Genomic DNA, 227447 nt, shown 5'->3' on the forward strand with positions numbered 1-227447 from the left:
CCAATCTGATTGCCGGATTATTAGCATATAGTTTCTTACCGAAAAAGCCTTCGATTAGGGTAGATATAATAGAAGATAGCCAATTGACTATCTTCTAAAATCATTTTCTTATATCGAACTCACGTTAGGTTAAGAAAGTTGAAGCTAAAAAGTAACACTTGTGTACAACTTTTCATCATTTCCCGAATCGCATCCTTATATTCTACGAAAGCCTTATCCATAAAACAATATAGATAAAATTGCTCTAAAAACATCGCTGTATTTGATGTGTCCGTAGATTACCTTATCGGAGAGGGTGCAAACGCATCATATGATAAAGAGATGGTAAAAGCCTAATTCTACATTAATATGTTGCTTTAACAGACATATTGTATAAAATACTCACGTTTATTAAGGTTCTACATTATAGGCCATGCGAAACTTTCATTATTCTTGCATCTTTTTGATTGATTTCAATATATGCAGTCCCTCCAACGACTATTTTTCCTGGATTAGATTCTAAAGTTCCTTCTACAATCCATACACCTTTTTCAAGTTTCACTCGATAGGGCTTCTGCATATATATATCTTTCCCAAAAATTGGCAACCAAACAGCTTCAGCAATTTTCTCAGCCGTACTCTCATTAGGGACAAATCCATTTGGAGGATAATGACTAGAATTATAACTCTTACAAGATGTAAATAGTACTATTAATAAAATTATTTTTATAATATTTTTCATAAAACTTTTTTAACTTTATTTATCTTCTATCTTATCATATTTATCAACTCCCCAAGGATCATTATATTTCGGATTTGTGTTTTTAGCATCATGCTTACCTTTTCGCTCTTTCACTGGAGATTTAGGATCACTAGGTAGATCCTCTGTATTCTCAATTTCCTCTGGAACTTTTCTGTTTACATCCCATTTTTTTAATTTTCCTGTTGGGGTTACTAAATAATTATCAACCTCTAAGGCTTTTGAAGCATCTTTATCTGTCCGTGAGAAATTTTCGGTATCATAGAATGCATCAAATTCACCATGAGAATGCACGATCCCTTCTAAACTAGTACTTTCTGGAATATCATTAGAAGGAACTTCAGCCTTAGTTCGCCAACCAATATTAGCAACATTGTACGAATATATTTTCTCTCCATTTTCTGATTTCGTACTATAAATAACAGATGCAAATTCTCTATTCCTAACAATCGACGTTCCATTATAGTATTTAGCAAAGTCTTTAGCTGCTGCTTCTGGTGTCTTAAATGGATCTCCAGGATCTCTTCCATCTTTATCTATCCACCTAAGAGGGTTATTTAGACAGTACACATACGGGCTAATTGAGTAATACTTTTCCGCCAGTGGATCTATCGTCGTAAACCTGCCAATAGCAGCATCGTAGTGACGTGCCGAATAATCGTACATATTCAGGCCGTGCATCTTGTCAAGCTCCTTGCCATTGTATTTGTAGGGTTGTTCTCCTTGATTCTCACTCCCTGCAAATGCTGAGCCGAAAGGATAATAATGCGTTTTTTGTATAGCTATCCCACTCTGATCGGCTACAACCCTATTATTACCCAAATGATCCGTCAGATAGAAATAATATTTCTTAACCATTGCATCGTAGTAACCACCATCTACCAAAATACGTTTCAAAAAACCGTCTTCGTAGATCTTATTGCCTACATAGTCTGTCGTTTTAGGATCATTGTTGACCGCATTATAAGCTACTACCGAATTTACAGGGGAATTGCGTGTTTCTACAACTGTTTTATGTATTGTTTGTAATTTCTGACCTGATGCTGAATACAAGTACTCAATGCTACCCTTGCCATCTATCGCTATAGACTGAGGTAAATTTAAGGAATTATATTTAATACTACTAATTCCTTTGTTTAAATCTTTGGTCATTGCTCCGTTGCTGTTGTAGGTGTATTCGACTTTTGTCTTGGTTGCATCTTTGGAATAATCTTGGAAGTGTTCATTTTCAGCAATGACAGAACCCTTGCCTTGGTTATGAATATTCTTAAGTTGGTTCCCGTTATAACTGAGAAGTAGATTGTCAACATCAGTATAATTGTTGGTACTTGTTAATCCTCTTTGTACAAATGATGTAATATTACCATGTTTATCATAGTTATATGATGTATTGAATGAGCCTCCTGATATTACCCCATTGTATGCAGAGTGTGTCAAACGCGAGAGAGCATCGTATTTAAAACGGTTACTTCTTTTGCTTTCGCCTTGAACTTGCCATTCCATACCCGATATATTACCATTATATTGTGGCACATAATCCGAATAGCTATGAGTAGCTACCTTATCATTATAATACAACGTCTGATTGAACAAAGGGCTACTGATCGACTTAGTCCACGATCGTACATTATACGAATAATTTGTCTTCAAATTAGCATGAGTATGTTTTTGGTTCGATTTCAAGCGTCCCAATTCATCATATTCGTTTTTTGCTAATATGGTTACAGTTCCACTATTTAACTGATGGGTTGTAGTCAACAATCTGCCTGCATGGTCGTAAGTGTATTTGTATATTTCGGTCTGGGTAGTCTTACCTGTTGCCGAATGTACTGTTTTCATTTGCGTTGGATTACCAACGAAGTCGTAAGCGATGTACTCCTTGTCAACTCCCCCTAAGTGATTGGTCGATTTGGTCTGAATCACACGTCCACGATTGTCGTAATACATAGCAGTAGCTATCTCACCTTTTCTTGTATTCTCGCTTTTACCATTCGAATCAATATTCTTTACTCTCGTGGCTACAAGTAAGCCCTTAGAATTTGTATGCTGAACCCCATAACCCGACTCGGTATTATATGCTAATAACTCTTTATAATTGGTATGTGTTCCTAAATTTAAAAGATTATTTACATCATCATAATAATTTACAAGTAATACATCTGAGTTTGCATTTTCTAAATCTGTTGTTTTAAGTGTATTCCATGAGTAGCCATACGAACCAGCACCTGCCTCTTCCTTAAATACAACATCTTTATATTTTGCTTGCAGATTTGCATGGCTAATATCTGTTTTGTATATACCTGAAATAATCAATCGTCCAAAAGCATCGTATTTATTAAATGTCCATTCCGACTTAGTTCCCGTTTTTCGAGTTCTTTGCTCCCCATCTTGGCTGAATATAAGTTGATCTGCCTTGTCATATACATAATAAATAGGATCTGCTCCTGGTAGTTTTTTATAGATACAGCGATTACGATTATCGTATTTATACAAATATGCATAATTAATCCTTGCATTACTATTCATGTTCAGCTGAGACTTATCATTATATATCAGATCGCTGGCCATAGGAGGAAAAACGGCAGCAAGATTACCGAAATCATCATATACATAATAAGTATCCAACAATTGCGATCCGTTAATCTGCCTAGTAAGAACGACCTGTCCCAGTTTATCTTTAAATTCATACGAAGTATTATCGTTTTCATCTTTCATTCTGGTTACATACAGCTCTCCTGCTGCATAGTTCTTCGTATAGCTAAAGGTTAATGTTCCCGAGTGCTGAATTAGAGCACAAACTAAGGAGTCCGCTACGGCTAATGATAGTGTCGATTTTGCTTTATTGGTTAAATATCCAGTTTTGACAGATTTCCCATTATTGTGCCAGTTCTGTCCCGGACCGTATTGTTCCAGTACACGATTTAATGGCGACGCCTCATATACAGGTTTAGAGAATGGTGACTGATCTCCTGCATTTTGTGTTTTAGCATTTGTTTTTACTGAGACTGGATCTGTATATACTCCATTACCTACCCCATACCCCGGAAGCCAGACATTGGATTCTCTGCCAAACTCATCGTATTCCTGCATGATTGCAAGATCTTTTTTACCGGGTGTAATTCCAACCTGAACTGTTTGATTCGGTCGTCCTAAGCCATCGAAGTATTGGACCTGATCCATGCGTTTCGTTGTATCTGTACTCATATAGGTACGAGTACGAATATAGTTCTGATCTTTCGACTGACCATAGCTACAGATAGCGATAAACAATAGAAGCGATATTATTATATATAGTTTTCTCATAGTGATAATCTTTACTTATTCCTATAGTTATATTCATAAGATTCAACAATTTTCTGATCTGTATCCTTTGTTTCTTTTAGACGATTGAATTCATCATAATCGTAATACATGGTTTTTCCTGACGGGTCGGTCATAGAGGTTATACCAACTAAAGGTTTATAGGTATAGCCGGTTACCATTGCATTCTTGAGAGAGGTATGTTCACGTAGTAGTTTAAATTTTGAGAGTAGTTCTGTATCTGTATAATCCTTTTGTGATAAGGCTTCTATACTGATACCAAATACACCACTGACTGCTGTCGATACCTGATCATAGGTCGCATTCTTTATCTCTACGATAGGATATTGACTTCCGTAGGACCATAGATATATAGTTGATAACTGATTTTTATCTGTGTATTTCAATATATTGCCTCTTTCGTCATATTTATCAAAAAATATATCAGTTATGTAATTATTATCACCAGAATAAGAACTCTTTACACTCTTTAATGAGATTTTGTTATTATCATTAACATATTCATATTTCAATAGTTTATTACTATTATTATTGGTTATAGAATGTATTATTATTGAAGATATCATGTTTTTATCTAACATATCTTTATATATTTTGTCCTCAAAATTATAAGGGTACTTATATGCCTTTATAAGTTTGCTATTTTGGGTATGACTTATTGACTCTTGGATTAAATTATAATAAGGACCATTGTCATAATTGAAACTAGTAATTGATTGAGTACTGTCATTCTTCGAAATAAGATCAGTTGTGATAATTTCAGATTTCTTTACCAATTTAATGTAGTTTTCATACCTATATACAGTTATATTATCCGCTTTTTTAGGAAATTTACTCGTACTTGGATCATCTAAAAGTCTTGAATCTGTATCAGATATAAGATGGCTCAAAAGAGAGTCTTCTCTTAAAATTGCATATCTATATTCTTTTTTTTGTATAGGAGTATAAGTGGAATTATCTGCCAAATATTTATAAACAACTTCTTCGTTTTTTAATCCATAATATGCCTCGGCTGAATTTGAATAAGGTTGTATATTATTATTTATATATCCACATATTATACGCCCTGGACTATCCTCGATTTTAAAATATTTTCGAGTAATTGCTCCATTATTTATTCCATTAGTTTCCAGTATTTCTGTGATGCTTGTATAATATGGCTCTTGCCTTTGACTACCAATATACATATTGTTTAGAGGTGATGAACTAATCGTATATACCGGCAATATATCCCCCTCATACTGAGGGAAACTAGTTATCCCCAACGTTACATGAAAATATCGAGATGCACTAAAATAAACAGGTTCTCTGAGAGCGATCAATGATGTTTTCTGTAAAGACCTATTTTCGATAGTATTATATATGAATTTTCGTTTGTTAGATATCTTACTTTCTGTGTAATCTGTGATATCTTTAACTCTCACTCCTCCTGCAAATTCAAGTTTTTCTTCTGATTCAATATGAGGATTATACTTTATTGATACTCTCGCTGAAGCATCTTTTCTTTCTGATTGAGTATACATAATAATAGAATACTTATTCCCTTGTTCTAATTCGAATATTTTCTCTGGATAAGTTATATTCTTCCGACTAATTGGATAGAGAGCATCATATATAACTTTTCTGTTGGTTAAGTTTTGAACTCGAATATTTAAATCACTAATCCCTGCAGGCTGTTCTATTTCAGAGGATGGTGTATCAAAACTAGCATATGTTAACACATTTAAGATAAGACTATCAGAATCATTAGCTACAAACTCAAAAGTAGTTGTCTCTCCATATAAAGCTTCGGGATCTTTTCTTATTTCAAAATTTCTGTAATTAAAGACTCTTTTATTGTTTTTCACACTAGTGGAATTGCCTTCGTATGTTACTTCTGTATAACCACCTGTTGGATAGAATATTTTTTTTAGCATCCCTGTATATGTTTTAGATGAAGATACTTCCCTATCCGCTTTAAATAAATCTTTGGTATTTAGAAAATATGTGTCTGAATTTAGTCCATTAGCATTCTTAAACAGATTATATAGTGTTGAATTTTCTAACAAATCTTTACTAAATGGAGTATTGTTGCTGGATGCAGAATTCATATAACCAAACTTATCTTGATTATAAGAAAGTCTATAAGGTAAATTTTTAATATCATAATACTCAAATTCATATTTATCTATGGAAGAGCCAATCGAATTTCTTTTTTCTATACTTTTCAAAAAATATCGATATCTCAAATTTTGTATATTGTATTTTTCTCCTTCCATTAACTGGAAAGCATATTTTAATGTTGGAGTATCCCTACTTTCTACAATTTCTTGTTCTAAAGCGAAGCTACAATAAAGGCTTTTTTTATCTCCTTTTTCGTTTGTATTATAAATACTTATATTTTTCAATAATACACCACCATCATCTAGCCGATCGCTACTATAATCAAAATGTACATTCCCTTTATTAAACCATATATCAGCTAATACCCTAGACTTTATAGTGTTGTAGATATACCCATAAGATAAAGTTTCACCCCATTTTAGTAAGAGATCAAATGCGTTTTCACCTGACAATGATGGACGTTTTTCATAGATTTTTTTTTGGGGATAACTTATATTATGAAATGTTGAGATAGGATAAGAGAATGTATTCGGCTGATATTCGAATCTCACTTTGTTATTATTAGGTGAAACAATTTCTTTAAGATACCAAGCCGAATTATAATATTCATTATACACATTATCCATCATTTTATTTTCTGATATGGATGCTCCTTTAGAATGATATGATATTGATTTATCTATATTAAATGTTTTAGTTTGCTCGATATATTCTGAACTTCCTCCAAAAAAATATTTATATCCTTTTGTATCAATTATAATAAACTCATTAAATGCACCATCCTTTGATATGCTCTCTATTCGAACTGCTTCATCGCAGCTTACATAAATTTTCAAATTTTCATCAAAATAAAATTTGCCAACAAGTCCATTTATGTTGAAATTAAAAATATCGTGTTCAGTATCTATCTCAATCGTTCTGGGGCAAAATTCATGTCTTCCTTTATTTGCAGCTTCAATAAGCAAAGGATCATTTACCTCTCCTTTTTTCATATACCATCTTGTTTTCAAATCATCAGGAGCACTTTTAACGGTTCGTGTTATTACACCACCTGTTGCAAGATTCCAATCTATACCTACATTGGGTGTAAGAGCATCAATTCTAACGCCATTAGAATTATAATTTAGTGATATAGGAATAATTATATCATTAGATTTTACCGTATAGATCGGTAATGAATAGTTGAAAGAGCCGTTTGCATTATCAAGTGGGATATTTCCATATAACGAAAATTTAAAAGCTTCAGGGGATGGCGGTAAAACCTTAGGTGCACTATCTACTGGTCTAAAATTATTATCATTTTCATCAGATATAGCTAGACTATCTATTGAATTAAATATACAAAGTAATATTATTACTACTATGAGTTTGAATTTATTCATAATTTATTAGAAGTTTATCTTTTTATTATTGCCTGATTTTCGAATGTATTATTTATAGTAATACGAAGTGCATAACTGCCTTGCATTAAGCCTGAACAGTTGATCGTTTCGGAATGATCGCCTATCTGTTGATTTGTTTTTACAATTTTTTTAACCAGATTTCCATTTATATAATATAGCTCAAAATTGACTGTAGCGTCTTCTTTCATTGTATAGGCAATGTTTAGTTCAGTATCCACAGGATTTGGATAGATTTTGTAGGTAATGTAATCTTCCAGTTTAGGAAGCTCGTTTTCTTTTGTATCTGCTTGTGTTATTTGTTCATCTTTCACATCCCATAGTTCATTCAATAACTTTTGATTTTCGGGATCAGTCTCCAGATAATAGTGATCTTGAGGAGGAAAGAAGAAACATGTTCCAAATAACATTGTACTATCTGCCAAGTTTATATTGCGTACAGTTTCGAAGATTGGATAACGATAGCCTTTGGTATACCAGCGGTAAGTCTCCAGTATTTTCTGGTCGGTTACAGTTTCCATATTTTCATTTTTGATCTGATCTATAATGGTCTGGCTTGTTTTAACACGTAATACAGGACTGATGGTATCACCATCTGGTAGTATCATCGTACCAAAAGCATCGGCTATAGTTTCTACCTCTCCATTCGTAGCAATAGGTTCTGTCCCAGAATATTTACCTTGCGTAGAATAGGATGAGTAGACTGTCTTCCCGAAGTTTATAGGATATACAGACATCACATAAGGTTCTTTGTATTGAAGTTTGACTACCGGATTTTCATGTCCTAGCAACAGCAAAGAATCATTGCGTTGCATGTAATAATACATCGTGTTATGCTCCGTGGCTACAAGCAGATTCTCCGCTTTGATACTATTGTCTTTTTTTGAAAACTCATGATAACCTAAGACATAAACGCTATCTCCGACAAACGGAGCTTCTGAATAAACAACTATGTATTCTTCGTTGATAGTTTTTAAGTTACTAAAGTCCCAGATAATTTTAGTTCCACTTTCTCCTGGATCTTTGTAATCGACTTGATACTTGATCAGTTCATCACCTTTCCGGATGGCATTGTGCTCCGTGGTAAGCTGGCCATAGATATGCGTACAATACCCAATGCTAATCGCTAGCAGAAATAGCAGTTTTTTCATAGATAAGTTAGATTAAGGTTATTGTGTATTTTTTATATGATTGATTCCTTTAGGTCAAGTAGTATTCCGACTTGTTAAATTAACAATAATTTTAATACAATCACATTTATTAATTATGCTAAATAACATACAGAAAGTTCCTTCAAAAGATATATGCAAATAATGCTTTGCTAAAGTATGATGTAGCTAACATAAGATTTATAATTCTCAATTACTTTGTTTATCTTTGTTTTAGGAAATATGATGCGAAGCGTCGCATATTAAGATATAACATTAGCGTTCACATAAACCTCGAAACGGTAAAACTGGAAATTTAACTAAGAAACGAGGAGACCTGTGCAATGCTCGTGCTCATTATAGGGGCATGGGCTTGCCTTGTTTCGTTTCTTGGGTATTCCAGTACCTCCGTTTCGGACTTGGCGAGTTCCATGCCTTCTTATTTGTGGTTCAGTGAAGCTATTGTGAAATAGGAATATACTAACCATTAATACAAAGAATATGAAAGAAAATCCCAAAGCAACACTTAGCAGGATTGCTGCAGTGAAAACAAAAAAACTCTGTCTTTTCCTATCTGTTATCAGTCTGATAATATTCACATCGTGCAATAAAACCATCAACGGCAAAGTCTATGATAACTTCGGTAAGCCGATTGAAGGAGTCGAAGTTGCCATTCAAGGAAGTGACTACAAAACTACAACCAACAAACAAGGACAGTTTTCAATCGATTACACACCCGGTAATTTTGTTCTTAATTTTCACAAAGAAGGTTATCGGGATGCTATTCAGGAACTATCTATCTCTGAGAAACAGGATTATCCATTGGAGCAAAAAGAGCTGCTGAAACTACCGACCGAGAAAGGAAGTTATCTATTCTCTAAAGAACTGGATGATTATATTCCTCTTGTACGACAAGCTACTCCCAAACTGGGAGATAAAGTTCGAGGAACAACAAAGTTCTATCAGGCCAATCAGGATTCAACTACAGTTATTCGTTTATCATCTCTTGCCGATGTGGCAATACTCCATTACAACAAACGACCTCACTATCTGGGTAAAGTCGGTGCAGATGGCCTGATGGGATTTTTCAGCGAAACGATGCTGATGTTACCCGGTTCTGTCGGTGTGAATGAAAGAGTAAAGACAAAGGCTGAAAAAGTATCAACGTTGATAACTATTCATTGTTTTACTGCGGAATACGATGTCGATTATGTATATTTATTTGATACCGGTAAGCATTATCTGGCATCTAAGAATGAGCCTTATTATGTATTCCGTTTTGAAAAGAAATAACCCTTAAAACACAATATGATGGTAAAAGATATACACACAAGACTGGAAGAGCTGCTGGCATCCGTCACTCAGGAATTGGTTCATGAAATTATAGTAATCGGAGCAACTGTTCCCGAAGCGAATTTCTTATCGGGGGATCTTGCAGATCTAAACCTCTTTGAACAGATCTGCTTTGACTTGCAACGTGACGGATTGACACCGCCTGTGTCCGACTTTGTAAATTCAATGATAGCTGATAAAGCACTTAAGCTGGATGAAGAGCAGGAAGCCGTCTTTAATGATGAATCGCTTGGCTTGAAACATCAGGAGCTGAATGTAATTAAGACTTACTTCTATGATTACTGCTGGAATTACAGCAATTGGAAATTAGAATACTACCTGGATAAGTTTGCTTATCTGGAGAGTGATACCTCTTGTTGTTAGGTTATTAAGTTACAGGATTGTTAGATTAATAGTTTAATAAGCTAATAGCTTCATAACTTAACAAGATAATGGAATAACCAACTAACAAATTAATATACCATGATTCTGTTTGTTAGTTGGTTATCTATTTACAGCCTTATCCTTTTTGATCTTTTTCTCCCTTTCGGCTGTTCTTTCTTCATTTCGGTAGTCTGATTAATAGCCTGTTTATGAAGTCCTATTACTTCATGTTGCTCTTGCTTCTGTTGTTTATGCTCCTGAATAGGCTCTGAATCCGAAAATTCACTTTTCAGGTAATTTTCAAGTTCTTCGATGGTATTGTTTTTGACTGTATTCAGATAGGCAAACTTCTCTGTCAGCTGACGGCTGTATGAAAAGAATTGATCGAAAACTTCTTCTACCTTCTGATAAAATTGAGTTCTGTCAAAACCCGATTTTACGGCTCCTGAGTTTTGCCCCTTACGGTGATTGGTGCGAGGCGATATTTTTATTCGGTTGTCTTTCGTTTTACGGCTGACTACAATATGAGCGTGCATCTGTCGGTCTGTACCCGATTTTCGGGAATGATGAATCTTCGCAAAATAAAGAATATCATCAGCTGTCAGATCTTTTCCGAAACCTTTGGCATAGACAGAAATGATTTGTTCCCTGATAAATCGTTTAAAAGCTTCGGAGCGTTCAAACTGGCTAGTTCCCATATGTTCTATCTCCTGCTGTGAGGGAGATACTGTCAGTACATAGAACTTAGCATCTTTTCTGCAAAGCTTTGCTTTGTTATTGTCCATCTCAGGGACAAAGTATTTCTTTCTCAGATCATCCTTGTCTTGCGAGAAAAAGGGTTCAATATGCTCCCCATCCAACATATGCAAATAGTCTTCGTGTTCCAGATAGCAAACAACATTGTAGCATGAGCCTGTATTGGAATATACCTCGTCTCCTCCCTGTATCTTGACATTCATTCGAGCAGTCTCTTTATACGATCGCCTAATCCTGTCTTATCCTTATGCTCGATAGCCTGTGCAAGCATCAGAATTGCTTGCTTTTCCTGTTCCTTAGCCTGGTCTATACTTTTGATTAATGCAGCTGTATATGCTTTGTAGTTGCTGATTATTAGTTTCGTTTCGTCTTTGATAGATTTATTGTCTATCAGATTATCCAATCTGCTGATTTGCTGTGATAGCTGCATGCCGTTGTTCTGGATAATCATACAGGCAGGCTTAAGTATATCTGTTTCCTGCTTACGGATAAAAGCAATTACCTGATCCAGTTTTTTTATCAGCTTCTTGATCTCATCGCTTGGCGATTCAAATTCAGCAGGATTGATTCCGAAGCGTTGGAAGTATTCCATGCCTTTTTCGAGGTATTCTTTCTTGCTGACATCAGCCTGCAAGCATAGCTGTGTAAGTATTTGATCGTGCTTGCAGGATATGGCTACTGTTGTATTCTTTTTCATGTTTTATAACGCTTATTATAACAATATCGTATTTAAGTATCTGTAAAACAGATTGATAATTTCAGTGTTATAATTCCCTTATAAAAGGGGTAAATTATAACTCGCTGTATTACAGCGATAAGCACCGTAGGTCAAGAGGTAAAACAGGGCTTTGCCCCGTTTCCTCTTGCTTATTGCCTTTTCGATGAAGTCAATACTAAAAGCTACAGCTTTTGGAAAAGAATCACGAACTTCATGAAAAGGTAATGCGGGAATATTAAGTTGCAATCAGGTAGTCGTTATAGTCTTTAAAGCTTTTGTAGAGATCACGACAATCTGTAACATGAGCTGAGCAACTTAGTATCCTGCTTGTTGAAGTGTCACCTGCCATATCATTATCCAGATACAGCCTTACCTGAGAGTATGTCTGGATAATCTCTTTTAGCCTGTCAAGCATGCTCAGGCTATTAAGGATGACTGCATCATAATATTGGCAAGTAGGCTTTAGTGTAATCAGTGACAGGTAGTCCATGAAACCTTCAAAGACAATAAGTGTGTCGGCGGATTTTCGGAGCGATGTGATGTCTTTAGCTGTACATCCTTTGAAGTATTTACTTCGCAGCTCAAAACCTCCGGAATCGTTTTTGAAACCGACTGCAAAGTATAGTTTACCGTTTACAGTATAATATACTTCTTTGCAGTATTGCGTGGCTATTGAGCGATTTATTCTCCGACTGTCCAGATATTGCAGCAATGCCTTGTTTTCCAGCTTCTTGATTTTTCGAATTAGAATTATTGATTCTTTACAGAGGGCATTTCGGTGAAAAGAAAAAGAAGCGATCTGGTGCTCTTGGGTTTTTAATCGTTCAACGGCTTCACTGAACGAACAGTTCTCCACTTTCATTACCAGATCGATAATTGATCCACCGTTCTGGCTTCCAAAATCAGTCCAGAGGTTTTTATTAAAGTCTACTTTTAAACTGGGTTGTACATCCTCTCGATAGGGTGAAAGATACATACCATAATAGCCTCTGTCGTTTTTGATTTCACAGCCTATGGATTGCAGATAGGATGCAATACTTAGCTTTTTTATTTTATCTAATGTCATTGTTTTTTCTTTTCATTGAATAATATTATTTCCTCGGAATTCAATTTTAGCCTACCTGCTTACCTATTCGCTTATTATCTGTGTTTTATCTTATTTTTACTGGATTACCTAAACTTACCTCTACCTGCTTTTTTAGTACTTTAGGTAAGCTTAGGTAAATAGAAATAGATAGTTACCTACCTGTAATAAAATACTATTACTCAATAATATATTTATTGTTTGGTAACTTGGTAAGCTATTTTCAAATCCAAAGGAGAATCTTTGAATAATGGTTTTGCTAAATATCCATACACTTGTCGTTTTCCATGTTTAATCCTCGAAAAACCATATCGGGATAAAGCACTGCCTATTCGTTGATTATTTAACCGATGTCCTAATACTCGCAACTCTTCAACTATTTCTGTCGGTGTCCTAAAGTCTGCAATATCAAGACTTGGCTCATAATATGTTGGTATAAGTTCCCTTTCTACTGTTTGTACAGTATAAGCTTCATTTCTTTTTTCATTGACTTTTACGTCATCATCAGTCAGATCAGGCTTAAAAGTTTTATCTTCAAATGCTAAATAATAGGCTTGTGCCCATAAGTTGTTAATATTAAACTCTTGGCTATATCTAAAATTTAGTTTACCTATCACATTGAATATAATCCATCTGACAGAGCCTGTGTCATCATTCAAAAATTCTACTCTATTGGTACTTCCTACAAAGCTGCAAATTCTAGGGATATTTGTTGACTTGTCTGCATAAGGAAGTCGTTCATTCACCCAAGTTTGCGATAAAAAAGCTTTGATTGAATTGACATCTTTACCCATAATTTCGAGTTCTTCTAAATTGATAATAAAGGTTTTGCAGAGTTTTATTCGGCTATCTTTATCTATCCCTATATTTTCCGAAGAATAGGATTTTAATTCGTCAGGGATTAAATAGTTTAGATAGGTTGATTTACCTGCATGTTGTGCTCCATTAGCTAAAACAATACAATGTTTATTGATTTTATCTGTATAAAAAACAGATAAAACAGCTCTGACACACCATTTCTTTAGATGGTAGGCGAACAGTATATTGTCATCTGTATTCACGTAACTTGCATATTGTGAAATATAATCTATTCCGTCCCATTTTGGTAAATTCTCAAAATATGTTTTAATCGGATTGTGAGATATTATATAATCGCTTTTCATATATGTTTTTAATGTTTGATTGGACACTGATATCCCATTATTTACCATAGATATAAGTAGAGTTGATTCATTAAGGATTTCAAATTCGAAGTCTTTCTTTTGTGCAATTTCATAAGTCAGCGAAATTTCGTTAAATCGAATGGTGAAGTGGTCTTGGATATAATTATTTATCACCTGATATACAGTCTTTTTACTGTCACCTTCTAATTTATTGGTTTCGTATAATTTTAACTTGTCATTCATGTTGTTACATAGATATTTCTATGTATATTTGCGCGTAGCATATACATAATCAGTTTGTAGTAAATTGATTTGAAATAATAAAAGCATATGGTTAGCCGACCTTATGCTTTTTGTCTTTTATAAGTCTTATAGCTTGTCTTATCTCGCATAAGAGCTAGAGCTAAATCTCTATCAATAAGAAATGAATTTCCGTTCTGAATGCATGCTTCATCAATGACACCACTAGTACGAATTCCCATTGCCTTAGATTTAGAGCACTGGAATATTTCCATTATTCCTTTAATCCCCTTAAAAGAATAACTAGAAGATTCCTTGGATAAATTTTGTGTTACAGATAATTCAGAGGCTAATACTTTGGCTAATTCACCAGCTGTTAGGTCAATTGCCCGTTTTTGCTGTAATTGTTGTAGTTCCATAATTCAAATTATTTAATAATGATATTAATTTCAGGAACTACAAAACAATATAAAAAAAACTCTAATACATTGTTATAATGTAATATTAAATGCGAAAAAAACCTAGTTCGCCTTTAATATGGGCTTTCGCCAGTCACAATAACGACTTTCCAGATTCTTATGGATAAATGGCTCTTCTCCTTTCATAAAGTTATTATGAATTAAAAGCAATAATTGTTCTCTTCGGCTTCCTAATGTTGTTAAAATTCCTCCTTCAATATATTCATTCAATAAATCAAATAGCCATCTATAAGTAATAACATTATTTCTCGAGGCTCTGCTAGTTATTTTTATCTTAGAGAATGGAGTTATACCTTGAAAAAAATAACGAAGTTTACATATATCTTCTTGCGCAATTTTACTTTCTTTAAGTAAAATTACACATACTTGATCTATATCAATATCATTTCTGAATTTGATCAAGATAAATTTTCTAAAATCAACTTCACTCAACGAGTTTCTATCATTTGAATTACATTTTATGAATATTGTATTAGGTGTAATTTTGTTTATTATTTTCAATATTGCATCATCAAAAAAATACCCTAACTTTATTCCTAATGCGCCTAACTTGAAACGATTAGTCCTAGAATAGACAAATAAAGCTACACTACCAAGAAAGAAGAAGTAATACAATACTAGCAGAAAATAATCTAGATTAGATATTTCTCCATTTTCATGAGATACCCAACACATTTTAGCCGAAACCAACATAGATATAAAACTTAAAGAAGAAAATACAAATCTAGGCTCTCGTTTCAGACCTTGTGTAATTAGCCTATCTAAAATGTTCCAATCAATATTTCTAAAATCTCCATTTTTTGAAATGCGCAATATGTACTTCATTAAATTGTTTCCCATAATAATAATTGTTTTATATTGTTAATCAAAAATACTTACTGCTTCAATTTTAGCCTTGTCTGTTACATCTATGTATGGTTGCATTGATTTATAATCTGTATGCCCTGTAATACGCATTACCGTTTCGGGTGTCACTCCATTTGCGAGGGCAATGCAGATGAATGTTCTTCTAGCTGTATGAGTGCAGATTAAATCATATTTTTTAAATGTTTTGGTAATTCTTTCTTTACCTTTGAAATAAGTCTTAGTTATATCTTGATTGATTTCAGCTAAATAACAAATCTCTTTGATATAATCATTCATTTTCTGATTACTGATAACCGGTAGAGCTTTTACTCTATCAAAATCTTTATATCTTTCAAGAATTAATAAAGCTTTTTGGCTTAAGGGAATTTGTAACACTTGATCGGTCTTCTCTGTTACTACATTCACATAATTTTCTGATACATCTTTTTTTACTAATTGCGATACATCTGAATAACGCAAAGAAGTCAGACATTGAAAACAAAATATATCTCTCGTTCTTTCTAAATACCTTTTGTCTTCCGGAAATTCCAATTCATAAATTCGGTTAAATTCATTCATGTCAAGAAATACAACATTCTTCCCTGACACAACTTTTAATTCAATTCTGTGTGTTTTCCAGTCTGTATCTATCAATCTTCTATCTTCACAATATTTTAAGAATGTACGAATAATTGACATGTGTTTTTTTACTGTTGTATTCTGTTGGCCCCTATTGGTCACTAAATACATTATATAATCATCAAGCTTAGATTTTGTCATTTCATCTAATCGTAAATCTGAATCAAATTCACTCAATATATTTCGTATAGACTTTAGTTTGGCATATGTCGACAAGGAAAGTGTTTTCATATTAGATAAATCGAGAATGTATGCACTGAAAGCTTCTTGTACTGTAATTAGCTCTCGTGGCTTCCCAACATTCTTACCTAGTAGATGGTTTATTGTATCTCGAAGTTCTTTTTGAGAAGGAACTCTTCTTTTAAATTCAAACTTTTTAAAGGCTGTATCAATAACTTCTTCCTTACGTTGGATTTCTTTATTTATCTCAAAATAGGATATGTACTTTTTATTCTTTGCACTTTTCTTTACTCTTGATAATTCACTATCCCATTTCTCTGACGATATAGTATGACCAACATTAATTGCCACACATTGATTTTTCTTTTCATTGGGCAATTTCCAACGAATAGATATTCTGATTGTGTATTCATCGTTATTAGAGTACTGCTTCTGAATGAAAGTAGATACAATTCGGTTAATTTCCATCTTGCTACATTTTTTGTTTCCAATGCTACATATCTACAAATATATGTAACACATTTCACAATATCAAACAAACTGAACTAAACCAAAAAAGACCTATAAACCAACTATTCCATTGATTTATAAGCCTTTTGTGTTTTGACCATATTATATGAAATCTAAAAAGTGGAGCATATCGGACTCGAACCGATCACCTCAACACTGCCAGCGTTGCGCTCTACCAGATGAGCTAATACCCCATATAATTTTGTATAAGACTACACAAAATTATTCCAATTTAAATGTTATTAATCAATACCTAAAACAGACTTTTTACGTTCAGGATCCAAATACTCTTTTGGTACTACATCTTGAATTTCTGTCGTGATGATATTCAATATTCTTTCTCTCAGATAATCTCTACGAGTTACAAGGCTTATTTCACGGACCGGAGTTACATTCTTAAATGGTCTGATATTCTTCTTTTGAGCCTCACTTAAATGCTCAATAGCCATCTCCGGAATAATAGTCAAACCGCTATTGCTATCAACTATATTTATCAATGTGTCAATACTTCCAGCCTCATACGAGAACAAAGAATGTGTATTCTTACGTCTGCGCGTATTGCATATTTTTAGTATCTGACTACGGAAACAGTGAGCTTCTTCTAATAGCCAAAGTCTGTTGATATTTAAATCGTCTTCTTCTAATTCTTTCTTTGCATAAAGGGATGTTTCTTTAGGCGAAACATATGCATAGAATTTTTCGTAATAAACCGGAAACTCTCTTATTTTATCATTTTTCAACGGTGTAGCAACTATAGCGCCATCAAGAGTCCCAGCCAACAAACGTTCTATTATTTGCCCTGTTGTCATTTCCTCTATGATCAACGATATATCATAGCTATTCTCATCATGCTTTACCATTAATTTAGGAAGCAGATACGGAGCTACAGTAGGTATAATGCCTAATTTAAAAACCCCTTGAACAATCCCCTTCTCTTCTTGTATGATTTCTTTGATCTGCTTAACTTGAGAGACGATGACACGTGCTTGATTAATGATATGGACCCCTATTGGAGTCGGTTGTACCGGAAGTTGACTTCTGTCGAAAATCTTGACATTCAGTTCATCCTCCAATTTTTGTATCATCATACTTAGTGTAGGTTGTGTTACAAATGAAGCTTCTGCAGCTTTAGCAAAATGTCGATGATTATCAACAGCTATAATGTACTCAAGTTGCTGTATATTCATATTCTAAAATTGTATTGTGTTTGTCTGTTATATATTTTAATATTCAATTGGTCTTTCAATCTAATATGCACGTTCTCCAAAAATTGATGTACCTAAACGAATCATAGTAGATCCTTTTTCTACAGCAATCTTATAATCGTGAGACATTCCCATTGATAATTCACAAAAGTCAGGGTTATCTGAAAAATATTCTGCCTTAATTTCATCAAATAACACTTTCAATTTGCCAAACTCACTAGCTACCAACTCTGCGTCATCGGTATCAGTAGCCATACCCATTAGGCCTACGATTTTGACAAATATACATTTTTTCCATTCAAGTTGAGCAAAAAACTCCTTGCATTTTTCAATTGTAAAGCCATATTTGCTATCTTCTTTAGCTACATGAACCTCAATCAGACAATTAATATGACGTTCAATCATAGATGCCCTACTCTCAATCTGATTGAGTAGTTTAAGGCTGTCTACACTATGTATAGTGTGTACGCAGGGCACAATATCTTTAACCTTATTTGTTTGTAGATGTCCAATAAAGTGCCATTCGATATCTTTTGGTAGCGATTTGTATTTAGGTACAAGCTCTTGCATACGACTTTCGCCAAACACTCTTTGTCCGGCATTATAAGCTTCCATGATATCTTCTTCCGGATGGTACTTAGAAACAGCTACTAACTTAACATTAGCTGGTAACTGCTTTTTTATAATATCCAGATTCTCCGCAATACTCATTATTTTAATTCTAATTTATAAAACTACTTGTCTTTTTTCTCCTTCAGCATACGGAAATACATCCATAATGGTTGTTTCAGCAAGCGAAGCTATTACATAATCAGCCATAGTTCCGGCCATACCTTTTTCTACAATAGCCATAGCTTCTTTTATATCGCTAGCTTGAGCTAACATTTGTGCCGCTGTTTTCTTCTCCGTACCGCTTTTTTCATCTAATGTAATAAATAAAACCTTAGCTTTATAATAACGATCTCCATTTTCGTTGAAAAATAGCTCATTGAACTTGGCTCTTTTAATATCAGCAATGGTAAATTCGCCAGATATATATGGTTTTAATTCTTCGATAATTCTAGCTTCAGCTTCGGTAAACGATAGCGCATCAACCAAATATGGTTCAGTCACTTTCTTTTGCATACCATTTTCAAGAGTTTTTTCGTATGTAACTTTACATTCAAACCAATTATTCATATACTTCCGTAAGTTTTAATTCTGTATTTATTGTTTATTGATAAAATTTGATTCAAAGATAGACAAAAACTCGATTAATTATTCTTTCGTGTTTCTAGAATGGATAACCCACAGCAATATGCCATGCAGTATTACTTCCTATTTTTTGTGGTGCTTTGATTTTCCATCTGTCCGACATTTTAGCTTCTGATGGATCATATGCTTTCCATCCACAATCTAAGCGAATCATCACAAAATCGAAATCGAAACGTAAACCAAGTCCCCATGCCAAAGCAATCTCTTTATAAAAACGATCGAATTGGAAATTACCCTTTTCCTGATTTTCATATTCGCTGAAAGTCCATATATTTCCCGCATCGACAAATGCTGCTAATTCTAGAACCCAGAATATCTTACTACGATACTCAATACTTGCATCTAGCCTAATATCTCCAGAGTGGTAATAGAAATTATTATAATCTTTATTAATCGGTTTAAAAGAACCTGGGCCAAGCTCACGCACACCCCACCCTCTGACAGAGTTTGCTCCACCTGCAAAAAAACGTTTTTGAATAGGAATTTCTTTGAAGTTGCCATAAGGATAAGCTACACCAGCTCCAACACGCCATGCAAATGAGTTTTTCTCGTCAATATGCAATGTTTGGCTATAGTCAACAGTTCCTCTTACGTATTGAGCATATCTCGTCCCAAATATCTTTCTCGAACCATCTTCACGTTTAATATCAGCTAATTTAGCTATTAAATTAAGGGCATTTCCTGCAGTTTCAATTGATGTTCTTATAGAACTGATCGGAGTACCATATTTTTTCGTTGTATTTGTAATATTAGCCTTCGAGTAAGTATATCCTGATGACATAATAAACTGATCGGTAAAGCTATATAATCTAGCATTAATAGTCAATGTACTGTCAAAAGCAGCCCCTAATCTTCCAGGTAGATGGATATAGTTTACATCAATCAGTTCAACTGTATGCCTAGCTGAGTTTGCTCGCTGACCTTGCCAGATGTATTTCATCCCGACAGATGATACAGTTCTTGTGAAATAGTCAGGACGTCGTTGATAAGTATATGATGCCGAAAACTCTGTCGAAGCATGAATATTTCGCTTGAAATTACGACTGAGAAATGGAAAAATAAATCGCGGTACGGTTAATGAAGTTTCTCCACCTATTTCGAAGTAGTTATTGTCAAAATTAGAAAAAGATGAAGTTAGTGCTTCATATGCACCTCGTAATTTGAAATTGAATTGTTCAGCCCTTTTAAATACATTTCTATGTGTATATCCTAAACTGCTTTCAACTCCAAGAAAGCCTCCCGAATTTGTTCCTTCTACTTCAGCTGATATTCCTTGTTTCTTATCTGGCACACAAGTTATGATGCAATTCAATTTGGTCGAATCGTTTTCAACAACCGGTACATATGCTATGTTTACATTCTTCAGAATAAATAATTTTGAAAAAGAGCTATATGTCCTGGATGTTTTTTCTTCATTATATAATTCGCCTGGAAGGATATAGCAGTTTTCAATAATCTCATTTGGGTAAATATATCTACCCCTCTTTCCGTAAAGTATACGTATATCTCCTTCATCATAAACAGAAGACGATTGATAATCATCTACACCGATACCTACTAAAGGATCGAAATCGACATAAATACTAACTTTATTGATATAATATCTTTGATGTTTACCTTCAACGATTTGACCGCCAATACCACGTGTTGCAAATGGATATATTTTCAGTTCTAAATCTATTTTATTATTTCCTAAAGTAGTGTCCGCAATAAATCCTACATGTTCTTTGTCAAAATTATAATAGCCTACTTTCCGAAATATATTCGTTATTCTATTACGTTCTTCATCCAAACGTATCAGGTCAAAATTATTACCTTTAGTTATTATTGGATTTCGCGATAAAATTGCTTTCGTATCTGGGTTTTGAGGATTACGTTTCGTCGGCGTAAATTTATTATCTGGTATAATCTTCGTATCTATAAGTGAATCATTTACAGATATCAGGTAATCTTCAATTGTGTATGGTTTATTGGCAAATACATTATAAGTGATCTTTGCTTTTTTCTTTTTCAGAGTAACTTTTGGTTCTACTTCTGCATCCAGATATCCTTTATTATTCATAACTCGAGTAATATTTTTTACCGAATTATCAATTTGCAAACTATCAAAAATAACAGGAGGTTCACCAGCATTGCGAAGTGTACGATTTATCCAACGTGTAGAATCGCGCCCTGACAAATTATAAATAGTCAAAGGCAGTTTAAACAACATCAATGTCTTGAAATTAGGTCGTTGCTTTACATAGCTTTCCATTTCCATGGATGAAAACCCTTTAGCATCAACTACTTTAACTTCTGTATCGGTCAATAGATATTCGCCTTCGGGTACAAATTTTGTAGAACTACACGAAGATAGAATGACGACAGAAACAAAAATTATAAAGAGGGAGATATATCGTATTTTTGACTTCATTGCTGACTGTAAACAAATCTCATTTTGAAATGAACGGTAAAATTAGCCTTTTAATTGCTTTTTTTTATAGTTTTGTTTGAAAAAGAATTCAAATATCGAATAAATAAAGCAATTTTAATAAACTAAGCAAGAATGAGCCTCAGTAAAGCTAAAATCAAATACATACAATCTCTAAAAGATAAAAAACATCGTAATCAACATCATACATTTGTTGTCGAAGGGAATAAAATGGTTGCAGAACTTTTACCGACAATGAAATGCCAGATTTTAGCTGCGACAAAAGACTTTCTAGCTCAAGTAAAATTTGATGATGTAGATGAAGTAATCGAAGCTTCATCTGAAGAATTATCTAAAGCTAGTTTTGTGAAAACTCCACAACAAGCATTGGCTGTTTTCTATCAACCTCAATGGCAAAATGATTTTAATCCACTAGATGATCTAGCTCTAGCATTAGATGGCATACAAGACCCTGGAAATATGGGTACAATCATGCGATTAGCCGATTGGTATGGTATCCGTCATATTTTTTGTTCGACTGATACTGTAGATATATTTAACCCAAAAACGGTGCAAGCTACAATGGGTGCTATAGCTCGAGTAAAGGTTGAGTATTTAGATCTTAAAGAGTTATTAAATAAGCATCTACCTAATATACCAATATACGGGACTTTACTGGATGGGCAGAATATGTACGAGCAAAAATTATCTAAAAATGGTATTATCGTTATGGGTAACGAAGGCAATGGAATTCGTCCTGAGATAGAAAAACTAATAAGTCATAAACTGTTCATTCCTAATTATCCAGCTGATGCAGTAACCTCCGAATCATTGAATGTAGCTATCGCTACTGCTATTGTTTGCGCCGAATTTCGTCGTCGCTGCTTTTAATCTATCAGAACATACGACCAATAATGACTATTGGTCTGAACCGGACATAAAGGCAAGTAACCTTTTGCGAGTTTTTTATTCTTAAATTCAGCAGGATGCTCTTCAGTAAGTTTTAGATGCTGATTGAAGATTTCTCCTTCCTTTGGAGAGAAATCGATATGAAATCGTCCTGAAGAGCCATGGCTTAAATATTCTTCGGTAAACTGCAATGCCAAATATCCCATATTGTAACGCATATTGATCTCAACACATGGATGTATTTTGAATTCGCCATCTTCAGCTAAATAAATCATCATGTCAATACCAATACAACCACGGTATACCGATCCATATTCTCTAGATAAAAAATATTCAACGCATTCTTGAATATTATCTAACAAATCAAAATCAACAAATACTCCAATGCGTTTCTTTAAACGTTCTTGGCTATCCAATATATTTCCCGAATAAGCTCCTTTAGTATTCGTTTCAAAGAAAGAGTATCCTGAAAAAGTAACATTCCCTACTCCATCGCTCATAAACTCCATTGCGAAATCGATCCGCTTGTTTAATGCCTTTTCGATGGAGACAGAACCTTGTTTCTTCAAAATCCCACTAAGTATTTGACGTTCTGTTCGAGTTAATTCTCCTATTGGAAGCCATAACAAACCTCTCCCTGATGACGAGTAAGGCGCTTTAGCCAATAGCTGATATGATGATGCATTTACTAAGCTTTCAACTTCATCCAAGGAGAAGCAAAACGATGGTACCAGTTCATTATCTATCTTTTGTATTCTACTCTGGATATACATTAAGCAATCTTTGGCGACTTGCCTGCTTGTTAATGCAAAATATTTATCATCCCATTTGGGTATTACTATCTGAGAATTGTATAAATCATTGCTCTCTCTCCACAAATGGATAGCTTGAGGAGAAATGCCCCATAAACAGAGCTGTGCTGATAATCCTCCTAATTCTTCTTTTGTTATAGGCTGTGCTATTCCATCTAAATTATCAGACAGATATTTCCAATATTCAAGATCATTTTTATCCCAAACAAATACATAATCGTTTCTATCAGCATACCAAGCAGGCAGAAATGCCAATTCGCGCTGCATCGCCATCACATTCGTTGGGGCCATATAGTAAGGTGATTTATTCAGAACAGCCGTTTCATGCCCGGGATTAAAAAAATGTATATTCATCTAATATGCTAATCTATAAAAAGTGACAAAAGTATACACATTTTACTTATTTTCATCTGTTAGTTTCTTTTTTGCTTCGTAGATATTCAATCCATCTGAAAGGACGACGAGTTTTTAGATAATCAAAATTAGAATCATTCTCATAGGCCTCTCGTTCGAAACTTATATTGAAGTATGCCGATAATGCATTTCGATATTGTACAAGACGTACACACCACTCAATAACATACCACAGATAGAAAAACACATATAGCATGTATTTCATTTGGTGTGTATGTATTGCTTCGTGATTTTTGAAACGTTCATCCAACTGAGTCCCACTGCGTATGAATATAAACCCAAAAAGATTTATTGCTTCGAATCGCTTTGAAGGCAATATCTTGTTTTCAATTATTCGCATATCAGATGGGACTTACTTATTTGCAACCCTTTTGTTATAGATAAAGATACTAAATTTCAAAAGGGATAACTTCTTTAAAGTTGCTAAAGATATCAGTATAGTTTATTTGTTTTTCGACACCAATCCTTTTACCATCATAATCAATTTTATACTTCAATTCGTATTCTAAATTGATATCATCGTGTGACTTAACATCAGTTATCATTTTTTTATAAAGATAGACTGTTTCAACAACGTCTATATTGTTCTGATTAAAGAAATAGGCAACTTCAGTCTTACCCGTTTCTCCATATATATCAATATGAGCCTCCTTAATTCTCGAGTCTAAGTAATACACTTTTGCTTCAGCTCCTTCTGTTGATATTCCTTCAATGGCGTATACCTCTGAAATTTCTCGTTCGGTGTTATCTATTTGAGTCTTATAACCTGCTATCATTTGAGTCTTTAACATTGTAGAATCATCTTTAACAGAATAAATATCAGAGACAGGCTGAGAGAAATAAACATAATGCCCCATATCATAAAAACGAAATATTTTTACTCCTCCATGTTCGAATAAATAGCTGACATCATATGTCGGATTGTTATATGAAGGTCCTTGTGATAGAGGGATCGATCCACAAGAACAAAAAGATAAAACAATGGTTGTTGTCAATAATAAAACAATATTATTTTTCATACTTCTTATTCTTTAGTGTGGTAATTAACCTTTATTTATAGACTCTTTTTTGATCTGTTTATCAGATAGTAATCAAGTATTGTCATAGCTGCCATAGCTTCTACGATAGGTACAGCTCTAGGCAACACACATGCATCGTGTCTACCTTTAGCTTTCAGTGTTGTATCTTTTCCGTCTTTTGTAACAGTTTCCTGATTCATCAATATTGTAGCCACTGGCTTGAAGGCAACTCGGAAATAGATGTCTTGTCCATTCGATATGCCTCCTTGAATACCTCCTGAGTGATTTGTTCGGATATTTACTTTTCCATTATCCTCATAAAATTCGTCATTGACTTCCGAACCCCGATGGTTTACATCAAAACCGTCACCATATTCAAAACCTTTTACAGCATTAATACTTAACATAGCATTACCTAAAGCAGCATGAAGTTTTCCGAATACAGGTTCTCCTAATCCCACGGGAGCCCCTTTAATAACACATGTTACTACACCACCAATTGTATCACCTTTCGATTTTACATCTTCTATCAGTTTAATCATTTCAGCAGCCGTAGTCATATCAGGACAACGCACGGGAGTATCTTCAATTGTTGATAGGTTATATGCTGTATAATTGTCTTCAAGTTTGACTCCTCCAACTTGAGATGTATATGCTATGATATCGATACCCAACTGACGCAAAGCTAGCTTTGCAATTGCACCGGCAACACATCTGGCAATAGTTTCTCTCGCTGATGAACGCCCTCCGCCGCGATGGTCGCGTAACCCATATTTTTGTTGATAAGTATAATCAGCGTGTGACGGACGATAAATATCTTTCATATTATCGTAGTCTGATGAGTGCTGGTTGGTGTTCCATATTACAAAACCTATCGACACACCAGTTGTCTTCCCTTCGTATATACCTGATAAGAATTCAACTTTATCAGCTTCTTTACGAGGTGTAGTTATCTTTGATTGTCCCGGACGGCGACGGTCAAGCTCATTTTGGATAAAATCCATATCTATTTCAATCCCTGCTGGGCATCCATCAATAACGCCTCCAATTGCTTTCCCATGCGACTCTCCGTATGATGTAAGTCTAAAAATATTACCAAACGTATTCATCAAAAATATGTTATATTAATGTTATTTAATACAAATATAAGAAATAATTGGCTTTCCTTTGACTAAGTGATCAATATTAGAAGACCTAAATATTTTTACTGTATGATACCTAGAAGAAGACTCATTTCATTTTTCGCATTCACATCTTCGTTTATTTGCATATTAGCTCAACAATCGACTAAGTACATTGATGTTATTTATTTCAAAGACGGCAGCCGTGTAGAAGGGGTTATTGTATATAAAGTACCTAACGTAAGAGTCAGTATAAGTCGTCATAATTATTTAACAGAAACAGACAGTGTATATACTTATAAATTAGATCTTATCGATAAAATAGTTAAAGAACCCATTGGAGGAAAGCCTACCGTCAAGGAAGGTGTATCAATCACTGCCGCAGCTAATACAAATAAGCAATCAAATTTAGGAGGATTAATTAATGATACACCTTTTGATGCGGGTTTCATACAACAACCTATAGATATGAAATTCAGCTCTACGCCACAACCTGAAAACGTCTACAAGCCAGAACCTACATTTTCGGCTAGCCCGGGAATGAGTATAGGCAAAACCGGAGCTACTGATCCATCCGATCCGGAAGGTGTTTATCGAAAACTCAGAAAATATAATCACCAATGGAATATGCAGATATCTGGCTTAAGAGGAATTACCGATTATCAGTACACACAAGGTATAGGAAGTATTACAAATAATCGTTTCGATTTTTCACTATCACTTGGATATCAGTTCAATCCCTATGTATTTACAGGATTGGGAGTTTCGTATAGTCTGAGTCTTAATAAGAAAGAATCTTCGTTACCATTGTTTATCAATACAAAAATTAATTTTCTTTATAAAAAAACAACACCCTACTTTAGCCTAAAGACAGGATATTCAGTAAAAGATGCAAAAGGGATTTATCTAAGTCCTGGATTTGGTATGACATTTTATCCTAAAGGGAATCAGTCAATAAATATCGGATTGGGATATTCATTCCAAAAAGCAAAATATAAGAATTGGTCTTCTGAAACCAATAAACGTCTATCTTTTAATGAAGATTATCACGGCATCTATTTTAAATTGTCATACGAGATAAACATAATCTCGGTTAAATAGCAATAGATGAATTAATAGACGTTAAAATAACGATCCAATTCAAAATTAAGATTAAAAAAATGAATTAAGTAAAAATTAAACTATCCGAAGAGGAAAAATAGCTCAGCAAGCTATTTTATATGCGAAATAAAAAGATTAGATTTGTGTTAAAATCAGGATATTTCCTATAAAAGATATAACAAATTTGAATAATTAAATTCTATTTTAGAAAGTCTATGAAAAAGTTAAATTTTAGTTTCATTTATGTAATTACATTAGTTGTAGCACTAGTTGTTTCAACTTCATGTAGCAAAAAAATGGATCCGCTTACAAGTGATTTATTCACTGCTACTCCGGCTCCATTAGAATTGGTCGGATCGAAAGTTCCAGCAACGATCAATGGTCGTTTCCCTGCTAAATGGTTTGACAAAAAGGCAACAGTAATTGTTACCCCAGTACTTAAATTTGCCGGAGGCGAAGCTTTAGGACGTTCACAAACATATCAAGGAGAAAAAGTAACAGGTAACGGTATTGTCATCAACAGAGAAAATGGAGGTGCTGTAACTCTTAAAACAGAGTTTAACTACATCCCTGCAATGCAAAAATCAGAACTATTCCTTCGTTTTGCTATTTCTCGCAATGGTGGATCAATCATTGATTTTCCGGATGTAAAAGTTGCTGATGGTGTAGTTGCTACTGCAGCTTTGGCTGACCCTAAAACTGTAACTCCAGCTTTAGCTCCAGATGCATTTCAACGTATTATCAAAGAAGCTCACGATGCAGAAATCCTTTTCTTAATTCAACAAGCTGAACTACGTTCTTCTGAATTGAATTCATCGAATCTAGCTGCATGGAAAGAACTAATCAAAGAAGCAGATGCTAACGATCGTAAAAATGTAGACATTGAAGTGTCAGCTTACGCTTCTCCAGATGGAGGTTTCAAATTGAATGAGAAACTTGCTGAAAGACGTGAGAAAAACACTTCAACTTATCTAGAAAAAGAGCTAAAGAAAAACGAAATCGATACAGAAGTTAATGCTAAATATACTGCACAAGACTGGGACGGTTTCCAAAAATTGGTTCAAGCTTCTAGCTTACAAGATAAAGATCTAGTTCTACGTGTTCTTTCTATGTATCCAGATCCTGAAAGAAGAGAGCAAGAAATCAAAAATATTTCTGCAGTTTATTCTGATCTAGCTGAAACTATTTTACCTAAACTACGTCGTTCACGTTTGACTGCTAATGTTGAAATTATCGGTAAAACAGACAAAGAGCTTGCAGATGCAGTAAACAACAACGAAGAACTAACTATTGAAGAAATTCTTTATGCTGCTACTTTAAATGACGTTTCGCCTGAAAAAGCATACACACTTGCAACGCAAAAATATCCTAACGATTATCGTGGCTGGAATAACCTTGGTAATGTTTATTATGCGAAAGGAGACTTCAAAAAAGCTGAGCAAGCTTATAATAAAGCAAATCAAGTTTCAGGTCGCGCTCCACAAGCAAATATGAACTTAGCTTTGATCAATATGCTTGAAGGCAACAACGAAAAAGCTGAACAATTATTAGGAAATGCTGCTGGTGCAAATACATTGAACGAAGCATTAGGTGTTCTTTACATCAAACAAGGTGATTACGCAAAAGCTGTTCAAGCATTTGGTGAGACAAAATCAAACAATGCTGCTCTAGCTCAAATCTTAACTAAGAATTACAACAAAGCACAACAAACTCTTAACGGAATTAGTGCTAAAGATGCTACAACTTACTATTTACTAGCTACTGTAGCAGCTAAGACTAACAATGTATCGGGTGTTGCCGGCAATTTAAAATCAGCTCTTGACAAAGGATTTGACAAATCGGCTATTCTAAATGATATCGATTTCGCTAAATTCTTATCAAACTCTGACATTGCTAATATGTTGAGATAATAAAGATTTCACTATATCTAAGAAGGGGTTGAATTAAATTAATTCAACCCTTTTTCTTTTAAACAATATTCTCTTAGATAACATGGCACTCTTTTTGTATTTTTGTGATATAAAAAGACAATTTGATTTTAGATGAAAGAGAAAATTCTTGAATTGCGCGCACAACGCCCTATTCCACTGATGGAAGCTAAGCAGTTATTGACGGATAATGAAGGAGATATTGAGAAATGTGTTCTTCTATACACAGCCAAAGCTATCAGAATGATCGTAGAAGCTACTGGAACAGACGCTGCTACTGCAGACAGGCATTATCAGGCTGAAAAGTATGATATCAACCTTGCGATATCTATGATAAAAGAAGAAATGTACGACGCAAACTACAAAGCAATTGCAGGTGTTAATAAAGACTCTCTTAGTCTGATTAAAGAATGGATATATATCCTAGAGACAAAAGATTTTGGATACTCATTAAGCTACTCTAACTTGACAAAAGCCATCGAGGTTATGAATCTTATTCCGGAACTGGATAATGTTGTAAAAATGCTTATAAATGCAAAGGAAGACTATGATCGAGTTTTTGAAGGATACAATGACAATATGCCATTAGATGAATTTGTCCGTCGAAACAGACAACTTGATGATTGCCCTGCTTTTATAGAGGCTAATTCAATTATACCATTACAAATTATCACTATCAAACAGATAATTAGTCGACATTTGCGAAATGTACAGAATCTATAGAATATGAGGATTAGCAATAAGCTAATCCTTTTTAATTATATCTTATAATTACACTTTAAGCCCATAAGATCGAAATATATCTGTGGCTTTATTTATTTCTTCCGAAGATGGTGATTTCACCTCTTTCAACTTATATTTTTTATTTAGCTCTTCCCATTTATGAATAGCCATTTGATGAAAAGGTAAGATATCGACACGTTCTATGTTGCTATATTGCGAAGCATATTTAGCCCATTCGTGCAAGTCCTTTTCATCATCAGTATATCCTGGTACAAGAACATAGCGGAGCCATACCGGCTTATTTATTTCTGATAGATAAGCCATAAATCGAAGTGTGGGATTCAGCTCGGCACTAGTCAGAGCCTTGTATTTATCTGCATCAATATGTTTAATATCCAACAAAACTAAATCAGTATAATTCAAAACTTCTTTAACCTTATCGTTCAAATATATACCTGATGTATCTATTGTTGTATGTACATTATGTACCTTACAAATTTTGAATAGTTCAAGAACAAATTCAGGTTGAAGCATAGGCTCACCTCCCGAAATAGTGATTCCTCCACGAACAAAGTTTCTTACTTTGTAGAATTCATCAAATACTTCTTGCGGGGTAAAAATATACTTTGCATCTTGCTTATTCCACGTATCGGGATTATGGCAATAAAGACAACGTAAAGGGCATCCCTGAGTAAATAATACAAAGCGAATACCTGGTCCATCTTTAGTCCCAAAGGTTTCGTAAGAATGTATATAACCTTTCATCTGAAAATATTATTTAGTAAAAAACGAAGTGAAGTTATAAAAAACCTCACTTCGTTCAAATATATCTGTTTATTAGGATCAAATAGTAGTTGTAATCGTACGATTAATTACATCCAATTGCTGTTCTTTTGTTAGTTTAACGAAATTCACAGCATATCCCGAGACACGAATTGTCAACTGAGGATATTGTTCAGGATGATTCATCGCATCAATCAATAATTGACGATCAAATACATTGACATTCAGATGATGTCCTGTTTGCATGAAATACCCATCCATCAATCCAACCAAGTTCTGAGCTTCTTCCTCTTTGTTTTTACCTAATGTATTAGGTGTAATTGCAAATGTATATGAAATACCATCGTTAGCATGCTCAAAAGGAAGTTTAGCTACAGAAGAAAGTGATGCTACTGCACCTTTCGTATCACGTCCGTGCATAGGGTTAGCTCCCGGTGCGAATGGTGTTCCGTCACGACGTCCATCTGGTGTGTTTCCTGTTTTCTTTCCATAAACAACATTCGATGTAATTGTCAATACCGATTGTGTAGGTATTGCATCTTTATACATTTTACGTTTACGGATTTTATTCATAAATTTCTCTACAATTTCAACCGCAAATTTATCAGTACGATCGTCATTGTTTCCGAATGGAATATAATCACCTTCTAAGATATAATCAACTGCATCGCCATCAGCATCTCTTACAATACGTACTTTCCCGTATTTAATTGCTGCAAATGAATCTGCAATGATAGACAATCCTGACACACCGAATGCTTGAGTACGTACAATATCTACATCGTGGAGAGCCATTTCAAGTGCTTCATACGAATATTTATCGTGCATGTAGTGAATAATGTTCAATGCCTTAACATAAGTCTCTGCCACCCAATCAAGCGTACGATCGAATTTTTCCCACACTTCGTCAAACTCTAGATACTCGCCTGATACTTTTTCAACCCAATGTTTAGGTAAAACCTGAGCTTTTGTCTTCTCATCTTTACCTCCATTGATTGTATAAAGTAAAGCTTTAGGTAGATTCGCACGAGCTCCGAAGAATTGCATTTGGTGGCCAATACGCATTGGCGATACACAACAAGCAATACCATAATCATCACCCAATTGCGGACGCATAATATCGTCATTTTCGTATTGTAGAGATGAAGTGTCAATAGATACTTTAGCACAATATTTCTTCCAGCTTTCAGGTAGACGCTCACTCCAAAGAATTGTCAAATTTGGTTCTGGTGCTGGTCCTAGGTTGTATAAAGTATGTAGCATACGATAGCTATTTTTAGTAACCATCGATTTACCTTGATTAGTCATCCCACCGATCGACTCAGTAACCCATACCGGATCACCCGAGAATAGCTCGTTATACTCGTTAGTTCTAAGATAACGTACAATGCGAAGCTTCATAACAAAATGATCAATCATTTCTTGAGCTTCAGTCTCAGTTATCAATCCAGCTTTTAAATCTCTTTCAATGAAGATGTCTAAGAATGTAGTAACACGTCCCAAACTCATCGCTGCACCATTCTGATCTTTGATAGCTCCTAAGTATCCGAAATATGTCCATTGGATAGCTTCTTGAGCATTTTTAGCTGGATTAGAGATATCACAACCATAAGCAGCTGCCATTCGTTTCAGTGCTTTCAATGCTTGAATTTGCATAGTTAGCTCTTCGCGTAGACGAATCAAGTCATCTGTCATCACGATAGGATCACATTCTTTGAAACGTCTTTCTCTTTCGGCAATCAAACGATCTACACCATATAGAGCTACGCGGCGATAGTCTCCGATGATTCGACCACGCCCATAAGCATCGGGAAGTCCAGTCAATAATCCATTGCTTCTGGCACGACGAATACTATCTGTATATGCTGAGAAAACACCTTCATTATGTGTTTTTCTATATTTTGTAAAAATTTCAGTCGTCAGTGGATCTAGTTCATAGCCATATTCTTCAAGGCTTTGTTGAACCATACGTATTCCTCCATTAGGGAAGATTGCTCTTTTTAAAGGGACATCAGTTTGAACACCTACTATTTTCTCTAAATCCTTGTCAATATAACCAGCTCCATAAGCATCTATCTGAGAAGGAATCTTTGTTTCAGCATCATAAACACCTTTTGCTTTTTCAGTTTTGAACATTTCGCTCAATTTGTCCCAAAGTTTCTTTGTTGCTTCAGTAGCATCTGCTAGAAAAGATTCGTCGCCAGTATATTCAGTATAGTTTTTCAGGATAAAATCATTCACATTGATTTCTTCCTGCCACTTAGTACCTTTAAAATCTTTATACGCCTCCATGTCTATTTACTTTTTTGTACAGTTTTTGTTATTAAATTCTCGCTTTCTATAGAATCATATTGGTTAAAATAAAAAGCGGCTCTAAATTGAGCCGCAAAGATAATAAGCTTTTGTTACGAATTGCCATTTTGATTAAGCAAAATATAAACTTTTAAACTATCATATTGATTTAAAAAGATATCATTTTGCTATTTAGTTCATTCTGAACTAAATAGATTATATCATAAAATGAAGTCTATTTTGTAAGTTTACTTCAGCCATTCCGCCATCTATATCTAAGTATAAAATACTCATATTCGGATAAATTTCTTTTATCCGTTTTTCTACACCTTTAGCTACAATATGGTTTGCAATACACCCAAAAGGCTGAATACACACTACTTTGTCAACACCTTTACGTGCATAGTGAGCAATTTCACCTGGTATTAACCATCCTTCGCCAAATTGGTTTGATAAATCCAGAACTTCAGAAGCTGCTTCTGCTTTTGAATAAATAGATTCCGATGCTTCATAGAATTTAAATTTGCTCAAAATCTTCTCTGACTTTCGAATCTTTCTATTCACATAATTCCAGATAAGTGGAGTCAATACTTTCGAAAGGACTGTACTTGAAGATAAACCATTGGCCTCGTTTACTTTATTATTTACGAAGAACTGCAATAAGAAATCCAGCAATGGCGGTGTAGATACTTCAACATTCTTAGAACGTAACCACTCAGTTATATTCGCTTGTGCATAGTTATTATACTTAACGAATATTTCGCCAATCAAACCAACTTTTGAATAGTTTTTATCCTCAATAGGTACATCGTTGAAATCAGCAACGGCCTGTTCGAGTAAGCGCATCAATTGCTTAGGACTATTTGCTCGAACGGCATCTATACCACGTTCAATATAAAAGTCAAATAATTCTTTTGATGCTCCTTCTTTCTTTTCGCGTATAGTTATAGCACTATGCATCTGCTGAAGTCCATCACCATACAATACTAATGGTACTGCAATTTTAGCGAGTTTCTTCCAATCGAGTTTAAATTCACTTTCATCATTCTGGAAAGTATCGCCCGACGTTAATGCTATAACAGGAATGTCATTAAATCCAGCATTCGTTAAACCACTTTTTATTTGAGCTATATAGTTCGTTGCACGACATTGACCTCCGGTCTGAGTTATGGCAACAACGACATCCTTTACATCATATACACCTGATTGAAGTGTACTTATTATATCGCCTAATACCAATGTTGATGGATAACAAACCTCATTATTTCCATACATCAAGCCCAAATCGGCTGACAATTTATTCGATTTCGGTAGATTTGCTACTTTAACACCTAGTAATTCTCCTAATGCAGGAGCAAATGGATTCAAAAAATCTGCTAACCAAGGTATTAATATTGTCTTATTAGCATCTTTTGCGATCTTATATGGTACCGAATAACCTCGGTATTGTATATTGCCAGAAGGCTTGTCTGTGATCTTTATTGCTTTTAATGATTCTACAAGTGAACGTAATCTTAAACGAATAGATCCTGGGCTAGCAATCTCATCAATACGAAGTACTGTGATATTCTTACCAGATGCTTTTAATATTTCACTTGTTTCATCCATAAAGAATGAATCGGGACCACATCCAAATGAGTTAAGCTGTACTAATTGTATATTATGAGGAAGTTTAGCTACTTCCATTGCTGCTTGTACAACTCTATTAGGATAAGACCACTGCGAGATAATATTTAGTTTGCCAAATCCCGCACTTTCTGGTTTGCGGAATACATCATCCGTAAGAACAGTTACACCCAAATCAGCCAAAATTTGTCCTACTTTCTGATGGATCAACGGATCAGTATGATATGGACGACCTGCTACCACAAATAGCATTTCTCCAGTTTCTATTGCATGATCTAGTATTTCTTTTTGATAATTATAGAGTTCTTTTTTGAGATCTTCTCTGGCTATTTGAGCTTTAGAAAATGCATTCTCAAATACAGCTTTAGAAACACCAAACCCAGACAGGTAACTATAACATCCTTTGTATAGAGCCTTATCATTACTAAATGTAATAACGGGCTGATCGAATGGTACGCCATGTCGCACTTCTGGATCTATAGAACTACGTATAACATCTGGGTATCCACTAACTACAGGGCAATTGAATGAATTTGATGATCCTCCGAATTCTTTCTCTTCTTTAGGTACAATCGGGTAAAATATTCGATCAACTTTCTGCTCGATCAAAGAAAGAATATGACCATGAACTAATTTTGCAGGAAAACAAATATTATCTGACATAACCCCTCCTACTCCTTTCTGATATAATGGGAAAGTTGATTCGGGAGATAAGCTTACATTAAAACCACACTCTGACAAAAGTGTATGCCAAAATGGATAATTCTCGAACATATTTAATACTCGAGGAATTCCTATGGTTTTGCCTCGTTCTATATTGTCCGGATTTACCGGATGATCAAATAGAATCTCATTCTTGCGGTCAAAGGCATTGTATCCCTTGACTTTCTCCGCTGATTTATTGTAGAATACTTTTTCGCACTTGTTACCTGCATAACTTATATTTCCATTATTGAAACGGAAACGAAGAACAGAACACAAATTTGTACAACCTTTACAAGTTAACTCTTTCGTATCAATAGAAGATACATCAAATAGTGAATCTTGTCCTTTGAAGCTGCCTGTATTTATACCTTTATTGTATAGGCGTTGCGCATAAAGTGCAGCTCCCAAAGCACCCATCAACTCGGGATGATCAGTAGAACTTACAGTTTTGCCTGATAGCATTTCCAAGGCTCTATATACAGCATCATTACGGAATGTACCACCTTGTACTACGATATGATCTCCAAGCATCTGCAGATTTGAAATCTTAAGTACTTTGAAAAGACAGTTTTTGACTACAGAATAAGCCAATCCTGCTGCAATATCATCATTTCCGGCATTTTCTCGCAATGATTGTTTCACTTTCGAATTCATGAAGACTGTGCATCGTGAGCCTAAATCACTTGGATATTTAGCCAAACAAGCTGAACGCGAGAACTCACCAAGCTCCATACCTAAATTAGATGCAAAGTTCTGCAAGAATGATCCACAACCGGAGGAACATGCTTCATTTAGTTCTATATTTGAAATAGTTCCGTTATCGATGAATATCGATTTCATGTCTTGTCCACCAATATCCAATACAAATGACACCTCTGGATCGACATACTGAGCACCAGTCATATGTGCAATTGTTTCTACAATTCCAAAATCAAGGCCTAATGCAGATTTCATCAGATCTTCGCCATATCCGGTTGCTGCCGATGAAAGAATTTTGACTGTAACTCCTTTTTTATTAGCCTCGTCAAAGAAATCACGAAGCGCCCCCATTACTCGTTTCAATGGATTACCTTCGTTATTACCATAGAACTGATGTACGATATTTGAATCAGCATCCATAATAACAACCTTAGATGTTGTCGAACCTGAATCAATACCAAGAAAACATTCAATTTCTTTATCAGTACCTAGAGGTCTATATTTTAATTGTTTAATCTTACGATTCTTTCCCCACTCTTCATATTCTGATTCATTATTGAATAGGGGTTCTAGTGCATCGGATTGGTTGGCAGTAGTTTCTTCTGACAACTTAGAGATAAGCTCTGGCAATTCGAATACCATATCATCAGCAGACGAATAATATGCAGCCCCCATTGCTGGGAAATATTCTCCATGAGCGGGTATAATAAAATCCGTTTCTTTTATCTTCAAAACTTCTTGAAAAGCATTGCGAAGAGCAGGAATAAACGTCAATGGACCACCTATGCACAATACTTTAGGTACAATATCGCATCCTCTGGCCAAAGTAGTTACAGACTGAAGGGCTACTGCATGCAATATCGATGCCGAGATATCAGACATCGGTATATTGCGACTTATTAGATTCTGTACGTCAGTTTTAGCAAAAACACCACAACGTGAAGCGATCGGATATATCTTGTCAAAGTTTAAAGCTTTTTCGCCGAGTTCTTCCACGGTTATATTCATCAGACTAGCCATCTGATCGATAAACGCTCCCGTTCCTCCTGCACAGCTACCATTCATACGAATATCGGGTTGTCGTCCTTCTCCGAAAAAGACCATTTTTGCATCCTCTCCTCCTAGATCAATAAGAGTATGCGTATCTTGATATGCATTCGTTACTACTTCGACAGCAGCTACGACCTCTTGTATAAATGGTATCCCTACTCGCTCACCAATTCCCATACCTGCCGATCCTGAAATGTATATTTTAAATATAACTCCAGAGAATTCTTCAGCTACAACCTTTAGCTCTTCAACTAATGTTTGCTGAATATTGGCATGATGGCGACGGTAAGTTTTGTAAACGTCTTGATAGTTATTATCTAAAACTACAACTTTAACGGTGGTCGAACCTACGTCGATCCCCATTTTATATTGTACTTTATTCAACATGATTTATATAATGTCTCCTTTAATATTTTACAGGTTATCGAGACATCAAATTTACAAAATAATGTTCAAATCTAAATTTATTAATATTTTATAACATATTACCTGTAAGGCACATCCTGTTATTATAAATTCATCAATTCTATAGCTTTTTGTAAATCTTCAGGAGTATCGATACCTATTGTTTCTATTTTTGTATATCCTACTCTTATTTTATAACCATTCTCGATCCAGCGAAGCTGCTCTAATGATTCTGCTAATTCAAGTGAGGATTGCGGTAGTTTTGTTATTTCAGCCAATATATCCGAACGGTATGCATACATACCTATATGTTTGTAAAATACATGACTATTCAACCATTCAGTATGGTGTGCATCTCGAATATATGGAATAATTGACCTGCTAAAATATATAGCTTCATTTGCTTTATTTATAACTACTTTGGGTGAGTTGGCATTAAACAATGCATCAAAACCATTTTCTTGCTTAAATGGCTTAACCAAAGTAGCTAATTCAACATTCGGCCCGTCGAAACAAGCTTTCAGACTTTCAATCTGCTCGGGTTGGATAAAAGGTTCATCACCTTGAACATTAATTATGACGTCAAACTGTTTTCCGATTTTATTATAAGCTTCATTAATTCGATCAGTCCCACTTCGATGTTCGGCTGATGTCATTACCGCCTTTCCGCCAAAAGCTTCGACTGCATTATATATACGGTCATCGTCCGTAGCAACCCATACTTCATCCACAACGAATTTTACTTGTTCATAAACACGTTGTATCATTGGTTTGCCCTTGATGTCAGCCAATGGTTTACCAGGGAAACGAGTAGAAGCATATCTTGCCGGAATGATCGCAATAAATTTCATATTCTTATTTCTTATAATATTATTCGGTTATAAAGATACTGCTTATTTTCAAAATCAGATGTATCTTTGCTTTTATGAATAAAGTTCTTATCAGTATAGGATCTAATTTCGATAGTAATAATAATATTATTAGCTGTCGTCAGTTACTTGATTTGTATTTCGAGCATATTTCGTATTCTGAAGTATGTGAGACAGTTCCTTATGGAAAGAACTATAAACACAACTTTTTAAATCAACTTGCAATAATAAGTACCGAGAAAGAATTATCGAATATTAAGTTCATTTTAAAATCCATTGAAAAAAAATTAGGACGTGATGCTAACGATAAAGAAACAGGTCTTGTTAAAATTGATGTTGATCTAGTTATTTGGAATCAAGATATACTTAAGCCTAAAGATATTAGTAGAGCTTATGTTAAATCCCTTTTATCAACATTTTCGAAAGACACCCTTCATGATACTTTTGTAGATATCGCTATTTTCTAAGCCTCGATTCTATTTCTTCTAGAATAGATCCACTATTATCATCAAACTTACGGGCAAAATATGGTCGAGAATAACCGCTTGAGGTTTGAAATCCGTCATTCTTCTCTAAAAAGTCGATGTGCCGTCTCTCAATTATTGCAGGTGGAATCGGTACATTCCAATCAGCAAAAACCAAACTTTTTACCACATTCTCGAAGAAAGGTGAATTTGCTATAATCGTATGAATAAAAGCTTCGTCTGGCACTAGAGTATGTTTAAAGAAAGTCTCGTAACGTCTGTCCGACTCTATAGTTTCCAAAATATACCTGATACATGCATTTGTCAATGCAAACCATTGTGAACCTGAATAGACTTTGAAGGGAGCTTTACGTTTCCAACCTATTTTTTTAAGAAAGACTTCTAGTAAAAATTTAGGATTATAAAACTTTAAATTTCGGCGATCATAGTCGAAGAAGTAATACTCATATCTATCTCGTGGTTTATGGTCAACATCTGTTCGATAAATATCAATGAATTCTTTCTTTTCTGATAAAAGATTTTGAAGATACTGCTCACTTCGTATAGGGTAATCTACTCCACTTATTAAAATATAGTAATCAGCTTCGCTACAATTGGCTTCTGCGAACCGTAATAAGGATATAGTAGCTTCAATCATCGAATAACCGCCCCAACTAATATCATATCTTTCAGGAATGACCACAGCCTTGTTATTATGAGATTTATATTCATTCTTAACTTTCTTGTCAATGTGAATGTAAAATGACAATGCATTATCACTATCAATTGCCGATATTAAGCGGTCGAGATGCTTAAAATTGTTATGAGCTAATATTAAGTAACAAATCTTCATAATCTATCTATACTCTTTCTATAATAACGGTAAAAGGAGGCTTTTTGCAAAACCTCCTTTTACTTGTTGTGTGAATTAATTCTTGGTAATAGGCTTAAGGTATAAATAAAGATTGTCTTGGTTATCTTTTGTGATTACAAAGTAAGAGCTTTTATCTCGGCTCTCCAATTCTTTTTTTATATTGTAAAACATCTTTTTTGTTTTTTTTATTATTTGATTTCTACTACCTACACAAATTCGTCAAAATGGTTAATTTTAGCAAATCTAGAACATATAATCCCAAACTGGCAGTATCTCAGGCTTTTGATGCAATGAATCCAAAGATTTCTGATCTAAATATTTGCGATGAATAACTATACGGAACATAAATTCGTCAAACCAAGAGTCGGTAAATGTTAAATATCCCTTGTTGCCAGCCGATGTTCCCCAACTGTTTTCAAACTCCCATTTAATTGTTTTATCATTTTCATCAGTATCGCAACCAATTAAAGTCATAGCATGTGCAGATGCACTTTGACGAGTTAGTATACGTGCTTTCTTATCCATTTTATTAATATCAACACCAAATAGCGATGAAAAATCATACATTCCTGGATCCGAAATTCCTGTTGCTCGATTGTAATATTTACCTACATCACACGAAGCATACATAGCTTCATTATTCTTAATAGATGCCAATGCAGCTTTTTTAATATCTTCGTTGGGCAAATTTAAATAAATCCAATTGATACCTTCTATAGTATTGGAATAATTTTCAATTTCATATACTTTATAATACTCTCTAGTTGGATCATTCATTATCATTATATAATTCTCTGGAGAATAATCAGCTGGTGTGATTTCACTATAAAACTGCTGCGGAGTATAATCCTTTAACTCTTTTATATTATCGTCTTTGTCTTTATATCTCCAAGTGAATTGCATTGGAGGTTCACCTAGACATAAAGCCAGTATACGATAAACACCTTTCAATGTTTCTTTCTTCTTTAGACGTAGTTCTTTTTCATTTTTACCCGCCTTTGAAAGTTCTCTTAAATCGTAACCACTCGAACGTAGATACTCTTTAATTACACCTATCATTTGGCTTGTATTGTTTGAATGAGCTGTTTCTGGCATTACTGATTTTGGAACTACACCATATTTTTTTGCGGCATTATAATATAAATTCCATACTCCACCATCTGATACCGGTGATTTGAAGAAAGTTTCGACAGCACGATCATCCATATTGCGATCTGCCGTAGCAATTATATTTTCTAAGAACAAATTTGACTTCTCAAATATATCCCAGAAATATAAGTAGTTATGAGAAAAATCAAATTCTTTTAAGTTATATTTCTTCATTATCGAAGGACGAAGAACATTCATGGATGTAAACATCCAACATCTGCCTGAACTTAATTGATTGGTTATGCCACTTACATCAACTCTATACTTAAAGTAGTGATCTATTTTTCCTTGTAAATCGCGATTCAAAGCATTACTGCGAATATCTTTATCTTCGGTAAGAATATTCTGAATTGCTTTTGTTGGGGTATCTTTTACAAAACTACTGCGTATATCTGTTAAATCTTTTTGATTAATATCCTGAGCATATGAACATATTCCCAAACTCAGGGATAAGATAATGAGTGAAACTTTATTTTTCATAATATTTTTGGTGTGGATTAAAAAAGTAGCCTAAAGTTAGTCCTTTTAGTTAAAACAAAAAAGGACTATTTAAGATAAATAGTCCTTTTTATTATACGTAGCAGAGATTATCTCTTACTTTGTTTTTTATTTCTTTCTTTTAATTGTTGTTGCTGAAGACGTTGAGCTTCTTCAAGGCGAGCCATAAAACCAGATTTCTTTTTGTTTTTATTTTTCACTTTGTTAGCCTCTAACTGAGCTCTCACTTTATCTTCATCAATAAGGAAGCGGAAAGCCAATGTCAACAAAATAGTAATCAATAATGACAAGAAATAGTAGTATGTCAGACCTGCAGGGAAATCATTCAATACAAAGAAGAAAATCAATGGCATCAGATACATCATCCATTTCATACCAGGCATTTGTTGCTGTCCTGTATTGGTCATATCCATATTGAACTTAGTGTATACAATATTAGTAACAGTCATCAGTATACAGAATAAGCTAAGATGGGTACCAATTAGAGGGATAGATGTTCCCCACTCAAATATTGCATCGTATGTTGATAAGTCATTCGCCCATAAGAAACTTTGCTGACGCAACTGAATAGCTGTAGGGAAAAACTGGAACAAAGCGATCAATATAGGCATTTGAGCCAACATCGGAATACATCCACTCATAGGATTCGCTCCCGCACTTCGATACAAGGCCATTACTGCTTGCTGCTTTTCCATTGCCTGCTCTTGTTTTGGGTATTTCTCATTCAATAGTTCTACATCAGGGCGTAGAACTCTCATTTTTGCAGATGATTTGAATGATTTGAACATCAAAGGCGATGTAATTATCTTAACAATAAAAGTTAGAAGAAGGATCACAATACCCATCGACATTCCTGTAGATCTTAATAAGTTAAATACAGGGATAACAAATATTTGATTGACCCATCTGAATAAAGTCCAACCAAGTGGTACTAATTGATCCAAATCGAGTTGTTTACTTACATCTGATATGTCAGCATCGTATTCTTTCAATGGCGTATAATCTAGTGGTCCTAGGTAATAGCGGAATCCTGCTCTTACTGATTTAGTAGCTGCATCATAAGTAGTAGGCGCGTACATACTAGCGCTATATGACTTCAAATAATCTTCTGAAGTTAATATTTTTGAATCTAGTTGTACTTCTTCAAGTTGATTATCTGCAATCAAAATTGAGGAGAAAAACTGTCCTTTGAAGGCTACCCATTTAACTGGAGCTTCAGTTACATCTTTCGAATCATTTTTTGTTTCACTCAGATTCAGCACATCATCACCAACATATTTGTATGATAGACGAGAATACTTTTCCTCCCCTGATCTATTCTTCTCTTGGCGACGAAGTTCTTGATTCCACTGTAATTCAAAAGCATTAGCGGTCTGACTTATAAGACTTTCTAGTCCAAATAATGCAATATCAAATTTCAACATATAATCGTCTTCCGACAATGTATAGATAAAGTCTACATGTTGTGACGGTGATACAGAGTAACGCATTACAAGCGAATTCTTATCACTAACAACAACTGGCGTAAAATTCAATTCAGATGTACGAAGAACTGCACCTTTATTATTTCTCAATAATAAATTAAATGCATCATTATTCGTTACTACATAAAGCGAATCTTTATCAAATCGTTTATATTCTTTCAACTGAGCTGTCATTATCTGACCTCCTTTTGTTGTAAAATCGATTTTGATACGTTTATTTTCCAGCGAAACAATTTTTTCTCCTACAGAAACATTACTGCTTGAATCTACAACCGAAGTAGTATCAGTTTCATTAACAGCACCGAAGAATGAATCGGCAACATTTTGAGTATTATTCTGTCCAATTAGTGAATCTGGAGTATCTTGTTGCGCTGCTTGGACTGTCTCAGAGTAATTACTTTTATCTAATTGTTCGATATTCTCTCGGCGTTTATTTGCATCTTTCTCTGCCGTTTGGTTCGTAAAGTACGTAAAACCAATTAGCACGGCAGCTATCAAGACGAAGCCGATAATACTGTTTTTATCCATTTACTTTTTTTAAAACGATTAATTACTTGTTTTCTTTATTTTCAATGATTGCTTTCAAGAAGCTTACGAATAAAGGGTTTGGCGATATAACCGTACTGTTATATTCAGGATGGAATTGTACACCAAGATACCATTTGTTAGCAGGTACTTCAACGACTTCTACCAAACCGGTTTCAGGGTTTACACCTGTACATTTCATTCCTGCTTTTTCGAATTCTTCTTTGAAGTCGTTGTTAAATTCAAAACGGTGACGGTGGCGTTCCTCTACTTCATCTTGACCATAAGCTTTGCTCACTATTGAACCTTTTTCCAGTTCACATTTGTAGGCTCCTAAACGCATTGAACCTCCAAGATTAGTAATATTCTTTTGCTCTTCCATCAAATCTATTACCTTAAATGGAGTATTCACATCCATTTCAGTAGAGTTTGCATCTTCCAGACCTAGTACATTTCTGGCATACTCAATAACCATACATTGCATACCTAGGCAAATGCCTAAAGTTGGAATATTATTTTCACGAGTATATTTTAGAGTTACGAATTTTCCTTCAATACCACGTTGTCCAAAGCCAGGAGCAACAAGAACTCCATCATAATCGGCTAATGTCTTTTCAACATTGTCTGGAGTTATTTTGTCCGACTGAATAAAATGTAAATCTAATTTACGATCGTTGTATACAGCTGCTTGTAATAAAGATTCATTGATTGACTTATATGCATCTGGTAATTCTACGTATTTACCAACTAATGCTATTTTCACAGAGTCTTTTGCATTTTTCAATTTATCAAGGAAATGACGCCAAGATTCCATTTGTGGTTTCTCGTTTATTTCCATTGAGAATTTACGTAAGATAATTTCATCCACACCTTGACTTTGCATCATCAATGGCACTTCATAAATTGTAGGAACATCTACCGATTGAACAACTGCATCAGCATCAACATTACAGAATAAAGCCACTTTACGAAGAATATCTTTATTCAACGGATGTTCTGTACGAAGTACTAAAATATCAGGCTGAACTCCTTCCGATTGTAATTCTTTTACTGAATGCTGAGTAGGTTTAGTCTTAACCTCCTGCGCTGCAGCTATGTATGGCACATAAGTTAAATGAACACATAAACAATTTTTGCCAAGTTCCCACCGTAACTGACGAACACTTTCAATATATGGAAGTGATTCAATATCACCAACTGTTCCACCAATTTCGGTAATTACGAAATCATAATCATATTTAGAACCAAGCATTTTAATATTTCGCTTAATTTCGTCTGTAATATGAGGTACAATTTGGACAGTTTTGCCTAGATAATCTCCTTTACGTTCTTTACTTATCACATTCTGATAAATACGTCCCGTTGTAATGTTATTATCCTTATGCGTCGGAGCATTAAGAAAACGCTCGTAATGTCCTAAATCTAGATCGGCTTCATGCCCATCAACTGTAACATAACATTCGCCATGCTCGTAAGGATTAAGTGTACCAGGATCAATGTTTATATAAGGATCTAACTTCTGAATAGTTACCTTATAACCTCTTGCTTGTAGCAATTTACCAAGGGAAGCTGCTATAATACCCTTTCCTAAGGAAGAAATAACGCCTCCTGTAACAAAAATATACTTCGTGTTAGCCACTGCTTTCTGTTTTTTTTTTCGTAAAATTATGAACACACAAAAGTATAAAAAAAACTTCAGATAATACCTTGTATGGCATTTATACATTTTCAAAATAGCCAATAAATGCAAAAAGTCCACTAAGATTGGGTTCTTAGTGGACTTCGAATTTTATCATATAGTAGTTTAATCAACTTGAATAATCAAAAACTTACTGATATTCCAGAATTCTTTGTAATTAGTAATTTTGAGAACAATATTACCAGTTGCATCTTTTTCTAAAACATAGCTATCTTTAGGATGGTCTGATAATACTTTTGCTTTTTTAGCATAAACAGGTATGTTTTGAGTATCCCTAACATCAATCGAAACAAATTTTTCACGATCAATACTTTCACTTAACACTTTGACTGAAGATAAAAATCCTCCACCTGAAATAACCTTAGCATCTTTCAACTCATTTTTTGTTCCGAACATATAAAATGCAGTATTTAACGCTTTATCTTGTTCTTTGATTTTAAGTGCTTGCTCTGTAGATTGAACAACTAATCCTTCTACGTCATCTGATAAAGATTGTAGACTAGTTTCTAAATCTGCAATTTGAGCATCTTTGGTTTTTAGAATTTCCTGAAGTTTAGTTAATGATTCTGCTCTTTCATTCAATTCCGCAGTTAACTTGTCAATTCTTGTCTTCAAATTAGAAGTTTGGCCTGTGCTATTTTTTAAGCGTTGATTCAAACTTGCAATATCTTGTTTATTCTTTTTGATAATTTCATTTACCATTTCAATATTGCTTCTTATCTCTTCTTTTTTATTCTGAGATAATGTACCTTTTTCTTTAGACTGTACTGATAGATAATTTTCTGCTTTACGAATTTCATCAAAATTTTCTTCAATATCATTCATCAAAGCCATCATATCGTTCAGTTCATTCATACTTTGCTCATTCGCTGCTGCAATTGAGTCACTTTCAGCCTTTAGGCGTTTATATTCGTCAGAATTCTTTACATTACATGAAGCAAATGTTAGAACACATAGACATGCTACAATAGTTTTTTTCATATTAATCTTTTTTTAGTTATTCATTTTTTCCTGAAATAATAATAACAAACTCCCCTTTGGGTTCGTTCACTGTAAAATGTGAAATTAATTCCTTTAAAGTTCCTCTTTTTGTCTCTTCATACATTTTCGAAATCTCGCGACAAGTAGCAGCTTCTCTCTCCTCACCCATATACTCGGCAAGTTGAGTTAATGTTTTAACTACTCGATAGGGAGATTCGTAAATGACAATAGTACGATCTTCTTCAGCCAATTGTTTCATTCTTGTCATCCTTCCTTTCTTGGGCGGTAAAAAGCCCTCGAAACAAAAACGATCACATGGAATACCCGAAGAAACCAATGCTGGGACAAATGCAGTAGCACCTGGTAGGCATTCAACATCTACCCCATGCTTAATGCACTCTCTAGTTATTAAAAAGCCCGGATCAGATATACCCGGCGTACCGGCATCCGAGATCAAAGCGATATTTAAACCTGATTGCAATTTTTCTACAATTTGATTAACCGCCTTATGCTCGTTAAACTTATGATAAGATTGCAGATTATTCTTTATTTCAAAATGCTTCAAAAGGAAACCGCTCGTACGTGTATCTTCGGCTAAAATAAGATCAACTTCTTTTAGTAAACGTATCGCTCTGAAAGTCATATCTTCCAGATTTCCGACAGGTGTTGGTATAAGGTAAAGTTTACCCATTAATTTATATTACTGAATTGTTAAGACAAATATAGTAAAAATCAATATCTCGTAATGACAATCTTATTTTTTTATTGTCTCTGCACCTAATTTTTATGATGCTTTTAAGGCGTGTTCTATTTTTAAAATACTAATTAACAATTTCTATACTTCAAATTATGCATTAATAATACATTTCTCTTCTATAGAAATTCCAAATAGAGCAAAATCATATTTTGCAGGGTCTTCAGGATCTAATAACCGTAAATTTTCAGACAATTCAATAGCTGCTTTCCAATCAGGTTTATCTCTTTTCAAAAGGTTCAGTTTGCGAGCTGTTCTTTCAACATGAAGATCGAGTGGGCATATTAGATCCTTAGACGATATTTTTTTCCATATTCCGAAATCAACTCCACAATTATCATCGCGCACCATCCAGCGCAAAAACATATTCAAGCGTTTACAAGCAGATTTCTGTTTAGGTGATGGTATGTGTTTTTGAGTACGTTTTGGTGAGTCCTCTATCGCGAAGAAGTATTGTCTAAAATTATTTAGGCATTCTTCGACACTATCACCAGATGCGAATGCATCTTCCAGACTATCATAAGTATGATAATGCCTTTTCATAAACTCGACACAATATAATAAGTCTGTATCGTTGAATGTCCGATGTTTAAAACCTAATAGTTTCTTCAGATCCGAATCCTGATGATTCAAAATAAAGTCATATGGTGAATTATCCATCCGTTCGGCAAGCTCATTACATTTATTAATGATCGTTTTGCGTTGTCCCCAAGCAAAGACTGCAGCAAAAAAACCCATAATTTCTTTTTCCTGCTTCATCTCAAATTTATGAGGGATGCTTATCGGATCATTCGGTATAAAATCCGGAGTGTTGTATTGCTCTACTTTTTTATCAAGAAAGTCTTTTAGTTCAAATATATTTGACATATATAGTATATCTATTTTATAAGACAAAGATACCTATAAAAAATTAAAGCTGTTGATAGACATTATCTACAGCTTTATATAATAGTAATATTCTTGATGTTTATCTATTTCATCTTGTAATGTTTGACTAGATAAATTAATCAAATTTCTCATTTAGAATTGTTCCATTTTCCAGAATCAACATTTCCACTTCAATATTACGATGTTTCAATTCTATATCGAATAAAACTTCTGTCCCTCTATGAATTTCTTTTATATCATCGAAATCATAATCAGGATATTTAGCTATAGTAGTATTCTTTACTACAGCAGGAATATCTAATACATTGAGATTAAATGCATACATTAATAGATCTCCGTCAGTTGTATAATAACATTTGTAATCTGTATAACCTATTTCAAACTCTACTTCATAAATACCTGAAGCTACTTCCCATTCAATATCACGGGCCTGAGGGAAATCAATATTAAACTTACTACTCACAACAGATGGAGGAGTTATCACATCTTGTGAATCTGCTATCTTAAAAGATGTAAGCATTTCTTTTATCTTATCATTTGTATGCTTAGTTGTAATAGAGGGCTTTGGCTGCGCTATTGCAGACTGACAAGATACGAGTACCCCGATAAATAATAATGCACAAAAAAACTTTTTCATAATAGTTCTGTTTATAATTTTTTATATATGCAAATATCAGGAGTCAATTCTGAAAAGATTTAGGAAAATCATCATAATTATTTTGGCAAAGATATGTACATACAGTGCCTACCATTATATTCGTATTGAATATCGTAGTTATAATAGTCTGTGATAGCTTTAACGATAGGCAATCCCAAACCTAAAGAATTGTTACTAGTTGAACCACTAACATATCGGGCAAAAATATCTTTCAACATATCAGGCTCCTTGCCATCATTAATAATTGAGACTTCGGATGAAGATATTGTAATATCTATTTTCCCTTTAGGTATATTATATGATATAGCATTCTTTAGGAGGTTTGTAAACATTATATATGCCAAGTCTTCATTCATATCTATACAAAGTACATCTTTTTCGTCTATCGTATAACTGAGATCTTTATGTCCTATATAGTCTTCTAGTGATGTCAGAATATCTTTTATTACCGAATTAAGAGATAAATTTTTCGTATCCTTGAATTGCCTATTTTGAATTTTTGAAAGCAGAAGCAGATTACTATTCATACGTTTCATTCTATTCAAAGTCAATAAAGTCGAGCTAAGCTCATTCATTTGATCCTCGTTCAATCCTTCTTGAGATATCAAAAATTCCAATTTATTTATTGCTATAGCTAAAGGCGTTTGTAGTTCATGCGAAGCATGGGCTATGAAATCTTTTTGCTCGGAGTAAGTCTTAATATTATTTTCCAAAAGTTTTTTCACTGAATTATTCAATTCCTGAAATTCATTAATTTTGGTCGAAGGAAATTCTATTAATTCTCTGTCTTCTAATCTGAATGATTTTAAGCGATCTATCAATTGAAAAAAAGGTTTATTACTTTTATTCAAAATTGTTTTGCTCAAAATAAACATTGTAGTAATCAAGCAAACCCACAATATGATCAGAAGAAACAACATATTCTGAGACAAGTCTTCAGTCTCAACATTACTCGTAAATAGTTGTAACTTGTAATATTGACCATTAGGCTCCGAATAAAAAGCCGTTGTCAGCATCCTAACTTCTTCCTCTTCACTCTCTGTCTCAAAATATACCTTGGTAGTCGTAAATGAATCTTTAATATCCTGAGCATCTTCATAACTTATTTTAGTCACAATTATATTCAAAGGATTATGCTTCATCATATCCTCGGTAAAATCAGCCGATCGGTTAGCTTTCACAATAAATTCTTGCCTCAAATTATCCAATCCTTCGTCTATGTCATCATATATTTCGTGCAATTGAAGACTAAAATATATTGCAGACCAAACCGTCAGTATAATGAGAAATGAAAGCGTAAGTTTTAATGTCAAATAGTTTACTAATTTCATACACACATTTTATATCCGACACCATAAACATTATCAATAGTTATTTCGGAATTGCTATCTTTTAGTTTTTTACGGAGATTCTTTACTTGAGAATAGATAAAATCGAAACTATCAGCTGAATCAATATTGTCCCCCCAAACATGTTCAGCTAAAACTTCTTTAGTTATTAAGCGATTTATATTAGTTGCAAAGAAAGTCAAAATATCAAATTCTTTTCGGTTTAGCTTTAATTCTTTATCTCCTACTGCTGCTAACCGTTGATCAAAGTCAATTGATAAATTTTTCATTATCAAAATATTTTTACCATCCTGCAAGTTTCTTCGCAACACGGCTTTAATACGAGCATGTAGTTCTGCCAGATGAAAAGGTTTTGTAAGATAATCATCAGCCCCCAAATCCAGTCCTCGAATCTTATCATCTAATGAATCTTTAGCCGAAATAATTATTGTATTTCCGACTATATCATTTTTTTTCATTTTTTCCAATAAGTCAAGTCCATTACCACCCGGAAGCATTATATCAAGTAAAATACAATCATATTTATATAGGAATATTTTTTCTTCGGCTTCGGCATAATCTGTAGCTTTTTCTACAATATAGTTCTCTGACAGGAGAAAAGTTTCGATGGATTTAAGTAATTCGTATTCGTCCTCAATAATTAATATCTTCATTTATGTTATTATTTTACCTTGATCTTAAAGGTCTATTAAAGTCTTTTGTGCAAAATACAAAAAATAAATGTATTTTTGTATTCCGAAAATTAAATACATGATGATAGATAAAATAAACAAGCTATTAGCTGAAGTAGAAGTTCTGAAAGCAAGCAAGGCCGACGAGATAGAAGCTCTTCGTTTAAAGTACCTTAGTAAAAAAGGTGAAATATCAGAATTGATGAATGATTTCCGAAATGTCGCAGCAGAACAAAAGCGCGAAGTAGGAATGCTGCTTAACCAGTTGAAAGAAAAAGCTCAGGATAAAATTAACGAGCTAAAAGATTCGCTTGAAAACAATCAATCGATTGACGAATCAATAGACTTGACACGTACAGCTGCACCGATCAAACTAGGAACCAGACATCCCCTATCTATTGTCAAAAAAGAAATCAGTGATATTTTTGGTCGCTTAGGATTTACTATTGCTGAAGGTCCTGAAATTGAAGACGACTGGCATGTATTCTCAGCTCTGAACTTTGCAGAAGACCATCCAGCTCGCGATATGCAAGATACATTCTTCATTTCTCACGATCCACAAGTACTACTACGTACACACACTTCATCTGTACAAGCTCGTGTAATGGAAAAACAAGAACCGCCTATCCGCATCATATGCCCAGGACGCGTTTATCGTAACGAAGCAATATCATATCGTGCGCACTGCTTCTTCCATCAAGTTGAAGCACTTTATATTGATAAAAATGTATCGTTTGCCGATTTGAAGCAAGCCTTATTATACTTTGCTAAAGAAATGTTCGGCGCTGATACAAAAATCCGCTTACGTCCATCATATTTCCCATTTACCGAACCAAGTGCCGAAATGGATATTTCGTGCAATATTTGCGGAGGAAAAGGATGTCCTTTCTGTAAACATACTGGCTGGGTAGAAATCCTTGGTTGCGGAATGGTAGATCCTAATGTTCTTGAGAATTGCGGAATCGATAGTAAAAAATATACAGGCTATGCTCTAGGGATGGGTATTGAGCGTATTACAAATCTGAAATATCGAGTTAAAGACTTGCGTATGTTCTCGGAAAATGACAAACGCTTCCTCGACGAATTCGAAAGTGCATACTGATCATACAGCATATCAATATAAAAAAGGCGAAGATTTATCTTCGCCTTTTTTTATTCTTATTTTTATTTATTATTTATCGCCCAAAAACACTAATACATAATCAACTGTTGGAGGTGTTTTAGTTGTGCTTAGATCCGAATATTTTACATAGAAACGAACATATCCTGCTGGCTCATAATCTATAGTATATGTAGCAATTTTGTCTCCGCTAGACAATGAATATGGCATCAAGTGTTTGACTTCTATTTCTGGATTCAAATCCATCATATAAGGAACTAAAGCTCCATTATCATATCTATGCTCTGTAAGTTCTTCTATTTTCCAATCATAGTAGAAGAAGGATTCTCCAGTGAAATCATCTTTTCCAACTACCCATTGTTCACTGCCCACTCTCACATCCACTACTTCCATATTAGTAAAGCCATCTACTCCATCTTTACCATCTACTCCATCACGTCCATCGTCCCCTTTACAAGACATAAATGCTATCGCAATCAATAATCCGAATAATAATTTTTTCATATAGTTCTATTTTAATTTATAATTCATTTTAATCAAATATAAACATTTCGAATATATTAACCATAATAATATCTTACAAATCAACATTTGCAAAGGAATAAAAACAAGTGATCAGATAGTTATTCCACTTTTTATACAGAAACGAAAAGAGCACATCTAAAATTACGATAAAAATAATCTTAAATTTATCACATTTATTATCTTTCAGCATCATCTACGGCATATAGATAGTAAAAGTTTGATTACTTTTGCACCCGATTTAAAAACAAGTAGTAAAATTGAATTCAGAAAATAACTCACTCAAACGCGATTTGGGTTTAATAACAGCTATAAGCATCGTTATTGGAAATATGATCGGGTCAGGAATCTATGGCCTGCCTTCAGCTTTAGCTAAAGTGGCAACCCCTTCAATTACTATTCTTGCATGGATAGCTGTTGCCGTTGGAGCCATTATTATTGCATTAAGTTATGGGAACTTAAGTAGAGCAATACCTAAAGCAGGGGGACCTGTTGTATATGCCGAAGCTGCATTAGGCAATTTTACCGGTTATATGGTCAGTTTGATTTGGTGGGTTGGTGCTGCCATTGGCAATGCCGCCATAGTAGATCTTATGTTTACAACTTTTGTAGAAATGGTTCCTTCCCTGAATACACCTATCAACAGATTGGTAATAACACTCACAATATTATGGTTCTTTACGTATATCAATATAATAGGTGTCAAGTTTGCTGGATGGGTCAGTATTACTGCAAATCTATTGAAGTTCATCGTATTTGCCCTGCTTATAATTGTAGCTATTCCATATTTCAACTTAGACATACTAGTTAGTGATGAAATTCCAGTGGCACTGGCAGATAACCCGAATGTTAGTTTCTTTACGATGTTCTCAGCTGCAATTGCACTGCTTTTCTGGGCCTTTACCGGATTAGAAAGCTCAACAATGGCAGGAAGCGAGATCAAGAATCCTGAGAAAAATATTCAGCGCAGCATAATCTTTGGATTAATTATAGTAGCTGTTATATATATATTACTGAATGTATCATTGTTTGCACTAGTTCCTCAGTCAGAACTTGCCCAATCAGAATCCCCTTTTGCTGATGCAATAAATAACGGTATTGGAGGAAACTATGGAAAGTTCATCATCAATTTTATCATTATGGTTTCATTGATCGGAACTTTAGCGGGATGGATATTAGTTACTGCCAGAAGTGTATATGCTGCCAGCAAGGATAAATTCTTTATTCAGTCATTTTCTAAACTTCATCCTAAATATTCAACACCGCACATTGCTCTTATTGTTTCAGGGTTGATTACAACAACATTTTTATTATTGAACTTCTATTCTGAAATTTCAGGAGATCAAAAAATGCTGTCACACTTTGTAAATATAACTACAGTTGCGGCATTTATCAATCTTCCGACCTATCTTATTACAATAATTGCTGAATATGTATTGATTAAAAGAGGTACTTTAAGTACATCTAAATTCAATAATATAAGATTAGCATTGGCTTTCATTATTGCAATAGCTTTCTTATATTTTGGATGGATAGGATCAATTGTTCCTGTAATATATTGGATTATATCAGGTATTGTCTTGGGTATCGGATTGCTGTGTTATCCTCTGTTTATGAGACGTATAAAAAAATAAAAGGATCTTGATATTTTATCCCTTAATCTACTTTATCAAATTGCTATCATTAAACAATATGATAAGTATCTGAATTATTCAGAAAAGATAAAATATCAAGAAAGCCTATAACCACAAAAACACTTAAACCAATATACTCATCACATTATATTTTTGATAGAGCTTGCTCTATATCTTCCAATAAGTCATCAATATGTTCGGTACCTATTGATAAGCGTACAGTTCCCGGATATATCGCTTGCTCCTGAAGTTCTTTTTCATTCAACTGCGAGTGTGTTGTTGTTGCAGGATGAATTACTAGAGATTTGACATCTGCTACATTTGCCAGTAATGAGAATATCTCAAGACTATCAATAAATTTATGAGCAGCCTCTTGGCCTCCATCAACTTCGAATGTAAAAATAGATCCAGCACCTTTCGGAAAATATTTCTTATATAATTCATGATCCGGATGTTTGCTCAATACCGGATGATTCACTTGCTTAACTTTTGGATGCTTAGTCAAATAATCCACAACTTTCAGAGCATTTTCGACATGTCGTTCAACTCGCAATGAAAGAGTTTCGAGGCCTTGCAAAAGGATAAATGCATTGAATGGACTAATTGTAGCTCCTGTATCACGTAACAGAATTGCACGAATACGAATTGCATAAGCAGCAGGCCCTGCAGCATCAACAAAACGTACTCCATGATAACTAGGATCAGGCTCTGATAATTGAGGAAACTTACCAGAAGCTACCCAATCAAATTTTCCAGAATCTACAATCACACCACCTAATGATGTCCCATGTCCTCCGATAAACTTTGTTGCCGAGTGCACTACAATATCTGCCCCATGTTCAATTGGACGAATCAAATATGGCGTTCCGAATGTATTATCAATAATCAAAGGAATTCTATGCTTGTGAGCAATATCGGCGACAGCTTTGATATCTATTACATTGGAATTAGGATTTCCAAGAGTCTCAATAAATACTGCTTTTGTATTTTCTTGAATTGCATTTTCAAAATTAGATAGTTCCGATGGATCTACAAATGTTGTTGCAATACCATATGTAGGTAGAGTATTAGCTAATAGATTATAAGTACCTCCATATATAGTCTTAGCAGAAACAATATGATCTCCTGAACGTGTAATATTCTCGAAAGCATATGTAATTGCCGCAGCTCCTGATGCTACGGCCAAAGCTGCTACTCCACCCTCTAAAGCAGCAACACGAGCTTCAAATACTCCTTGAGTAGGATTTGTCAATCGTCCATAAATATTTCCGGCATCAGTTAAACCAAAACGCGCTGCAGCATGTGCAGAATCGCGAAATACATAAGAACTTGTTTGATAGATAGGAACTGCACGTGCACCTGTATCTGAATCTGGTTGTTCTTGTCCAACATGCAATTGTAATGTCTCGAAGCGTAAATTATTTCTTCCCATAATTATATAATTTTATTATTTTATTTTCAATACTATTTTCCATCAAAATTATATTTTATAGAAATATTAAACAACGAATTATAAAATATTGGAAAATATAACTAATTTTAGGGTTCAAACAGAAAAAACATTTTGGTTTAAGGTATAAGAATTCACATTTAAAAGATTTTTATTCTATGGAAGAACTAGACAAGATAGACTTACAGATATTAAGAATTTTACAAAGCAATTCAAAGTTAACGACCAAAGAGCTTGCGTCGCAAGTTAATCTTTCTACAACACCAGTATTTGAAAGACTAAAGCGCTTAGAATCAAATGGCTATATTAAGAAATATGTTGCTATTCTTGATGCAGAGAAACTTAATTGTGGCTTTGTTGTATTTTGCAGTGTAAAACTTAAACGATTGAACAGAGATATTGCGCACGATTTCACACGTATTATTCAAGACATTCCCGAAGTCACGGAATGTTATAATATATCGGGCGAATACGATTATCTTTTAAAGATTCATGCTCCAGACATGAAATATTATCAAGAGTTTATTTTAAATGTCTTGGGAACAGTTGAGAGCCTCGGTTCATTAACGAGTACTTTTGTTATGGCTGAAGTTAAACACAAGTATGGTATATCGATATAGACAGTTCTGATAATTTTATAAAAAAGGAGATTCAATATTTAATATGAACCTCCTTTTATTTTCGATTAATATTTTTCAAGAATTAAATATCACGAATCCACTTCTCTAGTAATGAAAGTATATCAGTGTGATATTGAAAATCTTTGTTCATACCCCATGCATGTCCTCCTTTTGGGAAAATATATAGAGCAGCAGGCACATTGTTTTTTCTCAATCGCTCGTAATATAATACACTATTTAAAGGAGATACAATTGAGTCATCATTACACGCCATTATAAAACATGGTGAAGTATTTGTTGATACATGGTTCAATGCCGTGAAGTTATATATATCTTCTTCACTTGGGTCTGCTCCCAGAAGTTTATTTCTTGAAGCAATATGGGTTATTTTATCTTGCATGCTTGTAACAGAATAAAACAACATCGAAAAATCCAATTTGGAATCAGATTCAACTTTAGTAGCTACTAAAGAAACAGCATGTCCTCCTATTGAAAAACCCGCAGCTCCAACACTTGGCTTATCAAGCCCCCACTCTTTTACATTATTTCTAACAAACCTGACCGCCTGGCGTAAATCTTTCTCCGTTACATGCTTGTCGGTACCATCAGGCAACCTGTAGTTTAAGACACAACCTACTATACCTAACAAGTTTAACCATTCAGCAAACTGATGGCCTTCATGATCTAAATTAACTTTATTGAAGCCACCACCACCACATATTATTACTACTTTAGATGCTTGCTGAACTTTCTCAGGAATATGTATATACATTTCCAGCATAGTATCAGATCTTGAGCAATCATCAGATAGCAATTTTGTAATATAATTGGTCATACGACTTTATAAATTAGGATTTATAGAATTCCATTCACTGATCGGAGGAATTACATTTGTATTAATTAAGCTATCTCTCAAATCACATAAATGCTTGTAGCTTTGACGAAGTTCTTCATGTTCTTGTTCTGTACCTTTTACTTCTTTATAATGGACACCGGTGCTATCTAAATTAGTTTCCATAGCCATCATCACATGGTTGAACTCTTTGTTTGATACATAACAACCAACCGGCCAATCAAATTTTTCACCTCCCATTGCAGCTCGTATCATTTCGAGTGATAAGAATGCTGGGCTTTGGAATGATGATCTTCCTCGAAGTTCAATGATGTGCTTACCTCCTTGAATTACACGAACTTTTAAATCCGCCCATTGCTCCTTAGTCAAGGCTGATGTACCAATCAATTCATTCAACGGTTTCCCATCGACACTTGCAGTAGAAGAAAATACTGCCATTTGTTCTCCATGACCACCATAAGTACGGCAATTGCTTACTTTATCAGGATGAATATTAAAATGTTTAGCTAATTCATTTCTTAATCTTGTACTATCAAGTGCAGCTAATGTAGTTACTTGTGTAGGTTTAAGTCCGGAGTACAATAAAGTTAATAAACCTGTAATATCTGCAGGATTAAATATAACTACTACATGTTTTACATCAGGACAATACGAGCGTATATCTTTTCCTAACTGAATAGCAATATCAGCATTACCTTTCAATAAGTCTTCTCGTGTCATGCCTTCTTTACGTGCTGCTCCTCCTGAAGAAATAATATACTTACTTCCAGACAAGGCCTCTTTAATGTCTGATGTATAAGATAGATTCAATCCTTTAATTCCGCATTGCAATAGTTCTTCTGCAACACCTTCCAATCCTTTCGCGTAAGGATCATAAAGGCATATATTACTTGATAGTCCCATAAGGATTGCTGACTGTGCCATATTTGAGCCGATCATTCCGGCAGCACCAATAATTGTCAATTTTTCAGATGTAAGTTTTTGCATAACATTGGGTATTTTTAATTCTTCTTTAAAGTTACAAACTTTCAAAAGCCTTTTGAATGCTAAAACCCATAAGATACTCCACTCGAGTTAAAACTTGTTAAAATGTGGATTTTACAATAATTGTCTATAAAATGATATTTATGCAAAAAGTAGATTCATTAATTGACATATGTATTTCTTACATAGGATTAAATTTTGTAATTTTGGCAATCATTTTGACTTAGAAAAACTTTTGAATAATGAATATATCATACAATTGGCTAAAAGATTATCTTGATTTTGATCTAAATCCTACCGAAACTGCCGATGCACTAACATCTATCGGTTTAGAATGTGGTAGTGTTGAAGAAGTAGAAACTATAAAAGGAGGACTGAATGGTCTTGTTATCGGTGAAGTGCTGACTTGCGTTGATCATCCTAACTCAGATCATTTGCATATCACGACAGTTAATCTAGGAGACGGAAATCCTGTACAAATTGTTTGCGGTGCTGCAAATGTTGCAGCCGGTCAGAAAGTAGTTGTAGCTACTGTCGGAGCTACTCTATATTCAGGTGAAGAATCTTTTACTATCAAAAAATCTAAGATCAGAGGTGAAGAATCATTTGGTATGATCTGTGCCGAAGATGAAATTGGCATTGGCACTAGTCATGATGGAATCATCGTATTACCAGCCGATGCTGTTCCTGGAACATTAGCTAAAGATTACTACAATATCAAAAGTGATTACGTTATAGAAGTAGATATTACTCCTAACCGCGTTGATGCTGCTTCACACTTTGGTGTAGCTCGTGACTTGGCTGCTTATTTGAAGCAAAATGTAAAACCAACTGATCTAAAGAAACCTAGCATTGATAATTTTGCGACGAAAGCATCAGACGATTATATTAAGGTTCAGGTAGATAATTCTGAGGCTTGTCCTCGCTATTCGGGTGTTACGATCAAAGGTGTAACTGTTACAGAAAGCCCCGATTGGTTAAAAGATCGTTTGAATCTAATAGGACTCCGTCCAATCAATAATATTGTAGATATTACCAACTTTGTACTTCACGAGTTTGGTCATCCTTTACATGCATTCGATGCGCAGCATATCACTGGTGGAAAAGTTATTGTAAAAACACTTCCTGAAGGGACTAAATTCATAACTCTTGACGAAGTTGAACATACTTTGAGTGAAAGAGATCTTATGATCTGTAACGAAGAAGAAGGGATGTGTATTGCCGGAGTTTTCGGAGGTCTTAAATCAGGAGTAACAGAAGCAACTAAAGATATTTTCCTTGAATCAGCATATTTCAACCCTACATGGGTACGTAAGACTGCTCGTCGTCAAGGTCTGAATACTGATTCTTCATTCCGCTTCGAAAGAGGTGCAGACCCTAATAATACATTGTATGCACTGAAACGTGCAGCTTTACTTATTCAGGAGATTGCAGGTGGAGAAATTGTTGGTGAATTGATAGATATCTACCCTACTCCTATCAACAATGCAATAGTAGAATTAACTTATGATAAAGTGAATCAAGTAATAGGTAAAAACATACCTGCTGAAACTGTAGATTCAATTTTAGAAAGTCTCGAAATACGTCCAGCTGGTGACGCTGAAGACCGCTTGATACTGTCTGTCCCGACTTATCGAGTAGATGTACAGCGCGATGTCGATATCATTGAAGATATCCTACGTATTTATGGCTACAACAATGTAGAAATTAGCGAAAATGTAAATTCAAACCTTTCATATAAATCTCAATCAGATAAAAGTTATGATCTTCAGAATCTTATTTCTGAACAATTAACTGGTTCTGGCTTCAATGAGATTATGAATAACTCTCTGACTAAGGAAAGCTATTATACCGAATCAAATATTTACCCAATTAAGAATTGTGTAAAACTATTGAATCCACTTAGTAACGATCTTTCAGTTATGCGTCAGACGCTTTTATTTGGAGGTTTGGAAAGTGTTGCATTCAACAGAAATCATAAAAATCCGGATATACGTTTCTATGAATTCGGCAATTGCTATTTCTACGATGCTGATAAAAAGGTTGAGGGTGAAACTTTAAAAGAATATAGTGAAGAGTTCCATCTTGGAATTTGGATTTCAGGGAACAGTATAACTAATTGCTGGACTGCTGCAGATGAAAAGTCTTCGGTATATCAACTCAAGGCATATGTTGAAAATATTCTATCAAGAATAGGTATTTCATCTGATAAATACAGCTATTCTCAATTTTCGAACGAACTTTACAGCGCAGCAATATCTATCAAGACTCGTAACAGAGAACTAGGTATTATAGGTATCGTTAGCAAAAAAGTACTGAAAGCTATGGATATTAATGCCGAAGTATTTTATGCTGATTTGAACTGGGACTCTTTGATGAAAGAAATCAAAAAGCATTCAGTAACATATACCGAGATATCTAAATACCCTGCTGTAAGTCGCGACTTTGCTCTTCTATTAGACAAAGCGGTATTGTTTGAAGATATTGTAAATGTTGCACAGAAAGCTGAGCGTAAATTATTGAAATCAGTTAAACTTTTCGACGTTTACGAAGGTAAAAATCTACCTGAAGGAAAGAAATCATATGCTGTAAACTTTATCCTACAAGATGAAGAGAAAACTTTGAATGACAAGCAGATAGATGCGATCATGAAGAAAATACAAACTTCACTTGAAAAAGAACTTGGTGCTCAATTGAGATAAATTATTACACTAGAATAACAACAAAAAAAGGTTGACATAAATTGTCAACCTTTTTTTGTTTCGTACAGAATAATTATCCATTATTTTATAAACATCTCTCAGCATGATAAGAAGATCTCACCAATGGACCACTCTCTACGTAAGTAAATCCTTTTTCTAAAGCAACATTTTTAAACTCATCAAAAGTTTCCGGCGATATATATGCCGATACCGGCAGATGTTTTCTTGATGGTTGTAAATATTGTCCTATTGTGAGAATACTACATCCCGAAGCTAATAAATCATCCATCGTTTCATAAATTTCTTCAGTAGTCTCCCCTAGCCCAACCATGATACCCGATTTAGCTTTCAAGCCATTGTCAGCGATTCTCTTTAATACAGCAAGACTGACATCATATTTAGCAGCACTTCTGACTTGAGGTGTTAAACGCCTAACTGTTTCAATATTATGAGCAATAACGTTCGGCTGAGCTTTACAGACAATATCAATCAAATCTGATTTTCCTTGAAAGTCTGGAATAAGTACTTCGGTTGTTATGCCTGGATTAACTTCTTTTACTTTTTCTATTGTAGACACCCAATGATTAGCTCCTAAGTCTGGTAAATCGTCTCTATCTACTGATGTTATTACAGCATGCTTCAGCTTCATCAGTTGAATAGATTTTGCCAGATTAGCAGGTTCGTTCACATCCAATGCCAGAGGTTTTCCCGTTTTAGTGTTACAGAACTTGCACGAGCGTGTACAGATATCGCCAGCAATCATAAATGTAGCTGTACCACGCTCCCAACATTCGCCCATATTGGGGCAGCGGCCACTAGAGCATATTGTATGTAGACAATGTGATTCTACAATATTTTTTGTACGAGTGAAATTTTCATTTCCTCCCAATCTTATTTTTAACCAGTCCGGTTTTCTTACGCGCTCCATACCGAATTACATTTTTGTATTTAAGAAGTTTATAATCTTTTGATACAGATAAGCTCTTACCTCTGCTCCTCTAATTGAATGATCTCTATCAGGAAATACAAACATTTCGAATTGCTTGTTGGCTGTAATCAATGCATTTGCATATTCCATCGTATTGTGAAAATGTACATTATCATCAGCAGTACCATGAATTAATAGCAGATTACCTTCTAGCTGATTTGCATATGTCATAGGCGATCCATTAACATATCCATCCATATTCTGCTGCGGAGTACGCATAAAGCGCTCAGTATATACTGTATCATAGAATTTCCAAGTCGTTACTGGTGCAATTGCAATTCCTGCTTTGAATGTTCCGTCACCACGACTCATGCTTAATAGAGTATTGAAACCACCATAACTCCATCCCCAAATTGCAATTTTATCTTTATCGATATAAGGTAATGTACCGAAATATTTAGCTGCTGCTATTTGGTCATCAGACTCGTATATACCTAAATTCATATACGTACACTTGCGGAAATCTTCTCCACGAGCACCAGTACCACGACCATCAACGCAAGCTACAATATATCCTTGAGTAGTCAAGTAATCAGTCCAATCAGTCAAGTATTTATCAAGAACTTGCTGTGAATTCGGTCCACTATATTGGACCATTAATAATGGATATTTCTGAGAAGAGTTGAAGTTCGCCGGCTTCATTATATATGCATTCAAATCTGAACCGTCGGCGCCTTTAACTGTAATAAATTCTTTGCTAGGTAAGTTACTATTGGCTAATAGAGCTTTTAATTTCGAATTATCCTCCAATACTCTTAATTGCTTTCCAGTCGCATCATGCAAAGTAATTATGGCAGGTGTTGTCGCGTTAGAATAAGTATTTATAAAATACTTTCCATTATTACTGAATACTGCAGTATTGTATCCGAATTGATTTGACAGCTTTGTTTTAGTTCCTTTCTTAATATCTACTTTATGAATTGAACGACGCATAGGACTATCTTCCGCTGAAGAATAATACACAAAACCTTTATCACTATCAATAGCTAGAATGTCTGTGACGTCAAAATTGCCTGATGTCAGTTGTTTCTTTTCTACTCCTGTATTTTCATAAAGATGGATATGGCTATATCCACTCTTCTCGCTGATATATGTGAATTGATTACCGAAGAAATGAATCGTATTTAAAAATTCAGAGTCGATATATCTTTGGTTTTCTTCCTTCAAAATAGAGCGCGCAACCATAGAACGTGCATTTGCGAAATACATGTTAAAGATGTTCTGTTCGCGATTGAATGTCATTACCGCTAAATCATCACCTTCTGGTAAAAACTGAATGCGAGGGATATACTCATAATCCTTTTCAGGAATATTTATTTTACGTGTTGTCATTGCATCTATATCAAACACATGACATGTAACCTTTGAGTTTCGCTCACCAGCTTTAGGATATTTGAATCTCACATCCTGTGGATATAAGTTACCTCCATAATACTGAAAATTATATTCTGGAACTTCACTTTCATCAAATTTAGCAAAAGCCAGTAAACGATTATCTGCCGAGAAGTCTATAATTGAAGTCGTTCCGAATTCTTCTTCGTAAACCCAATCTGTAGCACCATTTATTATTTTATTGAATGCTCCGTCTTTTGTAACTTGAGATTCACTGTCATAATCAAATTTTGCCAACCAGATATTATTATCTACAACGAAAGCAAGCATGCGACCATCTCTCGAGAATGTTGGAACAGATTGTTTACCTTTATTTTTAGTCAATTCGCGTATTGAATTGTGACGAATATCATAATAATAATAATTTGCTTTAAAAGAATGTCTATAAACTTGTTCGGCATCATTAAATACCAATAAACGATATTCATCAGGGCTCATTACGAAACCTTGAAAAGAATCAAAAGTACATCCTCTTGCTTTTTTAACATCAAAAATTGTATCAGTCGGCTGCCCGGTCTTATATGAATATTTAATAATCATTGACCTTTTGTTGTCAGCCTGATAATATGATTCACCATCGGCCGAAGAAGTCACAGGGCTAACTCTTCGCTCTGCATATTTTCCTCCCGTTATGTCTTTCAATTCAAGCCTTTGGGCATATGACCCCGATGCTAGAATACCAATAATAAATAGTCCAATTATTTTTTTCATACGTATTTTTGTTTATTGAGTAACAAATATACTTATTAATCACGAATAAAGGGTTCAACTTATATTAGATTGGCATTTGTTATAACCTCTGAAATATTTTTCACTTTTATTGTAACAAAAAACAGACTATGTGCGTCATAATATATGAGCTCAAGATTTAAACTAAAAAGAAATTTATAAAACTCACTTATATGAAAAGAATTATTACTTTGATTACCATTATTGCTATTACATTTTCCACATCAATTCTGCATGCTGAAAATATAGAAAATATCGTTTCGGACATCTCTAAAGAGAAGAAAGCTGAGAATGTCAAAGTTGGAGGACTTCTGATGTCTTTTGCTAAGATGTTTGCAAATAAAGATAAAGACAAAGAAGGAGCACAAATGTTGAAATGCATAAACTCAATTCAGGTAATTGATTTGGATTATACTGATTCGTCGAAGAAAAACCATTATATGTCACGATTAAATAAATTGAACGACGAAAAAGGCTTCGAAACATTGGTAAGAGTGAAAGATAAAGAGGACAATGTACGCATTATGCTGAAACGAGATGGCAATAAGATAAAAGGATTTTATATTGTAAATATTGACAATGAAAGTATATCGGCTGTCAAAATATTAGGTAATTTCAACCCTGAAGACATTGATAAACTTATCAATGATTATAATAAGGACAATAAAAAGGGATAAGTATGGATGCGGAAACGTTTAAACAAGTGTTTCTACCCCATCATCAAAAACTCTACCGGATAGCGTTCCGTATAGTGCAAAACCAAGTATATGCTGAAGATATTGTTCAGGAGACATACATTAAGCTTTGGGAAAAGAGAAAAGATTTGGATGATATAAATAATGCCGAAGCATTTTCAATCATCGTATTACGTAACAATTGTCTCGATTTCCTGCGGAGCTCCAAGGATGGAATAACCCAAGAGCTTATTCCCGATAGCACTACCTCAGATGTATCTATGATTGAATCAATTGAGATTAAAGATAAAGCTTCAATTGTAAAATCTATAATAAACCAACTGCCCGAACAACAAAAGCAGATTCTTCAATTTAAAGATTGCGATGGTTACACACACGAAGAGATTGAGATGATAACAGGATTAAACGCAGTAAACATTAGAGTTATTTTATCACGAGCACGTAAAAGTGTCAGAGATAGTTATTATAGCAAATACAAAGAATGAAAACTGAAGATATAAAGAAATTATTAGAATTGTACTACGACGGAAAAAGTAGTGAATTAGAGGAAAATATGTTGACTGAGTATTTCTCTAGTGAAAGTATTGCGCCCGAATTAATGGACGAAAAACTCATCTTCGAAAGTATTCATTCCACTAATGATATCATAATTGATGGAACATTAGAGAATAAATTGGATGTACTCATTGACAATTTAGCTGATAAAGAGATTGCTAACAGTCAGCAAGAAACTCTTAACAAGAAAAAAAATCATCAAACAATATACTGGTTTTCAGGAATTGCTGCTAGTATAGCCATTTTACTTTCTGTAGTATTACTGAATGATAAACCAGAAAACAGTTTACAGTCCCCCAGCTTAGTATTACGTGATACATATACAGACCCCAATAAGGCATATGCCGAAACAGAAAAAGCACTATTATTGATTTCATCCAAACTTAATAAAGGATTGTCAGGAATAGATACTTTTGAAGAAGGAATCGAAAAATCGAATGCAATAATTGATAAAAACTTTAAACAAATAAAATAATTATGAAACTTAAATATTTAGTGATTGTAGCATTGTTTATTTCAAGCATATTTTCAGTGCATGCTCAGAATAATGCTTTATTCAATAAACTAGAAGATAATGACAAAGTAACTGTAGTTTATATATCCAAATCTCTCCTAAAAATGGCTGGTTCTAATGTAAATTCGACCAAAGCAAATATTGGCGGATTGATTAACAAATTGGATCAATTGGAGATATATTCGACAGAAGACGCCCTCACAGCTCGTACAATGAACACTGAAGCAAGTAAATACATAAAGAATAATACTTACGAAAGCCTAATGAAGGTAAAAGACGGAAGTGACAGAATAGACTTCCTGATAACCAAAGACAATGGCAAAAAAAATCAAATTAAAGAATTCATCATGTTCATCGCCGGCGAGAAAGAAAGCACAATAATTCGCTTGTTAGGTACCTTTACGATGGAAGATATTCAGAAAGTTATGGATGATAATAAATAATGAAGTGTAATTAAATGAAAAAAGACTAACTCAATTGAGTTAGTCTTTTTTTGAGCCTCTTGTCGGATTCGAACCAACGACCCCGAGATTACAAATCACGTGCTCTGGCCAACTGAGCTAAAGAGGCAGGTGGGCAAGCTTACTATATCGCGTCGCTACAACCGACGGCCCTTGCTGCGATCAAACCCTGGGGGATTAATCGGGAGCTGACCGTATAGGACTTACCCGACGACAAAAGTAGTAAAGTTTTTTTATCCTCCAAAATTTCACAATACATTTTTCTCTTCAGAATCCTTTTCCTATCTTTGTCTGAGAGGTTTTTCAGGGTAAATTATTTTATGATTCAACGACTTACCTCAAGTATAAAATTGTAGATTTTTTTTACTAAAAACATAAAAATATATGAAAGTTACTGATCGTTTTCTCAAATATGTAAAATTTGATACAGAATCGAGCACTCAGACAGGTGTAACACCAAGTACGCCGGGACAAATGGTATTGGCAAAAGAGTTAGAAAAAGAATTACGCGAAATGGGATTAGAGGACATTTCTCTTGATGATAAATGCTATCTAATGGCTACATTACCTGCAAATACAACTAAAAACATACCAACAATAGGATTTGTTGCACATATGGACACAAGTCCTGATATGAGCGGAAAGAATGTCAATCCTCGTATTGTCAGTAATTATGACGGGAAAGATATCGTGCTAAACAAAGAATCAAATATTATTCTTTCTCCGAACGATTTTCCTGAGATGACAGATTATATAGGACAAGATTTAATTGTTACTGATGGTACAACATTGCTCGGGGCAGATGATAAAGCCGGTATTGCAGAGATACTGACTGCTATACAATATCTGAAAGATCATCCTGAGATAGAGCATGGCAAGATTCGTATAGGCTTCACCCCTGACGAAGAAATTGGAGCAGGTGCAGATTATTTTGATGTCGAAAAATTCGGATGCGAATGGGCATATACATTAGATGGTGGTCCTATCGGAGAATTAGAGTATGAAAACTTCAATGCTGCTGGAGTTAAAATCAATATACAAGGTCGCAGCGTACATCCTGGGTATGCTAAAAATAAAATGGTTAATGCGTTAGTTATAGCTAACAAATTGGTTTCGCTGCTTCCAGCTAACGAAAGACCTGAGCACACAACCGGATATGAAGGATTCTTCCACTTGACAAATCTTTCAGGAGATATCGATAGCGCATCAATGGGATATATCATACGAGATCATGATCGTGAGATATTTGAAAAACGTAAACAACTGTTGTTAAATTCTGTTGAATATATCAACAAACTATATCCTGAAAGTACAACGATAGAAATCAAAGACCAATACTACAATATGCGTGAAAAGGTTGAACCTGTAAAACATATCGTAGATCTAGCTTTTGAGGCAATGACTTCCGTAGGTGTTACTCCTATAGTAAAACCTATTAGAGGAGGAACGGACGGAGCACGTTTATCATTTATGGGATTGCCTTGTCCTAATATTTTTGCAGGTGGTCATAACTTCCATGGTCGTTACGAGTTTGTGCCTGTGCAATCGATGGAAAAAGCAGTTGAGGTGATTGTGAAAATTGCAGAACTTGTTGCAAAAAAGTAATTACTTGATAAAATAATTGTACCTTTCAAAAACGAAATAACTGATTTAAAAACTTTATTATGAAAAAAACACCATTTACCGACTTGCACATATCCTTAGGAGCAAAAATGCATGAATTTGCAGGCTATAATATGCCTATCGAATACTCAGGCATCATTGATGAACATATCACAGTATGTGAAAAAGTTGGTGTATTTGACGTATCTCATATGGGCGAAATATGGGTTAAAGGACCTAAAGCTCTAGAGTTTTTACAAAAAGTAACCAGCAATAATGCTGCGACTCTTGAGATTGGTAAAGCTCAGTATACAGCACTAATTAATGAAAATGGCGGTATTATTGATGATATAATCGCATATCATTACGAAGGTGACAAATATATGTTAGTTGTTAATGCTTCTAATCTTGAGAAAGACTGGAATTGGCTGGTAAAAAACAATAATATAGGTGCTGAATTAGAAAATGCTTCAGACAAGATAGCTCAGCTTGCAGTTCAAGGACCTAAAGCATTGGCTACACTTCAAAAGCTGACGAAAGTAGACTTAACGACAATACCTTATTATTCGTTTGCAATTATTTCGATGGAAGGAGCAGGCATGGGTAATGTAATCATGTCAAATACCGGATACACCGGAGCAGGTGGTTTCGAACTATACTTCTACAACGATCAAGCGCTTGGTATATGGGAGGCTATATTCAATGCTGGTGAAGAATTTGGCATCAAACCAATCGGTCTGGGGGCCAGAGACACACTTCGCCTAGAAATGGGTTTCTGTCTATACGGAAATGATTTAGATGAAACAACTACTCCACTAGAAGCTGGATTAGGCTGGATTACCAAATTTGCAGAAGGTAAAAACTTTATAGGAAGAAGTGTTCTTGAAAAACAAAAAGCTGATGGCCTTACTCGTAAACTATGTGGCTTTGAACTTCAAGAAAAAGGCATTCCTCGCAATGGATACGAAATTGTAAATGATAAAGATGAAGTTATCGGGCATGTGACATCAGGAACAATGTCTCCTACACGTAAAATAGGCGTAGGATTAGGCTATGTAAAACCTGAATACACTACTATTGGTACAGAGATTTTCATCAAAGTTCGAAACAAGAATTTAAAAGCTTTAGTTGTAAAACCTCCATTTAGAAAATAAGAATATTAAATCTCAATAAAATAAGCCACTAGTTAGTGGCTTATTTTATATTGGAATGGACTTTTCGGGATAGATTCGTTAAAAAACCAACTAAAAAATCATTTTTGTAGCAAAAAAATTTGTTTATCTACAAAAAATAATACCTTTGCATATTATATAGCAGTAAAAAATGACAAATTGCGCTTTACATATCATTATTATTAACATTATTCTGGTGGTCCTCTGGCAGAATAAGAGAGAAAGGTATGTTTATAATAGTGCAAGCTAATTAGTAGTAATTGATCGTATAACAACATATATGCCTTTCTCTAGATATGAGAAGGGCATTTTTTTTAATAGTATTCTTTACATTATGAAAATAGAATTAAGAAGTTCAACAAGTACACAAGGTCGCCGCATGGCAGGAGCAAGAGCTTTATGGCGTGCAAACGGCATGAAAGAAGAGCAGATGGGCAAACCCCTGATTGCTATTGTAAATTCGTTTACACAATTCGTACCAGGGCATGTACATCTTCATAAAATAGGGCAAAAAGTAAAGAATGAAATTGAAAAACGCGGATGTTTTGCAGCTGAATTCAATACAATCGCAATAGATGATGGTATTGCAATGGGGCACGACGGAATGCTATATTCCCTACCCTCACGCGATTTAATCGCTGATAGCATAGAATATATGGTCAATGCACATAAAGCTGACGCGATGGTTTGTATCAGCAATTGTGATAAGATAACGCCTGGTATGCTTATGGCTGCAATGAGACTAAATATTCCTACAGTATTTGTTTCTGGAGGTCCGATGGAAGCTGGAGAGTTAGATGGAAAACATCTTGACCTGATAGATGCTATGATTAAATCGGCTGACGAAAGTGTATCTGATCAGGAAGTCAACGCAATAGAACGATCGGCCTGTCCAACTTGCGGTTCTTGTTCTGGAATGTTTACGGCAAATTCAATGAACTGCTTGAATGAAGCTATAGGTTTGGCTCTTCCCGGTAATGGGACTATAGTTGCGACGCACGTTAATAGAGCTGATTTATTTACAAGTGCTGCAATACAAATAGTTGAAAATGCATATAAGTATTATCAAGATGGAGATGAGAGTATTCTTCCTCGTAATATTGCAACTCGACAAGCATTTATGAATGCCATGACATTGGATATAGCAATGGGAGGGTCTACCAATACAATTCTGCACCTTTTAGCTATAGCACATGAAGCCGAAGTCGATTTCTCGATGGCAGACATTGACGCTTTGTCACGAAAAACTCCTTGTTTGTGTAAAGTTGCTCCGAATACACAGAAATATCACATTCAAGACGTGAACCGTGCAGGAGGAATACTTGGTATTATGAATGAATTGGCAAAAGGTGGATTGATCGATACATCAACAAATAGAATTGATGGTTTGACTTTAGCTCAAGCTATTGAAAAATATGATATTACAAAAGAAGACATTTCTCCAATAGCTGAGAATATATATAAATCTGCTCCAGGTAATCGATTTAATCTGATCATGGGTTCACAAGATAGCCAATATCCGACTCTAGACTCTGATCGCTCGAATGGCTGTATCAGAAATATTGATAATGCTTACACTAAAGATGGAGGGTTAGCAATTCTGAAAGGTAATATAGCTCTAGATGGATGTGTAGTTAAGACCGCTGGAGTAGATGAAAGCATCTTTAAATTCACGGGGCCTGCCAAAGTATTCCATTCACAAGATGATGCATGTGAAGGTATCCTTAAAGGAAAAGTTGTATCAGGTGATGTTGTCGTTATAACATACGAGGGTCCTAAAGGTGGCCCGGGTATGCAAGAAATGCTTTATCCTACATCGTATATCAAATCAAGACATTTGGGAAAAGAATGTGCTTTGATCACAGACGGACGTTTTTCTGGTGGAACCTCGGGATTGTCTATCGGTCACGTATCTCCCGAAGCAGCTTCAGGTGGTGCAATAGGATTAGTCAGAGATGGAGATATAATAGAAATAGACATACCAAATCGTTCTATCAATGTGAAACTATCTGATACGGAATTAGAAAATCGTCGTCAGGAAGAGATAGCAAAAGGTAAAGATGCATTTAAGCCAAATCGTGAACGAAAAATATCAAAAGCTCTAAAAGCTTATGCCAGCATGGTAAGCTCGGCAGATTTAGGTGGTGTTAGAATAATAGAATAGAACTTATATAATTGAGATCGATGATGAAAATTAATGGAAGTGAAGCGCTTTTGCAGTCTTTGATCAGCGAAGAGGTAGATACAATCTTCGGTTATCCCGGAGGTGCCATCATGCCTGTATTCGATTGTTTATATAACAACAGAGACAAAATTAAGCACATCCTTGTCAGACATGAACAAGGAGCAGTACATGCAGCACAAGGCTACGCGCGTACATCAGGTAAAGTTGGGGTTGCGTTGGTTACATCCGGACCGGGAGCTACAAATACCATCACTGGTATTGCCGATGCTATGATGGATAGTACACCATTAGTCGTCATTAGTGGTCAAGTCAACTCTACTCTTCTAGGTAGCGATGCTTTTCAGGAAGCAGATGTAGTTGGTATAACTCAGCCTATTTCCAAATGGGCATACCAAATCAGACGTGCCGAAGATATTGCATGGGCTGTATCCAGAGCTTTTTACATAGCATCAAATGGACGTCCTGGACCAGTTGTATTGGATATTACCAAAGATGCTCAGACTGCTTTTTTTGAGTCATTTAAATATAAGAAAACAGACTTTATTCGTAGTTATCAGCCCTATCCCAGCCTAAACTATGATTATATTCAGCAGGCTGCTGATTTGATCAATAAAGCAAAGAAACCACTAGCACTAGTAGGACAAGGAGTAATATTGAGTGGTGCTGAAGAAGAATTGAAAGCCTTTATTGAAAAGGCAGATATTCCATTTGCGTCGACAGTTCTAGGCTTATCCGCCATTCCGACAGATCATCCGTTAAATATGGGTATGTTAGGCATGCATGGTAATGTGGCTCCTAATATGAAAACCAACGAGTGCGATGTTCTTATTGCGATTGGTATGCGCTTTGATGATCGTGTGACTGGCGATTTGAACACCTATGCTAAACAAGCCAAAATAATTCATTTCGATATCGATCGCAGTGAAATCAATAAGAATGTTCAAGTAGATGTTAAAGTTTTAGGCGATGCGAAAGCAACATTAAGCGAAATCGCGAAATACATTAATGAGAACGATCATTCAGATTGGAAAGCAGAATTCAAGCTCTTCTATGATCAAGAGTACGATATTGTGATTGAAAAAGAACTACACCCTACAAACGGAGGAATGCTGAAAATGGGTGAAGTTATCAATAAAGTTTCGGAAGCCACAGACAATGATGCCATACTTGTTACCGATGTTGGTCAAAATCAGATGATGGGTGTACGATACTTCAAATACAAGAAATCGCGTAGTGTGGTTACATCTGGCGGATTGGGAACGATGGGATTTGGTCTACCTGCAGCTATTGGAGCAAAATACGGAGCTCCAGATCGTACGGTTTGCCTATTTGTTGGAGATGGAGGAATGCAAATGACAATTCAGGAATTGGGTACAATTATGCAGTATAATACGAACATAAAAATCATCATACTAAACAATCATTTCCTAGGGATGGTACGCCAATGGCAAGAACTTTTCTTCGACGAACGTTATTCCGAAACTGTGATGAAGAACCCTAATTTTACAAAAATCGCTGAGGCATATGATATCAAATCGAGAAAAGTTTCAGAACGGAAAGATATTGATGCAGCTATCGCAGAAATGATTGAATATGATGGAGCTTACTTGTTGGATGTTGATGTAGAAACGAAAGGAATGGTGTATCCTATGATTCCGGCCGGGAGCTGCGTAACAAATATTTTATTAGGAAATGACAAAAAAATATGATTATCTTTGATATTAGAGCATTATGACTAAAGAAAATAAAACACTCTATACAGTTACTATATTTTCGGAAAATACAGTAGGATTGCTAGGACAAGTGACAAGTGTATTTATTCGCCGTCAATTGAATATTGAGACTTTATCTGTTTCTCAATCAGCTATACCGGGGATTCATAAATTCACTATTACTGTGTTTTGCGACGAAGCAATGATAAAAAAAGTGGTGCTCCAAATCGACAAACGAGTCGATGTACTGAAAGCATATTACAATGTAGATGATGAGCTTATTTATCAGGAGATTGCACTCTACAAGCTGTCAACTGCTGATTTCTTGAAAATAGAATCAGTAGAAGAGCTCATCAGGAAATACAATGCTCGTATTTTGGATATCAACGATGTATGTGTCGTAGTAGAAAAAACCGGTCACTATGATGAGACCCAGGCTCTATTTGACGAATTAAGTAAGACAATAGGAGTACTACAATTTATCAGATCGGGAAGAATTTCGATCACGAAATCCAAGATTGAGCGTTTGAGTGATATGTTAGCTGAATTAGAAAATAAAAGAAATAATTCAAACTAAATATTAATCAAAACGTACTGAAATGATTGAACCAATTGGACGATTCGAATTTATGATCGATGCCTATCTTAGCGACTTCAGAGGAAAAGCTACACTACCGATGATAGGCGGATTTATGCTGCAAGCAGCAACAAAACATGCCGAAGAACGCGGATTCGGATATTCATCAATGACTTCAAAGAAGCGTGTATGGGTACTTTCGCGGATGGCTATCGAAATATTCGAATACCCTTCTAACGATAATATATTTGTAATTAAAACATGGGTAGCTAGTGTCAATAGAATATTTACCGAAAGGTATTTTTCTTTTGAAGATGCTAATGGTAAAGAAATAGGATTTGCTAAATCACTCTGGGCATCCATTGATATTGAGACTCGAAAACCTACAAATGTTTTAGAATTAGAAGGACTTAGCGATTATATTACTGATAAATCATGTCCAATTGAGAATTTATCGAAAATTCCAGTTCTGAAAGATAATTTTCAGATTGCAGATCGTTTCATTGTGAAATACAGTGATATAGATATCAACAAGCACCTGAACAGCATGAAATATATTGAACACTTTGTAAATGTATTCGATATAGAAATGTTCAAGGCTAAGAATATAAATCGATTTGAGATTAATTATATTGCTGAAGGACAATACGGATCAAAAATAGATATCCTTCAGTGCAAAGAAAAAGATTCTCAATACATCCTTGAGATGAAAAGCGGAGAAACAGTTGTAAGCTCTGCTCGTATAACATGGACGTAACAAACAAGAATATAAACTCAATTTAAAAACTTAAGAAAATGGCTGAAATGATTTTTGGTGGAGTAGCAGAACAAGTTGCTACTCGTGAGGAATTTCCTTTAGAAAAGGCAAGAGAAGTATTGAAAGATGAAACTATAGCTGTTATCGGCTATGGTGTACAAGGTCCAGGACAAGCTCTGAACCTTCGAGATAATGGTTTCAACGTAATTGTAGGTCAACGTAAAGGTGGAAAAACATGGGATAAAGCTATCGCAGATGGTTGGGTACCAGGTGAAACACTTTTCGAAATAGAAGAAGCAGCTGAAAAAGGCACAATTATTCAATACCTTCTATCGGATGCAGCTCAAATTGAAGTTTGGCCACGTATTAAGCCATACCTTACAGCTGGTAAAGCTCTATACTTTTCACACGGATTTGGTATCACATATAAAGAACGTACAGGTATCATTCCTCCGGCTGATGTAGATGTAATTCTAGTTGCTCCTAAAGGATCAGGAACCAGTCTTCGTCGTATGTTCCTTGAAGGTCGCGGACTTAACTCTAGTTATGCTATCTTCCAAGATGCGACAGGACGTGCTAAAGATCGTGTTATAGCCCTAGGTATAGGTGTAGGTTCGGGATATTTATTTGAAACAGACTTCAAACGTGAAGTATATTCAGACCTAACGGGTGAGCGTGGTACATTGATGGGTGCTATTCAAGGTATTCTTCAAGCTCAATACGAAGTATTACGTGAAAACGGTCACTCTCCATCAGAAGCATTCAATGAAACTGTTGAAGAATTGACTCAATCATTGATGCCTCTATTTGCTGAAAACGGAATGGACTGGATGTACGCAAATTGTTCGACAACAGCTCAACGAGGAGCTCTTGATTGGATGGGACCTTTCCATGATGCAACAAAACCGGTATTCGAAAAACTATATAAGAAAGTTGCTAACGGAAACGAAGCACAACGTTCGATAGATACAAACTCGCAACCTGATTACCGCGAAAAACTTGAAGAAGAGTTGAAAGCTCTTCGTGAAAGTGAAATGTGGCGTACAGGTGAAACAGTTCGTAAACTGCGTCCTGAAAACAACTAATTATAAGACCAAAAAGATCCTTTAGGGGATCTTTTTTACTATAAATATCTTGTTTATCAATAAATAAAGCTTGTAAATGGATTGTCCTTTGGAAACAAAACCCTATCTTTGCACGCGATTAATAACAATTATGTATAATTATCATTAACTAAAAAGAAAATGGCAACAAAAATTCGTCTTCAAAGACACGGTCGTAAAGACTATCCATTTTACCACATCGTTATTGCTGACAGCAGATCTCCACGTGACGGTAAATTCATCGAGAAAGTAGGAACATTCAATCCGAATACTAATCCTGCAACTGTAAACTTGAATTTCGAAAGAGCATTATATTGGCTACAAGTTGGTGCACAGCCAACTGATACTACTCGTAACATCCTTTCTGAAGAAGGTGTGCTTTTGAAAAAGCACTTACTAGGTGGTGTTGCTAAAGGTGCTTTCACTGAAGCTGACGCTGAGAAAAAATTCGAAGCTTGGAAAGCAGATAAACAAAAAGGTTTATTGGCAATCGTAAACAAAAACGATGCAAAAGCTAAAGAATTAGCAAAAGCTCGTGCAGAAGCTGAAGTAGCGGCTAACAAAGCTAAAGCTGAAGCTGTAGCTCAAAAAAGAGCAGAAGCTAATGCAGCTGCAGCTGCTGAAGAGGCAGCGGTAGAAGAAGCTCCGGCAGCAGAAGGTGAAGCTGAAGAAGTAAAAGAATAATAGTTTCGACTATTTGACTGAAAGGTATCCATGATTATGGATACCTTTTTCTTTTATAAAAAAGAGAGGAGCATTAAATACCTCCTCTCTTTCTAATCAAACAACATAATAAACTTTACTTAATCTCAATCCTCTTTACTTTATCTTCAATAGCCTTATCTAGCTTAGGTAAAAGTATATGTAAAATACCCTTTTCTTCTGACGCTGAAATATTTTCTGTATCTACATTTTCAGGCAATGTGAATCTACGAGTAAAAGAAGAAGTCTGAAATTCGCGTCTCAAGACTTTATCTTCATTTGTTTCATTTTTAGTTTCCGTCTTAGCCGATATTGTAAGTATATTTTTATCTACTTCTATTTGTACATCTTCCTTACTAAATCCAGGGATTGATAAATCAATAGCAAAGCTTTTATCATTTTCGGTCACATTTGTTGCAGGTAAATTTTCTGTCCAAAAATCTCTGAATAGATCTTCGTTTGCAAAACGATCAAATAATGAAGGAAAGAAACTACCACTTCTGTCGAATTTTCTGATTTGATTTTTCATAATTAATCCTCCTATATTTTTATTGTATAATTTATACTCGCAGCTTTTAACTCTGTTCTAATTGCTGTTCATATATACATATGCAAAAACTATGCATTTAGACCTTTATGACAGTTTAAATAACGTTAAAAATATCCGAAACAAAGATTAGAAAAGAGTTCTCACTAAAAAGTTAAGTATTATTTCAAATGACATTTTGACATAAAAAAAGCAGATACTTAATTGTATCTGCTCCAAATAGTTGTTATAAATACTAACGCTTATCGATTGGTATATATTCTTGTAAATCAGCTGCGCTTTTATATGCAGGTCTTATAATTCTTCTCTGTTTGAAATTCAACTCTTCAATACGATGCGCACACCATCCTACAATACGTGCCATAGCAAACAAAGGTGTAAAAATTTCCTGAGGTAGTCCTATCATATCATAAACGAATCCTGAGTAAAAGTCGACATTAGCACACACTTGCTTATTGACAGCCTTACCTTTTGTCTCCATGAAGATGCTGATTGCACGTTCTTCTATCAGATTATAAAAATCAAACTCTTTCTCACGACCTTTTTCTATCGCCAAATCTCGAGCCATTTCTTTTAACAGAACTGTTCTTGGATCGGAAATCGTATATATTGCATGACCTAATCCATAAATTTTTCCACTCTTATCATAAGCTTGTTTAGCTAGAATTTTCTTTAAATAATCGTCTACCTCATTTACATTAGTCCAATCTTTTATCTGTGTTTTCAAATCATTCATCATATTTACAACTTGAAGATTTGCACCGCCATGAAGTCCTCCTTTTAGAGAGCCAATACCAGCTGCTATAGCTGAATAAGTGTCTGTTCCTGTAGAGCTGGTAACCCTTACTGTAAATGTTGAGTTATTGCCTCCTCCATGATCGGCATGAACCATCAGAGCCAAATCCAGTATCTTCACATCGAGCTCTGTATACTTGTTACTACCTTTCATCATATAAAGGAAGTTTTCGGCCAGTGATTTCCCCGCTTTGGGATGTCTGATATGTAAAGAATGCCCTCTGCTATGACGTATCGAATTATATGCATAAGCTATAATTGTAGGGAAAGTTGCAATAAGATTCAGCGACTGATCAACCAGATTTTCTGCCGATATATCATCCGGATTTTTATCGAAAGTATATAATTCTAATACACAACGAGCCAGATTATTCATAATATTCTGCCCCTCGAGATCAAGGATATGCATCGTAATCTTAGGATTTAAGTCCATTGTCTCACTCAACCCTTTAGAGAACTCCTCCAGCTCTTCACTGGTAGGAAGATTACCTGATAAAATCAAATAAAGCACTTCTTCGAAGCCTAATCGATTTTCTCTCTGAGCTCCTCTAACAATATCCTCTATACTGATTCCTCTATAGAATAATTTACCCGGAATAGGTTTTAATTTACCTTCATCATCACGCTCGTAACCAACGACATCCCCCACTCTAGTCAGTCCAACTATAACACCCGTATGATCTTCATTCCGAAGACCTCGTTTGACACCAAAATCCTTGAATAGCTGGTCATCAAACCAACTTGTATTTGTTATCGTTTTCGATATTTTTGCACTTATATCTTTCATTTGTATTTTTTTCTTAGGTTAAACTACCTTGCTCTTTTCATATAATTTAAAGCACTTCCGGCTTTAAACCACTTAATTTGTAAATCATTATAAGTGTGACTCACGTCGAAGCTTTCAGATGTTCCATCTGCATGAGTGAGTTGCACTGTCAAATTCTTTTGAGGCTCAAAACTATCTAGTCCAATGATACTTATTTTATCATCTTCTCTTATCTTGTCATAATCAGATTTATCTGTAAAAGTAAGTGCCAACATACCTTGCTTTTTCAGATTAGTTTCGTGAATACGAGCAAATGATTTAGCAATAATTGCTTTCACATTCAAAAAGCGAGGCTCCATAGCAGCATGCTCTCGGGATGACCCCTCTCCATAGTTTTCTTCGGCCACAACAATGGATCCAATTCCTTCCGACTTGAATTTACGAGCCAACTGAGGAACTGCAATATATTCACCAGTCTCACGATCTAACACAGCATTCGACTTCCCATTAAAAGCATTGATTGCACCAATAAGCATATTATCTGAAATATTATCAAGATGGCCACGGAAACGCAACCAAGGCCCTGCCATAGATATATGGTCAGTTGTACATTTTCCTTCTACTTTTATCAATAAAGGCTGCTCTTTAATATCATTTCCATCCCATGCTGCGAAAGGCTGCAGTACTTGAAGCCGTTGCGAATCGGGTGCTATGACAACTTCTACTTTATCTCCTTCATCAGAAGGTGCAATATAACCGGCTAGGCCACTTTTATAACCTGATATAGGTTGTTCTTTCCCTATTGGTTCTGCCAAAGAAACTAATTCACCTTTTTCATTTCTGAGTTTATCTGTTATCGGGTTAAAACACAGATCTCCGGCAATAGTTAATGCAGCAACAATCTCTGGAGATGAGACAAAAGCATGCGTATTTGGATTCCCATCATTTCTTTTTGCAAAGTTTCTATTAAATGAAGTCACAATAGAGTTTGGGCGGTCCGAAGCTTCATTCGTTCGTTTCCATTGACCGATACAAGGGCCGCAGGCATTTGCCATGATCGTAGCTCCAGCATTTTCAAAAACAGCCAATACCCCGTCCGCTTCGGCAGTAGCACGTACTTTTTCCGAGCCCGGATTGATTATGAACTGGGCTTTTACCGATATACCTTTGCTGTTTGCATCTTCGACAATAGAAGCTGCACGGGTAAGATCTTCATATGATGAATTTGTACACGAACCGATCAAGCCTACTTCCATCTCTTGAGGATATCTTTTCTCTTTTACAATCTTTCCAAATTCAGATAGTGGGTATGCTGCATCTGGTGTAAATGGACCATTTACATATGGCTCAAGAGTTGACAAATCGATATGAATTACTCTATCATAATATTTTTCTGGATTTCTCAATACATCATCATCCGCTTCTAATTCTGTACGAACAGAGTCTGCCATATCTGCAATCTCCTTTCTGTCAGTAGCAACTAGATATTCAGCCGATTTACTATCATATGGAAATATGGATGTAGTAGCCCCTACTTCTGCTCCCATATTACAGATTGTAGCTTTTCCGGTAGCTGAAATTGATGAAGTTCCTTCACCGAAATACTCGATTATAGAGTTAGTTCCTCCCTTTACAGTTAGAATTCCGGCTAATTTCAGAATTACATCTTTAGGCGAAGCCCATCCTGATAATTTACCCGTCAAATGTACTCCGATGAGTTTTGGCATTTTCAACTCCCAAGGCATACCTGCCATAACATCAACGGCATCGGCTCCACCTACTCCGATTGCAATCATGCCTAAGCCTCCTGCATTTGGTGTATGAGAATCTGTACCAATCATCATACCTCCAGGAAATGCATAATTCTCTAGAACTACCTGATGTATGATTCCTGCTCCGGGTTTCCAAAAGCCTATTCCGAATTTATTTGACACATCGTGCAGAAAGTCATAAACCTCTTTATTCGTATATTCTGCAGTAGCTAAGTCTTCTTTTGCTGATTTATATGCCTGAATTAAGTGATCGCAATGAACTGTTGACGGAACTGCAACTTTATTTCGTCCCGAATTCATCAATTGCAAAAGTGCCATCTGGGCCGTTGCATCTTGCATAGCAACTCTATCGGGGGCAAAATTCACATAATCGACTCCTCGCTCATAACTCACAGTTTTTTCTTCAGAAGACAGGTGAGCGTATAGAATTTTTTCACTTAAAGTCAAAGGCCTATTTAGTATCGATTTAGCCATACTAACTTTCTTAGCATATGATCCATAAAACTTAGAAATCATCGCTACATCAAAGGTATTGTTACTATTTTTCATCGGAATATTGTATTATGCATAGTTCTACTTCAAACAAATATAATCATTTTGAACAACATTGAAATCAAAATCTAATAATAATTAATATCTATAGAGCATTTCGATTAACAATTGATAATTTTAAAGACTTAAATTAAACCTTTTGATTAATTAAGTAATCTTATATTCTAGTTATAAAACATTAGGATTCTAGATCAAATTAACATAACTCATTATTAAAGTATTTTTATACTTTTGTAATTTCATATATTTTGAAGTAAAATGAGAAACTTTATAATAATATTTATACTAATATTCATTTCGTTTTCGGGTTATGCCCAGTCAACATCCGAAAAACTGATTAGACAAGGTGTGAGTCTACACGATAGAGGTCGTTACAATGAAGCTATAGAACGCTACAACGAAGCCTTGAAAATAAATCCGACATCTATGTCGGCAACGTATGAGATGTCTTTATCATACCTACAATTGGATGACTATCAAAATGCAATTAGATATAGTAGTAAAGTTATCGATGCCGAATTCAAGCCATTGTTGATGGATGCTTATATCGTAAAAGGTACTGCATTGGCAGAATCAGGAAAAATAGAAGAATCAATATCTTTATTAAATCAAGCAGTCGAGCGTTGCGGAGATTCGTATCTGTTACACTTCAATCTAGGGTTGAGTTATTTCAATACAAATAACATGGAAATGGCAATCGATCATTTGCAAAAAGCGATCGAAATAGATGCAACACATGCTAGTTCTTTTTTAATGTATGCTTATGCTCTTAATGATTCTGGAAGATGGCTGAGAAGTATCTATGCATTCCACTTCTTTTTACTTCTAGAGCCAAATACAGACAGGTCTAAAGATGCATTCACAGAAATGTACGATATCCTTATGGCAAAACACGATGCCAATTCAGAGGCATTAACTGCAGAGAGTGGAGTGTCGAGAAAGGCAATCTATGATGAAATACAAAAAATCAAACCGGCATCAGATTCTCCTCAGGAACGTTATCAGTTTTTCGAAAAATCGTCTAAAATTATATTCGTCAAACTTATGCAAATGCAAGCTGATGATCAGCAAGGATTATTATGGAACTTCTTTGTTCCAATCTATAGTGAGATAATTGGTTCCGGTTTTTTTGATGTATATTGTAGATATGTGAGTGTTGCCGAGTTCCCTGAATCTTTAGAATGGTGGGATAACAACAAAAATAAAGTTGACGATTTCATAGAATGGTTCGAACAAGGACAACCAAGCTCTACAGAAATGGATGAAGAAGAATTGATTGAAGGAGAGGATGCATAACATAATACTATGATGCAAAATATAGAAGATGAATCTTTAGTTTCAAGACTCTTAGACGAGTCTACTTTACAGGCTGCTTTTGCTGAACTAGTAAATAAATACAGCGAATCCCTCTATTGGCAGATTCGTAAAATTGTTATTTCGCATGATGATGCCAATGATGTATTACAAAATACATTCATAAAAATATGGTCAAGTATAGCTAATTTCAGAGGCGATTCAAAATTATCGACATGGCTATATCGTATAGCTATAAACGAATCAATATCTTTCTTGAACAAGCAAAGAGCGATGAATAAGACTTCGTTGGATGATGTTGATAATCATCTTATTCACAAGCTTGAAAATGATGTATATTTTGATGGGGATGAAGCACAACTAAAACTACAGAAAGCAGTACTTACATTGCCAGAGAAGCAACGAATTGTTTTCAACATGAAATACTTCGATGAGATGAAATATGAAGAAATATCTGAGATTCTTGAAACATCTGTAGGAGCTTTGAAAGCATCGTATCATCATGCTGTAAAAAAAATTGAAGATTTTTTACTTTCCGATTAAACCTTTTCAAGAAACCATAGTCAATATATTGACGACCTACTAAAGACTCGTTAAAACAGAAAATTAAATAACTATGTTAGATAATTCAAGCAATAAAAAGAATCCGTTTAAAGTTCCTGAAAATTACTTTCAAGACTTTAACACGAAGATAATGGAGCAAATTGCGAAAGAAGAAAATACAAAAGCAAAGAAAATAGTTCCGTTATGGAAAAAAGTATTGCCCCTAGCTGCAGCTATTGCAGCTTGCGTTGCTGTTATATTTAATGTAACGTCAATTTCTGATACAAATTCGCAACAAATAGAACAAAATAATTCGTATACAAACAACATCACTGTTTCTGAAGATGAAATGTTTGATATAATGGAAGATCAATTGATAGCCGCAAGTTATCAAGATGTTTTGTTCGAAGAAATTTATTCAAAATAAATTCTACAGTTAAAATAATATGAAAAAGAATTTAATCTTAATATTTACGCTATTCTCGATATGTTTGTTTCCTATGCAGGCTCAAAATCAGAATAGAAACAGAGAGAATAATCAGCATAAAAAATTTGATAAAGAAAGCTTTATCAAGGACAGAGCAGATTTTTTCACCAAAGAGCTTAACTTGACAAGTGAAGAAGCTAAAAATTTCATTCCAATGTTAAATGAGTTTATGGAGAAAAAATTTGAAATAAATAGAGATGCACGAAAAGCCAGAATGAAAATTAGAGAATCAAAGACTGATGCTACATATAAAGCTGCCTCGGATGCATTTCTGGATGCTAAAATAAAAGAAGCACAACTGCAAAAAGAATATTATTTAAAATTTGAAAAGGTTTTACCGATCCAGAAAGTCTTTAAACTATCGCGAGTAGAGACAAACTTCATGCAAAAGGTTATTCAAGAGCATAGACAAGGACATAAAAGTAACAATTAGAAATATTTCATTGAAAATAATTTGTCATTTTGTTTTAAAACATTACATTTGTCGATAATAAAGATTTATTTTTATGTTTAGCAACAAATTTCACCATCATCATCATTGTAAATTACTCACCATATGGTAAGTGATACAAGAGATGTTGTATCCAAGAAATATAATTAAATATTAAAGCTTACCGTATGTGATCGGTAAGCTTTTTTGTTTTTTATACCCAACGAATAAAATCAATAAAATTAAAATATTATGACACTAAGAATTGCAGTACAATCCAAAGGACGATTATTTGAAGAAACAATGGAGCTTCTGAAGGAAGCTGGTATTAAATTGAACAACAAAAAGAGAACATTACTCATTCCAGCCAAAGGCTTACCAATAGAGGTTCTTTTTCTACGTGACGATGATATTCCTCAAGCTGTTGCTACAGGCGTAGCAGATATAGGCATTGTTGGCGAAAATGAATATGCTGAAAAAAATGAAAATGCAAATATCATAAAACGATTAGGTTTTAGTACATGTCGTCTATCATTAGCAATTCCGAAAAATGAAGAGTATAATGATGTGTCATGGTTTAACGGACGTAAAATTGCGACCTCCTACCCTAATATTTTATCTAAATTTCTAGAGAAAAACAATCTTAAATCAGACATACACATCATAACCGGTTCTGTAGAGATTTCTCCAAGTATTGGTTTATCAGATGCGATATTCGATATAGTCAGTTCAGGAGGGACATTAGTTAGTAATCGACTAAAAGAAGTAGAAGTAGTTATGTACTCCGAAGCAATTTTAATTGCAAACAATGATCTTGCTTCTGAAAAACAAGCTATCTTAGATGATCTGATATTCCGAATTGAAGCTGTTCAAGCAGCAATGGACAAAAAATATATTATGCTCAATGCTCCAAAGGAAAAACTTGATGATATTATTCGCCTATTGCCAGGGATGCGTAGCCCTACTGTTACTCCATTAGCCGAAGAAGGTTGGTGCTCTGTACAATCAGTAATTTGCGACAAAGAGTTCTGGAGAATCATTGCAGATCTGAAAGCTCAGGGAGCAGAAGGTATACTTGTATTACCGATTGAAAAAATGATTTTATAATAATGGAAATAAGAGACAACATCCAACTAAAAGCTCTTACAATAGAACATGCTTCGGAAATATTCCGCATATTAGATTCTGAAAGAGAATATATGCGGATATGGTTACCATTTGTGGATACAACCTTAGCAGTTGAAGATAGTATAAATGCTGTAAAAATGCTGACAGGAGGGATTGATAAACAATTCAGCATTTTTTATAAAAACGAGTTCGTTGGTCTTGTTGGTTTCAAGGATACAGATTTAAATAATCAGAGAACTGAAATAGGTTATTGGTTATCGCAAAAAGCACAGAAAAAGGGTGTCATGACTAGCTCTGTAGAAGCTTTGATTGATTATGCCTTCAATAAAATGGGAATTAACCGAATTCAAATTAGAGTTGCAATTAAAAACATTCCAAGCAGATCAATTCCTGAAAGATTGGGATTTTCGCTCGAAGGAATTGAACGAGATGGAGAGTTACTGGTAGATAATCAATTTACAGATATAGCTGTTTACAGTTTACTGAAACGAGAATATAATAAATAATAAGATGCAAATTATAAAATATCCGAATCGCTCGGACTGGCAAAATATTCTTGCTCGACCATCATTTGATGATTCAGTACTAAATGATATTGTCCAGAATATACTAAATGATATAAAAATACGCGGCGATAAAGCAGTTGTTGAATACGGAGCTAAATTTGATAAGATACAATTAGATCCAGAACAACTAGCTGTAAGTAAAAAAGAGATAGAAGAGTCGGAAGAATTAGTCTCTAATGATTTGAAAACGGCTTTAGCTAAAGCTAAAGAGAACATTGACAAATTTCACAGAAATCAGCAACTGATCAGCAATAAAGTTGAGACTACCCAAGGTGTAATCTGTTGGCAGAAAGCTGTAGGAATAGAAAAAGTTGGTTTATATATTCCCGGAGGGACTGCTCCCCTATTTTCGACAGTGCTCATGCTTGCTGTTCCAGCAAAAATTGCAGGTTGTAAAGAGATTGTATTGTGTACCCCTCCCGATAAAGATGGAAAAGTAAATCCAGCAATATTGTACGCAGCAAAAATAGCCGGAGTAAGTAAAATATTTAAGGTCGGGGGTGTTCAGGCTATTGCAGCGATGGCATATGGAACAGAGTCGGTGCCAAATGTTTATAAAATATTTGGCCCTGGTAACCAGTATGTTATGAAGGCTAAGCAATTAGTTAGCATCAAAGATGTGGCAATAGATATGCCGGCAGGGCCATCCGAAGTACTTGTGATTGCCGATAAAACTGCTAATCCTGATTTTGTAGCTGCCGATTTACTGTCTCAGGCCGAACATGGAGCAGATAGTCAGGTAATAATGCTCACAACGGATGAAAATGTTCTCTATTCAGTAAAAGAAGCTGTTGATAAACAATTAGAACAGCTACCCAGAAAAGAGCTAGCCCAAAAAGCTCTCGATCATAGTAGGTTAATTCTACTAAAAAATGACGAAGAGATCATCGAAATGACCAACGAATATGCACCAGAACATCTAATTATCGAGACTGAGGACTATATGTCTATTGCAAATAGAATAATTAATGCAGGATCAATATTCTTAGGCCATTACACACCCGAAAGTGCAGGCGATTATGCTTCAGGAACAAACCATACACTTCCTACTAGTGGATATGCTAAAGCATACAGCGGCGTAAATCTTGATAGTTTTACGAAGAAAATTACTTTTCAGGAAATCACGCGAGAAGGTATACAAAATCTTGGAAATACCATCGAGATTATGGCTGAAAACGAATTATTGTTTGCTCACAAAAATGCTGTTACACTTAGATTGAAAAAGTAAATTATGGAATTTCGGACAGTAGAATATAATTCTGTAGATTATGTTGAAATGGTCGAGCTGAGAAATACGATTCTTCTCGAACCCATAGGGCTACCCTATTTCGAAGATGTCTTCATAAAAGATCAAGAAAGCATTTTTTGCGGATGTTACGATAATGGAGAATTAATTGGATGCTGTGTTCTTACCGAATATACCAAAGAAACAGTCCAATTAAGACAAATGGCAGTAATGGAAGAGTTGCAGAAAAGTGGAATTGGATCTAAGCTTATCTCGTTTGCTGAAGATATTGCAAAACAAGATAACTATAAAGAAATTATGCTGCATGCGCAAAGAGCTGTTGAAACTTTCTATTTGAAAAATGGATATCATTTCGAAGGGGATGAATTTATCGAAGCAGGAATACGTCACATAATAATGAAGAAAAGATTATGACAAGGTTCTCAATCATAAAATTTGGCTCAGACGAATACAAACAAATGCTTGCCCTAAGACATCGTGTTCTGAGAGCTCCGCTTAATCTTATTGCATCCGAAGAAGAATTAGCCAAAGACAAGGATTATACACTACTCGGCCTTTTCAATGAAGAAAACAATCAGTTACTTGCCTGTTGTTTCCTTAACCATATTGATGCTGATACAATCCAATTACGCCAGATGGCCGTTGACGGCACACTCCAAAAATCGGGTTATGGAAGAAAATTAATAGGTCATGCGGAACAATTTGCACGTGATTCGAATTACAAGATAATGTATCTTCATGCTAGAGAAGTTGCTGTTGGCTTCTATTTAAAACTTGGATATACTACTCAAGGTGATTATTTCACTGAAATCGGAATTCCACATGTTGAAATGACTAAAAACCTGAAATAAGCTCATGATTAAAGCAAAATGGACGTTGGAAGAACAAGCCGTAATAAATAAGGTAGCAGAATATATTGATTTAAAAGCTTATATATTTGGTAAATCTGATCGAGATGTTATCAAAATAGAAAAGCGAGATCCCATGTATGGCGGTAATGGCATTGTATATATGCTTTCATTTTTCGAATCGGATGAATTAGTCAACAATCGTATAGCCTGTTATATGGTTTTACTAAACAAAAGCGATCAAGCTGGTTTTCACGAGCATGGGAATAGGTTTGAACAGGAATTATATATCGTTGTGAATGGCTCTGGTAAATATGTTGAGCGTATAGGGAATAATAATACAATAAAAGAGATACAATTAAGTAAAGGCTCAATCACAGCTATTAGCGGGAAAGAGAATTACCATTCTGTCATAAATACAGCAGATGAACCTTTGATCATCTTTGTCGTAACGACAAACGAAAAGCAATAAAGTTTTCATGTCACTTATATAATCAGATTGAAACAATAAACACACTATAAATAATGAATCTTGAACAATTAGTTAGACCAAATATTTGGAATTTGAAGGCCTATTCTTCGGCACGAGATGAATTCAAGGGTGAAGCATCTGTATATCTAGATGCAAATGAAAATCCGCTTCGCGATTCGTATAATCGTTATCCAGATCCTCGACAATTAGCGCTAAAAGATAAAATAGCTGCAATAAAGGAAATTCATTCTGAAAATATTTTTCTCGGTAATGGTAGTGATGAACCAATTGATTTAGTTTACCGCGTTTTTTGCGAACCGGGAATAGATAATGTTGTAGCTATCGATCCGACTTATGGCATGTATGAAGTCTGTGCTAACATTAATAATGTTGAGTATAGAAAAGTTCCACTAAATAAGGATTTTTCAATCAATATTGATGCTTTGCTAGATGCGACGGATAACAATACAAAGATTATATTCCTCTGTTCGCCCAATAATCCAACGGGAAATCTGTTGAAACGAGAAGATGTAGATCGTATTTTATTTTCATTTCAGGGAATTGTAGTTCTTGACGAAGCATATATTGATTTTGCAGAGAAAGCAACTCGCTTGCAAGACCTACAAGATTATCCAAACCTTATAGTTCTACAAACATTCTCGAAAGCATGGGGGTTGGCTGCTGTTCGCTTGGGAATGGCTTTCGCATCGAAAGAGATTATCGAACTTCTGAGTAAAGTAAAATATCCATACAACATAAATCAACTGACTCAGGAATATGTAAATGAAGCACTAGATCGTCTAGCTGAAAAAGAAGATTGGGTAAAAACAATTCTTACGGAAAGAACAAATTTGATTGAAGAATTATCCAAGCTAAGTTTAGTAGAAAAGATTTATCCATCTGATGCTAATTTTATTCTGGCTAAAGTTAATGATCCAAATGGAATTTATAAGAAGTTAGCTGAACTAGGCATCGTAGTACGTAATCGCAATAATGTATCAATGTGCGAAGGTTGTCTCAGAATCACGATAGGTACTGAGCAAGAAAACAAAACCCTTACTGAAGCACTTCAAAAATTATAGTTAATAATAAAAGTTTATCTATATTATTTTATGAAGTAGTAGTTGACATATAAATACAATAGATAGAGAAATAATAAAAAAGTGCACACATGTGTTACTTTTTTGAATATATAAGTATTATAAAAATGAAAAAAACAGCACTATTCATAGATCGGGACGGGACTTTAGTTATCGAACCGCCAATAGATTATCAACTGGATAAATTCGAAAAACTCGAATTTTATCCGAAAGTGATTCGAAATCTGTATGAAATTCAAAAACGATTGAATCACGAATTTGTTATGGTAACTAATCAGGACGGACTTGGAACATCATCGTTTCCAGAAGATACTTTCTGGGGAGTACATAATTTGATGATGCAAACTTTCAAGGGGGAAGGTATTCATTTTCACGATGTATTAATTGATCGTAGCTTTCCTGAGGAAAATCTCCCTACACGTAAACCTGGGACAGCCATGCTGGGCAAATATTTTTCGGATGATTATGATCTCGAAAAATCTTTTGTTATTGGAGATCGCATGACCGATGTTCAATTAGCGAAGAATCTAGGTTCCAAGGCTATTCTTATGAATGAAGATCTTGAAGTTCCGGAAGAATTAAAAGAGACTTGCATTCTTCAAACATCCGATTGGGATCGTATTGCTGATTTTTTAATCGGAGGAGAACGTAAAGCCGAGATAAGAAGATGTACAAAAGAAACCGATATATACGTATCGGTAAATATGGATGGTAAAGGTGTTTGTAATATAAATACAGGATTAGGATTCTTCGACCATATGCTAGAACAGATTGCTAAACATGGATCAATTGACTTAAATATACAGACTAAAGGAGACTTAAAAGTCGACGAACATCATACAATAGAAGATACTGGTATTGCTTTAGGTGAAGCATTATATAAAGCACTAGGTGACAAACGAGGTATTGAACGATATGGCTATTGTTTACCAATGGATGACTGCTTGTGTCAAGTCGCTCTAGATTTCGGAGGACGTCCATGGTTGGTTTGGAACGCGCAATTCAATCGTGAGAAAGTTGGTGATATGCCTACCGAGATGTTTATGCACTTTTTTAAGTCGTTGAGCGATGCCGCGAAAATGAATCTGAACATTCGTGCTGAAGGTGAAAATGAACATCACAAAATAGAAGGAATATTTAAAGCGTTCGCCCGAGCTCTTAAAAATGCTAAAAACAGAGACATATTTAATTTCGAGTTGCCATCAACGAAGGGTATTCTATGAATTTTATGGACAATATTTTCTATCTTTGCGCAGTTATAATGAAACAATGAAGTGTACACCAAAACAATAAAGTTACACTTATACCAAAGATTGCCAGGATGAAGCGACAATTCACAACAATATTCCTATCTGTTTGTATATATACATTTTCCAATATTTGCATTTTGGGCCAAAACAGAGACAGTATTCCTACATCTAGAGAAGAACAACCAAATGTAATATTAACCGACAAAGGGGTAGTTGATTTAGATCATGACCATCATGGCCACGATCACTCTCATGATCAGGATTCAGTAGCTCCAATTAAAATATATGGGTGGAAGATTTCTCCTCGTTTAGGAACTAGAACAATCGTTGATAGAGACACGTCCTTCGTCAATTTTCATGCATCCACTTTGGTAGATAGCAAAGATGTTGCAGTTGGTTACCTTAGTAATATTGGGTCACCAGCCCAAAGCAAAATATTCTTCAATCGTCCTGTCGACTCCAATACTGGCTATATGTTCTTAAATGCATTCAATTATTGGTATAAGAAGCCCGAAGATAACATCTTTCTGAATACTAAGGTTCCATTTTCTAATATATACTACCAAACAGCTGGAGGCAAAGAAGATGGAGAACAACGTCTGATGGTAGAGCTTTCATCAAACTTTGGAAAGAAGCTTAATATTGGAATGAATTTCGACTATTTATATGCACGTGGTCTTTATTCTTATCAATATAATAAACACTTTATATACGATCTATACGCCAGCTATATTGGAGATCGTTATAAAATGCATGCATTTTTCAATAATAACTACATGAACCGATCTGAAAATGGAGGTTTAGCAGATTCGGAAAATGGGGAAGCAAAATGGTACGAGTTCATTACAAGTCCGGATGAAGTTAAGAAAAAAATGACCTTCAGTGGCGATTCGCGCAATATCCCTGTAAATTTCATGAACACGTGGAACCGTATGCAAGGAAGACGTATATTTATAACAAATAGATACGATCTGGGGAATGACAAAGAAGAAGTATGGCTGAATGATACTACATCGGTAATGCGAACTAAAAAGGATTATATACCATTAGCAAGTATAATATTTACAACCAACTATACCGATCAACGCAGAAGAGTTAAATCGAACTACTCATATCTTGATAGTTACATGAGGGATAACAATCTTATCAATCAGGATATGGGCAATGGAGCTACTCCAGTACAAATAAAATATGACGATCTTCTGAATGATTTCATGTCTTATTACTCTTTCAAAAATACACTGGCATTGAGTATGAATGAAGGATTCAGACCATGGACAAAATTTGGGTTGACAGTATTTGCCGAATATGATTTGAGAAAGTATTCAGTACCTAATTATCCTGATTCTATAAATAACTTCTACGGGAATTATAAGCATTATGGAGATGACAAGTTTACTATTGGAGCAGAAATTTCTAAAGCAAGCGGAAAATATCTATTTTTCGATGCAAAAGCTTCAAAAGATTTATTAGGAGAAGATCTTCTTATTGAAGGTAACCTGACAACTAAAATATATCTAAGGAATAAAGAAATAGCAGTACGAGCAAAAGCATATTATAAAAATATTGCACCAACACTATTCGAAGAAAGATTTCATTCGAAATATATCAACTGGCATAAAAATCTGGATGCAACAAGACGTACTTTTGTAGGTGGTGAACTTGATATACCATTTTTAAATACAAAAATTAGTGGAGGTGTAGAAAATATACAGAATCAACGATATTACGGAATGGATGGTATCATCAATCAACACAGTGATGGTATACAAATTTTATCTTTAAAATTTGAGAATAAATTGGAACTTGGTATTCTGAACTGGGAAAACCAGATTGCATATCAAAGTTCAAGCAATCAGGACATTATACCCCTACCCGATCTAAGCGTTTATACCAATCTGTATTTAAAGACCAAAATAGCAAAGGTCCTTGGTGTACAACTAGGGGTAGATGCGCACTATCATACTGAATATTATGCTCCGGGCTACAATTTTATGACCATGCAGTTTTTCAATCAAAAGGAATATAAAATAGGTAATTTCCCTATGGCAAATGCCTATATTAACTTAGTATTGAAAAATACACGATTCTTCGTAATGTATTACAATTTTGCTCAAGGAATGGGAAATGGGAATTCGTTTTCATTATATCGATACGCAATAAATCCTTCAGGGTTGAAGATGGGACTTACTTGGAAATTTAATAATTGATAGTACAATTGCTATGACAAACAAAAAACACATCTATAGGCTAGTAGGAATAATTGCTATCATTATATTTATGGTTGTTGTTTGTCTATACTTGAATGCTTCGGAAGAAAAACAGAATACTAGGGATTTTCATGATATTGAAAAAGAAGGAATTCTAAGGGTTGCAACAACCTATAGTCCTTTAGGATATTATGTAGCGCATGACTCTATTTCGGGCTTCAATTATGATATGATTAATATGCTAAAAAAGGAAACATCCTTAAATATAGAGGTTATTTTGAAGTCAGATATAAAAGGAATGATTGATGCACTAACCTCTCATGAATGTGATATTATTATAGCCAATATACCTACTACAAATCAAATAAAAGACTCTCTAAACCTGACCAAACCTATCACGCAAAATAAATTAGTATTGGTTCAACGCAAAGCTAAGTTTAACGATGATAAAGCGCCAATCAGGAGCCATCTAGAACTGGCAAAATGTACAATATACGTAGCCAGCCATTCTCCTGCAATAGTGCGTATTAACAACTTGGCAGCAGAGATTGGTGATTCAATATACCATATAGAAGATCCATTGTACAGCAATGAACAGCTAGCGATGAAAGTGGCTTCCGGTGAAATAGATTATTCAATCATAGATGATAAAACAGCTAATAGAATAACAAAAGAATTACCAGAAATTGACTGCGAAACAGAAATAGGATTTACTCATTTCGAAGCGTGGGTACTAAGGAAGGATTCACCAATATTACTTGATTCTGTGAATACTTGGATCGATAGAATAAAACAAGAGCCGTCCTATAACAAAGTTTATAATAAATACTATAAGTAAACTAATCTATATCTTTGAGCCATTTACTCAATAGAGATAACATATCTTCATGATATTCAAAATTGGAATGCATCCCCCACCCATGCCCTCCTTTTGGAAATAAATATATTGAAGCCTTAACTCCCTTATCTAACAAAGCTTGATAATAATCTGTACTATTAAGTACTGAAACTGTTTTATCATCATAACTTGAAAAGATGATAGTTTGGGGAGTATTTACTGTAACTTGTTTCTCTAACGAGAAATAATTGATATCATCAAGACTAGGACTATCACCTAACAATTCGGCCATTGATCCTGGATGAGCTGTCTCGGTCATCGAAATTACAGGGTAATACAATATCGAGAAGTCAGGCCTTGAGCTTACACTTTCTTCTGAAAAATGATTAGATACCGATGCTGCCAAATGTCCTCCAGCAGAAAAACCTGCTATACCTATTTTATTAGAATCAATAGCCAATTCTTCCGCGTGTTGCCGTACATATTTTATTGCTTCTTGCCCATCGCTTAGCGGCACGAATTTATGTTTATTAGGCATTCTGTATTTTAGTACAATGGCTGTTATTCCTTGTTTGTTGAGCCATTCTGCAAAATCCTCGCCTTCATGATCAATAGCTAATTTAACATAACCTCCTCCAGGACAAATAACAATAGCCATTCTTGTGTTATTAGCAGTATCTGCTTTATATAGCCATAGTTCGGCCTCAGAAACATTGCTGATTCTATTCTTCACATTTACTTCATCTCCAACAAGGCCGTTACTCTCAACCTGTTGCTGCCAAAGTTTTACTATCTTTTTCTGAGCCATTGAATAATTTGTTATTAGTAACAGTGAACTTAATAAAAGTATTTTACTTAGTCGTTTCATCGTAGCTTATTATTTAAGATTATCCAACAATTCGCTGTTATAGATATTTTGTTCTTAGTTTATAGAATACTGATTAAAATACATAATTTAGAATAATAAAAAAGCTCTAAAGAATAGATTCTCTTTAGAGCTAAATACTATGGTTTAATTCAATCGAACCTCCATCGGTGCAATATTTCTTTCTATACCATCAGGACCTTTTACTCGAATGCCCGATATAAAGAAAGTTTTTCCTCTATCCAAACGTCTTATTTGTTCTAGCTGTCTATCCGATAACCTATCACCATTAGATAACTCTTGTGGCAAAGCATTTCCCATAGCATCGATAACAACTAATCTGAAACCTAAAACTTGAAATGGGATATTCAAAATTCCATCATCAATTGATGCTTTTATTCCTCCTGCACTTAAAAGTGAATTTCGAGAAAGAGTTCCTTGTTTAAATACACGTGCAGCTCCTTTACTATCAGTATAATTGATATATGCAGTAGGATCTGGAAGCGCACGAATGCGAAACTCTTTACGAGCCATTGAGCGCTGTGCACCATTATCATTAACAGATACATTTACTATCAACTTATCTCCTACTTTACCTGCCGGACGAGCAACCCAATTATTGCCTTTACGTGTTATAGTCCCCCCCTGTACAGATGCATTTACCTGATTCGATGTAAATCCGGGTACCGAAATACTCATTTCGTTATCAATACCCAAGTATACAACATCCATCAACAATGGCGCTACTGTGGCCATAGGTTCAATAACAGTATAAGTATCTGTGAAATTTTTTTTGAAGATCGAACCATCTCTATTCATCAGTTCGAGGAATCCTTCGACCTTGAATGAATTACCAACTGAAGATGTAGGAATATGTAAAGCTCCATTTTCAATTTCTTTACCATTAACAACTATTCTGGGGCGTTGTGTCGTATCAACAGCTGCAACAATAATATTCGCTTTATAGTTTGCTCCACGTACCACAACTTTTGATTCGGGAATAACAATTGCATCCAACTGATTAACTCTAAAATCACTTAGGTCAATTTCTTTAACCAAGCTATTCAACGCTTCGCCTTCGGCCTGTCTTATGTTCGACTGTAATTCTGATAAATAAGTATTTACTGCAATGCTAGGCATATTCTCGAAAGAAGATTCAAGCCATGATTGTTGTTTACGTTTAGCTCTTTCTGTCGGCTCGGTAGATAATGAATTTTCTATTGTCGTTTTTTTAATTGGGTCTGCAATCATCTGTACGATTTGATTGCGATATGTATCAATAGCATTCTTTAATTCTTTGCCTTTACCATCAACCGGAGACAAAAATACTTCCGACCCAGCATCTCTATATTCACGTCTTTCCAGATTATTTACATCAGCATCTTTTCCATCTGTTTTCAAAGCAATTTCTACTTTCAAATCTTGAATATAATTAAACAAAGAATCTGAACGTTGTTTCAATATTCTCGCCTTTTCATATGACGATCTTGTCTTTTCGGGATTCTGATCATATGATGAATTCAACTCTGAATATAGCTGTTCATTTCTTGTTGATGTAGCATCAATAGTAGTAGCAATATTATCTCCTAATAAATCAAATCCATTTAGAACATCGACCGATATATTCATCGCCAACATACCGATGAAAACCAGATACATCAGGTTAATCATCTTTTGTCTGGGCGATACTCTCCTTTTTCCTGCCATTATTTATCCTCCTTGTTATACACGTTAATATCTATTCAACAGTTCGATTAATAAATCGGAGGATTGTTTTGGTTTGAATTATTATTTGATGTCATAGCCTGAAGTAGACGTGCATAAACTTGATTAAGAGCTTCAATATGACGTGTCATTTTTGACATTTCTTCTTTAAACATATAGCTATCACCGATTGCTCCATCGTATAGATTCTTAATACGTGATAGACTATCATTGATATATCTTACCGTATTCATCGATTCTGACAAATTATTAGCATCAGCTATCTGCTTATAGGCATCTAATAATGTTTGTGAGGTTTCATTCAATGACTGCATTGTTTTCGAGAATTCTTCCATATTTTGGGCTGCAGTAGCCATACTATCTGTATACCCTTTTGCTGATTCCGATGTTATATTACCTATTGATGGATCTGCAACAGATCCAGATGTAGATGCAGCTTGACCTAGATGTGATGTTGTACCCGATAGTGCAGATGCAGCCGTAGATGCATTACCAATTGTTCCTCCACCTACAACTATAACCTGAGAACCTCCTACACTAGGAGCACCTTTTACCGAAGATGAATTAATTGGTTTCTGATCACCTGATGTAGGTTCAACATTATTTATTTTATTAGCCAAAATCTGATCTGACATCTGTATATTTTGACCAACTGTAACCGGAGTATTATCATATAATGAAGTATCGAACGCTGATAAAAAGAAAATGAATGCTTCAACCACCATTCCTGTTACGAATATAACGTTTGCTCCAGGATAGTGCATTACTTTAAACATTGCACCAATGATGACAATTGCCGCACCCAAGCTATATGCAACATTAAAAAAACGTTTACCTGACTCACTAGCTAGCCAAACTCTTAATTTTTTCATTTTTATTATATGATGTTTTATTTACAAATATTATTTAAAGTCTACAATCTCCTTCGGATCGTAGACTTTACTTTTGTATAACGAATAAGTTCTTTGAATATTGTATTGTCACTAAATCAAAAGACAAGATTTATTCAACAACACCTCCACCTAATGCTTTATAAAGTGTAACTGTAGATGTTAACTCATTCAATAAAGCGTCATTCAATGATATTTCGGCATCAAATAATTGTCTCTGCGAGTCAAGTACATCAATGTAATTTACCACTCCGTTTATATATTGCAATCGTGCAAGCTCATAATAAGATTTGGCTGATGTATATAGTTCTTCTCTGGATTTACGAACCTCTTTCGATTTTTCAAATGTTACGATAGCATTATTTACCTCTTTGAATACATTGAGAATCTTATTTTCGTAACTATATACTTCTTGCTCATAAGCTGCCTTTGCAGCCTTATGAATTGCTTTATTTTTCCCAAAATTAAATACCGGACCTAACAGAGATCCTGATAACCACCATGCAGGATTCTTCAATACTGATGAAATATGAGCATCTTCGACACCATATTTACCTGTTAATTTCACATTCGGGAAAATACTCGTTAGAGCCATACCAACTTTAGCATTTACTTCTATGAGCTTTTGTTCAGCCTGAATAACATCCGGACGTCTCTTCAACAACGAAGAAGGTAGGTCCACGGGCAAACTATCCGGCAATATTTGTTTATTTAGTCCCATCCCTCGAGGAATCAAACTTGATGGAAATGCTCCAACCAATACAGCTAAGTCATTTTCTTTTAGTTGTATTTCATTTTCCAAACTCGGCACCATCGTCTCTGTACGAGCCAACTCAACCAAACTTTGACGATATGGTATTTCTGAGGTTAAACCACCTTCATATCTGAGTTTAGCCAACCATGAACTTTCTTGTCTAGCAACCAATGTTTGCTTTACTATAGCCAATTTTCGATCTAGTGCAGTAAGCTCAAAATACATTTGCGCTACCTGACCTACTATTGTTAGGTGTAATGCTCTCTGAGCTTCTACAGACTGTATCAATTTGGCTACGCTAGCATCATTGGCCCAACGCAAATTACCCCATAAATCCAACTCCCAATTTAATGTAAATTGGCCTCTATGCTTAGGCGATATTGAATTTTTATAATCCAATGCTTCTTTCTGAAATAATCCTTCAACTCCAATTGAAGGAAGCATTTCTGCAAAGCTAATTCTATTATTTGCAGCCAATTCTTTTATTCTGGCTGCTGCTATTTTCATATCTTTATTATTCTCCAAAGCTCTATAAACAAGTTCTTTGAGAGCTGGGTCAGAGTATAAAGTAGTCCAACCTATATCCCCTACTGTAGTACTGTCCATTTGTAGGCTTGTAGAAGCAAAAGAGTCTGGCATATCTTGCATTTCGGGCTGTTTATATCGTTGACCTATTTTACATGACGATAAAAATGTAGCTCCTATGATAACTATATAGATATACTTACGCATATTATTTTTTTATTTTCGTTTCAATTTTATTTTTCCATCTTTTCACAAAACTTATATAATGAAATTCCGGAATTCCGAATCGATTTTTCACTTTGTATACCAAAACAAAGAAGAATGGTATAAATATAATTCCAACTGTTACAGCCACAATCATACCAAAGAACACTCCAGTACCAATAGAATGACGACTTGCCGAACCCGGCCCTGAAGCGATAACCATTGGCAATAATCCTAAAACAAATGCCAATGAAGTCATCAAGATAGGTCTGAATCGTAAACGAGCAGCTTGCATAGCAGCTATTACGGGCTGCATACCTTCATCAACTCGCATTTTGGCAAATTCGACAATCAAAATAGCGTTTTTGGCTGCAAGCCCCAACAATGTAATTAATCCTATCTGGAAATAAATATCATTTTCTAGGCCTAAAATACCAATACCAATATATGCACCTAAAACTGCTACTGGCAACGAAAGCATCACAGCAATCGGGACAGTCCAGCTTTCATACAAAGCTGCAAGGAATAGGAATACAAATATGAAGACCAACATAAATACAGTTCCAGTTTGACCGCTAGCTTTCTGTTCTTGGAAAGATAGTCCACTCCAAGCTACTCCTATATTCTCAGGTAATTTTTCTGATACAATTTTATTAATTTCATTCATAGCATCACCCGAGCTTACCCCTGATGCTGGTGTAATCTGCATAGAAGATGAAGTATACATGTTAAATCGGGTAATATTACCAGGACCAGTTGTATAGGCCGTTTTCCCTAATGCTGTCAGTGGGACCATACTATTATCCGAACCTTTGACAAAAAACAAATTCAGACTGTTCGCATCAGCGCGATAAGATTGATCAGCTTGTATATATACTTTATAGATACGATTAAACATATTAAAGTCGTTTACATATACCGATCCCAAATAAGCTTTCATTGTCGAGAAAATATCCGGCATAGGAACTCCGAGCAACATCGCCTGATCTCTGTCCACATCAAAATATAACTGCGGAATTTCGGCCTGTAAAGACGATGACACACTTTCTATACGTTTAGACTTATTGGCATAATATGTAAATGTATCAACTGCCGCGACTAAGTCATTCCAAGAAGCTCCTGAACGCGCTTGTAATTTCATTTCAACACCACCGGCACTTCCTAGACCAGGAATAACTGCAGGACGTGAAACAAAAGTTCGTGCTTCTGGATAATTAGTAAACTCTTTCTGAACATCACGCATCACTTCTTCTACTTTCATGCTACGTTCTTCCCAAGGCTTCAGCATGACGGTTAAAGTAGAACGTCCTTGATTTGTTCCTACACGCGGACTAGATCCTGTCACATTTTGGACAAAATCGACAGCTTCATGCTGTCCTAAATAAACTAGAGCACGATCTGTTACAGTACGCATACGTTCCAACGTAGTTCCTTCTGGCATTTCTAGCTCTACAGTGAAGTACCCTTGGTCTTCTTGAGGAATGAAACTTGCAGGTAATACTCTATTTAAAACAAAAATAAAGACAAGAATCATACCGAAAGCAGCTATAGTTCTTCTCGGATTAGAGATAACTTTCAATAAAATTTTAGCATACTTTTTATTGCTGATATTAAGCCATACATTGATTCTTCGAAAAACAATATTTTTCTTTTTATGAGATTGTGGTCGTAATAAAATAGCACACATGGCAGGGCTCAATGTTAATGCTACTACTGCAGATATCAATACAGACACAACAATAGTTATTGAGAACTGACGATACAATGAGCCCGTAATACCATCAAGAAAACTAACCGGAACAAAAACTGCTGCAAGGACCAAAGATGTTGCAACCAAAGCCCCAGTCAATTCTTTCATAGCTAAATGGGTTGCTTCACGTGCTTGCAAGCCTTTTTCCTCCATAATACGCTCTACGTTTTCGACGACGACTATGGCATCATCAACTACAATACCAATAGCAAGTACCAATCCTAAGAGAGTTAACATATTGAGCGAGAATCCCATGATAAGCATAAATCCGAATGTACCTATCAATGAGATTGGCACTGCAACGATAGGAATCAAAGCTGTACGCCAATTTTGTAATGATAGATAAACGACCAAGATTACTAAGAACAATGCCTCGAAAAGGGTTTTATACACCTCATGAATAGATTGGTTAATATATTCAGACATATCGAATGGAACAATATAACTCATTCCCTCTGGAAAGTCTTTTGCTATATCGTCCATAGTCTCTTTTATCTGATTTGCAACATCCATGGAATTAGCTCCCGGCAAGGTATATACCGATAATATTGCCGCGTTCTCGGCATTCAGTCCACTTTCTGTATTGTATGAAGATGCTTCGAGAGATACCCTAGCTACATCTCGTATACGGATAAATGATCCGTCGCTATTTGCTTTTATTACTATATCTTCGAATTCATCAACTGTAGACAATCGTCCATGAGCGGTTATGGGTATAGTCACATCTACGTCAACAATTGGCTGTTGTCCTAAATTTCCAGCAGCCGATTCACGATTTTGCTCTTTAAGGGCATTTTGCAGGTCTTTGACTGTTAATCCAAAACTAGCCAAGCGATCCGGATAAACCCAAATTTGCATACCATAATATCTACTACCGACATTCGATACACGCCCTACTCCTGGAATACGTTTTAAGACATCAACTACATTTATCGTTGCGTAATTACTTAAATATATCTCATCAAATTTAGGATCGATTGATGATAGAGCAATTGTCAACAATTGGTTTGGAGCTTGCTTCTCAACAGAAATACCATTTTGAAGAACCTCAGCAGGCAAACGATTTTCTGCTAACTTAACACGATTTTGAATTTCTACAGCAGCTAAATCAGGATTTGTATTTACATCGAAAGTAACTGTAATATTTAACCCTCCGGTATTCGTACTACTCGATTCCATGTAAATCATTCCTGGTGTACCATTAAGCTCCTGCTCAATAGGTGTTGCAACAGCCTGTGAAACCGTTGTAGCATTAGCTCCTGGATATGAAGTACTAATCTTTACGATCGGTGGAGTTATTTGTGGATATTGCTCAATAGGCAACAACGACAATCCAATTATACCTATAATTACAATTAATACAGATATAACAGTAGAAAGGACTGGCCGTTCGATAAAAAAACCGCCTTTCATTATTTATCCTCCTTATTTGTTATTAATTCTTGCTCGCGAGCTTCGAGCAGTTTTTGAGATTCTGTATGTGTAAGAGGAATAACTTTCTGCCCCGGTGCTAATTTTTGTAAGCCTTCTGTTACAATATTTTCGCCTGGAGCCAATCCTCGAACTACGACTACCGAATTCTCTTGCTCTGTTCCAATTTCCACAAAACGTTTTTCTGCAATACTATCAGGGCGAATAACATAAATAAAAGCCCCGCCTTTTTCTATTATCAACGATTTGCGCGGCGCAACAGTTGCACGTTCAATTACGTCTAGTAAAAGCTTCACACGTGTGAACTGTCCAGGTAATAATACTTGATTAGGATTTGGCAGTATTGCACGTACACCAAATGTACCTGTTTTTGGATCAACTAACGGAGAGGCAAAATCAACAATACCCTTCTCATCATATATTGTATTGTCAGCCAATGTTACGTCAACTGTAGGCTGCCAAGACCGAGTAGAATCTTGTTCACCCAAATGCACATTACGACGTTGACTCCTCAAATAATCTAATGAAGTAAGTTTAAAATCGACTAAAACAGTGTCTCTCTTAACTACAGTAGCAAGTAAAGTAGAATTTGATTTTCCAACAAGAGCACCTACATCTACACGACGTTCACTCATGTACCCATCAAAAGGAGAACGCACAACTGTATGACCAAGCTCAATAGTTGCCTGCTCAAGATCCGCTTTACTCATTTCTACATTTGCTTTTGCCATATTATAGGCTGCTTCTGCATTATCCAAGTCAAGTTGACTGGCAGCATTCTGCTCGTATAGAGGGCGGAGTCGTCTGACATCTCTCTCCGATTTAGCTAATTGTGCTTCGTCTTTCTGTAACTGTGCTTTAGCTCTCTCGACTTTAGCTTTATAAACTCTATTATCAATATAAAATAAAGGTTCACCAGCTTGTACTCGTTTTCCTTCACTAAATGTGTATTTATCCAAAAAACCTTCTACACGCGCATGTATCTCTACACTACTTCCGGCACGGATCAACCCCACATAATTTCCATAAATTTTAATATCCTCAGTCAGTACTGGAGCAATTTCGACTTTAGGAAGTTCTACTTTATTTTTTTTACAAGAATTGAAAGCTATACAAACTAGTAATAGCAAAAAAGGTAATTGTCCTTTTCTCATATAAAACAGTTTAGGTCAATAACTAAAAAACATCAGTTTTCTATATGTCTTGCGCAAATTTAGATAAATCATATTTCCATCTATCTAAATTTTATAAGATATTATCGAAAAAAACATTAAATAGTCAATATTTCAGCTATTTCGTAACGTTTCATTTACAATATTTTTGATTTTATCGTTAAATGAACTATTACTGATTAATTTTTCGATATTGATATGCATACGATATCCCCAATAGTGATTGGAGTCGGCTGGCACATTTATTCTTTCTGAAAAAGTATCTGCTTTTCGATTAGCTTCATCCATGGACAACCAATCTTGAAGAGGTAAAATTGTCAACATTGACGGCGAACTTAGATGATTAATTATTATTTTTTCGCATAAGCCGATTGTACATTCTTCTGGTGCATCACCATCTTGATGTAAAATTTCATTGTAATATTGCTGAGTTAATGACCTATCCTCTTGCCACCATTCACGAATAGGTGACATATCGTGAGTCGAAGTTGTACATACACTCAAATAAGGCAATCTTGTTAAATCTGCAAATCGAGTCATTGTCTTTGGCATTCTTTCTATCTCAAGACTTAATATCTGCAGTTCATTCATTACCAATGGTACGCAATCCGGTATCATTCCTAAATCCTCACCACATGTCAGCATACGAGTCGCTGAAATAAGATTTGGGAGCTTCTTCATGGCATTTTCTTGCCAAAAGTAATTATGTCGATGATAGAAAAAGTGGTTATAAAGCTGAGCATAAGCATATCTGTTATTCTCTGATAGAGATTTATATGCATAAGTTTTATATGCAGATATACGAGGGTGATACTTATCTGTATGATATTTGTCTTTCACAAAGAGGACATCGTTACACAATTGATAAAGTCCGAGACGTACCAAATCTGATTTTTCACTTGATATTTTTTCAAAGTGTTTTTTTATTTTAATTTGAGTATTAAATTCGTTTTTGAGCTTATATTTTCCCTCTCCTATATTATCTAGATACAATAATTTTATATCAGCTGAAATCTCTCCAAATATACTATCTAAAAATTCATCAGATATATAAGGATTTATCATGTTCAATTCATCAAAATCGAATCCGAAGTTATTTAATTCTGAAACCGAATAAGGCAATGCCGGATTGAAATATCCTAATAGGCCATGAATCGAATGCGAAGGAATTTCCCATATTCGGAAAAAGCCTAAAATATGATCAATACGATAAGCATCAAAGTAATCAGCCATCTTTTGAAATCGCCTAATCCACCATTGATATCCATCTTTTGACATTTCATCCCAATTATAGGTTGGAAATCCCCAGTTTTGACCATCTTCAGCAAAGTCATCAGGTGGTGCGCCCGTCTGTGTGTCAAGATTAAACAAGTGAGGTTCAACCCATACATCTACACTATTAGGATCTACTCCTATTGGTATATCACCCTTGAGTATCACCCCATTCTTATGGGCATAGTTACGAACATCAGTCAACTGTTTATGCAACAAGAACTGACAAAAATATGTGAATTTCAGTTCATCTCGAACTTCTTTTTTCGATGTTAGCTTGTTTATCTTATATTCATTATAGACACTATATTCGCCCCATTTTCTAACTTCAGCAGTACCAAATGTATCTCTTAAATAACAGAAGCTAGCATAGGGAAATAACCAATATTCATTTTCTTTTGTAAAAGATTTATATTCAGCTTTAGATAGCACATCACTGCCTATTTCAGCATATAAATCTCTTAAATACGATAGTTTCATTTTTATCGTATTTTCATAATCCAGCTTCTCCAATTTATTCAAAGAAGCAAATTCTTTTAAGTATTTTGCATGAGCTAACTTATTGTTCAGCGGATAATTTGATAATCCAATATAAATTGGATGCAGAGCATAGATTGAAATAGCACTATAAGGATATGAGTCGGCATTTGTAAGAGTACTGGTAGTATCATTAATAGGTAGAATCTGAATAACCTTCAGATTAGTCGCCACAGCCCAATCAATCATTTTTTTTAGATCATGAAAATCTCCAATGCCACAACTACTTTCTGAACGTAATGAGAATACAGGAATTGCTACTCCAGACGCTTTCCAATTTTTAAGATGATTAAATCTATATTCAAGATTTTCAACCAATGTAGAATCTTCGACTACTTCTAATAATTGAAATTTTCTATTCTCTCCTTTCTCCCACTCTACTAATTCTTTAGATGAATTATTGCGTATTAAAAATTTGTATTCATTTCCTATGTCTATTGCTTGTCTATCTAGTGAGAAAGACCAAGTACCATCACCTTGATAAGAGCCCTTTATAGCCTTATTTACTTCCCATTCCCCTAATGTTTGAGAAGAGCCAGAAATACAAAGTTCGGATCCTCTGTCTACTATTGGACATTTTACATTCAGTAATATAGTGCTACTATATAATTTTAGTTCTGTCCCGATAGAATGTGCAAAAAAACTATTAGTAAACCCTGATGTGTATAAATGCTGATATTGGTTTTTATCTTGCCAACTATCGCGGACATGAAGTGTATAGCCTATATATTTTTTTATTGTATGAGGGAAACCAGCTTCATTTCTCAGAATATTTGAGTTCTCTTTAATCAGATATTTATATTCAAAAACGTCATAATCATTAATATCTAATTCTGCTATCCACTGAGAATTGCCAATATGCTGCATGGGTTTAGCCTTATCTTCGTTCCACTGGCCTAATTCTTTTGTCGAGCCCGTAATATATACAGTTTGTCCCCATTGGGTATAATAATCAATATATAGATATAGTTTCATACACGTTTACATCAAGATAAATACGAAGTATCACATAAGGTGCTAAAATAATAAAAATGTTGCATAAGAATTTCTCTTATGCAACATTTAATTATTATTGCGAAATACTTATTTCAAATTACGAAATAGTAAGGATAGCAACTCCTTCTAGAACTGAATCACCAACATTTACATCAATGCTAGCAACAGTACCATCAACTGGAGCTTGAAGTGCATTTTCCATCTTCATCGCTTCAAGAACAGCTACTGTTTGACCTTTTTTCACTGCATCACCAACGTTTACGCTGATACTAACAATGATTCCTGGTAGTGGAGAGTTTAGCGCATTTGCACCTTTAGCACCTGTTCCTGCAGATTTTGCTGGAGCTGGAGCCGCAGTTTTAGGAGCTGCTGCCGGAGCTGGAGCTGCTGGACGTGTAACAAGAGTAACCTCTTCTTCCCCATCAACCAATTCTACATTATAGTTAGTTCCGTTAACCGCTACTTCTGCTTGCGAGTTATCCATTTTGTTCACGGCAACGATATACTCTTGTCCGTTGATTCTATATATGAATTGTTTCATAATAATTATTCAAATTTTATTTTCTTACTGGCATTTGAAGCATTGCACTACTTCTATCTACCCATGGTAAATAGTCTTTAGAAACATGTTTTATTGTCAACACATTGCTTTCTACATCGTGCTGATCATTCATGTCATATATAGCCATTGCTATAGCAGCTAATACTTCTTTTGGTATATTTTGATCACTCATTTTCTTTTGTTTTTGAGGAATTATAGAGGCAAGTTATCATGCTTTTTAGCATAGTTAACTTGTTGTTTTGTTCTCAATTGCTCAAGAGCGCGGATTACACGGAAACGTGTATTACGAGGTTCAATTACATCATCAATATAACCATAGCGAGCAGCATTGTATGGATTGCTGAACTGATCGTTGTATTCTTTCAGTTTTTCTGCTTTTACAGCAGCTGCATTTTCGCCAGCTTCTTTTACTTCTTTCGCATAAAGAACTTCAGCAGCACCTTCTGCTCCCATTACTGCGATTTCTGCAGTTGGCCATGCATAGTTCAAGTCACCACGAAGTTGTTTACAGCTCATTACGATATGTGATCCACCATAAGATTTACGAAGTGTCACAGTCACTTTAGGCACAGTAGCTTCTCCATATGCATAAAGAAGTTTTGCTCCGTGAGTAATAACACCACCGTATTCTTGTCCTGTTCCTGGAAGGAATCCTGGTACGTCAACAAGCGTTACTAAAGGAATATTGAAAGCATCACAGAAACGTACAAAACGAGCTGCTTTACGTGAAGCATTGATATCCAATACACCAGCCATATATTTAGGTTGGTTAGCAACAACACCTACTGATTGTCCGTTCATACGAGCGAAACCAACGATGATGTTTTTAGCATAAGCAGCATGTACTTCTAGGAATTCTCCATTATCGAATACTTTTCCGATAACTTCATACATATCATATGCTTTATTCGGATTATCCGGAATAATTTCATTCAAGCTATCATCCATACGAGCAATAGGATCAGTGCACTCAACACGTGGAGCCTCTTCTCTATTGTTTGATGGCAAGTAACCAAATAATTTTTTGATCAATTCAAGTCCTTCATCTTCATTTGCTGCAGTAAAGTGTGCCACACCTGATTTTGATGCATGTACACTTGCACCTCCTAGTTGTTCTTGTGTAACGTCTTCACCTGTTACAGTTTTAACAACTTTCGGTCCTGTAAGGAACATATAAGAAAGACCTTCGATCATCAAAGTAAAGTCTGTCAATGCTGGAGAATAAACAGCACCACCAGCACAAGGGCCAAAGATTCCTGAAATCTGAGGAATTACTCCTGATGACATGATATTGCGTTGGAAAATTTCAGCATAACCAGCCAAAGCATTCACTCCTTCTTGGATACGTGCACCTCCCGAGTCGTTAAGACCAATAACTGGAGCACCAACTTTAACAGCCATGTCCATTACTTTACAAATCTTAAGTGCTAGAGTTTCTGATAATGAACCTCCGATAACAGTAAAGTCTTGTGCAAACACATAAACTAAACGGCCATTGATTGTTCCGCTACCTGTAACAACTCCATCTCCTAAGAATTTAGTCTTCTCCATTCCGAAGTTTGTACAACGATGCTCTACGAACATATCGAATTCTTCGAAGCTACCTTCATCTAATAAGATAGCAATACGTTCGCGCGCTGTGTATTTTCCTTTAGCATGTTGAGCTTCGATTCTCTTCTCACCACCGCCAAGACGAGCTTTAGCACGTAGCTCTATTAACGCTTTTACCTTTTCTAATTGGCTCATGTTAATTATATTTTATATTTTAAATGTTATTGCAAAAGCAAAAAAGACTCTACAAGAAGAAAACTTCTACGTAAAGTCATTTTAATTTATTTTTGAGGAACTTCACAGAATTCTGTAAGAACACTCGCTGTTGATTTTGGATGCAAGAAAGCGATATCCAAACCTTCAGCTCCACGACGAGGTGCTTTGTCGATTAGTTGAACGCCTTTGGCTTCAACTTCTGCTAATGCATTAGCAACACCATCAGTCACACACCATGCTAAGTGATGAATACCTTCACCTTTCTTTTCGATGAATTTAGCGATAGTACTATCTGGACTAGTTGGCTCTAGAAGTTCTATTTTAGTTTGTCCTACTTTGAAGAAAGCAGTTCTTACTTTTTGATCTTCTACGACTTCAATGCTATAGCATTTCAATCCTAACACACCTTCATAATAAGGTAGATGTTCTTCGATGCTTTTTACAGCAATCCCCAAATGTTCAATGTGAGAAATGTTCATGATTTACTGATTAAATATGGTTATTATTATAATATTTCAATCTTATCCTTACAAAAGTACTACTTAATTATAAGACCAAAAAATTTAATCAGTAAAAAATAACTGCTATCATATTGACAAAAATTCAACGAATATTAACATAAAAATTGCTGTACAATAAAACATTTCAAACAAGCCACATCAAACATATTTTTTAACCTTTATTGTTTGCATATTCTATTTAATTATTGTACATTAAGGCTGTATAGTATTATTTGTGTGACCCTAAAATTTTAACAGTATGAACAATTCAAATCATTTTTTTAATAGTAGTACTGTTTATTCTGTGAATATGGAGACACTCAAGATTAACACGTGGAATCCAAAGTCTGGACAAGATGGTTCATGTATTTCAAACCATGAGAACTTCGATTTCAATCATTCAAACAGTGATCCAATTCCAGTATCATTAGAACAGCTACCAGTTGAACATGATGGATTTATGTATTTCAGATCACGAGATGACGCCTTTTATTATATAAAAATGCAAATCGGTATGTAAGATTAATACATAATAAAACTTCTAAGCCCTCTATATCATGAGGGCTTTTTTTGTAGAGATATTTAACATCACATCAGCATTATGAATTTGGTAAATAGATGATATTTTGAAAAATAATCTAACTTTGTTTAATCTAAGCATAAACAAATAATCAGAAACAAAAACTATAATTACATGAAAAAAGGATTAAAAATTGGTGGTATAGTAATTGGCATTATCATCCTTCTGATGATATTTATACCAATCTTCTTCAAAGGGAAAATAAAAGATATCGTTATCAAAACAGCAAATGAGATGCTGGATGCCAATGTCGAAATTGCTGACTTTGGATTAAATTTGTTTTCAAATTTCCCTAATGCTACACTCTCATTAGATGGTGTTACAATTAGCGGAGCAAATGAGTTTGAGGGAGATACCCTTCTTCAGGCCAAGTCACTGAGTGCAACTATTAATTTAGCTAGCTTATTCGGAGACAATTACAAAATATCCAAAATTAATCTGGATAATACTTCGCTCTTCGCACATGTTCTGGAAAACGGACATGCAAACTGGGACATAATGAAAGAAGACTCAACTAACATCGAGAAAGAAGATGAAAGTTCTTCCTCTCCTTTCAATTTGAATCTACAATCAATATCCATTGAAAATTCAAACATCGTTTTTCAGAACGATTCAACTAATATGAAAGTTATCCTTACTGGATGGAACGGCAATATTTCAGGAGATTTCTCTGCAAGCGAAACAACTATCAAAACGAAGTCTGTTATTGATCAGATTACTTTTGCAATGGGCGGCATACCATATTTAAACAAAGTGAAAGGAAGTACTGATGCTGAAATAAATGCCAATTTTGACAATATGAAATTTACGTTTACAAAGAGCAGCCTAAAATTGAATGATCTAGCCGCGTCCATAGATGGTTTTGTCGCATTGCTAGGCAAAGAATATGACAGCTATGATATGGATTTAAAACTGAATGCTCCAGATGTTAAATTTAAAGAAGTTCTATCTCTTGTTCCAGCTATGTATACAGCTGATTTTAAAGGGGTGAAAGCCGATGGAACAGCTTCACTAGATGCTTGGATAAAAGGTTTGATGCAAGGCGAAACATATCCAGCATTTAATCTTGCACTTAAAGTGAAAGATGGTATGTTCCAATATCCAGATCTACCGAAATCTGTAAACAATATTAATATCGATGCATTAGTCACAAAAGAAAAGCAAGGATCACTCGATGATATGGTTGCTAACATAGAGAAGTTCTCTTTCAATCTTGGGGGAAATCCTTTCAGTGGATCATTAAAGGTTAGTAATATTGTCCGAGATATGTATATCAATGCACAAGCTTTTGGAAAATTAGATTTAGGTATGATAAAGGATGTTTATCCATTTGAAAAAGGTACTGAATTGAATGGTAAACTTGATGCAGACTTTGCTATTGCAACAGCAATGTCATATATAGAAAAAGAACAATTTGATAAAGTTTCAGCAAAAGGTCATCTTAAGTTAAATAACATGATCTACAAATCAGAAACGCTACCTGATGTAAATATCAATCAAGCTGCACTAGAATTCACTCCACGTTATGTAAATCTACCTGTGATGGATATGAAGATAGGTGTAAATGATTTATCTGCTAATGGTAAGCTCGAAAACTTTATAGCTTATGCTTTCAAAGATCAAACTCTGAAAGGCCAATTAAACTTGAAATCAAACTATTTTAATTTAAATGACTTTATGAGCGGTGATGATAGCGATACTGCAGTTGCAGATACAACAACTATATCTTCTGGAGACATTATTATTCCCAAAAACTTAGATCTTGCATTGAATGCTAATTTCGCTAAAGTTGTTTATGAAAAGATCAATATTACGAACCTGAATGGAGCGATGAGCGTAAAAAATGGTATTTTATCGCTTACCAATGTTAGTGGAAACGCACTGGGTGGAAATGCCAAACTAACCGGTTCTTACGACACTTCTGATCCTAAAGATGCTAAAGTTGATTTTGCCATGAATTTATCTAATGTATCATTTGCTGAAACATTTAAATCAGTCGAAGCGATACAAAAGATAGCTCCTATATTTGACAACCTACTTGGTACTTATTCTATGAACCTGAACTTTAAGACTAAGTTTGGTAACTCGATAATGGAGACCTTACAAGCTTTGACTGCAAATGGAGGTTTAAATACAAACAATCTTAAAATAGAAAATGTTGGTGTACTTAATGCACTAGCAACAACATTGAAAGACGAAAGTTTAAAGTCAATCTCAACCAAAGATCTAAATATACCATTCTCTATCGAAAATGGACAAATAACTACTAAGCCTTTCACAGTCAATATTGGTAATGGTGGTTCTATGAAATTAGAAGGTAAAACAGGCCTAGATCAATCAATCAATTATTCAGGAACTGTAACTTTACCTAAATCGCTCAAGAACGACTATTTGAATAATGTACCTCTTACAATTGGTGGAACTTTCACCAATCCAAAAATCAATATCGACATGAAGAGTGCTGTAACAGATGCTGTAAGTAATGTTGCTGATAAACTTTTAGGAGGCAAATTATCAGAAGGAGATAATTCTAAGGTTAGTTCAGCTGTATCAACATTAACAGACAAGAAAGTACAAGCTCAAAAATTGAGAGAAGAAGCACAAAACGCATCGGACAAACTTGTAAAAACAGCTGAAGAACAAGCAGCCAAATTAGTAGAAAAAGCTGGAGATAATGTCTTAGCAGCAGCGGCAGCAAAAGTTTCAGCTAAGAAGCTTGTAGAGGAAGCAAAGAAACAAGGCCAGAAATTGATAGATGAAGCAGATAAAAAAGCTAAAGCTTTAGAGGAAGCTGCAAATTAAACAAACAACTAGGTTAAATAGAGAAACAGGGTAAGTTTATTCTTATCCTGTTTTTTTATTCATGGAACAGGATCATAACCATGCCCTCCCCATGGGTTACAACGTAAAATACGTTTTAATGCTAACCAAAATCCTTTAAATGGGCCATGTTTCTTAATTGCTTCAACTGCATATTGCGAACATGTAGGCGTAAATCTGCAAGCAGGAGGAAACATTGGTGATATGCAATATTTGTAGAAATAGATTGGTATCAACAAAATATAGGATAATATTTTCTTAATGTATTTCATTGTATTGTGTTAGTCCTCTCGGTAAGTACGCGAGCTACTTTCTTCATTGCCTTGTCAAATTCTTCGAATGATAAAATAGTTGAGTCAAGATATACAAAGGCTATATCGATATGGAGTCTTTCTCGCAGAACAATCGGCACAAGTATATCCTTATTCAATCGATATGCTTCTCGCGTCAAGCGCTTCACTCTATTGCGTTTTACCGCTCTTTTAAATTTCTTCTTAGAGACACTCACTAGTACCGAAATACTTGGAGCTTCTTCATCCGAAGTTGGTTTACATGCAAATACTACTCTAAGAGGATATGCTATGAATGAACTACCTTTCAAGAATAGTTCATCTATTACACTTTGCGAACATAGCTTTTCAGCTTTACCAAATGTTTTATTTATTTCTAAATTCATTCTCGATACGAGTTTCGCTAACAAAGATAATTCTTTTTCATCAAAACAGATATTTTTAAAATAAAGACTGCTCGTATTAGGATTTTTACAATTAATTTATATATTTGTCTTATAGAATCGAAATATATCTATTTTTTCGAAATTATTATATTAACATAAAACTTAAACAAAATGGCGGAAAACGATGTAAATGACACAATAAACAACGTATCAGATAAACTATCTCCAAAAGAAGTGAAACCTCAATCGAAAGCCCTTATGCTAGTAATCTGTTGGTTCCTTGGAGGATTTGGAGTTCACCGTTATTTGATGGGATATAAAAATTGGTGGCTAATGCTGATTACTCTCGGAGGCTGCGGTCTGTGGGTTTTATACGATTTTATCATGATTCTATTAGATAAGATGAAAATGGCCGATGGCACTGACCTTACTTAAGATAATTAAGTAAAATCATATTTTCTGAATTAATTAATTTTTTGAAAAGAGGATTTCACAATCCTCTTTTTTGCATAATGATGAAAAAGGAATTTAAGTATATAATCAAATATCTTCGAGAGAATATTATACTAACCTTAATATTCTGTTATTTCATTATATCAGTAATACTTAATTCACTAAATATAATAGATATAACCATTCCATGCTTATGGACATCAATATTTGGATACGAATGTCCAGGCTGTGGATTTACCACAGCTTGCCAAAAGGCGATTCATCTAGATTTTGCCGGAGCATTCGAAAGCAACAAATTATTCTTCATTATAGCCCCAGCTTTTTTGTATTACATAATCAAAGATTATCTTACATTCCGTAAAAAGCAATTGACTTAAGTTATATCTGATTTATCATATCCAACATCTGAAGCATGGCTCTATTTGAAGCCCTCACAATATTTGATTCTCTATAAAATCCGACCTGATATCTACGAGTTAAAACATCTCCTTTGCAATAAGTGCTAATCCAAACTGTACCGACAGGCAACTCTTTGCTACCACCATCCGGACCAGCTATACCCGTAATCGCAATAGCACAATCAACATTCATCTTCTTCTGTAAGCCTAGAACCATTTCTTCGGCAGTCTCTTTGCTTACTACACCAAACTGAACAATAGTTTCGGACGACACACCTAACGAATGAACTTTGACCTCGCTAGCATAAGAAACAACAGAACCGATGAAATATGCAGAGGAGCCGGCAATAGAAGTAATCATATGAGCAATATTTCCACCCGTACAACTTTCGGCCGTTCCAATAGTAAGATTATTTGCTTTAAGATGTTCTCCCAAAATCTGCTCTAACGGGATATCTCTGTCTGCAATAATAGCACTTCCTATAATTTCCTCAAGTAGTCGAACTTGCGAGTCAAACTCTCGTTGATACTGATCACCCCTGACAAATAAACGTAGTTTCATAACAGCTAATGACGGCAAATAAGCTAATCCAAAGCCTTCTGGAAGGTTATTTTCAAAATCAGCCAATTTCATAGCTAAAGCGGATTCTGTATATCCGCCAACAATGAATATTTTCTTCAGATATATCTCGATATTTTCACTTTTCTGAAAACGAGGCAATATCTCGTTTTCCATAACGTAACGCATCTCGTAAGGAACTCCTGGCATCGAGATTAAGATTTTACCATCTTCTTTTTCGAACCACGTAATTGGAGCAGTTCCTACCCGATTCTGAATAACTATGCAATCTTTGGGAATATAGGCCTGATCTCTTGTCAGCGGATTCAGCATATCAGGCGTAGCCAATACTTTTTTGATATTATCAAGCACTTCGTAATCGAAGATCAATTCAGTATCGAAGAGTTCACATAGCGTTTTCTTGGTTATATCATCTTTTGTTGGTCCCAGTCCACCAGTTGTCAGAATAATATCTACACGTGTGAACATCGATATTATTGTATTTTTTATCTGATTGGCATTATCGCCTATCGACACCTTCTCAACAACCTCGAATCCAGCGTCTGTCATTTTCTGCGAGATCCATGCTGTATTAGTATCTATAATCTGACCGATCAGGATCTCGTCTCCTATTGTAATTACACCAACTTTCATATTATTCTATTCTCATAAAAAATAACAAAAGTAACACATTACTACACTTTTTTATTACTTCTATTTTTTATCATTTTTTCTACGAAAAGGGGTGAACTCCACAACGAAAGCTCACCCGCAATTCTATACTAAAGATAAAGATATCTTTATTTAGTTACTTCATCAATCAAATAAAAAATCGATTTAAAGTTGATATCGCTATATTCACTCATACCAATCTCGCAAGTGCGGCTTGTTGAATAACCTTCGGTACAACCATGAGGTATTTGCTCTGCTAGATGACGCTGCCCGTGCTTGTTCAATTCAGGGAATGTAAATCCTCTATCTCCAGCAAATCCACAGCAGTTAGACTCTACAATCTTAACCTCTTCCGAACACATTTCAGCCAATTTCAACAAGTTCCCTTCCATACCTATTTTTTTAGCTGAACAGACTGGAAAAACGGTTACAACTTTACGTTTATTCTTAACCTCGAGTTTAGGCATAACCTCAGTTAGCATAAATTCGATAGGGTCGTAAATCCGTATATCTTTATTCGTATTAGCTTCGAAGAAAGTATAAAAACATGGACTCATATCGAAAAGAATAGGATATTTACCACCTTCCGACGCTTTCAGTAATGCTTCTTCCAGTTCTTTCGATTTCTTAGCACCTTCTTCCTTATAGCCTTTACTACTAAATGCCATACCACAGCATAAACTATTCAGTTTATCAGGATATATAATTGTATATCCGGCTCTCATCAGTAATTCCTCTGTCTTACGGGTTAATTCTACTTCATCTTTCGCATAATCTTTCGATTTACCCATCGTACGATTTATACATGAAGGAAAATAGACTACTTTATTTTCTTGACCTTCATTAACTACTTGGTAATTTATTCGATGAGCACCTTTAGGCATATACTTATTCCATCTCGGAATTCTATCGCCCGAAATAGATCGCATACCACTAGCTATACCACCCATCAACGAATCGCCTAATATCGATTGGAAAAGATTCACAAGATTTAGTGTCGATCTACCCGCTGATGTAACATCGGCCATATGATCCCCGATATAAGCTGCACGTTTCTTCCATGTTTCAGTAGCCTCAGTATGTCTTATATCTTTAACCAGTTTTCCTGTATCTATCTTGACCGGACAAGCTAATCCACACAGACCATCCGTAGCACATGTTTCGTTTAAAAAGTACTTCGAATCATGTACCATTTGCTCAAGTCTTTTAGTATCTTCGCCAAGAGCTTTCAGACGAGATATTTCACGTAGAATAACAATTCGGTGTCGGGGTGATAATGTAAGTCCTTCAGCCACACAATTTGGTTCACAGAATCCGCATTCCATACATTTATCTACCAATTCGTGCGCAGGTGGCGATGGCTTTAGATTTTCAAGGTGAATTCTTGGATTTTCATTTATTATAACTCCAGGATTGATCAACTTATTCGGGTCGAATATATTTTTGATGCGAAGCATGATTTTATATGCAGCTTCCCCCCACTCTTTCTCTACATACGGTGCCATATTACGTCCCGTACCATGTTCTGCTTTCAGTGAGCCATCGAACTGATTGACAACAATATCACTGATTCCATCCATAAGCTTTGAATAACGTTCGACTTCTTCTTTTGTAGAAAAGTCCTGAGAGAAGTTCAAGTGTAGGTTTCCATCCAAAGCATGTCCGAATAATACAGCATCATGATATTCCAATTCTTTAAATAAAGCCTTTAGAGCAACGCAAGCCTCGGCCAAACGAGGCACAGGGAATGCGACATCTTCGATAAGACAAGTTGTACCCGTCTTTCTCAAGCCTCCGACAGAAGACAAGATCCCTTTACGCGCTTTCCAATTGAAAGCATACTCTTTCGGATCAGAAGTAAATTTGAACGGCTGAATGGTAGGAGTCGATTCAACAGCTTTTCTGACAGCTACCTCTTTCTGATCGATCGTCTCTTTATCATTAGCTTGAATCTCAACAAGGAGTACACAAGCTGTATCTGGTAATGTTTTGAAATAAGCTGGAGCTTGAGGATCATCCTCTACTGAGCGGATACAATCTCTATCCATTAATTCAACCGCCGAAACCGGACTTTCTTTCAAGGCTGGTACTACCGAACAAGCTTTCTCTACTGTATCGAAAATCATTAGCGTACAAGCTTTGTATTTCTCATCAACAACTGTATGATATGTCAAATTTGAGATAAAGGCCAATGTTCCTTCTGCTCCAATCATTAGATGTTTGATGATATCAAATGGATCATCATAATCAACAAGAGCATTAATACTGTACCCTGTTGTATTTTTTATTTTGAACTTTTTCTTTATACGCTCATGTAGTACATTATCTGCTTTTATATCGTCCCGTAATTGCTCAATTTCTCTTATAATTTCAGGATGTTTTTCTTTGAATTCTTTCTTACTATTTTCATCTGCTGTATCAAGTACCGTTCCATCATAAAGAACTATACGTATATCTGCTATTGTCTGGTACGAATTCTCAGCAGTACCGCAACACATACCACTTGCATTGTTCGAAGCAATACCTCCGATCATTGCAGCATTTATTGATGCCGGATCGGGACCAATTTTCCGTCCGTAGGGAGCTAAATGAACATTTGCTCTGGCTCCAACTATTCCGGGTTGAAGACGAATTTTTAATCCATCTTCAAGAATAGAATACTTCTTCCATTGATGTGTTGCCACCATTAACACCGAATCGCTTATAGCCTGCCCCGACAAGCTAGTTCCTGCTGCACGATAGGTAACAGGAATATTCAACTTTCCCGTCAGTCTTATAACTTCAATAGCTTCTTCTTCATTATGAACTTGAACTACTATTTTGGGGATTAATCTGTAAAAGCTGGCATCTGTTCCATAAGCCAGCAATTGCAAGGGGTTAGTGATAATACGTTTCGGATCGATTTTCTTTGAAAGTTCATCTTTCAAGAGTTGATAGTCTTTAGGCAACATGGTATCTGTGTGTTTTTAGTTTATAACAATAGTATACAATGACTAGATAATAATCTCCTTGCAAGTTATAAAACATATTTCATAAACGTGCCCTAAAATTAAATCCTTTTCATTGAAATTTAATAAAATAACATCTAAAGGCTACAACAGTATCCTAGTTATTGGACAGAAACAATCCAATATATTGAATGAACAAAAGATAGTAAAATCAAAAAAATAGAATATTAATAGTCTTAGAAACCAGTAACGAGAAGCTTTTTAGCAGCCTTCAATGAGCATTTCTGATACTTAGCGTAAGCTGCAGCTGCACTTGTTCGAACTGCTTCATCATCTCCGTCGGCCAGATATGTTTTCAATGCAGCGTGTAAAGGATAAGCTTCCGCAGCCATCAGATGAGTAGACCAAACCAAAGGATTTGCTCCACTTTCTTCGATGAATTTACGGAAATACTGACGGCTAGCGCATGCAAAGATCATAACCTGACGAGTAACTCCATCTTTATTTTTTGTACTGCCAGTCAGTTTAAAGTCCATCAGCCCGTTATGACCGACATAGGATAAAACTTCAGAATTACCGAATATACCGATTTTTTTCCCGTCTACTGTTAGTGAATCTTTCTTTACACCAGAACACGAATTTAGTAGATCTAATGTTGCTTGTTTGATGTAGCGCCCATTATATGCATCAGCGACTAAATAATAATCTTTTATTTTATGCTTAAATATAATTCGCTCAAGGCGTACACTATCTACTTTATAATGTGAAACTTCCTGCCAATCGGCACTTTTCTTAAAATAAGTGCGAACACCATATCCACATCCCCAATATAAATTCGAGTTTGGATCTTGTCCATTTCCTATTCCTGCAGGAACTTTAACTATACCTTGGTATTTATTATCGCACAATGCAACCATCACATGAATGGTCTTCGATTTCTGTGCAATAACCGGAAGAAATGCAAGAAAACATATATATAATGTTATAAAATATAGTCTCTTTTGCATCCTGAAATAAATTTGATTTACATATAACGCTGTGCTAATTCATAAACCTGCTTAGCAGATTTTTCCCACGAATAGAGTTTTATTTGTTCCAATCCCTTTAATCGTAATTCTTGTTGCAGTTCTTGATCTTTAGCTAATAAATCAATTTTAGCAATGATATCTTTCGGATCAAAAGGATCTACATACAAAGCAGCATCGCCACTGACCTCACGCAAAGCTGGAATATCCGCAGCAATGGCAGGACAGCCATATGTCATCGATTCTAATGGAGGCAATCCAAAACCTTCATAAAACGATGGATAGATAGACATTGTCGCATTCTGATACATTTTTTGCAGTGCATCATCATCAATATAACCAGGAAGAACAATATTTTCGTCCATCAAACGCTCCATATCCGGCGTATTGAATGCCTTAAATCGCATTCCTATGATGTATAGTTTCAATGATTTATCTTCGCGCATCTTGAAAGCTTCGGCAAGCTTAACAAAGTTTTTACGCGGATCCATCGACGAAACTGCTATTATATAACGCTCATCGGTATCTGGTGTGTAGTTAAGGATCTCTTCTCGCGATGGTTTCGTATGAAATGGAACATTACTATGTACTACATGTATCTTTCGGGGATCGAGACCAAACACATCAACGATCTCTGATTTAGAAAATTCACTTACAGTCAATATTGCATGAGCCTTACGACTGATTCGCGGTATCATATAGTGATAATAGCGATAATAATTCTTCGAAAACCATTCCGGATAACGTTCGTGAGAGACATCGTGTATAGTTGTAATCTGATTATCATAGTTCAGAGGGCCACATCCAGTAAAACTGATCAACAAAGGGTTACCGATCTTTTTCAGGTAATGAGGCAGCGATATCTGTTCCCACAAATGGGTTTTCAATGATCCGCATTCAACCGTTTTGAATTTGAATTTATAATCAGGATTTATCTCTTTAGGTATTGCTACATGAAAATCAACTCCCATTTCATGAAGCTTATTACATATTTCGAATGCATAGCGATGCACTCCTGTAGCTTTCTGGGTCAAATATCTTCCGTTTACAACAAACATATATCTACACTTAAGTCGTAATTATTATTTCTTTCTCCAAGTTTCAAGGCCTTTCTTTGTGAAAGCATAAGGCTGAATTCGTCCATGATTCAGCTTTTCCAAAGCTTCAATCACAGCAAATTTAGTATTATCCGGACAATAGAAAAATACATAACCTCCACCGCCAGCTCCCGATATCTTACCACCCGTAGCACCTGCGTTATAAGCAGCATTATACAATTCTTCAAAAAAAGGTGTTGTTATACCTTCTGCCATTTCTTTTTTATGAGTCCATCCTCTGTGTAAGATTTCTCCTATTTCATCGAGATTATTTTTCAGAATAGCTTCTTTCAATTCGGTTGCCTGCTTCTTGATCTGATGCATAGCCTCGATAGACTTTTGTTTCTGATCTTTTACATTCTTTTGCTGTTTCTCGATGATATCGCCCGAATCACGACTCGAATTCGTATAGTACAACAAAAGGTTATTCGACAGTTCGTTCATCACATCATTGCGAATACGCAAAGGATTAACGATTACTTTATCATCGGCATAAAACTCCATAAAATTGAATCCACCAAATGCGGCAGCATACTGATCTTGTTTCCCTCCGGCTTGTTTCAGATCTACACGCTCTATCTGATATGCCAAATAGGCTAAATCATATTCACCCAACGGCAATGACAACCATTCGGCATATGCTCCTAAAATAGCTACAGCCAATGTAGATGAAGTTCCTAAACCCGAACCAAATGGAACATCCAAAGCGCAGGTTAACGTAAATGATAATGGCTCATTACTATAATCACGTATGACACGATTGTAAATACCTTTAAACAAATTTGTCTTATCGTGAGTAATTGGTAATTCCATCGCTGAATCGAAGATATATTCTTCATTCGTCTGAGGGATACGAAATACGATCTTATTATCATCACGAGGTTCTATATTTGCATATGCATATAAATTGATCGTGGCATTCAATATCGATCCTCCATATATATCTGAATATGGAGAAACATCTGTTCCCCCACCTGCTAATCCTAATCTGAAAGGTGCTTTACTGCGTATTATCATAGCCTCTTATTTTTTATCGAATAAAGCACTTTCTACTATTTCGCAAATAATATGTCCTATCGTTATGTGCGACTCCTGAATTCGTGGTGTATCGGTCGATGGTACACATAGGCATATGTCCGATATATTTTTCAATTCACCTCCACTTTCGCCAGTCATTGCGACTGTTTTTATACCTAATTCGCGAGCTTTTCGGGCAGCTTCGATTATGTTTTTCGAATTACCCGATGTCGATAAACCGATCAGTACATCACCTTCACGACCTATACCTTGAAGCAATCTTGCATAAATGACATCGAATGAATAATCATTACCCACTGCTGTCAAGAATGATGTATTACCATGCAATGCATCCGCCGATAAAGGAGGGCGATCAAAGTAAAAACGTCCTGATAACTCGGCCGCTAAATGTTGTGCATCTGCTGCACTCCCTCCATTACCACAGAAATAGACTGATTTTCCTGCTTTAAATTGCTCTATAATCAAGTTAGCTGTATCATTAATCTGCTTCAGAAGAATCGAATCCTCTATAATTCGTTTCTTTGTATCGGCAGACTCTTGTAGTCGTTGTCGGATTATATCCATAAATTTTGATGTTGTGATCTAGATTTATACAAAAATAAATAGATTTTAGAATTAGCATCTATCTATTGTCATTTTTTAGAGTTTGTTTTGTTTATCAACCTCTTCGAATATAGTTTTATAATTGTTTGTCATTTGGGCAAAGGTGAATTTTTCGAGATAAGTCTTTCTTGCAGCTTCCCCCATTTCTTTTTCTCGTGTTTCGTCCTCTAGAATATAATTTATCTTACTAGTGAAGTCTTCGACTGTGTTATCTACAACAAAACCGTTATATCCATCAACTATTTCCGGTATACCACATACATTTGAAGCTATAATCGGTTTACTGAAAGATATAGCTTCAAGTAACGAAATAGGCAAACCTTCATAATTTGTAGGTAGAATAAATACATTAGCATACTTAAGATAAACATAAGCAGCATGTGATTCACCCATACAATATACATTCTCTGGCAAATTTGGCATCGTGTCTTTATTCCCTATCCACACAAATGCAAATTGAGGCATTGACTTTGCTATTTCGACAAACAGATCAAACCTTTTCTGATGTGAAATTCTGGCAATGCACATTACTATTTTAGGATAGCTACTTTTGATCCGCTCCAATTCTTTAGCTAACTGATCATTATTTGTTGGTACTTTATCGCTATTATCTTCTACTCCGTTGTAGACTAATTTAATATCATTATTAATACCTTCCTCAGTCATACAACGAATATCATACTTGCATATCCCTACAAATTTGGCCACACGATTACCTAGAACTTTCTCTATAATCATAAATTTAGGGAAAGCTTTTCGAACGGAATCAAAACCATGCATTGTATACACAATCGTACTTTTACGAAATGCTATACGCCCTAATGTTCCCATTTTAGATGAATGCAAATGAACAATATCTGGGCGATATTTGAAACGATAATAAAAGAGTTTTACCAAAGTAATCAAGTCAGCAGGTGAAATACTTTTTCGGTGCTTATTTAATCTAATTCTTTTAAAATTATTTCCAAGCTTACTCCATGCCTCTCCTTCACCTCCATATAAAACAAAGACTTCATGATCTTTGCTGAAGTTTTTAATAAGGTCGGCAACAATAGTTTGTGCTCCACCATATTCAGAAGCAGTTATGACTTGAAATATCTTCATTCAGTTTGTTTTGTTCTGCGATTGTAAAGTTTATTACGAGACAAAGATATATAATTATTTATGTTTTGCGCAGAATCTCTACGATTGCTTTTCAGCAGCAAGTCGTACCCAATTACGATAACCAAATATAGAAACAACAAAATAAACAATAAACAATATACCCGAAATGGGATCATCTTGCATAAACAATAACACTGCCGAAATTATATTCGCAGGAATCAGTAGCAACCATTGTTCAGCCCATTTCTGAGCAGCCATTGCCAAAGCGATTATATTAAGAGATGTTGAGAGTGAATCACCAATAATAATCTCGGTCTTATTATCTGTATATGTTGATAAAATATAAACCAAAGCAACACTAACGAGTAAAATACCTCCAACAACTAAAATAATTCTTCTTATTGGCATTCGCTCTATTGGTGCTGAATCTTTATTATCCTCTTTGGCTTTTCGATGCTTGATCATCCACGATAACCAGCCGTAAATTGATGCCAACAAGAAAAATATATAAATACCCATACTTGCATATAAGCTCGATTCGTAGAAAATGACAATATAAAATACAGTCATTAAAATACCTGCAGCCCACATCCAAATATTAGCTTTATACTCCAGATAAAGATAGATGAGTCCGAAAACGACTCCGGTAATTTGATACCAATGTGTAGATAAAAATTCCATCATTCGTCAAAGGTATCGAAAGTGATACTTTATACAAAGATTAAAATAAAATTTCTCGGCCTAAATACTAAATAAAAAGAGGCCGATTCTGATGAACCGACCTCCTTAATATCTAAAAATATATTATGCTGTTATATGCATTGCATCCAAAACAATCTTAATAAGGAACATCATCGACACAATAACAACTGTAATTGTTATGTCTTTAAATTTCCCTGATAATAATTTGATAAACACAAAGCTTAATACGCCAAACGCAATACCATTAGCAATACTGTATGTAAATGGCATCATTGCAATTGTCAAGAATGCAGGAAGCCCTTCTGACATATCTCCAAAATCGATCTTCATGACAGAATACATCATAAAGAATCCGATAATTATAAGCGGAGCAGCTGTTGCCTGAGCTGGAACAATACTAAATATAGGATGAAAGAACAATGCTAACACAAAGAATAAAGCTGTAGCAATAGCAGTCAAACCAGTACGTCCTCCGGCAGTAACCCCCGAAGCACTCTCAACATAAGAGGTAACAGTACTAGTACCGAATATAGATCCAATAGTTGTACCTATCGCATCTGCAAACAAGGCTTTTTTCATTTGAGGAAAGTTACCATCTTTATCAACTCCACCAATTTTACTCATTACAGCAATCAGTGTTCCTACTGTATCAAATAAATTCACTAATAGAAGAACGAATACTACTATCAACATATCTATTGATAAAACATTTGTCCATTCAAATTGGGCAAATATAGGTTCAATCGATGGTGGTGTCGAAATTATAGCTCCTTGCGGAAGACTAGCTTCACCTAGAATGAATCCAAAAATTGTTGCTGCAACAATACCTAAGAGCATTGCACCCTGAATATTCAATACGTACAATACAACTGTAACAATCAAACCAACCAAAGCAATCCATACTCCTGGCATCGAGAAATCGCCAAGAGAAATAAATGTTGCTGGATTAGAAGTTACAATACCTGCATTCTTGAATCCTATGAAAGCAACAAACATACCAATACCAACTGGTATAGCATTCTTCAGAACAGCAGGGATACTTTTTATTATCATCTCGCGAACATTCAGGAATGTAAGGATGATAAAGATTATACCTTCAAGAAATACTGCAGTCAGGGCAAATTGCCAAGTACATCCCATTGCACCAACGATAGTGAATGCAAAAAAGGTGTTTAGCCCCATACCCGATGCCTGAGCAACCGGTAAGTTAGCTAACAAGCCCATCAATACAGTAGCTACGATAGCACCTAGTGCTGTAGCTGTAAACAAGGCATCCTTATCCATTCCTGTTGTACCAAGAATATCAGGATTTACTACCAATATGTACGCCATTGTAAGGAAAGTAATCAATCCTGCAAGGACTTCCTTTCTTACTGTTGTACCATTTTCCGAGAGTTTAAAAACTTTGTCTAGCATATTTTCTTATCGAATTAAAAATTCCATTTAGCTGCAATTGTCGGATTCACATAACCTCTATTTTTGATATAGAAGTTATCTGTAATTTCGATTTCTGTTCCAAACGACAAATTAGAGTTTACATTATACCAGAACTGAGGTTCTGCAATAATCACTACTTTTTTACCACTTTTCCAGCCTTCTTTAGATTTATTTTTATTCTGAGACCAAACATCCAGGAAGCCGCTCACAGTCAATTTGTCATTGAAAAAGTTTGCTCCCCATGAAATAGTCCACTGTACATCATGACTCGTTTTGTCGAATGCCTGAAGCTTGTATGCCACGTATGTATTGAAATTAAATTTACCTACGGCAAACGGATAAGAAATACCTCCTAAGTATGCATTCTCAATACTATAACCACCTTCTCCAAAATTTTTACCCAAACCTCCATTAAACTCAACGTGAGCTTTGATTGGAAGCTTTCCTAAATTTTGATCACGAGCAATCTCAGCATATGCCAAACCAATGTTTCCTTTCTCGATGTTAAAGTCCATATCGACAAACATAAAAGTAGAACCCCATTTGTCTGCTTTGAACATTTCGAATGTTGCAGTTGCATAATTTTTACTAAAATTATCCTTTCCTTGGATAGCTCCGCGTGGATCAAAGTGTAATTGTAGATTCTGAGCAAATAGCGAATTAACCCCTATTGCCAGCAAAAAGAGAGATAAAAGTACAGATTTTTTCATGAAATATTTTTTTAGAATTTTAAGAAGTCGCAAAGATAGTATAATTGCTGATTATCGCATATAATGATAAAAAAATTATAAAATTATAGTGTAAAATTCTCTATTACCACAACTTCAATCATAGCATATCAAAATGACAAATACATATATCAAAACAATCTATTTCCTTTATAATTCATAGTACTTTTATAATTTATGGCACAGTTATTGAAACTGATAGGATTATTATTATTTTTGTTATAGTTGATTTAGACTATCAAATTAAGAACCCAAAAATCAAACATTTTAAATTATGGAGAAAAATTTATCTTTAAAAGATGCAATAAAGCTTAGACGGACTTACTACAGCATTGACAACAAAATTACTGCAAGTGATAGCGAATTACAAGATATCATTGAATTTGCAATTACGAATGTTCCATCAGCATATAACTCTCAATCATCGAGAATAGTCTTATTATTGGGTGATGAACACAAAAAGCTATGGAGTATAGTAATGGAGACATTAAGAAAAAAAGTACCAGCTGATAAATTTCAATCAACTGAAGACAAAATAAATAATTGCTTTGCATCTGGGTATGGAACAATACTTTTTTATGAAGATCAAAATGTAGTTAAAGGTCTTCAATCAACGTTTCCGAGCTATGCCGACAAGTTCCCCGAGTATTCGGAACACACAACAGCTATGCACCAGTATGCAATCTGGATGTTACTTCGTGAACAAGGTATTGGAGCATCATTACAACATTACAGTCCTATCATTGATGCCGAAGTCGCTGAAACATGGAACATTGACTCGAGTTGGAAGCTAATTGCACAAATGCCATTCGGAAATCCGATAGCTGATCCTCTTGAAAAATCTTTTTCATCATTAGAGGAGAGAATAAAAATATATAAGTAAGTAATTATTACTACCAGTAAAGCCATCTTAGAACAGAATCTAGGGTGGCTTTATTAGTTATACAACAATGGAATATTAATTTATAACCAACAAACGCATAAAATATTTACAAAATGAGATAAACAATACAAATAAATACCTTATTTTTGCCTAACACTTATAATCAAACATTCATTTTACTATTTTTTAACATCATTTAGATACGAACAAAGTAACATCCAAATAAAATTAGAACAATAAATAATATCAAACACCAGAAAACATGTTAATTCAACTTTTATTTGTCTTAGTAGCTATAATCATTGGAGCCCGTATTGGAGGTATTGGGCTTGGAGTGATGGGTGGACTAGGACTAGCTATTCTAACTTTCGTATTTGGCCTTCAACCGACAGCACCTCCAATAGATGTTATGCTTATGATAGCAGCAGTGATTTCGGCTGCAGCATCAATGCAAGCTGCTGGAGGTCTTGACTATATGGTAAGAATAGCCGAGAAACTTTTAAGAAAAAATCCATCTAAGGTAGTATGGTTAAGCCCTCTAGTTACTTACTTCTTTACTTTCGTTGCCGGAACAGGGCATGTTGCATATTCAGTTCTTCCGGTAATTGCCGAAGTAGCTAAAGAGACTAAAGTAAGACCCGAACGTGCACTAGGAATCGCCGTAATCGCTTCGCAGCAGGGAATTACTGCCAGCCCAATATCAGCAGCAACAGTAGCCCTCTTGGGCCTTTTAGCGGGATTTGATATTACATTATTCGATATTTTGAAAATATCTATTCCTGCAACTCTTATCGGCGTATTGGTTGGTGCATTTTCATCAATGAAAGTCGGCAAAGAACTTGTTGATGATCCTGAGTACCAACGCAGATTGAAGAATGGAGAAATCACAACTTCCAACTCAAATGCTCAAGCTGAACAAAATGGTTTTAAAGCAAAATTATCGGTTGCCTTATTTATCCTTGCAGCAGTATTCATAGTTCTGTTCGGATCTATAGAAAGTATGAGACCAACTTTTATGGTCAGTGGCGAACTTGTAACACTAGATATGCCATATCTAATCGAGATAATAATGCTGAGTACTGCAGCATTGATATTGCTTTCAACAAAAACCAGTGGAATGAAAGCAGCACAAGGATCAATCTTCTCTGCAGGTATGCAGGCCGTTGTAGCCATTTTTGGTATCGCTTGGATGGGAGATACATTTATTAATGGCAATATAACAGAGTTAACAGCATCGATAAAAGATATAGTTACTGCAATGCCATGGCTATTTGGAGTCGCTCTGTTTGCGATGTCCATACTATTATACAGTCAGGCTGCCACAGTGAGAGCTGTGGTTCCTCTTGGAATAGCCTTAGGTTTGAACCCTTATCTGTTAATAGCGCTTTTCCCTGCCGTAAATGGTTATTTCTTTATACCTAACTACCCTACTATCATTGCTGCTATCAATTTCGATCAGACTGGCACAACCCGAATAGGTAAATACATATTAAACCATTCTTTTATGATGCCGGGGCTGATAGCTACAGCTGTATCGATAGGAGTCGGATTGTTACTCATACAAATATTCTAAATATTAAATACCCACTATTTAAAAAGAAACTATTATGAAAAATTTAAAATCATCAATGCTAATTATAGCATGTATGTTTTTTGCAATTACAAGTCTAGTTGCTCAAAACAAGCCCAAAGTTCACATCCTTGCAACTGGCGGAACTATAGCCGGTGTTGGTACTTCTTCTACACAAAGTAATTATACTGCTGGCCAAGTAGCTATAGGCACACTGCTCGATGCTGTTCCAGTAGAAGACATAGCAGAAGTTACTGGAGAACAAGTTGTAAGAATCGGATCGCAAGATATGAACGATAGCGTATGGCTTACATTAGCAAAACGCATCAATGAGATACTAAACAATTCTGATGTTGACGGTATCGTTATTACTCATGGAACAGATACTATGGAAGAAACAGCATTCTTTTTAAATCTGACTGTAAAAAGCGACAAACCGGTTGTATTGGTAGGAGCTATGCGTCCTTCAACTGCCATTAGTGCTGACGGACCAGCAAATCTATACAATGCTGTAGTGGTTGCCGGAGCTCAGGAATCTAAAGGTAAAGGTGTAATGGTAGCTATGAATGGCAAAATTGTTTCAGCTCGCAGCGTTTTAAAAACCCACACGCTAGATGTCGAAACATTCAAAGCTGCTAACAATGATGCTTTAGGATATATTTATAATGGTAAAGTATTCTTTACTTCAACTTGTACTAAAAAACACACCACATCTTCTATTTTTGATGTTACAAACCTGAACGAGCTTCCAAAAGTTGGTATCGTTTACAGCTATTCAAACATTGATGCAGATATGATTAAACCTATGCTTGGAAATGGATACAAAGGAATTATACATGCAGGTGTAGGAAATGGTAATATCCACAAAGATATTTTCCCTATATTGGAAGAAGCTCGCAAACAAGGTATTCAAGTTGTACGTTCATCGCGTGTACCAACAGGACCAACTACTCTCGATGCTGAAGTAAATGATGCTGAATACCAATTCATCGCATCTCAAGAGCTTAATCCTCAAAAGGCAAGAGTTTTATTGATGCTAGCTCTTACAAAAACAACTGATTGGCAAACAATCCAATCATACTTTAACGAATACTAATTTTCAAGTACCTAATTAATACTTAACCTTATGAACATATTAAAAAGAGTTTCTATCCTCACATTGGTATCTTTAGCTAGCTTTTCGCTATCGGCACAGCAAGAGGACAACTATGAAAAAGAGCCAACGGTACTTGAACGAGTTCTAAACTTGGAAACGAAACAAGATAAGTTCAAGCTGTATTTGAATATGAATGGATCATTCAATGCAGACTTTAAAAAAGGTCATTTTGATCAAGGTAAATTTCATATGCGTCAATTACGTATTGAAGCAAAGGGCAATCTTACCGATTGGCTATCATACCGTTATCGCCAGCGTTTGAACCGAGGTAATAATCCAGGAAATAATATCGATAATATGCCAAAATCAATTGATATAGCGATGATTGGTGTAAAATTGAATGATAAATTCTCAATTCAAGCGGGTAAACTATGTTCTGCATATGGCGGTATCGAGTTTGATCTAAATCCGATTGAGATTTACGAATATTCGGATATGATAGAATATATGAGTAATTTCTTGACTGGGGCAAGCTTCATATATCATCCAAACGCGAACCATGAATTTCAATTTCAGGTCTTAGATAGCCGTAATGGAGGAACTATAGCTGAAGAATATGGCGAAGAAAATGCAAATGTTAAAGATTCAAAATTGCCTTTACTATATACATTAAATTGGAATGGTAATTTTAACAATGTTTTCAAGACACGTTGGTCAGCATCGGTTATGGACGAAGCGAAAGACAAACAAATGTATCATTTTGCATTTGGTAACCAGTTGAGCTTAGACAAATTTGGTGCTTACTTCGATGCGACATATACAAAACAGGCATTAGACAGAAAAGGCATTTTATCAGAATATTCTCGTCGAAATACAGAGTATCTAGCTTTGGTTTTGAATATGAATTATCGTTTTACAAAAAATTGGAATGCTTTTGTACAAGGCATGTATGAAACAGCTTCTTTCTATAAAGATTTAGATATCCGAGTTAGTTCAGATGAGATATTGACAATAGAGAAAGGTAAGTATCGTACAGCATTGGGCTATATGGCTGGTATAGAGTATTATCCTATGGAATCGAATCTACACTTCTTTTTGACATACGTAGGACGTGCATATAAATATACAGATAAAGCTTATATAAAGGATGCGCAAACTACTAATACCAACAGAGTATCAGTCGGATTTATATATCAACTACCAATGTTTTAAATAAAAAATTTCATTCTAATTTCTATTTAAGTTTTGCGGCTGTAGTCTTTAATAACTACAGCCGCTTTTTACAAATTATACTAGCTGCATTCTCCAATATTTATTCAAAATTTATAACTCTCTTTAAATCATAATAGAATCAAGATACACGAAAAAAAGCTATCTTTGCTTCGTAAAAGAATAAGTTAAGAAAGAATGGTCAATACAAAAGAACAATTCGATCACGTAATAGGTATTTGTCGCTCACTGTTTTCAAAAAAATTGAAAGACTACGGTGCATCATGGCGAATACTTCGTCCTCAATCGGTTACAGATCAAATTTTGATTAAAGCAAAACGTATCCGTAGCTTAGAAGAAAAAGGTGTAAGCAAAGTTGATGAAGGAATTATGCCTGAGTTTATCGCTATTGTCAATTATGGTGTAGTCGGCTTAATCCAACTTGAGTTAGGATTTACCGATAGCATCGATATCGATACCGAAAAGGCAATGGAACTATACGATCGTTATATAAATGAGACAAAAGAACTAATGTATGCTAAAAACCATGATTACGATGAAGCATGGCGTTCGATGCGAATAAGTTCTTATACGGATCTGATCTTAACTAAAATATATCGCACCAAACAAATAGAAGAAAACAAAGGGCAAACGTTGGTATCAGAAGGTGTAGATGCTAATTATATGGATATGATAAATTATTCATTATTTGCTCTGATCAAGATGGAATTTCCAGATGAGTGATAGTATCGTCGCGATGAACGAAAACAAAGCTAAACATGTTATATCTAAAATAATAGTGGAATTATCCCGTATCATTTTAGGTGTAACTTTTGTATTCTCTGGTTTCGTAAAACTTGTCGACCCATACGGTACAGCATACAAAATTGAAGATTATTTCTCAGCATTTGGATTGACTATACTCAACCCATTATCAATGCCAATATCTTTTCTTCAAAGTTCTATCGAATTTGTTATGGGTGCCTTTCTTTTACTGGGAATATATCGTAAGATAAATTCACGTCTACTACTATATGTCATGATATTCATGACGGCATTAACTCTTTATCTTGCAATAGCAAATCCGGTCAAAGATTGTGGTTGCTTTGGTGATGCTCTGATTTTAACTAATTGGGAAACATTCTATAAGAACATTGTTTTATTGATATGCTCAATCGTTATCTATTTTAAATATGAGAGTATATCTAATTTTTATACAGGCAGAACTTATTGGATGGCATTCCTTTATATCGTATTTTTCTCTTTAGCATTCCAAGTATATAATTATGTCTACGATCCAATCATAGATTTCCGTCCATATAAAATTGGCAATCATCTTCCTGATTTAATGAAAGTGGAAGAAGGGAAAGAACCTATAGATGAATCAATACTGATATATGCAAAAGATGGTGTAGAAAAAGAGTTTTCGCAAGATAACTTCCCTTGGGAAGATTCGACTTGGACTTTTGTTCGAATGGAAACAAAAGTCATTCAGGAAGGGGAAATTCCGCCGGTGCATGAATTTGTTATTAATCGCCTTATTCTTAATGAAGAAAAGAATGATTTTATTGGACAAAACGATATTACAGAAACAGTTTTATCCGATACAAACTATGTTTTTTTGATGGTTTCCCCATCGTTGGCAGATATGGATAAAACCTATTTGTCGAACTTTGAAGATGTAATGAATTATGCAGATGAATATCATTATAGATTTTATTGTTTAACAGCATCTATTACCGCGGACATTGTGACGTGGGAGCGAGAAAATGCGGTTGACTTAAACTTCTGCCAAGTAGATGAAAGAACATTAAAAACCATTATTCGTACAAATCCAGGACTTGTCTTATTAAAAGAAGGTACTGTGATAAATAAGTGGGCTGATATAGAGACACCCGCCGAAGAGAATCTTACAGCCCCACTCGATCAATTGTCATATAGCCAAATGATAGATGTAAAAAAAGCAAATAAGGAGAATATTATATACATATCTCTGATTTTCATACTACCTTTGTTGCTCTTCAAAGGATTCGATTTACTTCTTTTCAGAAAAATTTCCGTTGACGGAACAACAAAAAGAGTAATCAAGAAAGACAATAACAAACTAGAAGACAAATAATTATTATAAACCAATAAATATAAATCAATTTAAAAGTTATGAGAAAGAATATTGTAGCTGGAAACTGGAAGATGAACAAAAATCTTCAAGAAGGTGTTGAATTTGCAAAAGAACTAAATGCAGCTCTTGCTGCAAAAGGAAATCTAAATTGTGATGTTGTGATCGGCACACCATTTATCCATTTGGCAAGTGTAGCTTCAGCTATAGATACAAATAAATTAGGAGTAGCAGCTCAAAACTGTGCTGACAAAGTATCTGGAGCATATACAGGTGAAGTATCAGCAGAGATGGTTGCTTCAACAGGTGCAAAATATGTAATCCTAGGTCACTCTGAACGTCGTTCATACTATGGCGAAACAGATACTATTCTGAAAGAAAAAACAGCTCTAGCTCTAGCTAACGGTTTAACTCCAATCTTCTGTATTGGTGAAACTAAAGAAGAAAGAGAAGCAAACAAACATTTCGATGTAGTTAAATCACAAATCGAAAATGCACTGTTTAATCTTTCTGCCGAAGATTTCTCAAAAATTGTATTAGCATACGAACCTGTATGGGCAATCGGAACAGGACTTACTGCTTCTTCAGCACAAGCGCAAGAAATCCATGCTTACATCCGTCAAACATTGGCAGATAAATATGGAAAAGAAGTAGCTGACAACACATCTATCCTATACGGAGGAAGTGCTAATGGAGGCAATGCGAAAGAATTATTCTCTTGTCCTGATATCGATGGTGGACTTATCGGTGGAGCTTCTCTTGCTGTAGATAAATTCATGGATGTTATCGCTGGATTCGATAAATAAGTAGATATAAATAGGGACAAACTTCGAATAAGAAGAGGTTTGTTCCTATATTTTTTTTCAGGCAAACTGCCTATATTTTTGCAATACTAACTCACTCTATATGAAAAAAATATATTGTATCCTCATTATGATCTTAAGTGTATATCAGCTAACTTATGCACAAGAAGTTAGATCGATAATTGATGACATAAATACACCTAAGAGAGGACAAGGATCAGTACGTGTTCTTCAGGATGAAAGTATAGATGGCCTATTAGGTACTTATTTCGTTGCAGATAGTACAAATAGGAACTATGACAATACACCCTACGTAAGATCGAAAGGCTACAAAATACAAGTTTTTTCGGGAAACAATCAAGCTAAATCTAAAGCTGAAGCTCAACGCAAATATAGAGAGGTTAAGAATGCTTTCCCCGAGTATGAAGTTGTAATCAACTACAACGAGCCTTTTTGGCGTGTACGAGTAGGAAACTTTATCACACGTGATGGTGCAGAATTAGTATTAAAAGAGCTACGTCAGAAATTTCCTTCTTTCGGAAAAGAAATGACAATAGTTGAAGATATGATCAAACGCCCATCTTTCTAAGATACTAATAGAATTATTATGCAGGAAATAAAAGACGATAGTACAACAAATCTATTATCTGGCCATTATAAAGAAGCTCTTCAATTATTAGGAGAGGATGTTAATCGTGAAGGATTATTAGATACTCCTACACGAGTAGCAAAAGCAATGCAATACCTAACCAAAGGGTATAAAGAAGATCCTGAGGCTATCTTACGCAAAGCTCTATTTAAAGAGGATTATAGCCAAATGGTTATTGTTAAAGATATTGATTTCTATTCTTTATGCGAACATCATATGCTTCCCTTTTGGGGGAAAGCTCATGTTGCTTACATCCCGAATGGATACATAACAGGACTAAGTAAAATTCCACGAGTAGTAGACGTTTTTGCTCGTAGATTACAAGTACAAGAAAGACTTACAACTCAGATCAAAAGCTGTATTCAAGACACACTAAATCCTCTTGGGGTTATGGTTGTAATTGAGGCGCAACATATGTGCATGCAAATGAGAGGAGTTGAGAAACAAAACTCAACAACTACTACATCTGATTTTACAGGTGTTTTCAATCAAGCAAAAACACGTGAAGAGTTTATAAATCTCATCAAATAATCTGATTAAAAAATGATAATAAGTAAAAACCTATTTAGAACATTCTGAATAGGTTTTTATATTGTATACTATGCAATTCAACTAGGGAGATTAAATAACTTACATGAATTCTCCGATGTCGTACGAATAACTTCTTCTTCTGTTGTCTGAAATATCTCTGCTAATTTCGTCACTACATAAGGTAGGTAAGATGGTTCATTACGTTTACCTCTATTAGGCATAGGAGCCAAATATGGAGCGTCAGTCTCTAAAATTATATTTGACAGATCAGTCTCACGTAACACCATCGGTAAAGTGGAGTTTTTAAAAGTCACTATACCGTTTACACCAATCTTAAAATTGCCCAACTCAAGGATATGACGTAACTCTTCTGTATTTCCACCGAAGCAATGAAAAACCCCTCTTAACTTATCAGCACCAACATTTTTAATACAACGAATTAATTCAGGTATACAGTTGCGAGAATGAATCGAAACTGGCAAATCGAATTCGATACTCCATCTCAATTGCTCTTCGAATGCCATCTTCTGTTCCACTTCATATTGCGTATTCCAATACATATCTCCACCGATCTCCCCAATAGCTACATATTTGTATTTCGTATTATCAAGGTTAGCTCTTACTACAGCTAAATTTTTTTTCCAATTTTCATCAACGCTTGTCGGATGAAGCCCCATCATAGGTAAACAAAATTCCGGATTATTATCTACAGATTTATGCAATTGATCTATTGACTCAATATCTATATTGGGTAATAAAATATACTTAACTCCTGATTTTTTAGCTCGTTCAATAACAGCAGCATAATCTTCCTCAAAATTGGGACCGTAAATGTGCGTATGGCTATCTATCATATATGTTATGTGTTAGGTTAGTATTCTGTTTTATTTTATGTATTCGAGATATGTTATAGGTTTTTCTGTTTTTCACTTTTTCTTAAATAATAAACTATTCCATACTCTTTGCAAGTTTGAATACGGATTTCGCCTTCTAAATAGGCAAATGCAGCTTCTATTTCGTTCCAAAGCGAACACAAGGTCTGATCTATAGAATCTCTTTGTTGACTAAGAATTTCTAATTGACGAGTTGTTATATTTTGAAATGTTTTTTGATTAAAATAGGCTTCTTTGAATTGAGAGAATGCTACGTTAACACGTGCTATCGTAGGATTGTAAATTGGCGTGCCTCCTATTTGCATTCGCTGACTTTCTCCCTTCAAAACATTTTCACCCCAAGTCAGGATAGATTCGTTACTTGATAAGTCTGGAACAGCATAGCTATCTTCGCTCAGTCCATAGAAAGGCTTTACCTCTTTCTTTATCTCGTTACGAATTATTGCAAGATTCAAAACCTGAATGAAATGAGATATATAGAGTCTTGCATTTTTTACAAGTTTCTGAAACTTCTGATTCTCCGACACTTGTTTACCTAAGCTCTGACGATACATAATCTGAGCATTCTCAAAATTACGCAACATTATTTCGAGAGTCTGCACATCATATTTTATTAATTCTGAATTATCACTCACCTTAAGCTTATTTATAGCTGTTTTAAGGGATCTAATCCGAGCGTTATCAGTATTGGGTAATCTCCGGTAAGGCATTGTGTAGTAGCATTTAATAACTTAATTAAGATTTTCTGAACATTAGATTTTCAGCAAGTAGATACAATGCTTTTTTACGCTCTTTCAACACTTTTACTTCATCTAGGTGCTTAATAGATTTCAGATAATACTCTTGTATTAAATTTTCTGACTGCTCCTTTAATCTCAGTTTGCTGTATATAGCCCTTACCGCCTCAATCTTCTCATTTTCGTCAAATTCTGATTTATTGATCCAAGAAATTAATTCCTCTCGTGACTCATCTTTTGACAAAGCACTGATAAGTAGATAGGTCTTTTTATTACATAAAATATCGCCACCTATTCTTTTACCAAAACTTGCTTCATCTCCATATACATCCAATAAATCGTCTTTCAATTGAAAAGCCAAACCTAAATTTATACCAAATTCGTATAAATTAGACAAATCCGTTTCTGGAGCATCACAAATTATCGCTCCTTCTTTCAAAGCACAGCCTAGCAATACTGCCGTTTTGAGGCGTATCATCTCAATGTATTCTTCGACAGTAACATCCATGCGCTTCTCAAAGTCCATATCGTATTGCTGTCCACGGCAAATATCAGTAGCCATTATCGAAAACTGATCTAGTATAACTTTAAGATATTTTCCCTCTACTTTTGCTATTTCTTTATATGCTTCGATTAACATAGCATCGCCAGAAAGAATAGCCACATTATCAGTCCATTTTTTATGAACTGTAGGCTGTCCTCTTCGTATATCAGCACGATCCATCAGATCATCATGTAATAAAGTGAAATTGTGGAATATTTCAATGCCTTTAGCAATAGGCAAAGCGCGTGATACCTCATCGCTATATAAATTACAAGACATAAGGGCTAGAGCCGGACGTACACGTTTACCGCCTAATCCCAAAATATAACTTATTGGCTCGAACAATAAAGAAGGTTGATAACCTTCATAATTTATTGCTGCAATCTCGGTATTAACTTTATGGAGTATTTCGTCGAATGTATATATTGATTTCATCTTGATTCTACTATATTGTTATTATACCCCAAATCTATGGGTAAATCGCTTCAAAAGCTATAAGACAAAGATAATTGTTTTAGCCAAAGACACAAAAAAATGAATTGGGATTCATTATATTAGGACATATTTGACTAATATTATATGCCTTAAATTCATTTTTTATTACCTTTATTCTAGATTCTTAGAAACGAAATTAATCAAATATATTCAGATGAAAAAAATAGCATTGATAACAGGTGCAACGGCTGGAATAGGTGAAGCTATTGCCAAAAGAATGGCTAAAGAAGGCTGTAAAATTATTATTACGGGTAGACGCAAAGATCGCTTGGATAAGTTAAAATCCGAAATCGAAACTATATATAAAACGGATGTTATTACACTCGAATTTGATGTACGTCAATATACGGAAGTTGAGCATGCTATTACTTCTCTTCCTGAATCTTGGCAAGATATAGATATCCTTGTCAACAATGCAGGATTAGCTGTCGGACTCAATCCGATTCACGAAGGAGTAGTCGATGACTGGGAACGTATGATTGACACTAACATCAAAGGGCTGCTATATGTTACGCGCGTAATAACTCCTAGAATGGTAGCACGTAAATCGGGACATATAGTCAACCTGTGCTCTATAGCGGGAAAAGAAGTATATGCAAACGGTAATGTTTATTGCGCTACCAAACATGCGGTAGATGCATTGACTAAAGGTATGAGAATAGATCTCCTACCCTACAATATTCGAGTAACACAAGTTTGCCCGGGAGCGGTTGAAACCGAGTTTTCTCTGGTTCGATTCAAAGGTGACAAAGATCGTGCTGATAAAGTTTATCAAGGTTTTACTCCATTAGACGCAGACAATATAGCTGATGCAGTATATTATGCAGTATCGCAGCCGGCACATGTCGATGTACAAGATATGTTAGTTCTTTGTACAGCACAAGCCGGAGGCACAATATTTCATAAGAATCAATAACCTGACAATCAGATATCTGAAAATAAAAAGTAACAAAGGTAACAGAAGTTCACAAGTTTAGCATGAATCATTCTGTTGCCTTTTTTCATCCAAATTTCAAAATCATAGTATAGATAAAATTATTATAATACCCTTAAATTTCAAACAGAACTCATAAATCGTCACATTATCTATCTTATCTATTCGAGAACTAAAAAAGTTATCTCGAAATACGAACCTAAATTTCCATAGTCAACAATATTAGTCTATTTTTGTACTCACAAAATCAGATAGACAAAAGATGAATTTTTTCGAACTACTTTCATACGATTTTTTTCAAAATGCACTTATCGGTAGCCTTTTGGCTAGTATTGCTTGTGGCATTATAGGGACATACATAGTTGTCCGCCGATTGGTTTTTGTCAGTGGAGGTATTACACATGCGTCTTTAGGCGGTATTGGTATTGGCATCTTCGCCGGAATAAATCCGATATTTACAGCCTTGTTATTTTCTATATTGTCTGCTTTTGGCATCGAATGGCTATCCTTGAAACAAGGAATACGTGAAGATTCAGCTATTGCTGCATTGTGGTCGTTGGGAATGGCAATAGGGATTATTTTTATATACATGACACCCGGATTTGCAACAAACATTTCGGACTACTTATTCGGAAATATTCTTACGATATCACAACTCGATATTATTTCTTTAGCTGTTCTATCATTAGTATTGATAGTTCTATTCGTCCTTTTCAGACGCGAAATACTATATACGGCTTTTGATCCGGACTTTGCTAAAACACGTAACCTACCTGTCAACTTCATCAAATACACTATGATGATGTTTATAGCCATTACAATAGTTATGTCGATCCGTTTAGTAGGCATTGTACTTCTGATGTCTATACTGACAATACCGCAGATGACAGCCAATTTGTTCACTTCAAATTTTGTGAAAATGATTTGGCTTTCCGTTCTTATTGGTTTTATAGGCTGTATTGTTGGTCTCTTTCTATCAGCACTATTGGATGTTCCATCCGGAGTTTTTATAATTTTCACACAGATCGTAGCATTTCTAGTCCTACGATATGTTGTTAGATTGGTACAAAAAAGGAAACAGCTTTCTAGCCTTTAATAATTGTTTTTAATTTTATATCCCTTACCGTAGATTTTCGGAACAGTAATGCTCCGATACAAATACCGATAGCCAGTGTAAATAGCAATGACATTGTCAGCATCAAGTTATGCGACATTTCTATTAATACCGAAGGATCATTTTCAGCTCCTTTTAAGTCAATTAAACGGATTCCGCTCATCATCGTACGATAAGCATACAAACCAGGAATCATGGTTATACATGCCGGCATAGTAAAAACTACGGGAGGGCTTTTCACAATCTTCGAAACCCATATTCCGGTAAGACCAACTATAACTGAACCCACCAGTGTAGCTGTGATCAATCCCATATCCAGCTGAACAAATACAAAACGTATACTATGCCCTAATCCTCCAAGTAAACCTGCAACCAATAACAATCTACGAGGTGAACCGAAAAGTATCCCCCATCCTACAGCAACAATAAATGCAATAGAGAAATCTATTAAGACATTGACGAATGTTAGTTCCATACTCGTTTAATTAAAATTACTGATTCCTAAAATAGTTATGCACAAGGTCATACCACTGGCAATACATAGAAGAATAAATCCTGCAAACAAGGCTCGATTGATAGATGATGATAAATAACCTTCTATCAAGTCAATTACAGTATTAACAAGCGGGACTCCAGGTATCAAGTACAAAACAGCGGTAGCCATTGCTGCTTCAGGACGAACTCCAAAGCCATTTAAATATCCGAATCCTGAAATCAATGTTGTTACAAAAGCCGCTAATGCAATTGATATCATTGCATTAAATTTCCATTTAGCTATCTGGTATTTTACAAGATAACCTACTGAAGCTCCAGTGAAAGCAACCAGAATATTGTAAATATCTCCTAAAGCAAATGCACACAATCCAGAGCAAGAGAAACCTACAGCTAGAGTAATTAACCATGTAGGATAAGTTGGCTTTTGCTTTATTTTCTGAAAATTTTCTTCTACAAAAGTTATCGGAAGCTTTTCTTCATGCACTTTCCAAGACAAAGCAGATATATCTGTCAATACTGATAAATGGACATTATGTTCGGGAGATGTTTTATAACTAGTTACCGAATTATCGGGATTATTCAAATCTTTTACCGTAACCTGCAACCCTTTAAATGAAGGATTTAGATCGATCGAATAGTTCCACACTATAGCCATACGCGACAAGTTACTCGATAAACGACCACAATGAGCGCCCGAGGCTAACATATACGTCCCCATGTCGAGAATCAAATCGGCTACACGTTGTGCTGATGCTCTATTTTCTAGTTCTTGTAATTTGTCTTCTGTATTCATGTCTCAAAAATGACTACAAAGATATAAAACTTAGTACTAAATCGGATGCAAATATTTGTATCCATTCGTTTAAACTTATACTTTTGCATTAAAATAGCAAATCACAATGACCACACAAGCTAAGAAAATACATATTATTATTAATCCAGTTTCAGGAACTACCAGAAAGAAACTTGTAGCTGAAAAAGCTAGAGAGATTTTAGACCCTGAGCGTTTTGATATCCAGGTAGACTTTACCGAATATGCTGGTCATGGCTTCGAATTAGCATCTCAAGCAGCAGCCGATGGAGTCGATTATGTAGTTGCTGTAGGTGGAGATGGTACTGTCAATGAAATTGGACGCGCCCTTCTGAATACCAATTGTGCCATGGGAATTATCCCTCTTGGATCGGGTAATGGATTAGCACGCGATTTGCATATATCTACTAATCTCGAAAAAGCTCTTTCCATCATCAACAAAGAAAAAGTGATTACAATGGACTATGGAAAAGTAAATGATAACATATTCTTTTGCACTTGTGGTGTAGGATTTGATGCTCAAGTGGCCGGGAAAATAAAAGGGCTTAAAGACAGAGGATTGAAGATGTATATGGAAACGATGACCACTACATTTTTCAAATATCACCCAGAAGAATATGAAGTCGTTACCCCTCAAGGGACTATACGAGATAATTTTTTCCTCGTAACATGTGCTAATACTGGTCAATATGGATATAATGCATATATAGCTCCTCATGCAGATGTGCAGGACGGCCAACTTAGTATATCTATTCTGAAACCCTTGAATATATTAGATACTCCAATTCTAGGCTTGCAGATGTTTAGCAAAACTCTGGAAAAGAATAAAAAACTCATATCTTTCAAAACAAATGAGATTACTATTAAACGTGCATCTAGAGGTCTGATGCACATTGATGGAGATGCCTTGATAATGGATAAAGATATACATGTAAGGATTTATCCTAAAGGATTGAAAGTTCTAGTTCCATAAAATAAAAGCCGATCAAAATTGATCGGCTTTTATTTTAATTTATTTCTTCGAATATTCTGAGAATTCACAGCCATAGGTATCTACTAAGAAATTATCCAATTCATCAGCTTTTATAGCCATATTCACGATATTTTTCCGTATTTCATCTTTATAATCTGTAAATATGTCTGCAATAAATATCCTATATGACAAAAATATTTGACTTTCGTCTAAAGCCAGTTGATAAGGCTGAATAGGATCGCTCAACAAATAAGTCAATACTGGTTCAAGATCTTTTTTAGGTAAGACATTTATCGGAGAAGTACAAAATAAATAATTTCGCTGATAAACAAACATTCTTATCTCAGAACTTCCTTTATGAAATTTCCAATATTCATATCCCTGACGTGCCAGTATAGGATTTATGCCCATTTCGCTAATAGCTTCTTCGCAGAATGTTGCAAGATCTGTCAATCCACGAGCATCAAAAACCTTATCCGGCAGTTTGTTTCCGCAAGAAGGGCAGAAATTTTCTTCAGTAAAGATAAATTCATCACAACTTGAACATTGAACATTAAATTTAGTTCTATCCAGTTTATCTATATCAACAATAATCTTCTTAAGGTCTGCAACGGGAATACCGAATCCCATATTATCAGCATCTTTTATTTTACTTACGGTTATAGCTATCAATTCCTGCTTTTCATTGAACATTGGGCCACCACTATTACCCGGATTGACAGCAGCATCAGTTTGAATAAAATAGTTTGATTCCATCAATTGTTTGGGAGAGGATACAGTCCCCTCTGTTACAGAGAATGGCATGCCATAAGGATATCCTGCGACATTAATCTTTTGTCCAATTACAGTTTCATCTACATCCGATAATTTTATTTCGGGCAATGATTCAAAGTTACCATCTGCTGCCAGAAATGCGATATCGCGCGATGTGTTTACCATGATGACCTTAGCCAGATATGAATTTTTCTCATCATCTTGAATACCAACTTCACGATATCCATCTACGACATGGTAATTTGTTACGAATAAATTATATTTTTTCAGATAGAAGCAACTACCCGAACCTCCTGCATGATTTACTTTAAAAACTGCATCGTATATATTATTATGAGCCATAATTCTAAACTATCTTGTATTATTATTTCTTTTTACCAAACAATCCTCCAAACAAAGAGCTAACCGCGTCTTTGAGACTACCTCCACCGATAGGTGTCGATAAATTACCTTCCATAATGCTTTTTACCGCACGAAACTGAATCGAAGCGGCTTCTGACCATGGCTTAGCAGACGATTGTGTGAGGGCATTAACGACCAGTTTATTGACATCGTCTTGTACATCGTTATTGTAATACATATTGTAAAACTGGTAAGTCATCATAACAGTCGAAGCCATATAGTCTTCTTGTTCCATATATTTAGACACAGTCTCATATAAACCTTTGAAGTTATCCTGAATATTCGTTAAGGTCGATCTACGTTTTGTCGAGACGAAAGTTTCTACATAATACATATCTTTCGATAGCTCTTCTTTAGACATTGCTTGAATACGATCGACAAGCTTACGAGCAATATTTACAGTTTCAGACAATGGTATATCTTCCCGATCAAGATCTTCGATTGCTTTATTTATATCATTCAGCAATTGACCTTGTGGATGGGCATAATACAAGATTTTTAACAATGTACTGGCTACGATGTTCCATGCATATCCATATTTACGCTCACTTTCAAAATATTTAATGCCCGTATTACATTCTTCACAGCTCTGCTGAATTACACTATATACTGCATCCAGAGTCTTGGCATCATAAGGAGTTATCTTTGGCTCATAGATACGTTCAGCTCCAAACTTCGTAGCGAACTCATCATCGTATTCATCTCCTGTAGCACAAATCTCCCTTAAGACGTAATATAGTTTATATGGATTCGCCAATGCTAATGGGCATGAATATTCAAATAATAGGCGTTCATTTTCCAATTTGATATGAGCCATATCAATGTATCTGAAATTCAGGGTAGCTGTTTGACGGAGCAATGGGACTCTATTCTTGTCTGGTAATTTCAAAAATGGAGCTGTAACGATTAACTGATCATCAGTCAGCTCAATATTTACTAATACCGATCCATGCGGAACACTAAAGCTATTATCTTTTTGATATTTAGTACGAATATCAGGATTTATATAATCCAACAACAATAGAAAAGATTGTTTATAATCTTTTTTCTCATAAGCATCAACACTCTTATCGAAAGCATCAAGATTAATTTTACTCTCGGTAGATTGGATTATTGAAGGATTAAAAGTAAGAGTCTGCTTCATATTTATAGATGTGTAATATTGTATAGTCTAAAAAACGTATTATTAGGGCCTCATAATCGAATAAATGAGACTAAAACAAATATACAATAAATTTAAGCTTTTTAGCTTTTTGTGAAGCATTCTTTTATTAGCTGATCAGTCCCCAGCCAAATCTATTTCCTTTTAGCTTTTTCAGCTGACGAAGAAGTATTCTATTTTCAGGATGCTCGAGCTGAGGATCAGAGTCTAATACTTTCTCAGCCACTTTTCGTGAATATTGCAAGATATCCGAATCACGAACGATATTAGCTATACGTAGATTAAATGGGATTCCGCTCTGTTGAGTTCCGTCTAAATCGCCGGGCCCACGAAGTTTTAAATCGGCCTCAGCTATTTCGAAACCATCATTGCTCTCGACCATAATCTCCATACGTTTACGTGTATCTGCCGACAATTCGTATGGTGTCACCAAGATACAATATGATTGATCGGCTCCACGCCCTACCCGACCACGCAATTGATGTAGCTGGGATAGTCCAAAGCGTTGAGCATCCTCGATAACCATTACTGAAGCATTAGGAACATTAACTCCGACTTCGATAACCGTTGTAGCAACCATTATTTGAGCTTCGTTACGGACAAAACGTTGCATCTGCTCTTCTTTTTCTTTAGGCTTCATCTTTCCATGAACTTTGCAGACTGTATATTCTGGAAATACCTCTCGAATATGGTCGTATCCGTTTTCGAGATTCTTCAAATCTATCTTTTCGCTTTCTTCTATCAGTGGATAAACAATGTATACCTGACGACCTTCTTGCAGTTGACGACGTATCGATTGATACAAAGTTCCACGCTTTTTGTCATACTGATGGATAGTCTGAATCGGTTTTCTTCCCGGAGGTAGTTCATCTATAACCGATACATCCAAATCGCCATAAACGGTCATAGCCAATGTACGTGGTATAGGCGTAGCTGTCATTACCAAAATATGTGGAGGTTGTACGTTTTTAGACCATAGCTTAGCCCGTTGAGCAACACCGAAACGATGTTGTTCGTCGATGACAACCAATCCTAGATTCTGAAACTGTACAGTATCTTCGATAAGAGCATGTGTACCAACTAGAATCTGCAATGTTCCATTAAGTAAATTCGCATGAATACGTTCTCTGTCTGATTTCTTGGTCGAGCCAGTTAATAGCTCAACATTAACATTCATGCCCTTCAGCATATCCTGAATAGTGATAAAATGCTGAGTAGCCAATATCTCGGTTGGAGCCATCATTGCTGCCTGAAAACCATTATCTATAGTTATCAGCATCAACATCAACGCAACCAATGTCTTCCCGCTACCAACATCTCCTTGCAACAAACGGTTCATCTGCTCGCCAGTTGCCATATCCTGTCTGATCTCTTTGATTATGCGCTTCTGAGCATTAGTCAATTCGAATGGAAGATTCTGCGAATAAAAATTATTTAGATAGTCGCCCACTCTAGAAAATATCAGGCCTTTAAGCTTCGATTTTCGATCGGATGTATATTTTAAGATATTAAGCTGAATATAAAACAATTCTTCAAATTTCAATCGAAATTGTGCTGCGCGTAACAATTGTGCATTCTCGGGAAAATGAATATTGCGTAAAGATTCTTTCAAGCCCATCAGATTGGCTTCTTTAAGCACTTGGGCCGGCAATGTTTCTATCAGTTGAGACGAAAACGATGAGAAAGCCGACATCATCATCTTCTGTATAGCTTTCGAATTGAGAAAATGTTTTTTCATTTTCTCAGTTGTATTGTACGCTGGCATCAAGCCTATATTCCGCGAATTCTCGTCAATATAAGGATCTATCTCGGGGTGAGCAATATTGAACTTATCTCCAAATCGCGTTGGTTTACCAAATACTATATAGGGTACAAAAGTTTTATATTTATCTGCTACAAATTTACCTCCTTGAAACCAGACTAATTCTATGAAACCCGTTCCGTCGGTAAAATGAGCGACTAGTCGCTTATTCCGTCCTTCACCTATTGTCTCGAATAGTGTAATATGTCCTTTCAACTGAATATAAGGCATAGCCCCATCTATTTCGTGAATGAAATAGATACGACTTCTGTCAATATATTTATAAGGGAAATAATGTAGTAAGTCTTCGACCGAAAAGACATCAATCTCTTTATTCAGAATTTCGGCCCGTTTAGGTCCTACTCCCGGTAAATATTTTATATCAGTTTGTCCGTAATCTGCCACGTTTTTTTAATTGCTTTCCGACTATAAAGCAAAAATACATATAATTTCGTAAGATAGAAAACTATCTAAAATGTGGCATTATCGGAAGCATATAATATACACTCACAACTTGTCCATTTTGCTTCCCTGGAATCCAATCAGGCATATTATTGATTACATCTAAAGCCGCAGAATCACATTTAGGGTGCATACTCTTTAATATTTCAGCATTTATTACTTTTCCGGATCGATGAACGACAAAACGAATTATCATACGACCTTGTACACCACTCTCAATAGCTTCATCGGGATATTTCAAATTCTTGCTGATATAACTATACATCTCTGCTTCTCCGCCAGGAAATTGAGGCATTTGTTCAACCATTCTATAAACCTTTGTCGTATCAATGGGTTCTAAATTTACAATAATCTCTTCTATAGGTTCTATTTCTTCAGGAACTAGCAATCCTATATTGGGAAGTAAAGAATCTGCAACAATCAATGAATCTATTTGATTTGTCAATTCTAAGGAATCTGATTTTATCTCAATCTTTTGTTCAGCTTGAAACTCTTTAGATGTATTTTTACTTGTACAACTAAATACAGATAAGGATGAACAAATCAGGCAAATATATGATAGTATATTTTTCATAAGTCAATATTTTAAGGTCACCAATACATCGTACTACATATGATAAAGATATACATTTTTACATCCAATAAAAAGAGGTTGTTCGAATCAAACAACCTCTACTGCAATATTATTCTTGTACTTCTTTAACTTCCTTATCTTTATCCAATTTGAAAATTATTGGAATTGTAAAGTAGACTGCAACCTCTTTCCCATTTTGTTTCCCTGGAGTCCATTTAGGCATCATCGAAATTACCCGAAGCGATTCAGCATCACATGCCGGATCAATCCCTCTCAAAACTTTTGGCTCTATTACATTTCCCTCTTTGTCTACTACAAAACGTATAATTACTCGACCTTGAATATTCGCTTTTTCCGCTGATTCAGGATATTTCAGATTCTCACCAATAAATTTGAACATTTCATCTTCACCACCTGGATAACGAGGCATAATCTCTACTGTTGTAAAAGGTCTGTCCTGCTGATTAGAGTCAGAATCAATCAAAATAGATTCTTGCTTAACTTCTTCATTCGAATTTAGTGGGGTCGAATTGCTATTATCTTGAAGTGCTCCAGACAATGAGCAATTGATGAGTAATAATCCTGCTATTAATGGCAAGGACAATAGATACTTGGCCGATCCAAATATGGATGTTTTTTGTTTATTCATCATGGCAATTCGTTTTTTGAGTTGTGATACATTAAAATTATTTATGAAAGGTATACCTGTATTATTATTTATCGTTTGTAGTAAAGTATATTGGTATTTATAGCTATCGTATCCATTGTTGACGACACCTCTATCAGCTAAATACTCTAAATTGGTTTTCATCTCACTACGAATCATCCAGACAATAGGATTCCACCAAAAGACGATACAAGTCAATTCTATAAGAACGACATCGATAGAGTGAAACTGCTTTGCATGCTCTTGTTCATGAGCAATTACCTCATCATTCTCAATGTCACCTTCTGGATGGTTTAAGAAAATCCAATTGAAAAAGGAGAACGAAGAAGAAGATTTCTCTACTAGATATATGTACTGATACTTATCATCACTTTTTTGCTTCAAACCTTTTTTAAGACGTATAAGACTGAATACCTGGAGAAGAAATCTTAGTAGTAATATTGATGAGATAAAAAATATGACTCCTAGTACTATTTGCAGCAATGAAAAATCAAAAACATTTCCGTAGAAACTTGATTCGCTAGCTGTATTTGCTGTGACAATTGCAGCCGGTAGAAGAAATTCGGGCAATGCGCTGTACTGTTCTTGATTTAGCTGAATATTTATAAAAGGAAAACTAATCGAAAACAAGATGATAGCCAAGAAATAAAACCGTCTGATATTTAACAGAGTATCATTCCGAAAGCACAGTAAATATAATAAATAGAAAACGACAAAAGACAATGAAGCTTTCAGTAGATATGTAATAATTTGTGTTTCCATATTCTCCGGTATTATTTATTTTTACTCTTTCCTTCTTCAATCATTCTAATTATTTCCTGTAAATCTTCAGCGGATATCTTTTCTTCTTTAGCAAAAAATGAAACTAAGTTCTTATACGAATCACTAAAATAATTTGATACTACATTCGACATAAAAACAGCCTTATAATCATCCTCTTCAATTTTAGGAGAATAAACATATACGTTACCATATTTCTTCGAATTCAGATACCCTTTCTGCTCTAAATTCCTCACAATAGAAGCTACAGTTGTATATGGAGGACGGGGTTCATCCATTTTCATTACTATATCTTTTACCACACATTCTTTAAGGTTCCAGATATTTAACATTATTGTTTCTTCTTGATGCGTTAACTTTTCCATACTCGTAAATCTACTATTTTTTCGTAAATATACTGATTATAAATTTATATGCAAATAAAAATTAAAAAAAATGAGCCAAGCATTTACTCGACTCACACATTTTTATTATTAAATTATTCTTTTCGACTTTGGTTATATTTGCTACAACATTAGCATCTATTTTTTCATATAGATATACCAATACAATCCTCCTACTAACAGCGATCCCCCAACAATGTTGCCTAACGTAGCAGGAATAAGATTAGATACTAGAAAATAGCTCCATGTGATTTCGGCTCCAGAATATATAGCAGCAGGAATAAAAAACATATTAGCTATAGAGTGCTCATATCCTAATGTCACAAACATCATTACCGGGATCCAGATACCTAACGATTTACTGACAAGATCTTTTCCAGCAAATCCCATCCATGCTCCAAGACAAACAAGCCAGTTAGCTCCAATACCTTTCATAAATACAGTATAGAAGTCTAATGAAGTTTTGGAATAGGCAAGATTATGCAGATACGACCTCCAAGGATCTGAATCAAGAAGTCCAACACTAGAAGATAAAAAGTAAGCAATAAATTGCGCCCCAACGAAATTAAAAATATAAGAAATAGCTAGAACCTTAAAAACTGCTACAACAGTTATTTTCCTCTCTAGATATGGCAGTACAACACCAGCACAATCACTAGTAAATAAATCTGCTCCAGCTATAGTTACCATGATTAGCCCTACGGGGAAAATACATCCGGCTATAAACTTAATCATACCAGGATTGTCTAAAGCAAGACCAGGCATACCTCCTGCTACAATAACAGTTAGAAGTCCTCCTAAAGCAATAAAAGCTCCGCCTAGTATAGCAAGTAAAGCAAAGCGCTTTGTATCCAAATTAGACTTATAAATACCCGAATTGCAAAATTCTACTGCAACCTCTTTGGGAGAAAACAAAAACATACGTAATATGATTTAAGGTTATATAAGGTTTAATATAGAAACTTAATTAAGTTCCCAACACTTTATTTTTAGGTGTAGTAGCTACAAACTCCTTCAAATAGAAAGGTTCGAAATAAGCAACATCTACAAAACTTTTATTAGCAAATGCTTCTTCGGCTAACGCCACCATATCTTCAGCGTGAGGATAAACCGAATCCAAAAAAGATGCATTTACATGAGTTAATGCCGATTTACATTTATCCGATCCATCACCAAAGAATACCACTTTATTGGCAGACAGATATTCTGCAAAAGAATTTTCGTCTATGATATCTGCTGATACCTCTTTTAATTTTGTCAATTGCGAATCAAATATCGCATCATACACTTCCATTCGACGGGCATCAATCATCGGGCATAGTAATACATCATCGCCAACTAATCTACGGCGAACAACACCCGCAGCCATTATTGTCAAAGTTTCAATAGCTATCAATGGAATATTCCAGCCATAGCATAAACCTTTAGCTTCAGATACACCTATACGTAATCCGGTATATGAACCCGGGCCACAGCTTACAGCCACTGCATCTGGCTTTAAATTCTTTTTTTGAAGTTCATCTACCGCTTCTTTTACAAAAGAGCCCAAAACTTGAGCATGTGATGGACCTGTGGTTTCTTCTTTCTGAAAAATCACTTCACCATCTTTGCTGACAGCAACCGAACAAACTGAAGTTGCTGTTTCTATATATAATATACACGACATATGTTGAGATTTTAAAAGTCAGCTGCAAAAATACATAAAATGTGACAATACCTCATTACTAAAGTAACAAGAATAAGTCATAGAAAAAATTTAAGTTGTACCTTTGCCCCCGAAATAAACAGTAGAACGGTTTGTCGCTGGTCGCTTCGCAAGATGCGGCAAGAGGAAAGTCCGGGCAACACAGAGCATTGTACTTCTTAACGGGAAGCTGGTCGTGAGGTCAGAGTTTAAGGTAACAGAAAATAACCGCCTCTCACGAGGTAAGGGTGAAAAGGTGAGGTAAGAGCTCACCGGTCGATATAGTAATATATCGAGCCGTACTACTTGCAAGTTGCAAGACCATGTATACCGACGCATGTAGGGCTGCTCGCTCGATGTCGGGGGGTAGGTCGCTTGAGCCTGATGGTGACATCAAGTCTAGATAAATGACAGACGCTCTATATCATTAGAGTACAGAACCCGGCTTATAGATCTACTGTTCACCAAAAGAAAGAGCTTCCCTTATATAGAGAAGCTCTTTTCTAATTATAATATAGATTATTTAATCTTTCTTTGCTCTGATCGAAGAATATGTCAAATATCCTATAATAGCAGCATATGCTACTAATGATAATAATTCTGCACCTTTACTTCCAATCCAAGTTGAATCTTCGCTAATAAACGAAATACCACCAAAGCGCAAAGCTGCTGATACAACGCCCATTAATGCTCCTCCTGCGATAAACCCTGATGCCAGTAATGTACCTTTATCCACTCGGGCTTTATTCACGCTAGCATCTTTACTGCGGCTACCAACAAACCAACTGATCAATCCACCCACTAGCAATGGAATATTCAACTGTAATGGGATAAACATTCCTAACGCAAACGGCAATGCCGGAGCTTTAATTCCAGTCAGAACAAGAGCAATAATTGCACCAATAGAATACAACATCCAAGGTGCACCCTGCCCCATCATCAATGGCTCAATTACTGCTGCCATTGCATTTGCTTGCGGTGCAACAAGAGAATTCTCTCCAGTAAATCCATATGTTTTATTCAGGATAATCATAACACCACCTACAGTAGCTGCCGAGACTAGAGTTCCTAAGAACTTCCATGTTTGTTGTTTTGCCGGAGTAGTTCCTAACCAATAACCAACTTTTAAATCTGAAATGAAACCACCTGCCATTGATAGTGCCGTACAAACAACTCCACCTATCACAAGAGCTGTAACCATACCTGCAGTACCTTCAAGACCTACTGCAACAAGAATAACTGAAGATAAAATCAAAGTCATCAAAGTCATTCCCGATACTGGATTACTACCAACAATGGCAATTGCATTTGCAGCTACTGTCGTAAACAAGAATGCAACAACAAGTACTATAAGGATACCTACAATTGCAAATACAAGATTATTTATAACTCCAAAATAGAAGAATAGAAATGTTACAATCAAAGAGACTATCAATGCAGGAATGATAAACTTCATCGGCAAATCACGCTGCGTACGCTTAACAGCCACCTTAGTATCAACGCCTTTACCGCCCTTCATTTCTGATGATGCCAAACCTACAGCACTTTTAATTACTGGCCATGATTTAATAATACCAATAATACCAGACATAGCAATACCGCCGATACCGATATGGCGCGCAAATTCAGTGAAGATAGTTTCCGGAGCCATATCTGCTAATGCTGCAGATGGAGTTCCAGTTATTGAAGCTACAAAAGTAGGATGTAAGAAAGAAAGAACAGCATCTCCCAAGTGCGGCAATAAAGGCACAATTATAAACCAAACTAAAGCAGAACCTGCACAAATGATTGCAGCATATTTCAATCCAATGATGAAACCTAGGCCAAGTACAGCCGCACCTACGTTCACTTTAAAGACAAGTTTGGCTTTATCTGCAACTAACTCGCCAAAAGCGAAAGCTCTTGTAGTAAAGTCTTCAGCCCATGTTCCGAAGGTTGCAATTACGAAATCATAAAGTCCACCAATTAATCCTGCCAATACAAGAGGTTTAGCTTGTCCAGCTCCCTTTTCTCCTGAGATAAGCACTTGTGTAGTAGCAGTTGCTTCAGGAAAAGGATATTTGCCATGCATATCAGAAACAAAATACTTGCGGAAAGGGATCAAAAATAAGATACCCAATATACCTCCAAGTAACGAACTCATAAATACCTGCAAGAAACTAACCGACAGTTCCGGGTATTTATCTTGCAAGATATATAATGCAGGAAGTGTAAAAATTGCACCGGCAACGATTACTCCACTGCTGGCACCTATAGACTGAATCAATACATTCTCACCCAAAGCATTTTTCCTTTTGAAAGCTGTAGACAATCCAACTCCAATAATTGCAATTGGAATTGCCGCTTCAAAAACTTGTCCTACTTTTAAACCTAAATATGCTGCTGCAGCACTAAATAAAATAGCCATCAAAATACCCCATGTCACCGACCAAGGGGTCACTTCCGGGTAATTTTTATCCGGATGCATCAGCGGAGTGTATTCTTCTCCCTCTTTTAGTTCTCGAAAAGCATTTTCGGGTAAATCCCCCATCCTTTCTTTGTTCTCTTCCATAAATTATGATTTTATTATAAATTTTATAGATATTTCATCAAGCCATACAAAAATAAAACTTTTTTCGATATAAGAACCCCTATAAACAAGAAGCTTTGCAATAAACTAGAGGACTACAGTTGTAGTATTTCGATTGCTTTTGTAATTCTTCAAAAAATAGTTTAACTTTGCATTAGATCGAACCAAATACAAAAACAATCGAAAGTATCTATATAGATGGCAAGAAGCATAGTTATTAGTTTATCTGAAAGTATTCCCGAAATATGGAATGTACTAAACGATAAAGAGAAAGAAACTATTACAACTAACACCCGGATTGTTGAGTTTAAAAAGAATGAGGTTATTTATAGAGAGAATGATACTCCTAAAGACCTTATGTGCCTATGTCAAGGTAAAGTAAAAATATTTAAGGAAGGGGTTGGTGGACGAAGTCAAATCATTCGAATGATAAGGCCTTCGCAATACTTTGGATATCGTGCATATTTTGCAAAAGAACCATATGTAACGGCAGCAGCTGCTTTCGAGTTATCGACAATATGCTTCATTCCGATGGTCCTTATTGAAAAATTAGTCATGAATAATCCTTCATTAGCTATGTTTTTCATACAGGAACTATCTACAGATTTAGGCATTGCCGACGAAAGAGTTGTTAATCTGACACAAAAGCATATTCGAGGTCGCTTAGCTGAGTCGCTGATATTCCTCATGGACAGCTATGGTTTCGAGGAAGATGGTGCGACCATTAGTATTTATCTTTCAAGAGAAGATCTTGCGAATCTGTCAAATATGACAACGTCAAATGCTATCCGTACTTTATCTAATTTCGCCGACGAAAGAATAATTTCGTTGGATGGTCGTAAAATCAAGATTCACGACGCCGAACTATTAAGAAAAATTAGTCGCATAGGATGATCAAGCAAATTGCTCATAAATATTTAGACTACAAATATCGCGAAGTAGATAGTTTCATTACGAAACCTATCGAAACTCAAGAAAAGATACTGAATTATCTAATTCGTAATGGCGCTCAAACTTATATTGGACAAGAACATAAATTCGATACAATCAAAAACAAAGATGATTTTCGAAAAAATGTTCCTATTTTCCAATACGAAGATCTACGTCCATACCTGGATAAAATTCTTCAGGAGCATCAGCAAAATGTACTATGGAACAAACCTATAGAATGGTTTGCAATGTCTTCGGGAACTACTGAAGATAAAAGCAAGTATATACCAGTTACCAGAGAATCGCTAACTCAAGGTCATTACAAGTGCGGAGAGCAAATGTTAGCAATTTATGGTCGACAGAACAAAAATGCTAAGTTTTTCTTTGGAAAAACTCTTGTGCTAGGTGGCAGTAAGCAGATTAACAGTATAGGCGACGGCATCTTTACTGGTGATATTTCGGCTATACTTATAAAAAATCTATATTTCTGGGCTAAAAGAAGTCGAACCCCTGAAAGTATTTCTCTCCTACCCGATTGGGAAGACAAATTGCAGGCACTGACCGATTATGCAGTTAAGAACGATGTACGCGCATTTATGGGTGTACCTTCGTGGCTACTGATCCTTCTAAAAAAGATAAAAACAGATACGGGTCGCGAATTGACAGATATCTGGCCAAACCTAGAAGTGTTTTTCCATGGAGGAGTTAGCTTCGCTCCTTTTGAGGAACAATATAGAAAGATCATTCAGAAGCCTGACATGTATTACTGGGAAACTTATAATGCATCTGAAGGGTTCTTCGGTGTACAATATACAAATGATTCTAAAGATATGCTTCTGATGCTGGATAGCAATATCTACTACGAGTTTATACCTATGTCGGAGTGGGATTCGCCTCAACCACAAACTTTAACTCTAGACGAAGTGCAAGTTGGACAGAATTATGCGATTGTTATATCTACCAATGGCGGGTTATGGCGTTACATGATCGGTGATACAATAGAATTCACATCAACAAGTCCATATCTATTTCACATTACGGGACGTACTAAAAGTTTTATCAATGCTTTTGGTGAAGAGTTAATTATAGATAATGCCGAAAAAGCTTTATCAGAAGCTTGCAACAAGACTCAAGCGCAAATATCGGAATACACAGCTGCGCCTGTATACTTCGGTGATAATAATACTGGAGCTCACGAATGGTTTATTGAATTTGAAACTCAGCCAACAGATATAAATATATTTACAGAGGAGTTGGACAACGCTTTAAAAAAAGTAAATTCAGATTACGAAGCAAAACGGTCTTATAATTTATCTCTGCGCGCCCCTATAATCCATAGTGTGCCAAAAGGTACATTCAATGATTTTTTATCATCTTTAGGCAAATTGGGTGGTCAAAATAAGGTGCCACGCCTTTCAAACAATAGAGATTACGTAAATAAGCTCATTTCATTCCTAGGATAGAACAATAAAAAGGCTCTCATTGGAGAGCCTTTTTATTATATTTTAGCGACGTTAGATTTAATTCTTCTTTGAATACAGCCAAGCTGTTTCATATTTTGGATTTTCTTCACGAAACTTAATCACAAATTCTTCTGCTATCGCTTTATCGTCAAATGATGCTGCATATATACGATAACGACCATCAGTCTCTACGTATGAAACATCTGAAAAATCTTTAGAAAACTTTGTCATTAAGGCATCTCGTCTATGCTCACTTGTTTCACTGCCAATAACAACGTAATAAGTTCTAGCTGATATTTTCTCGGCTTGAGGCAATACTGCTAGTTCATCTTCCCCTTCAGCCTGAGATCTCAATTCTGACAAGGTCTCTTGGCTGGAAGCAATATAACTCTCGAACTTATTAGATAAACTCTTTTGAGTAGTTTCTATTATGCTTGCTTGCTGAACTCGCTTTTCGTGCTGATTGAAAATAGGCATAACAAATAGTAAAATTAAAGCAATAGCCACAGCTATATACGACATTTTACTATTCTCTCTGACAGATACATATTCTGCAGGAGCTTCAATCTCACGTTGTAATTTATTCAATGACACAGCGACCAATCCAAAGTTTGAAGGATGAACGTATTCTTCGCTGGGTTGAAAGAAAAGATTATTCTCGGTATTCAGCTCCAGTGTACCGACACGACCGATTTGAAAGATTTTATTTTTACTTAATTCCGTTTTAATTCGATAGACTTCATCACTCACCTTTTGGTGTGCCTTATCGTATGTTAATCCTTCGTATTGTTGCAATGCTGCATAAAGTAAACCATCATTATACTTTAAGTCTTGATTGAAAGCAACAGTCAGATTAGGTAGTAAAATTGTATCAGAATTAGACAATTCAAATTTATCGCTTACTATAAACCCGCCTAACCCTGGTATCACCAAACAGTTATGCGAAGCAAGCAAAAATTCAATGTATCTACTCATCCAATCTTTCATAACGCAAAGATAGAATTAAAAATCGAAAAATAAAAGGTTCAATTTTAGAAAGGAAATAATAATGGAAGTACAAATACCATAATAATTCCCATCACAATTTGAAGGGGCAATCCAACTTTCATATAATCCATAAATTCATAACGACCTGCTGACATGACTAATGCATTAGGAGGTGTTGAGAATGGTGATGCGAAACACATGCTGGCACCTACTGCGACGGCAAACAATAACGGATATGGACTAATACCCATTGTTACAGCCGACTGCATGGCAATCGGAGCAAAAAGTATGGCTGTTGCGGTATTACTAATAAAAAGTGTAAGAATTGAAGTTCCAAAATAGATTCCTGCCAATAATGCATAATTACTCATTCCACCAAAATATCCGACCAGGCCATTGGATATCATAATATCGATTCCCGTATTTTCGAAGGCAGTAGCCATTGGCATCATTGCCCCAATAAGAACGATACTTTCCCAATTTATATTACTATATGCTTCTTCCATATTACGCAAGCACCCTGTAAATACCATAGCTACTGCTGCCAATAAAACGGCAACTACCGGTGCCATGATATTCGTTACCATCGCTATTATCATTAATAGCATTATAAAAGCTGCAACCGGAGCATTCTGATCTAGAGTAACCTTAGACGCTTCTTTAAGAGGCTGACCTACAAGCACCATATCAGCCTCTCGATTATCCAGTTCAGCCAAATCACTCCAACGCCCTTGCACCAGTAGAGCATCTCCCGAATGGAGCTTAATATTTCGGACGTCGTTTAATTTGTATTCCTGATTCTGTTGAACACCCAAAACGTTTACATTAAATTCTTCTCGAAATCTAGCCTCTGTTATTGTTCTATTAATTAATCTTGAATTAGGCATTATATACACTTCGGCAATACCGGATTCTTGGAACTCGGTTAACCCATTTTTTTCCGGATTCTGAACAATAGTCAAATCATTCTCTGTCGCAAAACGCTCAATATTTTCTTTATCTCCCTGACAATACAAAGTATCATCTCTCATCAAGATAGAGTTTGGACCTGCAACTTCTTCCAGATATTTCTTTCTTAATCGAGAAGACTTATCTCTACGCACAATCTTAACAATAGAAACATTGTATTTAGTCGCAATTTTTAACTCGGCCAAAGTTTTATTCAATAATGATGAATCAGAGGCTATTTCAATACAATATGACTGCTGCTGTATATTATATTCATTAGCCAACTCAGCCAATGTCTTACCTTTCTTATCTGATTTTTGTTTATCATCATCCTTTTTGACTAGAAGCTTACTTAGAAAAAACAACATTACTATACCTACTGACAAACAGACAAATCCGATCGGAGCAAAAGAGAAAAACTCCAATGGTTTATAACCTTTTTCTGTAATAATTTCTTGAATTACTAAGTTAGGAGGTGTACTGATCAAAGTAAATAGCCCCATACTACTAGCAAATGCCAATGGCATTAGATAACGACGCGGACTTATATTAGCACTATTTGCCATACTCACAATGATGGGCAACATAACTGCAACTGTCCCGGTATTGCTCACAAAAGCACCTACCGATGCTGTGACTACCATGACCAATACGAAAAGAATATTTTCATTATCACCAGCCAAACGAAGCATCTTACTGCTTATCATTTTAGCCAATCCGGTACGAAAAATAGCTCCACCTACAACAAATAATCCAACCATCATTATTACCACCGAGCTAGAAAATCCCGCCAAAGCTTGCGTAGGAGTAATTAAGCCGAACAACACTAATGCCAGCAATGAACATAGAGCTATTAAATCTGAACGAATTTTTCCGTGAATAAATAAAACTGCTGTCAGAAACAGAATGATAAAATTAATATTCACCGGAGTGAGTAAAGTGGATAAGGACATATCTAGTCTATTTGTTAGATTTATATACAAATATAAAGAAAATAATAATTTCAATTCACGAGAGCTTTATAAATCTTTGGCAAGGCTTTTGTTGTATCTTTGTCGCTTAGATTTAAGCTCACAAATGGTCTATGAATAAAAAGCAGACTAAACAACTGATAATAAAATAAATAATATATATGAAAGAAAATAACGAACAACACAATCCTGAATTGGAAGAAGATATTCTACAAGATAATCTGACAAACGAACAGGATGCTAATGGGCACGAACAGCCAGAGAATGACAATGTGACCGACTGGGAAACTAAGTACAATCAACTGCAAGATTCATACTTACGATTGAATGCCGAATTTGACAACTATCGTAAACGTACAATGAAAGAAAAAGCTGATATGTTACGTAACGGAAGTGAACGAGTTTTAACTGACGTCATCTCAGTTGTTGATGATCTGGAAAGAGCATTGGATAACATCTCAAAAACAGATGATATTGCAGCTGTAAAAGAGGGTGTGGATTTGATTTATAGCAAATTTAAAAACTTCTTGACTAAACACGGAATTAAAGAAATCGAAACTATCGGACAACCATTCGATACAGATAAGCACGAAGCAATAACTACAATTCCAGCTGCAGACGAGAAAGACAAAGATAAAATCGTCGATTGTATACAAAAAGGATATACCCTTGACGATAAAGTTATACGCTACCCGAAAGTAATTGTTGCTAAATAAGCAAGATTACAAATTACATATAAAATTCGAACCATCTGATGGCAACTAAGAGAGATTATTATGAAGTGCTGGAAGTTACAAAAACAGCTACTTCAGAGGAAATAAAAAAGGCATACCGCAAAAAAGCGATACAATACCACCCTGACAAGAATCCGGGAGATAAAGAAGCTGAAGAAAGATTCAAGGAGGCTGCTGAAGCTTACGAAATTTTGAGCGACGAGCAAAAACGTGCTAAATACGACAGATACGGACATCAAGCTCCGGGAGGATTTGGCGCATCAGGAGGTTTCTCTATGGACGATATCTTCTCTCAATTTGGGGATATTTTTGGAGGGCATTTTGGAGGATTCGGAGGATTTGGAGGTCAACGTGGGCCAAGAGTTAACAGAGGATCCGATTTGCGTGTAAAAGTCAAGCTTACACTTCAAGACGTAGCCAAAGGTGTCGAGAAGAAGATCAAAGTGAAAAAATTCGTAGCTTGTTCTCATTGTCATGGAACTGGAGCTGACAACGGCACTGCATACGAAACTTGCTCTACTTGTAAAGGTTCTGGAACAACAATACGTGTTGTGAACACCATGCTTGGACAAATGCAAACTCAATCGACTTGCCAGACATGCGGTGGCGAAGGAAAAGTTATAACCAAGAAATGTTCTCATTGTTCTGGTGAGGGTATTGTTCGCGAAGAAGAAGTTATAACACTAAATATTCCGGCAGGAGTTGCTGAAGGCATGCAACTATCTATGAGTGGAAAAGGAAATGCAGCACGCCACGGGGGGGTAAATGGTGATTTATTGATCCTCGTCGAAGAAGAACAAGATCCTGAATTATTCAGAGATGACAATGATGTTATTTACAATCTATTATTAAACTTTTCCACAGCGTGTCTAGGAGGCGAAGTTGTCATCCCTACAATTGATGGCAAGGCTAAAATCAATATTGAAGCAGGAACTCAACCAGGAACAGTACTTCGTCTTAAAAACAAAGGTTTACCTAGCATAAATAGATATGGAACAGGAGATTTACTTATCAATATAAGTATATATGTTCCTGAAACATTAAATGACGATGAAAAGAAAACCATAAAAGAACTGGATAAAGCAGATAATTTCAAGCCAAGTAAAGGCATTAAAGAGAAAATTTTTAGCCACTTCCGAAAAATGTTCGATTAATCAAATAAAAAAGCAGAACTAAATATTGTTCTGCTTTTTTTATTTTCTGTACCGACAGTACTCTATCTATAATTTTCTAATCCTGCTGCACCTAAAACTAAAGCAGCAATAGCTCCCCAAAAGATAATTAGCAAGATTACACCAATCAGCATAAATATTAAATTTGCTTTTGCCCAATTTGATTTACTTTTCGCTGTTCGGTTACCAAATGCCCAAACACATAGCATTATAATGTTGATAACAGGAATTGCTGTTATTATTAATGTTATGATCCAATCGACAAGACTTACAACCGATCGATCTTCCAAATTACGAATGTCATTTTCTTGATTTTCCATATCATCCAGCTTAGAAAGTTAGTAATTCATTATTCTACAATAAAGAAACGTGAATTTTTGTGAAAATAAAAATATATTGACACAGAATTGTTATTTTTAAGCTTAATAGAAATAGCAATTCAAATATTATTATTTTTCCGAGTAAAATGAAAATAAAAGATATACTCCAAGCGATAGAGCAATTAGCTCCTATCCCACTGCAAGAAGACTTCGACAATAGTGGTGTACAAATCGGCAACATAAACCAGGAAGCTAAAGCTGCACTCCTCTGCATAGATGTTACTGAACCAGTAATAGATGAAGCAATTGCATTAGGCTGCAATCTTATCATTGCTCATCACCCATTAGCATTCCGAAGCTTTAAATCTTTAACCGGCAAAAACTATGTAGAAAGATGCATGATGAAAGCATGTAAAAACGATATAGTTATATATGCTGCTCATACTAATTTAGATAACGCTTTTAATGGTATTAATTTTTATTTAGCAAAACTACTGAATCTACAACAAGTAAGAATTCTAGATCCACAAAAAGGGAAACTATTAAAATTAGTGACTTTCGCACCTCATTCTCATAGTGAAATAGTAAGAAATGCCCTTTTTAATGCGGGTGCTGGTAATATTGGGAACTATGATTCATGCAGCTACAACTTATCTGGACAAGGAACATTCCGAGCAAACGATAATGCAAAACCATTCTGTGGAGAAGTTGGTAAATTACATTACGAAGATGAAGTAAGAATAGAAACTATTCTACCTCGCCATCGCCAAAACGAAGTTTTACGCGCACTGTTAGCCGTTCATCCATATGAAGAACCTGCATATGATTTCTATAGCCTTGATAACACATGGCAACAAGCAGGTAGCGGTATAGTTGGAACCTTACCCGAAGAAATGGAAGAAGAGGATTTCTTATATATGCTAAAAGACACATTTAAACTTACTACATTAACCCACTCGGCATATAGACGTACTCCAATACGAGATGTAGCAATATGTAGTGGTAGCGGCGCATTTCTAGCTCCCAAAGCGATTACATACGGAGCGGATGCATTTATTACAGGCGAGGCCAAATATAATGACTACTACGATGTAGAAGACAAGATACTTCTTGCAGCTATTGGGCATTATGAATCCGAAATCTTCACAAAAAATGTATTTCATGAAGTGATTTCGAAAAAATTCCCTAACTTTGCAGCACATTTGGCAAATTCGGATATCAATCCGATAAACTACTTGTAATCAGTCTGTGACTTACTCCAGTCTTTTTACAACGATGTAGTAAGACGACAGTTAAGGCTGGCGAATTACTGCATTTTTTTATTTATAGACAAAACAATTACTAAACGATAAAAAAAATGGCAAAGAAACAAGAACAAGATGTAACTGTTGAAGATAAACTAAAAACACTTTATTCGCTTCAACAAAAAATGTCTGAAATAGACAAAATTAAAATCTTACGCGGAGAACTCCCCCTAGAAGTAGCCGATCTTGAAGATGAAATTATCGGTCTAGAAACTCGTGTGCAAAAATACGTTACTGAACAAAAAGAAGCTGAGACTGAAATTTCTCAACAAAAAAATAAAATTCAAGAAAGCGGAGCTAAAGTAGCTAAATACAAAGAACAACTAGATAATGTGCGTAACAATCGCGAATTCGACCACCTTAGTAAAGAAATCGAATTTGAATCTCTTGAAATTGAATTAGCTGAGAAACGCATACGTGAATTTACATATGCATCGAAAAATCTAGTTGAGGAGATTGCTAAAAACAAAGAATTCTTAGAAGAAAGAAAAGCTGATCTTGCATCTAAAAAAGAAGAACTAGACAGTATAGTAGGAGAAACTAAGCAACAAGAAGAAGAACTTCGCGAAGAAGTAAAAACTATCGAAGCCGAAGTAGAGCCTCGCCTACTACAAGCATTCAAAAGAATCCGTAAAAGTGCACGCAATGGTCTAGCTGTTGTTTGCGTAGAACGTGCTGCTTGTGGAGGTTGTTTCAATAAAATTCCACCTCAAAAACAAATGGACATCAAAATCGGTAAAAAAATTATCGTTTGCGAATATTGCGGACGTATCATGATCGACGCAGAATTGGTTGGAGCAGACCAATAATACTACTGATCAAATAAATATATACGCATTAAACATTTAGGATGTCTGGTTCCTCCAGACATCTTTTTTTATTTATCTACATACCAACCAATTACACTTCAGATTTCCAAAACGGAAAACTTTTTGCTAAATACAAAAATACAAAGCGCTGTAAATTAGATAATTAAAAATAAAAACGGAAAACTTTTCGATTTATTGACAAATAAACAGTAATATATTTTGTTCATTAGGATATACTTTATTTCTTTGTAATACGATAAAAGTTTAAAAGGACAATATAATATTTTCATCAAAATGTCTCAGCAAAGTTACACATTCAATGATGCTTATAACGCCACGCTCGAATACTTCGAGGGCGATGAGCTTGCAGCAAAAGTTTGGGTAAATAAGTATGCCTTAAAAGATGCATTAGGCAATATTTATGAAAGAACCCCAGTTGACATGCACTGGAGATTGGCAAACGAGATTGCCAGAGTTGAAGCCAAATACCAAAACGGTCTTTCGGCTCAAGAATTATTCGATCTTTTCGATCGTTTCAAATTCATCGTTCCACAAGGAAGCCCTATGACAGGTATTGGCAATAACTTCCAAGTAGCTTCACTATCGAACTGCTTTGTTATAGGTATTGATGGCAGCGCTGACTCATATGGAGCAATCATCCGCATCGATGAAGAACAAGTACAATTAATGAAACGTCGCGGTGGCGTTGGTCACGACCTATCGCACATCCGTCCGAAAGGTTCTCCGGTAAAAAATTCAGCATTGACATCAACCGGACTTGTACCATTCATGGAACGCTACTCCAATTCAACACGAGAAGTAGCTCAGGATGGGCGCCGTGGAGCGCTAATGCTAAGCGTATCTATCAAACATCCAGATGCTGAATCATTTATTGATGCAAAAATGGAGCAAGGTAAAGTGACCGGAGCAAATGTTTCGGTACGAATTGACGATAGCTTCATGCAATCGATCGTAAATGGAACACCATACACACAACAATATCCAATAGACTCCAACAATCCAACAACAACAAAGGATATAGACGCTGAGAATCTTTGGAAAAAAATCGTTCACAACGCATGGAAATCAGCTGAACCTGGTGTGTTATTTTGGGATACTATCATTCGCGAATCTGTACCTGATTGCTACGCAGACCTTGGATTTAAAACGATTTCAACAAACCCATGTGGTGAAATCCCTTTATGTCCTTACGATAGCTGTCGCTTATTGGCGATCAATCTATATTCATATGTAGAAAATCCATTTACAGATCAGGCTTCTTTCAATTTCGAGCTTTTCAAGAAACATGTAGGTCTGGCTCAACGCATTATGGACGACATTATCGATCTTGAGATGGAGAAAATCAATATGATCATATCTAAAATCGATCAAGATCCTGAATCGGAAGAAGTTAAATCCTCCGAGAGACATCTTTGGGAAAAAATTCGCAAAAAAACGCTTCAAGGACGTCGTACCGGTGTTGGTATAACTGCCGAAGGCGATATGATAGCTGCAATGGGCCTACGTTATGGAACAGATGAAGCTACTGCTTTTGCAGAAGAAGTACAACGCACACTTGCTCTAGCTGCATACTGGTCGTCTGTAAATCTAGCAAAAGAACGTGGTGCATTCGAAATTTTCGACATAGAGCGCGAGAAAAACAACCCATTCATCAACCGATTGACAGAAGCTGATCCTGAGCTATACAAAGCTATGGAGAAATACGGACGCCGTAATATTGCGTGTTTGACTATAGCTCCAACTGGGACAACTAGCCTCATGACACAATCTACATCAGGCATTGAGCCAGTATTCTTACCTGTTTACAAACGTCGTCGTAAAGTGAATCCGAACGACAAAGATGTGCGTGTAGATTTTGTAGATGTTAATGGCGATTCGTGGGAAGAGTACATTGTATTCCATCACAAATTTGTCACATGGATGGAAGCAAACGGACACCCTACAGCAAAAAGATATACAAGTGAAGAAATTGATGCTTTAGTAGCAGCTTCACCATATTATAAAGCAACATCAAATGATGTGGACTGGTTGCAAAAAGTAAAAATGCAAGGTCGCATGCAAAAATGGGTAGACCACTCTATTAGCGTAACGATCAATTTACCTAACGACGTATCGGAAGATTTAGTAAACCAACTATATATCGAAGCTTGGAAAAGCGGATGTAAAGGATGTACTGTCTATCGTGACGGATCGCGAGATGGGGTACTTGTTGCAGCCAGCGATAACAGCAAAGAAAAAGCCCCGAAAGAAGACTGCTATGAACTACCTGAAATTCTTAGAGAACGTCCTCGTGAACTGGAGGCTGATGTTATCAAATTCCAAAACAACAAAGAAAAATGGATTGCATTTATCGGCCTTCACAATGGTCGTCCATACGAAATATTTACAGGTATAGCGGACGACGACGAAGGGTTGATGCTACCTAAGAATGTGAATCATGGAGTTATCATCAAGACTACAAACGACGAAGGAGAGCGTTCATATGACTTCCAATTCAAAAACAAACGCGGATATAAGACAACAGTCGAAGGACTAAATGATAAGTTCAATCCTGAATTTTGGAACTACGCGAAATTAATTTCCGGTGTACTTCGCTACGGAATGCCAATTGATCAGGTTGTAAAACTGGTACAAGGTCTGGAACTGAACAGCGAAACAATTAATACTTGGAAAAATGGTGTAGAACGTGCATTGAAAAAATATCTTCCTAATGAAACCGAAGCAAAAGGACAAAAGTGTCCAGTTTGTGGATTAGAATCATTAATCTACCAAGAAGGTTGCATGAAATGTACAAACTGCGGAGCATCGAAGTGCGGATAACGCAAATCGCTATATATATTACAAATTTCGGTAAACAAGGGACAGTCTTCGGATTGTTCCTTGTTTATTTTTAGCAACAATTTCAAAAAGTAACAAATGAAACAAAAGTTCATATAATTTTCGATTTCTACTAATAATAACAAAATCTCATCAAAGAACACTTTTAACTATAGATAAATATTCTAAACATATCTATATATACATATTAAAATAGAATATAAACATGCATACAAATATTTTTAAAGAAAAATATTCCACGAAAAGACTTTGGATATTATTTAACTTCGCGCTTCAAAAGGACAGAATGCAATTCTGCATGCCATTCACTATTTAATATACATTTCCATAAATGGAAGCAAATACTAAAAAATCACCCAACGGTTGGGCACTGCTACCCTTCTTGGCTTTTTTCATACTTTACATTTCTACATTCATTTGCACAGGCGACTTATATAATATGCCAATATCAGTCGCCTTTATGATTACAGGAATTATTGCCATAATTAGCGTGAAAAAATTAAAGCTAAACGATCGCATATCTCTATTCTGTCGTGGAGCTGGCAATGAAACCATCATATTGATGGTTATAATCTTTGTACTTGCCGGAGCATTCGCAGGAACAGCGAAAGCAATGGGAGCTGTTGATGCCACTGTCGATATGCTCTTATATTTACTTCCCAGCAAAGCTATTATGGCTAGCATATTCGTTGCCGCATGCTTTATATCAATGGCCATGGGCACTTCAACGGGAACTATTGCTGCGCTAGCACCCATTGCTGTAGGTATAGCTTCGCAAACAAATATCGACTTGGCTCCGATGGTTGCGATTGTTATCGGAGGAGCAATGTTTGGAGATAATCTTTCTTTTATTTCAGATATAACCATTGTGGCTACACGTACACAAGGCTGTAGCTTAATGGATAAATTCAAAGTCAATTCTCAGATAGTTATTCCTCTGGCAATACTGGTTATGTGCTATTACGTTTATGCCGGATCATCAGTCAGCCTAGACAATGTCAATATCGGTTTCGATGATGTAGAATGGCTGAAAGTAACACCTTATTTGGTTGTATTAATCTCAGCACTTTTAGGTACCAATGTAATGATAGTCCTTCTTCTCGGAATTATTCTTTCGGGTGCAGTCGGACTTTATACTGGAGCATTTGGTGTATGGGATTGGGGAGTTGCTTCTGGAAACGGAATTGTAGGAGATATGGGAGAACTCATCATTGTTTCTCTTATGGCAGGGGGCATATTTGAGATTATCAGATACAACGGAGGAATCGACTGGATTATTCAAAAACTGACTAGCCGTATCAAAACAAAACGTGGAGCAGAACTCTCGATAGGAGGATTAGTCATGTTTACGGATGTATTCACAGCAAATAACACAATTGCCATTATAATAAGTGGCCCTATAGCAAAAGACATAAGCAATAAATTTGGATTGGATAGCCGAAAAATAGCCAGTCTATTAGATACATTTTCTTGCTTCACACAAGGAATTATCCCATATGGTGCACAGTTGCTTATTGCCGCCAAATTGGCAAATATAAGCACTATAGAAATTGTACCTTATTTATATTATCCGATACTTATCGGTATAGGTGCATTTTTGAGTATCATGTTCAGATATCCTAAAAAATATTCGTAAAAATCACTAAATATCATCGACTCATACACAAAGCAAATATTAACTTAAATCCGATCTAGCGAACTTTAAAACTCCAAAAAAACATCTATCTTTGAATACAAATTTGATTTATGTTAAAGTCGCTATATATAAAGAATTACGCGCTGATAGACAGCCTTGAAATTGATTTCGACAACGGATTCTCTGTAATTACAGGAGAAACCGGAGCTGGTAAGTCAATCATATTGGGAGCTTTAGGACTCATACTCGGTCAACGAGCTGATGCCAAGGCCATAAAAAAAGACGAAAATAAATGCATTATAGAAGGAGAATTCGATATCGCAGAATATAACCTGAATGAATTCTTCACAGAACGTGATATTGAGTTTGACAAAAACTGCATTCTCCGTCGCGAAATACTCGCTACAGGAAAATCTCGTGCATTCATCAATGACACTCCTACTACATTGACTGATTTAAAAGAATTGGGAAGCAGGCTGATAGACATCCACTCGCAACATCAGAATCTACTTCTTGGCGACAGCCGGTTCCAGATGCAAATCGTAGATACACTAGCTGGCAACAAAACGCTATTGAAAGATTATCAAGAATCGTTCAAAGATTATAAATCTGCCCTAAAAGCATTGGAGGAGCTTAAAGAAATAGTTAGACTAAACAAAGAAGAAGAAGACTATCTTCGTTTTCAATACAACTCGCTGACCGAAGCAGGTCTCAAAGAGGATGAACAAGAGGAGCTAGAATCAGAACTAGAAGAATTGAATCATGCCGAAGATATTAAATCAGGATTGTATAAAATACACACATTACTTTCGGATGATGACCAAGGAATTATCCCTCGTCTGAAAGAAAGCTTAAGCACATCTCAGTCGCTCAGCTCTTTCTTCCAGAGATCTGATGAATTTACCGAGCGAATTCAGACTGCATACATCGATCTCAAAGATCTTGGATCTGAAGTCGAGCGCATGGCCGAAGATGTAGAATTTAATCCCGAAAGATTAAACTTTATCGAAGCTCGACTAGATACAATATACACTCTTCAGAAAAAGTATAATACCAGTAATATCTCAGGATTATTAGCACTACAGAGTGAGCTTGCAAAAAAACTAGAAAATATCGAGTCTTCTGATGAAGACATACTACTACTTGAAAAAGAAGTCAGTCTAAAAGCAGAAACTATGCTTAAATTGGCTCAAAAGCTAAGTAAAAATCGTCAGTCGATTACCAATAAGTTTGAGAAAGAATTAATACAAAGTGCAGCTTACTTAGGCATGCCTAACATACAATTTAAATGTTCTTTCGAAAAAGAGAGTCAACCAAACAACTTCGGTATAGACAAACTTACATTTATGTTTTCGGCGAATAAAAATGCTTCGCTACAACCAATTGCTGAAATAGCCTCTGGTGGTGAAATTTCGCGCATCATGCTTTGCCTCAAATCAATGTTGGCGGGAGCAATGGCATTACCAACTATCATATTCGATGAAATTGACACTGGTGTATCCGGTGAAATTGCTGATAAGATGGGTATTATAATGCAATCTATGGGCAAGAACATGCAAGTACTTGCAATCACACACCTCCCTCAGATTGCAGCCAAAGGCAGCGCTCACTATTGGGTTTATAAACTAGACAATGAAACTTCAACAACAACAAATCTGCGCAGATTGACTGATCAGGAACGTCTTGAAGAAATAGCCAGAATGCTGAGTGGTTCAGTCCTAACCGATGCAGCTATCGAGAACGCTAAAGTAATGTTAAATCATCATTGATGCTATTATGCAAATACCATTCTTCGATCTTAAACGAGAGAACGATCGCTACGCCGAAGAGATAAAGCAAGTGATCAGCCGTGTTGTAGATTCAGGATGGTTTATTTCGGGTACGGAAAAGGAATCTTTCGAAAATAATTTTGCTGAATTTTGCGGTACAAAACATTCTATCGGAGTTGCGTCAGGCCTTGATGCAATAAGGCTTATTTTAGAAGGATATAAAGCCTTGAATATTCTGCAAGATAGAGACGAAATCATTCTCCCAAGCAACACCTTCATAGCAACGGCACTAGCAGTTTCACAAACGGGTTTATCCCCTATTCTAGCCGACTGCGACATCAATACATTTAACATATCTACGGAAGATATTGAATGTAGGATAACCCCCAAAAGCAAAGCCATAATAGCTGTCCATTTATACGGACAAATAGCTCCAATAGATGAATTGAAAAAAATATGCAAGAAATACAGTTTACTTTTAATCGAGGATGCAGCACAAGCTCACGGAGCCTCACTTGACAACAAATTAGCAGGAAATCTTGGAGATGCTGCAGCATTTAGCTTCTATCCTACCAAAAATATGGGAGCTATGGGGGACGCTGGAGCTATTACAACCAATAATTCAGAACTGGCTGAAAAGATATATACGTTATCCAACTACGGTTCGAAAGTTAAATACATGCACGAGTTGAAAGGCATAAATTCACGTTTAGATGAGATACAAGCAGCTATCCTTTTAGTTAAGCTACAACACATTAAAGAAGACAATTTTAAACGTCAGCAAATTGCAAGATTCTACAACGATAATATAAAAAACAGACAATTAATTCTCCCCAAAGAATATACATCCAATGAGCATGTATTTCATCAGTATGTAATCAGATGCAAAAGAAGAGATGCACTAAAAATATTTTTAGAAAATAATGGCATACAAACACAAATACATTATCCAAAAGCGATTCACAAACAATCAGCATACAGTGAATTTAACTCTTTAAATTTACCTAATTGCGAGACGCTGCAAAGTGAAATACTTAGTTTACCAATGTATCCCACTATCGGCGAAGAAGAACTGCATTTTATTGTCGAGACAATCAATAAGTTTGAATAATTTCCAGATCAAAATATAAATCTCTTAAAGAGCTTAAAATTCGCCTATTTTTATACTTAAAAGCGTACTGATATCTTATTTTTATCTTATCTTTGTAACTCAATAAAAAAGAAAGAAAAACCGAATACTGAAATAGTGATATTTTCGTTATTCTCTATTATTTTATATTAACATTCATCCCTTAAATGGAATTAACAACTTTAACTGCAATTTCGCCTATAGATGGCCGCTATCGCAATAAGACTGAAAATCTGGCAGAGTATTTCTCTGAATACGCATTAATCAAATACCGTGTACGTGTAGAAGTAGAATACTTCATTGCATTATGTGAATTACCTCTACCACAATTGAGTACAATTGACAAATCTGTATTTGCACAACTACAAGACATAGTAAACAATTTCTGCGAGGAAGATGCTATACGTATAAAAAATATAGAGAAAACAACCAATCATGACGTAAAGGCCGTTGAATATTTCATCAAGGAAGAGTTCGACAAACTAGGTCTTCAAGCTCACAAAGAATTCATTCATTTCGGATTAACATCACAAGATATCAACAATACCTCGATCCCGCTATCGATTAAGGAAGCTCTAGAAAGAGTATATTATCCATTGATAGAAGAAATGATCGTGGTATTGAATAAATATGCTGAGGATTGGAAAGAAGTTCCGATGCTAGCAAAAACTCACGGACAACCAGCCTCTCCTACTCGTTTGGGCAAAGAGATTAAAGTTTTTGCAAATCGTTTGGAAGGACAACTTAACATTCTGAAATCAATACCTCAATCGGCTAAATTTGGCGGAGCAACAGGAAACTACAATGCTCATCGTGTTGCATACCCTCAATACGACTGGAAAGAATTCGGGAATAAATTTGTTTCCGAAAAATTAGGTCTATCCAGAGAAGAGTGGACTACACAGATTTCAAATTACGACAATCTTGCAGCTCTTTTTGATGGTTTGAAACGTATCAATACTATTATGATTGATATGAACCGCGATTTTTGGCAATATATTTCGATGGAGTATTTCAAACAAAAAATTAAAGAGGGAGAAATAGGTTCGTCAGCTATGCCACATAAGGTTAATCCTATAGATTTCGAAAATGCAGAAGGAAACTTAGGAATAGCAAATGCTATACTTGAACATTTGGCTTCGAAACTACCTGTTTCACGTCTACAAAGAGATTTGACAGACTCTACTGTATTGCGTAATGTAGGTGTACCGATAGGTCATATTGTCATCGCAATACAAAGTTCTTTAAAAGGTCTAGGTAAACTTTTATTGAACAAAGATGTTCTATATAATGATCTGGAGCATAATTGGGCTGTGGTAGCTGAAGGAATACAAACAATTTTAAGAAGAGAAGGCTATCCAAAACCATATGAAGCTCTAAAAGCTTTAACAAGAACTAACGAAGCAATTACAGAAAAATCAATTGAAAATTTTATAAATAATTTAGACATATCAGACCAAATTAAGGATGAGTTAAAGAAAATAACGCCTCATACATATACAGGTGTTTAATTCGGAACAGACCGTGAGGTCATATTTAAATTAACAGTAGAAATCAAAAAGTAAAAAAAACGTTTAAACAGCAAAAAAATTATGACAGACAGTAATTACGAAGGTGGAGGCCGAGATGGTTTCTTTTCGTCTGACGACAACTCGAACAATGAGAACACGCAAGGTCCAGTAAAGAAAAAACGCCCACGCGTAGGTGAATTACGCAAACCTTTTGTTGACAATAACAACGACAGAAACCCTTATCAATCGCAGGATAGATACAACAATCAACAACAAAGGGGTTACAATAATCGTCCTAGCAACTATAACAATCGCGGTTACAACAACGAAGGTGGAAATCGTGACTATAGTAGTAATCGTGGATACAATAATGAGGGTGCTAATCGCGACTATAACAACAATCGTGGATATGGCAACGAAGGAGGGAACCGTGACTACAGTAGCAATCGTGGATATAATAACGAGGGTGCTAATCGCGGATACAGCTATGAAGGCAGAAGCCGTGATTATAATAGCAACAATCGCGGATATAATAATAACCAAGGTTATAACAACAATCGCGGATACAATAATAACAGAGACAATAATCGCGGTTATAACAATAATCAAGGATATAATAACAACAGAGGTTATAACAACAATAATCGTGGTTATAGCAATAATGATGGCGATAGCTACAACAGAGGTTATAATGATAATAACGACGGCGGCTATAATAATCGCAACAATTACAATGACAGAGGTAATTCACGCGGAGGATATGGAAATAACAACAGAGGAGGTAACTACGGAAGTGGTGGTTATGACAGACGTCCGCAACCAAAACCGCGTTCGAATGAGCCTAAGCGTGTAATTAAACCGGTTAAGTATAAAGAAAACCTAGATCCGGATACACCAATCCGTTTGAATAAATATCTTGCTAACGCAGGTGTATGTTCTCGTCGCGAAGCGGATACTTTCATCGCATCAGGAGCTGTTAAAGTGAATGGTGAAGTAGTTAACGAATTGGGAGTAAAAGTAAAAAGAGGTGATTTGGTTACTTTCCAAGATCAGCCAATACGCCTAGAGAGCAAAGTATACGTATTACTTAACAAACCAAAAAACTGTGTAACAACATCGGATGATCCGGAAAACCGTCTTACAGTTATGGATCTTGTTAAAAATGCATGTCCTGAACGTATCTATCCAGTAGGACGTCTTGACAGAAATACAACAGGAGTATTACTTCTTACAAACGATGGCGATTTGGCATCTAAGCTAACTCATCCAAAGTTTAAAAAGAAAAAAATATATCAAGTAACTCTTGACAGAGATGTAGCAATCGAAGATATGCAAGCTATTGCAGATGGTATAGATCTTGACGATGGAGAAATCCACGCAGATTCAATCGCTTACCAATCGGAGGATGCATTGAACGTAGTAGGCATAGAGATCCACTCGGGACGCAATCGTATTGTTCGCCGCATATTCGAAAAATTAGGCTATCAGGTAATCAAGCTTGACCGCGTATATTTCGCTGGACTTACGAAGAAGAATATACCTCGCGGAAAGTGGAGATATCTTTCAGAAAACGAAGTAAATATGCTTCGCATGGGTGCATTCGAATAATCGAATCACCCACAATATAATTTAATATATTAAAATCGATTAATAACCAAAAATAAAATATTTAAAAGCATGGGTGCTATTAGTAGAACTAAGATTGTAGAGCTGCTCCAAAATAAAGATTTTGGATCGACAGTAGATGTTAAAGGCTGGGTACGTACTAGCCGTGGTAACAAATATGTGAGCTTTATTCACCTTAATGATGGTTCTACAATAAATAATATTCAGGTTGTTGCCGATGTAGAAAAATTTGGAGAAGACTATTTAAAACAAATTTCAACAGGTGCAGCAATTCACGTTACAGGAAAACTAGTTGAATCGCAAGGTAAAGGTCAAAACTGCGAAATTCAAGCAGATGCTATTGAAATATATGGTTTAGCAGATCCTACAACCTACCCTCTTCAGAAAAAAGGTCACTCGCCTGAATTTTTGAGAGAAATTGCATACCTACGTCCTCGAACAAATACTTTCGGAGCTATATTTCGCATCCGCCATCATATGTCGTATGCAATCCACAAGTATTTCAACGATCGTGGATTCTTCTATTTCCACACACCTATTTTGACTGCTTCTGACGCAGAGGGTGCCGGTCAAATGTTTCAAGTGACAACACTTGATCTAAAAAATCCACCGAAAAAGGAAGATGGAAAAATAGATTATTCGGAAGATTTTTTTGGGAAATCAACAAATCTAACTGTTTCGGGACAATTGGAAGGTGAACTTGGAGCGATGGCATTAGGTGCAATTTACACTTTCGGACCTACATTCAGAGCTGAAAATTCAAACACCCCAAGACACTTGGCCGAATTCTGGATGATTGAACCAGAAGTTGCATTCAATGACAACGAGGACAACATGAATCTTGCTGAAGATTTCTTGAAATATCTGATTAACTATGCTCTTGATAACTGTATGGATGACATTCAGTTCTTGAACGATCATGCAGATATGTTCTATGGAAACAAGAAAGCAAATGATGAAATGGGACTAATTGACCGTCTGAAATTCGTTGTTAATAATGACTTCGTACGTATTACATATACCGAAGGTGTGAAGATTCTTGAAGAAAGTGGTGCTAAATTCGAATTCCCTGTATACTGGGGAGCTGACTTAGCTTCGGAACACGAACGCTACTTAGTTGAGAAACACTTCAAACGTCCGGTAATTATGACAAACTATCCGAAAGAAATCAAATCTTTCTATATGAAGCATAATGAGGATGGAAAAACTGTACGTGGTATGGATGTTCTATTCCCTAAAATTGGAGAGATCATAGGTGGTTCGGAACGTGAAACCGATTACGATGTATTAATGAATCGCGTAAACGAACTTAAAATGGATGTAAGTTCAATATGGTGGTATCTTGAAACTCGTAAATTTGGAACAGCGCCACACTCAGGATTTGGATTAGGATTCGAGCGTTTAATTCTATTTGTTACAGGAATGGCAAATATTCGCGATGTGATTCCTTTCCCTCGAACTCCAAACAATGTTGAGTTTTAAGAAGTACAACTAAATTCATAATAATATTAAAGCAGGAGAATTACTAAATTATCCTGCTTTTTTATTTATCTTCGATCATTCATTTAATTTTTCAGAATCACTTTACAACTTTGCATATTATGCAATCGAATATTAATATTAAGAATCTCTACGAATCATATAATCAGCATAAACAGGTCAGATATTTATGTTGGATACTAGCAATAGCAATTGTATTTGGATTCATACTTCTTTTAAATGTATTGACTCCTATGATTGCCGATGATCATTGGTATTCATTCACTTTAGGAAAAGATACTAATACAAGAGTATCATCATTTTCGGATATTATAGGAAGCCAGATTGCTCATTATTATTGGTGGGGAGGCCGTTCTATTGTTCATTGCATAGTGCAAGTATTATTAATGCTACCTCCTTTTGTTGCCGATGTGTTAAACAGTAGCGTATTTATAGCATACATTGCTCTGATATACTACTTAATCAAAGGACGAGGGAAACATAGTCTTGGCATGTTTCTTCTTATATTCTTTTCCGTATGGTTTCTACAGCCTTCTATAGGCGATACAATATTGTGGATGACTGGCAGTGGCAATTATCTATGGGGAACTGTACTCATCCTACTCTTTATTCTACCATATAGATTTTACCAGGGCAAACTACAAAATACGACACATGCATATATGTATGCTTTATTATTCTTCATATATGGAATTATTGCAGGATGGACAAATGAGAATACCGGTGGGGCAATGATTGTTTTATCAATACTATTCATATGCTTGTTCAAAGTCCATAAATGGAGTATTCCTAAATGGTCTGTAACTGGAGTTACTGGAGCAATTATTGGATATTTATTCATGCTTCTTGCACCTGGGAATATGGTCCGAGCAGGTGAATCGATGCCATTTGATATCCAAGTTTTCGTTTTCCGCTTTATTATGCACAGTTCTGATTTGGTATATTTCTGCGGAATAGTAATAATAATTTATATTCTACTCTTTTCACTATCAGATTATAAGAGTATGAATCCGTTAAAAATGCCTTTACCACAGCAAATATCACTTATATTTATTATTGCCATGTTTGCTTCAGTTTATGCAATGGTATTATCTCCGGCCTTTCCACCTAGAGCTTGGTTCGGATCAATTACATTTCTAATAATTGGGGTCGGTACAATATTTTATTCATTACAAGATATACTACCAAACTTTAGTTGCATTCGTAATATATGCGCTATTTTAGCAGGTATAGCATTTCTATTCTCGACCTACGATGCCTTAAAGGATATGAATATTTGTCACACGACAATGAAAGATAGAGAAGTATTTATACGAGAAGCAAAATTAAATAATGAATCAGAAATTAAGGTTAAGAGATTTAGATCATATACAAAATTCACACATAGTGAAGACAGAACTGCAACACGAGCTCTTTCTACATATTATGATATAAAAATTGAATTTGAAAATTAAATTGCTGTAATAATTCCGACTAAACCTACTGTCATCAAAATTGTTCCAACAATACGATTGAAGAGTTTCAATCCTCGTGGGTTGAAATGTGTCCTTAGCTTATTTACAATATAGGTAATGATAAACCACCATATCATAGCACCAATTCCTATAACACAAACAGCTAAAATTTGAAAGAAAAAAACACGCGAAGGATCTATGATATTAAAGCGAGCGAACAATGCCATATAAAGCAACAGAGTGCCTATATTCGATATCGTCAACAAGAAGGAAGATACAATGACTTTCCATGTCGACATTCTAGCCTCGTTTAGTTTGATCAAATTTTTCGAAGGATTCCTTCTGAAGATAATATAGCCAAATGCAATAAGAATAATACTCCCTATTATCTGAAAAGGCTGCTGCTTAGCTTCAATATATTCTGTTGTCAATCCTATTCCTAATGCCGCAATAATAGCTATAAGAGCTAACAACATATCACCCAAAGCCGCGCCAACTCCGGTGAAGAGTCCATGCCTACGATCTTCGTTGAGCGTACGTTGCACACAAAGCATTCCTACGGGACCCATTGGTGCAGACGACAGGAAGCCAATAAACAAACACTTTATTATTATTTCCAAATAATTCTATTTATGTGTAATGATAACAAAATAGTAAAGCTACTATACTTAACAAAACATATTGATTCTGTAAAGATATTTCAAAAAAGAGAAACAGCCAAGACTTCACCTCAAAGATGCCGACTTGACTGTTTAAATTATATTATTTTCGCTTACTTTTTTACCTTACGCTCATTATATTTTGAAAATACTAAAGGGATCTTAATATCTTCTGTTTTCAAAATAGCCGAAGTTGGCGCCATCGAATGAGTGACCGAGTTTACTACTTTTACATTTTCCCCAGAAGAATTTGTTCCTTCGGCAAATGCAACATCAACTGGTATCAATAGATACTCTAAATCTTTGAATTCAATGCCATCTTCTCTGAATTTGTTCAAATAATAATTAAACATCCCTGCAAACCCATTGGTATATGTAGTACTAGCACCTATCGAAGAACTTATCTTTTCATGAAAATTGTATAAATTGGAAGTACCATCGCGCATAATCACAAAGCTAGTAACATTGTCAGGGCTGTTATTTTTTCTTGTGAAGAAGCTTTCTACAGAATCTTTATTTATGAAAAGTAAATTTGAAGGGCGGTCAAATTTTGAAAATTGCTCTTTAACCGTATTTCCATACACATTCATCTTCGCAATATTAATTATTGTATCTTGCCCTACAATTTTAGCTAGATCGCCTAAAGGAATATTAAATTTTGAATAAACACCTGCAGGTGATTTTAAATATGAAATAGGAGATTCTGTCGTTGTAATCAAATCATCAAGATTCTCATTTTCTATACTGTTAATCTGAATAACTTCGGGGCTTGGTCCTGTTTTAAAAGCTCTGATGTATGTCGAGTCATTAGAACTCTTATCATGAGTTGGGCCATCAAATGAATAATATACAATTAAAGAGGTATTATTTACAGTCATCAGCACATCTGACCCGAAAGTCTGAGTCACATACATACCTGGGAAATAAGGTCTAAGATTATCTGCTTTATCAAATATCTTCTCATCTTTTTGCCATAGCTCATAAAACCTTTCTCCTAATTCCTTTTTCAACGGAACAGTAACAACACGATAGGCGTCCATATAAGGCATTTCAGAAATTGCAAAGGCTCCACGTCCAAGGATAGTATCCATATTGCAGAATTCAGAAGGATCTACATTTGTATATACATCTTTCTTTAGTTCTTTATTCAATTGGTATACAGATAACCCAGCAGGTGAAATAGTATCTCCAATTGCCTTTTCTACTGATATCCATAAAAACACAGAGTCAATAGTTAGGTTTTTAACCTTCACATCGTCTATTTCGTTTACAAATACTGCAGTCTTAGTTGGAAATACCTCACACATATAATCCGATTCAATACGACCAAATATTGGATCTGTATATTTACCTAATACTCCTTTTACTGATTTGGCATGAATCGCATCTAATTTGACAGTTTCGACTGTTATAGATTTAAGCGTATCAACCCCTAAAAATATCTTATCGCTTTCAGGTTGGATACTTTCTCCTATACTACTTACATCATCATCACATGATGTTGCAATTATAAATAAAAAAGCCCCTAAAAAGCTTTTAATAATAGTTCTAATTCCCATTGTTAGTAACCTAGGTTAAATTCAGCCCCAAATATCTAAAAAAAAGCTGTTCTACCGAAATAAAACAGCAATTTTCTTCTTTTATTTTACTTTGTTTAGAAATTATCGTAAAATTTATCTATATCATCAATCGAAGCTTCCAAATCTCCTTTATACGATAAATATGGCTTCTTTGATTTTTCAGCAAACTCTGTGACAATCGGATTTGTATTATCTTCCATCTGAATTACCCCATCAGCGGTTTCAATGGCAAATTTTGTCAATGACTCGTATGTTACCGGATTTCCTAATAAGCCTTCAACACTTTTATCTGTTACCCCTTCTAATTTTAATTTCTGAGCGAAATTATCACTAAATGGTTGTTTGAAATCATCTTTATATAATGAATATACAACTTTTGTATTCTTAAAACACGGATCATCAGCATAAGCTGTCTTAATATAAAGGGGTGTAAGTGCTGTCATCCATCCATGGCAATGGATAATATCCGGAATCCAACGTAATTTCTTCACCGTCTCTAATACCCCTCTGACATAAAAGATACTTCTCTCATCATTATCTGGGTATTCTACGCCATTATCATCTATTGTAGTAGCTTTACGTTTGAAGAAATCATCATTATCAATGAAGTACACCTGCATACGTGCAGCTTGAATAGATGCTACTTTTATTATTAATGGATGGTCAACGTCATCTATAATAAGGTTCATTCCTGACAAACGAATCACTTCGTGTAACTGATTACGTCTTTCATTTACGCTACCAAAGCGAGGCATAAATGTTCTTATCTCGTGTCCTTTTTCTTGTACTGCTTGTGGTAAAAAACGTGCGATAGTAGTCCTATCATCTTCTGGTAAGTAAGGGGTTATACCCTGTGTAATAAATAATACTTTTTTTGAACTCATGTCTTGATTATATCAATAATAAATGATTGTACAAAGATAATAAAAAAAAATCAGCTTTTTTGCAACATTTCGAGGACATTTTATTCATCAACCTTCTGCAAAAGATCAATAAATGAAATAAATATGCTCATAATAGATCTTTTTCAATAAATAAATTGCTACAATATTTCGAGTTCTGATAAATATTTTGTTGCTTTGCAGTGTTTTCCGAGAGGAGATATAATCGATATTTTAATTTGAACTAAATTCCTAAAATGAAGATAGTTACATCAGCCAAAGAGCTTAACGTAATTACGAACAATTACCGTAAAGAAGGCAAAACTATTGGTCTAGTCCCTACAATGGGAGCTTTACATGCCGGTCACTTTTCATTAGTAAAAGAATCTCTAACAGACAATGACATTACAATCGTCAGTATTTTCGTAAACCCGACTCAGTTTAACGATAAAAGCGATTTAGAAAAATATCCTCGTGATTTAGATCGCGATAGCCAAGGTTTACAAGAACTTTCGGACTCGATTATTGTATTTGCTCCTACAGTTGAAGAAATATATCCTGAACCTGATACACGTGTATTTGATTTTGGAATGCTGGACAAAGTAATGGAAGGTAAACATCGTCCGGGACACTTCAATGGAGTGGCTCAAGTTGTTAGTCGTTTGTTCTATATTGTAAATCCTCATAAAGCATATTTTGGACAGAAAGACTTTCAGCAGCTTGCTATCATCCGTGCAATGGTAAAACAACTGGGTATGACAGTACAGATTGTACCAATGCCTATTATTCGTGTAGAAAGTGGTCTTGCATTGAGTAGCAGAAACGAACGATTAAGTAACGAACAAAAAGATCTGGCTGTAAATATATCGAAAGCACTATTTGATAGTGCAAAGATGATAGAGCAAAAAAATGTGTCAGAAACAGCACAATATGTTATTGACAACATTAACAAGTATGAAGGTCTGGATGTTGAATACTTTGAGATTGTTGATGGAAATTCACTTCAGCAAGTAAACAATTGGTCAGATAGTGACTATATAGTAGGATGTATTACCGTCTTCTGTGGTGATATACGTCTTATTGATAATATTATATATAAAAACGAACAATAAGGAAGAAAATGGTTATAGAAGTTGTAAAATCAAAGTTACACCGAGTTACTATTACCGAAGCTAATCTAAATTATATTGGCAGCATTACCATTGATGAAGACCTGATGGATGCTGCGAATCTGATCGAAGGAGAGAAGGTTCAAATCGTAAATAACAATAACGGAGAACGTATCGAAACATATGTTATTAAAGGAGAGCGTGGTTCTGGCAAAATTTGCCTAAATGGAGCTGCTGCACGAAAAGCTCAGCCTGGTGATATCGTTATTATCATGTCATACGCTCAAATGGATTTTGAAGAAGCGAAAACTTTCAAACCATGGGTTGCTTTTCCTGATACAGCAACCAATAAACTGGTAAAGTAACAACTAAAAAAATATTTTTTGAAGATCGGTCAACAAATATATTCCTACAAGGATATATTAAGAGTTAGCGTACCCATAATGTTGGGGTTGTTAGCTCAAAATATAGTTCAATTAACGGCTACATACTTCTTAGGGCAGGTAGGCGGAGTTGAACAAAGTGCTGTAGGCCTTGCTGGAATATATTATATTGCATGCTTTACGATTTGTTTCGGATTCAGTATCGGAGCACAAATCATGATAAGCCGCAGAAATGGTGAACAAAATTACGATAGAATCGGAACAATCGTAACTCAGGGACTATTGTTTCTATTTGCGTTGGCCTTTGTACTTTACTTCATATCGGCATTCATAAGTAAACAAGTTTTACCTGAATATCTCAATTCAAAAGAAGTCTATCACGCATTAGACACCTATTTATCTTGGCGAACATATGGCTTTTTCTTTGCAGCTATTAATGTCATGTTCCGTGCATTTTATGTCGGTATCGCCCGCACTAAAGTATTAACAATAAATGCCATAGTGATGGGTGTCGTCAATTTCATTTTCGATTACACGCTGATATTCGGACATTGGGGATTTCCTGAGCTAGGTGTGGCCGGTGCAGGTATTGCTGCTGTATTATCCGAAATAGCATCAGTACTATTTTTCGTCATATATACAATCATAACCGTAGATCTTAAGAAATACGGTTTCGGAAGAATACGCTTTCAATTCTTCATCATCAAAAACATACTCAAGATATCGGCATTTACAATGGTACAATACCTTATATCAATGTCGACATGGTTCATCTTTTTTATTGCAATTGAAAAGCAATCAACTCAGGCTTTAGAGATTACAAATATCATCCGCAATTTCTACATGATATTCTTTATTCCGATGAATGCATTTGCTACAGCTGCAAATACATTAGTCGGAAATACAATGGGAAAAGGTGTTCTATCTGATGTAATACCCCTAATAAAGAGAATCTCTACACTTAGTTTAGGTATGATTATCATTATTGGATTAATCATAGCCATAGGAGCAGAATTCTGGATCTCGCTCATTGCACCGATTGACGATCCGTCACTCATACACTTGACAGTAGCTCCACTGATGGTCATTATAGGAATACTGCCTATATGTAGCATATCTACAGTTGTATTTAATGCCATTTCCGGAACAGGTAACACAAGATCGGCTTTAATACTTGAACTGATAACCCTTGCTCTCTACATGGTTTACACTTACGTAGTAGTAATTGAGATACAAGCTTCGGTTGCTGTATGCTGGTTAGTAGAGTGCGTTTATTGGGGATTCTTACTATTATTCTCTGTGCTATACTTCAAATATGCAAAGTGGGAAACGAAGATTGTATAACACCCTTCATAATTTGAGGCCTAAAACTTCAAATAAAAATCGCGTAATAGTTCAACAAACTGATCCGAATATACATGACGATCTATTTCCACTATTAAATTATTCTCTTCAGCACCCCTATCCTCTTTTGAAAGTTCTATCAATATACGCTTTGGCTTAGATGTTGGAGTTGGATATACGTCGGTAATACGAGTTACAAACAGTGCATTTTCCATAGCTAAACCCATAAGCCTTTCTTTATATTCAATTGGATATATCAAAGATATTCGGCCATTGTCTGCCAATAATCTTGCTGCATCTCTTATAAGATCTTCGATTATCAAGGTATCAGTATGTCTTGCAATCGTACGTTTATGATCCGGTGATTTTAATGAATCCGCAAAAAAAGGAGGATTAGATACAATCAAATCATATCTTTCTGTACTCTTCCAAGTATGATCAGCCAATGATATACATTCACTAGTGATACGATTAGCAAAACGTGAATTTTCTATATTTATTCGAGTCTGTTCAATGGCATCTGGATCAATATCAATAGCATGGATAAATGCGTTCGAATTTCGTTGGGCAATCATCAACGAAATTAAACCCGATCCTGATCCTATATCCAGAATTTTATTTGTATTCTCTAAATTAGTCCATGCTCCTAATAAAACTCCATCGGTACCAACTTTCATGGCGCAACGATCGTGATAAACTGTGAACTCTTTGAATCGAAAAAACGGGTTTGGCATAAATTTTGCTTTTAACACTACGAATTTAATATAAATCTATGTATTAAATTGTATTTTTACTTTTACAAGCAAGAATTTGCTTCAAATAATGATAAAACAACTATGTTTAAGAAAAGAAACAACGACATATTTAGCTTAGAAGAAAGTGGAGAAGCTGTCATCTCAATTGTATCGAATGATTTTGTCGATGGCGATTGTACAATGGATGACGCTGAACTGGAAACTACGATACCGATTCTAGCGCTTCGTAACACTGTTATATTCCCGGGTGTAAGTCAACCTATTGTTGTAGCACGTGATAAATCGATGCGCCTGATAAAAGATATTGAGAAAACTGGCAAACGATATGTTGGGCTAGTATGCCAGCGTGATGTTGAAACTGAAGATCCTAATGAAAAAGATCTATATGAAATAGGAGTCATTGGAGAAGTCCTCAGAGTAGTCGAGCTACCTGACACGGACAATGTAACTGTCATTTTTCAGGGGAAAAAAGTGTTCAGGCTGACAAGTTTGACACAAACTGATCCATATTTGGCAGGAACATATAAAATGTTGACAACAACGACTGTTCTTCCAAATGATGACGAATATAAAGTTCTGACAGATTCGATCAAAGATCTAATCATCCGTATGATGAGTATGTTCGGTGATCCTCCTCGCGAATTTATACAACGTTTGAAATCAAAACTGGCTGCACCTGTATTGATTAATTACAGCTGTACAAATCTTCCTATAAAAGCGAGCGAAAAACAGAACCTTCTTGAAATTATCGACGATAAAGCCAGAGCTTACCAATTATTGGTAGTACTGAATCGCGAAAGTCAGATCATGGAAATGAAAATGGATATCCAAATGAAGACACGCGATGAGTTGAATCAACAACAGAAGGAATATTTTCTTCAACAACAGTTGAAAACAATTCAAGACGAACTTGGAGGAAATCCCCAACAAGCAGATATAGACGAATTTCGTGTACGTGCTGAGAAAAAACTCTGGTCGAAAGAAGTGGCTGAAACGTTCGAAAAAGAATTAAAGAAACTAGAACGCTTGCATCCTCAATCGCCAGATTATACAACTCAGTACACATATATACAGACTGTGTTGGATTTGCCTTGGAATGAATACACAAAGGATAATTTCAATCTAAAACATGCTCAGAAAGTTTTAGATCAAGATCACTATGGGCTCGAAAAAGTAAAAGAGCGTATTATTGAACATCTTGCAGTACTAAAACTAAAAGGTGATATGAAATCTCCAATAATATGTCTTTTTGGCCCTCCGGGAGTTGGTAAAACATCGCTAGGAAAGTCTATTGCCAGCGCATTGAATAGACAATACGCTCGTGTATCATTGGGAGGTCTGCATGATGAAGCAGAAATACGAGGACATCGCCGTACATATATAGGTGCTATGCCTGGACGTATTATTCAAAATATACAAAAAGCAGGATCATCAAACCCAGTATTTATACTTGATGAAATAGATAAACTTGGTAATGATTTCCGTGGAGATCCTTCTTCGGCTTTATTGGAAGTATTAGATCCCGAGCAAAACGGTACATTCCATGATAACTATCTGAATATAGATTATGATCTATCGAAAGTAATGTTTATCGCTACGGCAAATAATATCGGCACTATCCCACAACCCCTACTCGACCGTATGGAGTTGATAGACGTTAGTGGATATATTATCGAAGAGAAAATAGAGATTGCTCGCCGTCACTTGATACCAAAACAATTGGAAAATCATGGTTTATCGGCTGATGCCATTGAAATTCCGAAGAAGACGATTGAATTGGTAATAACAAACTATACCCGCGAATCTGGAGTACGTGAACTAGATAAGAAGATTGCTAAGATTATGCGTAAGCTTGCATTGAAAGTAGCATCTAACAAAGAGTATAGCAAAGAGCTATTGCCAGAGCAATTACACGAATATCTAGGTGCTATAGAATATACTAAAGACGCATATCAAGGAAATGAGTATGCCGGGGTAGTTACGGGGCTAGCTTGGACTTCGGTAGGGGGAGAAATTCTATTTATCGAGACTTCATTAAGCAAAGGCGAAGGCCGTAAATTAACGTTGACCGGCAATCTGGGAGATGTCATGAAAGAATCTGCCGTACTAGCTTTAGAATATTTGAGAGCTCACAATACCGAACTTGGTATTACAGACGAAGCTTTCGACAAATGGAATGTACATGTACATGTTCCTGAAGGAGCCATACCAAAAGATGGCCCGTCGGCCGGTATTACTATGGTTACTTCATTAGCCTCTGCATTTACTCAACGTAAAGTTCGTTCCGGATTAGCTATGACCGGAGAAATTACTCTACGCGGTAAAGTTCTTCCAGTAGGTGGTATCCGCGAGAAAATACTAGCGGCTAAACGTGCAGGTATTAAAGAGATTATTCTTTGTAAGGATAATGAGAAAGATATCTCCGAGATTAAGCCAATATATTTGAAAGGGCTGAAATTCCATTATGTAGAAAATATTCGGGAAGTTCTAGAAATAGCCTTACTAAAAGAGAAAGTAAAAAATCCGATTGATATAAACGGAGCGAATAAAAAATAAACTTAAATAAAAAGGGATTTGCAACTGCAAATCCCTTTTACTTTTTATAGAGGAAAATTATTTCACAAATTCAAGAACAACTTGTCCATCTTTCGACAAAGTCAATACATCGTTTACAATAATAGCTGATAACTGACCGCTTAATAGAGTTGTGTATTTAGCTTCTCCATCAAGATGAGGGCATGCCATTTTTGTTCCCATTAGCGGACCAAAAGATAAAACATTGCCTTCCAATGTAGTTTTTGTACGATAGTTATTACAACCCGATTTACCGATAGCCATTCCTTCAGCATCAAATTCTATAGTAGGAATATTTTCTGCAAATAAAGCATTCAGATCTTCACTCCCCATAGACTTCAAAGTCCATTGACCAACTATATTTTCAGCTGTAACCGGAGTTTCTACAATTGGTGCTGGAACTTCGCCTTTAACGAATGACAATACAACAACATTATCTTTTGTGAAAGTCAAATTACCAGCTTCATTAAAACCAATTACAGCAGCTTCACCTAATGCTTTCAAAAAATCAGCTTCTTTATTTTCATACATACACATTTTCATGGTAGCACCTAATGTAGGAGCACTGAAAATATTTTCTTTATCAATAGCATATTTACCAAAATAACTATTACAACCAGCATTACCAGACACCATTGTATCTGTTCTGTTGAATTCAATAGATGGAATTGGGCCTTTGAATAAATCCTCTGCTTTCTGACCATTCAATTCAGTCAAGACCCAGTAACCATCCAATTTAGTTTGATCTATTGGAGTTACACCACAACTTTGAATTCCTACTAACATTAGAGCAAATACAGCTAATAATGTAATCGGTTTTAAAATCTTTTTCATTTCAGTTTAATTTATTAATTATAATAACTTGAATTCATCTGCGTCTTTCCAAACAGGAAATTTATTCCTGAATTTTGTTAGACTCTCTTTGGATATATTAACGGAAATGACATCCGTTTTGTTTTCTGAAGTTGCAATTATTATTCCTTTAGGATCAATAATTTTGGAATCACCTATATACTCTAACCCATTTCCGTCTATGCCTACTCTATTTACGCCACAAACATATGCCATATTTTCGATAGCTCTAGCCTCCAGGAGTATGTTCCATGCCCTACTCCTTACAATTGGCCAATTTGCTACACATATCAATATATCATATTCATTTTCAACATTACGTATCCAAATAGGGAAACGCAAATCATAGCAAACAATCAAACTTATATTAAACCCTTTATAGCTAACGATGAGACGCTTGTTTCCACTGGAGAAATGATTTGCTTCATCTCCCATCCTAAACAAGTGTCGTTTATCATAATAGTTTTCTGAATCGGGAGTTATAAAAAATCCTCTATTATAGTAATCACCATTATCTTCTGCTATAAAGCTTCCACATATAGCAACATCGAATTGCTGAGCTAGCTCTTTTATCTTTCGAATAGTCTTACCATCATTCGTTTCTGCTAAAACTCGGCTATTCATTGAAAAACCTGTCGTAAACATCTCAGGTAAAATAAACAGATCTGTTGTTTGATAATTCTCAGCTATTTTTTTTTCAACCTGGGCTAAATTTTCTGTAACATTTTCCCAAACTATATCCAATTGTAGTAACGATACTCTAAGTTCAAGTTCTTGCATTCTTGTTATGATATGTAATTAAGCAAAGAAATAAAGATAATTAAATTATGGCTAAAAGTACAAAATATTGTTAGCCAAATCTATTTTGCTTTGAGTGTATACCCATTATTTCTACATTTGTCCAAATAAAAAATATCACATGAAATATATCATTTTATCATTTATAATATTCTCACAAATATTCTATAACACAACTGCTTCAGCACAAAAAGCAAATGCAATTCTTGCGCCCACACTAGCATATGACAGTACTTATAATTTTATAAAAGGAGATCCCGCAAGATATACTGGACAAGAACTTTGGCTCAAAGGGTTACCTAAAAATCAGCAAGAATTGGGATATGCTAATTTCCTGACTAATTTCAAAAAGTTCCAAAATCTCAATGATGGCAAAAATGTATATAAATGCTGCGATGGCAACAACTCAAAATATAGTGATTTAGCCAATAAACGTTTTTATGTTGAAATGGCTTTTACGAATGAACGAAAAGAAAAGGCTACTGGTGAAAAAGTAACAGATACTTTTTTGAAATTAATAGAGAAGGATTCCGGAGATGCTCTGTACTATTTTGTTGAGCCTTCGATGTCTGAATATACATTTCCTTTTGTTGTTATGGGGTATCTCGAAAAACAAAAGAGTTTATTAAATAACGGCAAATTCGTTTTTACCGAAGATATAATTCTAAACTCAAAAGATATAAATACAGGAAATCCTATTAAAGCAAAGATAGGTACTGTATGGAATTACGTAGATGTAACAGTAGATCAAAATACAAATGAGTTGAGTCTGATTGCCAAAGACAAGAAAGGACAAGTAATATCAGTACCTATTAATGATATGGCAAATAATAAATCCCCTAAAAAAGTATATACAGAGAAAGAAGCAAAATCGATGCTTAAACGTTTTGGTGAATTCAACTACGCAAGAATTTTACAACAAAAAATAGCTTCCAATATGAATAAGGAAGCGATTAAACTTTCTTGGGGAAACCCGATTGAGATTATTGAAAGTGGTACAGGAAACAGAAAAAGTGAAAAATGGATATATACAATGGGTAGTATTACATTTAGAGGCAATACTGTCACAAAAATAGAATGATCTGAAAATTTCTTAAAAACGAGTATTACCTATCTAAATATACCTTTATACTTCTATACTAGCTATTAGTAATTAGGACAATACCTATTTATCGGAATAAATAATACAGCTTACTATAAAATCAAATAGTAAGCTGTATCTTTACATATTTCTAAAAACTTTATTTTTTAGAAGAAAAACACACCTACAAAAATTGAAAAATTCAAATCATTTTTATTATGTTTGAGAATTGAAACATAAATTAAGGTTTCAAAACCTTTTGACGTTAAACCGAAATCTAACCATAAAAATCTAAAACCTCATGAAAAAGTTATTATTATCTTTTTTTGCCTTCATGCCTCTAATGGCAATGGCAAGCGAGGCCGACCTTAAGGTTCCAAACCTGGGAGAAGGCTACAATTTACTCCTTTGGGGAATGTTTATCTTAATTTTGGGAATCGCATTTGGGATTTCTCAATTTATGTATATCAAAAAACTCCCTGCTCACGAATCGATGTTACATATTTCACAAACAATATATGAAACTTGTAAAACATATCTAGCTCAACAAGGGAAATTCCTTATGTATCTCTTAGCTATTATCTCTGTCGTTTTAATAATCTATTTCGGATTCTTAGCTAATCCTGATGTAGTAACATCTGGCGAAGTTAGTACCGGAGTTTTCTTAGTATATGTTCTTTTCTGGACAATTATAGGTATAGCCGGATCATACGCGGTTGCTTGGTATGGTGTAAGAATCAATACTCTAGCAAACTCGAGAACTGCATTTGCGTCTTTAAGAAAACGTCCTTGGGATGTTGTAAATATTCCACTTAAATCGGGAATGAGTATTGGTGTAATCTTGATTACTGTCGAGTTAATCCTAATGCTAGTCATCTTACTATTTGTACCAGGAGATATGGCCGGTGCTTGTTTAATCGGATTTGCAATAGGGGAATCACTAGGTGCTTCAGCTCTTCGTATTGCAGGAGGTATCTTTACTAAAATTGCAGATATTGGTGCCGACTTGATGAAAATCGTTTTCAATATCAAAGAAGATGACCCTCGTAATCCTGGTGTTATTGCCGACTGTACGGGTGACAATGCCGGAGATAGCATTGGCCCAACTGCCGATGGATTTGAAACATATGGTGTAACAGGTGTTGCTCTGATTTCATTTATAATTCTTGCAGTATTTAATGTGGAAATGCAAGCTCAATTTATTGTATGGATATTTGTAATGCGTCTATTGATGTTATTTACATCTGTAATTTCTTACTATATAAATAATGCTATATCTACAGCTATGTTTAAAGACAAAGCTGCTTTCAATTTTGAAACCCCACTGACTTCTCTCGTTTGGATCACTTCGATAGTTTCAATCCTTGCGACATATATTGCCAGCTTCCTTCTTCTTGAAACTATAGGCGGAGGTCTTTGGTGGAAACTTGCATCAATTATCAGCTGTGGAACAATAGCTGCTGCAATTATTCCAGAATTAACGAAAGCTTTTACAAGCTCTAGTTCACGCCATGTCCAAGAAGTTGTAAAAGCATCACGCGAAGGTGGAGCTTCATTAAATATTCTGTCTGGTCTTATTGCAGGTAATTTCAGTGCATTCTGGAAAGGTTTAGTTATCGCAGGACTAATGACTGCAGCATATTTTATTTCATCTTACGGATTCGACCAATATATGCTTTATCCTTCAATCTTTGCATTCGGATTGGTGGCATTTGGATTATTGGGAATGGGACCTGTTACCATAGCGGTAGACAGCTATGGCCCAGTTACAGACAACGCTCAATCAGTTTTCGAATTATCTCGCATCGAACAAGTTCCGAACATTACAGAGGAAATAAAAAAAGATTATGGATTTGATCCTGACTTTGAAAAAGGGAAACACTATCTAGAAGAAAACGACTCGGCAGGGAATACTTTCAAGGCAACAGCTAAACCAGTACTTATTGGAACAGCTGTAATTGGTGCAACTACTATGATTTTCTCTATTATTCTTGTACTAGAGAAATTAAATCTACTTCAGATTAGCCTTATCGATGCACCTGTTCTACTCGGCTTCATTTGCGGCGGAGCTGTCATCTATTGGTTCTCGGGGGCATCAATGCAAGCCGTTACTACTGGAGCACATCGTGCTGTAGCATATATTAAAGAAAATATCAATCTGGATAAAGAAGAAGCAGATATTAAAGATTCAAAAGCCGTTGTGCGTATCTGTACTGAATATGCACAGAGTGGAATGTGGAATATCTTCTTAGCTCTATTATTCATCACGATGGCATTCTCATTTATTGATCCAAACTTCTTCGTTGCGTATCTGATATCAATTGCTGTATTTGGTCTATTCCAAGCGATATTCATGGCCAATGCAGGTGGTGCATGGGATAATGCAAAAAAAGTGGTCGAAGTAGATTTAAAAGAAAAAAACACACCACTACATGAAGCTACAGTTGTTGGAGATACTGTAGGTGACCCATATAAAGACACATCTTCTGTATCGCTAAATCCTATTATTAAATTCTCAACTCTATTTGGTTTATTAGCAGTAGAAATAGCTATCGAATTACCTGAATATAGTACATATATAGGTGTTGCATTCTTAATAGTTGCTTTAGCATTTGTATACAGATCATTCTATGGCATGCGTATCGGAGATAAATAGAATATACATATAATAAAAATAAAAGGGAAAACTCATAGAGTTTTCCCTTTTGCTATATAGTAAATTTGATTATTTACCTTGTTCAAGAGCTAAAGTTCTTGTAGTTTGGTCACAAACTTCAGCTGGACCAAAATATTGAATTGGACCTGGATAAACATATGAAGTTTCTACAGCCCATTGCTCACGATTGGCTGCGAAGAATTTGAATGGCGCTCCGTCAAGCTCTACTAATGCTTTACGAATGACTGGTTTCATTTCGCCATGACGACGTTCCATGTTCATCATCATTGTAACTGGAATACCTCCTGCAATCCATTCTGCAGCCGGAGCTGTGGTATTACGAACTGATGACATATAACCAGTTTTACCTGCACCAATAAGAGCAGCAGCTGTATATCCTAGCGAATAGCAGTAGTCAGCATCGAAGTTAGAAGGAGCAGCACAACGTCCTTCGTATCCGAAGAAGTGTACTTGTGCAGCAAACTTACCAACATATTTACCAGCTTTTTTCATTTCAGCAAGCTTGTTCTCAACCATTTCTGCCAAAAGCTTTTCAGTTTCGATCAATGAAACTTGTACGTTACCATGTGGGTCACGGTCTTTTGTCAATTGGCGTGCAATTCCTGCAGGAAGGCTAGCAAATACGGCAGCGTTATCAGCAGAAAGATTTGCTTTAATATAATCTAGTTCTTTATCTTTCTCTACTTTGCCAAACTCATCTTGATTGTGAGCTAAGAAGTCGTTTAATTCAGCGATAAGAGCTTTCATTGCTGGAATAAACTCAATCAAACCTTCTGGAATCAATACTGCCCCGAAATTGTTACCTGCTTCAGCACGTTTTGCAATCGCATTAGCGATATATGTTACGATATCATCCAAAGATTGTTTTTTAGCTTCAACTTCTTCAGAAACAATACAAATATTTGGTTGAACTTGAAGAGCACATTCCAACGCAATATGCGAAGCCGAGCGTCCCATCAATTTGATAAAGTGCCAGTATTTACGAGCTGAGTTACAGTCACGAAGAATGTTACCAATAACTTCTGAATATACTTTACATGCAGTATCAAAACCAAATGAAGTTTCGATCATTTCATTTTTCAAGTCTCCATCAATAGTTTTAGGGCAACCAATTACCTGAACTCCTGCGTTGATAGCTTTATAGTATTCAGCTAATACACAAGCATTAGTATTAGAATCATCACCACCAATAATAACTAGAGCTTTGATCTCTAATTGTTTCAATATTTCAAGACCTTTATCGAATTGTTCTTGAGTTTCTAATTTTGTACGACCAGAACCAATAATATCAAAACCTCCAGTATTACGATATTCATCAATAATATCTGCTGTAAGTTCCACATATTTATGATCTACCAATCCACCTGGTCCCATCAAGAAACCATATAAACGGCTGTCTTTATTCAAGCTTTTAATACCATCAAAAATACCAGCTATAACATTATGACCTCCAGGAGCTTGTCCACCTGAAAGAATTACACCTACATTAACTGGAGCATATTCTTTTTTCTCAGATGACTCAACAAATTTCAAAGTTGGCATTCCATAAGTATTAGGGAATAGAGCTTTTACTTCTTCCTGATTATCTACTGATTGAGTTGCAGCACCTTCTTCAACTTGAACCGTACCATATAATGCCTTAGGCATTTTTGGCTCATAAGCAGCACGTGCTATTTGCAATGCACTTTTTGTCATTTTTATAAGTTTATATGTTTAATTGATTAATATTGGTTTTATTTCTTTTTTTAGCTGTGCAAAGGTCGTTATTTTTTTTGAAAAAATAAAACTTTTATCAGTTATTAGTGATTGGAATATAGCTGATATAAAATATGATAAAAAACTGAACTTGTTAATGCTTCATTGCACGGTCCATTGCGCGCTTATCATCTTTTTCGCGTAATGTTTGACGCTTGTCATACATTTTCTTTCCTTTAGCAACAGCAATAACCAGCTTAGCTAAGCCTCTTTCGTTAATAAACATACGAATAGGAACAATTGTATGCCCCGTCTCTTTGACTAAACGATCAATTTTTCGCAATTCTTTTCTATTTAAAAGTAATTTACGATCACGACGAGCAGCATGATTATTATAGGTTCCATAAAAATATTCAGCAATATACATATTTCGAACCCACAATTCTCCTTTTTCCAATATACAGAATGTATCAACCAGACTAGCCTTACCCAGACGCAACGACTTAATCTCCGTTCCAGTCAATACTATTCCGGCAGTATATGTTTCGAGCAATTCGTAATCGAATGTCGCTCTTTTATTTTTTATGTTTATTGCTTGTTGAGCCATATTTAATATTTAGAGAAGACCAAAGATAATAAAAACGGATTTAATCTTCATCATCAAAATCGAAATCGAAATCGAAACCTCCATCTTCAATAAATGTTTCTAACTCTCGACGATCTTTTTTGGTTGGACGACCTGTTCCACGTGCCCGATCAACAAAGCCGCTCAGCTTAGACATCTCTAATACCTCAAGCTGCTCAGGCGTAGTCACATCTTTTCGATAATCTGCTGCAAGCTTTGCTCCTACTCTTCGCTCTATCAAATCGAGAACTTCAAAGGAATAAGTAATCGGAGGTTTTCTAATTTCAATTATATCTCCAACTTTTATCATTCTCGAGGCTTTAACTTGAACTCCTTTAATCGAAATACGTCCTTTCTTACAGGCTTCGATAGCTATCGACCGTGTTTTGAACAATCGAACTGCCCAAAGCCACTTATCAATTCTTACCTCTTTATCTCCTGCAGCCATAAGCTTGATTATTTATTGTTATACTGATTCATTGCATTATTAATACCTGCCAAACAAAAAGTTTTGACAATATCACATGCAACATTTATGCGTTCCGGAAGTAATTTTTCCTCTTCGTCACTAAACGGATCTAATACATAATTCACTTGACTTCCTTTTGGAAAATCATTTCCTATACCAAATCGTAAACGCGCATAATTTTGTGTACTAAGAATATCTTGAATATGCCCCAATCCATTATGCCCAGCGTTACTACCTTTACCTTTCAATCGCAATGTACCAAATGGCAAAGCCAAATCATCGACTACCACCAATAAATTTTCAATTGGAATTTTTTCTTCTTTGAGCCAATAACGAACAGCATTTCCACTAAGGTTCATATATGTTGATGGCTTCAACAGCACTAGAATTTTATTCTTAACCCTTATTTCTGTCACAAAGCCATAACGTCTGTCCTTAAAAACAGCATTGGACGCTTCTGCTAAAGCGTCCAATACTCTGAATCCTATATTGTGGCGGGTATATTCGTATTCGCTACCAATATTGCCCAAACCAGCAATTAAATATTTCATTCTTTAATTTTTAGTTTCCTTTAGCAGCCAAACCTCTTGCTGCACGAGTCAATTGAACGCGGCATACAACGTTGTTCTTAGCATTTAATAGCTCAAGTCCTTCGAAATGCAACTGACCAACTTGGATAGATTTTCCTAATGCAAGTTTTTCAACGTTTACATGTAGTTTTTCAGGAATAGCATTGTAAAGAGCTTTAACTTTAAGTTTACGTAGGTCAAGAGATAATTTACCCCCTGCTCTTACACCTTCTGCCAATCCGTCAAGTACTACTGGTACATCAATAACTACTGGTTTATCTTCAGCTACGAATAAGAAGTCCAAGTGAAGTACGCGATCTGTTACCGGATGTGTTTGAATATCTTTAAGAATTGCTTTGTATTCTTTACCGTCAATATCTAGGTTTACTAGAAATATTTCTGGAGTATAAATCAATTTACGAACTGCTTCTCTTTCTACTTCGAAATGAACCAAAAGAGCCTCGTTTGCTTTACCGTAAAGTACTGCAGGAATAGCATCTCCGTTACGCAATGCTTTTGAAGACGTTTTTCCAAGATTTTTTCTTTCTGTTGCTTTTAAATTAAATGTTTTCATTTTCTAATTTTAAAAATGTGTTACTCAAACTAAGGATTGTTTGCTCCCTTATTTCCCATCACACTACTGTAGGGCTTATAATTAAGCGGCGCAAAGATAGCATTTATCGTCCAAACTTCCTAAAGTTTAAACAGATAATTTACCTCTTTATATGTTTATGTTTTGATATTTAATTAAAGATCAATCTAGCTTATAGCCATATGCACGGAGTATATTATCTCGACTACGCCAGTCTTTTTCTACTTTTACATACATTTCAAGAAATACTTTTTTCTCAAAAAATCGTTCAATATCTTTACGTGCCATCGTTCCGACCTTCTTCAATGCCATACCTTGATGACCAATGACAATGCCTTTTTGTGTCGGACGTTCTACAATTATTAAAGCTCTGATATTGATAATGTCATCATGTTCCTTAAATTCTTCAACAGCTACCTCAACCGAGTATGGAATTTCTTTCTGATAATACAATAAAATTTTCTCTCTTATGATTTCAGTAACAAAGAAACGAGCCGGACGGTCAGTCATAGCATCTTTTTCGAAATAAGGAGGTGATTCGGGCAATAATTCAAGAATACGTTTTTGAATTATGGCTATATTAAATTTATTGCTTGCCGATATTGGATAGATTTCAGCTTTAGGTAGCATTTCGCTCCAAGTAGCTACAAGTTTTTCCAAATCTTGTTGATTAGTTTGGTCTATTTTATTTATCAACAACAGCACTGGTACATCAACCTTCTGTACTTTTGCTAAAAAGTCATTATTTTTATCAATCTTCTCTACAACATCAGTCATATACAGCAATACATCTGCATCATTTAATGCTGAAACCGAAAAGCTCAACATCGACTCCTGTAGTTTATAGTTTGGGCGAAGTACACCCGGTGTATCTGAATATACGATTTGATATTCTTCAGTATTAACAATCCCCATGATTCTATGTCTTGTAGTTTGTGCTTTCGACGTGATGATCGAAAGTTTTTCTCCAACAAGAACATTCATCAATGTAGATTTTCCGACGTTTGGATTTCCAACAATATTTACGAATCCCGATTTATGCATGTATTATATGTGCTTTATTTAATAATCTTTGCAAAAATACAAAGAAATACCAATACTCTAACTATATATGAAATAGTATTGTTGATGGAAAAGTTTTCACTACTTTTGTTGTTAACAATTTAGCGTCTAAACATCTGTATAGACGTTTTTAGTATAAAACAGTCGAGCAAGTCAACTATGAACAGTTTTAAAGTACACCATGCGATTTACTTTCTGATACTTGCATTATGCTTTTCATGTAAAGAGACACCTAGCAAACCTTCAGACACACAGACAACAGAAAAAGAAATCTCTAAGATTCAAAAAGTATATCCAAACTTTGACAATCAACAACTACAGCGATATATATCCGAATTCGCAGAGAAAGATTCTTTACTCTACGATTTCTACAAAGGTAATAATTTCAACCTGATCTGGGGTATAGATTCATTAGACATACGCAATATCAACTTTTTTAGTCTTTTGTTGGAAAATTTAGATCGAAATGGGTTACCAAACGACTATTTGGGTAATATAGATTTAAAAGAAATTGCAGAGTCTATTGAATCTGGAAGAGAAACAGATAGTCTTTATCATCGTATCGTGGATCTAGATTTTAAAGCTACACGTACAGCCATTGATTATATTACTGGCATGCACTATGGATTTTTACACCCAGATAGCTTATTTGGTGAATTGTATGATATCAAAGTTCAACAGCCAGATTCAGCCTTTCACGCTCAACTACATGAAGGTTTGAAAAAAGATATAATCGCAACTCTATATAATAGCTTGCCTACTGATAGCGTATATTTGTCATTGCAAAAAGAATACCGATTCTGGGATGATCTAGCCAATAATGCGAATAAGCCAAAAGTAATCCAAGCTAAAGGGTATAACCTTTCGTTCAAAAAAGGTGAGAAACATCACAACATCTCTCGTTTGGCTGAAAGGCTTATTTGGAGTTCTGAATACACACCCGACTCGCTTGATACTGATACGTTAAATCAGACCTTATCTGCATCACTATTAAAAGCTATAAATAAATTTCGCATCCAAAATTCTTATCCAGAAGAAGATGAAGTTGGAGCATTGACTATAGATGCTTTGAACAGAGATGCTAATTATTATCTGGATAAGCTCGCTGCAAATATGGAACGCTATAGATGGAAGCGAGCTAAAAAAAAAGAGGATAAACATATCGAGGTAAATATCCCTGCATTTAAATTGTTTGCCACTCAGACCGACAGCGTACCTGTAATCATGAGAGTCTGCGTTGGAACCGTGAAACATAAGACACCAATGCTCGAAAGTAATTTGGGATACATTAACCTTAATCCGACTTGGAATGTACCAATCAGTATAGCAAAAAATGAAATTTTTCCAGCTATGCGCCGCGACCCATCATATATGGCAAATCGCAATATGAAGTTATATAAAGGAGGTAAAGAAGTTGATTACAACTCTTTCAACTGGAAAAAAGATAAAATATCACCACATGTGTATTTTGTCCGACAAGGTCCCGGAAATACCAACTCGTTAGGTCGCTTGAAATTCATGTTCGCCAATAATTTCTCTGTTTACCTTCACGATACCCCATCGAAAGGAACCTTTTATCGAAAAAACAGAGCCGTCAGCCATGGATGTATTCGTCTGCAAAGACCAGTCGATTTAGCTTTCTTCTGTACCAGACCTTCTGACGAAATTTATCGTGACGAAATCCGCTTTGCCGTAGACCAACCTGTGAAAAGTAAAGAAGCAAAAAAATGGAGAAAAGATGAACATAAACCAATCAATGATATAATAAGAATCAAAGAAAAGACATCCTTAGCGGTTGATTACTTCACCGCTTATATGCAACCGGCAGACACAATGCTATACTTTGCTGATGATGTTTATTCCTATGATTTGAGGATATTGGAAGCATTGGGTAGAAATAAAACAACCAAGAGTAAAATAATTCAAGAAAAAACAGAAAACGATGGTGTATTTTGAGGTCAAATTTAAGTGTACCCCCAACAACGAGATTATAACAGATATTCTTTCGGCATACTTAGGAGAAATAGGATTCGACAGCTTTGTTACTAATAATGAAGGATTAGATGCCTATATCCCTAGTAAACTATTCAACGAGGATGAAATAAAGAACATATTAGCCGAATTACCTATCGAAGCTAATATTAGTTATACTTATGCTCAAATGGAAGATAAAGATTGGAATGAAGAATGGGAGAAAAATTTCTTTCAGCCTCTAATAATTGATGATCTTTGTTCGGTTCAAAGCACATTCCATAAAGTTGAAAATAATTGCAAATACAAAATATTCATCGATCCTAAGATGGCTTTCGGTACAGGACATCATCAAACGACAGAATTGATGATGCGAGAAATACTTGAAGCAGATTTTCAAGGCAAATCGGTATTGGATATGGGCTGTGGAACTGCAATATTAGCAATTCTAGCATCAATGAGAGGGGCTAACCCCATTACTGCTATTGATATTGACGAATGGGCTTACGACAATGCTATCGAAAACCTTAATCTTAACAATGTTTCAAATATTAAAGTTGAGATAGGTGGTGCTGATTTATTAGGCAAAGAAACCTTTGATGTTATTCTTGCAAATATCAATCGTAATATTCTTCTTAATGACATTAAAACATATATATCGGTCCTAAATACCGGAGGATTTCTCTATATGAGCGGATTCTATACTGAGGATATTCCTGCAATACAGGCCGAATGTGAAAAACATGGCCTTAAATTCTGTAATAATAAAGTCAAGGATAATTGGACTGCTGTTAAATTTGAAAAAACAGCATAATCAGATAATCTATAACACAAAAAAACAGCTGCAAATTTTGCAGCTGTTTTTCGTCTATATACTCACTATAGTTTCTTAATCAATTTACTTAGCGACTCTTTTGCATCGCCCAATAATAGTGTTACTTTATCTGTCATTTCGTATAATGGATTCGGCACTCCGGCATAACCTGGATTCAAGTCGTAGTTACAAATAACGATATACTTCGCCTCATCCACATTCAATACCGGCATACCATAAATAGGTGTACCTTCAGCATCACGGGCAGCAGGATTCAATACGTCATTCGCTCCGATAACAACAACCAAGTCAGTATCTTTGAAATCGTCATTGATATTATCCATTTCGTATAGCTTGTCGTACGAAACATCAGCTTCGGCCAATAAGACATTCATATGACCTGGCATACGACCTGCAACCGGATGGATAGCGTATTTTACATCAGCTCCTTTAGCCTCAAACATATCAGCCAACTGACGAACCTGATGTTGTGCCTGAGCCAACGCCATACCATAACCAGGAACGATAATTACACGTTTTGCTGTCTTAAGAACATTATCTAAATCGGCTCCTGCTTTTTTAGGGGCTTCTTCTTCCTCTGTTTTACTCGCTTCACGCATCAATTTATTCAGTGATTCTTTAGCGTCACCTAGTAGAAGAGTCACCTTATCTGTCATTTCGTATAACGGGTTCGGTACTCCGGCATAACCTGGATTCAAATCGTAGTTACAGATAACGATATTTTTCGCCTGATCGACATTCAATACCGGCATGCCATAGATAGGTGTTCCTTCGGCGTCACGAGCAGCAGGATTCAAAACGTCATTCGCTCCGATGACAACAACAAGATCAGTATCTTTGAAATCATCGTTGATATTATCCATTTCGTATAGCTTATCATATGGAACGTCAGCTTCAGCCAACAGCACATTCATATGACCTGGCATACGACCTGCAACCGGATGGATAGCGTATTTCACATCAGCTCCTTGTGCTTCCAGCATATCTGCTAGCTGACGAACCTGATGTTGTGCCTGAGCCAATGCCATACCATAACCAGGAACGATAATCGCTCGTTTTGTATTCTTTATTATCTTACTTAAACTAGGTCCTCCTGATTTTGGTTCAGCAGAATCTGATTCTGATTTATTAGCTTCTTGCATCAACTTGTTCAGCGATTCTTTAGCGTCACCTAGTAGAAGAGTCACCTTATCTGTCATTTCGTATAACGGATTCGGTACTCCGGCATAACCTGGATTCAAGTCATAGTTACAAATAACGATATTTTTCGCCTGATCGACATTCAATACCGGCATGCCATAGATAGGCGTTCCTTCTGCGTCACGGGCTGCAGGGTTCAATACGTCATTCGCTCCGATGACAACAACCAGATCGGTATCTTTAAAATCATCGTTGATATTATCCATTTCATATAACTTATCATATGGAACGTCGGCTTCAGCCAACAGAACATTCATATGACCAGGCATACGACCGGCAACCGGATGAATAGCATATTTTACATCGGCTCCTTGAGCTTCCAGCATATCTGCCAACTGACGAACCTGATGTTGTGCCTGAGCCAATGCCATACCATAACCTGGAACGATGATTGCTCGTTTTGTGTTCTTTATGATTTTACTTAAACTTGAACCTTCTGATTTTGTTTCAGTAGAATCTGATTCTGACTTATTTGCTTCACGCATCAATTTATTCAGAGATTCTTTAGCATCACCAAGCAGTAAAGTAACCTTATCTTTCATTTCATACAATGGATTCGGTACTCCGGCATAACCTGGATTCAAGTCATAGTTACAGATAACAATGTTTTTTGCCTGATCGACATTCAATACCGGCATACCATAGATAGGTGTACCTTCAGCATCACGGGCAGCAGGATTCAAAACGTCATTCGCTCCGATGACAACAACCAGATCGGTATCTTTGAAATCATCGTTAATATTATCCATTTCATATAGCTTATCATATGGAACGTCAGCTTCAGCCAACAGCACATTCATATGACCTGGCATACGACCGGCAACCGGATGGATTGCATATTTCACATCAGCACCTTGTGCTTCCAGCATATCTGCCAACTGACGAACCTGATGTTGTGCCTGAGCCAATGCCATACCATAACCCGGTACAATGATTGCTCGTTTTGTGTTCTTTATAATTGAAGCTAAAGATTTTTCTTCTTTCTTCTCTACTTTTGCAGGAGCTGGTGCTTTTGGCTGAGCTGGTTTAGATTGAGCTGCGCCTCCTGCTGATACAGAAGTTTTACCTGTAAGAATAGCCATTAAGCTACGGTTCATTGCACGACACATGATCTGTGTAAGAACCAATCCTGATGATCCGACGATACCACCAATAGAAACGACTAACAAATCTCCAATAGCCAAACCTGCAATAGCAGCAGCAATACCGGCCAAAGATGTCAATAGAGAGATAGTAATAGGCATATCTGCTCCTCCGACACGAATAGAGAATGCCAGTCCAAAGACTGAACCAGACACTATTCCTAATGTTAGTATGAAATATTCATTTGAAATAATACCGAAGTCCTGACCTACTATAAAACCGAAAGCAATAGAAGCCAAAGATCCTATAATAGATAAAGAAAGTATCAGGCTATGATTTTTCCAAACCACGGGTTTTTGCCCTAATATGCGATGTAGTTTTCCGGCAGCTACCATACTTCCTACAAAAGTCACCATACCTACAACTACTGCTAGTATAGCTGTTACATTTACGAATGTAGGATAAAGTGACGGTTTTACTCCGATATGAATAAACGTAAGTGCTCCTACGATACCTCCGGCCAAACCACCGAGTCCATTCAGCATGGCTACAGTTTGCGGCATTTGCATCATTTGCACCTTACGTGCCAGATAGGCTCCAATAATACTACCAATAATTATTAACGCATAAATCGTTACAACTTCAAATATCTGATAATATAATAAGGTAACGACAAATCCAGCCAACATACAGAAAGATAGAAGAAGATTTCCTCTAACTGATGTTTTTACCTTACTCATCATCGAGATACCAACTAGTGCGAGCAGAGAGAGAATTCCACAAAGGATATAATAAATTGTTGCTGTCATATCACTTCTGTTTTTTCTTTGTTTTAAACATTTGTAGCATACGATGTGTTACACCAAATCCCGCAACTACGTTTACTGTTGCCAGAAGAATTCCAATTCCTCCGAATATCTGACCAATGATCAGACCTGTTCCTCCATCTTGATACGAATATCCTACAGTTACTACAGCCCCTAGCAAGCATATACCTGCCAAAGCGTTCATTCCTGTCATCAATGGAGTATGCAATAAGCTAGGTACATTTTTTATTATAAAATAACCTATGACAGAAGACACTAAAAAGATTAGTATTAATGTTATTGGATTCATAAATCTGAGTTTTATGTATTAGACATAACAAATATGCCCCATACTACTGGGTATAGGGCTATATTTGTCTCTGAAGTTATTTCTTCATAGCTTCAAGTGTACCGGTGTGCACGATTTGCCCATCGATAGTCACAAGAATTGATTTAACGATTTCATCAGTTCTATCCAACTCGATCTTACCGTCTTTTATCAAATATTTAGCTAGGTTATAAATGTTGTGCGAGAACATCCAAGTTGAACTTGTTGGTAACATTCCCGGAATATTCTTAATACCAATAAGAGTAACACCATGTTTAACTTCTGTTTTTCCTGGAGGTGTTATTTCACAGTTACCACCTTGGTCGATAGAAATATCAACAACTACCGATCCGTGAGGCATTTCTTTGACCATATCCTCTGTCAACAATATTGGAGCTATCTTACCTGGAACAAGAGCACTACAGAAAACCACATCTACTTCTTTAAGAATTGGACGTAATTTTTCACGTTCTTTGATTATCCATTCTTCCGGTAAATTCTTAGCATAACCACCTTCAGCTATAGCCAAATCAGCAGGAACTCCAAGATCTACAATTTTAGCTCCTAAACTCATAGCTTGTTCAGCAGCTGCCGGACGAATATCTGCAGCATAAGTAGTAGCTCCTAAGCGCTTAGCTGTCGCCAATGCTTGAAGTCCACCTACTCCTACCCCTATGATAAGAACTTTAGCCGGAGGAATAGAACCTACTGCAGTAAACATTGAAGGTATAAATTTAGGCATAGCATTAGCAGCCAAAAGGATTCCTTTGTAACCTGCACATGTACTCATAGAAGTCAATGCATCCATGTTTTGTGCGCGAGAGATACGAGGAACTCCGTCCAATGTTAAGCTTATAATACCTTTCTCAGCAAGTAATTCTACCATTTTATGATTAACTGGAGAAGCTGGATGTATAAAAGTGATCAAATATTGACCTTTGTGCATCAATTCTACTTCATGTTTATCATATTCATTATTGAATAAAGGTTCTTTTACCTTCAATATCAGCTCTGACTTCTCATAAACTTCTTTTGCCGAATCTATGATTTGTGCACCAGCAGCTATGTAATCTTTATCAAGATAATAAGATCCAACACCTGCTCCTTTTTCTACTAAAACTGTAGCTCCGTCTGTTACAAACTTCTTGACAGTTTCGGGTGTAGCCGATACTCGAGCTTCACCTTGCATAATTTCTTTTGGAATTCCGATAATCATAATGGTATAATTTAAGTTAGATTTAAGATAATTTAAGGCTAAATAAAAGATCGCCGCCTCAAAATTTCATCTCTGGGGTTTCATTCTGTTTCAAATGTAATAATAATAAGTTTAATTTACACTATCTTTTCTATGAATTATTTTAAATAATAATATCATTTTGTTATATATAGCTAACTTCTGCCTATTGTTATATTTAACTCATAAAAAAACTCTATATTTGTATTGAACAAAAACCAGACTAATGAGCGATTGGAAAGAACGTCTAAACGTAGTATATTCAACAAATCCCGACTTCAAATACGAAACATCTGAAGATGAGGAGACTGATACTATTGCCAAAGAGAAACAGCAATTACGCATTTCTCTTGATAAGAAAAACAGAAAAGGAAAAGCTGTAACACTTATCACTGGATTTATAGGTCGAACTGAAGACTTAGAAGATCTAGGGAAATTTCTGAAAGTTAAATGCGGTGTTGGAGGTTCAGCTAAAGATAATGAAATTATACTTCAGGGCGATTTCAGAAACAAAGCACTAGAACTTCTACACAAAGAAGGTTATGTCAAGGCACGAATCATCTGAAAATATTAATCTTACTGTATATAAAGCATCTGCCGGTTCAGGTAAAACACACCAACTGACAGCTCAATATCTGCGTCTGTTATTTAAATCTCCGTATGCATATCGGCATATACTTGCTGTTACGTTTACAAACAAAGCAACAGACGAGATGAAAACCCGAATTGTTAAAGAGCTTGCTAGTCTTGCTTCACACAAAAAGTCTGATTATACGACAATGTTATCATCCGAATACAAACTTTCGGAAGAGCAAGTGAGAGCTAAAGCCCGAGATATACTCGTTTATATATTACATGATTATTCAGCTTTCTCGGTAAGCACAATTGATCGCTTTTTTCAGCAAACAATGCGCGCTTTCACCCGTGAGATTGGATTAGGTGGCGGATATAATGTTGAATTGGATACCGAAAAGGTTCTAAACGAAGCTATCGATTCAATGCTCTTCGATCTGGAGAAAAGCAACAATAAAGATTTACTTGACTGGTTAATACGTTTTTCGGAAGAGAAGGTCGAAAATGGAGAAACTTGGAATATCCGTAATGATATACAATCCTTATCAACCGAAATTTTCAAGGAAAGTTACAAATCCTTCAGAAATGAAGTCCAACGTGATATTTCGAATAAAAAACTGATTGACGAATACAAAGAACTTTTACACTCATATATACGAACTTTTGAACAGACTTCACAGCAAATTGGAGAAAGAGCATTAAATACGATGCTTCGTTTCGAATTATCTGCCGAAGACTTTAAGGGCGGTAGCCGTTCACCTTTCAAAAGCTTCATTCGTTGGGCAAATGGAGATATAGTAGAGCCTACTGCTACATTTAAGAAACTAGACAATGATGTAGCAGACTGGTATACAAAAACTACTACTACTGCAACCCGTAACAAGATAGAAGAAGTCTATCATAGTGGATTGGCTAGTTGCGTTTCAGATATTATCTCGCATTACGATAATAATAAAGCATATCAAACGGCTTATGAAATAAACCGCTATTTCTTTACTCTCGGTATATTAGGCGATATCGACTCGAAGATACGTGAGTATACTTCAGAAAATAACGTCATGCTCATTGCTGATACAACGGAATTACTAAACCGTATTATTGATGGTAATGACGCTCCTTTCATATACGAGAAAGTAGGAACTCGTACCGATCATTATATGATTGACGAGTTCCAAGACACATCGCGCATGCAATGGCAAAACTTCGAGCCTCTGGTAAAAAATAGCATAGCAGATGGAAATCACAATTTCATCGTGGGAGATGTAAAGCAAAGTATCTACCGTTGGAGAAACTCGGACTGGAAACTGCTGGATGAACAATTGGATATTGATTTCAGCAACGAGGGAATACAACACGAAAGCCTCGATACAAACTGGCGAAGTGGGTACAATATCGTCAATTTCAACAATGCAATTTTCACTTCTGGTGCACAACTTCTTCAAGACACATACAATAAAGCATTACCTGAAGACAACGATAATAATCAATATTTCTCACAACGTATTGAGAAAGCGTATAACGATGCTTATCAGCATGTTCCGGCCAGCAAATTAGATACGGCTGGACGTGTAAAAATTGAATTTATCGATACAGATGAACAAGATTGGACAACTTATAGCCTTGAACAAGTTCCACGACAGATAGAAGAACTACAGGATAGAGGTTACGATTTGAAAGATATAGCAATTCTGGTTCGTACCAAAAAAGAAGGTGCTGATATTGCAAACTGCTTGCTAGAATATAAAGAACAGCATCCAGACTCGAAATATCGATATGATATTATTTCGGATGAGGCTTTGTATCTGAATAATGCGAGTAGTATAAAGCTTGCTGTAGCACTGCTCAAATATCTGCGAAATCCACAAGATAAGACTTTGCAAGTTTTGGCTGCATACGAATATTACAAACTTAATATTCAGATGAAAGCCGAGGAGGCTTTACAAGAATATTTCTCGGGAAATGGAAATCTTCCTAATGAAATACTCTCAATCCTTGATCGAATAAGCTCACTACCTTTGTACGAGATGACCGAAGAAATATTCGGTATCTTCCGTGAAGCCATGAATGAGAATGAACAGATTTACATTCAGTCGTTTCTTGACATGGTACTGGATTTTACAGTTCGTCATACATCAGATTTAGATGCTTTTCTAAATTGGTGGGACGAGAGTGGCGTTCGAAAAACGATTTTCACACCTGACGGCCAAGATGCTGTACGTATTATGACAATCCACAAGTCGAAAGGTCTTGGATTTAAAGCTGTAATTATACCATTCTGCAATTGGGAAATCGACCATAAACTTCCAACCATACTTTGGTGTCATCCACGAGTAGAGCCTTTCAATAAACTTCATCTTGTTCCGGTCAAGTATTCACAGAAACTTAAAAACACAATTTTCGAAGATGAGTATTTCTATGAACGATTGCATGCTTTCATCGACAACTTTAATATATTGTATGTTGCATTTACACGTGCTAAAAATGAACTGATAGCTTTTGCTCCTCAGCCAAAGAAAAGTGACATCTCGAATATAGCTTCTCTACTATGGAATTGCATCAATAGTACTAAACTTGAGAACAAAGATGACAAAGAATTTATTAGCTTATCAGAACATTTTGACGGAGAAAATGGATTACTACAGTTAGGCGATGAATACAGACCTTCTGAAAAGACAAATGAAGAAAGCAGCAACAATGAAATACATATCGACTCACTATCCAATATTCCATTCGATGATCGTCTAAAACTATTGCTTAATAATAAATATTTCTTTACTGATACAGGGCAACGTGATTATGGAACTTTGATGCACGAGATAGTAAGTGGTGTTCAAACGATAGATGATGTAGAACCTGCACTTCAGAAATACTATCTATCAGGAGAGATTGGTGCGGAACAACGTGATGAATTGAACGATATATTACATCAGTATTTATCAAATGAATTGGTGACAGAATGGTACTCAGGCGAATACCGCGTACTGAACGAAGTTCAGATCTTACAGCCTAAAGGAACTTTTGTTCGTCCAGACCGCGTAATGATAAAAGGTAAAGAAGTTATTGTTATCGATTACAAGTTCGGCGAAAAAGAGAACAAGAAATACATACGCCAAGTAAAATTTTACGCCGATCAAATCCGCAAAATGGGATATGTCGACGTAAAAGCTTATATCTGTTATATACGACTAGGTAAAGTTGTTGAAGTATAAATAGAAATAGCTATCCTCTCCTATCGCGGGCTGAATATTTGGCACCGCTATTTTTATCTTTACCTCCTTTTGGCTGATCTCTTTTGATTTTTGTCTTTTTCTTTTCTTTCTTTATTCCTTTTTCGGAATCGGATTTCAAATATATTGAATCATTGGTTACCCAAAGACGTTTATTAAACTCTGTCAACTCTGATTCGATACGCTCCTGAGCCGCTTTTAATTCTTCTGGTGTTCTATATATTTCGGATAAAATCTTGTTAGCCATATTTCCCGTTTTATATATTTCTCCATCGTATAGACGAAGACGGAAGAAATCGTCCACAGTCTTAGCTACCACATTGTTCATATCTGAAACCATAATTGGCATACGCACTGCATAAGGACGTAAGTTTTCGTATGGAATCCAGAATTGAGGCTGACGATCCGCACCTATTCCATAATCGTCTACTAAACGTAATACCGGACAAATAGCAACAATCTTAACATCGTTCACAGCACCCGTACGATCAAAGTACCAAGCTTCTTTCAGATAATAGCCGATAACATCATTGCTAGGTATATCATAGTCGTTAAAAGAAAAAGCGGTTCCCTCTTGCAAAATTGGAATATTCAAACGCTCCAATACATCTTTAAAGTCAACTTTATATTCATCCGTGAATATTTCTCTTCCATCCAGATAATCGTAAGCAGTCAGGTTATCCGAAGCCATCAACTTGAAAATCATTGTATACAGATTCGTTCTATCACCTACTGGCTGAACCGGATAAATCAATGCAGCATTACGGCCTTCTGTCACATCCAGATATCTGTATATTTCACGTACCCACGATGCATTATCTGTATTCTGTGTCTGTTCGGCATTAGCCATCTGCGTCCTTACAGAAGCTTTTGGTACTGAATTAGTCTGCTGCTCTTGTTGCAGTTTGCGTTTAGCCAGACGATCGCGCAACGATTCTGTCTGCGCATTGATCTGCGATACACTTAAGAACATCGACAAAACCAACCCTAAACAATATATTTTCTTCATAATCTAATCTTACTTTCTTGAGTTTGCAAATCCAATTTGTGTACGCACGCAACGGAAACCGATATACGAACGGGGTTGATTCTGATATTCCCAATCACGCATATCCGAACGGATGTATTTACCTACATCTTTCCACGATCCGCCTTTCACAACTTTCTTTTTCAATCCATATGGATCTTCTTTAGCTGCGTCATACTTATATTGAGGATTCATATCGTTCATATGTTTTGTTCCTGCTTCAGTATATGCAGTAGAAGTCCATTCTGCAACATTACCTGCAAGGTCATACACACCAAAATCATTTGGAGAATATGATGCAACTTTGGATGGAATTAAACTTCCGTCTTTTGTATAATTCCCGTCTCCAGGTTTAAAGTTAGCCATAAAGCAACCTTTGTCACTTTGCGTTCCTTCCATATCCCAAGGATACTTATTCTCAGTACGACCATTGCGAGCAGCAAACTCCCATTCGGCCTCGGTTGGCAAACGGAATGGTTCTATCGGACGATCACCTTTCTTCTGTCCCATACGATAAAACATCGTACGCCAATGGCAGAAAGCTGTTGCTTGCTCCCATGATACTCCAACTACTGGATAGTCATTATATCCCGGATGCGAGAAATACATACGCATGTATGGCTCGTTGTACGAGTTATTGAAGTCGTTTACCCAAACAGTTGTATCCGGATAGATATTAACAGCTTTGGTATGCACAAAATCATAAAGAGAAGACAATGGTCGTTCGATAGTCTGATTTACAATTTTTCCTGATTCATCAATATAAGCTGTATCTTTCGAAATCATTATCACTTCGTTCGGATCAACAGTTAAATCTGTATTTAAAGTTCTATCACTTGGATTTAGTCTATAACGGCGTTTAGCTGCTTCGGTATGATCATACCAACTATAAATGTAATTCATTTGCGAAGGATCAAGATACTTTTCACCTGTAATAGGATGCGTTAAATAAAGGCTGTTAATAGCAGCTAATTCTTCATCCAACAAATTTCTCGTAGGAATAGGTTTCTTCCAATCCAAATAAGGAGTTATTGGATCGCCATATTCATCTTCGGTTATTTTATATGTTTCATCATTTCCATATTCAGGACTAGCTAATCGCTCTCGAAGGATTGAATCGCGTACCCAAAATACAAATTGACGGTATTTTGAATTTGTAACCTCAGTTTCATCCATCCAAAAATTATCAACTGACATGCCTTTGGCATTAGCAGTAATATCCCACAACGAATCTGTCTCAGACATACCCATTTCAATAGATCCACGAGACACCAATACCATACCATAAGGTTTGGGCTCAGCCCACGAAGAGCTTCGTTCACCTACAACTTCTCCGCCAACACTTCCTGGTGCAACAGGTCGCCCACACGAACTAAGAATAAATCCAGCAATTATTGCTATAAATAATAAATTCTTCATATACTATCTTCTATACCTCTTTCGTCGAGATCTTATCAATTTTATATTATAATATTCTTATACTCTTATATCGTCCTTCTTTCTTTGGCGGGCGTATCGGTATTTTGTAACGCACAAAAAACTCGTGACTTCCATCACTAGCCTTACCTATCTCTGAAGTTGATATATCATAAGAATATCCTCCTTCAATGTTTTTAATTTTTAGTCCTAACAAAAATACAAAGCCTTCGTCTTTTCTCCAAGAAACTCCGCCACTGAACATCTCGTCATACTCTACTCGTGCAGTAATATCAAGCTGTGTAGTTATGGCATCTGACTTCAACAGAAAAGAAGGCTGCAAATTGAATAACGAATTATTTAGATTTATATTGCCTCCTCCCACAAGATAATACGCACGTCCTATAAAAGAACGTGTATTTTCGTCCAACTCGAAGCGTGGCTCCCAAAGATGCGTAGTCGAAAACCCTACATAATAAGTCGGCGTAACCCACGAAACACCTAAAGACATATCAAAGGTCTTATCACCCGTTCCCGTAGGAAGATCTGTCTCTGCTTCATCAAAAACACTTATATCAGTAGCATCGAATTCAATACTTGTCATTGCCAGTTGCAAACCAAAATTAAGACTTTTATTATTCTTAAATTTAAGTTTGTATGCATACTGACCGGCATAGGTAGTATTCGAAAATAATCCTATTTTTTCATTAAAGAACAAAAGGCCTGCTCCATGAGATTTTCCTAAAAAAGACAACGGCATATCTGCAGTCATAATGGATGATTTGGGTGGTCTCCTTGCCCCTACCCATTGCATTCTATATGTCGCCCAAACATCAATATTTTGAGATTGCCCGACGAATGAAGGATTATAATAAGTTTTAGACTGCCAATACTGACTAAACTGAGCATCCCATTGTCCATACAAGGACTGGAAACCCAGATTCAACAATAATATGAACAGAATTATAAGCCTAGTTTTCATCGACATAAAAATCAAACTGCAAAGAAAATCTTATTTCTTGTTATTAAACGCACAAAATGCTCATAAATTACATTTTCTAAAAAAAATCCTTATTTAAAGCTCTATTTTCATTAAAAAAGCCCCGCATAATTACGAGGCTTTTAATCTACATATCAAATTATCATCTTATCTAAGTGCTTTTATTTCTTTTATTCTAATTCCACGAAAACAATCATCTTGACAATCTATCTCTCCATAGCCGCACAAAGATATCATGCCTTTATTATCTACTTCAAAAAATGTCTCCGTTCTTTTTCGTTTCTTAAGCCAATCATTTTTAGCTCTATCATAAACTACATCTAATGTAATAATTTCATCCTGATCATGAGAACCAAGATTTTCTTTATCTTCAATCCATTCTTGTTCTTTAACTTCAATACCTTCTTCAACAAAGGTAAATTTAAAGTGTCTCTTAATAACCTCCCCTTTATCAACAGTGATAGTAGTCTGCCATGCTACTCCTACCCACGACGATCCTACTGTTGTATATTCATACGAATTATCAGACTCGGCTTTAAAGTCAAGCCAGGCTGCATAGCTTTGTTTAAAACTACTTTCATATTCGAAATCGCCATCATCACACGAATACGAAATTAAACTAAATACTATCAAGACTAATAATAGGGCATATTTTCTCATAATATTATATTTATTGATTAAAACTTTGAATCTCTTATAATATATGATGCATTTATCAGCTCATTTGCTGCATATGATAATATTTTAATCGCGATATAGAAAAAAGTCTTTCTACAAATAATTATAGAAAGACCTTTCACTGATATATTTTCTTTTATCAACCAGTATTACGCATACCCGCAGCAATACCTGAAATAGTAATCATCAATGCCATTTCCAAATTGCGGGCATGTATCTCTTCTTTACGACAACGTGCAAGAAGCTCTACCTGCAACAGATTCAACGGATTTGTGTAGATATTTCTCATTCCTATATTTTCTGCCATATCCGGCTGATTTTCCATCAGATAAGAATCACTTGATACTGTCAAAATAGTCTGGATATCATCCTTCAACATTTTACGAAGTGTTTCTCCGAATTTTAGCAATCTAGGTTCTACTAATCGTTCATCGTAATATTGAGATATACGCGAGTCTGCTTTAGCAAAAACCATTTCCAACATGCTGATACGAGTTTCGAAGAAAGGCCACTGACTTACCATTTCGCGAAGAAGTTCTATTTTCCCTTCGTCAATGGCTTTTTGTAATGCCGATCCCATTCCTAACCATGCAGGAAGCATCAAACGATTCTGTGTCCATCCGAATATCCAAGGAATAGCACGCAAACTTTCAACTCCACCTTGTACACGTCTTTTTGCCGGACGAGAACCTAATGGCAATCTAGCCAATTCGGCTTCAGGTGTTGCCTGATAGAAATATGGAACAAAGTCCGGATCTTTACGAACAATACCTTGATAAATATCACATGAAACATCAGACATTTCATCCATCAATTTTCTCCATTCTGCCTTTGGTGCAGGAGGTGGCAAAAGATTAGCTTCAAGAATTGCATCGGTATAAAGAGCCAGAGTCTTCACTGCAAGATTTGGCATACCCAATTTGAAACGAATCATCTCTCCTTGTTCAGTTACACGAAGTCCTCCTTGTAGTGAACCTGGTGGCTGCGAGAATAGAGCAACTTTAGCAGGACCTCCACCACGACCGATAGTACCACCACGACCGTGAAATAAAGTAAGAGCTACGCCTGCATCCTTACAAGTTTTAATCAATGCCTCTTGAGCTCTATATTGTGCCCATCCAGCAGCAAGTGCACCTGCATCTTTAGCCGAATCGGAATAACCGATCATAATCATCTGTTTGCCACGGATAACATTCTTATACCATTCGATACTGAATAAGCTATCCATCACTTTATTTGCATTGTTCAAGTCGTTCAAGGTCTCGAACAATGGAGTTACAGGCATTATATATGGACATCCGGCTTCTTTCAACAACAGGTGTACTGCCAAGATATCTGATGCTGTACGTGTCATCGAAATAATATAAGTCGGTATTACACCTTCAGGTGTTTGAGCTACAACCCGACAAGTGTCTAGCACTTCTTTGGTTTCGGGACTAGGATTCCAATCCTGAGGAACTAAAGGTCGTTTCGAGCTAAGTTCCTTCAATAGGAATTGTAATCTTTCTTCTTCCGACCATTGCTCATAGTCGCCTAATTCCAGATATTTTGTTATTTCAGCAATTGCCTCTGTATGTCTTGTGCTTTCTTGACGAACATCAATATTAACAAGAGTGACGCCAAAACAACATATACGACGCATTGTATCTAATAGCTTATCGCGAGCAATAATTTCCATATTACATGCGACCAACGAATTATAGCTAGCAAGTAAAGGTTCCCACAGATCTTCATTTTTATATATGATATCATCTGTAAGTTCCACATTTTTACCTTCAGCCAAATCTTCAAGATATGCAACTGTCTTACGTAAACGAGTACGTAAGCGTTTCATTAGCTCACGATATGGTTCTTGAATTTCGTAATCGTTTATATAATCTCTGAATTCTTGTGTACAAGCTGCCATTGACAATTCTTTCACAAGAATTTCGATATCAGCAAGAAATAATTTTGCTGCTCTTCGACGGCTATCGATCAGTACATCATGAGTCACTTTTGCAGTTACATTCGGATTTCCATCACGGTCACCACCCATCCACGACGAAAAATGTATAGGACGCGCATCAAGCGGCAAACTATACGGAAGGACTTTACTTATCTGGTCATCCAATTCGCGTATAAAAGCTGGAACTGCTTCCCAAAGACTGGTCTCAATTACGTCATATCCCCATTTAGCCTCTTCGTTAGGCGTAGGGCGACTTTGACGTATCTCATCTGTGTACCAATATTGGGCGATCAATTGCTTCAAACGACGAAGAATATCCGCTTTCTTATAATCAGCCAAATCATCGTGATCAAGCTGTGCAAGACAACTATCTACCTGATTCAGATTATTGATTAAAGAACGACGATTAATCTCTGTCGGATGTGCAGTCAACACCAAGTTGATTGATATATTGGCAATTGCCTTTATTATCTTTTCGTCATCAATATTAGAAAATTTAAGCTTTGTGTAGATATCTGTAAAGTCAACAGGATTTGTCGACCCTAATGCATGAGGTGATACGCTATTGTATTGCTCGGCAGTATTTGTTAAATTCAAAAACTGATTGAATGCACGTGCTACCGGAAGAAGTTCTTCATCTTTCAGATTCTGAAGTCTTTCCACCAAAGCCTTATGCGCATTAACATCTCCGTTATGTGCTGCCTTCGAAAGACGGCGTATCGATTCGACCAAGTCACACATGTCTTGCCCTTCGGTTAATGTTATTGTATGACCCAACAAATCACCTAGAAGCTTAACATTGTCTTGCATCAATTTATTGACACCATTCATGTTAGTTCGTTTTACTTGTTATGTACTATAATGGTAGTTTATTTATTTATCAAAGTAAATAGCTCTTCGGCAGCTTCGCGTGGTCCATCTTTCGATCGTCCATCGATAGCCAGAGATGTATAGATCTCCCCGATCTTCACCCCGTCTTCAGCCATTTTACCAAAATATTCACGAACAAGCTTTTCAGCCAATGGGCGTTCTTGTACCGGCCCGAATGGATTAGCAAAATAAGATTTCACCAGGCCTTTTTCGGTCGTAGTTCCCTTAGCTTTACGCGCTCCGTCTTCGAATATTTCGATAGCCTTGTCTAAATCTTTTATTACCTTAATCTTTTTATTTGATTCTGTATAGTTATTTGCGTACAGGATATAATCTACTGTATATCCACGCGAGATAATTTCATATGTACTTACCGGAATTGTTACACGGGCATTTACTTTATCCGGATTCGAATAAATTCCTTTATCCAATTGCTCGTATGCATAAGCAGGATCTAAATCGTCAGTACGCACAAATGCTCCGATTTCTGTTCCATATGTTTTAATAGTCCCGTCTTCTTCTTTTTGAAGATATCCCATATCATCATATATCACACGCATGTGACGTATATACTTTTCATTCAATGTACGGAATGCCTCCAAACTCTCTGATTTACCAGCACCACTATCACCTACGATAATAATATTAGACTCGCGTCCATTTACCAGTCTGATACTAACCATAGCTCCATGAATAGGAAGATTACCTTTCTCCATTTGTTTAACATTATGAAGAGTCAGCAACATCTTTTTCATATAACCGAAATAGTCAACATCATCGCAATGATTAGCATAGCCAATCAGGATATCATTCTTTTTATCTTTATAATAGAAGGTACGTTTCTCCTGATGTCCATCAGGATAACCATATACATAAATAATATCTGGTTTCTTACCTATATATTCGCTTTCTTTAGCCAATTCGAACAAGTTAGACAAGCCAAAACCTTGATCCATAAAATCGACATGGAAATATACAAATGTCAACATGCTTCCTACCCATACTGGATATAGGAACCAATCATCTTCATTCAAAACTATATTTTCTATCGGATTTACATTATGTTCTTGGAAAATACCGTCACGCGTATTGCGCTTTGTATATGTAATGAATGGAGGTTCAAATACTACTGATGTAATAAATGGAATAGAAGTCAACCCATAATATTCGATCGGACAGTTCCAATTAATGTTACTTAGCATCAGACCTGCATTTGCACCTGCTATAAACTGGCGCATTACACGAGATTGATAACCTGTAACCGTATCACAAGCTCTTCTGTATATAGATTGTACTAATTCGTTAAACAACGCGCTGGATTGAATGAAACGTACATTCTGTAAACCTTCTGCAATTGTCGTATTACGCACAATAGCAAAGCGCTCTAAACGACGCCAAAAGTCAAACAACAGATCAATCAATTCCAAGAATAAATCCCGGTCATCAAAAAAGACCTTATACTTATTATTAACTTCTATTATCTCGTCAGCATTACACACCGACAACCACTTAAACACTTCGATGAGTGAATTTGAAAACTCCTCTTCGGTCTTAAATGAATTGATATAAAAGTTATAAATGATTGGTTCGTCTTTTTGTAGTTTGTGAGTAAAAGTCTCAACTACTTTTCTGAAACCATAACTATTCAGAATTTTTTGGCGATTATCACAGAATTTTACGGAAAAGTTCATTATTGCTTTTCCTTCGCTCAATGAGAACTCTTGTAGCATATTTGATTCTTATTTAAGTTTGATCACATTTCACACAACGACAATACTGATCGTATAGCCGTATTTTTGAGTTTATAAATTTACAGCTTTATTGTTTCAATTTCAACCAATATTCTGCTTATTTAATTTTAAAACTCCCAAAGTTAATAAATTCCACCTTGCTAAAAGACTTTATCTTGGATTAATTTGAGCTCAAATTCCCTTTTTAAAGAAAAAACAACCACTCTTCCAGTAAATATGCATATCTAAAAGTATTTTGTATTCTACAAATACAGTTTTTATAAAAAAATAACACTCTCAAGGATAAAACCTCAAGAGTGCTACATTCAATATAATATGATATTATTTTTCTCTGATAAATATATTTATCGGTGTTCCCGACAAATCCCAATTGTCTCGAATACGATTCTCTAAGAATCGGCGATAAGGTTCTTTCACCCATTGTGGCAGATTACAGAAGAACACAAAAGAAGGAACTTGTGTATTTGGCAACTGTGTGATATACTTTATCTTAATATATTTCCCCTTATTTGCAGGCGGCGGAGTACGTTCAATTATTGGCAATAAAACTTCGTTCAGTTTGTTGGTTGGAATACGTTTTTTACGTATTTCATAGACTGCCTTAGCTGTTTCTATTACCTTAAGGATACGTTGTTTAGTCAATGCTGAACCAAAGATGATAGGGAAATCAGTAAACGGAGCTAAACGACTACGTATTGCCTGCTCAAAAGTCTTAATTACAGCCTGTTCTTTATTATCAACCAAGTCCCACTTATTAACACACACAACTAGGCCTTTGCTATTCTTTTGTATCAATGAAAAGATATTCAAATCTTGACTTTCTATTCCTTTTGTTGCATCAACCATCAAGACACAAACATCCGAACTCTCAATAGCTTTAATAGAGCGAATCACAGAATAGTATTCTAGATCTTCGGTAACTTTACCTTTTTTACGAATACCTGCTGTATCTACTAGATAGAAATCCATTCCGAATTTATCGTATCTGGTGTAGATTGAATCGCGTGTTGTACCGGCAATATCAGTCACAATATTTCTTTCTTCACCCATCAATGCATTTACGAATGATGACTTACCTGCATTAGGACGACCTACGATTGCGATACGTGGTATATCCTCAAGCTTCTCTACAGTTTCTTCTTTCTTTGTAAACTTAGAAACAATTAAATCAAGCAAATCTCCAGTTCCGGAACCATTGATAGCTGATATATTAATTGGATCACCTAAGCCTAAAGTATAAAACTCTGCTGAATAAGCATGACGCGCAAAGTTGTCTGCTTTGTTTGATACTATGATTACTGGTTTCTTTGAACGACGAAGCATATTTGCTACACCCAAGTCAAGGTCTGTCAAACCGCTTTCAACATCTAATACAAATAGTATTACATCAGCCTCTTCGATAGCCAATGTTACTTGTTTATTTATTTCTCCTTCGAATACGTCTTCCGAATTCACAACCCAACCTCCGGTATCAACCAGCGAGAATTCTTGTTCTCCCCATGCAACGATACCATACTGACGGTCGCGAGTTGTTCCTGAAGTTTCATCAACAATAGCCTGACGCGTTTCTGTCAAGCGATTAAAAAGTGTCGATTTCCCAACATTAGGACGTCCGACAATTGCTACTAAATTTCCCATACAATTAATTAATCTCAGTAACTGTTTAAATTTTGTTATTGCTACATACTGAAGAAGGAAAATTTTTCTTAGATCACCATATCACATGGCGTTACTAGCAAAACTCAATGTATTCAAACAGTTATTTAGCTTTTATTTCGAGTACAAAGATAATATTTTTTAGGTAAAAATATACTACCCTACCACCCCTACTTCTCAAAAAACAGAAAAAGCCTTTCGAAAAGTACGAAAGGCTTTCTTATTTATAATCTTCTAATTACATATTCATACCGCCACATACTGGAATTGCTTGTCCAGATACATATGACGAAAGATCAGAGCCTAAGAATACAGCAACATTAGCAACATCTTCAGGTGTACCTCCACGACGAAGTGGAATTTGTTCTGCCCATTTTTTCTTCACATCTTCTGATAATGCACCGGTCATATCTGTAATGATGAATCCCGGACAAATACAGTTAGCTCTGATTCCGCGTGATCCTACTTCTTTTGCGATAGATTTTGCTAAACCAATCATACCAGCTTTAGATGCTGAGTAGTTTGTTTGACCGGCATTACCTGACAAACCTACAACCGAACTCATATTGATAATGCTTCCTCCTTTTTGTTTCATCATGATAGGTGTAACCGCATGGATGAAATTGAAAGCTGATTTCAGGTTAATATTGATAACCATATCCCATTGTTGTTCGGTCATACGCATCATAAGACCATCGCGTGTGATACCTGCATTATTTACAAGAATATCGATGCTTCCAAAATCGGCAAGAATTTGTTCTACAACTTTATGTGTATCTTCAAAATCAGCAGCATTAGATGCATAACCTTTTGCTTTAACACCAAAAGCTGCAATTTCAGCCTCGGTAGCTTTAGCATTATCGTCTATTGACAAGTCTGTAAAAGCAACATTTGCTCCTTCTTGAGCATATTTAAGAGCAATAGCTTTTCCTATTCCTCTTGCTGCACCAGTGATGACAGCTGTTTTACCTTGTAGTAATCCCATAATCTAGTTTGATTTTAATGATTTCAATTTTCTTCTTTTTTCTTTTTGCGTATACCTTCGTAAATAAGAAATGCTATATTCTCAGGATTCGTAGCACTTTCTTCTGACGAGTTATACTTACCTCTGATATATGGCAACTCCAATCCTTTAAGGGCATGATGCAATATACCAGCAATGGATTGTGTATCCGGCATTTCAAAAACGCCACTCTCTACACCTTTGTCCAGTATTTCTTTAATTACCAATATTTCTTTTTTATCGTATGCTTTTCGTGCATTCTGTACACGCCAGATATCACGAAAGAAATCTGCTTTCAGCGTCCCGTTTCTTGCGACTACTTTTTTTACAATATCAAAACGTGTTTTAAAAAACAACAACAGTTTTTCATCAGCCGGCAAATCCTTGTTTGCAACTTCTTGCAAAGCAGCATGCATCTGCTCTAATTCTGATTCCAGAACAGCCTGAAAAACTTCGTTTTTATTATTAAAATAAGTATACAGAGTACGTCTTCCTTTGTGCGAAGCCATGGCTATATCGTTCATAGTCGTATTCTCCACGCCAAGCTTAGCAAAAAGCTGACGTGCGACATCTATGAGCAGATTACGAGTTTTATTAATAGCCATATTATTATTGCACAATATTATATTCAGTGTGCAAAATTAATATAAAAAAAGAGAAAAACGAATCTTAATGTTGTTTTTTAAGATGTCCCCACTCTGTTCGATTCTTTAATGAAATCAAATACAGACCTAAGATTGTGAGAATTCCATTGAATAATAAAATTTCATACCCTACACTATAACTGCAAAATGTTTTCAGTATAAATTCTAGTACGAAACTAAGAATAGGCGACATTACGCATATATAAGGTACATATCTATCGAATGGTATCCACTTAGTAAACAGGCCAACAAAGAACAAACCTAAAAGTGGCCCATAGGTATAAGAAGCAGCTTTGTAGATAGTATCCAATATATTATTCTGCCCAATATAATCAATAAGTAAAATAGTCAGGATAAATATCAAACTCATCAACAAATGCACTCGTGTTCTCATCTTCTCTGCATGTCTTTTATCTTTTTTATTAACTTTCAACAGATCGACACAAACTGACGTAGTCAATGATGCCAAAGCAGAATCGGCATTCGAAAATGAGGCCGCAATGATTCCTACTGTAAAACAGATCAATACCGGCAAACCTAAATATTCGGTAGCCAAGTATGGTAATATCTCATCCGTATTACTTGGCAGAGCGATTCCTTTGACTGAAGCAAAAACGAGTAAGAGTATACCTAAAGCCAAAAACGAGTAATTAAGAGGAGCAAAAGCAAAGCCATAGCTTATCATATTTTTCTGAGCGTCTTTCAGTGTACGACAAGTCAGATTCTTTTGCATCATATCCTGATCCAAGCCAGTCATCACTACAACAATCAGAACACCACTAATAAATTGTTTAAAGAAATTCTGCTTCGAAGTCCAATTATCAAAGACAAATATTCGAGAATGTTCGCTTTCCAAAACGGCAGAAACAGTCTCTCCCACTCCAAAGTTCAATTCAGATACTACATGATATATAATCATTATCAGAGCTAGTACCAGACACAGAGTTTGTAGAGCATCAGTCCAAACGATTGTTTTTATTCCACTTCGATATGTATATAGCCAAATAAGAGCTATAATGCCCGTCACTGTTACATACAATGGTATATTCCATTGATTAAAAACGAAAGTCTGTAAAATCAGAGCAACTAGATACAGCTTTGATGCCGACCCAATGATACGGGACAGAATAAAAAATGACGAACCCGTTTTATGAGACCTTTCTCCGAATCGTTGCCCTAAGTAACTATATATTGTGGTAATATTCAATCGATAATACAAAGGCAGCAGCACATATGCAACAATGAGATATCCGGGAATAAATCCTAAAACCATCTGCATATAGGTCATATCTATCTTACCAACCATCCCTGGAACAGAAACGAATGTTACCCCAGATATGGATGCTCCAATCATACCTATGGCCACAACGTACCAAGGAGACTTTCTGTTAGCCAAGAAAAATGTTTCATTATCCGAATTTTTACTCGTAAGATGCGATATGAGAAACAATAATCCAAAATAAATGGCTATAACTACAATTATATATATGCCCATTTCCTATCCTTTTGCTGATCGGCGAAGTTACTATTTTTAAGGCAACTACAGATTGACATGTCAATATTTTTAATAATTCAGTCAAAATGGCAGTATATTTTGTTAAAATTAGAATAAAGAAAATTGGCTCGGTTAAAAGTGTTAAAAAATAGACTACCTTTATATAAGAAGAACAGATTTTGTATATAAATTTACAATAGAACAAAACACAGATTAAAAACAAATAAATTAAAATAGAAATTGTGTATGAATAAGATTATTAAAACTATTTCAGCTGGCTTGTTGGTAGCAGCAATAAGCGTTGGCGCCACAATTGGTACCTATAATTATTTAGAGAGCAACAAGAATTACTCATCTGGTGATGTTAGTGGTTTTGGCAATGCTTTCAAGCAACAGAACGTTCATTTGGCAAGTCTTTCTGAAGCAGGTTTCCCTGATTTCACAAAAGCGGCCGAAAATTCTATTCACGGGGTAGTTCATATTAAATCGGTAGCTAAAGGAAGCGAATCGAGCAGACAACCTCAGATGGTAAGCCCTTTCGATTTCTTCTTTGGTGATCCATTCGGTGGAGGTGGCAATCAAGGCCGTAGTATGCAGCCTCGTGTAGGTTTTGGCTCAGGGGTTATTATTTCGGCCGATGGTTATATTATTACGAATAATCACGTGATAGATAAAGCTGACGAGATCGAAGTAACACTTAACGACAATCGTAAATTTACAGCTAAACTTCTTGGAACTGATCCTCAAACGGACATCGCTCTTTTGAAAGTTGATGCCAAAGATTTGCCATACATTCCTTTCGGTAACTCTGACGAATTGAAAGTCGGAGAATGGGTTCTTGCCGTAGGTAATCCGTTTAACTTAACATCAACCGTTACTGCTGGTATAGTAAGTGCTAAAGGTCGTGGAGGTATTGGCGGAGGACAAGAGTCTATCCAATCATACATCCAGACTGATGCTGCTATCAATAGTGGAAACAGTGGAGGTGCACTTGTAAACATTAATGGTCAATTGATCGGTATCAATACGGCTATCTATTCTAAAACTGGCGATTTTGCCGGTTATGGATTTGCTGTTCCAGTATCTATAGCAGGTAAGGTTGTAGCAGACATCAAAGAGTATGGTACAGTACAACGTGCTATTCTAGGTGTGATCATTCAAGATTTAGCTATCGCCAAGGAAGCTGATCCTGAAAAAACTAAAGGCATAAAAATCAATGATGGTGTTTATGTTGCTGATTTTGCAGAACAAAGCCCTGCCAAACAAGCTGGTGTACAAGCTGGGGATGTTATCGTATCTATCAATGATGTGAAAGTTAAAACTGTTAGTCAACTACAAGACCAAGTGAATCGTCATCGTCCGGGTGATAAAGTTAAGGTTGTTGTAGTTAGAAACAATTCGGAAAAGAAAATTGATGTAACACTGAAAAATAGCGAAGGAAGTACATCTATAGTTAAGAAAACTGACGCACTTTCGGTTGTTGGAGCTGCATTTATGGATCTAAGTGATGAGAAAAAGAAAGATCTAGGTCTACGCTCGGGTGTAGAAGTTGCAGGAATGGATCGTGATGGTAAATTCAGCGAAGCAGGTATTACTAAAGGATTTATTATACTTGAGATAAATGATTATCCGGTAAGTTCTGTGAAGGATGTTGAGAAGATCATTCAGAATGCAGGTGCTGGTAAGGACAAAGTATTATTTATTAAAGGTATTAACAGCAATGGAAGTCGTAGATATTATGCCGTTGATCTGAATACAAAATAAATAAATCTATAATTTCAGCGAATAAAAAGAAGCTGTATCGTGTCACGATACAGCTTCTTTTATTTAAAGTCTATCTATATATTCTAAAATAAACCTTACCTTTAATCTAACAAAACAACATATAATTAGACATGAATAAATTTCAATCAACTTTTCTAAAATTATTTATCCCACTCGCAATCTTACTATACTTCACTCAATGTAATGATATAAAAGATATCATGACAAAACGATTTCTGATGATCGAAGTTGAAAAGATAAACAAAGATTGTCCGAAACAATTGAGTCCTGAAATAAGGCTAGATAGCTGTAAAGTTGCTGATAGAATTACATTGAAAACATATGCCTCAATGATTCATGTAGATGCAAACTTCTACGATGCCGAAGCATTCAAAAAAATGACAGAACCCGGTCTGATATATACAGTTCAAACATCAGAGGATTTGAAAAAAGCTAAAGATTATGGCGTAACATTCACATATGTATATCATGACGCTAAAGGGGAATTATTAGCTGAGATCGTAATAACACCAGATGATTACAATAAGCCTATCGACAAAAATAGCGTAGGTATTATCGGTTCATTTGATGAAAACGAAATCGGTGAAATGCTAGAGCAATTAGCAAACAATATGAAATCCATTTTACCAATGCAAATTGATGAAATAACTACACTTTCAGATATTGAGTTAGAGGCGAACAATACTTTAGCTTATACATACATTGTAAATATGGAGAGAAAAGATATAAATGAAAACTTTGCTCAAAACATGCAGACCTCTCTTACAGAACAAGCCAAATTCAATCCCGAAATCAAAAAAATATTGAATGCCAAAGCTATTCTAAAATATACTTACATAGATAAGAACAATGTTACGCTCTGTGAAATTACACTTACTAAAGAAAGCTTGGAATAAAATATCTCAAATAAGAAATGACAGATCATTTGTATTTACCGGAACTCAAATATATTATAGAATAAATTTATAAGCAATCGGGCTATCTTAAACATCTGTCTATTGAAAACTTATAAGATTTTACTGTTATATAGCGGTGATATATAGCTGAAATTTGGAGGATAAATAGTAACTTCGTATGTATATTTAAGTGTCAATCTTATTATTTGCAAAATAAAAAACAATATAATATTAAAACATCAGAAATTATGAAAATCGGATTTGTAGGATTAGGAAAAATGGGCGGTAAAATGGTAGAACGCCTATTATTGAAAGGACATGAAGTAGTAGTATCGAACCCATCGCAACCCAAAATAGACGATGCTGTAGCTAAAGGTGCTATCGGATCGACTGGTCTGAAAGATCTTGTAAGCAAGCTTGAAGGCCGCAAAATCGTATGGTTGATGGTTCCTGCAGGAAAACCTGTAGATGACAATATTGATGAACTACTAGGTCTTTTGAATCCAAATGACATAATTATTGATGGTGGTAACAGCTACTGGCGCGAAACAGTAGAACGCAGTAAAAAAGTACAAGAAAAAGGTATGGTATACCTAGACTGTGGTACTAGTGGTGGCGTTTGGGGACTTCAAAACGGATACTGCTTGATGTACGGCGGAGAAAAAGAAGCTTGCGATTACGTAGAGCCTATCTTCAAGGCTTTAGCTCCTAAAGATGGATACATCTATTGCGGTGGAAGCGGATCAGGCCATATGGTAAAAATGGTACACAATGGTATCGAGTATGGTATGATGCAAGCTTATGCTGAAGGCTTCGAAATTCTTAAAAGCTCTCCATACGATATCGACCTTGAAAAAGTGTCACGTACATGGATGCACGGATCAGTAGTTCGTTCATGGTTACTAGAACTTATAGGTAACGCATTGGAAGGAAACGAAAATCTTGATGGTATCAAAGATTATGTTGCTGACAGTGGGGAAGGACGTTGGACTGTACAAACAGCTATCGACTTTGATGTTCCGGCACACGTAATTACAGCATCATTATTCACTCGTTTCGAGTCTCGTCAAGAGTCGTCATTCGCAATGAAGATGTTGGCTGCTATGCGTAACCAATTTGGCGGTCACGCGATCAAAAAAGACTAAACGATAAATAATATCGAGTAACCATACAATTACATTTCTATTAGTTTATCTATATTATTTTCAATAGATTAAGAATAGATTTGTAACAATAATAAAAAAGCTTGTTATCTGTACACAAGTGTTACTTTTTAATAGATAACATACACATAACAAGCTTTTTGCACATTTACACAAAAGACAAAGAGTAATCCCTGACGATAGTTTTAGATTGTATGACTATCGAATGAAACTAAAAACAGAGACTCAATGAGTTCTATAAATATAAAAGACCAATTATTAGTCATTTTCGGGGCTTCGGGCGACTTAACATATCGTAAACTCGTACCGGCTCTGTTTGACTTATACAATACAAATTCGTTACCCAAACACTTTGCTGTTTTGGGTGTAGCTCGTAGTCCCCTTTCTGATGACTCGTTCCGCGATAAGATGAAAGACGGAATCAGACAATTTGCAAAAGCAGGAAAAGATGCATCGGACGAATCACTGGAAATCTTTTCGAAAAAGGTATTCTATCAATCGATACATACCGATGTAGCAGAAGATTATTCTATACTCAAAGATCGTTTAGATAAATTGAGTGCTAGTGAGAATATTCCGAACAATTATATTTTCTATCTATCTACCCCACCTGCCATGTATCCGGTTATACCAAAATACTTGGCACAACAAGGTTTGAATAAAGAAGACGATGGCTTCAAACGAATCATTATCGAAAAACCATTCGGTACAGATCTTGAATCGGCTAAAGCTCTTAACATTTCACTTCTTAACGACTACGAAGAAGAGCAAATCTATCGTATCGACCACTATCTTGGTAAAGAGACTGCTCAGAATATCTTCGTGACTCGTTTTGCAAATAGCATATATGAACCTCTATGGAATCGTAATTATATTCACCATGTGGAAATCACTGCTGCCGAAAGCATAGGTGTTGAAAACAGAGGTAGCTATTATGACCATGCAGGTGCTATGCGCGATATGGTACAGAATCACCTTTTACAACTCCTTGCATTAGTTGCAATGGAACCGCCAATGGCAATCGACTCAGTATCTGTACGTAACGAAAAGATGAAAGTATTCCAAGCACTTCGCCCATTCACTCAAGAAGATTTAGAGAATAATATCATCCGAGGACAATACACCGAATCGAATGTAAGAGGCAAGCATATGCTTGGTTATCGCGAAGAAAAAGGCGTAGATACTGAATCTCGTACCGAAACCTATTTTGCGATGAAAACATATATTGACAACTGGCGCTGGGGTGGAGTTCCATTCTATCTTAGAACAGGAAAGAGATTACCTACCAGAGTTTCGGAGATAGTTATTCACTTCAAACCTACTCCACAGAGTTTATTTATAGAGAATAAAGAGTTCTGTAACGATGGTAATTTACTTATTCTGCGTATCCAACCTGATGAAGGTATCTTGCTAAAAACAGGAATGAAAGTTCCAGGTCGTGGTTATCAAGTTCAGAATGTTAACATCGATTTCCATTATTCGGATCTGAAGGGTACTTATGTTCCTGAAGCATACGAAAGACTTCTGTTAGACTGTATGGCAGGAGATTCAACTCTATATATTCGTGGTGATGCTTTGGAGGCTACTTGGAAATATGTTCAGCCGATTTTGAATCATTGGGAAAATAATCCGGATGTTCCACTATATGGTTATCCGGCTGGTTCTTGGGGACCAGATTGTGCTGATGATCTGATAGAAGGAGACCAAATGACATGGAGATATCCTTGCAAGAATCTAGCAGATGATGGTATCTATTGTGAGCTATAAATTTATAATAATCGATATATACTAAATGATGAAAGAGGAAATAAAAATTTATAAAGATCCAGCATCTCTTAGCCAAGGATTTACGGAGCTATTACAACATCTGCTATCTGTCTATCCAACAATTAATATTGCTTTATCAGGCGGAACTACACCTAAGGCAATATTTGATTATTGGGCTGAGAACTGTCAAACATCAATTCCATGGGAACGTATCAAATTCTTTTGGGGTGACGAACGTTGTGTACCACCTGAAAATGAGATGAACAACTATGGAATGACTCGCGATCATCTATTCAATAAAATTGATGCGATTCAGCCCAAAAATGTACGCCGTATCCATGGCGAGAATGAGCCAGATGAAGAAGCTGAACGATACAGTCAAATATTGGAACGTAAACTGCTTCAGAGAAATAATGTTCCATGTTTCGAAATTGTCATGCTAGGCTTAGGCGACGATGGCCATACAGTCTCTATATTTCCACATCAGATGAAGCTGTGGGATGAGAAAAGAACATGTGTCGTTGCTGAACACCCAACTAGCAAAATGAAGCGTATTAGCATTACCGGTCGTGTAGTAAATAATGCCCAGTATGTCGTTTTTCTTGTTACTGGCAAAAATAAAGCTTCGAAAGTTAAGGAAATAATAAAAGATAGAGAGCTATTTACTAAAAAGTATCCGGCTGCTCGCGTTGAGCCAACTAATGGCTACTTATATTGGTTCTTAGACGAAGAGGCTGCAAGTGAGCTAAAATAATTCATAAAGCAAATAAGAAGAGCTAGTTAATAACTAGCTCTTCTTATTATAGTTCAATCTCATCAGCCGATATATGCCCATGTGTTATACAGTAAAATATAAGTCCTGACACTGTCTTTATTCCCAGTTTAGCCGTTATATTCTTTCTGTGCGATAATACTGTATTCAAACTAATATTAAGTTTATCAGCTATCTCTTTATTCAAATATCCTAAAGCGACTAAGCGCAGTACATCTAATTCTCTCTGCGAAATAGCATGATGAGTCTCATCTACTTTCACTTCCTGAGTTAATAATTCTTGCCAATCTTCAACACCTGATTTCTTTAGATCATCGATCATCGGGATCAAAACTTTACTGCGTATCCGATTATGTTTTTCCAGATCTCTCTCAATACTATCTATCGTGAATATTACAGCATAGCACATATTCTCATTGAAAGTTCCGGATATATGCTTAATGAAGATATTCTTCATATCATGCAATAGCTCAATAGCTGTATCCATATCAGTAACAAGAGTTTGCTCAGCTAATTTATTCATCTCATCTTTAAAATGCATGAATAACCTACGTATCAATTTGAACTGATTGTTTGATGGATCGCTCATAGTAATAAAAGCATTAAGATGCTTTTCCAGATTATAGAGCTGTGCTTTATGTATGTAATTATCGGACTCGTTCAGGTAATTAACAACAAGGTCTAGACCAAATTTTTGGAGTTTCTTTTCAGGAAAGTACTCCTCGTTAAGATAAGTATTTAGAATAACTAAAAAGAAATCAGTATTAATATCATATTCTGCACAAATCTCAGCAATAGTCTTATCTCCTACCCCCATCTTAACTCCAAAGCGATTTACAACTGGAATTAACTGGTGATACCCATTAATTATATCTGACAATATCGATGAAGGATCTAAGAATATCATACTATGCATTTTAAATATATCAACAAAGGTAATCATTTTCAAAATATAGAGAAGTATTAATTATTACATCATTCACACTAAATAAATTTTGTCAATATAGCTTCAAAACATTCTATGTTTTTATTTGTTATATAGTTAGCATTTCTTCGAAAGCTTTAGTAAATTTGTGTAGAGGGTTTGAAAATAATTCTCGAGGCATCGGATTACTAATTAAATCTCAAATATATGAGGAAAAGTTTAATCATTGGAATGTCCCTTCTACTTGCATCATTTACATTTATATGCAAAGCAGACCAAAAAGAAGATAAAAGTGAAAGTACAAACATTAAAAAAGAAAAAGCTATGAAATTTGAATTACCTGTGTTGCCATACGCAACAAATGAACTAGAACCAGTTATCAGTAAAAGAACTATAGAACTACATCACGGTAAGCATTTACAAACATATATTACAAATCTTAATAACCTAATCCAAGGTACTAAATTTGAAAATGCTGATCTTGAGACAATCGTTAAAGAAAGTGATGGTGCTATTTTTAACAATGCAGGACAAACATTGAATCATAATATATATTTTCTATCATTCTCTCCAAAAGGTGGAGGTGAGCCTACAGGAAAATTAGCAGAAGCAATCAAAGCTCAATTTGGTTCATTCGAAGATTTCAAAAAAGAATTTTCTGCAGCAGCAGTAAGTGTTTTTGGATCAGGATGGGCTTGGTTAGCTAAAGATGCAGAAGGTAAACTTTCTATTCACAAAGAATCTAATGCAGGAAATCCACTAACTAAAGGACTTACTCCACTGCTAGGATTTGATGTTTGGGAACACTCATATTACTTAGATTATGAAAATCGCCGTGCAGATCATATCAATGAACTTTGGAAAATTATTGATTGGAATGTAGTTGGTTCTCGCTACTAATAACAAACGAATTAATAAAAATAAGGCTATCTAAATTGGATAGCCTTATTTTTTTATTCTAAGCAACAATAATCAAACTCTAATAAATTATAAAACATAGAAAAAACAGTACATATAATAAAGATATCATACAATCAACCATGATATTAAAATATATTATATCATGATAATATATCATTCACTTAAGAGTATCTTATATAGAATTTAAAGACTTTTTACACCATATAAATTCTGCTTTAACTAAGGTTTTATTCATACAGCTGAATAATTTAATTCTATGATTATTGTGTAACTATAAAATTAGTACTACTGTTATTATCATTTAGAGAACAAATCATTCCCCAGATTAACTATGGTTATATCTCTGGATATATCTACCCCAAAAAATAGGAGGTCACTAGTATAAACTAATGACCTCCTCAGGTAAAATTGGCGGCTATCTACTCTCCCACCTGTAGGGCAGTACCATCGACGCTATTGGGCTTAACTTCTCTGTTCGGAATGGGAAGAGGTGG

The 227447-nt window shown here is 35.6% G+C and carries 191 protein-coding genes, 2 tRNA genes, 1 rRNA gene, 1 other RNA gene and 1 pseudogene; 85 read left to right on the forward strand and 111 right to left on the reverse strand.

The features are described 5' to 3' along the window. Positions 1–98 (forward strand): annotated as a pseudogene (locus C1A06_RS15400) (IS982 family transposase); the annotation flags it as partial. A 305-nt stretch (positions 99–403) separates the two neighbouring features. Here C1A06_RS15400 and C1A06_RS09125 read toward each other — a convergent pair. From C1A06_RS09125 to C1A06_RS09140, 4 genes are read right to left on the reverse strand one after another with little or no spacing between them, the layout of a single operon-like run. Then, positions 404–721 carry a YbbC/YhhH family protein gene (locus C1A06_RS09125; protein ID WP_101689957.1) on the reverse strand — a complete coding sequence of 106 codons (318 nt, stop codon included), beginning with the start codon at positions 719–721 and terminating at the stop codon, positions 404–406. Positions 722–736: 15 nt separating this feature from the next. After that, positions 737–4042, reverse strand: coding sequence for a DUF6443 domain-containing protein (locus tag C1A06_RS09130; RefSeq protein WP_101689958.1), 3306 nt, complete (start codon positions 4040–4042; stop codon positions 737–739). Between the two features lie 11 nt (positions 4043–4053). After that, the gene (locus tag C1A06_RS09135; protein WP_101689959.1) at positions 4054–7545 is read right to left on the reverse strand and encodes an RHS repeat protein; all 3492 of its coding nucleotides are present in this window, start codon (positions 7543–7545) and stop codon (positions 4054–4056) included. A 14-nt stretch (positions 7546–7559) separates the two neighbouring features. Beyond that, the gene (locus C1A06_RS09140) at positions 7560–8714 is read right to left on the reverse strand and encodes a T9SS type A sorting domain-containing protein (RefSeq protein ID WP_245872037.1); all 1155 of its coding nucleotides are present in this window, start codon (positions 8712–8714) and stop codon (positions 7560–7562) included. A gap of 498 nt (positions 8715–9212) precedes the next feature. On the opposite strand from C1A06_RS09140, the gene C1A06_RS09145 reads away from it, so the two are divergent. Both C1A06_RS09145 and C1A06_RS09150 read left to right on the forward strand, forming a co-directional pair. Next, entirely contained in the window at positions 9213–10004 is a 792-nt protein-coding gene (locus C1A06_RS09145) for a carboxypeptidase-like regulatory domain-containing protein (RefSeq protein ID WP_101689960.1), read from the forward strand. 15 nt (positions 10005–10019) lie between these two features. Further along, positions 10020–10427, forward strand: a complete 408-nt coding sequence (locus C1A06_RS09150) for a hypothetical protein (protein WP_101689961.1) — start codon at positions 10020–10022, stop codon at positions 10425–10427. A gap of 128 nt (positions 10428–10555) precedes the next feature. Here C1A06_RS09150 and C1A06_RS09155 read toward each other — a convergent pair whose 3' ends face one another. From C1A06_RS09155 to tamL, 12 genes are all read right to left on the reverse strand, one after another. Continuing rightward, positions 10556–11386, reverse strand: a complete 831-nt coding sequence (locus tag C1A06_RS09155) for a DUF5712 family protein (protein ID WP_101689962.1) — start codon at positions 11384–11386, stop codon at positions 10556–10558. Then, the gene (locus tag C1A06_RS09160) at positions 11383–11880 is read right to left on the reverse strand and encodes a BfmA/BtgA family mobilization protein (protein ID WP_101689963.1); all 498 of its coding nucleotides are present in this window, start codon (positions 11878–11880) and stop codon (positions 11383–11385) included. The genes C1A06_RS09155 and C1A06_RS09160 overlap by 4 nt, the downstream gene beginning before the upstream one ends. A gap of 256 nt (positions 11881–12136) precedes the next feature. Further along, entirely contained in the window at positions 12137–12967 is an 831-nt protein-coding gene (locus tag C1A06_RS09165) for a DUF8464 domain-containing protein (protein WP_101689964.1), read from the reverse strand. 212 nt (positions 12968–13179) lie between these two features. Next, a complete protein-coding gene (locus C1A06_RS09170) occupies positions 13180–14391 on the reverse strand; it encodes a VapE domain-containing protein (RefSeq protein WP_101689965.1) in 1212 nt (403 codons plus the stop codon). Between the two features lie 101 nt (positions 14392–14492). Then, positions 14493–14807, reverse strand: a complete 315-nt coding sequence (locus C1A06_RS09175) for a DUF3853 family protein (RefSeq protein WP_101689966.1) — start codon at positions 14805–14807, stop codon at positions 14493–14495. A 102-nt stretch (positions 14808–14909) separates the two neighbouring features. After that, on the reverse strand, positions 14910–15707 hold the full coding sequence (locus tag C1A06_RS09180; RefSeq protein WP_101689967.1) for a hypothetical protein: 798 nt from the start codon (positions 15705–15707) through the stop codon (positions 14910–14912). Positions 15708–15728: 21 nt separating this feature from the next. After that, positions 15729–17000, reverse strand: coding sequence for a site-specific integrase (locus C1A06_RS09185; protein ID WP_101689968.1), 1272 nt, complete (start codon positions 16998–17000; stop codon positions 15729–15731). Between the two features lie 163 nt (positions 17001–17163). Then, positions 17164–17236, reverse strand: a tRNA-Ala gene (locus C1A06_RS09190). Positions 17237–17284: 48 nt separating this feature from the next. Next, entirely contained in the window at positions 17285–18229 is a 945-nt protein-coding gene (locus C1A06_RS09195; protein ID WP_101689969.1) for a hydrogen peroxide-inducible genes activator, read from the reverse strand. A gap of 60 nt (positions 18230–18289) precedes the next feature. Beyond that, positions 18290–18958 (reverse strand): YggS family pyridoxal phosphate-dependent enzyme, encoded by a 669-nt coding sequence (locus C1A06_RS09200; RefSeq protein WP_101689970.1) that lies wholly within the window; start codon positions 18956–18958, stop codon positions 18290–18292. A gap of 15 nt (positions 18959–18973) precedes the next feature. Further along, positions 18974–19426 (reverse strand): DUF4494 domain-containing protein, encoded by a 453-nt coding sequence (locus C1A06_RS09205; RefSeq protein WP_101689971.1) that lies wholly within the window; start codon positions 19424–19426, stop codon positions 18974–18976. Between the two features lie 94 nt (positions 19427–19520). Further along, positions 19521–21914 (reverse strand): translocation and assembly module lipoprotein TamL, encoded by a 2394-nt coding sequence (tamL, locus tag C1A06_RS09210; protein WP_101689972.1) that lies wholly within the window; start codon positions 21912–21914, stop codon positions 19521–19523. Positions 21915–22046: 132 nt separating this feature from the next. Between tamL and C1A06_RS09215 the strand changes: the two genes are divergently transcribed. Next, positions 22047–22802, forward strand: coding sequence for an RNA methyltransferase (locus C1A06_RS09215; protein WP_101689973.1), 756 nt, complete (start codon positions 22047–22049; stop codon positions 22800–22802). Here C1A06_RS09215 and C1A06_RS09220 read toward each other — a convergent pair. The 4 genes from C1A06_RS09220 to aroC are packed head-to-tail and all read right to left on the reverse strand — an operon-like array spanning position 22799 to position 26174. Beyond that, on the reverse strand, positions 22799–23986 hold the full coding sequence (locus C1A06_RS09220; protein WP_101689974.1) for a hypothetical protein: 1188 nt from the start codon (positions 23984–23986) through the stop codon (positions 22799–22801). The genes C1A06_RS09215 and C1A06_RS09220 overlap by 4 nt on opposite strands. A gap of 52 nt (positions 23987–24038) precedes the next feature. Further along, on the reverse strand, positions 24039–24386 hold the full coding sequence (locus C1A06_RS09225; RefSeq protein WP_101689975.1) for a hypothetical protein: 348 nt from the start codon (positions 24384–24386) through the stop codon (positions 24039–24041). Positions 24387–24435: 49 nt separating this feature from the next. After that, the gene (locus C1A06_RS09230) at positions 24436–25065 is read right to left on the reverse strand and encodes a DUF4884 domain-containing protein (protein WP_101689976.1); all 630 of its coding nucleotides are present in this window, start codon (positions 25063–25065) and stop codon (positions 24436–24438) included. A gap of 35 nt (positions 25066–25100) precedes the next feature. After that, on the reverse strand, positions 25101–26174 hold the full coding sequence (gene aroC, locus C1A06_RS09235) for a chorismate synthase (RefSeq protein WP_101689977.1): 1074 nt from the start codon (positions 26172–26174) through the stop codon (positions 25101–25103). A gap of 102 nt (positions 26175–26276) precedes the next feature. Between aroC and C1A06_RS09240 the strand changes: the two genes are divergently transcribed. The 3 genes from C1A06_RS09240 to C1A06_RS09250 all read left to right on the forward strand — a co-directional run bounded on the left by C1A06_RS09240 (position 26277) and on the right by C1A06_RS09250 (position 29938). Next, a complete protein-coding gene (locus tag C1A06_RS09240) occupies positions 26277–27287 on the forward strand; it encodes a hypothetical protein (RefSeq protein ID WP_101689978.1) in 1011 nt (336 codons plus the stop codon). Between the two features lie 215 nt (positions 27288–27502). Next, positions 27503–29197 (forward strand): tetratricopeptide repeat protein, encoded by a 1695-nt coding sequence (locus tag C1A06_RS09245; protein WP_101689979.1) that lies wholly within the window; start codon positions 27503–27505, stop codon positions 29195–29197. Positions 29198–29329: 132 nt separating this feature from the next. Continuing rightward, positions 29330–29938 (forward strand): hypothetical protein, encoded by a 609-nt coding sequence (locus C1A06_RS09250; RefSeq protein WP_101689980.1) that lies wholly within the window; start codon positions 29330–29332, stop codon positions 29936–29938. A 48-nt stretch (positions 29939–29986) separates the two neighbouring features. Here the strand turns inward: C1A06_RS09250 and pflA are convergent, their stop codons facing one another. The 4 genes from pflA to kdsB form a co-directional block, all read right to left on the reverse strand. Next, on the reverse strand, positions 29987–30703 hold the full coding sequence (gene pflA, locus C1A06_RS09255; protein WP_101689981.1) for a pyruvate formate-lyase-activating protein: 717 nt from the start codon (positions 30701–30703) through the stop codon (positions 29987–29989). 78 nt (positions 30704–30781) lie between these two features. After that, positions 30782–33013 carry a formate C-acetyltransferase gene (pflB, locus tag C1A06_RS09260; protein WP_101689982.1) on the reverse strand — a complete coding sequence of 744 codons (2232 nt, stop codon included), beginning with the start codon at positions 33011–33013 and terminating at the stop codon, positions 30782–30784. A 216-nt stretch (positions 33014–33229) separates the two neighbouring features. Next, entirely contained in the window at positions 33230–37480 is a 4251-nt protein-coding gene (locus tag C1A06_RS09265; RefSeq protein ID WP_101689983.1) for an acyl-CoA dehydratase activase, read from the reverse strand. Positions 37481–37602: 122 nt separating this feature from the next. Next, positions 37603–38349, reverse strand: a complete 747-nt coding sequence (kdsB, locus tag C1A06_RS09270) for a 3-deoxy-manno-octulosonate cytidylyltransferase (RefSeq protein ID WP_101689984.1) — start codon at positions 38347–38349, stop codon at positions 37603–37605. A 74-nt stretch (positions 38350–38423) separates the two neighbouring features. On the opposite strand from kdsB, the gene C1A06_RS09275 reads away from it, so the two are divergent. Then, on the forward strand, positions 38424–38834 hold the full coding sequence (locus tag C1A06_RS09275; protein ID WP_101689985.1) for a 2-amino-4-hydroxy-6-hydroxymethyldihydropteridine diphosphokinase: 411 nt from the start codon (positions 38424–38426) through the stop codon (positions 38832–38834). Here C1A06_RS09275 and C1A06_RS09280 read toward each other — a convergent pair. From C1A06_RS09280 to C1A06_RS09325, 10 genes are all read right to left on the reverse strand, one after another. Continuing rightward, a complete protein-coding gene (locus C1A06_RS09280; protein ID WP_101689986.1) occupies positions 38824–39684 on the reverse strand; it encodes a beta-1,6-N-acetylglucosaminyltransferase in 861 nt (286 codons plus the stop codon). The genes C1A06_RS09275 and C1A06_RS09280 overlap by 11 nt on opposite strands. Before the next feature lie 264 nt (positions 39685–39948). Beyond that, entirely contained in the window at positions 39949–41334 is a 1386-nt protein-coding gene (locus C1A06_RS09285; RefSeq protein ID WP_101689987.1) for a C1 family peptidase, read from the reverse strand. Positions 41335–41441: 107 nt separating this feature from the next. Next, positions 41442–43364 carry a membrane protein insertase YidC gene (yidC, locus tag C1A06_RS09290; RefSeq protein ID WP_101689988.1) on the reverse strand — a complete coding sequence of 641 codons (1923 nt, stop codon included), beginning with the start codon at positions 43362–43364 and terminating at the stop codon, positions 41442–41444. A gap of 22 nt (positions 43365–43386) precedes the next feature. Continuing rightward, positions 43387–45000, reverse strand: a complete 1614-nt coding sequence (pyrG, locus tag C1A06_RS09295; RefSeq protein WP_101690138.1) for a CTP synthase — start codon at positions 44998–45000, stop codon at positions 43387–43389. Positions 45001–45165: 165 nt separating this feature from the next. After that, complete coding sequence (locus tag C1A06_RS09300; RefSeq protein WP_101689989.1) at positions 45166–46041, reverse strand: Cbp1 family collagen-binding glycoprotein adhesin; 876 nt, start codon at positions 46039–46041, stop codon at positions 45166–45168. A gap of 16 nt (positions 46042–46057) precedes the next feature. Beyond that, positions 46058–46732, reverse strand: coding sequence for a 16S rRNA (cytidine(1402)-2'-O)-methyltransferase (gene rsmI / locus C1A06_RS09305; RefSeq protein ID WP_101689990.1), 675 nt, complete (start codon positions 46730–46732; stop codon positions 46058–46060). Between the two features lie 156 nt (positions 46733–46888). Continuing rightward, positions 46889–47662: a TIGR02757 family protein gene (locus tag C1A06_RS09310; protein ID WP_101689991.1), complete on the reverse strand. Its 774-nt coding sequence runs from the start codon at positions 47660–47662 to the stop codon at positions 46889–46891. A 136-nt stretch (positions 47663–47798) separates the two neighbouring features. Then, the gene (locus C1A06_RS09315; RefSeq protein ID WP_101689992.1) at positions 47799–48320 is read right to left on the reverse strand and encodes a DUF2059 domain-containing protein; all 522 of its coding nucleotides are present in this window, start codon (positions 48318–48320) and stop codon (positions 47799–47801) included. Between the two features lie 77 nt (positions 48321–48397). Continuing rightward, positions 48398–49672: a sensor histidine kinase gene (locus C1A06_RS09320; protein ID WP_101689993.1), complete on the reverse strand. Its 1275-nt coding sequence runs from the start codon at positions 49670–49672 to the stop codon at positions 48398–48400. Beyond that, entirely contained in the window at positions 49669–50343 is a 675-nt protein-coding gene (locus C1A06_RS09325; protein WP_101689994.1) for a response regulator transcription factor, read from the reverse strand. The genes C1A06_RS09320 and C1A06_RS09325 overlap by 4 nt, the downstream gene beginning before the upstream one ends. Before the next feature lie 100 nt (positions 50344–50443). On the opposite strand from C1A06_RS09325, the gene pheS reads away from it, so the two are divergent. Continuing rightward, entirely contained in the window at positions 50444–51463 is a 1020-nt protein-coding gene (gene pheS, locus C1A06_RS09330) for a phenylalanine--tRNA ligase subunit alpha (protein ID WP_101690139.1), read from the forward strand. Positions 51464–51532: 69 nt separating this feature from the next. Here pheS and C1A06_RS09335 read toward each other — a convergent pair whose 3' ends face one another. Beyond that, positions 51533–51985: a hypothetical protein gene (locus tag C1A06_RS09335; protein ID WP_101689995.1), complete on the reverse strand. Its 453-nt coding sequence runs from the start codon at positions 51983–51985 to the stop codon at positions 51533–51535. A 278-nt stretch (positions 51986–52263) separates the two neighbouring features. On the opposite strand from C1A06_RS09335, the gene C1A06_RS09340 reads away from it, so the two are divergent. After that, on the forward strand, positions 52264–53637 hold the full coding sequence (locus tag C1A06_RS09340) for an APC family permease (RefSeq protein WP_101689996.1): 1374 nt from the start codon (positions 52264–52266) through the stop codon (positions 53635–53637). Positions 53638–53782: 145 nt separating this feature from the next. Here C1A06_RS09340 and C1A06_RS09345 read toward each other — a convergent pair whose 3' ends face one another. Then, entirely contained in the window at positions 53783–55069 is a 1287-nt protein-coding gene (locus C1A06_RS09345; RefSeq protein ID WP_101689997.1) for an O-acetylhomoserine aminocarboxypropyltransferase/cysteine synthase family protein, read from the reverse strand. 176 nt (positions 55070–55245) lie between these two features. Between C1A06_RS09345 and C1A06_RS09350 the strand changes: the two genes are divergently transcribed. Beyond that, positions 55246–55707, forward strand: a complete 462-nt coding sequence (locus C1A06_RS09350) for an Lrp/AsnC family transcriptional regulator (RefSeq protein WP_101689998.1) — start codon at positions 55246–55248, stop codon at positions 55705–55707. 82 nt (positions 55708–55789) lie between these two features. On the opposite strand, the gene C1A06_RS09355 is transcribed toward C1A06_RS09350, so the two are convergent. Together C1A06_RS09355 and C1A06_RS09360 are read right to left on the reverse strand one after the other, a co-directional pair. Then, the gene (locus C1A06_RS09355; protein ID WP_159461398.1) at positions 55790–56488 is read right to left on the reverse strand and encodes an alpha/beta hydrolase; all 699 of its coding nucleotides are present in this window, start codon (positions 56486–56488) and stop codon (positions 55790–55792) included. A gap of 60 nt (positions 56489–56548) precedes the next feature. Continuing rightward, on the reverse strand, positions 56549–57547 hold the full coding sequence (locus C1A06_RS09360; protein WP_101690000.1) for a malate dehydrogenase: 999 nt from the start codon (positions 57545–57547) through the stop codon (positions 56549–56551). Positions 57548–57786: 239 nt separating this feature from the next. Here C1A06_RS09360 and pheT point away from each other — a divergent pair, with 239 nt between their 5' ends. Next, on the forward strand, positions 57787–60246 hold the full coding sequence (gene pheT / locus C1A06_RS09365) for a phenylalanine--tRNA ligase subunit beta (protein WP_101690001.1): 2460 nt from the start codon (positions 57787–57789) through the stop codon (positions 60244–60246). Between the two features lie 85 nt (positions 60247–60331). Here pheT and lipA read toward each other — a convergent pair whose 3' ends face one another. Next, positions 60332–61174, reverse strand: a complete 843-nt coding sequence (lipA, locus tag C1A06_RS09370; RefSeq protein ID WP_101690002.1) for a lipoyl synthase — start codon at positions 61172–61174, stop codon at positions 60332–60334. A gap of 6 nt (positions 61175–61180) precedes the next feature. Next, positions 61181–63337 (reverse strand): S9 family peptidase, encoded by a 2157-nt coding sequence (locus C1A06_RS09375; RefSeq protein WP_101690003.1) that lies wholly within the window; start codon positions 63335–63337, stop codon positions 61181–61183. Between the two features lie 191 nt (positions 63338–63528). Here C1A06_RS09375 and C1A06_RS09380 point away from each other — a divergent pair, with 191 nt between their 5' ends. From C1A06_RS09380 to C1A06_RS09395, 4 genes are read left to right on the forward strand one after another with little or no spacing between them, the layout of a single operon-like run. After that, complete coding sequence (locus C1A06_RS09380) at positions 63529–64032, forward strand: DUF4252 domain-containing protein (RefSeq protein WP_101690004.1); 504 nt, start codon at positions 63529–63531, stop codon at positions 64030–64032. Positions 64033–64034: 2 nt separating this feature from the next. Then, positions 64035–64535 (forward strand): GFO_1088 family ECF-type sigma factor, encoded by a 501-nt coding sequence (locus tag C1A06_RS09385; protein ID WP_101690005.1) that lies wholly within the window; start codon positions 64035–64037, stop codon positions 64533–64535. Further along, entirely contained in the window at positions 64532–65080 is a 549-nt protein-coding gene (locus tag C1A06_RS09390; protein ID WP_101690006.1) for a PG0215 family putative anti-sigma factor, read from the forward strand. Before C1A06_RS09385 ends, C1A06_RS09390 begins: the two co-directional genes overlap by 4 nt. Before the next feature lie 2 nt (positions 65081–65082). Beyond that, positions 65083–65562 carry a DUF4252 domain-containing protein gene (locus tag C1A06_RS09395; RefSeq protein WP_101690007.1) on the forward strand — a complete coding sequence of 160 codons (480 nt, stop codon included), beginning with the start codon at positions 65083–65085 and terminating at the stop codon, positions 65560–65562. 53 nt (positions 65563–65615) lie between these two features. Here C1A06_RS09395 and C1A06_RS09400 read toward each other — a convergent pair. Next, positions 65616–65689, reverse strand: a tRNA-Thr gene (locus C1A06_RS09400). 275 nt (positions 65690–65964) lie between these two features. Here C1A06_RS09400 and pepT point away from each other — a divergent pair. The 8 genes from pepT to C1A06_RS09440 all read left to right on the forward strand — a co-directional run bounded on the left by pepT (position 65965) and on the right by C1A06_RS09440 (position 75372). Continuing rightward, positions 65965–67185, forward strand: coding sequence for a peptidase T (gene pepT / locus C1A06_RS09405; RefSeq protein WP_101690008.1), 1221 nt, complete (start codon positions 65965–65967; stop codon positions 67183–67185). 59 nt (positions 67186–67244) lie between these two features. Next, positions 67245–68336: a glycine cleavage system aminomethyltransferase GcvT gene (gene gcvT, locus C1A06_RS09410; RefSeq protein WP_101690009.1), complete on the forward strand. Its 1092-nt coding sequence runs from the start codon at positions 67245–67247 to the stop codon at positions 68334–68336. A 352-nt stretch (positions 68337–68688) separates the two neighbouring features. Continuing rightward, positions 68689–70518, forward strand: a complete 1830-nt coding sequence (gene ilvD / locus C1A06_RS09415) for a dihydroxy-acid dehydratase (RefSeq protein WP_101690010.1) — start codon at positions 68689–68691, stop codon at positions 70516–70518. Positions 70519–70538: 20 nt separating this feature from the next. Continuing rightward, positions 70539–72248: a biosynthetic-type acetolactate synthase large subunit gene (gene ilvB / locus C1A06_RS09420; RefSeq protein WP_101690011.1), complete on the forward strand. Its 1710-nt coding sequence runs from the start codon at positions 70539–70541 to the stop codon at positions 72246–72248. A gap of 22 nt (positions 72249–72270) precedes the next feature. Then, the gene (gene ilvN, locus C1A06_RS09425; protein WP_101690012.1) at positions 72271–72828 is read left to right on the forward strand and encodes an acetolactate synthase small subunit; all 558 of its coding nucleotides are present in this window, start codon (positions 72271–72273) and stop codon (positions 72826–72828) included. A 22-nt stretch (positions 72829–72850) separates the two neighbouring features. Further along, a complete protein-coding gene (locus C1A06_RS09430) occupies positions 72851–73585 on the forward strand; it encodes an acyl-[acyl-carrier-protein] thioesterase (RefSeq protein ID WP_101690013.1) in 735 nt (244 codons plus the stop codon). A gap of 38 nt (positions 73586–73623) precedes the next feature. Then, on the forward strand, positions 73624–74670 hold the full coding sequence (ilvC, locus tag C1A06_RS09435) for a ketol-acid reductoisomerase (RefSeq protein ID WP_101690014.1): 1047 nt from the start codon (positions 73624–73626) through the stop codon (positions 74668–74670). 159 nt (positions 74671–74829) lie between these two features. Next, positions 74830–75372, forward strand: a complete 543-nt coding sequence (locus C1A06_RS09440; protein ID WP_101690015.1) for a 30S ribosomal protein S16 — start codon at positions 74830–74832, stop codon at positions 75370–75372. Between the two features lie 115 nt (positions 75373–75487). Here the strand turns inward: C1A06_RS09440 and C1A06_RS09445 are convergent, their stop codons facing one another. The 3 genes from C1A06_RS09445 to C1A06_RS09455 form a co-directional block, all read right to left on the reverse strand. Then, a complete protein-coding gene (locus tag C1A06_RS09445) occupies positions 75488–75919 on the reverse strand; it encodes an Hsp20/alpha crystallin family protein (RefSeq protein ID WP_101690016.1) in 432 nt (143 codons plus the stop codon). A 253-nt stretch (positions 75920–76172) separates the two neighbouring features. Then, a complete protein-coding gene (locus C1A06_RS09450) occupies positions 76173–77519 on the reverse strand; it encodes a citrate synthase (protein WP_101690017.1) in 1347 nt (448 codons plus the stop codon). Between the two features lie 23 nt (positions 77520–77542). Continuing rightward, the gene (locus C1A06_RS09455) at positions 77543–79819 is read right to left on the reverse strand and encodes an aconitate hydratase (RefSeq protein WP_101690018.1); all 2277 of its coding nucleotides are present in this window, start codon (positions 79817–79819) and stop codon (positions 77543–77545) included. A gap of 261 nt (positions 79820–80080) precedes the next feature. Between C1A06_RS09455 and C1A06_RS09460 the strand changes: the two genes are divergently transcribed. From C1A06_RS09460 to C1A06_RS09525, 14 genes are all read left to right on the forward strand, one after another. Next, complete coding sequence (locus C1A06_RS09460; RefSeq protein WP_101690019.1) at positions 80081–81118, forward strand: tetratricopeptide repeat protein; 1038 nt, start codon at positions 80081–80083, stop codon at positions 81116–81118. A 12-nt stretch (positions 81119–81130) separates the two neighbouring features. Further along, the gene (locus C1A06_RS09465; protein WP_101690140.1) at positions 81131–81679 is read left to right on the forward strand and encodes an RNA polymerase sigma factor; all 549 of its coding nucleotides are present in this window, start codon (positions 81131–81133) and stop codon (positions 81677–81679) included. A gap of 73 nt (positions 81680–81752) precedes the next feature. Next, positions 81753–82106, forward strand: coding sequence for a hypothetical protein (locus C1A06_RS09470; protein WP_101690020.1), 354 nt, complete (start codon positions 81753–81755; stop codon positions 82104–82106). A 19-nt stretch (positions 82107–82125) separates the two neighbouring features. Further along, positions 82126–82599 carry a hypothetical protein gene (locus tag C1A06_RS09475; RefSeq protein WP_101690021.1) on the forward strand — a complete coding sequence of 158 codons (474 nt, stop codon included), beginning with the start codon at positions 82126–82128 and terminating at the stop codon, positions 82597–82599. A gap of 249 nt (positions 82600–82848) precedes the next feature. Beyond that, positions 82849–83703: an ATP phosphoribosyltransferase gene (gene hisG / locus C1A06_RS09480; RefSeq protein ID WP_101690022.1), complete on the forward strand. Its 855-nt coding sequence runs from the start codon at positions 82849–82851 to the stop codon at positions 83701–83703. Positions 83704–83705: 2 nt separating this feature from the next. Beyond that, positions 83706–84230, forward strand: coding sequence for a GNAT family N-acetyltransferase (locus C1A06_RS09485; protein ID WP_245872038.1), 525 nt, complete (start codon positions 83706–83708; stop codon positions 84228–84230). Positions 84231–84234: 4 nt separating this feature from the next. Continuing rightward, on the forward strand, positions 84235–85518 hold the full coding sequence (hisD, locus tag C1A06_RS09490) for a histidinol dehydrogenase (RefSeq protein ID WP_101690024.1): 1284 nt from the start codon (positions 84235–84237) through the stop codon (positions 85516–85518). 3 nt (positions 85519–85521) lie between these two features. After that, the gene (locus tag C1A06_RS09495; RefSeq protein ID WP_101690025.1) at positions 85522–85950 is read left to right on the forward strand and encodes a GNAT family N-acetyltransferase; all 429 of its coding nucleotides are present in this window, start codon (positions 85522–85524) and stop codon (positions 85948–85950) included. After that, positions 85947–86387: a GNAT family N-acetyltransferase gene (locus C1A06_RS09500; protein WP_101690026.1), complete on the forward strand. Its 441-nt coding sequence runs from the start codon at positions 85947–85949 to the stop codon at positions 86385–86387. The genes C1A06_RS09495 and C1A06_RS09500 overlap by 4 nt, the downstream gene beginning before the upstream one ends. Before the next feature lie 4 nt (positions 86388–86391). Continuing rightward, positions 86392–86856: a cupin domain-containing protein gene (locus tag C1A06_RS09505; protein ID WP_101690027.1), complete on the forward strand. Its 465-nt coding sequence runs from the start codon at positions 86392–86394 to the stop codon at positions 86854–86856. A gap of 50 nt (positions 86857–86906) precedes the next feature. Beyond that, a complete protein-coding gene (gene hisC / locus C1A06_RS09510) occupies positions 86907–87938 on the forward strand; it encodes a histidinol-phosphate transaminase (RefSeq protein WP_185116836.1) in 1032 nt (343 codons plus the stop codon). Between the two features lie 125 nt (positions 87939–88063). Continuing rightward, the gene (gene hisB, locus C1A06_RS09515; RefSeq protein ID WP_101690029.1) at positions 88064–89179 is read left to right on the forward strand and encodes a bifunctional histidinol-phosphatase/imidazoleglycerol-phosphate dehydratase HisB; all 1116 of its coding nucleotides are present in this window, start codon (positions 88064–88066) and stop codon (positions 89177–89179) included. A gap of 98 nt (positions 89180–89277) precedes the next feature. Continuing rightward, positions 89278–91416: a putative porin gene (locus C1A06_RS09520; protein ID WP_101690030.1), complete on the forward strand. Its 2139-nt coding sequence runs from the start codon at positions 89278–89280 to the stop codon at positions 91414–91416. A gap of 13 nt (positions 91417–91429) precedes the next feature. Beyond that, the gene (locus tag C1A06_RS09525) at positions 91430–92254 is read left to right on the forward strand and encodes a transporter substrate-binding domain-containing protein (RefSeq protein ID WP_101690031.1); all 825 of its coding nucleotides are present in this window, start codon (positions 91430–91432) and stop codon (positions 92252–92254) included. Between the two features lies 1 nt (position 92255). Here the strand turns inward: C1A06_RS09525 and C1A06_RS09530 are convergent, their stop codons facing one another. From C1A06_RS09530 to mce, 11 genes are all read right to left on the reverse strand, one after another. Beyond that, the gene (locus tag C1A06_RS09530) at positions 92256–93062 is read right to left on the reverse strand and encodes an alpha/beta hydrolase (protein WP_245872039.1); all 807 of its coding nucleotides are present in this window, start codon (positions 93060–93062) and stop codon (positions 92256–92258) included. Positions 93063–93266: 204 nt separating this feature from the next. Beyond that, positions 93267–94826: a type IX secretion system motor protein PorM/GldM gene (gene porM, locus C1A06_RS09535; RefSeq protein WP_101690033.1), complete on the reverse strand. Its 1560-nt coding sequence runs from the start codon at positions 94824–94826 to the stop codon at positions 93267–93269. Positions 94827–94873: 47 nt separating this feature from the next. Then, the gene (porL, locus tag C1A06_RS09540; RefSeq protein WP_101690034.1) at positions 94874–95716 is read right to left on the reverse strand and encodes a type IX secretion system motor protein PorL/GldL; all 843 of its coding nucleotides are present in this window, start codon (positions 95714–95716) and stop codon (positions 94874–94876) included. Between the two features lie 130 nt (positions 95717–95846). Continuing rightward, on the reverse strand, positions 95847–97220 hold the full coding sequence (locus C1A06_RS09545) for an efflux transporter outer membrane subunit (protein WP_101690035.1): 1374 nt from the start codon (positions 97218–97220) through the stop codon (positions 95847–95849). Between the two features lies 1 nt (position 97221). Beyond that, on the reverse strand, positions 97222–100380 hold the full coding sequence (locus C1A06_RS09550; RefSeq protein ID WP_101690036.1) for an efflux RND transporter permease subunit: 3159 nt from the start codon (positions 100378–100380) through the stop codon (positions 97222–97224). After that, positions 100380–101552: an efflux RND transporter periplasmic adaptor subunit gene (locus tag C1A06_RS09555; RefSeq protein ID WP_101690037.1), complete on the reverse strand. Its 1173-nt coding sequence runs from the start codon at positions 101550–101552 to the stop codon at positions 100380–100382. The genes C1A06_RS09550 and C1A06_RS09555 overlap by 1 nt, the downstream gene beginning before the upstream one ends. A gap of 132 nt (positions 101553–101684) precedes the next feature. Continuing rightward, on the reverse strand, positions 101685–104354 hold the full coding sequence (locus C1A06_RS09560; protein WP_101690038.1) for a 4-alpha-glucanotransferase: 2670 nt from the start codon (positions 104352–104354) through the stop codon (positions 101685–101687). Between the two features lie 118 nt (positions 104355–104472). After that, positions 104473–104916, reverse strand: a complete 444-nt coding sequence (locus tag C1A06_RS09565; protein WP_101690039.1) for a DUF2118 domain-containing protein — start codon at positions 104914–104916, stop codon at positions 104473–104475. Positions 104917–104932: 16 nt separating this feature from the next. After that, positions 104933–105109, reverse strand: coding sequence for a hypothetical protein (locus C1A06_RS15170; RefSeq protein ID WP_185116834.1), 177 nt, complete (start codon positions 105107–105109; stop codon positions 104933–104935). A 20-nt stretch (positions 105110–105129) separates the two neighbouring features. Further along, on the reverse strand, positions 105130–106683 hold the full coding sequence (locus C1A06_RS09570) for an acyl-CoA carboxylase subunit beta (protein WP_101690040.1): 1554 nt from the start codon (positions 106681–106683) through the stop codon (positions 105130–105132). An 86-nt stretch (positions 106684–106769) separates the two neighbouring features. After that, entirely contained in the window at positions 106770–107183 is a 414-nt protein-coding gene (gene mce, locus C1A06_RS09575) for a methylmalonyl-CoA epimerase (protein ID WP_101690041.1), read from the reverse strand. Between the two features lie 331 nt (positions 107184–107514). Between mce and C1A06_RS09580 the strand changes: the two genes are divergently transcribed. Together C1A06_RS09580 and C1A06_RS09585 are read left to right on the forward strand one after the other, a co-directional pair. Next, a complete protein-coding gene (locus C1A06_RS09580) occupies positions 107515–107724 on the forward strand; it encodes a hypothetical protein (RefSeq protein ID WP_145996377.1) in 210 nt (69 codons plus the stop codon). A 174-nt stretch (positions 107725–107898) separates the two neighbouring features. Further along, entirely contained in the window at positions 107899–110586 is a 2688-nt protein-coding gene (locus C1A06_RS09585; RefSeq protein ID WP_101690043.1) for an AsmA family protein, read from the forward strand. A 59-nt stretch (positions 110587–110645) separates the two neighbouring features. Here the strand turns inward: C1A06_RS09585 and yidD are convergent, their stop codons facing one another. Both yidD and rnpA read right to left on the reverse strand, forming a co-directional pair. After that, the gene (gene yidD, locus C1A06_RS09590; RefSeq protein WP_101690141.1) at positions 110646–110867 is read right to left on the reverse strand and encodes a membrane protein insertion efficiency factor YidD; all 222 of its coding nucleotides are present in this window, start codon (positions 110865–110867) and stop codon (positions 110646–110648) included. Between the two features lie 5 nt (positions 110868–110872). Further along, positions 110873–111280, reverse strand: coding sequence for a ribonuclease P protein component (rnpA, locus tag C1A06_RS09595; RefSeq protein WP_101690044.1), 408 nt, complete (start codon positions 111278–111280; stop codon positions 110873–110875). A gap of 171 nt (positions 111281–111451) precedes the next feature. Here rnpA and C1A06_RS09600 point away from each other — a divergent pair, with 171 nt between their 5' ends. Together C1A06_RS09600 and C1A06_RS09605 are read left to right on the forward strand one after the other, a co-directional pair. Next, complete coding sequence (locus tag C1A06_RS09600; protein WP_101690045.1) at positions 111452–111715, forward strand: TM2 domain-containing protein; 264 nt, start codon at positions 111452–111454, stop codon at positions 111713–111715. An 80-nt stretch (positions 111716–111795) separates the two neighbouring features. Beyond that, complete coding sequence (locus C1A06_RS09605; RefSeq protein WP_159461400.1) at positions 111796–112110, forward strand: DUF2752 domain-containing protein; 315 nt, start codon at positions 111796–111798, stop codon at positions 112108–112110. Position 112111: 1 nt separating this feature from the next. On the opposite strand, the gene C1A06_RS09610 is transcribed toward C1A06_RS09605, so the two are convergent. From C1A06_RS09610 to C1A06_RS09655, 10 genes are all read right to left on the reverse strand, one after another. Next, entirely contained in the window at positions 112112–113344 is a 1233-nt protein-coding gene (locus C1A06_RS09610) for a CinA family nicotinamide mononucleotide deamidase-related protein (protein WP_101690047.1), read from the reverse strand. A 146-nt stretch (positions 113345–113490) separates the two neighbouring features. Continuing rightward, a complete protein-coding gene (locus C1A06_RS09615; protein ID WP_101690048.1) occupies positions 113491–116313 on the reverse strand; it encodes an FAD-binding and (Fe-S)-binding domain-containing protein in 2823 nt (940 codons plus the stop codon). A 233-nt stretch (positions 116314–116546) separates the two neighbouring features. After that, positions 116547–117317 (reverse strand): hypothetical protein, encoded by a 771-nt coding sequence (locus tag C1A06_RS09620; protein WP_101690049.1) that lies wholly within the window; start codon positions 117315–117317, stop codon positions 116547–116549. 17 nt (positions 117318–117334) lie between these two features. Further along, positions 117335–118393 carry a glycosyltransferase family 4 protein gene (locus C1A06_RS09625; RefSeq protein ID WP_101690050.1) on the reverse strand — a complete coding sequence of 353 codons (1059 nt, stop codon included), beginning with the start codon at positions 118391–118393 and terminating at the stop codon, positions 117335–117337. A 24-nt stretch (positions 118394–118417) separates the two neighbouring features. After that, the gene (locus C1A06_RS09630) at positions 118418–119449 is read right to left on the reverse strand and encodes a GHMP family kinase ATP-binding protein (protein ID WP_101690051.1); all 1032 of its coding nucleotides are present in this window, start codon (positions 119447–119449) and stop codon (positions 118418–118420) included. Positions 119450–119455: 6 nt separating this feature from the next. Continuing rightward, entirely contained in the window at positions 119456–120034 is a 579-nt protein-coding gene (locus C1A06_RS09635; protein WP_101690052.1) for a D-sedoheptulose-7-phosphate isomerase, read from the reverse strand. Positions 120035–120109: 75 nt separating this feature from the next. Then, complete coding sequence (locus C1A06_RS09640) at positions 120110–121177, reverse strand: glycosyltransferase (RefSeq protein WP_101690053.1); 1068 nt, start codon at positions 121175–121177, stop codon at positions 120110–120112. A 78-nt stretch (positions 121178–121255) separates the two neighbouring features. Beyond that, positions 121256–121861, reverse strand: a complete 606-nt coding sequence (gene pnuC / locus C1A06_RS09645; RefSeq protein WP_101690054.1) for a nicotinamide riboside transporter PnuC — start codon at positions 121859–121861, stop codon at positions 121256–121258. Between the two features lie 120 nt (positions 121862–121981). Then, a complete protein-coding gene (locus tag C1A06_RS09650; RefSeq protein WP_101690055.1) occupies positions 121982–123295 on the reverse strand; it encodes an NCS2 family permease in 1314 nt (437 codons plus the stop codon). A gap of 14 nt (positions 123296–123309) precedes the next feature. Further along, positions 123310–124026, reverse strand: a complete 717-nt coding sequence (locus C1A06_RS09655) for a DUF5020 family protein (protein ID WP_101690056.1) — start codon at positions 124024–124026, stop codon at positions 123310–123312. 292 nt (positions 124027–124318) lie between these two features. Here C1A06_RS09655 and C1A06_RS09660 point away from each other — a divergent pair, with 292 nt between their 5' ends. The 9 genes from C1A06_RS09660 to folE all read left to right on the forward strand — a co-directional run bounded on the left by C1A06_RS09660 (position 124319) and on the right by folE (position 132901). Continuing rightward, positions 124319–124927 (forward strand): nitroreductase family protein, encoded by a 609-nt coding sequence (locus tag C1A06_RS09660; protein WP_101690057.1) that lies wholly within the window; start codon positions 124319–124321, stop codon positions 124925–124927. Positions 124928–125189: 262 nt separating this feature from the next. Next, positions 125190–126500 (forward strand): anaerobic C4-dicarboxylate transporter family protein, encoded by a 1311-nt coding sequence (locus C1A06_RS09665; protein ID WP_101690058.1) that lies wholly within the window; start codon positions 125190–125192, stop codon positions 126498–126500. A gap of 55 nt (positions 126501–126555) precedes the next feature. Further along, on the forward strand, positions 126556–127593 hold the full coding sequence (gene ansB, locus C1A06_RS09670) for an L-asparaginase 2 (RefSeq protein WP_370738367.1): 1038 nt from the start codon (positions 126556–126558) through the stop codon (positions 127591–127593). A gap of 30 nt (positions 127594–127623) precedes the next feature. Further along, complete coding sequence (locus C1A06_RS09675; protein ID WP_101690060.1) at positions 127624–128805, forward strand: porin; 1182 nt, start codon at positions 127624–127626, stop codon at positions 128803–128805. Positions 128806–129000: 195 nt separating this feature from the next. Continuing rightward, positions 129001–129546 (forward strand): DUF1599 domain-containing protein, encoded by a 546-nt coding sequence (locus C1A06_RS09680; RefSeq protein WP_101690061.1) that lies wholly within the window; start codon positions 129001–129003, stop codon positions 129544–129546. Continuing rightward, positions 129539–130921, forward strand: a complete 1383-nt coding sequence (locus tag C1A06_RS09685; protein WP_245872040.1) for a BT_3928 family protein — start codon at positions 129539–129541, stop codon at positions 130919–130921. The genes C1A06_RS09680 and C1A06_RS09685 overlap by 8 nt, the downstream gene beginning before the upstream one ends. Positions 130922–130959: 38 nt before the next feature. Then, positions 130960–131724 carry a triose-phosphate isomerase gene (gene tpiA / locus C1A06_RS09690; protein WP_101690062.1) on the forward strand — a complete coding sequence of 255 codons (765 nt, stop codon included), beginning with the start codon at positions 130960–130962 and terminating at the stop codon, positions 131722–131724. A gap of 100 nt (positions 131725–131824) precedes the next feature. Next, complete coding sequence (locus C1A06_RS09695) at positions 131825–132310, forward strand: SPOR domain-containing protein (RefSeq protein ID WP_101690063.1); 486 nt, start codon at positions 131825–131827, stop codon at positions 132308–132310. 18 nt (positions 132311–132328) lie between these two features. Further along, entirely contained in the window at positions 132329–132901 is a 573-nt protein-coding gene (gene folE, locus C1A06_RS09700) for a GTP cyclohydrolase I FolE (protein WP_101690064.1), read from the forward strand. Positions 132902–132978: 77 nt separating this feature from the next. Here the strand turns inward: folE and C1A06_RS09705 are convergent, their stop codons facing one another. The 3 genes from C1A06_RS09705 to C1A06_RS09715 all read right to left on the reverse strand — a co-directional run bounded on the left by C1A06_RS09705 (position 132979) and on the right by C1A06_RS09715 (position 135501). Next, positions 132979–133755: a TatD family hydrolase gene (locus tag C1A06_RS09705; RefSeq protein ID WP_101690065.1), complete on the reverse strand. Its 777-nt coding sequence runs from the start codon at positions 133753–133755 to the stop codon at positions 132979–132981. A 53-nt stretch (positions 133756–133808) separates the two neighbouring features. Then, entirely contained in the window at positions 133809–134429 is a 621-nt protein-coding gene (locus C1A06_RS09710) for a hypothetical protein (protein ID WP_245872041.1), read from the reverse strand. Between the two features lie 100 nt (positions 134430–134529). Beyond that, positions 134530–135501, reverse strand: coding sequence for a polyprenyl synthetase family protein (locus C1A06_RS09715; protein WP_185116837.1), 972 nt, complete (start codon positions 135499–135501; stop codon positions 134530–134532). 223 nt (positions 135502–135724) lie between these two features. On the opposite strand from C1A06_RS09715, the gene C1A06_RS09720 reads away from it, so the two are divergent. Together C1A06_RS09720 and C1A06_RS09725 are read left to right on the forward strand one after the other, a co-directional pair. Next, positions 135725–136486 (forward strand): SDR family oxidoreductase, encoded by a 762-nt coding sequence (locus tag C1A06_RS09720; RefSeq protein WP_101690068.1) that lies wholly within the window; start codon positions 135725–135727, stop codon positions 136484–136486. Positions 136487–136766: 280 nt separating this feature from the next. Beyond that, positions 136767–137600, forward strand: a complete 834-nt coding sequence (locus tag C1A06_RS09725) for a metal ABC transporter permease (RefSeq protein ID WP_101690069.1) — start codon at positions 136767–136769, stop codon at positions 137598–137600. Here C1A06_RS09725 and C1A06_RS09730 read toward each other — a convergent pair. Further along, a complete protein-coding gene (locus C1A06_RS09730; RefSeq protein WP_101690070.1) occupies positions 137590–138093 on the reverse strand; it encodes a threonine/serine exporter family protein in 504 nt (167 codons plus the stop codon). The two genes, C1A06_RS09725 and C1A06_RS09730, sit on opposite strands and share 11 nt — an antisense overlap. Before the next feature lie 6 nt (positions 138094–138099). Beyond that, a complete protein-coding gene (locus C1A06_RS09735; RefSeq protein ID WP_101690071.1) occupies positions 138100–138906 on the reverse strand; it encodes a threonine/serine exporter family protein in 807 nt (268 codons plus the stop codon). Between the two features lie 106 nt (positions 138907–139012). Here C1A06_RS09735 and C1A06_RS09740 point away from each other — a divergent pair, with 106 nt between their 5' ends. Continuing rightward, complete coding sequence (locus tag C1A06_RS09740) at positions 139013–139897, forward strand: diacylglycerol/lipid kinase family protein (RefSeq protein WP_101690072.1); 885 nt, start codon at positions 139013–139015, stop codon at positions 139895–139897. 39 nt (positions 139898–139936) lie between these two features. Here the strand turns inward: C1A06_RS09740 and C1A06_RS09745 are convergent, their stop codons facing one another. The 8 genes from C1A06_RS09745 to tsaB form a co-directional block, all read right to left on the reverse strand. Further along, positions 139937–141013 carry a trypsin-like peptidase domain-containing protein gene (locus tag C1A06_RS09745; RefSeq protein ID WP_101690073.1) on the reverse strand — a complete coding sequence of 359 codons (1077 nt, stop codon included), beginning with the start codon at positions 141011–141013 and terminating at the stop codon, positions 139937–139939. 22 nt (positions 141014–141035) lie between these two features. Then, positions 141036–142217, reverse strand: a complete 1182-nt coding sequence (locus C1A06_RS09750; protein WP_101690074.1) for a type III secretion system chaperone family protein — start codon at positions 142215–142217, stop codon at positions 141036–141038. A 127-nt stretch (positions 142218–142344) separates the two neighbouring features. Continuing rightward, positions 142345–144441, reverse strand: coding sequence for an ATP-dependent DNA helicase RecG (gene recG / locus C1A06_RS09755; RefSeq protein ID WP_101690075.1), 2097 nt, complete (start codon positions 144439–144441; stop codon positions 142345–142347). 61 nt (positions 144442–144502) lie between these two features. Further along, positions 144503–145072, reverse strand: coding sequence for an energy transducer TonB (locus tag C1A06_RS09760; RefSeq protein ID WP_101690076.1), 570 nt, complete (start codon positions 145070–145072; stop codon positions 144503–144505). Positions 145073–145181: 109 nt separating this feature from the next. Next, the gene (locus C1A06_RS15065) at positions 145182–146501 is read right to left on the reverse strand and encodes a M56 family metallopeptidase (RefSeq protein ID WP_159461401.1); all 1320 of its coding nucleotides are present in this window, start codon (positions 146499–146501) and stop codon (positions 145182–145184) included. Positions 146502–146512: 11 nt separating this feature from the next. Continuing rightward, a complete protein-coding gene (locus C1A06_RS09770; protein WP_101690077.1) occupies positions 146513–146884 on the reverse strand; it encodes a BlaI/MecI/CopY family transcriptional regulator in 372 nt (123 codons plus the stop codon). Positions 146885–147040: 156 nt separating this feature from the next. Next, entirely contained in the window at positions 147041–147823 is a 783-nt protein-coding gene (locus C1A06_RS09775) for a formate/nitrite transporter family protein (RefSeq protein ID WP_101690078.1), read from the reverse strand. A 46-nt stretch (positions 147824–147869) separates the two neighbouring features. After that, the gene (gene tsaB, locus C1A06_RS09780; protein ID WP_101690079.1) at positions 147870–148568 is read right to left on the reverse strand and encodes a tRNA (adenosine(37)-N6)-threonylcarbamoyltransferase complex dimerization subunit type 1 TsaB; all 699 of its coding nucleotides are present in this window, start codon (positions 148566–148568) and stop codon (positions 147870–147872) included. 118 nt (positions 148569–148686) lie between these two features. Here tsaB and rnpB point away from each other — a divergent pair. Next, positions 148687–149051: RNase P RNA component class A (gene rnpB / locus C1A06_RS09785), an RNA gene on the forward strand. A gap of 58 nt (positions 149052–149109) precedes the next feature. On the opposite strand, the gene C1A06_RS09790 is transcribed toward rnpB, so the two are convergent. Continuing rightward, the gene (locus C1A06_RS09790) at positions 149110–151137 is read right to left on the reverse strand and encodes an OPT family oligopeptide transporter (RefSeq protein WP_101690080.1); all 2028 of its coding nucleotides are present in this window, start codon (positions 151135–151137) and stop codon (positions 149110–149112) included. 216 nt (positions 151138–151353) lie between these two features. On the opposite strand from C1A06_RS09790, the gene C1A06_RS09795 reads away from it, so the two are divergent. Both C1A06_RS09795 and C1A06_RS09800 read left to right on the forward strand, forming a co-directional pair. Beyond that, positions 151354–152049: a Crp/Fnr family transcriptional regulator gene (locus C1A06_RS09795; RefSeq protein WP_101690081.1), complete on the forward strand. Its 696-nt coding sequence runs from the start codon at positions 151354–151356 to the stop codon at positions 152047–152049. After that, entirely contained in the window at positions 152046–153548 is a 1503-nt protein-coding gene (locus C1A06_RS09800; protein ID WP_101690082.1) for a GH3 auxin-responsive promoter family protein, read from the forward strand. Before C1A06_RS09795 ends, C1A06_RS09800 begins: the two co-directional genes overlap by 4 nt. A gap of 57 nt (positions 153549–153605) precedes the next feature. On the opposite strand, the gene C1A06_RS09805 is transcribed toward C1A06_RS09800, so the two are convergent. Both C1A06_RS09805 and C1A06_RS09810 read right to left on the reverse strand, forming a co-directional pair. After that, positions 153606–154523, reverse strand: coding sequence for an HU domain-containing protein (locus C1A06_RS09805; RefSeq protein WP_145996378.1), 918 nt, complete (start codon positions 154521–154523; stop codon positions 153606–153608). Positions 154524–154579: 56 nt separating this feature from the next. After that, a complete protein-coding gene (locus C1A06_RS09810) occupies positions 154580–156409 on the reverse strand; it encodes an SLC13 family permease (protein ID WP_185116838.1) in 1830 nt (609 codons plus the stop codon). 206 nt (positions 156410–156615) lie between these two features. Here C1A06_RS09810 and C1A06_RS09815 point away from each other — a divergent pair, with 206 nt between their 5' ends. Both C1A06_RS09815 and dnaJ read left to right on the forward strand, forming a co-directional pair. Then, positions 156616–157170 carry a nucleotide exchange factor GrpE gene (locus C1A06_RS09815; RefSeq protein ID WP_101690085.1) on the forward strand — a complete coding sequence of 185 codons (555 nt, stop codon included), beginning with the start codon at positions 156616–156618 and terminating at the stop codon, positions 157168–157170. Positions 157171–157208: 38 nt separating this feature from the next. Further along, positions 157209–158342, forward strand: a complete 1134-nt coding sequence (gene dnaJ / locus C1A06_RS09820; protein ID WP_101690086.1) for a molecular chaperone DnaJ — start codon at positions 157209–157211, stop codon at positions 158340–158342. Positions 158343–158404: 62 nt separating this feature from the next. Here dnaJ and C1A06_RS09825 read toward each other — a convergent pair whose 3' ends face one another. Next, on the reverse strand, positions 158405–158680 hold the full coding sequence (locus C1A06_RS09825; RefSeq protein ID WP_101690087.1) for a hypothetical protein: 276 nt from the start codon (positions 158678–158680) through the stop codon (positions 158405–158407). A 146-nt stretch (positions 158681–158826) separates the two neighbouring features. Here C1A06_RS09825 and C1A06_RS09830 point away from each other — a divergent pair, with 146 nt between their 5' ends. The 10 genes from C1A06_RS09830 (at position 158827) to C1A06_RS09875 (ending at position 174277) form a co-directional block, all read left to right on the forward strand. Beyond that, on the forward strand, positions 158827–159921 hold the full coding sequence (locus tag C1A06_RS09830) for a Nif3-like dinuclear metal center hexameric protein (protein WP_101690088.1): 1095 nt from the start codon (positions 158827–158829) through the stop codon (positions 159919–159921). 116 nt (positions 159922–160037) lie between these two features. Continuing rightward, positions 160038–160793 carry a zinc ribbon domain-containing protein gene (locus C1A06_RS09835; RefSeq protein WP_101690089.1) on the forward strand — a complete coding sequence of 252 codons (756 nt, stop codon included), beginning with the start codon at positions 160038–160040 and terminating at the stop codon, positions 160791–160793. Positions 160794–161087: 294 nt separating this feature from the next. Next, positions 161088–163634 (forward strand): adenosylcobalamin-dependent ribonucleoside-diphosphate reductase, encoded by a 2547-nt coding sequence (locus C1A06_RS09840; protein ID WP_101690090.1) that lies wholly within the window; start codon positions 161088–161090, stop codon positions 163632–163634. A gap of 349 nt (positions 163635–163983) precedes the next feature. Further along, positions 163984–165288, forward strand: a complete 1305-nt coding sequence (locus C1A06_RS09845; RefSeq protein ID WP_101690091.1) for a Na+/H+ antiporter NhaC family protein — start codon at positions 163984–163986, stop codon at positions 165286–165288. 110 nt (positions 165289–165398) lie between these two features. Continuing rightward, positions 165399–167057, forward strand: coding sequence for a DNA repair protein RecN (gene recN / locus C1A06_RS09850; protein WP_101690092.1), 1659 nt, complete (start codon positions 165399–165401; stop codon positions 167055–167057). A 7-nt stretch (positions 167058–167064) separates the two neighbouring features. After that, positions 167065–168168 carry a DegT/DnrJ/EryC1/StrS family aminotransferase gene (locus C1A06_RS09855; RefSeq protein WP_185116835.1) on the forward strand — a complete coding sequence of 368 codons (1104 nt, stop codon included), beginning with the start codon at positions 167065–167067 and terminating at the stop codon, positions 168166–168168. A 185-nt stretch (positions 168169–168353) separates the two neighbouring features. Further along, positions 168354–169697 carry an adenylosuccinate lyase gene (purB, locus tag C1A06_RS09860; RefSeq protein ID WP_101690094.1) on the forward strand — a complete coding sequence of 448 codons (1344 nt, stop codon included), beginning with the start codon at positions 168354–168356 and terminating at the stop codon, positions 169695–169697. A gap of 81 nt (positions 169698–169778) precedes the next feature. Continuing rightward, positions 169779–171305 (forward strand): pseudouridine synthase, encoded by a 1527-nt coding sequence (locus C1A06_RS09865; RefSeq protein ID WP_101690095.1) that lies wholly within the window; start codon positions 169779–169781, stop codon positions 171303–171305. A 69-nt stretch (positions 171306–171374) separates the two neighbouring features. Then, positions 171375–172805, forward strand: a complete 1431-nt coding sequence (asnS, locus tag C1A06_RS09870; RefSeq protein WP_101690096.1) for an asparagine--tRNA ligase — start codon at positions 171375–171377, stop codon at positions 172803–172805. 119 nt (positions 172806–172924) lie between these two features. Further along, positions 172925–174277, forward strand: a complete 1353-nt coding sequence (locus C1A06_RS09875) for a DUF3329 domain-containing protein (protein ID WP_101690097.1) — start codon at positions 172925–172927, stop codon at positions 174275–174277. Here the strand turns inward: C1A06_RS09875 and C1A06_RS09880 are convergent. The 3 genes from C1A06_RS09880 to C1A06_RS09890 form a co-directional block, all read right to left on the reverse strand. After that, a complete protein-coding gene (locus tag C1A06_RS09880) occupies positions 174274–174897 on the reverse strand; it encodes a LysE family translocator (protein WP_245872042.1) in 624 nt (207 codons plus the stop codon). The two genes, C1A06_RS09875 and C1A06_RS09880, sit on opposite strands and share 4 nt — an antisense overlap. Positions 174898–175049: 152 nt before the next feature. After that, positions 175050–176495, reverse strand: coding sequence for a DUF4270 domain-containing protein (locus C1A06_RS09885; RefSeq protein ID WP_101690099.1), 1446 nt, complete (start codon positions 176493–176495; stop codon positions 175050–175052). A 95-nt stretch (positions 176496–176590) separates the two neighbouring features. Further along, positions 176591–177400, reverse strand: a complete 810-nt coding sequence (locus C1A06_RS09890; RefSeq protein ID WP_101690100.1) for a glycogen/starch synthase — start codon at positions 177398–177400, stop codon at positions 176591–176593. 254 nt (positions 177401–177654) lie between these two features. Here C1A06_RS09890 and panC point away from each other — a divergent pair, with 254 nt between their 5' ends. From panC to C1A06_RS09905, 3 genes are all read left to right on the forward strand, one after another. After that, on the forward strand, positions 177655–178509 hold the full coding sequence (gene panC, locus C1A06_RS09895) for a pantoate--beta-alanine ligase (RefSeq protein WP_101690101.1): 855 nt from the start codon (positions 177655–177657) through the stop codon (positions 178507–178509). Between the two features lie 8 nt (positions 178510–178517). Next, complete coding sequence (panD, locus tag C1A06_RS09900; protein WP_101690102.1) at positions 178518–178871, forward strand: aspartate 1-decarboxylase; 354 nt, start codon at positions 178518–178520, stop codon at positions 178869–178871. Between the two features lie 78 nt (positions 178872–178949). After that, complete coding sequence (locus C1A06_RS09905; protein WP_101690103.1) at positions 178950–180233, forward strand: MATE family efflux transporter; 1284 nt, start codon at positions 178950–178952, stop codon at positions 180231–180233. A gap of 20 nt (positions 180234–180253) precedes the next feature. On the opposite strand, the gene C1A06_RS09910 is transcribed toward C1A06_RS09905, so the two are convergent. Further along, the gene (locus C1A06_RS09910) at positions 180254–180967 is read right to left on the reverse strand and encodes a tRNA1(Val) (adenine(37)-N6)-methyltransferase (RefSeq protein ID WP_101690104.1); all 714 of its coding nucleotides are present in this window, start codon (positions 180965–180967) and stop codon (positions 180254–180256) included. Between the two features lie 102 nt (positions 180968–181069). Between C1A06_RS09910 and lon the strand changes: the two genes are divergently transcribed. Beyond that, positions 181070–183544, forward strand: coding sequence for an endopeptidase La (lon, locus tag C1A06_RS09915; RefSeq protein WP_101690105.1), 2475 nt, complete (start codon positions 181070–181072; stop codon positions 183542–183544). A 57-nt stretch (positions 183545–183601) separates the two neighbouring features. Here lon and C1A06_RS09920 read toward each other — a convergent pair whose 3' ends face one another. Both C1A06_RS09920 and C1A06_RS09925 read right to left on the reverse strand, forming a co-directional pair. Beyond that, the gene (locus C1A06_RS09920; protein ID WP_101690106.1) at positions 183602–184396 is read right to left on the reverse strand and encodes an META domain-containing protein; all 795 of its coding nucleotides are present in this window, start codon (positions 184394–184396) and stop codon (positions 183602–183604) included. A gap of 18 nt (positions 184397–184414) precedes the next feature. Further along, complete coding sequence (locus C1A06_RS09925) at positions 184415–185194, reverse strand: amidohydrolase (RefSeq protein ID WP_101690107.1); 780 nt, start codon at positions 185192–185194, stop codon at positions 184415–184417. Positions 185195–185333: 139 nt separating this feature from the next. Here C1A06_RS09925 and C1A06_RS09930 point away from each other — a divergent pair, with 139 nt between their 5' ends. Together C1A06_RS09930 and C1A06_RS09935 are read left to right on the forward strand one after the other, a co-directional pair. Further along, positions 185334–186293 (forward strand): hypothetical protein, encoded by a 960-nt coding sequence (locus tag C1A06_RS09930; RefSeq protein ID WP_101690108.1) that lies wholly within the window; start codon positions 185334–185336, stop codon positions 186291–186293. A 301-nt stretch (positions 186294–186594) separates the two neighbouring features. Next, entirely contained in the window at positions 186595–188949 is a 2355-nt protein-coding gene (locus tag C1A06_RS09935) for a sodium-translocating pyrophosphatase (RefSeq protein WP_101690109.1), read from the forward strand. A 69-nt stretch (positions 188950–189018) separates the two neighbouring features. Here C1A06_RS09935 and C1A06_RS09940 read toward each other — a convergent pair whose 3' ends face one another. The 6 genes from C1A06_RS09940 to era all read right to left on the reverse strand — a co-directional run bounded on the left by C1A06_RS09940 (position 189019) and on the right by era (position 193964). Next, a complete protein-coding gene (locus tag C1A06_RS09940) occupies positions 189019–190665 on the reverse strand; it encodes a diphosphate--fructose-6-phosphate 1-phosphotransferase (protein WP_101690110.1) in 1647 nt (548 codons plus the stop codon). A gap of 154 nt (positions 190666–190819) precedes the next feature. Further along, positions 190820–191272: an SsrA-binding protein SmpB gene (smpB, locus tag C1A06_RS09945; protein WP_101690111.1), complete on the reverse strand. Its 453-nt coding sequence runs from the start codon at positions 191270–191272 to the stop codon at positions 190820–190822. A gap of 40 nt (positions 191273–191312) precedes the next feature. Continuing rightward, the gene (locus C1A06_RS09950) at positions 191313–191738 is read right to left on the reverse strand and encodes an RNA-binding S4 domain-containing protein (RefSeq protein WP_101690112.1); all 426 of its coding nucleotides are present in this window, start codon (positions 191736–191738) and stop codon (positions 191313–191315) included. 8 nt (positions 191739–191746) lie between these two features. Continuing rightward, entirely contained in the window at positions 191747–192310 is a 564-nt protein-coding gene (pth, locus tag C1A06_RS09955) for an aminoacyl-tRNA hydrolase (protein ID WP_101690113.1), read from the reverse strand. A 10-nt stretch (positions 192311–192320) separates the two neighbouring features. Next, on the reverse strand, positions 192321–192902 hold the full coding sequence (locus tag C1A06_RS09960; RefSeq protein WP_101690114.1) for a 50S ribosomal protein L25/general stress protein Ctc: 582 nt from the start codon (positions 192900–192902) through the stop codon (positions 192321–192323). A gap of 180 nt (positions 192903–193082) precedes the next feature. Then, positions 193083–193964, reverse strand: a complete 882-nt coding sequence (era, locus tag C1A06_RS09965; protein WP_101690115.1) for a GTPase Era — start codon at positions 193962–193964, stop codon at positions 193083–193085. Between the two features lie 177 nt (positions 193965–194141). On the opposite strand from era, the gene C1A06_RS09970 reads away from it, so the two are divergent. Both C1A06_RS09970 and prmA read left to right on the forward strand, forming a co-directional pair. Beyond that, the gene (locus C1A06_RS09970) at positions 194142–195938 is read left to right on the forward strand and encodes a L,D-transpeptidase family protein (RefSeq protein ID WP_101690116.1); all 1797 of its coding nucleotides are present in this window, start codon (positions 194142–194144) and stop codon (positions 195936–195938) included. After that, entirely contained in the window at positions 195925–196767 is an 843-nt protein-coding gene (prmA, locus tag C1A06_RS09975) for a 50S ribosomal protein L11 methyltransferase (protein ID WP_101690117.1), read from the forward strand. The genes C1A06_RS09970 and prmA overlap by 14 nt, the downstream gene beginning before the upstream one ends. 65 nt (positions 196768–196832) lie before the next feature. Here the strand turns inward: prmA and C1A06_RS09980 are convergent, their stop codons facing one another. From C1A06_RS09980 to C1A06_RS09990, 3 genes are all read right to left on the reverse strand, one after another. Beyond that, positions 196833–199880, reverse strand: a complete 3048-nt coding sequence (locus tag C1A06_RS09980; protein WP_101690118.1) for an NAD(P)(+) transhydrogenase (Re/Si-specific) subunit beta — start codon at positions 199878–199880, stop codon at positions 196833–196835. A 1-nt stretch (position 199881) separates the two neighbouring features. Further along, positions 199882–200187, reverse strand: coding sequence for an NAD(P) transhydrogenase subunit alpha part 2 (locus C1A06_RS09985; RefSeq protein WP_101690119.1), 306 nt, complete (start codon positions 200185–200187; stop codon positions 199882–199884). A gap of 76 nt (positions 200188–200263) precedes the next feature. Beyond that, positions 200264–201421, reverse strand: a complete 1158-nt coding sequence (locus C1A06_RS09990) for an NAD(P) transhydrogenase subunit alpha (protein ID WP_101690120.1) — start codon at positions 201419–201421, stop codon at positions 200264–200266. Positions 201422–201665: 244 nt separating this feature from the next. Between C1A06_RS09990 and C1A06_RS09995 the strand changes: the two genes are divergently transcribed. Continuing rightward, positions 201666–202004, forward strand: a complete 339-nt coding sequence (locus C1A06_RS09995; RefSeq protein ID WP_101690121.1) for a translation initiation factor — start codon at positions 201666–201668, stop codon at positions 202002–202004. Continuing rightward, positions 201982–205221, forward strand: coding sequence for a UvrD-helicase domain-containing protein (locus C1A06_RS10000; protein ID WP_101690122.1), 3240 nt, complete (start codon positions 201982–201984; stop codon positions 205219–205221). Before C1A06_RS09995 ends, C1A06_RS10000 begins: the two co-directional genes overlap by 23 nt. A 10-nt stretch (positions 205222–205231) precedes the next feature. Here the strand turns inward: C1A06_RS10000 and porN are convergent, their stop codons facing one another. The 10 genes from porN to C1A06_RS10050 form a co-directional block, all read right to left on the reverse strand. Further along, on the reverse strand, positions 205232–206248 hold the full coding sequence (gene porN, locus C1A06_RS10005; protein WP_101690123.1) for a type IX secretion system ring subunit PorN/GldN: 1017 nt from the start codon (positions 206246–206248) through the stop codon (positions 205232–205234). 9 nt (positions 206249–206257) lie between these two features. Next, on the reverse strand, positions 206258–207685 hold the full coding sequence (porK, locus tag C1A06_RS10010; protein WP_101690124.1) for a T9SS ring complex lipoprotein PorK/GldK: 1428 nt from the start codon (positions 207683–207685) through the stop codon (positions 206258–206260). A 46-nt stretch (positions 207686–207731) separates the two neighbouring features. Next, positions 207732–208664 (reverse strand): PorP/SprF family type IX secretion system membrane protein, encoded by a 933-nt coding sequence (locus C1A06_RS10015; RefSeq protein WP_101690144.1) that lies wholly within the window; start codon positions 208662–208664, stop codon positions 207732–207734. 165 nt (positions 208665–208829) lie between these two features. Continuing rightward, positions 208830–209342, reverse strand: a complete 513-nt coding sequence (locus tag C1A06_RS10020; RefSeq protein ID WP_101690125.1) for a hypothetical protein — start codon at positions 209340–209342, stop codon at positions 208830–208832. A gap of 157 nt (positions 209343–209499) precedes the next feature. Continuing rightward, positions 209500–212136, reverse strand: coding sequence for a phosphoenolpyruvate carboxylase (ppc, locus tag C1A06_RS10025; RefSeq protein ID WP_101690126.1), 2637 nt, complete (start codon positions 212134–212136; stop codon positions 209500–209502). 38 nt (positions 212137–212174) lie between these two features. Next, positions 212175–213905, reverse strand: a complete 1731-nt coding sequence (locus C1A06_RS10030) for a phosphoenolpyruvate carboxykinase (protein ID WP_101690127.1) — start codon at positions 213903–213905, stop codon at positions 212175–212177. A 342-nt stretch (positions 213906–214247) separates the two neighbouring features. Beyond that, a complete protein-coding gene (gene der / locus C1A06_RS10035; protein WP_101690128.1) occupies positions 214248–215564 on the reverse strand; it encodes a ribosome biogenesis GTPase Der in 1317 nt (438 codons plus the stop codon). A 256-nt stretch (positions 215565–215820) separates the two neighbouring features. Further along, on the reverse strand, positions 215821–216567 hold the full coding sequence (gene fabG, locus C1A06_RS10040; RefSeq protein ID WP_101690129.1) for a 3-oxoacyl-[acyl-carrier-protein] reductase: 747 nt from the start codon (positions 216565–216567) through the stop codon (positions 215821–215823). Positions 216568–216590: 23 nt separating this feature from the next. Continuing rightward, complete coding sequence (locus tag C1A06_RS10045; RefSeq protein WP_101690130.1) at positions 216591–217190, reverse strand: TetR/AcrR family transcriptional regulator; 600 nt, start codon at positions 217188–217190, stop codon at positions 216591–216593. Positions 217191–217254: 64 nt separating this feature from the next. Next, positions 217255–218724 (reverse strand): sodium:solute symporter, encoded by a 1470-nt coding sequence (locus C1A06_RS10050; RefSeq protein ID WP_101690131.1) that lies wholly within the window; start codon positions 218722–218724, stop codon positions 217255–217257. Positions 218725–218970: 246 nt separating this feature from the next. Between C1A06_RS10050 and C1A06_RS10055 the strand changes: the two genes are divergently transcribed. The 5 genes from C1A06_RS10055 (at position 218971) to pgl (ending at position 225089) form a co-directional block, all read left to right on the forward strand. Next, positions 218971–220488 (forward strand): Do family serine endopeptidase, encoded by a 1518-nt coding sequence (locus tag C1A06_RS10055; RefSeq protein ID WP_101690132.1) that lies wholly within the window; start codon positions 218971–218973, stop codon positions 220486–220488. A 221-nt stretch (positions 220489–220709) separates the two neighbouring features. Continuing rightward, a complete protein-coding gene (locus C1A06_RS10060; RefSeq protein ID WP_101690133.1) occupies positions 220710–221405 on the forward strand; it encodes a DUF8479 domain-containing protein in 696 nt (231 codons plus the stop codon). 248 nt (positions 221406–221653) lie between these two features. Beyond that, positions 221654–222550: a phosphogluconate dehydrogenase (NAD(+)-dependent, decarboxylating) gene (gnd, locus tag C1A06_RS10065; protein ID WP_101690145.1), complete on the forward strand. Its 897-nt coding sequence runs from the start codon at positions 221654–221656 to the stop codon at positions 222548–222550. A gap of 246 nt (positions 222551–222796) precedes the next feature. Then, the gene (gene zwf / locus C1A06_RS10070) at positions 222797–224335 is read left to right on the forward strand and encodes a glucose-6-phosphate dehydrogenase (RefSeq protein ID WP_101690134.1); all 1539 of its coding nucleotides are present in this window, start codon (positions 222797–222799) and stop codon (positions 224333–224335) included. Positions 224336–224360: 25 nt separating this feature from the next. Further along, a complete protein-coding gene (gene pgl, locus C1A06_RS10075; RefSeq protein WP_101690135.1) occupies positions 224361–225089 on the forward strand; it encodes a 6-phosphogluconolactonase in 729 nt (242 codons plus the stop codon). 46 nt (positions 225090–225135) lie between these two features. Here the strand turns inward: pgl and C1A06_RS10080 are convergent, their stop codons facing one another. Next, the gene (locus C1A06_RS10080; RefSeq protein WP_101690136.1) at positions 225136–226014 is read right to left on the reverse strand and encodes a helix-turn-helix domain-containing protein; all 879 of its coding nucleotides are present in this window, start codon (positions 226012–226014) and stop codon (positions 225136–225138) included. Positions 226015–226356: 342 nt separating this feature from the next. Here C1A06_RS10080 and C1A06_RS10085 point away from each other — a divergent pair, with 342 nt between their 5' ends. Next, a complete protein-coding gene (locus C1A06_RS10085) occupies positions 226357–226932 on the forward strand; it encodes a superoxide dismutase (RefSeq protein ID WP_101690146.1) in 576 nt (191 codons plus the stop codon). Positions 226933–227359: 427 nt separating this feature from the next. Here C1A06_RS10085 and rrf read toward each other — a convergent pair. Beyond that, positions 227360–227447 (reverse strand): 5S ribosomal RNA (rrf, locus tag C1A06_RS10090); the annotation flags it as partial.

This window comes from Dysgonomonas massiliensis, assembly GCF_900240225.1.
Lineage (GTDB): Bacteria > Bacteroidota > Bacteroidia > Bacteroidales > Dysgonomonadaceae > Dysgonomonas > Dysgonomonas massiliensis.

Bases quoted from the DNA above. Each gene is read 5' to 3' on its own strand.
- C1A06_RS09300 (WP_101689989.1), bottom strand. From the start codon at position 46,041: ATGAAAAAAACTATTGTAGCATGTCTATGTGTTCTAACATTTGCTTCA.
- C1A06_RS09845 (WP_101690091.1), top strand. From the start codon at position 163,984: ATGGAAGCAAATACTAAAAAATCACCCAACGGTTGGGCACTGCTACCC.
- C1A06_RS09465 (WP_101690140.1), top strand. From the start codon at position 81,131: ATGCAAAATATAGAAGATGAATCTTTAGTTTCAAGACTCTTAGACGAG.
- pflB (WP_101689982.1), bottom strand. From the start codon at position 33,013: ATGGAGGCGTATAAAGATTTTAAAGGTACTAAGTGGCAGGAAGAAATC.
- pheT (WP_101690001.1), top strand. From the start codon at position 57,787: ATGAATATATCATACAATTGGCTAAAAGATTATCTTGATTTTGATCTA.
- C1A06_RS09615 (WP_101690048.1), bottom strand. From the start codon at position 116,313: ATGTTGCCTAAAGACTATCAACTCTTGAAAGATGAACTTTCAAAGAAA.
- C1A06_RS09740 (WP_101690072.1), top strand. From the start codon at position 139,013: ATGACCACACAAGCTAAGAAAATACATATTATTATTAATCCAGTTTCA.
- C1A06_RS15065 (WP_159461401.1), bottom strand. From the start codon at position 146,501: ATGGAAACACAAATTATTACATATCTACTGAAAGCTTCATTGTCTTTT.
- C1A06_RS09630 (WP_101690051.1), bottom strand. From the start codon at position 119,449: ATGATAATACGCAGTAAAGCACCTTTCAGATTAGGATTAGCAGGTGGG.
- C1A06_RS09205 (WP_101689971.1), bottom strand. From the start codon at position 19,426: ATGAATAATTGGTTTGAATGTAAAGTTACATACGAAAAAACTCTTGAA.
- C1A06_RS09265 (WP_101689983.1), bottom strand. From the start codon at position 37,480: ATGTTGAATAAAGTACAATATAAAATGGGGATCGACGTAGGTTCGACC.
- C1A06_RS09655 (WP_101690056.1), bottom strand. From the start codon at position 124,026: ATGAAAAAATCTGTACTTTTATCTCTCTTTTTGCTGGCAATAGGGGTT.
- C1A06_RS09520 (WP_101690030.1), top strand. From the start codon at position 89,278: ATGAAGCGACAATTCACAACAATATTCCTATCTGTTTGTATATATACA.
- C1A06_RS09385 (WP_101690005.1), top strand. From the start codon at position 64,035: ATGGATGCGGAAACGTTTAAACAAGTGTTTCTACCCCATCATCAAAAA.
- C1A06_RS09875 (WP_101690097.1), top strand. From the start codon at position 172,925: ATGCAATCGAATATTAATATTAAGAATCTCTACGAATCATATAATCAG.
- C1A06_RS09585 (WP_101690043.1), top strand. From the start codon at position 107,899: ATGAAAAAAGGATTAAAAATTGGTGGTATAGTAATTGGCATTATCATC.
- C1A06_RS09455 (WP_101690018.1), bottom strand. From the start codon at position 79,819: ATGAAAAATAGTAACAATACCTTTGATGTAGCGATGATTTCTAAGTTT.
- C1A06_RS09635 (WP_101690052.1), bottom strand. From the start codon at position 120,034: ATGGATATAATCCGACAACGACTACAAGAGTCTGCCGATACAAAGAAA.
- C1A06_RS09865 (WP_101690095.1), top strand. From the start codon at position 169,779: ATGACAGACAGTAATTACGAAGGTGGAGGCCGAGATGGTTTCTTTTCG.
- C1A06_RS09395 (WP_101690007.1), top strand. From the start codon at position 65,083: ATGAAACTTAAATATTTAGTGATTGTAGCATTGTTTATTTCAAGCATA.
- C1A06_RS10050 (WP_101690131.1), bottom strand. From the start codon at position 218,724: ATGGGCATATATATAATTGTAGTTATAGCCATTTATTTTGGATTATTG.
- C1A06_RS09245 (WP_101689979.1), top strand. From the start codon at position 27,503: ATGAAAAAGTTAAATTTTAGTTTCATTTATGTAATTACATTAGTTGTA.
- C1A06_RS10000 (WP_101690122.1), top strand. From the start codon at position 201,982: ATGTCAAGGCACGAATCATCTGAAAATATTAATCTTACTGTATATAAA.
- gcvT (WP_101690009.1), top strand. From the start codon at position 67,245: ATGAAAAAAACACCATTTACCGACTTGCACATATCCTTAGGAGCAAAA.
- C1A06_RS09560 (WP_101690038.1), bottom strand. From the start codon at position 104,354: ATGAAACTATATCTATATATTGATTATTATACCCAATGGGGACAAACT.
- tamL (WP_101689972.1), bottom strand. From the start codon at position 21,914: ATGAAGTCAAAAATACGATATATCTCCCTCTTTATAATTTTTGTTTCT.
- C1A06_RS09475 (WP_101690021.1), top strand. From the start codon at position 82,126: ATGAAAAAGAATTTAATCTTAATATTTACGCTATTCTCGATATGTTTG.
- ilvD (WP_101690010.1), top strand. From the start codon at position 68,689: ATGAAAATAGAATTAAGAAGTTCAACAAGTACACAAGGTCGCCGCATG.
- C1A06_RS09345 (WP_101689997.1), bottom strand. From the start codon at position 55,069: ATGGGAAGAAATAATTTACGCTTCGAGACATTACAATTGCATGTTGGA.
- porK (WP_101690124.1), bottom strand. From the start codon at position 207,685: ATGAAGAATTTATTATTTATAGCAATAATTGCTGGATTTATTCTTAGT.
- C1A06_RS09985 (WP_101690119.1), bottom strand. From the start codon at position 200,187: ATGAATCCAATAACATTAATACTAATCTTTTTAGTGTCTTCTGTCATA.
- era (WP_101690115.1), bottom strand. From the start codon at position 193,964: ATGCATAAATCGGGATTCGTAAATATTGTTGGAAATCCAAACGTCGGA.
- aroC (WP_101689977.1), bottom strand. From the start codon at position 26,174: ATGAATACGTTTGGTAATATTTTTAGACTTACATCATACGGAGAGTCG.
- rnpA (WP_101690044.1), bottom strand. From the start codon at position 111,280: ATGAATTTAGAAATAAATAAAACATTTGGTAAAGCTGAAAAGCTATGT.
- C1A06_RS09320 (WP_101689993.1), bottom strand. From the start codon at position 49,672: ATGAAATTAGTAAACTATTTGACATTAAAACTTACGCTTTCATTTCTC.
- C1A06_RS10080 (WP_101690136.1), bottom strand. From the start codon at position 226,014: ATGATATTCTTAGATCCTTCATCGATATTGTCAGATATAATTAATGGG.
- C1A06_RS09230 (WP_101689976.1), bottom strand. From the start codon at position 25,065: ATGAAAAATAATATTGTTTTATTATTGACAACAACCATTGTTTTATCT.
- C1A06_RS09165 (WP_101689964.1), bottom strand. From the start codon at position 12,967: ATGACATTAGATAAAATAAAAAAGCTAAGTATTGCATCCTATCTGCAA.
- C1A06_RS09445 (WP_101690016.1), bottom strand. From the start codon at position 75,919: ATGAAAAATCAAATCAGAAAATTCGACAGAAGTGGTAGTTTCTTTCCT.
- C1A06_RS09940 (WP_101690110.1), bottom strand. From the start codon at position 190,665: ATGACAAAAAGTGCATTGCAAATAGCACGTGCTGCTTATGAGCCAAAA.
- zwf (WP_101690134.1), top strand. From the start codon at position 222,797: ATGAGTTCTATAAATATAAAAGACCAATTATTAGTCATTTTCGGGGCT.
- pepT (WP_101690008.1), top strand. From the start codon at position 65,965: ATGAAAGTTACTGATCGTTTTCTCAAATATGTAAAATTTGATACAGAA.
- C1A06_RS09160 (WP_101689963.1), bottom strand. From the start codon at position 11,880: ATGAAAAAGAATACAACAGTAGCCATATCCTGCAAGCACGATCAAATA.
- C1A06_RS09195 (WP_101689969.1), bottom strand. From the start codon at position 18,229: ATGAATATACAGCAACTTGAGTACATTATAGCTGTTGATAATCATCGA.
- pnuC (WP_101690054.1), bottom strand. From the start codon at position 121,861: ATGATGGAATTTTTATCTACACATTGGTATCAAATTACCGGAGTCGTT.
- C1A06_RS09775 (WP_101690078.1), bottom strand. From the start codon at position 147,823: ATGTTTTTGTTTTCTCCCAAAGAGGTTGCAGTAGAATTTTGCAATTCG.
- recN (WP_101690092.1), top strand. From the start codon at position 165,399: ATGTTAAAGTCGCTATATATAAAGAATTACGCGCTGATAGACAGCCTT.
- C1A06_RS10060 (WP_101690133.1), top strand. From the start codon at position 220,710: ATGACAAAACGATTTCTGATGATCGAAGTTGAAAAGATAAACAAAGAT.
- asnS (WP_101690096.1), top strand. From the start codon at position 171,375: ATGGGTGCTATTAGTAGAACTAAGATTGTAGAGCTGCTCCAAAATAAA.
- ilvN (WP_101690012.1), top strand. From the start codon at position 72,271: ATGACTAAAGAAAATAAAACACTCTATACAGTTACTATATTTTCGGAA.
- C1A06_RS09565 (WP_101690039.1), bottom strand. From the start codon at position 104,916: ATGAAACAATTCATATATAGAATCAACGGACAAGAGTATATCGTTGCC.
- C1A06_RS09745 (WP_101690073.1), bottom strand. From the start codon at position 141,013: ATGGCTCATAATAATATATACGATGCAGTTTTTAAAGTAAATCATGCA.
- C1A06_RS09705 (WP_101690065.1), bottom strand. From the start codon at position 133,755: ATGATAGATAGCCATACGCACATTTACGGTCCCAATTTTGAGGAAGAT.
- C1A06_RS09800 (WP_101690082.1), top strand. From the start codon at position 152,046: ATGATCAAGCAAATTGCTCATAAATATTTAGACTACAAATATCGCGAA.
- C1A06_RS09890 (WP_101690100.1), bottom strand. From the start codon at position 177,400: ATGAGTTCAAAAAAAGTATTATTTATTACACAGGGTATAACCCCTTAC.
- C1A06_RS09795 (WP_101690081.1), top strand. From the start codon at position 151,354: ATGGCAAGAAGCATAGTTATTAGTTTATCTGAAAGTATTCCCGAAATA.
- C1A06_RS09440 (WP_101690015.1), top strand. From the start codon at position 74,830: ATGGCAACAAAAATTCGTCTTCAAAGACACGGTCGTAAAGACTATCCA.
- C1A06_RS09835 (WP_101690089.1), top strand. From the start codon at position 160,038: ATGGCAAAGAAACAAGAACAAGATGTAACTGTTGAAGATAAACTAAAA.
- C1A06_RS09675 (WP_101690060.1), top strand. From the start codon at position 127,624: ATGAACATATTAAAAAGAGTTTCTATCCTCACATTGGTATCTTTAGCT.
- C1A06_RS09275 (WP_101689985.1), top strand. From the start codon at position 38,424: ATGAATAAAGTTCTTATCAGTATAGGATCTAATTTCGATAGTAATAAT.
- C1A06_RS09375 (WP_101690003.1), bottom strand. From the start codon at position 63,337: ATGAAAAAAATAATTGGACTATTTATTATTGGTATTCTAGCATCGGGG.
- C1A06_RS09930 (WP_101690108.1), top strand. From the start codon at position 185,334: ATGAAATATATCATTTTATCATTTATAATATTCTCACAAATATTCTAT.
- C1A06_RS09360 (WP_101690000.1), bottom strand. From the start codon at position 57,547: ATGCAAAAACTTACATCTGAAAAATTGACAATTATTGGTGCTGCCGGA.
- C1A06_RS09580 (WP_145996377.1), top strand. From the start codon at position 107,515: ATGGAGACACTCAAGATTAACACGTGGAATCCAAAGTCTGGACAAGAT.
- rsmI (WP_101689990.1), bottom strand. From the start codon at position 46,732: ATGGGTAAACTTTACCTTATACCAACACCTGTCGGAAATCTGGAAGAT.
- C1A06_RS09500 (WP_101690026.1), top strand. From the start codon at position 85,947: ATGACAAGGTTCTCAATCATAAAATTTGGCTCAGACGAATACAAACAA.
- C1A06_RS09220 (WP_101689974.1), bottom strand. From the start codon at position 23,986: ATGAATATACATTTTTTTAATCCCGGGCATGAAACGGCTGTTCTGAAT.
- C1A06_RS09685 (WP_245872040.1), top strand. From the start codon at position 129,539: ATGAGTGATAGTATCGTCGCGATGAACGAAAACAAAGCTAAACATGTT.
- dnaJ (WP_101690086.1), top strand. From the start codon at position 157,209: ATGGCAACTAAGAGAGATTATTATGAAGTGCTGGAAGTTACAAAAACA.
- tsaB (WP_101690079.1), bottom strand. From the start codon at position 148,568: ATGTCGTGTATATTATATATAGAAACAGCAACTTCAGTTTGTTCGGTT.
- C1A06_RS09815 (WP_101690085.1), top strand. From the start codon at position 156,616: ATGAAAGAAAATAACGAACAACACAATCCTGAATTGGAAGAAGATATT.
- C1A06_RS10015 (WP_101690144.1), bottom strand. From the start codon at position 208,664: ATGAAAACTAGGCTTATAATTCTGTTCATATTATTGTTGAATCTGGGT.
- porL (WP_101690034.1), bottom strand. From the start codon at position 95,716: ATGAAAAAATTAAGAGTTTGGCTAGCTAGTGAGTCAGGTAAACGTTTT.
- C1A06_RS09770 (WP_101690077.1), bottom strand. From the start codon at position 146,884: ATGGAAAAGTTAACGCATCAAGAAGAAACAATAATGTTAAATATCTGG.
- C1A06_RS09225 (WP_101689975.1), bottom strand. From the start codon at position 24,386: ATGCGAATAATTGAAAACAAGATATTGCCTTCAAAGCGATTCGAAGCA.
- C1A06_RS09605 (WP_159461400.1), top strand. From the start codon at position 111,796: ATGAAAAAGGAATTTAAGTATATAATCAAATATCTTCGAGAGAATATT.
- C1A06_RS09180 (WP_101689967.1), bottom strand. From the start codon at position 15,707: ATGGGAAACAATTTAATGAAGTACATATTGCGCATTTCAAAAAATGGA.
- C1A06_RS09150 (WP_101689961.1), top strand. From the start codon at position 10,020: ATGATGGTAAAAGATATACACACAAGACTGGAAGAGCTGCTGGCATCC.
- C1A06_RS09155 (WP_101689962.1), bottom strand. From the start codon at position 11,386: ATGAATGTCAAGATACAGGGAGGAGACGAGGTATATTCCAATACAGGC.
- C1A06_RS09140 (WP_245872037.1), bottom strand. From the start codon at position 8,714: ATGAAAAAACTGCTATTTCTGCTAGCGATTAGCATTGGGTATTGTACG.
- C1A06_RS09570 (WP_101690040.1), bottom strand. From the start codon at position 106,683: ATGAGCCAATTAGAAAAGGTAAAAGCGTTAATAGAGCTACGTGCTAAA.
- C1A06_RS09175 (WP_101689966.1), bottom strand. From the start codon at position 14,807: ATGGAACTACAACAATTACAGCAAAAACGGGCAATTGACCTAACAGCT.
- ilvC (WP_101690014.1), top strand. From the start codon at position 73,624: ATGGCTGAAATGATTTTTGGTGGAGTAGCAGAACAAGTTGCTACTCGT.
- C1A06_RS09380 (WP_101690004.1), top strand. From the start codon at position 63,529: ATGAAAAGAATTATTACTTTGATTACCATTATTGCTATTACATTTTCC.
- C1A06_RS10045 (WP_101690130.1), bottom strand. From the start codon at position 217,190: ATGGCTATTAATAAAACTCGTAATCTGCTCATAGATGTCGCACGTCAG.
- C1A06_RS09650 (WP_101690055.1), bottom strand. From the start codon at position 123,295: ATGCTAGACAAAGTTTTTAAACTCTCGGAAAATGGTACAACAGTAAGA.
- kdsB (WP_101689984.1), bottom strand. From the start codon at position 38,349: ATGAAATTTATTGCGATCATTCCGGCAAGATATGCTTCTACTCGTTTC.
- C1A06_RS09315 (WP_101689992.1), bottom strand. From the start codon at position 48,320: ATGAAAAAGTTTTTTTGTGCATTATTATTTATCGGGGTACTCGTATCT.
- C1A06_RS09885 (WP_101690099.1), bottom strand. From the start codon at position 176,495: ATGGGAATTAGAACTATTATTAAAAGCTTTTTAGGGGCTTTTTTATTT.
- C1A06_RS09950 (WP_101690112.1), bottom strand. From the start codon at position 191,738: ATGGCTGCAGGAGATAAAGAGGTAAGAATTGATAAGTGGCTTTGGGCA.
- C1A06_RS09550 (WP_101690036.1), bottom strand. From the start codon at position 100,380: ATGAAAGGCGGTTTTTTTATCGAACGGCCAGTCCTTTCTACTGTTATA.
- porM (WP_101690033.1), bottom strand. From the start codon at position 94,826: ATGGCAGGAAAAAGGAGAGTATCGCCCAGACAAAAGATGATTAACCTG.
- panD (WP_101690102.1), top strand. From the start codon at position 178,518: ATGGTTATAGAAGTTGTAAAATCAAAGTTACACCGAGTTACTATTACC.
- C1A06_RS09935 (WP_101690109.1), top strand. From the start codon at position 186,595: ATGAAAAAGTTATTATTATCTTTTTTTGCCTTCATGCCTCTAATGGCA.
- C1A06_RS09805 (WP_145996378.1), bottom strand. From the start codon at position 154,523: ATGAGTAGATACATTGAATTTTTGCTTGCTTCGCATAACTGTTTGGTG.
- C1A06_RS09790 (WP_101690080.1), bottom strand. From the start codon at position 151,137: ATGGAAGAGAACAAAGAAAGGATGGGGGATTTACCCGAAAATGCTTTT.
- smpB (WP_101690111.1), bottom strand. From the start codon at position 191,272: ATGGCTCAACAAGCAATAAACATAAAAAATAAAAGAGCGACATTCGAT.
- C1A06_RS09680 (WP_101690061.1), top strand. From the start codon at position 129,001: ATGGTCAATACAAAAGAACAATTCGATCACGTAATAGGTATTTGTCGC.
- C1A06_RS09750 (WP_101690074.1), bottom strand. From the start codon at position 142,217: ATGAAGCAGACTCTTACTTTTAATCCTTCAATAATCCAATCTACCGAG.
- C1A06_RS09355 (WP_159461398.1), bottom strand. From the start codon at position 56,488: ATGCTGGAAATGTATATACATATTCCTGAGAAAGTTCAGCAAGCATCT.
- C1A06_RS09125 (WP_101689957.1), bottom strand. From the start codon at position 721: ATGAAAAATATTATAAAAATAATTTTATTAATAGTACTATTTACATCT.
- C1A06_RS09460 (WP_101690019.1), top strand. From the start codon at position 80,081: ATGAGAAACTTTATAATAATATTTATACTAATATTCATTTCGTTTTCG.
- C1A06_RS09240 (WP_101689978.1), top strand. From the start codon at position 26,277: ATGATACCTAGAAGAAGACTCATTTCATTTTTCGCATTCACATCTTCG.
- C1A06_RS09840 (WP_101690090.1), top strand. From the start codon at position 161,088: ATGTCTCAGCAAAGTTACACATTCAATGATGCTTATAACGCCACGCTC.
- C1A06_RS09145 (WP_101689960.1), top strand. From the start codon at position 9,213: ATGAAAGAAAATCCCAAAGCAACACTTAGCAGGATTGCTGCAGTGAAA.
- mce (WP_101690041.1), bottom strand. From the start codon at position 107,183: ATGAACATTTCTCACATTGAACATTTGGGGATTGCTGTAAAAAGCATC.
- C1A06_RS09610 (WP_101690047.1), bottom strand. From the start codon at position 113,344: ATGAAAGTTGGTGTAATTACAATAGGAGACGAGATCCTGATCGGTCAG.
- C1A06_RS09390 (WP_101690006.1), top strand. From the start codon at position 64,532: ATGAAAACTGAAGATATAAAGAAATTATTAGAATTGTACTACGACGGA.
- C1A06_RS09170 (WP_101689965.1), bottom strand. From the start codon at position 14,391: ATGAATGACAAGTTAAAATTATACGAAACCAATAAATTAGAAGGTGAC.
- panC (WP_101690101.1), top strand. From the start codon at position 177,655: ATGAAGATAGTTACATCAGCCAAAGAGCTTAACGTAATTACGAACAAT.
- C1A06_RS09855 (WP_185116835.1), top strand. From the start codon at position 167,065: ATGCAAATACCATTCTTCGATCTTAAACGAGAGAACGATCGCTACGCC.
- C1A06_RS09960 (WP_101690114.1), bottom strand. From the start codon at position 192,902: ATGAAAACATTTAATTTAAAAGCAACAGAAAGAAAAAATCTTGGAAAA.
- fabG (WP_101690129.1), bottom strand. From the start codon at position 216,567: ATGGGATTACTACAAGGTAAAACAGCTGTCATCACTGGTGCAGCAAGA.
- gnd (WP_101690145.1), top strand. From the start codon at position 221,654: ATGAAAATCGGATTTGTAGGATTAGGAAAAATGGGCGGTAAAATGGTA.
- C1A06_RS09995 (WP_101690121.1), top strand. From the start codon at position 201,666: ATGAGCGATTGGAAAGAACGTCTAAACGTAGTATATTCAACAAATCCC.
- porN (WP_101690123.1), bottom strand. From the start codon at position 206,248: ATGAAGAAAATATATTGTTTAGGGTTGGTTTTGTCGATGTTCTTAAGT.
- pflA (WP_101689981.1), bottom strand. From the start codon at position 30,703: ATGAAAGGTTATATACATTCTTACGAAACCTTTGGGACTAAAGATGGA.
- C1A06_RS09215 (WP_101689973.1), top strand. From the start codon at position 22,047: ATGAGCCTCAGTAAAGCTAAAATCAAATACATACAATCTCTAAAAGAT.
- C1A06_RS09665 (WP_101690058.1), top strand. From the start codon at position 125,190: ATGTTAATTCAACTTTTATTTGTCTTAGTAGCTATAATCATTGGAGCC.
- der (WP_101690128.1), bottom strand. From the start codon at position 215,564: ATGGGAAATTTAGTAGCAATTGTCGGACGTCCTAATGTTGGGAAATCG.
- C1A06_RS09990 (WP_101690120.1), bottom strand. From the start codon at position 201,421: ATGATTATCGGAATTCCAAAAGAAATTATGCAAGGTGAAGCTCGAGTA.
- C1A06_RS10055 (WP_101690132.1), top strand. From the start codon at position 218,971: ATGAATAAGATTATTAAAACTATTTCAGCTGGCTTGTTGGTAGCAGCA.
- pheS (WP_101690139.1), top strand. From the start codon at position 50,444: ATGATAGATAAAATAAACAAGCTATTAGCTGAAGTAGAAGTTCTGAAA.
- C1A06_RS09250 (WP_101689980.1), top strand. From the start codon at position 29,330: ATGAAAGAGAAAATTCTTGAATTGCGCGCACAACGCCCTATTCCACTG.
- C1A06_RS09925 (WP_101690107.1), bottom strand. From the start codon at position 185,194: ATGCAAGAACTTGAACTTAGAGTATCGTTACTACAATTGGATATAGTT.
- C1A06_RS09130 (WP_101689958.1), bottom strand. From the start codon at position 4,042: ATGAGAAAACTATATATAATAATATCGCTTCTATTGTTTATCGCTATC.
- C1A06_RS09730 (WP_101690070.1), bottom strand. From the start codon at position 138,093: ATGGAACTAACATTCGTCAATGTCTTAATAGATTTCTCTATTGCATTT.
- C1A06_RS09725 (WP_101690069.1), top strand. From the start codon at position 136,767: ATGAATTTTTTCGAACTACTTTCATACGATTTTTTTCAAAATGCACTT.
- C1A06_RS09910 (WP_101690104.1), bottom strand. From the start codon at position 180,967: ATGCCAAACCCGTTTTTTCGATTCAAAGAGTTCACAGTTTATCACGAT.
- C1A06_RS09735 (WP_101690071.1), bottom strand. From the start codon at position 138,906: ATGAATACAGAAGACAAATTACAAGAACTAGAAAATAGAGCATCAGCA.
- C1A06_RS09450 (WP_101690017.1), bottom strand. From the start codon at position 77,519: ATGAAAGATATAAGTGCAAAAATATCGAAAACGATAACAAATACAAGT.
- C1A06_RS15170 (WP_185116834.1), bottom strand. From the start codon at position 105,109: ATGAGTGATCAAAATATACCAAAAGAAGTATTAGCTGCTATAGCAATG.
- C1A06_RS09760 (WP_101690076.1), bottom strand. From the start codon at position 145,072: ATGAAAAATATACTATCATATATTTGCCTGATTTGTTCATCCTTATCT.
- ansB (WP_370738367.1), top strand. From the start codon at position 126,556: ATGCTAATTATAGCATGTATGTTTTTTGCAATTACAAGTCTAGTTGCT.
- folE (WP_101690064.1), top strand. From the start codon at position 132,329: ATGCAGGAAATAAAAGACGATAGTACAACAAATCTATTATCTGGCCAT.
- yidC (WP_101689988.1), bottom strand. From the start codon at position 43,364: ATGGATAAAAACAGTATTATCGGCTTCGTCTTGATAGCTGCCGTGCTA.
- hisB (WP_101690029.1), top strand. From the start codon at position 88,064: ATGAAAAAAACAGCACTATTCATAGATCGGGACGGGACTTTAGTTATC.
- C1A06_RS09720 (WP_101690068.1), top strand. From the start codon at position 135,725: ATGAAAAAAATAGCATTGATAACAGGTGCAACGGCTGGAATAGGTGAA.
- C1A06_RS09470 (WP_101690020.1), top strand. From the start codon at position 81,753: ATGTTAGATAATTCAAGCAATAAAAAGAATCCGTTTAAAGTTCCTGAA.
- C1A06_RS09430 (WP_101690013.1), top strand. From the start codon at position 72,851: ATGATTGAACCAATTGGACGATTCGAATTTATGATCGATGCCTATCTT.
- lon (WP_101690105.1), top strand. From the start codon at position 181,070: ATGTTTAAGAAAAGAAACAACGACATATTTAGCTTAGAAGAAAGTGGA.
- purB (WP_101690094.1), top strand. From the start codon at position 168,354: ATGGAATTAACAACTTTAACTGCAATTTCGCCTATAGATGGCCGCTAT.
- C1A06_RS09485 (WP_245872038.1), top strand. From the start codon at position 83,706: ATGGAAATAAGAGACAACATCCAACTAAAAGCTCTTACAATAGAACAT.
- C1A06_RS09135 (WP_101689959.1), bottom strand. From the start codon at position 7,545: ATGAATAAATTCAAACTCATAGTAGTAATAATATTACTTTGTATATTT.
- tpiA (WP_101690062.1), top strand. From the start codon at position 130,960: ATGAGAAAGAATATTGTAGCTGGAAACTGGAAGATGAACAAAAATCTT.
- ilvB (WP_101690011.1), top strand. From the start codon at position 70,539: ATGATGAAAATTAATGGAAGTGAAGCGCTTTTGCAGTCTTTGATCAGC.
- C1A06_RS09640 (WP_101690053.1), bottom strand. From the start codon at position 121,177: ATGAAGATATTTCAAGTCATAACTGCTTCTGAATATGGTGGAGCACAA.
- C1A06_RS10020 (WP_101690125.1), bottom strand. From the start codon at position 209,342: ATGAGAAAATATGCCCTATTATTAGTCTTGATAGTATTTAGTTTAATT.
- C1A06_RS09545 (WP_101690035.1), bottom strand. From the start codon at position 97,220: ATGCGTAAGTATATCTATATAGTTATCATAGGAGCTACATTTTTATCG.
- C1A06_RS09600 (WP_101690045.1), top strand. From the start codon at position 111,452: ATGGCGGAAAACGATGTAAATGACACAATAAACAACGTATCAGATAAA.
- C1A06_RS09920 (WP_101690106.1), bottom strand. From the start codon at position 184,396: ATGAAAAAGATTTTAAAACCGATTACATTATTAGCTGTATTTGCTCTA.
- C1A06_RS09525 (WP_101690031.1), top strand. From the start codon at position 91,430: ATGACAAACAAAAAACACATCTATAGGCTAGTAGGAATAATTGCTATC.
- lipA (WP_101690002.1), bottom strand. From the start codon at position 61,174: ATGGAGCGCGTAAGAAAACCGGACTGGTTAAAAATAAGATTGGGAGGA.
- C1A06_RS09310 (WP_101689991.1), bottom strand. From the start codon at position 47,662: ATGTCAAATATATTTGAACTAAAAGACTTTCTTGATAAAAAAGTAGAG.
- prmA (WP_101690117.1), top strand. From the start codon at position 195,925: ATGGTGTATTTTGAGGTCAAATTTAAGTGTACCCCCAACAACGAGATT.
- C1A06_RS09325 (WP_101689994.1), bottom strand. From the start codon at position 50,343: ATGAAGATATTAATTATTGAGGACGAATACGAATTACTTAAATCCATC.
- C1A06_RS09280 (WP_101689986.1), bottom strand. From the start codon at position 39,684: ATGAAGATTTGTTACTTAATATTAGCTCATAACAATTTTAAGCATCTC.
- C1A06_RS09335 (WP_101689995.1), bottom strand. From the start codon at position 51,985: ATGAAAAAATTATTATTCGGATTATTGATTGCGATAGCATTTATGTCT.
- C1A06_RS09285 (WP_101689987.1), bottom strand. From the start codon at position 41,334: ATGAAAAATAAAGTTTCACTCATTATCTTATCCCTGAGTTTGGGAATA.
- C1A06_RS09200 (WP_101689970.1), bottom strand. From the start codon at position 18,958: ATGAGTATTGCGGAGAATCTGGATATTATAAAAAAGCAGTTACCAGCT.
- C1A06_RS09620 (WP_101690049.1), bottom strand. From the start codon at position 117,317: ATGCAAAAGAGACTATATTTTATAACATTATATATATGTTTTCTTGCA.
- ppc (WP_101690126.1), bottom strand. From the start codon at position 212,136: ATGAATGGTGTCAATAAATTGATGCAAGACAATGTTAAGCTTCTAGGT.
- C1A06_RS10030 (WP_101690127.1), bottom strand. From the start codon at position 213,905: ATGCTACAAGAGTTCTCATTGAGCGAAGGAAAAGCAATAATGAACTTT.
- C1A06_RS09830 (WP_101690088.1), top strand. From the start codon at position 158,827: ATGAAAATAAAAGATATACTCCAAGCGATAGAGCAATTAGCTCCTATC.
- pgl (WP_101690135.1), top strand. From the start codon at position 224,361: ATGATGAAAGAGGAAATAAAAATTTATAAAGATCCAGCATCTCTTAGC.
- C1A06_RS09825 (WP_101690087.1), bottom strand. From the start codon at position 158,680: ATGGAAAATCAAGAAAATGACATTCGTAATTTGGAAGATCGATCGGTT.
- hisD (WP_101690024.1), top strand. From the start codon at position 84,235: ATGCAAATTATAAAATATCCGAATCGCTCGGACTGGCAAAATATTCTT.
- C1A06_RS09555 (WP_101690037.1), bottom strand. From the start codon at position 101,552: ATGAGAAAAGGACAATTACCTTTTTTGCTATTACTAGTTTGTATAGCT.
- C1A06_RS10085 (WP_101690146.1), top strand. From the start codon at position 226,357: ATGAAATTTGAATTACCTGTGTTGCCATACGCAACAAATGAACTAGAA.
- C1A06_RS09980 (WP_101690118.1), bottom strand. From the start codon at position 199,880: ATGACAGCAACAATTTATTATATCCTTTGTGGAATTCTCTCTCTGCTC.
- C1A06_RS09185 (WP_101689968.1), bottom strand. From the start codon at position 17,000: ATGGAAATTAACCGAATTGTATCTACTTTCATTCAGAAGCAGTACTCT.
- C1A06_RS09350 (WP_101689998.1), top strand. From the start codon at position 55,246: ATGGAAGAACTAGACAAGATAGACTTACAGATATTAAGAATTTTACAA.
- C1A06_RS09495 (WP_101690025.1), top strand. From the start codon at position 85,522: ATGGAATTTCGGACAGTAGAATATAATTCTGTAGATTATGTTGAAATG.
- C1A06_RS09695 (WP_101690063.1), top strand. From the start codon at position 131,825: ATGAAAAAAATATATTGTATCCTCATTATGATCTTAAGTGTATATCAG.
- C1A06_RS09505 (WP_101690027.1), top strand. From the start codon at position 86,392: ATGATTAAAGCAAAATGGACGTTGGAAGAACAAGCCGTAATAAATAAG.
- C1A06_RS09625 (WP_101690050.1), bottom strand. From the start codon at position 118,393: ATGTTTGTTGTAAACGGAAGATATTTGACCCAGAAAGCTACAGGAGTG.
- pth (WP_101690113.1), bottom strand. From the start codon at position 192,310: ATGAAATATTTAATTGCTGGTTTGGGCAATATTGGTAGCGAATACGAA.
- C1A06_RS09660 (WP_101690057.1), top strand. From the start codon at position 124,319: ATGGAGAAAAATTTATCTTTAAAAGATGCAATAAAGCTTAGACGGACT.
- hisG (WP_101690022.1), top strand. From the start codon at position 82,849: ATGACACTAAGAATTGCAGTACAATCCAAAGGACGATTATTTGAAGAA.
- C1A06_RS09970 (WP_101690116.1), top strand. From the start codon at position 194,142: ATGAACAGTTTTAAAGTACACCATGCGATTTACTTTCTGATACTTGCA.
- C1A06_RS09905 (WP_101690103.1), top strand. From the start codon at position 178,950: ATGTTGGGGTTGTTAGCTCAAAATATAGTTCAATTAACGGCTACATAC.
- C1A06_RS09530 (WP_245872039.1), bottom strand. From the start codon at position 93,062: ATGGCTCAGAAAAAGATAGTAAAACTTTGGCAGCAACAGGTTGAGAGT.